Source organism: Novispirillum itersonii (genome assembly GCF_014205675.1).
Taxonomy (GTDB): domain Bacteria; phylum Pseudomonadota; class Alphaproteobacteria; order Rhodospirillales; family Rhodospirillaceae; genus Novispirillum; species Novispirillum itersonii_A.
The window spans coordinates 451,272-680,722 of sequence record NZ_JACIIX010000001.1 but is presented as its reverse complement, the minus strand read 5'-3'; the positions used below and the strand labels follow the sequence as shown (position 1 = coordinate 680,722).

The 229,451-nt window shown below is 64.5% G+C and carries 197 protein-coding genes, 8 tRNA genes, 1 pseudogene and 2 riboswitches (1 of these 208 only partly in view); of the genes and pseudogenes, 121 read left to right on the top strand and 85 right to left on the bottom strand.

Translation table 11 applies throughout. The features are described 5' to 3' along the window. The 4 genes from lnt to trmB form a co-directional block, all read left to right on the top strand. Nucleotides 1-708 carry the 3' end of an apolipoprotein N-acyltransferase gene (gene lnt, locus FHS48_RS03120; RefSeq protein ID WP_184261283.1) on the top strand. 852 nt of this gene lie to the left of the window's left edge, so 708 of the gene's 1,560 nt are visible here — the last part of the coding sequence; its start codon lies beyond the left edge, outside the window; the stop codon is at nt 706-708. A gap of 214 nt (nt 709-922) precedes the next feature. Then, a complete protein-coding gene (locus FHS48_RS03115) occupies nt 923-1,435 on the top strand; it encodes a helix-turn-helix domain-containing protein (RefSeq protein WP_184261401.1) in 513 nt (170 codons plus the stop codon). A gap of 203 nt (nt 1,436-1,638) precedes the next feature. Then, a complete protein-coding gene (gene metK, locus FHS48_RS03110) occupies nt 1,639-2,808 on the top strand; it encodes a methionine adenosyltransferase (protein ID WP_184261281.1) in 1,170 nt (389 codons plus the stop codon). A 135-nt stretch (nt 2,809-2,943) separates the two neighbouring features. Beyond that, nucleotides 2,944-3,636, top strand: coding sequence for a tRNA (guanine(46)-N(7))-methyltransferase TrmB (gene trmB, locus FHS48_RS03105; RefSeq protein ID WP_184261399.1), 693 nt, complete (start codon nt 2,944-2,946; stop codon nt 3,634-3,636). A 9-nt stretch (nt 3,637-3,645) separates the two neighbouring features. On the opposite strand, the gene FHS48_RS03100 is transcribed toward trmB, so the two are convergent. The 11 genes from FHS48_RS03100 to FHS48_RS03050 form a co-directional block, all read right to left on the bottom strand. After that, a complete protein-coding gene (locus FHS48_RS03100; protein ID WP_184261279.1) occupies nt 3,646-4,335 on the bottom strand; it encodes a response regulator in 690 nt (229 codons plus the stop codon). Then, nucleotides 4,332-7,019, bottom strand: coding sequence for a sensor histidine kinase (locus FHS48_RS03095; protein WP_184261277.1), 2,688 nt, complete (start codon nt 7,017-7,019; stop codon nt 4,332-4,334). Before FHS48_RS03095 ends, FHS48_RS03100 begins: the two co-directional genes overlap by 4 nt. 17 nt (nt 7,020-7,036) lie before the next feature. Next, nucleotides 7,037-7,384: a hypothetical protein gene (locus FHS48_RS03090; protein ID WP_184261275.1), complete on the bottom strand. Its 348-nt coding sequence runs from the start codon at nt 7,382-7,384 to the stop codon at nt 7,037-7,039. A 79-nt stretch (nt 7,385-7,463) separates the two neighbouring features. Further along, the gene (gene kdpC, locus FHS48_RS03085) at nt 7,464-8,045 is read right to left on the bottom strand and encodes a potassium-transporting ATPase subunit KdpC (protein ID WP_184261272.1); all 582 of its coding nucleotides are present in this window, start codon (nt 8,043-8,045) and stop codon (nt 7,464-7,466) included. A gap of 21 nt (nt 8,046-8,066) precedes the next feature. Next, on the bottom strand, nt 8,067-10,160 hold the full coding sequence (gene kdpB, locus FHS48_RS03080) for a potassium-transporting ATPase subunit KdpB (protein WP_184261269.1): 2,094 nt from the start codon (nt 10,158-10,160) through the stop codon (nt 8,067-8,069). Nucleotides 10,161-10,171: 11 nt separating this feature from the next. Next, nucleotides 10,172-11,881 carry a potassium-transporting ATPase subunit KdpA gene (kdpA, locus tag FHS48_RS03075; protein ID WP_184261266.1) on the bottom strand — a complete coding sequence of 570 codons (1,710 nt, stop codon included), beginning with the start codon at nt 11,879-11,881 and terminating at the stop codon, nt 10,172-10,174. Between the two features lie 10 nt (nt 11,882-11,891). Continuing rightward, nucleotides 11,892-11,996, bottom strand: a complete 105-nt coding sequence (gene kdpF / locus FHS48_RS03070) for a K(+)-transporting ATPase subunit F (protein WP_184261263.1) — start codon at nt 11,994-11,996, stop codon at nt 11,892-11,894. Nucleotides 11,997-12,220: 224 nt separating this feature from the next. After that, nucleotides 12,221-12,781, bottom strand: coding sequence for a TIGR04282 family arsenosugar biosynthesis glycosyltransferase (locus tag FHS48_RS03065; protein ID WP_184261260.1), 561 nt, complete (start codon nt 12,779-12,781; stop codon nt 12,221-12,223). After that, nucleotides 12,778-13,452: a TIGR04283 family arsenosugar biosynthesis glycosyltransferase gene (locus FHS48_RS03060; RefSeq protein WP_184261257.1), complete on the bottom strand. Its 675-nt coding sequence runs from the start codon at nt 13,450-13,452 to the stop codon at nt 12,778-12,780. Before FHS48_RS03060 ends, FHS48_RS03065 begins: the two co-directional genes overlap by 4 nt. A gap of 89 nt (nt 13,453-13,541) precedes the next feature. Next, nucleotides 13,542-17,060 carry a cytochrome P460 family protein gene (locus tag FHS48_RS03055; protein ID WP_184261255.1) on the bottom strand — a complete coding sequence of 1,173 codons (3,519 nt, stop codon included), beginning with the start codon at nt 17,058-17,060 and terminating at the stop codon, nt 13,542-13,544. A 166-nt stretch (nt 17,061-17,226) separates the two neighbouring features. Next, entirely contained in the window at nt 17,227-17,484 is a 258-nt protein-coding gene (locus FHS48_RS03050) for a hypothetical protein (protein ID WP_184261251.1), read from the bottom strand. Between the two features lie 614 nt (nt 17,485-18,098). Between FHS48_RS03050 and FHS48_RS03045 the strand changes: the two genes are divergently transcribed. Further along, nucleotides 18,099-18,797 (top strand): hypothetical protein, encoded by a 699-nt coding sequence (locus FHS48_RS03045; protein ID WP_184261249.1) that lies wholly within the window; start codon nt 18,099-18,101, stop codon nt 18,795-18,797. A gap of 8 nt (nt 18,798-18,805) precedes the next feature. Then, a complete protein-coding gene (locus tag FHS48_RS03040) occupies nt 18,806-20,041 on the top strand; it encodes a DUF2325 domain-containing protein (protein WP_184261246.1) in 1,236 nt (411 codons plus the stop codon). Between the two features lie 13 nt (nt 20,042-20,054). On the opposite strand, the gene FHS48_RS03035 is transcribed toward FHS48_RS03040, so the two are convergent. From FHS48_RS03035 to FHS48_RS03020, 4 genes are all read right to left on the bottom strand, one after another. Continuing rightward, the gene (locus tag FHS48_RS03035) at nt 20,055-21,419 is read right to left on the bottom strand and encodes an ATP-binding protein (protein ID WP_184261242.1); all 1,365 of its coding nucleotides are present in this window, start codon (nt 21,417-21,419) and stop codon (nt 20,055-20,057) included. A gap of 4 nt (nt 21,420-21,423) precedes the next feature. Further along, nucleotides 21,424-22,131 (bottom strand): response regulator, encoded by a 708-nt coding sequence (locus FHS48_RS03030; protein WP_184261240.1) that lies wholly within the window; start codon nt 22,129-22,131, stop codon nt 21,424-21,426. Beyond that, nucleotides 22,128-22,649: a MarR family winged helix-turn-helix transcriptional regulator gene (locus FHS48_RS03025; RefSeq protein ID WP_184261237.1), complete on the bottom strand. Its 522-nt coding sequence runs from the start codon at nt 22,647-22,649 to the stop codon at nt 22,128-22,130. Before FHS48_RS03025 ends, FHS48_RS03030 begins: the two co-directional genes overlap by 4 nt. 225 nt (nt 22,650-22,874) lie before the next feature. Further along, nucleotides 22,875-24,146, bottom strand: coding sequence for an NAD(P)/FAD-dependent oxidoreductase (locus FHS48_RS03020; RefSeq protein ID WP_184261234.1), 1,272 nt, complete (start codon nt 24,144-24,146; stop codon nt 22,875-22,877). A gap of 201 nt (nt 24,147-24,347) precedes the next feature. On the opposite strand from FHS48_RS03020, the gene FHS48_RS03015 reads away from it, so the two are divergent. From FHS48_RS03015 to FHS48_RS02970, 10 genes are all read left to right on the top strand, one after another. Next, nucleotides 24,348-25,448 carry a polyamine ABC transporter substrate-binding protein gene (locus tag FHS48_RS03015; RefSeq protein ID WP_184261231.1) on the top strand — a complete coding sequence of 367 codons (1,101 nt, stop codon included), beginning with the start codon at nt 24,348-24,350 and terminating at the stop codon, nt 25,446-25,448. Between the two features lie 107 nt (nt 25,449-25,555). Next, a complete protein-coding gene (locus tag FHS48_RS03010; RefSeq protein WP_184261228.1) occupies nt 25,556-26,716 on the top strand; it encodes an ABC transporter ATP-binding protein in 1,161 nt (386 codons plus the stop codon). Then, nucleotides 26,713-27,693: an ABC transporter permease subunit gene (locus tag FHS48_RS03005; protein WP_260402295.1), complete on the top strand. Its 981-nt coding sequence runs from the start codon at nt 26,713-26,715 to the stop codon at nt 27,691-27,693. Before FHS48_RS03010 ends, FHS48_RS03005 begins: the two co-directional genes overlap by 4 nt. Next, nucleotides 27,693-28,538 (top strand): ABC transporter permease subunit, encoded by an 846-nt coding sequence (locus FHS48_RS03000; RefSeq protein WP_184261225.1) that lies wholly within the window; start codon nt 27,693-27,695, stop codon nt 28,536-28,538. Before FHS48_RS03005 ends, FHS48_RS03000 begins: the two co-directional genes overlap by 1 nt. A 328-nt stretch (nt 28,539-28,866) precedes the next feature. Continuing rightward, nucleotides 28,867-29,763: a branched-chain amino acid aminotransferase gene (locus FHS48_RS02995; protein ID WP_184261222.1), complete on the top strand. Its 897-nt coding sequence runs from the start codon at nt 28,867-28,869 to the stop codon at nt 29,761-29,763. A 112-nt stretch (nt 29,764-29,875) separates the two neighbouring features. After that, nucleotides 29,876-30,727 (top strand): glutamate racemase, encoded by an 852-nt coding sequence (gene murI / locus FHS48_RS02990; RefSeq protein WP_221443317.1) that lies wholly within the window; start codon nt 29,876-29,878, stop codon nt 30,725-30,727. 146 nt (nt 30,728-30,873) lie between these two features. Further along, a complete protein-coding gene (locus FHS48_RS02985) occupies nt 30,874-31,707 on the top strand; it encodes a multicopper oxidase domain-containing protein (protein WP_184261216.1) in 834 nt (277 codons plus the stop codon). 64 nt (nt 31,708-31,771) lie between these two features. After that, nucleotides 31,772-32,605, top strand: a complete 834-nt coding sequence (locus FHS48_RS02980; protein WP_260402293.1) for a multicopper oxidase domain-containing protein — start codon at nt 31,772-31,774, stop codon at nt 32,603-32,605. A gap of 57 nt (nt 32,606-32,662) precedes the next feature. Beyond that, nucleotides 32,663-34,276 carry a tyrosinase family protein gene (locus FHS48_RS02975; RefSeq protein WP_184261213.1) on the top strand — a complete coding sequence of 538 codons (1,614 nt, stop codon included), beginning with the start codon at nt 32,663-32,665 and terminating at the stop codon, nt 34,274-34,276. Nucleotides 34,277-34,303: 27 nt separating this feature from the next. Next, nucleotides 34,304-34,585 carry a hypothetical protein gene (locus tag FHS48_RS02970; RefSeq protein ID WP_184261211.1) on the top strand — a complete coding sequence of 94 codons (282 nt, stop codon included), beginning with the start codon at nt 34,304-34,306 and terminating at the stop codon, nt 34,583-34,585. 24 nt (nt 34,586-34,609) lie between these two features. Here the strand turns inward: FHS48_RS02970 and FHS48_RS02965 are convergent, their stop codons facing one another. From FHS48_RS02965 to FHS48_RS02945, 5 genes are read right to left on the bottom strand one after another with little or no spacing between them, the layout of a single operon-like run. After that, nucleotides 34,610-35,371 (bottom strand): SDR family oxidoreductase, encoded by a 762-nt coding sequence (locus tag FHS48_RS02965; protein ID WP_184261208.1) that lies wholly within the window; start codon nt 35,369-35,371, stop codon nt 34,610-34,612. Then, nucleotides 35,368-35,715, bottom strand: coding sequence for a gamma-butyrobetaine hydroxylase family protein (locus FHS48_RS02960; RefSeq protein ID WP_184261205.1), 348 nt, complete (start codon nt 35,713-35,715; stop codon nt 35,368-35,370). Before FHS48_RS02960 ends, FHS48_RS02965 begins: the two co-directional genes overlap by 4 nt. A 5-nt stretch (nt 35,716-35,720) precedes the next feature. Then, nucleotides 35,721-35,924, bottom strand: coding sequence for a Trm112 family protein (locus FHS48_RS02955; protein WP_184261202.1), 204 nt, complete (start codon nt 35,922-35,924; stop codon nt 35,721-35,723). 28 nt (nt 35,925-35,952) lie between these two features. Continuing rightward, nucleotides 35,953-36,627: an LON peptidase substrate-binding domain-containing protein gene (locus tag FHS48_RS02950; RefSeq protein ID WP_184261199.1), complete on the bottom strand. Its 675-nt coding sequence runs from the start codon at nt 36,625-36,627 to the stop codon at nt 35,953-35,955. Nucleotides 36,628-36,681: 54 nt separating this feature from the next. Beyond that, on the bottom strand, nt 36,682-37,584 hold the full coding sequence (locus FHS48_RS02945) for a thioredoxin family protein (protein WP_184261196.1): 903 nt from the start codon (nt 37,582-37,584) through the stop codon (nt 36,682-36,684). A gap of 251 nt (nt 37,585-37,835) precedes the next feature. Between FHS48_RS02945 and FHS48_RS02940 the strand changes: the two genes are divergently transcribed. After that, nucleotides 37,836-37,910, top strand: a tRNA-Gly gene (locus FHS48_RS02940). Between the two features lie 82 nt (nt 37,911-37,992). Here the strand turns inward: FHS48_RS02940 and qhpR are convergent. From qhpR to FHS48_RS02920, 4 genes are all read right to left on the bottom strand, one after another. After that, nucleotides 37,993-39,066, bottom strand: a complete 1,074-nt coding sequence (gene qhpR / locus FHS48_RS02935) for an AraC-like transcriptional regulator QhpR (RefSeq protein ID WP_260402292.1) — start codon at nt 39,064-39,066, stop codon at nt 37,993-37,995. A gap of 91 nt (nt 39,067-39,157) precedes the next feature. Continuing rightward, a complete protein-coding gene (gene eat / locus FHS48_RS02930; protein WP_184261193.1) occupies nt 39,158-40,564 on the bottom strand; it encodes an ethanolamine permease in 1,407 nt (468 codons plus the stop codon). A gap of 53 nt (nt 40,565-40,617) precedes the next feature. Continuing rightward, a complete protein-coding gene (gene eutC / locus FHS48_RS02925; RefSeq protein ID WP_184261191.1) occupies nt 40,618-41,427 on the bottom strand; it encodes an ethanolamine ammonia-lyase subunit EutC in 810 nt (269 codons plus the stop codon). A gap of 13 nt (nt 41,428-41,440) precedes the next feature. Beyond that, nucleotides 41,441-42,823 (bottom strand): ethanolamine ammonia-lyase subunit EutB, encoded by a 1,383-nt coding sequence (locus FHS48_RS02920; protein WP_184261188.1) that lies wholly within the window; start codon nt 42,821-42,823, stop codon nt 41,441-41,443. A gap of 259 nt (nt 42,824-43,082) precedes the next feature. Between FHS48_RS02920 and FHS48_RS02915 the strand changes: the two genes are divergently transcribed. The 4 genes from FHS48_RS02915 (at nt 43,083) to FHS48_RS02900 (ending at nt 45,333) form a co-directional block, all read left to right on the top strand. Then, nucleotides 43,083-43,157: transfer RNA gene (locus FHS48_RS02915), tRNA-Gly, on the top strand. 37 nt (nt 43,158-43,194) lie between these two features. Then, nucleotides 43,195-43,269 (top strand) — tRNA-Gly (locus tag FHS48_RS02910). 151 nt (nt 43,270-43,420) lie between these two features. Next, nucleotides 43,421-44,233 (top strand): dienelactone hydrolase family protein, encoded by an 813-nt coding sequence (locus FHS48_RS02905; RefSeq protein WP_184261185.1) that lies wholly within the window; start codon nt 43,421-43,423, stop codon nt 44,231-44,233. 101 nt (nt 44,234-44,334) lie between these two features. After that, on the top strand, nt 44,335-45,333 hold the full coding sequence (locus FHS48_RS02900) for a zinc transporter ZntB (RefSeq protein ID WP_184261182.1): 999 nt from the start codon (nt 44,335-44,337) through the stop codon (nt 45,331-45,333). Nucleotides 45,334-45,357: 24 nt separating this feature from the next. Here the strand turns inward: FHS48_RS02900 and FHS48_RS02895 are convergent, their stop codons facing one another. Beyond that, nucleotides 45,358-46,221 (bottom strand): tetratricopeptide repeat protein, encoded by an 864-nt coding sequence (locus FHS48_RS02895; RefSeq protein ID WP_184261179.1) that lies wholly within the window; start codon nt 46,219-46,221, stop codon nt 45,358-45,360. Between the two features lie 64 nt (nt 46,222-46,285). Further along, nucleotides 46,286-46,504 (bottom strand): hypothetical protein, encoded by a 219-nt coding sequence (locus FHS48_RS02890; protein WP_184261176.1) that lies wholly within the window; start codon nt 46,502-46,504, stop codon nt 46,286-46,288. Between the two features lie 97 nt (nt 46,505-46,601). On the opposite strand from FHS48_RS02890, the gene FHS48_RS02885 reads away from it, so the two are divergent. From FHS48_RS02885 to FHS48_RS02870, 4 genes are all read left to right on the top strand, one after another. Beyond that, nucleotides 46,602-51,452 carry an NAD-glutamate dehydrogenase gene (locus FHS48_RS02885; RefSeq protein WP_184261173.1) on the top strand — a complete coding sequence of 1,617 codons (4,851 nt, stop codon included), beginning with the start codon at nt 46,602-46,604 and terminating at the stop codon, nt 51,450-51,452. A 231-nt stretch (nt 51,453-51,683) separates the two neighbouring features. Then, the gene (locus FHS48_RS02880) at nt 51,684-52,031 is read left to right on the top strand and encodes a hypothetical protein (RefSeq protein ID WP_184261171.1); all 348 of its coding nucleotides are present in this window, start codon (nt 51,684-51,686) and stop codon (nt 52,029-52,031) included. A gap of 14 nt (nt 52,032-52,045) precedes the next feature. Further along, nucleotides 52,046-53,359 (top strand): MFS transporter, encoded by a 1,314-nt coding sequence (locus FHS48_RS02875; RefSeq protein ID WP_184261168.1) that lies wholly within the window; start codon nt 52,046-52,048, stop codon nt 53,357-53,359. Nucleotides 53,360-53,393: 34 nt separating this feature from the next. Continuing rightward, nucleotides 53,394-53,642 (top strand): hypothetical protein, encoded by a 249-nt coding sequence (locus FHS48_RS02870; RefSeq protein WP_184261164.1) that lies wholly within the window; start codon nt 53,394-53,396, stop codon nt 53,640-53,642. A 76-nt stretch (nt 53,643-53,718) separates the two neighbouring features. Here the strand turns inward: FHS48_RS02870 and FHS48_RS02865 are convergent, their stop codons facing one another. The 3 genes from FHS48_RS02865 to FHS48_RS02855 form a co-directional block, all read right to left on the bottom strand. Beyond that, nucleotides 53,719-54,594 carry a universal stress protein gene (locus tag FHS48_RS02865; protein ID WP_184261161.1) on the bottom strand — a complete coding sequence of 292 codons (876 nt, stop codon included), beginning with the start codon at nt 54,592-54,594 and terminating at the stop codon, nt 53,719-53,721. Nucleotides 54,595-54,904: 310 nt separating this feature from the next. Continuing rightward, nucleotides 54,905-55,396, bottom strand: coding sequence for a YchJ family protein (locus FHS48_RS02860; protein ID WP_184261157.1), 492 nt, complete (start codon nt 55,394-55,396; stop codon nt 54,905-54,907). A gap of 49 nt (nt 55,397-55,445) precedes the next feature. Further along, nucleotides 55,446-57,035, bottom strand: coding sequence for a bifunctional aminoglycoside phosphotransferase/ATP-binding protein (locus FHS48_RS02855; RefSeq protein ID WP_184261154.1), 1,590 nt, complete (start codon nt 57,033-57,035; stop codon nt 55,446-55,448). Nucleotides 57,036-57,184: 149 nt separating this feature from the next. Here FHS48_RS02855 and FHS48_RS02850 point away from each other — a divergent pair. The 6 genes from FHS48_RS02850 to FHS48_RS02825 all read left to right on the top strand — a co-directional run bounded on the left by FHS48_RS02850 (nt 57,185) and on the right by FHS48_RS02825 (nt 75,967). Continuing rightward, nucleotides 57,185-57,271, top strand: a tRNA-Leu gene (locus FHS48_RS02850). A 468-nt stretch (nt 57,272-57,739) separates the two neighbouring features. Further along, entirely contained in the window at nt 57,740-59,506 is a 1,767-nt protein-coding gene (locus FHS48_RS02845) for a peptidase domain-containing ABC transporter (RefSeq protein ID WP_184261151.1), read from the top strand. Nucleotides 59,507-59,521: 15 nt separating this feature from the next. Next, nucleotides 59,522-61,777, top strand: a complete 2,256-nt coding sequence (locus tag FHS48_RS02840; RefSeq protein ID WP_184261148.1) for a peptidase domain-containing ABC transporter — start codon at nt 59,522-59,524, stop codon at nt 61,775-61,777. After that, entirely contained in the window at nt 61,767-63,119 is a 1,353-nt protein-coding gene (locus FHS48_RS02835) for an HlyD family type I secretion periplasmic adaptor subunit (protein ID WP_184261146.1), read from the top strand. Before FHS48_RS02840 ends, FHS48_RS02835 begins: the two co-directional genes overlap by 11 nt. 135 nt (nt 63,120-63,254) lie before the next feature. Then, entirely contained in the window at nt 63,255-67,982 is a 4,728-nt protein-coding gene (locus FHS48_RS02830) for a hypothetical protein (RefSeq protein ID WP_184261143.1), read from the top strand. Next, complete coding sequence (locus FHS48_RS02825) at nt 67,937-75,967, top strand: hypothetical protein (RefSeq protein WP_184261140.1); 8,031 nt, start codon at nt 67,937-67,939, stop codon at nt 75,965-75,967. The genes FHS48_RS02830 and FHS48_RS02825 overlap by 46 nt, the downstream gene beginning before the upstream one ends. A 168-nt stretch (nt 75,968-76,135) precedes the next feature. Here the strand turns inward: FHS48_RS02825 and pheT are convergent, their stop codons facing one another. From pheT to rpmI, 4 genes are all read right to left on the bottom strand, one after another. Then, nucleotides 76,136-78,550 carry a phenylalanine--tRNA ligase subunit beta gene (pheT, locus tag FHS48_RS02820; RefSeq protein ID WP_184261137.1) on the bottom strand — a complete coding sequence of 805 codons (2,415 nt, stop codon included), beginning with the start codon at nt 78,548-78,550 and terminating at the stop codon, nt 76,136-76,138. Further along, on the bottom strand, nt 78,547-79,635 hold the full coding sequence (gene pheS / locus FHS48_RS02815) for a phenylalanine--tRNA ligase subunit alpha (RefSeq protein ID WP_184261134.1): 1,089 nt from the start codon (nt 79,633-79,635) through the stop codon (nt 78,547-78,549). Before pheS ends, pheT begins: the two co-directional genes overlap by 4 nt. A 222-nt stretch (nt 79,636-79,857) precedes the next feature. After that, the gene (rplT, locus tag FHS48_RS02810) at nt 79,858-80,214 is read right to left on the bottom strand and encodes a 50S ribosomal protein L20 (protein WP_019647061.1); all 357 of its coding nucleotides are present in this window, start codon (nt 80,212-80,214) and stop codon (nt 79,858-79,860) included. A 35-nt stretch (nt 80,215-80,249) separates the two neighbouring features. Continuing rightward, complete coding sequence (rpmI, locus tag FHS48_RS02805; protein ID WP_184261131.1) at nt 80,250-80,444, bottom strand: 50S ribosomal protein L35; 195 nt, start codon at nt 80,442-80,444, stop codon at nt 80,250-80,252. A 442-nt stretch (nt 80,445-80,886) separates the two neighbouring features. Between rpmI and FHS48_RS02800 the strand changes: the two genes are divergently transcribed. The 5 genes from FHS48_RS02800 (at nt 80,887) to FHS48_RS02780 (ending at nt 86,320) form a co-directional block, all read left to right on the top strand. After that, on the top strand, nt 80,887-82,080 hold the full coding sequence (locus tag FHS48_RS02800) for a TAXI family TRAP transporter solute-binding subunit (protein WP_311769065.1): 1,194 nt from the start codon (nt 80,887-80,889) through the stop codon (nt 82,078-82,080). A 52-nt stretch (nt 82,081-82,132) separates the two neighbouring features. After that, nucleotides 82,133-83,524 (top strand): leucyl aminopeptidase family protein, encoded by a 1,392-nt coding sequence (locus FHS48_RS02795; RefSeq protein WP_184261128.1) that lies wholly within the window; start codon nt 82,133-82,135, stop codon nt 83,522-83,524. A gap of 214 nt (nt 83,525-83,738) precedes the next feature. Beyond that, nucleotides 83,739-84,098: a MarR family transcriptional regulator gene (locus tag FHS48_RS02790; RefSeq protein ID WP_184261125.1), complete on the top strand. Its 360-nt coding sequence runs from the start codon at nt 83,739-83,741 to the stop codon at nt 84,096-84,098. A gap of 256 nt (nt 84,099-84,354) precedes the next feature. After that, entirely contained in the window at nt 84,355-85,257 is a 903-nt protein-coding gene (locus FHS48_RS02785; RefSeq protein WP_184261122.1) for a 7TMR-DISM family protein, read from the top strand. 7 nt (nt 85,258-85,264) lie between these two features. Then, nucleotides 85,265-86,320, top strand: coding sequence for a diguanylate cyclase (locus FHS48_RS02780; protein WP_184261119.1), 1,056 nt, complete (start codon nt 85,265-85,267; stop codon nt 86,318-86,320). 75 nt (nt 86,321-86,395) lie between these two features. Here the strand turns inward: FHS48_RS02780 and FHS48_RS02775 are convergent, their stop codons facing one another. Further along, nucleotides 86,396-86,704: a FliM/FliN family flagellar motor switch protein gene (locus FHS48_RS02775; RefSeq protein ID WP_221443316.1), complete on the bottom strand. Its 309-nt coding sequence runs from the start codon at nt 86,702-86,704 to the stop codon at nt 86,396-86,398. 128 nt (nt 86,705-86,832) lie between these two features. On the opposite strand from FHS48_RS02775, the gene FHS48_RS02770 reads away from it, so the two are divergent. Together FHS48_RS02770 and FHS48_RS02765 are read left to right on the top strand one after the other, a co-directional pair. Further along, nucleotides 86,833-87,288 carry a hypothetical protein gene (locus tag FHS48_RS02770; RefSeq protein WP_184261116.1) on the top strand — a complete coding sequence of 152 codons (456 nt, stop codon included), beginning with the start codon at nt 86,833-86,835 and terminating at the stop codon, nt 87,286-87,288. Nucleotides 87,289-87,428: 140 nt separating this feature from the next. Next, a complete protein-coding gene (locus FHS48_RS02765; protein ID WP_184261114.1) occupies nt 87,429-88,193 on the top strand; it encodes a Crp/Fnr family transcriptional regulator in 765 nt (254 codons plus the stop codon). Nucleotides 88,194-88,215: 22 nt separating this feature from the next. Here FHS48_RS02765 and FHS48_RS02760 read toward each other — a convergent pair whose 3' ends face one another. Next, nucleotides 88,216-89,451: a multidrug effflux MFS transporter gene (locus FHS48_RS02760; protein WP_184261111.1), complete on the bottom strand. Its 1,236-nt coding sequence runs from the start codon at nt 89,449-89,451 to the stop codon at nt 88,216-88,218. Between the two features lie 497 nt (nt 89,452-89,948). Between FHS48_RS02760 and FHS48_RS02755 the strand changes: the two genes are divergently transcribed. Beyond that, nucleotides 89,949-90,707 carry a PhoH family protein gene (locus FHS48_RS02755; RefSeq protein ID WP_184261108.1) on the top strand — a complete coding sequence of 253 codons (759 nt, stop codon included), beginning with the start codon at nt 89,949-89,951 and terminating at the stop codon, nt 90,705-90,707. A gap of 389 nt (nt 90,708-91,096) precedes the next feature. Beyond that, nucleotides 91,097-91,810 carry a response regulator transcription factor gene (locus FHS48_RS02750; protein WP_184261105.1) on the top strand — a complete coding sequence of 238 codons (714 nt, stop codon included), beginning with the start codon at nt 91,097-91,099 and terminating at the stop codon, nt 91,808-91,810. A gap of 112 nt (nt 91,811-91,922) precedes the next feature. Here FHS48_RS02750 and FHS48_RS02745 read toward each other — a convergent pair whose 3' ends face one another. Then, the gene (locus FHS48_RS02745) at nt 91,923-92,693 is read right to left on the bottom strand and encodes an alpha/beta hydrolase (protein WP_184261102.1); all 771 of its coding nucleotides are present in this window, start codon (nt 92,691-92,693) and stop codon (nt 91,923-91,925) included. 70 nt (nt 92,694-92,763) lie between these two features. On the opposite strand from FHS48_RS02745, the gene FHS48_RS02740 reads away from it, so the two are divergent. The 4 genes from FHS48_RS02740 (at nt 92,764) to FHS48_RS02725 (ending at nt 98,341) form a co-directional block, all read left to right on the top strand. Further along, nucleotides 92,764-93,939, top strand: coding sequence for a glycosyltransferase family 4 protein (locus FHS48_RS02740; RefSeq protein ID WP_311769064.1), 1,176 nt, complete (start codon nt 92,764-92,766; stop codon nt 93,937-93,939). A 23-nt stretch (nt 93,940-93,962) separates the two neighbouring features. Then, a complete protein-coding gene (locus FHS48_RS02735) occupies nt 93,963-94,901 on the top strand; it encodes a glycosyltransferase family 9 protein (protein WP_184261098.1) in 939 nt (312 codons plus the stop codon). A 185-nt stretch (nt 94,902-95,086) separates the two neighbouring features. Next, complete coding sequence (purH, locus tag FHS48_RS02730; protein WP_184261095.1) at nt 95,087-96,688, top strand: bifunctional phosphoribosylaminoimidazolecarboxamide formyltransferase/IMP cyclohydrolase; 1,602 nt, start codon at nt 95,087-95,089, stop codon at nt 96,686-96,688. Nucleotides 96,689-96,973: 285 nt separating this feature from the next. Continuing rightward, nucleotides 96,974-98,341: an esterase-like activity of phytase family protein gene (locus tag FHS48_RS02725; protein WP_184261092.1), complete on the top strand. Its 1,368-nt coding sequence runs from the start codon at nt 96,974-96,976 to the stop codon at nt 98,339-98,341. Nucleotides 98,342-98,372: 31 nt separating this feature from the next. Here FHS48_RS02725 and FHS48_RS02720 read toward each other — a convergent pair whose 3' ends face one another. The 3 genes from FHS48_RS02720 to FHS48_RS02710 form a co-directional block, all read right to left on the bottom strand. Then, the gene (locus tag FHS48_RS02720) at nt 98,373-98,813 is read right to left on the bottom strand and encodes an acyl-CoA thioesterase (RefSeq protein ID WP_184261089.1); all 441 of its coding nucleotides are present in this window, start codon (nt 98,811-98,813) and stop codon (nt 98,373-98,375) included. Then, nucleotides 98,798-99,301 (bottom strand): protein CreA, encoded by a 504-nt coding sequence (gene creA, locus FHS48_RS02715; RefSeq protein ID WP_221443315.1) that lies wholly within the window; start codon nt 99,299-99,301, stop codon nt 98,798-98,800. The genes FHS48_RS02720 and creA overlap by 16 nt, the downstream gene beginning before the upstream one ends. A 79-nt stretch (nt 99,302-99,380) precedes the next feature. Next, nucleotides 99,381-99,737: a hypothetical protein gene (locus tag FHS48_RS02710; RefSeq protein WP_184261086.1), complete on the bottom strand. Its 357-nt coding sequence runs from the start codon at nt 99,735-99,737 to the stop codon at nt 99,381-99,383. Nucleotides 99,738-99,863: 126 nt separating this feature from the next. Here FHS48_RS02710 and FHS48_RS02705 point away from each other — a divergent pair, with 126 nt between their 5' ends. Further along, nucleotides 99,864-100,895 carry a histone deacetylase family protein gene (locus FHS48_RS02705; RefSeq protein ID WP_184261083.1) on the top strand — a complete coding sequence of 344 codons (1,032 nt, stop codon included), beginning with the start codon at nt 99,864-99,866 and terminating at the stop codon, nt 100,893-100,895. Nucleotides 100,896-100,916: 21 nt separating this feature from the next. Here FHS48_RS02705 and FHS48_RS02700 read toward each other — a convergent pair whose 3' ends face one another. The 4 genes from FHS48_RS02700 to FHS48_RS02685 all read right to left on the bottom strand — a co-directional run bounded on the left by FHS48_RS02700 (nt 100,917) and on the right by FHS48_RS02685 (nt 104,514). Further along, nucleotides 100,917-102,545, bottom strand: a complete 1,629-nt coding sequence (locus tag FHS48_RS02700; RefSeq protein WP_184261080.1) for a SulP family inorganic anion transporter — start codon at nt 102,543-102,545, stop codon at nt 100,917-100,919. A 144-nt stretch (nt 102,546-102,689) separates the two neighbouring features. Further along, nucleotides 102,690-103,586, bottom strand: coding sequence for a DNA-3-methyladenine glycosylase family protein (locus FHS48_RS02695; protein WP_184261077.1), 897 nt, complete (start codon nt 103,584-103,586; stop codon nt 102,690-102,692). A gap of 11 nt (nt 103,587-103,597) precedes the next feature. After that, nucleotides 103,598-104,098 (bottom strand): type III secretion system chaperone family protein, encoded by a 501-nt coding sequence (locus FHS48_RS02690; protein ID WP_184261074.1) that lies wholly within the window; start codon nt 104,096-104,098, stop codon nt 103,598-103,600. A 128-nt stretch (nt 104,099-104,226) separates the two neighbouring features. Then, on the bottom strand, nt 104,227-104,514 hold the full coding sequence (locus FHS48_RS02685) for an accessory factor UbiK family protein (RefSeq protein ID WP_184261071.1): 288 nt from the start codon (nt 104,512-104,514) through the stop codon (nt 104,227-104,229). Nucleotides 104,515-104,792: 278 nt separating this feature from the next. On the opposite strand from FHS48_RS02685, the gene rfaD reads away from it, so the two are divergent. From rfaD to ychF, 10 genes are all read left to right on the top strand, one after another. After that, nucleotides 104,793-105,779, top strand: a complete 987-nt coding sequence (gene rfaD, locus FHS48_RS02680; protein WP_184261068.1) for an ADP-glyceromanno-heptose 6-epimerase — start codon at nt 104,793-104,795, stop codon at nt 105,777-105,779. A gap of 8 nt (nt 105,780-105,787) precedes the next feature. Then, complete coding sequence (gene lgt / locus FHS48_RS02675; protein WP_184261065.1) at nt 105,788-106,624, top strand: prolipoprotein diacylglyceryl transferase; 837 nt, start codon at nt 105,788-105,790, stop codon at nt 106,622-106,624. Continuing rightward, entirely contained in the window at nt 106,621-107,724 is a 1,104-nt protein-coding gene (locus tag FHS48_RS02670; protein ID WP_184261062.1) for a class I SAM-dependent methyltransferase, read from the top strand. The genes lgt and FHS48_RS02670 overlap by 4 nt, the downstream gene beginning before the upstream one ends. Beyond that, the gene (pgeF, locus tag FHS48_RS02665; RefSeq protein ID WP_184261059.1) at nt 107,721-108,488 is read left to right on the top strand and encodes a peptidoglycan editing factor PgeF; all 768 of its coding nucleotides are present in this window, start codon (nt 107,721-107,723) and stop codon (nt 108,486-108,488) included. Before FHS48_RS02670 ends, pgeF begins: the two co-directional genes overlap by 4 nt. A 21-nt stretch (nt 108,489-108,509) precedes the next feature. Then, nucleotides 108,510-109,382 carry a hypothetical protein gene (locus FHS48_RS02660; protein ID WP_184261056.1) on the top strand — a complete coding sequence of 291 codons (873 nt, stop codon included), beginning with the start codon at nt 108,510-108,512 and terminating at the stop codon, nt 109,380-109,382. A 318-nt stretch (nt 109,383-109,700) separates the two neighbouring features. Next, complete coding sequence (locus FHS48_RS02655; protein ID WP_019646327.1) at nt 109,701-110,633, top strand: ribose-phosphate pyrophosphokinase; 933 nt, start codon at nt 109,701-109,703, stop codon at nt 110,631-110,633. A 182-nt stretch (nt 110,634-110,815) separates the two neighbouring features. Then, nucleotides 110,816-112,144 (top strand): sodium-dependent transporter, encoded by a 1,329-nt coding sequence (locus FHS48_RS02650; RefSeq protein WP_184261053.1) that lies wholly within the window; start codon nt 110,816-110,818, stop codon nt 112,142-112,144. Nucleotides 112,145-112,270: 126 nt separating this feature from the next. Next, a complete protein-coding gene (locus FHS48_RS02645) occupies nt 112,271-112,855 on the top strand; it encodes a 50S ribosomal protein L25/general stress protein Ctc (protein ID WP_184261051.1) in 585 nt (194 codons plus the stop codon). Nucleotides 112,856-112,901: 46 nt separating this feature from the next. After that, nucleotides 112,902-113,615 carry an aminoacyl-tRNA hydrolase gene (gene pth, locus FHS48_RS02640; RefSeq protein ID WP_184261383.1) on the top strand — a complete coding sequence of 238 codons (714 nt, stop codon included), beginning with the start codon at nt 112,902-112,904 and terminating at the stop codon, nt 113,613-113,615. Further along, a complete protein-coding gene (gene ychF / locus FHS48_RS02635) occupies nt 113,615-114,718 on the top strand; it encodes a redox-regulated ATPase YchF (protein ID WP_184261049.1) in 1,104 nt (367 codons plus the stop codon). The genes pth and ychF overlap by 1 nt, the downstream gene beginning before the upstream one ends. Before the next feature lie 80 nt (nt 114,719-114,798). Here ychF and FHS48_RS02630 read toward each other — a convergent pair whose 3' ends face one another. Continuing rightward, nucleotides 114,799-115,278, bottom strand: a complete 480-nt coding sequence (locus FHS48_RS02630; protein ID WP_184261046.1) for a peroxiredoxin — start codon at nt 115,276-115,278, stop codon at nt 114,799-114,801. 58 nt (nt 115,279-115,336) lie between these two features. Continuing rightward, complete coding sequence (locus tag FHS48_RS02625; RefSeq protein WP_184261043.1) at nt 115,337-117,340, bottom strand: protein-disulfide reductase DsbD domain-containing protein; 2,004 nt, start codon at nt 117,338-117,340, stop codon at nt 115,337-115,339. Between the two features lie 506 nt (nt 117,341-117,846). Between FHS48_RS02625 and FHS48_RS02620 the strand changes: the two genes are divergently transcribed. Continuing rightward, entirely contained in the window at nt 117,847-118,446 is a 600-nt protein-coding gene (locus FHS48_RS02620; RefSeq protein WP_260402314.1) for a YqgE/AlgH family protein, read from the top strand. A gap of 26 nt (nt 118,447-118,472) precedes the next feature. Here FHS48_RS02620 and FHS48_RS02615 read toward each other — a convergent pair whose 3' ends face one another. The 4 genes from FHS48_RS02615 to ubiE all read right to left on the bottom strand — a co-directional run bounded on the left by FHS48_RS02615 (nt 118,473) and on the right by ubiE (nt 124,413). Next, nucleotides 118,473-120,767, bottom strand: a complete 2,295-nt coding sequence (locus FHS48_RS02615) for a sensor histidine kinase (RefSeq protein WP_184261036.1) — start codon at nt 120,765-120,767, stop codon at nt 118,473-118,475. 16 nt (nt 120,768-120,783) lie between these two features. Beyond that, nucleotides 120,784-121,887: an amino acid ABC transporter substrate-binding protein gene (locus FHS48_RS02610; RefSeq protein ID WP_184261033.1), complete on the bottom strand. Its 1,104-nt coding sequence runs from the start codon at nt 121,885-121,887 to the stop codon at nt 120,784-120,786. Between the two features lie 184 nt (nt 121,888-122,071). Further along, nucleotides 122,072-123,622 (bottom strand): 2-polyprenylphenol 6-hydroxylase, encoded by a 1,551-nt coding sequence (gene ubiB / locus FHS48_RS02605; protein ID WP_184261030.1) that lies wholly within the window; start codon nt 123,620-123,622, stop codon nt 122,072-122,074. A gap of 5 nt (nt 123,623-123,627) precedes the next feature. Then, on the bottom strand, nt 123,628-124,413 hold the full coding sequence (gene ubiE / locus FHS48_RS02600; protein ID WP_184261028.1) for a bifunctional demethylmenaquinone methyltransferase/2-methoxy-6-polyprenyl-1,4-benzoquinol methylase UbiE: 786 nt from the start codon (nt 124,411-124,413) through the stop codon (nt 123,628-123,630). Nucleotides 124,414-124,609: 196 nt separating this feature from the next. Here ubiE and mutM point away from each other — a divergent pair, with 196 nt between their 5' ends. The 7 genes from mutM (at nt 124,610) to gyrB (ending at nt 134,501) form a co-directional block, all read left to right on the top strand. Further along, nucleotides 124,610-125,458, top strand: a complete 849-nt coding sequence (gene mutM, locus FHS48_RS02595) for a bifunctional DNA-formamidopyrimidine glycosylase/DNA-(apurinic or apyrimidinic site) lyase (protein ID WP_184261026.1) — start codon at nt 124,610-124,612, stop codon at nt 125,456-125,458. A gap of 168 nt (nt 125,459-125,626) precedes the next feature. After that, a complete protein-coding gene (locus FHS48_RS02590) occupies nt 125,627-126,403 on the top strand; it encodes an enoyl-CoA hydratase (RefSeq protein ID WP_184261023.1) in 777 nt (258 codons plus the stop codon). Nucleotides 126,404-126,671: 268 nt separating this feature from the next. Next, on the top strand, nt 126,672-126,938 hold the full coding sequence (rpsT, locus tag FHS48_RS02585; RefSeq protein WP_184261020.1) for a 30S ribosomal protein S20: 267 nt from the start codon (nt 126,672-126,674) through the stop codon (nt 126,936-126,938). A gap of 917 nt (nt 126,939-127,855) precedes the next feature. Continuing rightward, nucleotides 127,856-129,415: a chromosomal replication initiator protein DnaA gene (gene dnaA, locus FHS48_RS02580; protein ID WP_184261017.1), complete on the top strand. Its 1,560-nt coding sequence runs from the start codon at nt 127,856-127,858 to the stop codon at nt 129,413-129,415. Nucleotides 129,416-129,652: 237 nt separating this feature from the next. Beyond that, nucleotides 129,653-130,774, top strand: a complete 1,122-nt coding sequence (gene dnaN / locus FHS48_RS02575) for a DNA polymerase III subunit beta (RefSeq protein ID WP_184261014.1) — start codon at nt 129,653-129,655, stop codon at nt 130,772-130,774. A gap of 55 nt (nt 130,775-130,829) precedes the next feature. Beyond that, the gene (gene recF, locus FHS48_RS02570; protein ID WP_311769063.1) at nt 130,830-131,966 is read left to right on the top strand and encodes a DNA replication/repair protein RecF; all 1,137 of its coding nucleotides are present in this window, start codon (nt 130,830-130,832) and stop codon (nt 131,964-131,966) included. A gap of 105 nt (nt 131,967-132,071) precedes the next feature. After that, entirely contained in the window at nt 132,072-134,501 is a 2,430-nt protein-coding gene (gene gyrB, locus FHS48_RS02565; protein ID WP_184261009.1) for a DNA topoisomerase (ATP-hydrolyzing) subunit B, read from the top strand. Between the two features lie 81 nt (nt 134,502-134,582). Here gyrB and FHS48_RS02560 read toward each other — a convergent pair whose 3' ends face one another. Then, nucleotides 134,583-135,239 (bottom strand): hypothetical protein, encoded by a 657-nt coding sequence (locus FHS48_RS02560; protein ID WP_184261006.1) that lies wholly within the window; start codon nt 135,237-135,239, stop codon nt 134,583-134,585. A gap of 278 nt (nt 135,240-135,517) precedes the next feature. Next, nucleotides 135,518-135,617: riboswitch (glycine riboswitch) on the top strand. A gap of 2 nt (nt 135,618-135,619) precedes the next feature. After that, a riboswitch (glycine riboswitch) is annotated at nt 135,620-135,746 on the top strand. Nucleotides 135,747-135,818: 72 nt separating this feature from the next. Here FHS48_RS02560 and gcvT point away from each other — a divergent pair. The 6 genes from gcvT to FHS48_RS02530 all read left to right on the top strand — a co-directional run bounded on the left by gcvT (nt 135,819) and on the right by FHS48_RS02530 (nt 141,684). Further along, nucleotides 135,819-136,958, top strand: a complete 1,140-nt coding sequence (gene gcvT, locus FHS48_RS02555) for a glycine cleavage system aminomethyltransferase GcvT (RefSeq protein ID WP_184261003.1) — start codon at nt 135,819-135,821, stop codon at nt 136,956-136,958. Nucleotides 136,959-136,962: 4 nt separating this feature from the next. Further along, nucleotides 136,963-137,337 (top strand): glycine cleavage system protein GcvH, encoded by a 375-nt coding sequence (gcvH, locus tag FHS48_RS02550; RefSeq protein ID WP_184261001.1) that lies wholly within the window; start codon nt 136,963-136,965, stop codon nt 137,335-137,337. Nucleotides 137,338-137,410: 73 nt separating this feature from the next. Then, a complete protein-coding gene (gene gcvPA, locus FHS48_RS02545) occupies nt 137,411-138,757 on the top strand; it encodes an aminomethyl-transferring glycine dehydrogenase subunit GcvPA (protein WP_184260999.1) in 1,347 nt (448 codons plus the stop codon). Then, on the top strand, nt 138,754-140,256 hold the full coding sequence (gene gcvPB, locus FHS48_RS02540; protein ID WP_184260998.1) for an aminomethyl-transferring glycine dehydrogenase subunit GcvPB: 1,503 nt from the start codon (nt 138,754-138,756) through the stop codon (nt 140,254-140,256). The genes gcvPA and gcvPB overlap by 4 nt, the downstream gene beginning before the upstream one ends. A 603-nt stretch (nt 140,257-140,859) precedes the next feature. Continuing rightward, nucleotides 140,860-141,432 (top strand): TMEM165/GDT1 family protein, encoded by a 573-nt coding sequence (locus FHS48_RS02535; protein WP_184260996.1) that lies wholly within the window; start codon nt 140,860-140,862, stop codon nt 141,430-141,432. Between the two features lie 111 nt (nt 141,433-141,543). Next, nucleotides 141,544-141,684: a hypothetical protein gene (locus FHS48_RS02530; protein WP_184260994.1), complete on the top strand. Its 141-nt coding sequence runs from the start codon at nt 141,544-141,546 to the stop codon at nt 141,682-141,684. Nucleotides 141,685-141,763: 79 nt separating this feature from the next. Here the strand turns inward: FHS48_RS02530 and FHS48_RS02525 are convergent, their stop codons facing one another. After that, a complete protein-coding gene (locus FHS48_RS02525; RefSeq protein ID WP_184260987.1) occupies nt 141,764-142,978 on the bottom strand; it encodes an ammonium transporter in 1,215 nt (404 codons plus the stop codon). A gap of 453 nt (nt 142,979-143,431) precedes the next feature. Between FHS48_RS02525 and FHS48_RS02520 the strand changes: the two genes are divergently transcribed. The 4 genes from FHS48_RS02520 to FHS48_RS02505 all read left to right on the top strand — a co-directional run bounded on the left by FHS48_RS02520 (nt 143,432) and on the right by FHS48_RS02505 (nt 146,600). Further along, entirely contained in the window at nt 143,432-144,166 is a 735-nt protein-coding gene (locus FHS48_RS02520; protein ID WP_184260983.1) for a LuxR family transcriptional regulator, read from the top strand. 273 nt (nt 144,167-144,439) lie between these two features. Beyond that, on the top strand, nt 144,440-145,015 hold the full coding sequence (locus tag FHS48_RS02515) for an acyl-homoserine-lactone synthase (RefSeq protein ID WP_184260980.1): 576 nt from the start codon (nt 144,440-144,442) through the stop codon (nt 145,013-145,015). Next, entirely contained in the window at nt 145,015-145,155 is a 141-nt protein-coding gene (locus FHS48_RS02510; RefSeq protein ID WP_184260977.1) for a hypothetical protein, read from the top strand. The genes FHS48_RS02515 and FHS48_RS02510 overlap by 1 nt, the downstream gene beginning before the upstream one ends. A gap of 71 nt (nt 145,156-145,226) precedes the next feature. Beyond that, on the top strand, nt 145,227-146,600 hold the full coding sequence (locus FHS48_RS02505) for a cytochrome P450 (RefSeq protein ID WP_184260974.1): 1,374 nt from the start codon (nt 145,227-145,229) through the stop codon (nt 146,598-146,600). Nucleotides 146,601-146,663: 63 nt separating this feature from the next. On the opposite strand, the gene FHS48_RS02500 is transcribed toward FHS48_RS02505, so the two are convergent. From FHS48_RS02500 to FHS48_RS02470, 7 genes are all read right to left on the bottom strand, one after another. Further along, on the bottom strand, nt 146,664-147,647 hold the full coding sequence (locus tag FHS48_RS02500) for an NADPH:quinone oxidoreductase family protein (protein ID WP_184260971.1): 984 nt from the start codon (nt 147,645-147,647) through the stop codon (nt 146,664-146,666). A gap of 104 nt (nt 147,648-147,751) precedes the next feature. After that, nucleotides 147,752-148,276, bottom strand: coding sequence for a 2-thiouracil desulfurase family protein (locus FHS48_RS02495; protein ID WP_184260968.1), 525 nt, complete (start codon nt 148,274-148,276; stop codon nt 147,752-147,754). Between the two features lie 5 nt (nt 148,277-148,281). Further along, complete coding sequence (locus FHS48_RS02490) at nt 148,282-149,235, bottom strand: acetyl-CoA carboxylase carboxyltransferase subunit alpha (protein ID WP_184260965.1); 954 nt, start codon at nt 149,233-149,235, stop codon at nt 148,282-148,284. Between the two features lie 154 nt (nt 149,236-149,389). Next, nucleotides 149,390-149,830, bottom strand: a complete 441-nt coding sequence (locus FHS48_RS02485) for a cyclic nucleotide-binding domain-containing protein (protein WP_184260962.1) — start codon at nt 149,828-149,830, stop codon at nt 149,390-149,392. 162 nt (nt 149,831-149,992) lie between these two features. Continuing rightward, nucleotides 149,993-150,415, bottom strand: coding sequence for a cyclic nucleotide-binding domain-containing protein (locus tag FHS48_RS02480; protein ID WP_184260959.1), 423 nt, complete (start codon nt 150,413-150,415; stop codon nt 149,993-149,995). Nucleotides 150,416-150,830: 415 nt separating this feature from the next. After that, nucleotides 150,831-151,814, bottom strand: a complete 984-nt coding sequence (locus FHS48_RS02475) for an HpcH/HpaI aldolase/citrate lyase family protein (RefSeq protein WP_184260957.1) — start codon at nt 151,812-151,814, stop codon at nt 150,831-150,833. Between the two features lie 192 nt (nt 151,815-152,006). Then, nucleotides 152,007-152,891 carry a DUF4743 domain-containing protein gene (locus FHS48_RS02470; protein WP_184260954.1) on the bottom strand — a complete coding sequence of 295 codons (885 nt, stop codon included), beginning with the start codon at nt 152,889-152,891 and terminating at the stop codon, nt 152,007-152,009. Between the two features lie 307 nt (nt 152,892-153,198). Here FHS48_RS02470 and FHS48_RS02465 point away from each other — a divergent pair, with 307 nt between their 5' ends. From FHS48_RS02465 to FHS48_RS02450, 4 genes are all read left to right on the top strand, one after another. After that, nucleotides 153,199-154,527, top strand: coding sequence for a hypothetical protein (locus FHS48_RS02465; RefSeq protein WP_184260952.1), 1,329 nt, complete (start codon nt 153,199-153,201; stop codon nt 154,525-154,527). Then, nucleotides 154,527-156,389, top strand: coding sequence for an ABCB family ABC transporter ATP-binding protein/permease (locus tag FHS48_RS02460; RefSeq protein WP_184260950.1), 1,863 nt, complete (start codon nt 154,527-154,529; stop codon nt 156,387-156,389). Before FHS48_RS02465 ends, FHS48_RS02460 begins: the two co-directional genes overlap by 1 nt. 378 nt (nt 156,390-156,767) lie before the next feature. After that, the gene (locus tag FHS48_RS02455) at nt 156,768-156,959 is read left to right on the top strand and encodes a hypothetical protein (RefSeq protein ID WP_184260948.1); all 192 of its coding nucleotides are present in this window, start codon (nt 156,768-156,770) and stop codon (nt 156,957-156,959) included. Nucleotides 156,960-157,207: 248 nt separating this feature from the next. Further along, on the top strand, nt 157,208-158,047 hold the full coding sequence (locus tag FHS48_RS02450) for a protein phosphatase CheZ (protein WP_184260946.1): 840 nt from the start codon (nt 157,208-157,210) through the stop codon (nt 158,045-158,047). A gap of 206 nt (nt 158,048-158,253) precedes the next feature. Here FHS48_RS02450 and FHS48_RS02445 read toward each other — a convergent pair whose 3' ends face one another. Then, nucleotides 158,254-160,041, bottom strand: a complete 1,788-nt coding sequence (locus FHS48_RS02445; RefSeq protein WP_260402289.1) for a sensor histidine kinase — start codon at nt 160,039-160,041, stop codon at nt 158,254-158,256. A 23-nt stretch (nt 160,042-160,064) separates the two neighbouring features. Further along, entirely contained in the window at nt 160,065-160,772 is a 708-nt protein-coding gene (locus FHS48_RS02440; protein WP_184260944.1) for a response regulator transcription factor, read from the bottom strand. Nucleotides 160,773-161,087: 315 nt separating this feature from the next. Between FHS48_RS02440 and FHS48_RS02435 the strand changes: the two genes are divergently transcribed. From FHS48_RS02435 to FHS48_RS02400, 8 genes are all read left to right on the top strand, one after another. Continuing rightward, nucleotides 161,088-161,546 (top strand): hypothetical protein, encoded by a 459-nt coding sequence (locus FHS48_RS02435; RefSeq protein WP_184260942.1) that lies wholly within the window; start codon nt 161,088-161,090, stop codon nt 161,544-161,546. 161 nt (nt 161,547-161,707) lie between these two features. Continuing rightward, nucleotides 161,708-162,367, top strand: a complete 660-nt coding sequence (locus tag FHS48_RS02430) for a DsbA family protein (RefSeq protein WP_311769061.1) — start codon at nt 161,708-161,710, stop codon at nt 162,365-162,367. 24 nt (nt 162,368-162,391) lie between these two features. Continuing rightward, the gene (locus tag FHS48_RS02425) at nt 162,392-165,886 is read left to right on the top strand and encodes an AAA family ATPase (RefSeq protein WP_184260939.1); all 3,495 of its coding nucleotides are present in this window, start codon (nt 162,392-162,394) and stop codon (nt 165,884-165,886) included. 204 nt (nt 165,887-166,090) lie between these two features. Then, entirely contained in the window at nt 166,091-166,468 is a 378-nt protein-coding gene (locus tag FHS48_RS02420; RefSeq protein ID WP_184260936.1) for an AtpZ/AtpI family protein, read from the top strand. 202 nt (nt 166,469-166,670) lie between these two features. Continuing rightward, nucleotides 166,671-167,405 (top strand): F0F1 ATP synthase subunit A, encoded by a 735-nt coding sequence (locus FHS48_RS02415; protein ID WP_184260933.1) that lies wholly within the window; start codon nt 166,671-166,673, stop codon nt 167,403-167,405. A gap of 86 nt (nt 167,406-167,491) precedes the next feature. Next, on the top strand, nt 167,492-167,719 hold the full coding sequence (locus FHS48_RS02410; RefSeq protein WP_019646245.1) for an ATP synthase subunit C family protein: 228 nt from the start codon (nt 167,492-167,494) through the stop codon (nt 167,717-167,719). A gap of 266 nt (nt 167,720-167,985) precedes the next feature. Further along, on the top strand, nt 167,986-168,477 hold the full coding sequence (locus FHS48_RS02405) for a F0F1 ATP synthase subunit B family protein (protein ID WP_184260930.1): 492 nt from the start codon (nt 167,986-167,988) through the stop codon (nt 168,475-168,477). Continuing rightward, the gene (locus FHS48_RS02400) at nt 168,477-169,010 is read left to right on the top strand and encodes a F0F1 ATP synthase subunit B family protein (RefSeq protein ID WP_184260927.1); all 534 of its coding nucleotides are present in this window, start codon (nt 168,477-168,479) and stop codon (nt 169,008-169,010) included. The genes FHS48_RS02405 and FHS48_RS02400 overlap by 1 nt, the downstream gene beginning before the upstream one ends. A 106-nt stretch (nt 169,011-169,116) precedes the next feature. On the opposite strand, the gene FHS48_RS02395 is transcribed toward FHS48_RS02400, so the two are convergent. After that, nucleotides 169,117-169,581 carry a methylglyoxal synthase gene (locus FHS48_RS02395; RefSeq protein ID WP_184260924.1) on the bottom strand — a complete coding sequence of 155 codons (465 nt, stop codon included), beginning with the start codon at nt 169,579-169,581 and terminating at the stop codon, nt 169,117-169,119. A gap of 449 nt (nt 169,582-170,030) precedes the next feature. Between FHS48_RS02395 and FHS48_RS02390 the strand changes: the two genes are divergently transcribed. After that, nucleotides 170,031-171,713 (top strand): methyl-accepting chemotaxis protein, encoded by a 1,683-nt coding sequence (locus tag FHS48_RS02390; RefSeq protein ID WP_184260921.1) that lies wholly within the window; start codon nt 170,031-170,033, stop codon nt 171,711-171,713. On the opposite strand, the gene FHS48_RS02385 is transcribed toward FHS48_RS02390, so the two are convergent. Together FHS48_RS02385 and FHS48_RS02380 are read right to left on the bottom strand one after the other, a co-directional pair. Continuing rightward, on the bottom strand, nt 171,688-172,926 hold the full coding sequence (locus FHS48_RS02385) for a DUF418 domain-containing protein (protein ID WP_184260918.1): 1,239 nt from the start codon (nt 172,924-172,926) through the stop codon (nt 171,688-171,690). The two genes, FHS48_RS02390 and FHS48_RS02385, sit on opposite strands and share 26 nt — an antisense overlap. A 157-nt stretch (nt 172,927-173,083) precedes the next feature. Next, on the bottom strand, nt 173,084-173,938 hold the full coding sequence (locus FHS48_RS02380; protein WP_184260915.1) for a hypothetical protein: 855 nt from the start codon (nt 173,936-173,938) through the stop codon (nt 173,084-173,086). Nucleotides 173,939-174,192: 254 nt separating this feature from the next. Between FHS48_RS02380 and FHS48_RS02375 the strand changes: the two genes are divergently transcribed. Continuing rightward, entirely contained in the window at nt 174,193-175,278 is a 1,086-nt protein-coding gene (locus FHS48_RS02375) for an aspartate-semialdehyde dehydrogenase (RefSeq protein ID WP_184260912.1), read from the top strand. Between the two features lie 526 nt (nt 175,279-175,804). On the opposite strand, the gene FHS48_RS02370 is transcribed toward FHS48_RS02375, so the two are convergent. The 3 genes from FHS48_RS02370 to FHS48_RS02360 form a co-directional block, all read right to left on the bottom strand. Continuing rightward, nucleotides 175,805-176,350, bottom strand: a complete 546-nt coding sequence (locus tag FHS48_RS02370; protein ID WP_184260910.1) for a phasin family protein — start codon at nt 176,348-176,350, stop codon at nt 175,805-175,807. A gap of 351 nt (nt 176,351-176,701) precedes the next feature. Beyond that, nucleotides 176,702-177,991 (bottom strand): RsmB/NOP family class I SAM-dependent RNA methyltransferase, encoded by a 1,290-nt coding sequence (locus FHS48_RS02365; RefSeq protein ID WP_184260908.1) that lies wholly within the window; start codon nt 177,989-177,991, stop codon nt 176,702-176,704. 58 nt (nt 177,992-178,049) lie between these two features. Further along, nucleotides 178,050-178,340 (bottom strand): hypothetical protein, encoded by a 291-nt coding sequence (locus FHS48_RS02360; RefSeq protein WP_184260906.1) that lies wholly within the window; start codon nt 178,338-178,340, stop codon nt 178,050-178,052. A 393-nt stretch (nt 178,341-178,733) separates the two neighbouring features. On the opposite strand from FHS48_RS02360, the gene murJ reads away from it, so the two are divergent. The 7 genes from murJ (at nt 178,734) to FHS48_RS02325 (ending at nt 186,143) form a co-directional block, all read left to right on the top strand. Further along, nucleotides 178,734-180,332 carry a murein biosynthesis integral membrane protein MurJ gene (murJ, locus tag FHS48_RS02355; RefSeq protein ID WP_184260904.1) on the top strand — a complete coding sequence of 533 codons (1,599 nt, stop codon included), beginning with the start codon at nt 178,734-178,736 and terminating at the stop codon, nt 180,330-180,332. A gap of 126 nt (nt 180,333-180,458) precedes the next feature. Continuing rightward, nucleotides 180,459-181,460 (top strand): tryptophan--tRNA ligase, encoded by a 1,002-nt coding sequence (gene trpS, locus FHS48_RS02350; RefSeq protein ID WP_184260902.1) that lies wholly within the window; start codon nt 180,459-180,461, stop codon nt 181,458-181,460. A 125-nt stretch (nt 181,461-181,585) separates the two neighbouring features. Further along, complete coding sequence (locus tag FHS48_RS02345; RefSeq protein WP_184260900.1) at nt 181,586-182,515, top strand: sulfite exporter TauE/SafE family protein; 930 nt, start codon at nt 181,586-181,588, stop codon at nt 182,513-182,515. After that, nucleotides 182,515-183,291 (top strand): TIGR02186 family protein, encoded by a 777-nt coding sequence (locus FHS48_RS02340; protein ID WP_184261377.1) that lies wholly within the window; start codon nt 182,515-182,517, stop codon nt 183,289-183,291. Before FHS48_RS02345 ends, FHS48_RS02340 begins: the two co-directional genes overlap by 1 nt. Before the next feature lie 53 nt (nt 183,292-183,344). After that, entirely contained in the window at nt 183,345-183,827 is a 483-nt protein-coding gene (locus FHS48_RS02335; protein ID WP_260402288.1) for a universal stress protein, read from the top strand. Between the two features lie 118 nt (nt 183,828-183,945). Next, complete coding sequence (locus tag FHS48_RS02330) at nt 183,946-184,494, top strand: NifU family protein (protein ID WP_184260895.1); 549 nt, start codon at nt 183,946-183,948, stop codon at nt 184,492-184,494. Between the two features lie 620 nt (nt 184,495-185,114). Beyond that, on the top strand, nt 185,115-186,143 hold the full coding sequence (locus FHS48_RS02325; protein WP_184260892.1) for a glucosaminidase domain-containing protein: 1,029 nt from the start codon (nt 185,115-185,117) through the stop codon (nt 186,141-186,143). Between the two features lie 79 nt (nt 186,144-186,222). On the opposite strand, the gene FHS48_RS02320 is transcribed toward FHS48_RS02325, so the two are convergent. Further along, nucleotides 186,223-186,552 carry a YbjQ family protein gene (locus FHS48_RS02320; RefSeq protein ID WP_460926097.1) on the bottom strand — a complete coding sequence of 110 codons (330 nt, stop codon included), beginning with the start codon at nt 186,550-186,552 and terminating at the stop codon, nt 186,223-186,225. Between the two features lie 172 nt (nt 186,553-186,724). On the opposite strand from FHS48_RS02320, the gene FHS48_RS02315 reads away from it, so the two are divergent. Further along, nucleotides 186,725-187,570, top strand: a complete 846-nt coding sequence (locus FHS48_RS02315; protein WP_184260889.1) for a DMT family transporter — start codon at nt 186,725-186,727, stop codon at nt 187,568-187,570. 16 nt (nt 187,571-187,586) lie between these two features. On the opposite strand, the gene nth is transcribed toward FHS48_RS02315, so the two are convergent. Then, entirely contained in the window at nt 187,587-188,276 is a 690-nt protein-coding gene (nth, locus tag FHS48_RS02310) for an endonuclease III (protein WP_184260886.1), read from the bottom strand. Between the two features lie 162 nt (nt 188,277-188,438). Between nth and FHS48_RS02305 the strand changes: the two genes are divergently transcribed. Further along, nucleotides 188,439-189,386 (top strand): methylated-DNA--[protein]-cysteine S-methyltransferase, encoded by a 948-nt coding sequence (locus tag FHS48_RS02305; RefSeq protein ID WP_221443313.1) that lies wholly within the window; start codon nt 188,439-188,441, stop codon nt 189,384-189,386. 97 nt (nt 189,387-189,483) lie between these two features. Next, nucleotides 189,484-190,869 carry an adenylate/guanylate cyclase domain-containing protein gene (locus FHS48_RS02300; RefSeq protein WP_184260883.1) on the top strand — a complete coding sequence of 462 codons (1,386 nt, stop codon included), beginning with the start codon at nt 189,484-189,486 and terminating at the stop codon, nt 190,867-190,869. Here the strand turns inward: FHS48_RS02300 and dapB are convergent. Next, nucleotides 190,840-191,640 (bottom strand): 4-hydroxy-tetrahydrodipicolinate reductase, encoded by an 801-nt coding sequence (dapB, locus tag FHS48_RS02295; RefSeq protein ID WP_184260880.1) that lies wholly within the window; start codon nt 191,638-191,640, stop codon nt 190,840-190,842. The two genes, FHS48_RS02300 and dapB, sit on opposite strands and share 30 nt — an antisense overlap. A 141-nt stretch (nt 191,641-191,781) precedes the next feature. Then, nucleotides 191,782-192,801: a complex I NDUFA9 subunit family protein gene (locus FHS48_RS02290; protein ID WP_184260877.1), complete on the bottom strand. Its 1,020-nt coding sequence runs from the start codon at nt 192,799-192,801 to the stop codon at nt 191,782-191,784. 453 nt (nt 192,802-193,254) lie between these two features. Between FHS48_RS02290 and FHS48_RS02285 the strand changes: the two genes are divergently transcribed. From FHS48_RS02285 to FHS48_RS02240, 10 genes are all read left to right on the top strand, one after another. After that, nucleotides 193,255-193,341: transfer RNA gene (locus tag FHS48_RS02285), tRNA-Leu, on the top strand. 62 nt (nt 193,342-193,403) lie between these two features. Further along, nucleotides 193,404-193,490 (top strand) — tRNA-Leu (locus FHS48_RS02280). A 279-nt stretch (nt 193,491-193,769) separates the two neighbouring features. Next, nucleotides 193,770-194,387, top strand: coding sequence for a ribonuclease D (locus FHS48_RS02275; RefSeq protein ID WP_184260874.1), 618 nt, complete (start codon nt 193,770-193,772; stop codon nt 194,385-194,387). Nucleotides 194,388-194,524: 137 nt separating this feature from the next. Beyond that, on the top strand, nt 194,525-195,511 hold the full coding sequence (locus FHS48_RS02270) for a KpsF/GutQ family sugar-phosphate isomerase (RefSeq protein ID WP_184260871.1): 987 nt from the start codon (nt 194,525-194,527) through the stop codon (nt 195,509-195,511). Continuing rightward, entirely contained in the window at nt 195,508-196,194 is a 687-nt protein-coding gene (lptC, locus tag FHS48_RS02265; RefSeq protein ID WP_184260868.1) for an LPS export ABC transporter periplasmic protein LptC, read from the top strand. The genes FHS48_RS02270 and lptC overlap by 4 nt, the downstream gene beginning before the upstream one ends. Before the next feature lie 71 nt (nt 196,195-196,265). Then, entirely contained in the window at nt 196,266-197,111 is an 846-nt protein-coding gene (locus FHS48_RS02260) for an LptA/OstA family protein (RefSeq protein WP_184260865.1), read from the top strand. 174 nt (nt 197,112-197,285) lie between these two features. Next, on the top strand, nt 197,286-198,041 hold the full coding sequence (gene lptB / locus FHS48_RS02255) for an LPS export ABC transporter ATP-binding protein (protein ID WP_184260861.1): 756 nt from the start codon (nt 197,286-197,288) through the stop codon (nt 198,039-198,041). A 139-nt stretch (nt 198,042-198,180) separates the two neighbouring features. Continuing rightward, nucleotides 198,181-199,716: an RNA polymerase factor sigma-54 gene (gene rpoN, locus FHS48_RS02250; RefSeq protein WP_184260858.1), complete on the top strand. Its 1,536-nt coding sequence runs from the start codon at nt 198,181-198,183 to the stop codon at nt 199,714-199,716. 408 nt (nt 199,717-200,124) lie between these two features. Then, nucleotides 200,125-200,586 carry a PTS IIA-like nitrogen regulatory protein PtsN gene (gene ptsN / locus FHS48_RS02245; RefSeq protein WP_184260855.1) on the top strand — a complete coding sequence of 154 codons (462 nt, stop codon included), beginning with the start codon at nt 200,125-200,127 and terminating at the stop codon, nt 200,584-200,586. Between the two features lie 134 nt (nt 200,587-200,720). Continuing rightward, entirely contained in the window at nt 200,721-201,173 is a 453-nt protein-coding gene (locus FHS48_RS02240; protein WP_184260852.1) for a PaaI family thioesterase, read from the top strand. A 142-nt stretch (nt 201,174-201,315) separates the two neighbouring features. Here FHS48_RS02240 and FHS48_RS02235 read toward each other — a convergent pair whose 3' ends face one another. Together FHS48_RS02235 and FHS48_RS02230 are read right to left on the bottom strand one after the other, a co-directional pair. Further along, on the bottom strand, nt 201,316-203,670 hold the full coding sequence (locus FHS48_RS02235) for a methyl-accepting chemotaxis protein (protein ID WP_184260849.1): 2,355 nt from the start codon (nt 203,668-203,670) through the stop codon (nt 201,316-201,318). 284 nt (nt 203,671-203,954) lie between these two features. Next, a complete protein-coding gene (locus FHS48_RS02230) occupies nt 203,955-204,905 on the bottom strand; it encodes a DMT family transporter (RefSeq protein WP_184260846.1) in 951 nt (316 codons plus the stop codon). Nucleotides 204,906-205,057: 152 nt separating this feature from the next. Between FHS48_RS02230 and gcvA the strand changes: the two genes are divergently transcribed. Beyond that, nucleotides 205,058-205,954 carry a transcriptional regulator GcvA gene (gcvA, locus tag FHS48_RS02225; RefSeq protein ID WP_184260843.1) on the top strand — a complete coding sequence of 299 codons (897 nt, stop codon included), beginning with the start codon at nt 205,058-205,060 and terminating at the stop codon, nt 205,952-205,954. A gap of 49 nt (nt 205,955-206,003) precedes the next feature. Here gcvA and FHS48_RS02220 read toward each other — a convergent pair whose 3' ends face one another. The 5 genes from FHS48_RS02220 to aroA all read right to left on the bottom strand — a co-directional run bounded on the left by FHS48_RS02220 (nt 206,004) and on the right by aroA (nt 211,083). After that, on the bottom strand, nt 206,004-206,384 hold the full coding sequence (locus FHS48_RS02220; protein ID WP_184260841.1) for a lipopolysaccharide assembly protein LapA domain-containing protein: 381 nt from the start codon (nt 206,382-206,384) through the stop codon (nt 206,004-206,006). A gap of 9 nt (nt 206,385-206,393) precedes the next feature. After that, nucleotides 206,394-206,684: an integration host factor subunit beta gene (gene ihfB, locus FHS48_RS02215; protein WP_184260839.1), complete on the bottom strand. Its 291-nt coding sequence runs from the start codon at nt 206,682-206,684 to the stop codon at nt 206,394-206,396. A gap of 520 nt (nt 206,685-207,204) precedes the next feature. Then, nucleotides 207,205-208,896: a 30S ribosomal protein S1 gene (gene rpsA / locus FHS48_RS02210; RefSeq protein WP_184260837.1), complete on the bottom strand. Its 1,692-nt coding sequence runs from the start codon at nt 208,894-208,896 to the stop codon at nt 207,205-207,207. A 165-nt stretch (nt 208,897-209,061) separates the two neighbouring features. Further along, nucleotides 209,062-209,724, bottom strand: a complete 663-nt coding sequence (gene cmk, locus FHS48_RS02205) for a (d)CMP kinase (protein WP_184260835.1) — start codon at nt 209,722-209,724, stop codon at nt 209,062-209,064. A gap of 3 nt (nt 209,725-209,727) precedes the next feature. Further along, a complete protein-coding gene (aroA, locus tag FHS48_RS02200) occupies nt 209,728-211,083 on the bottom strand; it encodes a 3-phosphoshikimate 1-carboxyvinyltransferase (RefSeq protein WP_184260833.1) in 1,356 nt (451 codons plus the stop codon). A gap of 246 nt (nt 211,084-211,329) precedes the next feature. Between aroA and FHS48_RS02195 the strand changes: the two genes are divergently transcribed. The 5 genes from FHS48_RS02195 (at nt 211,330) to FHS48_RS02175 (ending at nt 215,986) form a co-directional block, all read left to right on the top strand. Further along, nucleotides 211,330-211,665: a TIGR02300 family protein gene (locus FHS48_RS02195; RefSeq protein WP_184260832.1), complete on the top strand. Its 336-nt coding sequence runs from the start codon at nt 211,330-211,332 to the stop codon at nt 211,663-211,665. A 247-nt stretch (nt 211,666-211,912) separates the two neighbouring features. Beyond that, nucleotides 211,913-211,988, top strand: a tRNA-Ala gene (locus FHS48_RS02190). Nucleotides 211,989-212,645: 657 nt separating this feature from the next. Next, nucleotides 212,646-212,721: transfer RNA gene (locus tag FHS48_RS02185), tRNA-Ala, on the top strand. Nucleotides 212,722-213,537: 816 nt separating this feature from the next. After that, a complete protein-coding gene (locus FHS48_RS02180; protein WP_184260830.1) occupies nt 213,538-215,487 on the top strand; it encodes a sensor histidine kinase in 1,950 nt (649 codons plus the stop codon). Between the two features lie 55 nt (nt 215,488-215,542). Continuing rightward, on the top strand, nt 215,543-215,986 hold the full coding sequence (locus FHS48_RS02175) for a SufE family protein (protein ID WP_184260828.1): 444 nt from the start codon (nt 215,543-215,545) through the stop codon (nt 215,984-215,986). Between the two features lie 77 nt (nt 215,987-216,063). On the opposite strand, the gene FHS48_RS02170 is transcribed toward FHS48_RS02175, so the two are convergent. Together FHS48_RS02170 and FHS48_RS20580 are read right to left on the bottom strand one after the other, a co-directional pair. After that, on the bottom strand, nt 216,064-216,978 hold the full coding sequence (locus FHS48_RS02170; RefSeq protein ID WP_311769069.1) for a DUF3426 domain-containing protein: 915 nt from the start codon (nt 216,976-216,978) through the stop codon (nt 216,064-216,066). A gap of 87 nt (nt 216,979-217,065) precedes the next feature. Further along, a pseudogene (locus FHS48_RS20580) lies at nt 217,066-217,164 on the bottom strand (zinc-ribbon domain-containing protein); the annotation flags it as partial. 285 nt (nt 217,165-217,449) lie between these two features. On the opposite strand from FHS48_RS20580, the gene ftsE reads away from it, so the two are divergent. The 4 genes from ftsE (at nt 217,450) to FHS48_RS02150 (ending at nt 220,759) form a co-directional block, all read left to right on the top strand. Next, nucleotides 217,450-218,247: a cell division ATP-binding protein FtsE gene (gene ftsE, locus FHS48_RS02165; RefSeq protein ID WP_184260824.1), complete on the top strand. Its 798-nt coding sequence runs from the start codon at nt 217,450-217,452 to the stop codon at nt 218,245-218,247. Beyond that, entirely contained in the window at nt 218,247-219,137 is an 891-nt protein-coding gene (locus tag FHS48_RS02160; protein WP_184260822.1) for a cell division protein FtsX, read from the top strand. Before ftsE ends, FHS48_RS02160 begins: the two co-directional genes overlap by 1 nt. 14 nt (nt 219,138-219,151) lie before the next feature. Then, nucleotides 219,152-219,826, top strand: coding sequence for a YdcF family protein (locus FHS48_RS02155; RefSeq protein WP_184260820.1), 675 nt, complete (start codon nt 219,152-219,154; stop codon nt 219,824-219,826). Nucleotides 219,827-220,027: 201 nt separating this feature from the next. Beyond that, nucleotides 220,028-220,759, top strand: coding sequence for a lysophospholipid acyltransferase family protein (locus FHS48_RS02150; RefSeq protein ID WP_184260818.1), 732 nt, complete (start codon nt 220,028-220,030; stop codon nt 220,757-220,759). A gap of 318 nt (nt 220,760-221,077) precedes the next feature. Here the strand turns inward: FHS48_RS02150 and FHS48_RS02145 are convergent, their stop codons facing one another. Then, a complete protein-coding gene (locus tag FHS48_RS02145; RefSeq protein WP_184260816.1) occupies nt 221,078-221,620 on the bottom strand; it encodes a DUF721 domain-containing protein in 543 nt (180 codons plus the stop codon). Between the two features lie 162 nt (nt 221,621-221,782). Between FHS48_RS02145 and mutY the strand changes: the two genes are divergently transcribed. From mutY to FHS48_RS02125, 4 genes are all read left to right on the top strand, one after another. Next, complete coding sequence (mutY, locus tag FHS48_RS02140; RefSeq protein ID WP_184260814.1) at nt 221,783-222,874, top strand: A/G-specific adenine glycosylase; 1,092 nt, start codon at nt 221,783-221,785, stop codon at nt 222,872-222,874. Nucleotides 222,875-223,093: 219 nt separating this feature from the next. After that, on the top strand, nt 223,094-223,393 hold the full coding sequence (locus tag FHS48_RS02135; protein ID WP_184260811.1) for a hypothetical protein: 300 nt from the start codon (nt 223,094-223,096) through the stop codon (nt 223,391-223,393). A gap of 242 nt (nt 223,394-223,635) precedes the next feature. Next, nucleotides 223,636-223,875 carry a hypothetical protein gene (locus FHS48_RS02130; RefSeq protein WP_184260809.1) on the top strand — a complete coding sequence of 80 codons (240 nt, stop codon included), beginning with the start codon at nt 223,636-223,638 and terminating at the stop codon, nt 223,873-223,875. A gap of 240 nt (nt 223,876-224,115) precedes the next feature. After that, on the top strand, nt 224,116-224,772 hold the full coding sequence (locus FHS48_RS02125; protein ID WP_184260806.1) for a hypothetical protein: 657 nt from the start codon (nt 224,116-224,118) through the stop codon (nt 224,770-224,772). A 33-nt stretch (nt 224,773-224,805) separates the two neighbouring features. Here the strand turns inward: FHS48_RS02125 and FHS48_RS02120 are convergent, their stop codons facing one another. The 5 genes from FHS48_RS02120 to FHS48_RS02100 all read right to left on the bottom strand — a co-directional run bounded on the left by FHS48_RS02120 (nt 224,806) and on the right by FHS48_RS02100 (nt 229,278). Continuing rightward, nucleotides 224,806-225,189, bottom strand: a complete 384-nt coding sequence (locus tag FHS48_RS02120) for a HigA family addiction module antitoxin (RefSeq protein WP_311769060.1) — start codon at nt 225,187-225,189, stop codon at nt 224,806-224,808. A gap of 71 nt (nt 225,190-225,260) precedes the next feature. Then, nucleotides 225,261-226,100, bottom strand: coding sequence for an alpha/beta hydrolase (locus FHS48_RS02115; RefSeq protein ID WP_184260803.1), 840 nt, complete (start codon nt 226,098-226,100; stop codon nt 225,261-225,263). Between the two features lie 154 nt (nt 226,101-226,254). Further along, nucleotides 226,255-227,187, bottom strand: coding sequence for a prephenate/arogenate dehydrogenase family protein (locus tag FHS48_RS02110; protein WP_184260800.1), 933 nt, complete (start codon nt 227,185-227,187; stop codon nt 226,255-226,257). Between the two features lie 5 nt (nt 227,188-227,192). After that, nucleotides 227,193-228,284 (bottom strand): histidinol-phosphate transaminase, encoded by a 1,092-nt coding sequence (gene hisC, locus FHS48_RS02105; protein WP_184260798.1) that lies wholly within the window; start codon nt 228,282-228,284, stop codon nt 227,193-227,195. A 91-nt stretch (nt 228,285-228,375) separates the two neighbouring features. Further along, complete coding sequence (locus FHS48_RS02100; RefSeq protein WP_184260795.1) at nt 228,376-229,278, bottom strand: chorismate mutase; 903 nt, start codon at nt 229,276-229,278, stop codon at nt 228,376-228,378. Between the last annotated feature and the right edge of the window lie 173 nt (nt 229,279-229,451).

Genomic DNA, 229,451 nt, shown 5'->3' with positions numbered 1-229,451 from the left:
ATGCTGCGGCAGATCATCGCGGCTCCGCTGGCGGTGCACCAGCCGGGGAATCCGCAGGCCGGGGTGATCGTCGGGGCGATCCGCGCGACTCCGGCCGGGCAGGAACCGTTCCGGATCTGGAATTCGATGGTGGCGCTGGACCCGTCCGGCACGGTCACCGGGACCTATGATAAAGCGCATCTGGTGCCGTTCGGCGAATATGTGCCCTACAAGTCGGTGCTGCCGTTGCCGAAGGTGACGGTGGGGGCCACCGATTATTCAGCCGGTCCGGGGCCGGCGACGGTGTCTCTGCCCGGTCTGCCGCCAGTGGGGCCGCTGATCTGTTACGAGGTGATTTTCCCCGGCGCGGTCGCTGACCCGGTCAACCGTCCGCAATGGTTGCTGAACCCGACCAACGACGGATGGTACGGATATTCCACCGGTCCGTTCCAGCACCTTGATACGGCAGTGCTGCGGGCGGTGGAGGAAGGGCTGCCGGTGGTGCGCGTCGCCAACACCGGTGTCTCGGCGGTGATTGATGCCTATGGCCGCACCACTGCCCGGATCGGTCTGGAGGTTGCCGGGTATACCGATGCGGACCTGCCGCAGGCCGTTGCCCCGACGCTGTTCAGCCGGATCGGGGTCTGGAGCAGTGTGGCCTTAGGTTTCCTGTCGCTGTTGGTGGGCCTGCTGTTGCAGCGTAAATGTGTCCGCCCGGACGCAGGGTGACCAAAACTGTGCCTGAACGGACAATCCTTTCGTCTGTGGCATTGCACTTAAGATTTACCCCGTTACGGTCATGGTCGATTTTAAATTTGGCCGTAAACGCCTGAAATTTCCGGAACCGGTGCCTGTCGGGCTGCTGGTCACTGTTCACCGGGGCAGGCAGGGGAGGACTACAGTGGCACAGGATGAGGATCTGGGCAGGTCGTTGCGCGGGCGGATGCCGGACGGGGCGCCGAACCCGGTTGATGTGCATGTCGGCAGCCGGGTCCGTCTGCGGCGGATGCTGATGGGCCTCAGTCAGGAGCGTCTGGGTGAGGCGCTGGGCCTGACCTTCCAGCAGGTGCAGAAGTACGAACGGGGCATCAACCGGATCGGGGCGTCCCGGCTGTGGGATCTCAGCCGGGTGCTGGGGACGCCGGTCGGCTACTTTTTCGATAATATGGATGAGGCGGTGGCCCGGGCCTCGCCGCGTCAGCTGGTTGACTGTCCGCCGGGAGACGATCCGGCGGGGCTTCCCGCCTCTGCCGATCTGACGGCAGGCAGCGCCGACGCCGGTCACCGCGAGGTGCTGGAACTGATCCGGGCCTATAACCGCATCGCTGACCCGATGGTGCGGCGGCGGATCTATGAGCTGACCCGCACGCTGTCCCTGTTGCCCGGCCTTGGTCTGGCCGATGCCGACAGTGCCGGTCTGCCGTCCCTGCCGGAGCCGGTGCTGGAGCATACCTGAGCCGCCGGAGGGGGGATTCCGGGCTTTTTCGCTGTTGAGGCTTGCGTCTTCCCGGTATTTCCGATACTCCGTGCCGGTTAAATGTGAACACACCGGACTGACCGCAGTGCCGGTGTGTGTTGTGTTTCACTCTCGCCATGGCCGGTATGCCTGTGCAGTCGGCTGGGGGCGTCATGCAGATCCCTGCGACGGAGGATTATCAGGTGGCGCTTAAAGACTACCTCTTCACCAGCGAATCGGTTTCCGAAGGGCATCCGGACAAGGTCTGTGACCGCATTTCTGACACCATCGTTGACCTGTTTCTGGAAGCCGACCCGTATGCGCGCGTCGCTGTTGAAACGCTGGCGACCACCAATTTTGTCGTTCTGGCTGGTGAAGTGCGTGGTCCGGACCACCTGAACCACGAGACCTTCAAGCAGAAGGCGCGTGAGGCGATCAAGGCGATCGGCTACGAACAGCACGGCTTCCACTGGAAGGATGCGGAGATCGTCTCCCACGTCCACAGCCAGTCCTCTGACATTGCACAGGGCGTTGACGCGCTGGGCAACAAGGACGAAGGTGCCGGTGACCAGGGCATCATGTTCGGCTATGCCTGCGATGAGACCCCGGAGCTGATGCCCGCCCCGATTCAGTATTCCCACCGGATCCTGAAGGCGCTGGCCGAAGCCCGCCACGCCGGGAACCGCCTGCTGGGCCCGGATTCCAAGTCGCAGGTCACCCTGCGCTATGTTGATGGCAAGCCGGTCGGTGCCACCTCGGTGGTGGTCTCCACCCAGCATGCCGCCAATGCCGATCAGGGCGAGATCCGTGAGCTGGTCCGCCAGCATGTTCTGGCCACCCTGCCGGAAGGCTGGATGTGCCCGGAAGACGAATTCTACGTCAACCCGACCGGCCGCTTTGTCATCGGCGGCCCGGATGGCGACTGCGGCCTGACCGGCCGCAAGATCATTGTCGATACCTACGGCGGTGCCGCGCCGCACGGCGGCGGGGCTTTCTCCGGCAAGGATCCGACCAAGGTTGACCGGTCTGCGGCCTATGCCACCCGCTATCTGGCGAAGAACGTGGTTGCCGCCGGTCTGGCCGAAAAGTGCCTGATTCAGGTGTCCTATGCCATCGGCGTGTCCAAGCCGCTGTCGCTGTACGTCAACACCTTCGGCACCGGCCAGGTGGACGAAGGCAAGCTGGCGAAGGTCCTGCCGGAGCTGATGAATCTCAGCCCGCGCGGGATCCGCGAGCATCTCGGCCTGAACAAGCCGATCTATGCCCGTACCGCTGCTTATGGTCACTTTGGCCGGACCCCGGATGCCGACGGTGGCTTCTCGTGGGAAAAGACCGATCTGGTCGCCGCGCTGAAGTCTGAATTCGGGGCCTGATCCCCCGTGCCGACCGGCCCCGGCGGAGCAATCTGCCGGGGCCGTTGTGCTTTCCGGACCCTTTTCTTTTGTCCCAGAGGCTGTGCCGTGTCCGAGACGCCTGTTCCGCCCGCTGAAAATGCTGATGACAAGCCGATGATCGACACCCGTTTTTACGGGCGCCGTAAGGGCAAGGCCCTGAAGGCCGGTCAGAAGGCCCTGATGGAAACCCTGTATCCGCGCCTGCGCCTGCCGCTGGCGGGGGAGGCGGAGGTCCCGACGGACCTGAAGGCGCTGTTCCCGCGCCCGGTGCAGGAAGTGTGGTTGGAAATCGGTTTCGGCGGTGGGGAACATCTGGCCCATCAGGCCGACACCCACCCCGACATCGGCCTGATCGGGGCGGAGCCGTTCGTCAATGGCATCGGCAAGCTGCTGAAGCACATTGATGAAAAAGGCGTCGAGAACATCCGCATCTATGGCGAGGATATCCGGCCATGGCTGAAGGAGCTGCCGGACGCCTGTCTGGACAAGGTGTTCCTGCTGTTCCCGGATCCGTGGCCGAAGACCCGCCATGCCGACCGCCGCTTCGTCAATCCGTGGAATCTGGATGTGCTGGCCCGGGTGATGAAGGACAACACCCTTTTCCGGGTGGCGTCGGATGACATGACCTACATCCGCCACACCCTCAGCGTCGTCCCGGTGCACCCGGAGTTTGACTGGCTGGTGTCGGGGCCGGAGGACTGGCGGGTGCGCTGGCCGGATGCCATCGAAAGCCGGTATGAGGCAAAAGCCCACCGCGAGGGCCGGACCCCGAAGTACCTGACCTTCCGCCGCCGTCCGCGCGCCTGAGGCCGCGTTTCAGGCCTCGCCCCCGGTTTTCAGGCGGTAGCCGATTCCCGGTTCCGTCAGCAGGAACCGGGGGCGGGCCGGATCCTCTTCCAGTTTCTGGCGCAGTTGCCCGATGTAGACCCGCAGATAGGCGGTGTCTTCGGTGTGGGCCGGGCCCCACACCGTCCGCAGCAGGTGGCGGTGCGTCAGCACATGGTCGGGGGCGGCGGCTAGACAGGCCAGAAGATCCCATTCCCGTTTCGACAGATGCAGGTCTGCCCCGTCCCGGGTGATCACCCGCCGCGCCAGTGACAGGCTGACCGGCCCAAGGGTCAGGGTATCGCTCTCCTCCGGTGCCGTCCGGGTCCGCAGCAGCGCCCGCAGCCGGGCCATCAGCTCGGCGATGCCGAAGGGCTTGACCATGTAGTCATTGGCACCCCGGTCCAGCGCTTCCACCTTGTCAAATTCATCGGCCCGCACCGACAGGATGATGATCGGGCAGTCGGAAAACGCCCGGATGGCGGAGATCACCTCCTGCCCGTCGCCATCGGGCAGGCCAAGGTCCAGCACCACCAGATCCGGCTTCAGGGTCCGGGCGGCGGCGGTTCCGGCGGCGGCGGAGTCCGCCTCGCTGACGCGGTAGCCGTTGGCACTCAGCGAGATGCCAAGGAACTTGCGGATCTGCGGTTCGTCGTCGATGACAAGAAGATGGGCGCTCATGCCGGGACCCCGGGGACTGTTTCCGGCATAGGTAACCGCAGGATCAGGCTGGCGCCAACCCCATTCAGGCCGCTGTCCGCCTGGAGGGTGCCACCGTGGGCGGTGACAATGCCCCGGCAGATCGCCAGCCCCAGCCCGGTGCCGGATTGCCGGTCATTCCGGTCCACCCGGTAAAACATGTCAAAAACCCGCTCCCGGTCCTCCGGCGGAATACCCGGCCCCTGATCGCTGATCTCCAGCGTCAGGGTCTGGCCATCGTGTCCGGCCCAGACGGTGATGGTGCTGTCCGGCGGGGCATATTTGCGGGCATTGTCGAGCAGGTTGAACACCACCTGCTCGATCAGGACCGGATCAACGCAGATCAGCGGCAGGGCCGGTGGCAGGGTAATCCGCACAGTGTGCCGTTCCAGCAGGCGTCCGGCCCGGCGGCGGGCGGCCTCGATGATGTCCGGCAGGTCAACCCAGTCGGTTTTCGGGCGCAGGGCCCCGGCTTCCAGCCGGGTCATGTCGAGCAGGTTCTGGACAAAACGGTTCAGCCGTTCGGCTTCGTCCTGAATGGTCTGCGACAGGTCGGTGCGCTGGGGGTCAGTCAGTGACGGGCCATAGGTGATCAGGCTGGAGGCAGCGCCCATGATCGACACCAGCGGGGTGCGCAGGTCGTGCGACAGCGACGACAGCAGGGCGGCGCGCAGGCGTTCCCGCTCGGTGGCGACGCGGGCGGTTTCGATGTCGCCGACCAGCGTGGTGCGTTCGATGGCAATAGCGGCCTGATCGGCCAGCATGTCGAGAAGCTGCCGCAGATCCGGGGCCGGGGGCTGGTCACTGTCCTGCCGTACGCCCAGAATCCCGACCGCACCGCGGGCGGTTTTCATCGGCAGGAACAGCCATCCGGCAGCGGGCAGGGTGGCGGTGCCGCGCCCGGCCATCCGGCCATTGTTCCACGCCCAGTCGGCGGCAGCGGCAGAGGTATCGTCCAGCCGGTCTTCCGGCGGATATCCGGCGGCAATCCTCAGGGTCCCGCCATCCGGCATTAACACCAGAGACCGTCCGTGCAGGGTGGCGGCAACGTGATGGGCCACCGCCCACAGCACATCATCCTGTGTGACGGCGGCACTGACGGTGCGGCCAAAGGCATAAAGGGTCTCGGTCCGGCGGGCGTTTTCCCGCAGCCGGTCCACCTGTGTGCGCAGCCGGGCCGCCAGTTTGCTGACCGTCACCGCCGCCAGCAGGAAGAACACGATGGTCAGGATGTTCTGGCTGTCGGTGATGGCGAAGGTGTAGCGCGGTTCAGTGAAAAAGAAATTGAAGCTGAAGAAGCAGGCCAGCGAGGTCAGGATTGCCGGAGTCTGCCCGGCCCGGATCGCCACCAGCAGCACCGCCATCAGATAGGCCACCGAGATGTTGGCCAGCGGTAGGTCAAAGTGGTCAATCAGCCCGCCGAGCAGGGTGGCACCAATAATGGTGGAGAGGGTCAGCAGGGCTGCCTGCCATGGAAATGGAGGGACCGGATCGGCGATTGGGGCGATGGCGGCGGGCTTTCTCTCCCCCGGGGGCACCACCAGAACGCTGATCTCCCCGGATCCGGCCAGAATCCGGTCAGCCAGAGGCCGGTACCATGGCCACAGGCGGCTCCAGGGGCCCGGCAAGGGGCGGCCGGTGACGATCAGGGTAACATTGGTGGTGCGGGCGTGATCCAGCAGGGTGCTGGCAACGTCGGTTCCGTGCAGGGTGCGGGTTTCCGCCCCCAGCTGCTCCGCCAGCCGCAGGGCCGCATCCAGCGCCGCCTGCCGGGCCGGGGAGCCGTGCAGGCTGCCCGGTGTCTCGACGGTGACGGCGGACCACGCCGATCCGCGCCGCTCGGCGGAGCGCCTGCCGATCCGCACCAGCCGTTCCGCTTCCTCGCCGGTGCCCAGACAGACCATCACCCGTTCCCGGCTCGGCCACGGGCCGCTAATGGCGTGGGCCCGCATGTAATCGACCATCTGGCGGTCAACCCGCTCGGCGGCATGGCGCAGGGCCATCTCGCGCAGGGAGGTCAGGGTGGCGGGGGAGAAAAAGTGGTGCATCGCCCGCCGCGCCTGATCGGGCACATAGACCTTGCCATCCTGAAGGCGGCGGATCAGATCGTCGGGCGGCAGGTCGATCAGTTCGATGGCATCGGCGGCGGCGAACACGCTGTCTGGGACGGTTTCGCGGACCTTGATGCCGGTGATCTGTTCCACCACATCGTTCAGCCCTTCCAGATGCTGGATGTTGAGGGTGGTGTAGACGTCGATCCCGGCATCCAGCAGGTCCTCGACATCCTGCCAGCGCTTCAGGTGGCGGCTGCCGGGGACGTTGGAATGGGCAAACTCGTCGATCAGCGCCAGTGCCGGATGGCGCTGTAACAGCCCGTCCAGATCCATTTCCGGAAAGCTGCGGCCCCGGTGGTGGACCTCCGCCAGCGGCAGCAGCGGCAGGCCGTCCAGCAGGGCCCGGGTTTCCGGGCGCCCGTGGTGTTCGATCACCCCGGCCAGCACATCGACCCCGGCCCGCAGCTTTTCGTGGGCGGCCGACAGCATGGCGAAGGTCTTGCCGACACCGGGGGCGGCACCGAGGAATATTTTCAGGTGGCCCCGCTGGTCCCGCCGGGCTTCGGCCAGCAGGGCATCGGGAGACGGGCGCAGGTCAGGCGGTGTCGGCATCGGAACGGGCGGATCTTTCAGGGCGGGGAGGGCAGCAGGGAATTCAGGGCGTTAACGTCAAGCCGGGTCCGGCCGCAGGCGTCCATGGTGTCACAGTGGGCCAGTGCCCGCACCTGCTGTTGCAGCCGCTGCCGGTCAAGATGACGGGTCCCGGCGATTTCCCGGCTTTGCAGCATCGCATCGGCGGCGCTCACCGACCCTGTCCCGCCGGTCGGGTGGAACGCCGGGACCGGAGGGGGATGCAGCACCGGCTGGACCGGCGGCGGCGGGCTGCCATCCAGTGGATGGCGGGGCAGAAGGATCAGGATCCCGGCCATGAGCGACAGGCTGAGGATCAGGGAAACTCCGGAACTGCGGCGGGGCATGGTGCGCCTCCTCCTGATGCCCGGCCGGAACCGGTCCGGGACCGATCGGGTCCCGGGGTGGTTCCGGCCGGGCGGGCGGTCATGACGGACGGGGGTACAGATGGTCCAGAGCGCGGTTCAGGCGCAGGACATTGACCCGGGGTTCCCCCAGCAGGCCAAGGTCCCGCCCTTCGCTGACGGACTGGATCAGGTCGCGCAGGGCGGCGGCGGGGATGCCGCGTTCCTTGGCCACCCGCGGAACCTGCCACAGCGCGGCAGCCGGGGTGATGTGCGGGTCAAGGCCGGAGGCCGAGGCGGTGACCAGATCCACCGGGACCTGTGCCGGAGCCTCCGGGTTGGCGGCCCGCAGGGCGGTCACCCGGGCGGCCACGGCGTCTACCAGCGGGCGGCTGCTGGGGCCGAGGTTGCTGCCGGAGGAATTGGCGGCGTCATAGCCGGTTCCGGCAGCGGAGGGACGGCCCTGAAAGTAATCCGGCCGGGTGAAGCCCTGACCGATCAGGTCGGAGCCGATGACGGTGCCGTTCTGTTCGATCAGGCTGCCACCGGCCTGCCATGGGAACAGGGTGTTGGCCAGCCCGGTGACGGCCAGCGGATAGGCCAGCCCGGTCACCACGGTCATCACACCGGTCAGGACGAGGGCGGGGCGCAGAATAGACAGCATGGATTTACCTCCTGTGACGGATCAGGCCAGCCCGAGGGCGGTGATGATCATGTCGATGGCTTTCAGGCCGGCGAAGGGCACGATCAGGCCGCCGAGGCCATAGACCAGCAGATTGCGCTTCAGCAGGGTGGCGGCATTGGCCGGGCGGTAGCGCACCCCACGCAGGGCCAGCGGAATCAGGGCGATGATGATCAGGGCGTTGAAGATGATCGCCGACAGCACCGCCGACTGCGGGCTGCTCAGGCCCATGATGTTCAGGGCCTGAAGCTGCGGATAGGCGGTGATGAACAGCGCCGGGATGATGGCAAAGTACTTGGCCACATCGTTGGCGATGGAGAAGGTGGTCAGGGATCCCCGGCTCATCAGCAGCTGTTTGCCGATCATCACGATTTCGATCAGCTTGGTCGGGTCGCTGTCGAGATCGACCATGTTCCCGGCCTCGCGGGCCGCCTGAGTCCCGGTGTTCATCGCCACGCCGACATCGGCCTGCGCCAGCGCCGGGGCGTCGTTGGATCCGTCGCCGCACATGGCGACCAGCCGTCCGCCCTGCTGGTAGTCGCGGATCAGCTCCAGCTTCTTTTCCGGCGTCGCTTCGGCCAGCACGTCGTCCACCCCGGCTTCGGCGGCGATGGCGGCGGCGGTCAGCGGGTTATCGCCGGTGATCATCACGGTCTTGATGCCCATCTCGCGCAGGGTGGCGAAGCGTTCGCGGATGCCCGGCTTGATGATGTCCTTCAGGTAGATCACCCCCAGCGGCCGGTCATCGCGGGCCACCACCAGCGGCGTCCCCCCGGCCTTGGCCACCCGCTCGACAGCGGCGGTCAGCTCGCGGGTCAGCGCGGTGGGCAGCGACCGCCGCTCGCCGATGGATTTCAGGATCGCATCGGCGGCCCCCTTGCGGATTTCGCTGACGGCGGTCATCACCCCGCCCCAGCTGATGCCGCTCAGGCTGACGCCGCTCATGCGGGTGTGGGCGCTGAAGGGCAGGAAGGTCATCCCCTCCCGCGACGGATCGGGGAAACTGAAGCGGGTGCGGGCCAGCGCCACCACCGACTTGCCTTCCGGCGTCTCATCGGCCAGCGAGGACAGGAAGGCGGCTTCAGCCAGATCCCGTTCACTGACCCCGCCGACCGGCAGGAATTCGGCGGCCTGACGGGCCCCCAGCGTGATGGTGCCGGTTTTGTCCAGCAGCAGCACGTCAATGTCCCCGGCGGCTTCCACCGCCCGCCCGGATTTGGCGATGACGTTGAAGCCGACCAGACGGTCCATCCCGGCAATGCCGATCGCCGACAGCAGGCCGCCGATGGTGGTCGGGATCAGGGTGACAAACAGGGCGGCCAGAAACACCGGCGGCAGCTCCGCCTTCGACCACAGGGCAAACACCGGCAGGCTGGCAACGACGATCAGGAAGATCAGGGTCAGGCCGGACAGCAGGATGGTCAGGGCGATTTCGTTGGGGGTCTTCTGGCGCTTGGCCCCTTCGACCATCTGGATCATCCGGTCGAGGAAGCTTTCGCCGGGGTTGGCGGTGATCCGGATGATGATGCGGTCAGAGACCACCCGGGTGCCGCCGGTGACGGCACAGCGGTCGCCGCCGGATTCGCGGATCACCGGAGCCGATTCGCCGGTGATGGCGCTTTCGTCCACGGTGGCGATCCCCGAGACCACATCGCCGTCGCCGGGAATAATGTCTCCGGCGGTGCAGACCACCAGATCCCCGGTGCGCAGCAGATGGGCGGGGACGCTGTCACCCTGAACGGCATCGATGGAGGGAATGCGCTGGGCAACCCCGTCGCTGCGGGCGCGGCGCAGGCTGTCGGCCTGAGCCTTGCCCCGGCCTTCGGCGATGGCCTCGGCGAAGGTGGCAAACAGCACGGTGAACCACAGCCACGCGGTGATCTGGGCCATGACAACCAGATGGGTGGTCTCCCGCACCGTCAGGATGGTGGAGACCAGCGCCACCACGGCGGTGGCAAACAGGACCGGATTGCGGATCAGCGAACGGGGATCCAGCTTGCGCACCGCGTCAACGGCGGCCTCGGCCAGCACCCGGCGGGTGATCCACGACAGGCCCGGCCCCTTCGAGGGGGATCCGGTGGAAAGGGAGGACGACATGATGGGGTTCCTCAGAACAGAAGACCGCTGGCGAGCGACAGATGCTCGGCAACCGGCCCGAGGGCGAGGACGGGGAAGAAGGTCAGGCCGCCGACAATCACCACCACCAGCGTCAGCAGGGTGATGAACAGGCCGGAGTGGGTCGGGAAGGTCCCGGCCGTGACCGGCACCGGGCGGCGGGCCGCCAGAGCCCCGGCGATGGCCAGAACCGGTACGATCACCGCAAAGCGGCCGATCAGCATGGCCAGACCCAGCAGGGTGTTGTGCAGCACGGTGTTGGCGCTGAACCCGGCGAAGGCTGACCCGTTGTTGGCGGTGGCGGAGACATAGGCGTAGAGCAGTTCGCTCAGGCCGTGCGGCCCGGCATCCTGAATCGAGGCAGACCCCAGCAGCAGCGCCACCGATCCCAGCCCGAGGATACAGGCCGGGAAGGCCAGCACCGCGATCATCGCCAGGGTGATTTCCCGGGATTCGATCTTTTTGCCGACATATTCAGGGGTGCGGCCGACCATCAGCCCGGCGATGAACACCGCCAGCAGCACGAACAGCATCATGCCGTACAGACCGGCCCCGACGCCGCCGATGATCACTTCGCCGAGCATCATATTCACCAGCGGCACCATCCCGGCCAGCGGCATCAGGCTGTCGTGCATGGCAACCACCGCCCCGCAGGAGGCTGCGGTGGTGACGACCGAGAACAGCATGGAGGCGGCAATGCCGAAGCGTACTTCCTTGCCCTCCATCGCGCCGCCCGGCTGCCACGCCCCAAGGGCCTGATCGGCCCCGATGGCGGTCAGCGCCGGATTGCCCGCCGACTCGGCCCCATAGGCCACCGCCACCCCGATCAGGAACAGCACGCCCATACTGGCGAACAGGGCCCAGCCCTGCCGCACGTCACCGACCATCCGCCCGAAGGTGTTGGTCAGCCCGGCCCCGATCAGGAAGATCGCGGTCATGTGGATCAGGTTGGTCAGGGCGGTGGGGTTTTCAAACGGATGGGCAGCGTTGACGTTGAAGAAGCCGCCGCCGTTGGTGCCCAGATGCTTGATCATCATCTGGCTGGCCACCGGACCGAGGGCGATGGTCTGCTTTGCCCCTTCCAGGGTGGTGGCGTCGGCAGAGGGGGCCAGTGTCTGCGGCACGCCCAGCGCCACCAGCGCCAGCGCCCCGAGGATGCACAGCGGCAGCAGGATGTAGAGGACGGACCGGGTCAGATCGACGGTGAAATTGCCGATCCCCTTGGCGGAGCGGCGGGCGAAGCCCCGGATCAGGGCAACGGCAACCGCCATGCCGCTGGCGGCGGAGACAAAGTTCTGCACCGTCAGTCCGGCCATCTGGCTCAGATAGCTGAGGGTGGTTTCCCCGCCGTAGGACTGCCAGTTGGTGTTGGTGGCAAAGCTGGTGGCGGTGTTGAAGGCCAGATCCGGGGCGACGGCCCCCAGTCCGGCCGGGTTGAGGGGCAGCAGCCCCTGCACCCGTTGCAGGGCATACAGCAGCAGGACCCCGGCCAGCGTGAAGGCCAGCAGGGTGGCGGTATAGCGGGTCCAGTGCTGGTCGTCGTCGGCGCTGGTGCCGCACAGCCGGTACAGCGGCCGTTCCAGCCAGCGCAGGGCGGTGACCCGGCCGTCATAAACGCGGGCCATATACCCGCCGATCAGCGGGGTCAGGGCACAGATCAGGGCGACGAACACCACGATCTGGAGGATGCCATTGGCGTCCATGGTCGGGTCCTCAGAACTGATCGGGATGGAACAGGGCGTACAGCAGATAGGCTGCCAGCCCCAGTGCGGTGGCCGCCGTCAGGGCAAGGCCGAAGGGGTCGTCGGAGAACGTCATGGCATCCTCCTCAGATCCGGGCGCACAGGCGCATCAGCAGCGCCGCCGCCCCGAAAAAACCGGCGATCAGGCCGGTGAACAGCAGATCGGACACGGGGGTCCCTCCAGATGTGGATGGCCGGGAGTCTGTCCCGGCCCTACCGGCGGAGTGTCGCGCTGCGGGCCGTTAAGGATCGATACGGTTCTGGGGGGCGGATTTTTATGCGGCCTTTATGCGGCCGGGGTCACTCGTCGATATCGGCGAGGGTGATGGTCAGGGCCGGGCGGCGGCGGCCCAGTGTGTGCAGACTGTCCCGCAGGGCCTGCGGTGTTGACCAGCGCACGCCGCGCAGGGTGCCGGGGGCAAGGGGACGGCGGCGGGACCAGCCGATCAGCCAGTATCCGCCGTCCTCCGCCGGGCCGAACACCAGATCTGCCGCGCGCAGGGCCCGCAGGGCGGCCGCGATGTGTGCGGGGGTGATGCCGGGAATATCGGTGCCGGTCAGCACCACCGGACCGGATCCGGGGGCGGTGCGCAGGGCATGCAGCATCCGCTGCCCGAGATCCCCCCGGCATTGAGTGGTCCGGGTGACGGGACCGGACAGGCGCAGGCCATCCGCTGCCGGGCTTAACGCCAGCACCGTCTGCCAGCGCCGGTCCCGGCCAAGGGTCCGCAGCAGGCCGGACAGTTGCCGCTGCTGGAAGCGCAGGGCCTGTAACGCGCCGATCCGCCGGGCCAGCCGGGTTTTGCCGGTGCCATAGCGGGGGCGTTTGCCGAACAGGATCAGGCAGGGGTGCTCCGTCATCGCCGGTACCGCTCCGCCAGAGTCTGCGGGTCTGTTCCCAAGGCATAGCGCAGCAGCAGGGCGGCGTTTTTCAGGGGGCGGCGGATCCAGCCATCGCGGCGGTAACGGTCGGCCCCGGTGGTCAGGGCGGCGGGCAGGATCCGCAGACGCCGCCGCCCGATCCGCCGCACCAGATCGACATCTTCCATCAGGGGCAGCGGGCGGTATCCGCCGATGGCCCGGTACAGGGCCGCGGAGATCAGCAGGCCCTGATCGCCCCACGGCAGGCCCAGCCAGCGGCTGCGCAGGGTGGCGGCCGTAGCGATCACCGTCGCCAGCGGATGTGGATCGTCAAAACGCAGGGCAAAGGCGGCAGCCTGATCGGGGAAGGCCCGGCAATGACCGGTCAGCAGGGCAGGCCATGCCACCGGGAGGAGGCTGTCAGCGTGCAGAAACAGCAGCCAGTCCGCTCCGGCGGCCAAGGCCGCTTCGGCCCCGGTGATCAGTTGCGGTCCCCGTCCCGCCGGGCCGGTCAGGAGGCGGGCGGCATGGCGGGCGGCAACCGCCACCGTGTCATCAGCGGATCCACCGTCACTGACCCAGATGCGGCTGACCGGGGCCTGTTGCAGGGTCGGCAGCAGCCGGGACAATGCCGGGGCGGCGTTCAGGGTGGGGATGATGACATGCAGCATGCCCCGACTATGGCCCGGTGTGCGACCAAAGAAAAGGGGACCCCCGCAGTGCGGAGGCCCCCCTGTTTTCAGCAACAGGACTGACAGTCTTACCGGGTGACGGTCAGGCTGTCCGACACCAGCGGCAGACGCCAGCCTTCAATCGGGGTGCCCTCGGTGTTGAGGTGCGCCACCATGTAATACAGGCGCTGGGCTTCCGGAGTGTCGTACTGCCAGCGTTCCTGGAGATAGTACGGCGGGATCGACTGGTAATAGACCGTCGCGGTCACGGTGGCGACACCGCTGACCGACGACGGAACCACATAGCGGATGGTGCGGCTGGCCGGATCGTTGCCGATCGGCAGCGGCACATGCTCGGCCTTGTTGACATCCAGCAGCCACGGCCGGGTGATCTCGGCATAGGGACCGGTCGGCGACCAGCCCTTCGGCAGCAGACGGGTATCCTTGGCCTCATAGGCCACCTCAAGGAACGAGGTGGTCAGGCGCATGGCCCGCAGATCCGGCTTGATGGCGGTTTTCAGGGCGGCCAGACCGCCGACCGGAGAGGCAATCCGTTCTTCGAACAGATAAGCCTGATTCTGGGCGGTGATCAGCGGGTCCCCGGTCTGGATCTTCAGCGGGTCGGTGGTGGTTTCGTTTTCCAGCACCGCCCCGGTTTCGTCCACCAGCTGTCCGGCGGCATTGGTGCGGCCCGACGCCCACACCACGGCGCCGGAGGCATCCTTGGCCTCGAACAGGATGTAGGCCCGGCGGAAGCCGACCCCGGACGGGAACTTATGGCCGGTCTTGTTGACCACCGTCACGTCATAGGCGTTGCCGCCGTTGACCGGGCCGCCGGTCTTGACGCCGACATCAACGGTCATCTGCTGGGCGAAGGTCATGATTTCCTTCTGCGCCAGCACCAGCGCCGGCTGTCCGTTGGGCACGCGGCCCAGCGGCTGGCTGCTGTTGCCCAGCAGGTTCGGGAACTGCTGGAACATCATGTTGGCATACAGGTTCAGCCCCAGCAGGGTGTGGCGGCGGAAGTCCTGTTTCGGTTCCGGGGTGATGGCCGCATCCGGGGCGCGGTTGTCCAGCGGCGGCAGCCAGGCACTCTCGACGTTGGCGATAATCTCGGTGATCGGCTTGGCGGTGCCGTCCACCGGGGCATCGGGCAGGCGCGACGGCATGTGGCAGTCCTGACAGCTCTGGGCCTGCGTGCCGGTCTGGCCCGCGAAGGCGCTGTTCAGCCATTCCACATAGGTCGACTGTTCATAGGCGGTCCGGTACTGGTCCCCGGCGGTCTTATGTTCGGTCACCACCGGGGTGATGACGGTATGGCAGGATCCGCACAGGGCCGAATCCTTCATCTGCGGGCCATGCACCGGGGTGACCCCGATCGCCTGTTCCATCAGATAGGGTTTGACGCTGTCGGTGGCGAACGGGCCGTAGATCAGGCCCGGATGGTCGGGATATTTGAAGTTCCCGGTAAAGGTTTCTTCCGTGCCCAGCCCGTTGGCTTCCATCTGGTGGCAGATGGTGCAGGTGACGCCGTCGCGGGCCAGTGCCGCGTATTTGGTCGGCGCGTTTACCGTCTTGCTGGGTTCAAGATAGGTATAGGCGGTGCTGAACAGCGGCCCCTTCGGCTTCTGGTCCGGCGGATAAATCACCGGCTTGTTTTCGGCATGCCCCTGACCGTTGTCCAGATGGAACTGGCGCTGGGCCCCGGCCTGATGGCAGCGGGTACAGAAGTTACCGGCCTGATCGGCCAGATCCGGGTGGCGCTGGGCTTCCCACGCAATCTGGGCATGGAAGATCGGGTCGCGCCCGGCCAGCCCCATCATCGACGCGCTCCATTCCGCATAGGGCGAAATGTCCCACATCTTGGTTTTTGACGGATCCTTCGGGTCAATTCCGGCCTGATCGATGGTGGTCATCGACGGCTGGTCATTGTTCTGGAGCACATAGCTCCAGTGGCAGCCGTTACAGTTGTCCGACGTAACGTAGACGTCGCGGCAGTCAACCATCTTGGTGCTGTTGCGCGGGCCGGTCTTGGCAGCGTTGCCGCTGGCCGCCAGCAGCGAGGTGGTCGGGAACGGCACCGCGCCGTCCGCCCCCTGATGGGCTTTACAGACGTTTTCCGGCAGCTTGGCCGGCAGCGCCGGAGTGTGGGAGAAGATGAAGTCCAGCGGCAGCCAGGCCATGTCCGCCTGCGACTTCGGCAGCGTCGGGGTTTTGGGGAACGCGCCGGTGATCGCCGGATTCGGGGTCGGCAGCGGCGGAACCGGTGTGCCTTCCAGAATAGCGCGCAGATACAGCTCGACCACATTGTTCAGGGCCGGGCCGATCTCGCCCTTCAGCAGCAGACCGATGTCGCCGATCAGCTTATCGACCAGCGGCAGCAGATAGGACGGGATCTGTCCCCCCTGCATCTTGCCGCTCAGCTCCTGTAGTTCCGGCGACTGGGCCAGCAGGGTCTTCAGGCGGGCATGGCGGTCGGCCTCGCTGAGGCCGGTGTAGCGGTCAAAGTCAGCCCGCAGACTGCCCAGACGGTCCGGCAGGGTTTTGCCGACAAGGGCGGAGGTTTCCGCCGCCGTCTTCAGACCGGCGGCCTGCATCTGGGTGGTGGTTTTGGCAAACAGCCCCTGTCCGGCCGGGGTCAGCACCGGTGATGCCGACGGCGACGGGGCGGGAGCCGGGGACTGTTCCGGCTGGGTGGCGAAAACGCCGGGCTGGACCTGATAGATCCAGCTGTACTGCTGGGGGGCCCCTTGCAGGTTCTGAAGGCTGGAGAACGTCACCTGCTTGTTGTCGGCGGCGGCGTGGCAGCTCAGGCAGAAATTGTCGCCCGGCTGGGCATAGGAAAACAGCGTCGGGGCGTTGAACGGCGGGCCCTTGGGCAGGAAGATCAGCTGCCACATCCAGCCGTCATGGCTGGCCTTGCTGTTGCGCACCATGATGGCCCAACCGGCGGTGCGGTCGGCACCGTAGGTGGTGTCCAGCGGATCGGATCCATACATCTGCTTGACGATCATCGCCCCGTCGGGGATGTCGCCCTTGCGGCCGTTCTTCAGCCATTTGACAACGGCGTCGGAATAGAACACCCGCACCCGCTGATGGGTATCGAAGCCCTGACCGCCGAACACCGGCCCGGTCATGCGGATGTCTTCGCTGAAGCTGGCGACGTCGTGGGCCCAGCCCAGATGCCCCCCGGCCAGCAGGAACAGGATGACCCCGGCCATCTCGTCCCCGCCATACAGCTGCCCGCTTTGCAGCGGGGCCTGCATGCCGGTCAGGTCCTGTACGGCGCGCCATGCCAGCCCGGACACCAGCCGTCGGCCAATGCTGTCGAGGGAGTCATAGTTCTGCAGGGTGACCTTGCCGTCATAACACAGGGTCTTCCACACCGGTTCGCCGGCGTTTTTGGCGGCATTGGGCCCGGTACAGAACTGCGCGGCCTGAAAATCCGGCGCGGTCGGCTGCAAAGCCGCCGCCGGGGCGCTGAACAGGGCAGGGGCCATCAGGCCCGCCATCAGCGCCAGAGGTTTAAGCCCAAAGGGCTTCAGCAGGGCGCGCAATCCACGCCCTGCTGTCCGCCCGGTCCGGGCGTCAGGAATGATCTGAGACATTGACACTCTTCCCCCACTCTCCTGCGGTGATCGCGGGGGTTGTGCCTTCCCTAATCCAACCCCTTCGCGTGTGCCTTAAAAGGGTGCGGAACTTCCCTTCCAAAAGCAAGGGATAGTGTCGTTATACAGGATTAAGACATATGCCGGGACGATGGGCCCGAACCGGTCAGCAGCAGGCGGAGGCCATTGACCGGAAAGGGGTAACCGCGTGGAACGCCGCGCGGGCCTCTTCGGGTCCGACGCCGTCACGTTCCATCACAAGCTGCACCAGCGGATCGGACAGCAGGTCATCCAGGGTCAGGTCCGGGGTCGGGCTCATCCGCTTCGACGGCAGCGGCCGGAGAGCCGGGGCCGGCACGCGGGCAACGCTGCGGCGGATCGGGGCGCGGGAGGTCTGGCGGAGGGAGGAAAGAGCGTCGGACATGATGTCACCTCTTCATCTGGGGGGAGATTGGGCCAGGGGTGAGAGGGAAACAGGGGCGGGTGCCGCCTGCGGATGAGATATCGGGTCGATGCGAATCCTTCGCAAGGGTTGATCTGCTGCGTCACCGGATGGACCGGCAGGGATCAGCCGATAACGGCACCCTGCCAGCGGATCGTGGCGAAACAATCGGCCAACTGTGGCGAAACCATGGAAAAGCAGGGAAAAATCAAAGGAAAGAAGTGCAACAACCGTCAGGATGTCTAAACCGGAATGGGACTGCCGGGCTGTGACCGGCATCATTCGGGGCAGCGATCTTTCAGAAACCGTGATTTTTTCAGAAGGTCAGCGCGGTGCGGGCCGTGGCCCGTGGAAAACACCACCGTGTGTGCTGGGTGGGGCGCCTGGCCGGGGGCGGTGAATGCCCTGTCCCCCATGCTGATCCACTCCCCTTCTGTGGTCAAGACTTTGCTGATGTATGGGGCCTGATCAAGGGGCGGGACGGTTTTTCTTGCCGAACCTGCGGAAACAGGATATGCAATTGCAAGTCATTCGCAATTATATCCGACATCCGGATATCCGGGCACCCCCGCCCGTGCTCAGGACGGAGACGACCCATGCCCCTTCAGGCCATGCCGATTCAGGATCTTTATGACGGACAGGCTGCCTTTCCCCTGCCCTGGCCCATGGCGCGGGCCGGACGCGGGGGCCTGTCTGCCGCAGTCGGCGGCGGATGGGGGCCGGAGCTGACGGTTCTGATGGCCCTTGGCATGGCGCACCGGCGGCCGCTGACCCAGCAGGATCTGATGCTGGCGCTGGAGTCGCTCGACCTGCCGACCGTCCCTTGTGCCGATGTGGTGTGGGGGCTGCTGCGTGGCCTGATCCGCTCGGAAGCCCTGCGGCCGGATCCGGGGGCCGGGGATGCCCTGATCCCCGGGGCACAGGCAATGCGCCAGCTGACGCGCGGGATGGCTGCCCCGTTGGAGGGGGGTGGCGGAATTCTGCGCGCGGTGATCCGGGCCCGGATGGCGTTTCTGGATCTGCTGGCCCCGGCTGACCGGGTCCGGGCGCTGGAACGGATGCTGCTGGCGCTGGAAGTCTCGGCGGAAGGAGTCAGCAGCGGTTTCGAGGAAAGCTGGAGCGGATCCTGGGGCAACCGCTGGATCCTCCGCGATCTGGCGGCGGCGACGGATGATATCCGCCAGCTCCGGTCCCTGCTGGATGAGGCCCGGGCGGCGGAACGCCGGTCTGAGGCGTCCCCCGGCCCGGCAGGGGCATCCCAGCCCGCTTCCGCCCTGTTGTATGCCGCTGAGTGAGGTTGCCCATGTGCACTCTGCCGTCCCTGTCTTCCCTGTCCCGGACTCCGCTGTCCACCGCTCCGGCCCCGGCCCTGTCGGCAACCACCCGCCGCAAGCGGCTGGATGAGGTGCCCAGCCGCTGGCTGTGCAGCGTGATCGGAACCTGTCTGACGCTGGCTGACCTGCGCAAGCTGGCGGCGAAGATCGGGCTCAACCTTCCTGCCGATGCGTCGGAATACCGGCTGCACGGGGCCATCGTCCATCTGGCTTCGGATAACCGGGTGCTGGGCAAGGCGGTGGGGCGGCTGCTGGATAAGCGCCATGCGGCAACGGTGTCCCGGATTGTCCGCGCCGCGGATGAGGAGACGCTGGGCCGCCTGTGGGCTGAGGCCCGCAACGGCGGGGATATTCCCGGGGCCTATTGGGCGCTGATGACCCATCCGCTGGAGTTGCAGGCCCTGAAGGACCGGGTCTATGGCGAGGTCCACATGCTGTCGCATCTGTCCGGTGCGGCACAGCGGGTGGATCTGCAACGGACGGCGGGACTGGAAAAGCAGGTGTCCGATCTGACGGCGGAGCTGCTGCGCACCCGCGCCGATCTGGCGCAGGCCCGGCAGGACCGGGACGCGGCCCGCCGGGACGCGGCGGTGGGGGACATTCAACGCCGCCGGGCCGATCAGCTTGCCGAGCGTCTGGCCGAACTGGAAAGCGGCGCGGCCCTGTCTGCCGTCCAGCAGAGTCTGCGGCAGGTTCAGGCCGAGAAAGACACGGTGGCCCGGGCACTGGATGCGGTGCAGCGCCGTCTGGAACAGGCGCTGGAGCAGCGCCAGAAAGACGAAGCCGACCGGCGCGGACTGGAGCAGCGCCTTGCCGATGCCGAGCTGCGCTGGCAGGAGGCGCGGCGGGCCGCTCCGCCGGACCGTGTGGTGTCCAATGATACCGGTGACGGGATTGATCTGGAACGGCGGCAGATCCTGTATGTCGGCGGGATCGGCCATGCCGCCCGCCATCTGGAGGATGTGGTCAAGGCCTGCAACGGGGTGTTTGTCCACCATGACGGCGGTCTGGATGACGGCTGCCCGCGTCTGGCCGGGGCGGTCTCCTGCGCCGATGTGGTGTTCTGCCCGGTGACCTGCGTCAGCCACGAGGCGGTGACCCACCTGAAGCGCAACTGCCGCAAGGCCTGCAAGCCGTTCGTGCCGCTGCCGAACCACTCGATCAGCACGTTCCGCCGGGCCCTGAAGCTGGTTGGTAATCCCTGAGGAAACGCCCCGCTTACAGCGGCAGGCGCAGCGTTGCTTCCAGCCCGCCGAGGGCCTTGCTGTCGCCCAGCAGGATGTCGCCACCGTGGACCCGGGCGACATCGCGGGCGATGGTCAGGCCAAGGCCGATGCCGCCGGTCTGGGTATTGCGGGAGGCTTCCGCCCGCCAGAAGGCGCGGAACACGTCTTCCCGGCGGTTGGCCGGAATCCCCGGCCCGTCATCCTCGACCACGAGATCCACCCAGTTGGTGCGGCGGCGCAGGCTGAGCCGCACGGTTTTGCCATGGCGGGCGGCATTGCTGAGCAGGTTGGACAGGCCGCGCTCGATGGCGGTCGGCCGCAGCGGCAGGAGCAGCGGGGGAATGTTCAGCCCCCGGACCTGCAAGGACGGGTGGGTGCGGCGGAACCGTCCGGCCAGCTGATCGACCAGATCCGTCAGGTCGGTTTCCACGACGGTCTCGGTCCCTTCTCCCCGGGCAAAAGCAAGATAGCCTTCAACCATCCGCTCCATCTCTGCCACGTCTTCCTGTAGGTCGGCGGCATCAGGGGAGTCGGGCATCATCGCCAGCTGGAGTTTCATCCGGGTCAGCGGGGTGCGCAGGTCGTGGGAGACCCCGGCCAGCATTTCCGTCCGCTGGGCGATCTGGCGCTGGATGCGTTCGCGCATCACGTTGAAGGCATGGGCGGCCTGCCGCACCTCGCGTGCGCCCTCTTCCTTGATCGACGGCACATCCTGCCCTTTGCCGAAGCGTTCGGCACTGTCGGCCAGACGGCGGATGGAGCGGACCTGATTGGTCAGGAACAGGGTGGCGATGCCGATCAGCACCAGCGAGGTGCCGACCATCCACAGCACGAAAATATAGGTGGTGGAGCTGTACAGCCGTTTGGTCGGGGTCTCGATGATCAGCACGGCGGTGGACAGCTGCACCTTCACCTGAATGGTGCGGTCAAACAGGCTGCCGTCGATCACCACCGGCCGTTCGACCCGGTCCTGTAGCAGCTGTTCCAGCACCGACAGCATGTCGTAATCGGGCTGGTCATACTGCTGGTTGGCCAGAATCGCCCCGTCCTGAAAGGTGACGGTCAGGCCCATCTGGTTCCGGGCCAGCGTGAAGATCCAGTCCTGATCGGCGGAGGAGGGGAACCGCGTCATCAGGTCCATCACCGTGGCGATATCGCCAACGATTCCTTCGGCCAGCCGCCGGGCCACGGTGTCCCAGTGGCGGTCGTAAAAGATGATCGCCGTGACCACCTGCAACAGCACCATCGGCGTGACCAGAATCAACAGGGACCGCCCGAGCAGGCCGCGCGGCGCCAGTTTCCGCACCGGAAGCGGGGTGCCGAACAGGCGCAGGTGCAGGCGGTTGAGCCGGGCCATGCGGTCAGCCCGGACGCAGGGTGTAGCCGGTGCCCCGGACGGTCAGCAGATAGCGGGGCTGGCGGGGGTCGGCCTCGATTTTCTTGCGCAGGCGGGTCATCTGCACGTCAATGGCCCGCGCCCCGCCATCAATCCCCAGCACCTCGGCCAGCGTATCGCGGCTGACCGCCTCCCCGGCCTGACGGGCCAGAGCCTGCAACAGGTCCTGCTCGGCGGTGGTCAGGTAGACCGGGTCATCGTTGCAGGTCAGTTCCTGCCGCTCCAGATCGAACAGGAACTCCCCGAAACGGACCTGACGCGGGGCATCCTCCACCACCGGGCGTGGCCGTCGCCGCAGGATGGCGTTGATGCGCAGCAGCAGTTCCCGTGGGTCAAACGGCTTGGTCAGATAATCATCGGCCCCGCCGGAGAGGCCGGTGATACGGTCATCCGCCTCATCGCGGGCGGTCAGCATCAGCACCGGCACGTCCGAGGTTTCGCGGATGCCACGGGTCAGGGAAAACCCATCCTCGCCGGGCATCATCACATCGACCACCAGCAGGTCAAAGTCCATCACCGCCAGATGGGCGCGGGCTTCGGCGGCATCGGGGACGGCGGTGACCACATAGCCCCGCTCCGACAGGAACCGCCGCAGCAGGTCACGCAGGCGGGTGTCATCATCCACCACCAGCAGGTGGGCACCGTCACCGTTGATGTCGGTGACCGGGCTCATGGGCGGGCCCGGCGCAGCAGGGCCGCCGGAGTCCCGGGGGCGGGCAGGAAGCGTTCGCGGTCCGGCTCGTCGATCATGCCGATCATCACCTTGCGGAAGCCGTCGACGGCCTCGCCCCCGGCTTCGCGGAAGGCGCGGGCCACCAGCTGGCGCTGGCGTTCGGATAACTGGCGTTCCAGATCCACCCCTTTGTCGGTCAGGTCCAGCAGGCGCTGGCGGCGGTCCTGCTGGCCGGGCTTCTGAAGGATATAGCCTTCGCGCACCAGTTCACTCAGCACCCGGGACAGGCTCTGCTTGGTGATCCGCAGGATCCGCAGCAGATCAGAGACGCTGATATCCTTGTGGCGGCCGACAAAATAGATCACCCGGTGGTGGGCCCGGCCCAGCCCGAGGTCGGAGAGCACCACATCGGCTTCGGCGGTAAAGTCGCGGTAGGCGAAGAACAGCAGTTCCATCGCCTTGCGCAGTTCCTCCTCGCGGAGAAACAGCTGGTTCACGCCTGCCTTGAGATCACTCATCAGTTCTCAGTTTCCTGCTTGCCGGATCGTCTGCCGGTCCTGACCGGCCGGTTCTGGCGATTCCATAGCTTCCCTTACGTCATCCCGCAACCCCGCTGCGGCCTGCCGGGCAGGGCATCGGCGATAGAGTACCCGCAGCGGCAGGGGTTGCCAAAAGCTGATTTGCGATCACCGCCAGAGCGGAACCCTACAGATGGGCTTGTTGGCCGGGTTTATGGGGCACATCTACAGAAGGTCGCGCAGGCGGTGCCATGCCATCGCCAGCACCAGCAGCGGGGTGCGCAGAGCGGTGCCGCCGGGGAACGGCAGGTGCGGAATGCGGCTGAACACATCAAACCGTTCGGCCTGTCCGGCCACGGCTTCGGCCATCAGCCGCCCGGCCAACCCGGTCAGGGCGATGCCGTGGCCGGAATAGCCCTGAGCAAACAGCACATTGGGGGCCAGCCGCCCGAAATGCGGCAGGCGGTTGACGGTGATGGCAACATGGCCGCCCCAGGCATAGTCCATCCGGGTATCGGCCAACTGCGGCAGAATGCGCAGCATGGTGCGGCGGATCGCCGCCCCGACATCGGCCGGATCAAGGCGGGAATAACTGACCCGCCCGCCGAACAGCAGGCGATGGTCAGAGGACAGACGGAAATAGTTCAGGACAAAATTCATGTCGCAGACCGCTGCGCCGGAGCGGATCAGGGTGCTGGCACGCTCCTCGCCCAACGGCTCGGTAGCGGCGATATAGGTGCCGACCGGCATGATCCGGCGGCCCAGACGGCGCTCCGTCGCCCACAGATAGGCATTGCCTGCCAGAATAACGAAGCGGGCCCGCACGCTGCCCTGCGGGGTTTCCACCCGGGCGGGATCTCCTTCCTGCCAGCGTAGCATCGGGGAGTGTTCATACATCTGCGCCCCGGCGGCGCGGGCGGCGGCGGCAAGGCCAAGGGTGTAGTTCAGCGGGTGCAGATGCCCGCCGTGCGGATCATAAAGACCGCTGGTATAGCGGGGGCTGGCCACCTGCCGCTGGGTCTCGTCCCGGTCCCACACCGCCAGATCGCGGCGGCCGAGACGGGTCCATTCCGCGTATGTGGCCTCGATATCGGCGTGGTGACGGGGTTTTTCACCGACGAACACCGTGCCATCGCGGAAATCGCAGGGGATGGCGTGGGTGCGGATCAGGCTGCGGGTCAGGTCCAGCGCGTCCTCGCACAGGTCCCACAGCCGCCGGGCATCCTCCGGCCCGGTCAGGCGGGCAATGGCCCCGGTATCCCGGTTAAACCCGGCGATCATCTGCCCGCCGGAACGGCCGGAGGCCCCGAAGGCGATCCGTTCCGCCTCCAGCAGGATGACGCGGTAACCGCGTTCGGCCAGATGCAGGGCGGCGGAACAGCCGGTCAGACCGCCGCCGATGATACAGACGTCGGTCGTATGGTCCCCCTGCAACGGCGGCAGGTCCGGGGCGGGGGTCGCGGTGGCGGAATACCAGGAGGTTGTCTGGGGATGCATGACACCCATGATGTGGACGGAAACGATGGGTAAAACCCTGAACCAGTTGCTGTGCAATATCAACTTGCGCGACGCTGCAAAGGTTGCGACAGTCTGAATACAGCGCTTTCGGCCTGCGGTCAGCGCGCCGTCATGGCGCCTGCCGGGGGTTGTCTCCCGCGCACAGCCTACAACTGCCCGGAACACAAGAAGGGGCCCCACATGCGTAAGTCCAGCGCGTTTCTGTTCGGCCTTGCCGCCGTTATGTTCGCTTCTGTCGGGGTGCAGGCCGCCGAAGAGAAGAAGCTGAACCTGTACATCTGGTCGGACTACCTTGGTGAAGACACCATTGCCAGGTTCGAGCAGGAAACCGGCATCAAGGTCACCGTTGACGTCTATGACTCCAACGAAATGCTGGAGGCCAAGCTGCTGGCGGGCAAGTCGGGATACGACCTTGCGGTGCCGACCGGGGCCTTCTTCCAGCGTCAGGTTCAGGCCGGGGTGTTCCGCCCGCTCGACAAGGCCAAGATCGCCAATCTGGCCAATCTTGACCCGAAGCTGATGAAGAGCGCCGCCGCCTTCGATGCCGACAACAAGCACGGCATCGTTTACATGTGGGGCACCGACGGCATCGCCCACAACCCGGAGAAGGTGGCCGCCGCCGCCGGTAAGGATGCCCCGGTTGACTCCTGGGCCCTGCTGTTTGACCCGAAGTGGGCGCAGAAGGTCTCCAAGTGCGGGCTTTACCTGATGGACAGCCCGTCGGAAGTGTTCCCGGCGGCCCTGAAGTATCTGGGGCTGGACCCGAATTCCAACGATCCGAAGGATCTGGAAAAGGTGGAAAAGCTGCTGATGGCGGTGCGTCCGTACATCACCAAGTTCCATTCCTCTGAATCCATCAACGCGCTGGCCAACGGCGATATCTGCGTGGCCATGGGCTATTCCGGTGACATGTTCATCGCCGCCTCCCGCGCCGAAGAAGCCAAGAACGGCGTGAAGGTCGAATACAACATCCCCAAGGAAGGGGCTGAAATGTGGTTCGACTTCATGGCGGTGCTGAAGGATGCCCCGCATCCGGAAAACGCCATGCTGTTCATCAACCATGTGCTGAAGCCGGAAATCACCGCCGGGATCTCCAACAAGGTGTTCTACGCCAACGCCAACGCCAAGGCGACGGATCTGGTGGATAAATCCATCTCCGGCAACCCGGCGGTCTACCCGACCGAGGCGGTGCTGAACAACCTGTTCGTCAAGAAGACCCCGGACCAGAAGGCGGAGCGCCTGCGTACCCGCATCTGGAACAAGATCAAAACCGGGAAGTAACATCCCCGGTCCCTGATCCAGCCGCCCGGTCCTGAACAGGTCCGGGCGGTTGCGGTTTTGTGTATACTCATCCCCGTCCCCCGCATTTTTAAAGGGTCTGTCCCGGCATGTCTCAGCAAGCCCGCAGCCTTCAGGATCAGGTCGCCCGGACCGAGAAAGGCGAAGCCTCCGATCTGCTCAAGCCCTTGATCCAGATTGAAGGCGTCACCAAGTCGTTTGGCGATTTTGTCGCCGTCAACAATGTGTCCCTGACCATCTATCAGGGGGAGCTGTTCTCCCTGCTGGGCGGGTCGGGCTGTGGCAAGACCACGCTGCTGCGCATGCTGGCGGGATTCGAGACGCCGACCTCGGGCCGGATCCTGATCGACGGTCAGGATATGACCCGGGTGCCGCCTTACGAGCGGCCGGTCAACATGATGTTCCAGTCCTACGCCCTGTTCCCGCATATGACGGTGGAGCAGAATGTGGCGTTTGGCCTGAAGCAGGACGGCCTGCCGCGCGATCAGGTCCGCCAGCGGGTGGCGGAGATGCTGGATCTGGTCGAACTGGGCCATCTGGGCCGCCGCAAGCCGCATGAACTGTCCGGCGGGCAGCGGCAGCGCGTGGCACTGGCCCGGGCACTGGCCAAGCGGCCAAAGGTGCTGCTGCTGGACGAACCGCTGGGGGCGCTGGACAAGAAGCTGCGGGAACGCACCCAGCTGGAGCTGGTCAACATTCAGGAAAACCTTGGCATCACCTTTGTGGTCGTGACCCATGATCAGGAGGAGGCGATGACGATGTCGACCCGCGTCGCCATCATGAATCAGGGCCGGATCCTTCAGGTTGATACTCCGCACGCGATGTACGAATACCCGAACACCCGCTTCGTGGCGGAGTTCTTCGGGTCGGTGAATATCTTCGAAGGCCCGCTGCTGGAAGACGAGCCGGGGCATGTGGTCATCGGCTGCCCGGATCTCAGCGTGCCGATCTATGTCGGTCACGGCATCAGCTCCCGCGAGGGGGCAACCGTCTATGCGGCGGTGCGGCCGGAAAAGATCGCCCTGTCGAAGGAACCGCCGGCGGACGCCACCTACAACACCGCCACCGGGGTGGTGGAGGATATCGTTTATCTCGGCGGGGAAAGCACCTATCTGGTCCGCCTCGACAGCGGGCGTCTGGTCCGGGTTGACCTTCAGAACCAGACCCGTTCGTCGGAACCGGAACTGACCTGGCATGACCGGGTCCATGTGTCGTGGGAACACTCCAACGTCGTGGTGGTGACATCATGAGCGCGCCGATGCTCGGCGGGGGCGGCGGTGCCCCGAAGGAGCGTCGCCATCCCAACAGCGCCGGAGCGGCCACCCGCCGCCTCGGCGTCGGGGGCCGGGGGCTGGTGATTGCCATCCCCTATTTCTGGCTTCTGCTGTTTTTCCTCGCGCCGTTCCTGATCGTGATGAAGATCAGCTTTGCCGAGTTTCAGGTCGGGGTTCCGCCCTACACCCCGCTGGTGGAGTGGGTGGATGACCAGTACCTTCAGGTCCGCATGTCGTTTGCCTCGTACTTCTATCTGTTCGGGGACGAGCTGTATGTGGCGGCCTATTTTAACTCGTTGAAGATTGCTTTTGTCTCCACCCTGTTCGCGCTGCTGCTCGGCTATCCGATGGCCTACGGCATCGCTCGGGCGGACAAAAGCATCCGTAATCTGCTGCTGCTGGCGGTGGTGCTGCCGTTCTGGACCAGTTTTCTGATCCGCGTCTATGCGTGGATCGGCATCCTGAAGAACAACGGCCTGCTGAACAATTTCCTGATGTGGATCGGGGTGATCAACGAGCCGCTGGAGATCCTGAATACCGAGATCGCGGTCTATATCGGCATTGTCTATGCGTATCTGCCGTTCATGATCCTGCCGCTGTATTCGACGCTGGAAAAGATGGACATGTCGCTGCTGGAAGCGGCGATGGATCTGGGCTGCCGCCCGTGGAAGGCCTTCCTGAAGGTGACCCTGCCCCTCTCCGTCCCCGGCATTGTCGCCGGGTGTATGCTGGTGTTCATTCCGGCGGTGGGGGAATTCGTGATCCCCGATCTGCTCGGTGGGGCCGATACCCTGATGATCGGCAAGGTGCTGTGGGCGGAGTTCTTCAACAACCGTGACTGGCCCGCCGCATCGGCGGTGGCGGTGGCGATGCTGGTGTTTCTGGTGGTGCCGATCATGCTGTTCCAAGGCTATCAGGCCCGGCAGGAAGCCAAAGCGAAGGAGCAGGGCTGATGACCAACCGCTCTCCGTTTCTGATCTCCGCGCTGGCGTTCGGCTTTGCCTTCCTCTATGTGCCGATCCTGCTGCTGATCGTCTTTTCGTTCAATGAATCGAAACTGGTGACGGTCTGGGGTGGCTTTTCCTTCAAGTGGTATGGCGAGCTGTTTCAGGATGAACAGCTGCTGGGTGCCGCCAAAATCAGCCTGCTGATTGCGGCGATGTCGGCAACGCTGGCGACTCTGCTGGGCACCATGGCCGGGCTGATCATGGCCCGCTTTGGCCGCTTTAAGGGCCGGACCCTGTTTTCCGGGATGATCACCGCGCCGATGGTGATGCCGGAAGTGATCACCGGTCTGGCGATCCTGCTGATGTTTGTGGTGCTGGAAGAACTGACCGGCTGGCCGGACGGGCGGGGCATCACCACCATCACCATCGCCCACACCACCTTTGCCATGGCCTATGTGACCATCGTCATCCAGTCGCGCCTGTCACAGATGGATGACAGCGTGGAGGAAGCGGCGATGGATCTGGGGGCGCGGCCGCTGAAGGTGTTCTTCCTGATTACCCTGCCGATCATCGCTCCGGCGCTGGTGTCCGGCTGGCTGCTGGCGTTCACTCTGTCGCTGGACGATCTGGTGACCACCAGCTTTGCCGCCGGTCCGTCGTCCTCCACCCTGCCGATGGTGGTGTTCTCCAGTGTCCGTCTGGGGGTGACGCCGAAGATCAACGCGCTGGCGACCATCGTTGTCGGCCTCGCGACTCTGGCAATTGTGATGGCCGGTTACATCATGCACCGGCAGGAACAGCAGCGGAAGCGGGCGATGCAGCGGGCTTTGGCCGAGCAGGACGCGCTGTAATCCCCGACAGTTCTTTTTGGCTTGAAAAAGCGGCATCCGGTTCCGGGTGCCGCTTTTTTACTGCTGCGCCATGTGTGCCGTGCACAGGGCCATGCAGAAGATGCATGCGGAATATTGGTCAGCTTTATTGACCTAAATTTGAACGGATGATACAAATAAAGAATGCGATACATAATTTTATGTCTCGCTTATCAGGCGGCCGCCTCTCAGATCCGGTCCCGGAGCACTGCATCCGCAGACAGGGACCGACAGTACTCAACCGCGACAGCCCCCGCCGGATCCTCTGGGTCCGGCCCTGCCGGGCTGCGCTGAAGGAAAGAGACGGACGATGAGTGTCCTGCCGTTTGATGACCGTGATGGATTTATCTGGCTGAACGGGACGATGGTCCCGTGGCGTGAGGCGCGGCTGCATGTGCTGTCGCATGGGCTGCACTATGCCAGCTCGGTGTTTGAGGGGGAGCGCGCCTACCGGGGCAAGGTGTTCAGGCTGACCGAGCACAGCCAGCGGCTGATCGACTCGGCGGCGATCCTTGGTTTCACCGTCCCTTACACCGTGGAGCAGCTGAACGCGGCAACGGAGGCGGTGATCGCCGCCAATGGCTTCCGGGACTGCTACATCCGCCCGGTGGCGTGGCGCGGATCAGAGATGATGGGGGTCGCTGCCCAACAGACGACGACGCAGGTGGCGATTGCCGCCTGGGTGTGGCCCAGCTACTGGGATCCGGAAACCAAGATGAAAGGGATCCGCCTGAAGGTTGCCCCGTGGCGTCGTCCTGCCCCGGAAACGGCCCCGACCCGGTCCAAGGCCGCGGGTCTGTATATGATCTGCACCCTGTCCAAGCATGAGGCGGAGCGGGAAGGATATGAAGATGCCCTGATGTTGGATTATCGCGGACAGGTGGCGGAGGCCACCGGGGCCAATATCTTTCTGGTGCAGGATGGGGTGATCCACACCCCGGTTGCCGACTGCTTCCTGAATGGCATCACCCGGCAGACGGTGATCGAGCTGGCCCGCCGCCGGGGGTATCAGGTGGTGGAGCGGGCGATCCAGCCGGAGGAGTTTGCCCGGACGCAGGAAGTGTTCCTGACCGGGACCGCCGCCGAAGTGACGCCGGTGCGCCAGATTGCCGACTGGACCTTCACCCCCGGTGCGGTGTGCCGGGCGATGATTGCGGATTATGCCGCTGAAACCGGGGCGGCATCCCCGGCACAGGCGGCAGAATAACCGGCTGACCGTGCCCGGTTGCCCCCGCCGCGTGAGGGGCAACCGGGTATGGGGGGCGCAGCCGGAGAAAAATGTCTGACCGGACAGCCCTGCCCTTGCCAAGGCGGGCCGGATGGGGTTCTGTCAGGAAAATCCCGAAAAGCTGGAGGGGGCAGGTCAGGTGCGGCGGATTCTGGTCTTTGATTCCGGTCTGGGCGGGCTGTCGGTGCTGGCGGAGATCCGGCGGCTGATTCCGGATGTGGCCCTCAGCTATGGCTGTGACTCGGCGGGCTTTCCCTATGGGGACTGGCCGAAGGATGCCTTGGTCCAGCGGATCCGGCAGGTTGTGTCCGGGCTGATTGCCTCGGAACGCCCGGATGTGGTGGTGATTGCCTGCAATACCGCCTCGACGGCAGCACTGGCGGAGATCCGGCAGGATCATCCCGGCCTGCCGGTGATCGGCACGGTTCCGGCGATCAAGCCGGCGGCGGCCAGCAGCCTGAGCCGGGTAATCGGTGTTCTGGCGACGCCGGGGACGGCGGCAAGCCCCTATCTTGAGGACCTCTGTCAGCGGTTTGCCGCCGGGTTCCGGGTGCTGAAGGTCGGGGCGCCGCATCTGGCGGAACTGGCCGAGCAGTTTCTGGGAACCGGTCAGGTCGATCCGCAGGCGGTTGCCGCCGAGGCGGCCCCGCTGTTCGCCGATCCGGCACTGGATACGGTGGTGCTGGGCTGTACCCATTACCCGCTGGTGTTGCCGGTGTTGCAGGAGGTTGCCCCCCGTGCGGTCCGCTGGCTGGACTCGGGCGAGGCGATTGCCCGGCAGACCCTGCGGGTTCTGGAGGCTCCCCGGCTGGCTCCGGCGGTTGAACCGGAGGATGTCGGGGGCCATCGGGTGATCTGTACGGCAGTTCTGCCCCACTATCCGGCGGCGTTCGCGCGGATGGATCTGCCGGAGCCGCAGAAATTTGAAAGAGTACACCTATAGAGTGATTAATTTTTAATAAAACACCTTTTTGATGTTTTTGGTGTTATCCTGCACGCGGGAAGGGCTCTCTGAGGGAGAGTCTCGTGACTGGGATGACAAAACGAATCACAGGGATCCCGGATCGGACTGCGGGCGCGTTCCGACCGGTGGCCGTAGCCCTGCTGATCCTGACTGTTGCCGGATGTGCACCGGCCAGACAGACCCATGGCGTATCGCTGGCACCGAAACCGGAGGCCGTCACGGCGTCAGGAAAGCCCGGCTGTGCGCAGGGGCCCTTGAATGCCGAAGAGTGGGGCGGCCAGCCGTTCCGCCCGGCTCCCGTTCTGCGGTCCCGCAACGGAACGCTGACCAGCGATCTGGTCGTCGACTATCACAGCAGTGAGATCGCGGGCTGCCAGACCCATCTGCGGGGATATGACGGGGCGCTGGTTGGCAGGACCCTGCGGGTGCGGCCGGGAGAGACCCTGTCGATTACCCTGCGCAATCAGCTTCTGCCGGACGGGGTGCCAGAACCGGACGACGTGAACACGCCGCACAACTTCAATACCACCAACTTTCACAGCCATGGCCTGCATGTGTCTCCGGCGGGGAATGCCGACAATGTGTTGCGCCTGATGCCGCCCCAGAGTGAGTCTCTGGTGGAAATCCATGTGCCGCAGGATCACCCGACCGGAACGTTCTGGTATCACAGCCATGTGCATGGCTCGACGGCGTTGCAGGTGTCCAGCGGCATGGCCGGGGCGATCATTGTCGAAAATCCCGATGATCCGCGCAGCCTCGACTCGGTGCCGGAAATCCGGGCCGCCAAGGATCAGGTCCTGCTGTTGCAGCAGATTTCCTATGATGCCAATGGCGAAATTGAAAACTATGACCAGTTCGGCCCGGGGGCTGGGCGAAATCAGGCCGCCTGCCAACCATCAACGGTCAGATTATGCCGGTGTTTGAGCTGCACCCCGGCGAGGTGCAGCGTTGGCGCCTGATCCATGGCGGGATCCGCGAAACCTTTCAGGTCGGGATCACCCGGCAGGATGTGATCCCTGGACATTGCATGAAATCGCCCTCGATGGCCTGTCGCTGGGCTACATGAACAGCTGGACGGAGGTGGAACTCCAGCCCGGTTACCGCTCGGATATTCTGGTTAAGGCCCCGCTGCTGCCTCCGGGCGCGACGGAGGCCGTGTATTATGTCTATGACCAGCCGACACCGGCGGAAAAATCCCTGTTGCTGACGGCGGAAGCCCGGCAGCCGCTGGCCAAGGTGGTGGTCCGCGGGACGGCACTGGCAATGGCCCTGCCCTGTGCAGCCTCCGGCCCCGGATGTGCCGCGCTGGCCCCGACCAAGGCGATGAAGGATATCGCCGAGGCGGAACTGACCGGACCGGCACAGGCGGTCAGTTTCATGATCGGGCAGTCCGCCCGCCAGCCGGATGGCCGCTATGCCTATTGCCCGGATGACAGTGCACCCGGATGTGCCCTGCGTTTCATGGTCAATGCCCGGCCCTTCCCCGGGGAGGGACCGCGTCAGCTGACCCTGGGGACGGCGTCGGAATGGACGGTGCAGACCCTGCCGGTTCCGGGGACACCGGATGAAGACCGGATCGTCGTCGCCCATCCGTTCCATATCCACGTCAATCCCTTCCAGATGGTCCGCCCGGGGCCGGATGGTGCGTCGGAAACGGTGTGGCGGGATACGCAGCTGGTCCGGCCCGGCGATGTGCTGAAACTGCGCAGCCGGTACGAGGATTACATCGGTACCTATGTCCTGCACTGCCACATCCTTGATCACGAGGATCAGGGAATGATGGAACTGGTCGACGTGGTTGAGCCGGGGGGAACCCACGGCGCAGCCACGCCACGCGACGGACATCGACATCACTGACGGCGGGCGGGCCCCCGCGCCCGCCTGTCCCTGACCTCAGAGTGGGGGATCCCCTTCATGAATCCTGAAATCTTCCGGATCCGGCACCGGTGTGCCGGTCCTGTCTCCGTCCTTTTTACCGCCTTTCTGGCGGCCAGCCTGCTGTTGACGGTTCTGACCGTTGGGGCAGAGGCATCCGTGCGGATGCGCAAGAATATTGACGATCTGACTCCGCAGGAGCTGGCGGCCTATGAGCATGCCATTGATGTGATGCGGCAGAAGAGCCTTGCCAACAAGAACGACCGCGCAGGCTATCTGTGGCAGGCGTGGGTTCACAACTGCAACGGGGTGCCGGTCCCGGACTCCGGGGCTGCGGTTCCGATTGCGGCGGATCCGGCGAAAAACGGCTGGTTTTCCGATGCGGATGCTTTCTGTCCGCGGATGAAGGCACCGCCTGCCGGGTTTCATACCGAACACCCGGGGATGTGTGAACATGCCAAGGACCTGTTCCTGCCCTGGCATCGGGCGGAGTTTTTCTATTACGAGCAGGCCCTGCGGGCGGCAGACCCGGAAGGCCGCACCGGTCCGTCAACCCGGGGGGTGACGGTGCCCTACTGGAATTTTACGCAGACTCCCACCGGGGTCCGGTTCCCCAAGGCGTTTGAGAACCGGGAGTCTCCGCTGTTCTATCCGGGGCGGACGGAAGGGCCGCTGACGGAGGAGGACAGGCAGCGGACCTCGCCGTACCTGCTGGCTTACCTGATCCGGGACCTGAAGTGGCCGCAGTTCGGCGGGTATCAGGTCGGCGGGCCGGGGAACTATGGGGCCTTCGAGGCGATGATCCACAATTACATGCATGACACCTACATTGGCGGTGTGCTCGACACGCCGACGACAGCAGGTCTGGACCCGATCTTTTTCTCTTATCACGCCTTCATTGATTACATTCTGGAGGAATGGATCGACAGTCATGCGGCGTCGGAGATCACGTCGCCGAACCAGTACCTGCGGGGGCAGCAGTCTCCGGCCTTCCAGTCTCCGCCGGGCTTTGTGCCGGGAACCGGTGTGCAGACCATGGGGCAGGTGAAAAACTATCTGGATATCAAGGCGCTGGGGTATGGGTTTGATGGCGGTGGCCGTCCGCAGTTCCTCAGCGAGGCTGACCTGACCCGCCTGACCACGGCCTATGATGCCGAAAACAAGCAGGGCTTCGGGCAGGCCCCACAGAGCTTCTTCACCTACCTGCTGAGCGAGGGGGGTGCCCGTGGCTACCATTCCGGGGCGACCCCGGCGGTGGTGCAGTCGGTGCCTGTGGTGTTGCCGTCTGGGGCGCCGGACTCTCTGGCGGCGGTTGAGCTGGTTCGCAAACCCCTGCATCAGGGTTACAGCTATCAGGCCGATGTCTATCTGCATCCGGCTTCGGTTCCGGCCGATCTGAAGGATGATGCCTTCCGCAGCCGTTACCTCGCGACCTCGGTCAATTACTGGGAGCTGTCCGGCCCCGGCCATGATCATGGGGACATGACAGAGACCCGCCTGACCGCTGCGGTACAGCAGCCGGTGGCGAGCATTCAGGCCGGGGCACTGCGCAAGGAGGCCTGGATGATGACCGTCGGGATCACTCCGGCCGGACCCGCTGCGCGGCCGGATGATTTTGATCAGCCGCGTCTGACGGCAATCCCCGCCCAGTAAACCCGATCAGAGACAGGAGAACGCACCATGACCATGGATCGCCCCAGCTTTGAGCAGGATATCCGGCCGATCTTTGCCCCCTACGTTGCCTGCATGAAAAACGTCGTCCTGACGGATGACGACGGTGCGGCGGAAATGGATCTGGCCAGCTATGACTGCGTGGTCCGGTTCCATCAGCCGATCCGGGTGGCTCTTACCGGCTACCGTCCGGGCAGCACCGCACCGCATCCGATGCCACCGGGAGGGGCATTGCCGGACGATAAGATCGATCTTTTCCTGATGTGGGTGGAAACCGGAATGGCCCGGTAACGGGCCGGAGACCGGCGGCGGGGATCAGACCCCGCCGCCGACATCCAGAATTGCCCCGGTGGTGTAGGGCGAGGCATCGCCCAGCAGCCAGACAATGGCCGCCGCCACTTCCGCCGCCGTCCCGGCCCGCTGCATCGGCACCACTTTCTCCCACTTCTGTATGCGGTCCGGGATGCCGCTGGCGGCATGGATCTCGGTATCGATCAGGCCGGGGCGGACGCAGTTGACCCGCACCCCTTCCGCCGCCAGTTCTTTCGACAGGCCAATGGTCAGGGTATCCACCGCCCCTTTGGTGGCGGCGTAATCGACCCATTCATGCGGGGATCCCCGGCGGGACGCCCCGGAGGAGACCAGTACCACCGATCCCCCGCTGCCGCCGTGCCTGGTGGACAGGCGGCGCGCGGATTCCCGTGCCACCAACAGGCTGCCCAGCACGTTCACCTCAACCATGCGGGCCAGCCGCTCCGGGGTGGTGTCGGCCAGATCACCGGCCTTGGCGACAATCCCGGCATTGCCGACCACGCCCCGGACCGGCCCCAGCGCCTGTTCCACTGCATCGAAGGCGGCGCTGACCTCTTCGGCCCGGGCGACATCGGCCTGCACGGCCACGGCGTTGCTGCCGGTGGCGCGGAGTGCGTTGACCACAGCCTCCGCCGCTGCCCGGTCACTGACGTAGGTCAGGCCGACCTGCCAGCCCGCAGCGGCAAGCTGACGGGCGGTTTCGGCACCGATGCCGCGGCTGCCGCCGGTGATCAGGGCGACGGGGGCGGAGGACGGGGAGGTCATTCGCGTTTCAGTCCTTTGACGGCCAGTTCGGCCAGATAGGCGGCCCACAGGGCCTCCTGCCGCTGTCCGTAATCGGCCAGCGTTTCCCATGTGTACAGGCCAGTGTCGTGCCCGTCGTCGAAGATGATCTTGACGGCGTAATGGCCGACGGCCTCCAGATCGCGGATGCCGACGTTCTTTTTACCGGCGACGGTCTGCTTCTGCTCCGGGCTGTGGCCCTGCACCTCCGCCGACGGGCTGTTCACCCGCAGGAATTCCGCCGTGAAGGTATAGACCGCGCCGGTATCAAAGGTGACAGTCAGGGTGCGGTCCGCCCGGCTGACCGCGATTTCGGTCGGTTCCATCCCGGTTATCCGGCGGTATCGTCGAGGGAACGGGCTTCGTCGATCAGCATGATCGGAATGCCGTCGCGGATCGGATAGGCCAGACCGGCCTTGTCGGAGATCAGTTCCTGCCGGGCGGCGTCATAGCGCAGCGGGCCTTTCGACAGCGGACAGACCAGAATTTCCAGCAGCTTCGGGTCAACGGCCCGGAGGGCGGCGGTTTCGGACATGACAAAACTCCAGAGGACGGAAACGGCCTTATTGCCGCGGCAGTGTACCGGGGAACTGCGCCATTTCCAGCAGGGTGATCAGGACATCGGCCCGGTGCTGGGCGGTCGGGGCCTCCAGCAGGGCCTGTTTCTCGGTCGGGTCGAAGGGGAAGGTCATCGCCACCGTGTTGATCAGGTCGGCGGGCGGCAGGTCCGCCAGTGCCCGGTCATTCACCGGCATGCCGATGGTGTTGAGGAATTCGGTCAGGGCCTGCATCAGCCGGGCCCGGTCCACCTGCACCGGCGGCTGCGGGTTGAGGTCATCGGCGAACGGCATCCAGTCGGGGTCCACCATCCGGTAGGCCCGGGTCATCGGCCGTTCCTCGGTGATCCGGAAGCGGCACACCCCGGTCAGGGTGATCAGCAGCCGTCCGTCGGGGGTTTCCGAGAAACTGGAGATCCGCCCGGCGCAACCGACGGAGAACAGCGACGGCAGGGGCTCGCTGTCCGTCAGGGCTCCGCCGACCGGCTGCACCATGCCGATCATCCGCCCGATGCCCAGGGCATCCTGCACCATGCTCAGGTAGCGCCGCTCGAAGATATTCAGCGGCAGCCGTGACCATGGCAGCAGCAGCGCCCCGGACAGCGGGAACACCGGCAGCACCGGCGGCAGATCGCTCAGCCGGGGGTGAAACGGACCGGGAGCAGAAGACTCTACGACCATGACATCCCCTTCCTGTCTTGCCCGGTTCCGGTGCGGCGGGCGGCGGATGATCCGTCAGGAGAACAGCAGCGCCGACAGCTTGCGGCGGGCCGCCATGGTCACCGGATCGGTGTGACCGAAGGCTTCAAACAGCTTCAGGAGCTGGGTCTTGGCCTGCTCCTCATTCCAGCTGCGGTCAAGGCGGATAATGTCCAGCAGGGCATCGGCGGCCTGCTGACGGCGGTTGGCACCGAAGTAGGCCATTGCCAGATCATAACGGGCCTGCATGTCACCGGGGTTGGCGGCAACCTGCGCTTCCAGCGCCGCGAAATCGCCGGAGGCCTGACCGGCCAGTTCCACCTGCGTCTTCACCGAGGCAATCGCCGGGTGCTTCAGCAGGTCGGGCGGCAGCTGGGCAAGAATTTCGTCCACCGGCTCGGCTTCGCCCATCGCCAGATAGCAGCGCATCACCCCGGCGATGCCCTCGCCATTGGCCGGATCCTGCGCCAGAATCTGCTGGTAGATATCCATGGCGGTGGCGGCGTCGCCCTCTTCCAGCACCGCCTTGGCCTGGGCCAGCGCCTCGTCGATCACATTGCCGCCGCCGCTGAGACGGGCGATGAAGCTTTTGATCTGGCTTTCCGGCAGGGCGTTGGAAAAGGCATCAACCGGGCGGCCGTTAACGAAGCCGAACACGGTCGGCACCGCCTGCACCCGCAGCTGGGCCGCCAGCTGCTGTTCCTCGTCAACATTGATCTTGACCAGCCTGACCTTACCGGCGGACTGGCGGACCTGCTTTTCCAGCATCGGGCCGAAGGTCTTGCACGGCCCGCACCACGGGGCCGAGAAGTAGGCGATGACCGGAACCTCGCGCGAGGCTTCAATCACGTCTTTCATGAAGGTGGCGGCGGTGCCGTCCTTCACCGCATCGGCGGCAGCGGTCGGGCGGGGCGCGTGTTCGTCGAGAATGAAGCTCATGGGACTGGAAACCTGATAGTCAAAGGGTGAACCGGTTCAGTCTTCATAGATGGACCGTCTGTCCGGCGCTGGCAAGGTCTGTTATCAGCCCGGCGGTCGGGTGGCGGCGGATGCGGGAAGAGGGGCGGCGGCGACATTTTTTTGAAAAAACACACTTGCAAAGCCCCTGAAAGTCCGTCTATAAACCCGCCTACCGAACGACGGGCCAGTGCCCGGACAGCGGTGACCCACCGGAGACATCCGGTCGCCAAGCGGGCGTAGCTCAGGGGTAGAGCACAACCTTGCCAAGGTTGGGGTCGAGGGTTCGAATCCCTTCGCCCGCTCCAGTCAAAAAGGCTGCCTTACCGGGCAGCCTTTTTGCTTTTTGGTCCGGCGTTCCGGACGCAGCCTGTTGGCAGGCGGGGGGGATCATTCCCGCGCCCGGGCCCGCGTCGGGGCGCAGCCGAACCAGCGGCGGAAGGCCCGGCTGAAGGCGGACAGTTCAGAATATCCCAGCAGATAGGCGATGTCTGACATCGGCACATGGGTCTGGCTGAGGTACAGGGCGGCCAGATCGCGCCGGACCCCATCCACCGCGCCGGAAAAGCTCAGCCCTTCATCGGCCAGCCGCCGTTGCAGGGTCCAGCGGGCCATTCCCAGCGTGGCGGCGACATCGTCGATATGCGGATAGCCTTCCGGCAGGCGGCTGCGGATATCGGACTGCACCCGCGCCAGAAACGGCACGGTGCCGGTGCCGCCGGTCAGGGTTTTCAGGTCACTGCGCAGGCGGCTGAGGCGGGCAAGGTCGCCGCCGGGCATCCGCCGGTCAAACCCCCGGTCGCGCACCACCAGACAGTTGGTGCGCTGCCCGAAATGGACCGGGGCCCCGAAGGCGCGGCTGTGGTCCTGCGCGGTGCCGGGGCGCAGGTGCTCGAACTGCACTTCCTCCGGCGTCCAGTCGCTGCCGAGGCAGGTGCGGAAGACGTTGGCGAACATCCCCATGGTCAGTTCGGCATCCTGCCGCCGTTCGGCGATCCGGCTGTCGAGAATCCGGTATTCCAGCCGCCACAGGTCACCGTCCCGGGTCAGCCGGGTTTCCGTCGCCTGCTGGTGGAAGGGAAACAGGCTGGCCAGATTGTCCAGCGCCGCGCCCAGCGTCGGGGCAGCCAGAGCAATTTCCCCGATCAGGCCAAGGGCCTGCGGGCGAAACTGCTGCCCATACCACAGCCCGAAATTGTCGTTGCCGGTGTCGTCGGCGGCCAGTTCCATCATGGCGCAGTAATTGCCAAGATCAAGCGGCAGGACCGGGTTGCCGATGCACTGTTCCGGGACCCCGGCCTGAGTCAGCACCCGTTCGGCATCGCCGCCGCAGGCGGAAATGAAGTCGGTGATCCCGGAGGCGGCGGCGGCCAGCACATTACGTTGCCCGGGACGCTGCCCCGGACTCTGCCCGGAATTCTGGCCGGATGGGGCTGCCCCGGAAACGGGCGGCGGCGGTGCCATGAAACCTCCTGCCGGATGGAGAAAGGGGGCGGGGCGAAGAGTCCGGCAGGGCAGCCGCAGCCACCCCGCCGGACCCCCCGGGGGGGAGGCATCAGTCCGCCAGCGACCGGGCTTCGACCTGCGCCAGCGTCAGCAGCTCATCGGCTTCAGCGTTCTCACGCAGACCGGCGGTGAAGCGGTAGAACAGGAAGGCCACCGCCATCAGGCCGACAAACAGGCCGAACACCATCGGGTTGAAGTAGATCATGGTACCGAGGGCCAGCACCGCCGTCACCAGCGCGATGGCCGGGAACACCGGGTAGAACGGGGCGCGGAACGGGCGGTCCAGCGCCGGTTCGCTGCGGCGCAGTTTGAACAGGGCGGCCATCGACATGATGTACATCACGATGGCGCCGAACACCGACATGGTGACGATATTGGCGGTCAGCGGCTGGCCGCCGATGGTGATCAGGCTGTCGGAGAAGATGGCGGCAATGCCGACCACACCCCCGGCCAGAATCGCTTTCACCGGGGTGCGGGTGCGCGGATTGACGGTGGCAAAGGCCGGGGGCAGGAACCCGGCGCGGGCCAGCGCGAAAATCTGGCGGGAATACCCCATGATGATGCCGTGGAACGAAGCAACCAGACCGAACAGGCCGATCCACACCAGCATGTGCAGCCAGCCGGAGGACTCGCCGACCACCATCTTCATCGCCTGCGGCAGCGGATCGTTGATGTTGGACAGGGTCGTCCAGTCGCCGACGCCACCGGCCATGATCATGGTGCCGAAGGCAAGGAACACCAGAGTCAGGATCCCGGCGATATAGGCCTTGGGAACGGTCTTGGTCGGATTTTTGGTTTCCTCGGCGGCCATGGCGGCACCTTCGATGGCCAGAAAGAACCAGATGGCAAACGGAATGGCGGCGAAGATCCCGGTCAGCGACTCGCTGGTGAAGGTTCCCTGCCCGGCCCAGCCGTTGGCGGCGAAGGTGGCGAAGCTGAAGCCGGGGGCCACCACGCCCATGAACACCAGCAGTTCGATGATTGCCAGCACGGTGATGAACAGCTCGAAGGTGGCGGCGATGGTGACGCCGACGATGTTCAGCCCCATGAAGACGATATAGGCCCCGACGGCGGCCAGCTTGGGATCAAGCGCCGGGAACTGGACGTTCAGATAGGCCCCGATCGCCAGCGAAATGGCCGGAGGGGCGAAAACGAACTCAATCAGAGTGGCCATTCCGGCGATGAAGCCGCCGATCGGCCCGAAGGCACGGTAGCTGTAGGCAAAGGGGCCGCCCGCATGCGGGATGGCGGTGGTCAGTTCGGTGAAGCTGAAGATGAAGGTGGTGTACATGGCGGCGATCAGGATGGTCGTCACCAGAAAGCCGAGGGTGCCGGCGGCGGCCCAGCCATAGGACCAGCCAAAATATTCGCCGGAAATCACCAGCCCGACCGCAATGCCCCACAGGTGCAGGCCGGACAGGCTGCGGTGCAGCCCGGATTGAGGTTTCTCTGACATCGGGGTCTCCCAGATAACGAGATTCAGGTGCCCGGCCTGCGGCCGGAGATGCATTACGGGGGTGTCGGAAGGGTCTCGGGCGCCCCGGTTGACTCCAGGGTCGGCGCTTCCTCTTTCAGGTCGACGCCGGTCAGCGTGCGCCGCCGGGCTTCGGTCATCAGCCACACCAGCTTTTCGGCGGCCAGCGCCGGGGACAGACCGTTGGCATGGATGTTGGACAGGCAGTTGCGTTCGGAGTCCTTGCGGCCCGGACGCGGGTCATAGGTCAGGTAAATGCCCAGCGAATCCGCCACCGACAGGCCGGGGCGCTCGCCGATCAGCACGGCGGCCAGGGTGGCCCCCAGCGCGTGGCCGACCGGGTCGCCAAGGGCGACGCGGGCCTGCCGGGCGGTGACGATCCGCACCTGCCAGCCGGGGATCCGGGCGAGAATTTCATGGGTCAGCGGTGCCGCCCATGCCTGCACGGCGGCGGCGGACAGGCCATCGGCAATCACCAGAACCAGATCACAGGCCCCGGCGGGCGGGCGGGCCGCGTTCAGGCGGGCCGGGCTGTCGGCATCCAGCCGCCGCCCCAGATCCGGGCGGCGCAGGTAGGTGGCGCGGTCCGGGGCATCGCTGTGGACGGCGATCACCGGGCCGGTGGCCGCCAGCGGCAGGTCTGCCGCCAAGGCATCCCAGTCAACGGTGCCATAGACGGCATCCCGGGCCAGCGCATGGGCCATCTGGAAATCCAGCAGGGCCGGGGTCGGCAGGGCATCCCCGGCCCGGCCAAGGCCGATGCGGGCGCGGGTGGCGCTGCGGAAGCGGGCAAACGGATCCAGCGGCAGGATGGTGGCGGTCGGCAGATCGGCGGACGGGGGCATGCGGGTGTCTCCCTTATCCCATCAGGCGGCGGAACGCCGGTTGGTCGGGGGTGGGCGGCGGCAGGCGGCCGCTGTCGTCCAGCAGGCCCATCCGGGCCAGCCAGCCGTCAAATTCGGGGGCAGGGCGCAGGGCCAGCCGGTGCCGCAGGCCGAGGATGTCGTGGTAGCTGAGGCTCTGGTAATTCAGCATCACGTCATCGGCCCCGGGGACGCCGATCACAAAGTTGACTCCGGCGGTGGCCAGCAGGGTCATCAGGGTGTCCATGTCATCCTGATCGGCCTCGGCGTGGTTGGTGTAACAGACGTCCACCCCCATCGGCACGCCCAGCAGCTTGCCGCAGAAATGGTCTTCCAGACCGGCGCGGATGATCTGCTTGCTGTCAAACAGGTACTCCGGCCCGATGAAGCCGACGACGGTGTTGACCAGAAACGGATCGAAGGCCCGGGCGACGGCATAGGCGCGGACCTCGACGGTCTGCTGATCCACCCCGTGATGGGCATCGGCGGACAGGGCGCTGCCCTGCCCGGTCTCGAAATACATGACGTTGGTGCCGACCGTGCCGCGCTTCAGGCTGCGGGCGGCCTCCAGTGCCTCGGACAGGATCGACAGCGAGATGCCGAACCCCCGGTTGGCGGCTTCGGTCCCGGCGATGCTCTGGAACACCAGATCCAGCGGCGCGCCGCGTTCCATCGCCTGAAGGCTGTTGGTGACATGGGTCAGCACGCAGGACTGGGTGGGGATGTCGTATTTGGTGCGGACCTGATCGAGCATCTCCAGCAGGGTCATGCAGGCGCTGAGGTTGTCGGTGGCCGGATTGATGCCGATCACCGCGTCGCCAATGCCGAACAGCAGCCCGTCGAGGGTCGAGGCGGCAATCCCCAGCGGATCATCGGTCGGGTGGTTGGGTTGCAGGCGGCTGGACAGGCAGCCGTCCAGCCCGACGGTGGTGCGGAAGGCGGTGACCACCCGGCATTTGGCGGCCACCGCCATCAGGTCGGCGTTGCGCATCAGCTTGGAGACGGCAGCGACCATTTCCGGGGTCAGGCCGGGGGCCAGGGCACGCAGGGCCTGCGCGGTGGCGGCGTAGGACAGCAGCCAGTCGCGGAATTCCCCCACCGTCAGCGAGGCCACCGGGGCAAAGGCGGCGGCATCGTGGGTGTCGCAGATCAGGCGGGTGACCTCATCGGTTTCGTAAGGAATCAGCGGCTGATCGAGGAAGATCTTCAGCGGCAGGTCGGCCAGCACCATGCGGGCGGCGACGCGGCGGGTATCGGTGGCGGCGGCAAGACCCGCCAGCTCATCCCCGGACCGGCGCGGCGAGGCGCAGGCCATGACGGTGGAGAGGCTGTCGAAGGTGTGGCGCTGTCCGCCGGTCTGGACACTGAAAGAAGCCATGGTGTCCGGTCCTGTGCTGCTGATCCGGTCAGGAGAGTATGGCAGTCCTCCCTTCAACCTTATTTGACATTTCAGCACAAAAAAGAAGCGTTATTCGCAGATGCACACTTTATATGCACAGCGCAGCATCATTTTTCCGTGCTGCGAAGAGCCGGATATTTTTTTGAAAAAGGGGCTTGCAAAATGGAAAAAAACCGACGATAAACCGCCCCCTGACGTCTGGAGCGTCACCCACCGGAAACGGTGCCGCAAACGGAATGCGGGCGTAGCTCAGGGGTAGAGCACAACCTTGCCAAGGTTGGGGTCGAGGGTTCGAATCCCTTCGCCCGCTCCAGTTTCAGAAACGGCAGTGCGCAAGCGCTGTCTGCCATGCGGGCGTAGCTCAGGGGTAGAGCACAACCTTGCCAAGGTTGGGGTCGAGGGTTCGAATCCCTTCGCCCGCTCCAGTTTCAGAAACGGCCTGTCGCAAATGCGGCGGGCCGTTTCGCTTTTTGGCATCCTTTTCAGTTTGGCTCCGGTCCGGGTCTTGACGATCTGCGCCAGCGGTCCACCTTTCAGACGGGAGTGTTTCCTCTCTCTCTGACCCCGAGGTGCGCCATGACGGCTGTTCCCCCCGCTGAGATCCTGACGGCTGATGGGCCGGTCTCTGAAACCGATCGCCGGTCGCTGCTGAAGGCGCTGGCAACCGCGCCGCTGGCGGCGGTGCTGGCATCCCCGGCGCTGGCCGGAGTCGCGGCATCGACCACCACGATGGTGACGCTGGATGTGCCCGGAGTCGGCCCGGTTCAGGCGGCGCTGGCCCTGCCGGAGGCGCAGAAGGCCCCGGCGGTGGTGCTGATTCATGAATGGTGGGGCCTGAACGACCAGATCAAGAGTGTGGCGGCGGATCTGGCCCGCAGCGGCTATGTGGCGCTGGCGGTGGATCTGTTCGGCGGCAAGGTCGCCACCGATGCCGAGGCGGCCAAGGCGCAGATACAGGCGGTGAAGCCGGAGGTGGCCACTGCAACGATGGTGGCGTGGATCAGCTGGCTGCGGCAGCACCCGCGTGGCACCGGTAAGGTGGCGACGCTGGGCTGGTGTTTCGGCGGCGGCTGGTCGGTCAATGCCTCGCTGGCGACTCCGGTGGATGCCACGGTCCTGTATTATGGCCGGGTGCCGTCGGATCCGGTGGCGCTGAAGGCCCTGAAGGGGCCGGTGCTGGGGCACTTCGGGGAAAAGGACCAGTCAATCAACCACGCGATGGTTGATCCCTTTACCGCCGCGCTGAAGCAGAACGGCCATCCGGCGGATATTTACTGGTACGACGCCGATCATGCCTTCGCCAACCCGACCGTCGCCCGCTATGACGAGGCAGATGCCCGGTTGGCGTGGGAGCGGACACTGGCCTTCCTGAAGAAGACGGTCGGCTGATCCGCCGCACAGGCGGCGTCACCGGAATGGGCAGCGGGGGCCGGACCTGATAGGGTCCCCGCTGTCCTTTTGGTTTTTCAGCCCTGTTCGGAGACCGCACCGTGTCGCAGAGTCCGGCCATCCTTTACGCATTCCGTCTGACCGGTCACGGTGGGGCCGAGCCGCTGGAGCCTGTGGAGGGCGGCCTGATCCCGGCGCTGGCCGGGGCGACGCCGGAGCGGCCGGTGTGGGTGCATCTGAATGGCGGGCCGGCGGAAACCCGGGCCTTTCTTGACACCGTGGTGCAGGCCGGACTGATCCCGCCGATGGCGCTGGATGCGCTGATGGCGGAACAGACCCGGCCGCGCTGCCTGCCGATGGACCCGGGGGTGCAGATCAATCTGCGCGGAGTCAATCTGAACGCCAATGCCGACCCCGAGGATATGGTCTCGGTGCGGCTGTGGGTCAGTGCCAGTCTGGCGTTCAGCGTGCGGATCCGCCGCCTGCTGGCGATGGAAGATATCCGGCAGGCGCTGGAAGAGGGCAAAGGGCCGCAGACCACCGGTGACTTTCTGGTGCAGGTGGCGCGGGCGCTGGGGCTGCGGGTGCAGCCGGTTGTCGATGCCCTGAAGGAAGAAATCGACACGCTGGAGGAAGAAGCGGAGGGGCAGCATACGCAGGGGCTGCGCGACCGTCTGGCCGAGGAACGCCGCCGGATCATCGCGCTGGCCCGTTATCTGCGCCCGCAGGTTGATGCGCTGGATACCCTGCTGGGGCTGGATCTGCCGTGGCTGTCGCACCGCCGCCGCCAGCAGCTGGCGACCACGGCGGACCGGTTCCGCCGCCTGACCGAGGATCTGGATGCCGCCCGCGATCATGCCGCGGTTTTGCAGGACCAGATCGCGGCGGCGCTGGCGGACCGGCTGAGCCGCACCGGCTTTTCGCTGACGGTTCTGGCCAGCGTCTTCATGCCGCTGAGCTTTCTCACCGGCCTGCTGGGTATCAACGTGGCGGGCATCCCGTTCGCCGAAGCGCCGCAGGCCTTCTGGTGGGTCTGTGCCCTGCTGGTGCTGCTGGCGGTGGGGCAGCTGGCCTTTTTCCGCTTCAAGCGCCTGCTGTAACCTCTTCCCCGGCTGTGTTTCCCGTCAGTGGAAGGCCTGATGCAGCTCGCAGGTCTGGGTCTGCGGCACGGACCGGCACAGGGTCATCAGGGCGGACTGGCTGCCCCGGGCATACAGCCGCACGATTGCCCCGGTTCCCGGGCCGGAGCCGGGGATGAAGCCGGGCAGGTAATACGGGGCCAGTGTCGCCAGATCGGGGACGGTGACCGCCAGCCGGTTCCAGTGGATTTTTGCCTCTTCCTCAGTCCGGAAGAGGCCAAGATGCGCCAGAACCGTGGTTTCCCCGGCGGCGGGCACCAGTGCATGCGCCGGTTTGCGGTCCGGCGGCGCGGGGCGGGCCTTGCCTTCCTCCTGCGGCGGTGGCGGCGGCGCGTTTTCGGCCTCATCAGACCCGGTTTTGGGTTTTTCCGGCGTCTTGGGCGGGGCAACCCGGTTCAGCAGCGGAATCCGTCCGGACTCCAGATCGGCAAGGGCATCCCTGGCATCCGTGTTGCCCAGCGTGGCCGCCTTGCGCAGCCAGTGCCTGCCTTCTTCGGTGTTGCGCGGCACTCCGGGGGCGCCATCCAGATACAGCATCCCCAGATTGACCATCGCCCGGTCAAAGCCAAGGTCGGCCGCCTTGCGGTACCAGAAGGCGGCCTGCACGGCATCGGCGGGAACGCCCCGGCCCCAGCGGTACAGGTGGCCGAGGTTGCGCATGGCGGCCTGATCGCCTGACTGGGCGGCGGCGGTCCATTCCCGGGCTGCCGTGGCAAAGTCCCCGGCTTCATAGGCCTTCAGTCCTGCCGGGAAATCAGCATGGGCGGGACCGGCGGTCAGGCTCAGCCCGAGAGCGGCCAGAGCGGCAAGGATCAGGACGGGGCGGCGGGACGGACGACGGGCAGCCACGGGGGGACTCCTTCACGGCGGACCGGCTGCCCGCAGGGCGGGCCGGTTCAGGGGCGTCGGTTTCTTACAGGCGGCCGGAAAACGGGCGGCCGCTCAGCAGGGTGACAAGGTGCGCCAGCGCGAGAAGAATAGCCAGAATCGCCACGGCTGCTAGGGGTCTCCATGGAAAATGCCAGATTTTTCCAAGCTCTGGCGGCATGCGGTCCCGCCAGACCGCCACTCCGACCACGGCAGCAGAGACCAGAATGACAGTAAGGGTGATGAGGGTTTCATAATTTTGCACGTGCGAAGCCCTTGAAATTAACCGGAATCAGGCGTTCTCTGTGAGGTAGGGGAAAAATCCCCGTTTAAAATAATACACACGCTCAGGATTCAATCTCATGGGACTTCTCCAGCAGACTGCCAAGCAGGATCTCATCGATCGTGCCGTAAAGCTGGTACATGATCGGCTGTCCGGCGACCGTGCCGCAATGGCCGAAAGTTTCCTCCGTCAATACACGCGCGATGTGCCCCCGGCCGATCTGGAAGAGATCGATGCCGAGCAGCTGTACGGCTCGACCGTTTCGCTGCTGGGTTTTGCCCGTCAGCGGACGCCCGGCACCCCGAAGATCCGGGTGTATAATCCGCGTCTGGACGAGCATGGCTGGACCGGCGACCACACGGTGGTCGAGGTGGTCAACGACGACATGCCGTTTCTGGTCGATTCGGTGTCATCGGCGCTGACGGCGCATGGGCTGAACGTGCTGCTGGTGGTGCACCCGATCCTGCACACCCGCCGCTCCGCCGACGGGGCGCTGGCCGAGGTGCTGGACGCGGATGCCCCGGTGACCGACGGCGTGCTGACCGAATCGGTGATCCACATTGAAATCGGCGAGCAGGGCGATCCGAAGGTCCTGAAGATCATCGCCGCCGATCTGGAAACCGTGCTGCGCGATGTCCGCCATGCGGTGGCCGACTGGCCGCAGATGACCCAGCGGGTGCATGCGCTGGCCAAGGAAATCACCGAATCGGACGCCCCGGTTGATGGCATCGAGGAAAAGGCTGAGGATATCAGCGCCTTCCTCGGCTGGATGGTCGATAACCACTTCACCCTGCTCGGCACCCGCCATTATGCCTTCACCTACTCCGGCGATGCCTCGGTGGATGGCGGCATTGCGGTGGAAGGTTCCGACGGGCTCGGCATCCTGCGCGATCCGGATTATCTGGTGTTCGACGAACTGCGCCACATGTCCGACCTGCCGCCGGAAATGCGGGCTTTTGTCAGCCAGCCGACCTATCTGCTGATCACCAAGTCCAACCGTACCGCCCGCGTCCATCGCCCGGTGCATATGGATGTGATCGGGGTGAAGCGGTTTGACGCCGCCGGGCGGGTGATCGGCATTGATATGCTGGTCGGCCTGTTCACCTCCAACGTCTACACCAACAGCGCCAGCTTTGTGCCGGTGCTGCACACCAAGATTGACCGCATCATGCGCCGGGTCGGCTTCCGCCCGTCCAGCCATGACGGTAAGCGCGTTCTGTCGATTCTGGAAAACCTGCCGCGCGATGAACTGTTCCAGGCCAGCGACGACAAGCTGATGGAAATCGCCGTCGGCATCCTGCACTTGCAGGACCGGGCCCGCACGGCGGTGTTCGTCCGTCAGGACGAGTTCGAGCGCTTCGTCTCGGCGCTGGTGTTTGTGCCGCGTGACCGCTTCGATACCGCGCTGCGCCTGACCATCCGGAAGATCCTTGAGGAGTCCTTCGCCGGTCAGCAGATCGCCTATTCCACGCAGGTCGGCGACAGCCCGCTGGCGCGCCTGCACTGCATGATCAAGACCGTTCCGGGCCAGATTCCGGCGTGGGATGTCAAGCAGATCGAAAACCGCATCTCCGAGGCGGCCCGGGCGTGGACCGATCACCTGCACGACGCGATTCTTCAGGCCAAGGGCGAAGAACGCGGCGGCCGTCTGCTGCGCCGTTACGGCATGGCGTTCCCCAGCTTCTACAAGGAGCGCTACACCGCCCAGAGTGCGGTGTTTGATATCGACCGGATCGAAGAAGCCCTGCACGGCTCCGGCCTGTCGCTGAACCTGTACCGCCCGCTGGAAGCGTCGGACGATCAGGTCAGCTTCAAGGTGTATCGCGCTGACCAGCCGGTGACCCTGTCTGAAATCCTGCCGATGCTGGAAAATATGGGCTTCCTCGTCAGCGGCGAAATGCCGTTCGAGGTGTCTCTGGATGACGGCAAGCGGTCGGTGTGGGTTCATGACTTCTCGATGCGCAGTGCTGATGGCACGGCGGTGTCGGTCGGGCAGATCCGGGCCGCCTTCCACGAAGCCTTCCTGTCGATCTGGCAGGGCAATGCTGAAAACGACGGTTTCAACCGTCTGGTGGTGTCCTCCGGTCTGGCCTGGCGCGAAGTGGTGATGCTGCGCGCCTATGCCAAGTATCTGCGGCAGGCGGCATTCACCTTCTCGCAGCAGTCGATTGAGGCGGCGCTGGCCAACCACACCGGCATTACCCGGCATCTGGTCAAGCTGTTCCATGTCCGCTTCGATCCGGCGGGCAGTGATGCCGATGAGGAAGCCGGTCTGGAGGCACGGATTCTGGAAGAACTGGAATCGGTCACCAGCTCCGACGAAGACCGGATCCTGCGCCGCTACCTGAACCTGATCCAGTCGACCCTGCGGACCAACTTCTATCAGGCCGCCGCCGATGGCAGCCCGAAGGCCTATGTGTCCTTCAAGATCGACAGCCGGAAGGTCGAAGACCTGCCGTTGCCGCGCCCGATGGTGGAAGTGTGGGTCTACAGCCCGCGGGTGGAAGCGATCCATCTGCGCGGCGGTAAGGTGGCCCGTGGCGGGATCCGCTGGTCGGACCGCCGCGAAGATTTCCGCACGGAAATTCTCGGCCTGATCAAGGCCCAGATGGTGAAGAACGCGGTGATCGTGCCGGTCGGATCCAAGGGTGGCTTTGTGGTCAAGCGTCCCCCGGCGACCGGCGGGCGTGAAGCCTATATGGCGGAAGGCATCGAGTGCTACCGCACCCTGATGCGCGGTCTGCTCGACATCACCGATAATCTGGTGGCCGGGGCGGTGGTGCCGCCGCCGCAGGTGCGTCGCCGTGATGAAGACGACCCGTACCTGGTGGTTGCCGCCGACAAGGGCACCGCAACTTTCTCCGATATCGCCAACGCCATTTCGCAGGAATATGGCTTCTGGCTGGATGATGCCTTCGCCTCCGGCGGCTCTCAGGGCTATGACCACAAGGCCATGGGCATCACCGCCAAGGGCGCGTGGGAAGCGGTGAAGCGCCACTTCCGCGAAGTCGGCCACGACACTCAGACGCAGGATTTCAGCTGCATCGGTGTCGGCGACATGTCGGGCGACGTGTTCGGCAACGGGATGCTGCTGTCGCGGCATATCCGTCTGCAGGCGGCGTTCAACCACATGCACATCTTCATTGACCCGACCCCGGATGCGGCGGCGGGCTTTGAGGAACGTCAGCGTCTGTTCGCCCTGCCGCGTTCGACCTGGGCCGATTATAACCGGGATCTGATCTCGGCCGGTGGCGGGATCTTTGAACGCTCGGCCAAGCGCATTCCGGTCAGCCCGGAAATGAAGGCGGCCTTCGGCCTGACCGTTGACAGCATTGCCCCCAACGATCTGATTGTGGTGCTGCTGAAGGCGCAGGTTGACCTGCTGTGGTTCGGCGGCATTGGCACCTACATCAAGGCGTCGTTCGAGACCAATGCCGATGCCGGGGACCGTGCCAATGATGCCGTGCGCGTCAACGGCAACCAGATCCGGGCCACGGTGGTGGGCGAAGGGGCCAACCTCGGCATCACCCAACGTGGCCGTATCGAGATGGCCCAGAGCGGCGTGCGGCTGAACACCGACGCCATCGACAATTCGGCGGGTGTGGACTGCTCTGACCACGAGGTCAACATCAAGATCCTCGTCAATCAGGTTCTGGCCAACGGCGACATGACCCTGAAGCAGCGCAACCAGCTGCTGGCGGACATGACCGACGAGGTCGGGGCGCTGGTTCTGCGGGATAACTACCTGCAAACTCAGGCGATTTCCCTTGTGCGGTCGCGTGGGGTGGATCTGCTGGACCATCAGGTCCGTCTGATCCGTATGCTGGAACGCGCCGGGCGCCTTGACCGTGGCATCGAGTTCCTGCCCGACGATGAAACCATCGCCGAGCGCCTGACCAACCGCACCGGTCTGACCCGGCCGGAACTGGCGGTGCTGATCGCCTATTCCAAGCTGTGGCTGTTTGACGAGATCATCGACAGCGATCTGCCCGATGATCCGTCGATGGAAGCGGATCTGATTGCGTACTTCCCGACTCCGCTGCGGGAAACCTACGCCAGCCAGATCAAGGCCCATAAGCTGAAGCGGGAAATCATCGCCACCCACGCGGCCAACAGCATTGTCAACCGCGCCGGTATCACCTTCATGACCCAGATCATGGAAAAAACCGGCCAGCCGCCGGCGGTGATCGCCCGGGCCTATGTGGTGTCGCGGGATGCCTACGGCCTGCGCCAGCTGTGGACCGATATCGAGGCGCTGGACACCAAGGTGTCGGCGGATGTGCAGCTGGATATGCTGAACGCCGCCAACCGGCTGATTGAACGCAACACCCTGTGGGTGCTGCGCCATGTGCCGCAGCCGATTGATCAGGGGGCGCTGATTGCCTCCCTGCGCGAAGGGGCGGAAGCCCTGCTGGGGTCGGTCGAGAGCCTGTGTTCGGCGGATATGGCCGAGGCCATGGCCCGCCGGGTGGAGGCCCTGACCACTGCCGGTGTGCCGGATGATCTGGCCCGCCGTGTTGCCTCTATGGGGCTGCTGGAGTCGGTGCCGGACGTGGTGCGCCTGTCGGGCGAACTGAACGCCGGGATTGCCGTTGCCGCTGCGCAGTACTTCGCGGTGGGCAGCCGCTTCGGCCTCAGCTGGCTGCACAGCGCGGCGGAAGCGCTGCTGCTGTCCGGCAGCCATTGGGAAAAGCTGGCCGCTGCTGCGGTGATCGACGAGCTGTACGCCCTGCAACGGGCGGTGACAGCACGGATCCTGACCACTCAGCCGGGGCTGGCCCCGGATCAGGCGCTGGCCAACTGGGCGGAAGGCTACCGCGCGGCGGTGGACCGGACCGACCAGCTGCTGGGCGAACTGCGGGCGGCTGCCAGTGTTGATCTGGCGATGCTGACCGTGGCCAGCCGTCAGTTCGGCTCGCTGGCCGGGTAATCCGCGTTCCGTCTGTTTCACGGAGACCGGGGTGTGGCAACGCACCCCGGTTTTTGTTTGCCCTGCCCGGATCTGTCTGTGACCTTGATAAATAATCATTTTGATTTGCATTTGCAGGCTGGAAGCTGATTCCCCTTCGCCTGAAAAAGCACTATGACAGTGATATATCCGGGGTCCGGCGGAGGCCGCCACCCCGGTTGATCGATCTCCCGCAGGAAGGAGCGCCCAGAGATGGCCCCCAATAAGAAGAACCCGCTGAAGCTGAATCCGTTGCAGCTGAAGACCCTGACCCTGTTGCAGGTTCTGGCCAGGCTGTCCGGCACCAGCCAGCCGGATGCCGCCACCGGTCAGCCGTTCATCACCACTTTCCCGGATCCGCATGGCAACCACTTCCACCTCGGCCCCTATGTGGTGATGACGCAGGATGCCACCGGCCTGCGCAATGAGGCGGTATGGGTTGCCCTGACCCGCAAGGGCGTGGCGGAAAGCCGCTGGCCGGTCGGCATTGTGCTGACGCAGGCCGGGCAGGATTACGACACCGGCCTGCAGGATGTGATTCTGCACGGCTCCGACCACTGAGCGGATCTTCCGGCATGACCACACCGCTCTCCCGGCCCGCTGACCGGCCCGTTGACCGGCTCAACCGTGGCCGGGTGGCGGCGTGGTGCCTGTTTGACTGGGCCAACAGTGCCTTTCCGGCGCTGGTGATGACCTTCATCTTCGCCACCTATTTCACCAAAGCCGTGGCGGTAACGCCGGAAGAGGGGACCGCCCTGTGGGGCTGGGCGATGGGGGCGGCCGGGCTGGGGATTGCCCTTCTGGCCCCGGTCGGCGGTGCCATCGCCGACCATGCCGGACGGCGGAAACCGTGGCTGGCCGCGACGCTTCTGGTCTGCATCCTCTGCACCGCCGGTCTGTGGTGGGTGCGGCCCGATCCGTCGTCGGTGCCGCTGGCGCTGGTTTTGGTGGCGGTGGGGACGGTGGCGTTCGAGGCCGGGATGGCCTTTTACAACGCCCTGCTGCCCTCGGTGGCCCCGCCGCACCGGCTGGGTGCGGTCTCCGGCTGGGGCTGGGGACTGGGCTATGCCGGGGGGCTGGTGGCGTTGGTGCTGGCTCTGGTCGGATTCGTGCAGGCGGATCCGGCCCCGTTCGGGCTGGACGCGGCACAGGCGGAACCGGTGCGGGCCACCATGCTGCTGGCGGCGGTGTGGATGGCGGTGTTTGCCGTGCCCCTGTTCCTGAAGGTCCCGGAGGCCGGGCGGCCTGCCGGTCCCCGGTTCCCGGTGCGCCGGGCGGTGTCTGATCTGGTCCGCCAGGTCCGTGGCCTGCGGCGTGATCCGGTCCTCGGCTGGTTTCTGCTGGCGCAGATGCTGTATCTGGATGGCCTTAACACCCTGTTCGCCTTTGGCGGAATCTATGCCGCCGGGACGTTCGGAATGGGGATGGACGAGATCATTCTGCTCGGGATTGCCCTGAATGTGACCGCCGGGCTGGGGGCGGCGCTGTTCGGCTGGCTGGATGACCGGCTTGGGGCCCGCTGGATCATTGTGGCCGGGGTTGCGGCCATGGCCGGTCTGGGGCTTGGATTGCTGCTGATTTCCTCCAAGGGGCTGTTCTGGGCGCTGGTGCTGCCGCTCGGCCTGTTCTTCGGGCCGGTGCAGTCGGGCAGCCGGACCCTGATGGCGCGGATTGCCCCGGAAGAACGGCGGGCTGAACTGTTCGGGCTGGCGGCATTATCTGGTAAGATTACAGCCTTCGCCGGGCCGCTGGTGTTGGCGTGGGCGACGGCGGTCAGCGGATCGCAGCGGGTGGGAATGGCGACGATTCTGCTGTTTCTGACCGCCGGTCTGCTGGTTTTGTTGACGCGGGTCAAACCGGATGGGCACCCGACGCGTATACTTGAGTAATTCTGATCTATCGCAGACGACCTGAGGCCAGACCATGCCGCTGAAGCGCCACGAAAGTAACGTCCTGAAATTCCTGTTTCAGCATCTGGCTGTCGGGACAATGGGCGGGTTGGTGTTCGGGATTCTGCTGCTGTGGACGGATATCGGCAGTATCCGTAGCATGGCAATGCGCTCTGACAGTCCGGCGCTGATTCTGATCCTGTTGTTTTTTGGCCTGTTCGTAACCTTTGGCAGCGTTGCCATGGGCATCGGCATCATGAGTCAGGGCGAGGATAAAAACTGACCCTGTGAGCCTCTCTGTTCCAGCATAAAGGGCGCGGAAGAGACTCCCGCGCCCTTCGTTCTTCCGGCAAGGCCGGTCAGTGGCTGAACAGAACCGGCAGGGTGGCGTTATCCAGCACATGGCGGGTCACCCCACCCAGAATCAGCTGCCGCAGGCGGGAATGGGTGAAGGCCCCCATCACCAGCAGGTCCGCCCCGATTGCCCCGCAGGAGGTCAGCAGCGCAGAGCCGACAGCGGCCCCGCCAATCCCGGCCCCTTTGACCGGCTGCACGGCGGCGCTGACCCCATGCCACGCCAGATAGGTTTCCAGATCGGCGGGGGAGGTCAGGCTGTCGCCTTCCTCGGCCACCAGAATGGTCACTTTTTCGGCCTTCAGCAGCAGCGGCTGGGCGGCGGCGATGGCGCGCATCGCTTCCGGGCTGCCATTCCAGGCAATGGCGATATGGGTGCCCAGCGTGTTGACCGGGCGCGGCGGAGCCACCAGAACCGGGCGTCCGCTGTCCAGCAGCACCGCGTTCAGGGTGGCCTGAAGGGCCGGTTCTTCGTCAGATGCCGGGCGGCCGACCACAATCAGGTCGCTCATCCGGCCATGCAGGGCGGCGACGTCGTCTTCGGCCCCGACCACAACCTTCAGCGAGACGGACAGGCTGCCCGGGCCGGGCGGTTCATCGGTCACCGGCAGATCAAAACGGCCGACTGCCTGATTGAACAGGGCAGTCACTTCGGCTTCGCGTTCCTTGCCCTGCGTTTCGGTCAGGCGCATCACCTCATCGACCAATGCGCCGGACATGGCTTCGCCGATCAGCGGGATCGACGTCGCCGGATCCGGGCGGACATGCAGCACGCGGACGTGGCTGCCCTGCAACCGGCCCAGCAGGAAGGCTGTTTCCAGTGTGGCAAGGCCGGTCCGGGCATCGGGGATGACCGCCTGAAGAATTTTCAGTCCGGACATGATGTGTCTCCTGAAAACGGTCAGACCGGCGGGAGTCGGGCCGGTCTGGGCCGGAGGGCTGAGGCGAGGGGCATATACGGAAAGCCCCTTACGATTGAATGAGTATGACCTGATTTTCCGGGAACGGGAAGTGCGCCCGGCGCAGGGCTGCCGCCCGGTGGGCGGATACCCTGCGGGGGGATAAACGGTTGTGATTCTGTGAAAAACATCTGACCCGGGCAGAGAAAAGGGCCACCCGGCGACGGGTGGCCCCTGTTCTGGCTGGCTGTCAGGACGGGGTCCGGTGGATCCTGCCTGTCCCGCCGGGAGCTTACGCCCCGTGGCACTTCTTGTACTTCTTGCCGGAGCCACAGTGGCACGGATCATTCCGGCCGAGCTTCGGACCCTGACGGACCACGGTGCGCGGACCGTTGTTACCGTCGATGTACATCCACGCGCCGTCAAGCTTGCGGAAGTAGCCGGTTTCGTGGTGGGCATAATCCTTGCCGCCCAGCGTGAAGCGGGCGACGAACTCGACGTAGCCTTCTTCGTCGTTCTCACCGCCCAGTTCGGTGCTGACCACGCTCAGGCCCAGCCATTCGCTGGACTTGGCCCATTCTTCGATATGGGTGCGGTTGAAGTCGGTGCGGGCTTCCGGGGCAATGCTGTTTTCAATGTGGTCGACATTGCCGGTGACGAAGGCGCTGTAGCGCGACCGCATCAGGGCTTCGGCAGTCTTGGCCGGGGCGGTGCCGGTCAGGATCGGCTCGCAGCAGGCGGCAAAAGTCTGGCCGGAACCACAGTGGCAAAGAAGGTCGGTCATGGACGGTCTGCTTTCTTGAAAAACGGATGATAAAAAGGCGGTGTGCCGGTCAGCCCTGCGGCCGCAGGGCGGCCCGGGCCTGCCGGTCGGTGTCGCGGCGGGATCCGGAACTGTTGATCCGGGTCCAGTGGATCGGCCCGGTATCATAGGTTTGCTGCTGCTGCAAGACGGCAACCGTGGCGTCGGAGGCATTGCGGGTGCGTTTGCGGATCCGGTCGGCGGCGACGGCGGTGTCGGCCTCCAGCCACAGACCGTGGAACGGAACCCCGGCAACCGCCGCGACAGCAGCGATGGCGTCCCGCTCTCCGGCTTTGGCAAACACCGCATCGGCGATCACCGGCAGCCCGGATCCCAGCACGCGCAGGGCATCAGCATACAGCGCGGCATAGGTGTGGGCGGAGGACTCCGGGGTATAGGCCTCCGGTGGCAGGGTGTCGTAAGGGCCGCAGCCGTGCAGGCGCTTGCGGATTACATCGGTGCGCAGCACCACCGCTCCGGTGCCCTGCCCGAGTCCAGCCGCCAGATGGCGGGCGCAACGGCTTTTTCCCGATCCCGACAGTCCGCCGACCGCAATCAGCCGGGGCGTGGACGGATGCAGATATGCGTCAGCCTCCCGCAGATAGCGCCGGGCCTCGGCATGCAGCGCCGATGGATCTGCATGATAGGCGGCGATGCTGGCCAGCACATGCGCCCGGATCTGGGCCCGCAGGGACAGAAACAGTGGCAGCAGCACCAGACCGTCCAGATCATTGGTCTGTTCCAGCCAGGCATTCAGCACGGTCGAGGCTTCCCGTGTGTATCCGGCGTGCCGCAGATCCATCAGCAGGAAGGCCAGATCGTACAGGATGTCGATCTGGGCAAAGTCCTGATTGAACTCGATACAGTCAAAGGCGACCGGCTTGCCGTCCAGCAGGCAGATGTTGCGCAGGTGCAGGTCGCCGTGACATTGCCGGACCAGACCGTCGGCCCGGCGCTGATCGAGCCGGGCGGTCAGGGCATGGATGCGGGAGCGGGTGGCGGCGATCACCCGGTCAATCTCCCGTCCCTTGAAGACGGTGCCGCGATGGACGTTCATCGACACGGCGTTGCCGTCCAGCGTGTGGTGCATGGCGGCGGCCCCGCCATGGGCCTGTGTCGGGGCCGCCGCCTGATGGAAGGCGGCCAGTCCTTCGGCCAGATCCAGCAGCAGCGGCCGGTCCAGCCCCCGGCGGGCGGCAACCGACTCCAGCAGGGCATCCTGCGGGAAGCGGGCCATGCGGATCACCCAGTCAACCACCTCGGTTCCGGCGGGCGGGGTATCGTGCAGCGACAGGGTACCATCCGCCCCCTGACACAGGGCGCTGACCCCCAGATACAGGGACGGCGCGGTCCGGCGGTTCAGCGTCACCTCGGCCCGGCAGGCGGCTTCCCGGGCCTGAAGGGGGGCAAAATCAAGGAACGGCAGCGTGACGGCTTTTTTCAGCTTCAGGGCCTGGGATCCGGCCAGAAAAACGGCGGAGATATGGGTATCGATCCGCTCAACCGGTGTGCCCGCAGGCAGGCCGTGTGTGGCGGGATCGGCAAGAAGACTGTATGCCCGCTGCTGATCATACAGCGGCTGGCCATCGGATGCGGGCGGGGGCGTTTCAGTCTGTGTCATGGCGCGCACGGTACCCGAATTTCCGGGGGAAGAAAATGGGGCAGGCGGACTGTTACAAGCCCGTTCTGCGGGAAACCTGCGGAAGAGGTCTTGTCTCAGATTCCCGAAGCGATTAGGGTTCCCGCCGATTCAGACCCTGTTCCCGGCGTGCCCGCTTGGCGGAATCGGTAGACGCAGCGGACTTAAAATCCGCTTTTCGCAAGAGAGTGCCGGTTCGAGTCCGGCAGCGGGCACCAACAGGTAGAGAAAACCGTCTTTTCCTCAGCATATGCTTCCGGTGGCATCCGCGCCTCCTTGCTCTGTGGTCTCCCGGTCGGGGAGGACGGAAAACGCGCAAACACGCGCAAGGGAGTACGACTTACGGTTGGGTTCTGCGTGTGACGCCGGACAGGCATGGCGAAAGGCATAATTGACCCGGACGGCTCCTTCTGGCTCCATTACCCTTGGGCAAGTAGGTATATGACAGAATATGCACTTTGCGCCCTGTCGGGTCCGCCGGACCCCTGTGGCGTAGGGAACATGTTAATGTCTTTGGTGTTATAGCGTTGTGGACTCACAGCGGCGCAGGCATCGGGCAGTGCGGATCGGGAAGGGTGTTTAAGTTTATGCCGGGCTGGCAGAGTGACCTTGCCAAAAGGGAACCGCCCGGGATGAACTGCTGAGCGTCGCTGTGCGGTTTGCCAGGTGTTTTAAGGAGCAACCGCATGATCGGCCTGTCCCGCAGTTTTCAGGCTGCACAGCGTCCGAAGGATCTGATCGCCGGACACCGCCATATGGCGGAACTGGTCAGTGCCTCTTTGGTGATCAACCTTGTGGCGCTGGCCCTGCCGCTGTCCATGCTTCAGGTCTATGACCGTATTCTGCCGAACCACAATACGGCCACCCTCGACATGCTGACGCTGGGGGTGCTGACCGCCATTGTGCTGGAAGCCCTGCTGCGGACCGTGCGCGAAGGCATTGCCGGGCTGGTGTCGGCCCGCTTTGAACACCGCGGCCATTACGAGACCCTGCGCCGTCTGCTCAGTCTGCCGCTGTCGGGCTTTGAACGCGATGGCGGCGGCACCCATCTGGAACGTCTGTCGGCGATTGACCGTCTGCGCGATCAGTTCGGCGGGCGGACCCTGCTGGCTCTGGTCGATGCCCCGTTCGTGGTGATCTATCTGGCGGTCATCATGTTCCTTGGCGGCTGGCTGGTGCTGATGCCGATCCTTGCTTCCCTTGTTTTCATCGCCGTGTCGATCTGGCAGGGCCATCAGCTGCGCGGCGCCACCGAGCAGACCGGCGAACAGGACGAACGCCGTTTCAATTTCATGCTGGAAACCCTGTCCGGGATCCAGACCGTCAAGGCGCTGTCCGCCGAAACCCAGATGCTGCGCCGCTTCGAGCGCCTTCTGGAAGGGGCGCTGGGCGGGCGCCGTGGTCTGGCGGTGCGGCAGGGCAATGGCCAGATTACCAGCGCGATCTATATGCAGGCCCTGACCGTCCTGACCGTGGCCTTCGGGGCGCTGATGGTGGTCGACCATGCGATGACCGTCGGCAGTCTGGGGGCCTGCACCATGCTGGCCGGCCGGATTGCCCCACCGATTCAGGCCGGGATCGGGGTGTGGCTGCGCCGTCAGAGCGTCCATACCGCCATCCAGCGGGTGGAGGAAACCTTCTCCATGCCGGTTAATATTTCCATGAAGCCGCTGGAGGTGACCGAGGGTATCCTGACGCTGGAAAACGTCAGTCACGGCAAGCGGCCGGACGGCACCTTCGTCGTGCAGGATGTCAACCTGACCCTCCGGCCCGGCGAATCGATCAGTATCCGTGGGGAAAACGGCAGCGGGAAGTCGCTGCTGCTGTGGCTGATGACCGGTCAGGTCCGTCCCGATAAGGGGCGGGTGCTGATGGATGGACAGGATCTGTCCTCGGTGGATCCGCAGTCGGTGGCCAGCCTGATCGGCGTACTGCCGGAGCAGGGCGAGGTGTTCACCGGCACCCTGATGGAAAATCTGACCCTGTTTGATGCGGAACGGGAGCAGGACGCCCTGAAAGTGGCGGATGAGCTGGGGTTGAACGAGGTGGCGGCCAGTCTGGCGCAGGGCTTTGATGCCCCGCTGGGCGGGCGGATCGGGTCCTCGCTGCCGCGAGGGGTGATCCAGCGTATTGCCATTGGCCGGGTGTTGACGGCGGACCCGCTGATCGTGCTGTTCGACGATGCCAACGCCCTGCTGGACGGGGCCTCGGACCAGCGGCTGACCGAGGCGATTGAACGCCGGATGCCGACCTGTGGCGTGGTGATTGTCAGTCACCGTCCGTCCACGTTGCGGATTGCCGCCACTCATTATGAAATCCGGGATGGCCGTCTGCTTCTGCTGGAGAACCCGATGGCCCCGGTTCCGGTCAAGCCGCCGGCCCCGCCGCAGGCGGCCCTGCCGGGATCGGGACAGGCTGCCGGACCCGGGGTTGCCCCGGGCAGCGGATCGTAAGGGGGGGATGGACAGATGACACCACCGACCAACGACAGCGCCGTCGCGGCCCGCCCGGATGCAGCGCCGCAGGACGCGCCCCTTGTTGATGCCGAGGTCCTGACCCCGGTCCGCTATGCCTTTCGCGATCTTGCGCTTCCGGCGGAAAACCTGCTGAAGCGCAATGACTTCGGGCTGTGCCTGCCGGTGCTGCTGCGGGTTCTCGGCTGGAGCGGTGACAGCCGCCATCTGGTCGAGGCGCTGCCGTACTTTGAGCCGGATCTGGATCTGACCGCCTTCCGGCGGGTGATGGTCAACCTTGGCTACACCAGCAAAATGCGCCCGGCCTCGATCAGCGGTCTGCCCGACCGGGATCTGCCCTGCCTGTTCCTGCCCGATAACGGGCTGGCGATGGTGGTGCTGGAACGGGATGGCCGCCAGTTCCATGTGTTTGATCCGGCCAAGGGCATGATCTCGATTGACGGGGACGTCGGCGGATCGGTGCTGACCTTTGATGTCATCGTTGATGCCGACGAGCAGGCCGTGGCCCTGAAGCAGGGATCCTGGCTGCTGTCCACGCTGAAGCGGTTCCGGCCGCATCTGATGCTGGCGATGATTCAGACCGTCTGCATCACCCTGCTGGCGATCACCTCGCCGATGTATGTGATGGCGATCTATGACCGCTTCATCACCTCGGCGCAGGACAGTACGCTGGCAGCCCTGCTGCTGGTGATGATGGTGGCGTTCGCGGCGGAAATGGTGCTGCGGTCGCAGCGGACCCGTCTGCTGGCGCAGGTGGGGTCACGGATTGACCTTCTGGTCGGCCGGGCGATTTTTGAGCGTCTGATGGGTCTGCCGCCGTCGGTGACGGAAAATGCCTCGGTCGGTGCCCAGATCTCCCGCATCAAGGACTTTGAAACCGTCCGTGAATTTCTGACCGGGGCCAGTGCCCAGTCGGTGCTGGACGTGCCGTTCTCCATCCTGATCATTGCCACCATTTTCTTCCTTGGCGGCTGGCTGGGGCTGATCCCGGCATTGGGGGCGATGGCCCTGATGCTGCTGGGCCTGTGGGCGCGGGAACCGCTGCGCCGTCAGGTTGCCGAGGCCGCCCGCAGTGTGGCGGCCCGTCAGGAACTGGCGATCGAGGCGATCCGCCGTCACCGTCTGCTGCGCACCTCCGGGGCGCTGGGGGTGTGGCTGGAACGGTACCGGGTCCGGTCTGCCCGGGCGGCGCAGGCCAACTTTGCCACCGCCCGCACCACGGCGCTGCTGTCGGTATTGGCGCAGGGGATTGTGATGACCTGCGGCATTGTCACCCTGTGGTTCGGGGCGACGGCGGCCATGCATGGCTGGATCACCACCGGCGGCCTGATTGCCACCATGATCCTGCTGTGGCGTGCGCTGGCGCCGTTTCAGGCCGGGTTTATGGTTCTGGCCCGTTCGGAACAGGTGCAGTCTTCGGCCCGTCAGATTGACCGGCTGATGGAAATGCCGCCGGAGCGGGCTCCTAATGCGCTGATCCGTCCGGTACGGGCTCTCGGCGGGGCCCTCAGCGTCAACCGCTTCAGCCTGCGCTACAGTCAGGACAGTGAACCGGCGCTGCTGGGCGTCACCTTCGACGTCAAGCCGGGTGAAGTGGTGGCCGTGGTCGGCCGCAACGGTGCCGGTAAAACGACCCTGATCAAAAGTGTGGCCGGGATGCTGCGCGGTCAGACCGGGATGGTGAAGATTGATGGCATGGATGTCCGCCGGTTTGATCCGGTGGAATACCGCCGCGTGATCGCCTATTCCCCGGAGGATCCGGAAATCCTGCGCGGCACGGTGGCCCAGAACATTCAGCTGTCCGATCCCTCGGCGACTCCGGAGGAACTGCGGGAGGCGGCGGAAAAGGCCGGGATTCTGAACGATACCCGGGAACTGCCGCAGGGGCTGGAAACCCGGTTCGGGGACCAGAAGGTCGCCTCGCCCAGCGTGCGCACCCGTATTGCGCTGGCCCGGGTCCTGCTGCGCAAGGATGCGCCGATTGTGCTTCTCGACGAACCGGCGGGCGGTCTGGACTTTGACGGCGATACCGCCCTGATGAACGTGATCCGTCACCTGAAGGGGCGGGCGACGGTGCTGGTGGTGACCCACCGCCCGAGCCATGTCCGTCTGTGTGACAAGCTGCTGGAACTGCGGGACGGGCAGGTCGTCCGCTTTGTTCCGGTCGATACCCTGAAACCGAATACGACACCCAACACGGCCGGTGCTGCGCCGCAGGTGAACGCCGGGGAGAATACCAATGCCTCCTGAAACCATGATCCAAGACGTGATGGCGCATCCGGTCGTTGAGCGGGGCCGCCGCAAGCCCCGCCCGATGGCCCATGTGGTGCATCTGGAGGAAGACATCCGGGATCAGCGGCGGAAAACGATCCTGTCGGTTTCTGCTTTTGTGCTGGCTTTTACGGTCTGGGCCTCCACCCAGCCGGTGGCGGAAACCGCGGTGACGTCCGGGCAGGTTGTTGTCAAAGGCTCTGTGCAGAAGATTCAGCATTTTGAAGGCGGTATCATCCGGGCCATCCCGGTGCGGGAAGGTATGCGCATCAAGGCCGGGGATCCGGTGGCGGTGCTTGATCCGGCCGGATTCGAGGCCGAAGAAGGCCAGCTGCTGGCCCGGAAGGCCAGTCTGGAGTTACAGGCGGCCCGCCTGCGTGCTTTTGCCAGCGGTAGCGCATTCGACGGTGGCGCGTCGGCAGATCTCTATATGGGGTTGGGACAGGACCAGATCGCCATCCTGCGGGCGCAGGAACAGTCCCTGTTTGACCGCCGGGCGGTGTTGCAGTCCCGGCTTGAGCAGCGCGAGGCCGAGCAGGAGGGGATTCTGCGGGAACTGGCGGCGACCAACCGCCAGATCGACGTTCTGACGCAGGAACGCGACGTTTACAAAAGCCTGTTCGATAAAGGGATCGGTTCGCGCGTCAATCTGCTGCGGGCAGAGCGCGAACTGGCCACCGTTCAGGCGGAGCGGGCCCGCGCCATGGGCCGTCTGGAGACGGTCCGTTCGGCGATTGAGGAAGCCAGAAAGCAGCTGACGGAACTGGTCAGCGTCGGCCGTGAGGATGCGATGAGCCGCCTTGGTGCCGTGACCAGTGAGCTGGCCGAGGTGCAGGAAAACCTGAACCGGGCCCGCGATAAGGTCAGCCGTCTGGTGGTCCGCTCCCCGATGGATGGGGTCATCAAGGGGCTGGCGGTGAATCACTCCGGTGAGGTGATTGCGCCGGGGCAGCTGCTGATGGAAATCGTGCCGGAAGACGGTGAGCTTCAGGTCGAGTCGCGTATTGCCACCAAGGATGTCGGGGCCGTTGCGGTCGGGCAGACTGTGCGCGTAAAGGTCACAGCCTTTGACTTTGCACGTTATGGGAGTATTGACGGCAAGCTGGAGCAGGTCTCGGCCACCACGTTCTTCGACGAACAGAACCAGCCTTACTACAAGGCTAAAATTTCTTTGGCTCAGGACTGGGTGGGCAAGCAGCACAACCGCCTGATCCCGGGCATGGTGGTGCAGGCCGATGTTCTGACTGGTGAGAAAACTTTGATCGAATATCTGTTGAAACCTGTCTACATCGCTGCAACACAGGCCTTCACCGAGAGATAAGTCGAACGGTCAGGGCCGGTCTAAGACCTTAAACCTACGGTGACACCCATTCAGAATTAGGGGCTGTTCTGGGCGTCACCGGATAACTGTGCTAAACTTGAGGACGCCCTATTCGTCGGGGTATTGGGGGACATTATGGCTGAAGAAACGACACGCGTTGTTGAACCGGAAGAAATCCAGCTGACCTCGGAGACCCCGGTCAGTACATCCACTGTTGCGGAAGGGCCTGCACAACAGGCACCGCAGCAGACCGGCGATGATGAGCTGGACGGCGACATGGATGCGATCGAGCGCGCGATCGATGATCCTTCCGCCGCTTCCGACGAAAACATCGCCGGGCTGGGTACGGTGCATACCGGCAGCCGTCGTGACCTTGACCCCAGCAGCCTTAATCTGGGCATTGAAGCCCGCCCGACCGAAGAGGGGCAGCTCAACCGGGATCCGGTCGAAGCTCCGGCGGTGACAACGGTGCCGCAGGCGGCCCCGGAGGAGCAGGCTGCCCCCGCCCGGGACGGCCAGCAGCCGGAAGCCACCGTGCAGCAGGCCCCGACACCCCGGCGGGATGATCCGGTGACCGAGACGCAGGTCGCCGGAACACAGGATACCGCAATCGTTCAGCCTGCGGCCGCGGTCGAGCAGGCACCTCTGGTGCAGCAGGCGGCGCCGACCCTGTCACAGGTTCAGGCCGCCCCCGTTGAAGAGACGACCGTAGAGCTGCCGCCCGCCGTTGCGCCGGGACTGTCCATTGGTCCGCAGACGACCCCGGAAGACACCGGTCTGGCGCTGAACCTGAACAGCCTGATCCCTGCGGCGGGGGAAACCGTCCGTGTTGTCATTTCCGGTCTGCCGCCGGGAACGGTGCTGAACCGTGGTACCCAGTCCGGCGATACCTGGATCCTGACCGGCGCGGATCTGCCCGGGCTGGTGGTGACGCCGCCGGAGAACTATTCCGGTTCCGTCACCATGCGGATTGAGGCCACGACCACCGGCCTTGGCGGTGACAGCGCCACCAGTTCTTATGCTGTGCCGTTGACCGTGATTCCGGTCGCCGATCAGCCGCCGGTGTCGATCACCCCGGCGAATCCGGTCGATGAAGACACCGCCGTTGCCCTGAACATTGATACCCGTCTGGTTGATACCGACGGCTCCGAAGTTCTGAGCGTGCAGCTGGCCGGGGTTCCGGCCGGGGCCACTCTCAGCGCCGGGACCCGCAATGCCGACGGTACATGGTCCCTGACCAGTGACCAGCTTGCCGGTCTGACGATGACCCCGCCGAAGAATTTCAGCGGCACTATCAACCTGACCGTCACCTCGACCTCAACGGAAACCGCCAACGGCGACGCCAAGAGCTCTGTCGCGAGCACCAGCATCGTCATCACTCCGGTGGCCGATGCTGCCGACGTGACGGTGAAGGCCGCGACGGGCAAAGAAGATAACGATATCACGCTGGATGTGTCGGCGGCGCTGACCGATACCGATGGCTCCGAGGTGATGAGCGTTGTCATCTCCAACGTCCCGGCCGGCGCGGTGCTGTCGCAGAACGGCAAGGCGCTTGCCGCCGGTCCGGATGGTTCTTACACCCTGACCCCGGCCCAGTTGGCGGGCCTGAGCGTCAAGCCGCCGGTCAACAGTGATGATGATTTCACGCTGAAGATCAGCGTCACCACCACCGAAACCGCCAACGGCAACAGCAAGACCGTTGCCGTTGATCTGCCGGTGACGGTGACCCCGGTCGCCGACACTCCGACCCTGACCGGCCCGGTGGGGACCATCGCCGGGACCGAAGACACGGCGGTGACGCTGGATATCGCCTCGGCCCTGACCGATAGCACCAACGAAACCCTCAGCATCAGGATTGAAGGGGTCCCTGCCAACGCCACCCTGAAGAGCGGTGCGACCCTGCTTTCGGCCAATGCTGACGGAAGCTATACCCTGCGGCCAGAGCAACTGGCCAGCCTGACCCTGAAGCCGGGTGAGAATGACCGGACTCCGGTGACGCTGAAAGTGACGGCCACGTCGACGGAAGTGAATCCGGCGGCGGTGGCGTCGGAACAGCAGGCATCGACCAGTATTGAGATCCCGATCACTTTCAAGTCGGTGGTGGATGGCGGTACGCTGACCCTGCCCCCGGCGACGGGGAAGGAAGATTCGGCTATCAGCCTGTCGGTGACGCCGGTGCTGAAGGACGCGTCGGAAAACGTTGACTTCATCACCATCAACAACATTCCGACCGGTGCGAAGTTTAACGTCGGCCATGCCGGGGCCAATGGCTCGTGGATTGTCGATAAGGCGGACATCAGCAGCCTGACGGTGACTCCACTGGATTATAGCGATGATGATTTCACACTCAGCGTGACGCTGACGGTGTCTGACGGGTTCGGCAACACCATCACCTCTGACGCACAGGATCTGAAGGTTGAGGTAACACCGGTTGCCAATGCCCCGACCCTGACCGGCCCGGTGGGGACCATTCCGGGGACTGAGGGCACGGCGGTGACGCTGGATATCACGTCGGCCCTGACCGATATGACCAACGAAAGCCTGAGCATCAGGATTGAAGGGGTGCCGACCAACGCCATTCTGAAGAGTGGCGATACCACCCTGACAGCTAACCCGGATCACAGCTATACCCTGACGCCGGAACAGTTGAAGGACCTGACCCTGGATCCGGGTAAGTATTACCGGACTCCGGTGACGCTGAAGGTGACGGCAACGTCGACAGAAGCGAACACTGCTGCGACAGCGTCAGAACAGCAGGCTTCGACCAGTATTGAGATCCCGATCACTTTCAAGTCTGTGGTGGATGGCGGTACGCTGACCATGTCCCCGGCGACGGGCAAGGAAAGCTCGGAGATCAGACTGTCAGTGACGCCGGTTCTGCCGGATGCGTCGGAAACCGTTGACTTCATCACCATCAGCAATATTCCGTCCGGTGCGAGGTTTAATGTCGGCCATGCCGGTGCCAATGGCTCGTGGATTGTCGATAAGGCGGACATCAGCAGCCTGACGGTGAGTCCACTGGATTATAGCGATGATGATTTCACACTCAGCGTGACGCTGACGGTGTCTGACGGGTTCGGCAACACCATCACCTCTGACGCACAGGATCTGAAGGTTGAGGTAACACCGGTTGCCAATGCCCCGACCCTGACCGGCCCGGTGGGGACCATTCCGGGGACTGAGGGCACGGCGGTGACGCTGGATATCACGTCGGCCCTGACCGATATGACCAACGAAAGCCTGAGCATCAGGATTGAAGGGGTGCCGACCAACGCCATTCTGAAGAGTGGCGATACCACCCTGACAGCTAACCCGGATCACAGCTATACCCTGACGCCGGAACAGTTGAAGGACCTGACCCTGGATCCGGGTAAGTATTACCGGACTCCGGTGACGCTGAAGGTGACGGCAACGTCGACAGAGGCGAACACTGCTGCGACAGCGTCAGAACAGCAGGCTTCGACCAGTATTGAGATCCCGATCACTTTCAAATCGGTGGTGGATGGCGGTACGCTGACCATGACCCCGGCAACGGGCAAGGAAGACTCGGTGGCTATCAGCCTGTCGGTGACGCCGGTGCTGAAGGATGCGTCGGAAACCGTTGATCACATCACCATCAGCAATATTCCGTCCGGTGCGACGTTTAATGTCGGCCATGCCGGGGCCAATGGAACGTGGATTGTTGACAAGGCTGACATCGGCAGCCTGAGCGTCAAGCCGCCCGCCAATAGCGATGATGATTTTACACTCAGCGTGACGCTGACGGTGTCTGACGGGTTCGGCAACACCATCACCTCTGACGCACAGGATCTGGCGGTTACGGTGCGGCCGACCGAGGATGCCCCGGTAGCGTCGGTTGCACAGGCCGTTGTGTCCACTAACGAGGATGTGGCGGTCGGCCTGGGCCTGTCGGCGGTGAAGACCGATACCGATGGATCGGAAGATCTGACGGTGGAAATCAGTGGGATTCCGGCTGGTGGGAAGATCCTTGATGCCACCGGGAAGGTCCTGGGGGTTTCCAACGGAACCCTGACCCTCACGGAAGCCCAGATCAAGGCTGCCGGCGGGCTGGATGCCCTCCAGTTCAAGGCTCCGGACAATGCCTCGGGCGAATGGACGCTGACGGTCAAAGCCACCTCGACGGAGAAGGACACGTCGTTTGGTGTTGTTTCGGCTTCTGACACCACGCATGTCACCATCAAGGTGGCTCCGGTGGTGGATGCTGATGCGCAGAACTTCACGCTCAACAGTATTGGTACCAAGGAAGGCACCGATGTGGCGCTGGGGATTGCCATTCCGGGTACCTTGGGGGCCGACACGGATGGATCCGAAACCGTTACCAAGGTGACGATCAGTGGTCTCGATCCGAATGCCAAGCTGGTGTCATCGTTGGACGTGCCTTTGGTCCCTAACGCCGATGGAAACTATGAGCTGACCCCATCCCAGCTGTCGGGGCTGAAGTATCGCCCCGCACCGGATAGTGATGTGGATGATGTTCTGTCGGTCACCTTCAGCGTGAAGGACCAGAACCCCGACGGCTCGCAGGTGGCGACGACGGAAATCACCAAGACGATGACGGTGCGGATTGACGCGGTGGCAGAGACGCCGACGCTGACGTTGACTGATGCTTCCGGGAAAATTGTATCCGGTCCCACTCTGGGGAATGGTGCGCGGCAACTTGTTGAAGACGCCGGAGATTACCCGATCAATCTGGTGGCAGTGACCGGAGATCCCGGAGACGCCAACGAGTCTGTTCAGTCATACAGGTTGCGATTACGACCAAGACCGGTCAGGCCAATGACGCATCTTTATCTTTGGTGCAGGTCGGCTATTACGACGGCAATGGTGTGTTCCGATCGGTGACCGGCCTGACATCAGAGACAGGATCGGCTGTCAGCGGTGGAGCCTCGCTGACCTGGTATAATGTGCCTGTCGATCAGGCTGCAAATCTGGTGGTTCGTTCTAAGCCTAACTCTGATAATGATTTTCGGATTTACGCCCGGGCCAAGGCTGTGGATACGCCGTCTGACACCGGAGGCACGAATAATGGTGCTGAAGATACCCGGGATAATACGGCTTACTCCGTGCCCGTTTATTTACAGTTTGACGGTAAGGGGACCCTTGATCCGACCAATGCCTCGTGGACTGTTGCACCCGCCATCGGAATTGAGGATCCCAAAGATCCGGTAAAGCTGAATCTGTCGATAAATCTGGTTGATAAAGACGGGTCTGAGACGATTTCTGCTAAACTGACGGGGATTCCTGCCGGATCAACCCTTTACGTTGTTGATGCGCAGGACAATAAGACTGCTGTTACGGTTGTGAACAATGGTGGTTCTCTTGAGGTATCGGGACTGTCTGAGGATCAGTTTAAGAATCTGGCCGTTGATCCACCTGAAAACTATGCCGGTCAATTTAACGTGTCTGTCGAGGTCTGGACTGTGGAACGGGACCTCGCAACGTCGGAGATCCCGAAATCCAATCTGGTTTCTCTGGGGACACAGACTGTTACGGTCCGGCCACAGGCAGACGAAGTCACTGCCTCTGGCCTGAGTGTGACCACGGAGGAAGATACGGCTGAAAGCCTTAACGTGACCTTCTCCTTGGGGGATAAGGACGATACCCAGTCCGGTGCAGGGCATGAGGAAGTGACCGGCATTGTTATAAAGCTGCTGCCCGGAAGTGGCGGAAATGCCAGTGCTGCTGATATTGCCGGATCAAAGTGGTGGGCAAAGATTGACGGGGTCGAAACAGAACTGACAATCGTCAATAATAATGGGTCATACAGTATTGTCGTGCCTGCCGGTGCCATCAAACCTGTCAGCGGTACCCGTGACACGGCCGATGCCTATAAGATTGATGGTCTGCGGATGCAGCCCGCGAAAGACAGCGATAAAGATATCAAAGTCCAGTATGTGGTGACGACAACCGACACTGCGACGGGATCGCCGGTTGATACCAGGATAGAGACGTTCGACGGAACAATCACCGTCAAGGCCGTGACGGAGCCTGATATTGATATTACTGCCGGTCCGGTGGTCGGAAAGGAAGATGGTAGTGGAAATCAGTTCTCTCTTGGTCTGACCGCCAAGACGCTGGACATTGATAATTCTGAAACCGTCAGATCCATCACCATTTCCGGTGTGCCTGATGGGTGGGAGATTGTCGGCGCAACGTCTCAGGGAGAGGGGGCGTGGTCGGTCACGAGTCTGAGCAATCTGTCAAACCTGAAAATTAAGCTGCCCGAGCATGAGGCCACCGACGGGGCGAAGCAACTGAGTGTCACTGTTACTTGGAAAGATGGTTCCGAAGGGAGTCTGGAGACCAAGACAATCCCGCTGACGGTTGATATCACGCCGGTGGCGGATATGCCGACAGCAGTGATCAAGTCTGTTGTCGGGAAGGAAGATACCCCGCTTGACGTCTATATCAATCCTCAGTTGGTTGATAAGGATGGCTCAGAAACCATTTCGGTGACTGTCAGCGGTGTTCCTGCCGGGGTCAAATTCGGTCATGTCGTTGGGGGTGTCTTTGTTGAACTGACTGGAGCGTATAATTCCGGCAGTCAGTCCTGGAGCTTTACGAAAGAGCAACTCAGCGGTCTTAAACTGCTTCCGCCGGAGGATTCCAACAGAGACTTCACCATGACGGTGACTGTCCGCTCTACGGAACGGCATGGTGGTGACTACAAGGAGTTCTCTGAGCAGGTTAAGGTGGACATCATCGGGGTCGCCGATGGGGTTGTCGGCTTTAAGGGTGAGAACGGTGTTGTTCAGCCGCTGGTAAATCATCAGGCGATTGACGCCAAGGGCGTGGAAGATCAACCGGTTGACCTCGGGTTGAAGAACCTGATTTTCAAAGATACTGATGGCTCCGAAACGATCAGCTACGTTGTTGATCTGAAGTCTCTTCCCGCCGGGTTTACCCTGTCCGGCGTGCCTGAGGACGCTATGATCCCGTTGGGGAATGGGCGCTGGTCCATTGACCCCGATTACATCAGCTCTTTGAAGCTTAATCCCCCGAAGGATTTTGCTAACAACTACCCGGATGGTACCAAGCTGTCGATCGGTCTGGAGGTCCGCTCTACCGAGAATGACGGTGATGTCCGGGTTGAGACGCATCCGATCAATATCACGATTGATGCGGTGCCGGATCAGCCACAGGTGGATTCGCCGTCAGCGGGTTTGGAAGATGGCCTTCTGACAATTCCTCTGGGGGTGTCTCCGGGCGACAGTGATCACTCTGAGACGATTACTGGCCTTGTTCTGAGCAGTCAGATCAAAGGATTCAGTATTAAAACGGATACTGGCCTGACTCTGGAGTGGGATGCGGTTGATGGCCGTTACGAGATTAACGGAGAGGCTGATCTGCGTGCATATGACAGCCTGATTCTGACACCGGATGATTCCCGGAAAGATCTGGGCGGGCCAGACGCACGGGTTGATTATACCCTGAAAGTCACAGTGAAGGACGCCTCCGGTGTTTCTCAGCCCTTTGACGTGAATAAGTCAATCACGGTTAATCCCGTCGCGGATAAGCCGACTGTCGGTATTGATGATGTGGTTACAGATGGAAAAACTGTGATCACGCAGCCGGGGATCGGGACGCCTGCGTCTTTGAGTCTGAAGGCAATCAGCGGTGAAACCGGCCATACGGAAAACGGTGCTGTTGTACAGGACCACTCCGAGCTGATTTCTCTGGTGGTGAGTGGCATGCCTAATGGTGCTGTGCTCGTGCATCAGGGGGGTGACGGAACGTGGAAGATCATTGGCAGTAACAACGGCATTGGATCTGACGGGCAGGGATCCTGGACCATAGATGCGGAGACCCTGAATGCGCTGCGGACTGAAACCGGGGGGCCGCTGGCGGAGGATGCCATCAAAGTCTGGGCCCCGTGGGGGCAGCGGGATGAGAATGGATCATTTACCCCTCTGAATTCCCTGAACCTTACGGTCACTGTCATTGCGACTGAAAAAGATGGATCCGGGGCTGAGCGTCAGGCGTCAAGCTTTGAGCCTGTTACGATCGTCTGGACAGATAACAGCACCCCCGGCGGTGGCGGTAATCCGGGTGGTGGTGGTGACAATGGCGGCGGCACCCCGGGTGGTGGGGGTAACGGTGGGTCGGGCAGTTCCTTCGGGACTTCGACGGTTAACGGGGTTGAAGATATCCCGGTCTCGCATCTTGGGTTGACGGCCCCGTCGGGTGTCAGTGCCGTGATCATCAGCGGAGTGCCGGATACGGCGTCCTTCTCTGCCGGGGACAGGCAGGCGGATGGGACGTGGAAAGTTGACGCCACTGATCTGGCGACTCTCGAGTTCATTCCGCCGCCGGATAAAGGTGGAAAATATGCCGGAACCCCGGGTGGTGGCCCGATCAATCTGAGCCTGCAGGGCGTTGATCAGAATGGCGCTGTCGTAAATGGAGCAGCCGGAACGCGGTCCATCCTTCTGCGGCCGGAGGCTGATGCGCCAACCGTGTCTGTCGCGACGATTGATGCCGTCGAAGATCATGCGATTTCTCTTGCTCAGGCTATCACCGTCACCAGCAATGACAGCGATGGATCAGAGACCGTATCGTTGCTGATCAAGGTGCCGAAAGGATTCATGCTGACCGGGTTGCCCGGCGGAGTTGATCCCTACGACACCATGACGGCTGGTGATGCCGATGGTCAGCCTGCTTTCGCTTTGAACGGTGACGGAAAAGCCTCCTACAATGTTTACGCGATAACCAAAGATCAGTTGGCTTCACTGTCGATTGTCCGGGATCCGGCAGCGGCGGATGCCGAGCATTATTCCGGCAGCCTTAAGATCTACGTCACCGGTGTTTCGACCGAGCTGGAAGGTGGGCAGGCCACCACCGACGTTTCCCACGTGATCTCCATCAAGGCCGAGGCGGATGGGGCCTTGCTGTCGGCTAATCCGAATACCGGGGTTGAGGATGGGGGAGCGATTACCCTGAATCTTGACGCCGCTAAAATTGATAGCAGCGAGACCATCACCAAAATCTGGATTTCGGGTCACGATGCCGCAAAGGTGTCGTTCGTCGATGGCAATGGCGACCCGGTGACTGACCTCAGTAATCTGACGCTGGCGCAGTTGCAGTCTCTGAAGGCTGTGCCTGCCGATTACTACAGCGGGACTTTGACCTTTACGGTTCATGCGACCACCAAGGACGGGGGCAGTGAAAAAACGACATCGCAGAATGTCAGTGTGATTGTCACGCCGGAAACGAATGGTGCAACGCTGACGGTTACGCCCACCGAGACCGGTATGGGGTATGACTTCAGGGGGGATGAAGACACAGCCATTAAGTTGGATGTGGCTGCGGCCCTGAAAGATAACGATGGCTCTGAACTGTTGTCTATCCAGATCCGTATACCGGTAGGGGCTGCTCTGGTTGACAGTCAGGGGCATGTTCTGTCTGGGAACACAGGCACGGATGGAAATAACCAGAGCGTTAACGTCTGGGTCCTGAAGCCGGATGACCTGAAAGACGTGTATGTGGTTCCTCCACGGGACTTCAACGGGGATATGCAGGTTAAGGTGACGGCAACCGGTTGGGAGCGAGGGCTTTATGAACAGAGCCTCGATACCAATGCCTCAATCACTGTCAAAGTGAACCCGGTCGCGGACAGGCCGGATATTGAGCCTCCTTCTACTCTGAGTGTGACCGAAGGGGTGGCAACACCGCTGAATTTGAATATTCAATATGGTGCGGTGAATGAAAAGCTGACCCTTATGATTACGGATGTACCAAGTGGTGCGACTTTTGAAGTCAATGGTCAGCCGTTGGGTGTTCTTTCTGGGGATGGGAAAACCTGGGTGTTCGATGATATTCAGGTCAAAGCGATCCTCAATTCTGGGGTTGGCGGATTCAAGATTGTTCCGCCTCCGTATTCTGATGCTGATTTTACGCTGCGGGTCAAAGTTGTTTCGGATGATAACGGCAGTACGGCGAGCAGCGCCGCCGCTGATGCGGATGGTTATCGTCCGGTAGAAGTGAAGGTGGCGGCTGTTGCCGATGCACCGGATGTGACAGCCCAGGATGTTGTCGGAAACGAAGGAGCTACAGGGATTCCGTTGAAGCTTGGAGCAACACTGAAAGACCTGGATGGATCTGAAACGCTTGTTGTCAAGATTCTGGGTGTTCCGGCAGATGCGACATTGTCGCACGGAACGGTGAATGCCGATGGCGTCTGGACTGTTCCTGCCGGGGCGCTTTCAGCGGTACAGTTGCGGATGTCGGCTTACGACAGCGGGACCTATACCCTGAAGGTGGTGGCCACCGCAACAGAAGGGGTGAATAAAGATTTTGCTGTTACGGAGAAAGAATTCGATGTGACCGTAAATCCGGTGGCAAATACCCCGATATTGACTGTCGGGCCTGTGCCTGCACGGGATGAGGATCTGGGTGGGAACTCTATTCCCCTGAGTATTGAAGCCAATAGCCCGGATTCTTCAGAAGCTGTCAACGTTACGGTGTCCGGCTTCCCGGCAGGGGCAACTCTGAATAAAGGGATTCTGAATGCCGACGGGTCTTACACTGTTTCTGCAACGGATCTTTCGGGACTTACCCTTAAGCTCCCGGATAATTATAATGGTGTATTCTCACTGTCGGTATCTGCTGTGAGTCAGGACGGGTCTGTTGTTTCCGCCCCGGTCACAGCGACAACGCCGATTACGGTCAGGCCGGTTGCCGATATACCGTCTGTGACAGTGCAGAATGTCAGTGGAAATGATCACGATGCAATTCCGCTGAAGATTACGGCGGCTCTGGCTGATGTTGACCGCGCTGAGACTCTTCTGACCGTGACAGTATCCGGCGTGCCAAGCGGGGGGCGGCTGTCGCATGGCAGCCCTGATGCAAATGGGAACTGGGTTGTGCAGGCTGACGATCTGCATGATCTGAGCTTTATTCCTCCCGCTAATGCTGCCGCCAGTTATTCCCTGTCGGTGGTCGCGACGGCACGCGACCCGGATAACGGCGGGGCCGCGGTAAAGTCAGCAGGTGGGTTCACGGTTTCGATCAATACGGTCGCGCAGCAACCTGATGCGAAAGGTGCTGAGATTGTTACCAATTCAGGCACCGCAATACCGTTGAACCTGTCTGTGGTCCATACGGACCTGAGCGAGACTCTGACGTTTACGATTACGGGTGTGCCATCCGGGGGGAGTCTTACCCATGCCACTGATCTTGGTAACGGTGTCTGGTCGCTTGACCCGGCGTATCTGAAGGATGTGGCCTTTACCGCTCCGCAGGGGGAGGCGAATGGTCATTGGGATATGGTCTTTAAAGCTGTCGCTACGGAAACCAACGGAACGTCTGACTTTGATCAGGCTGCTCTCAAAGTGACAGTTGACCACACCGCGACGGCCGTCACCATTAAGGTGATTGACCCCTACGTGCAGGGGGCGACGGTGTTCTATGACACCGACGGCGACGGTGTCCGCGATGACAATGAAGTGATGGGTTACACCAACGAATTCGGGGAAGTTACCCTGAACGTCGATACCAGTGTGCCCGGCCGCTTCATTTCCATCGGCGGGATTGACTCCGCCACCGGCAAGCCGGTGGACGGTGTCTTCATCGGCACCGGATCGACCCTGACCCCGCTGACCACCGTTCTGGACTCCATCGGCTCTCAGCATGGTCAGTCGGCGGCGGAATGGCTGGTCGATAAGCTGGAGATGGATCCGCAGACCCTGAATGGTATCGACCTCCAGAACTTTGACCCGGTGGCCACGCTGGTGGCGGATGGGGCGCAGTCGGCGCAGGCCGGTGACATCCTTCGCGCCGGGATGATGGTGCAGAACACCGTCTCGATGCTGACGTCGGTGATCGAAGGCAGCAATCCGGGGATCAGCAATGCTGATGCGGCGAAGATTGCTCTCCAGCAGGTGGTTGCGGCGGTGGATGAACATGGCCTGTCGGCCCTGACCACCGGGGCTGCCGATCTGGTGCAGGGCGCGTTGACCGCTGCCGGGGCAGGAACCCTGCCGAACGGTCTGGTGCAGGAGATGGCGGAAGCAATTTCCGACAATAACGCGGCGTTGCAGACGCAGACCGGTGCCACCGGGAAAGAGCTGCTGGCCAACCTGTCGGCGGTTTCGACCGAGGCGCAGGGATCGGTCGCGGATCATCTGCATCAGATGGCCGAGACGGCCCCGGCAACGCAGGAGCCTGTTGCGGCCGATGCGGTGACGGATCCGGCGGCCCATGCGGCGGTGACCCCGGCATCTGCGACGCCGGAGCATCCGGCAGACGCTGCCGCGGTTGCCAAGGCTGAGGACGATGCAGCTGCTGATCCGAAGGCGGACGCTGCCGCACCCCCGGTGGAAAAACCGGCGGAAGAGGTGGCTTCTGGCACGGATCACGCTGCGGCCCCGGCTTCGCCTGCGGATCCGGCGCACCCGGTTGATCCTGCCCATCCGGCGGATCCGTCCCTTGTGGTGGACGCCGGGAAGGATCAGGCTGCCGGAACGGACGCCGCAGCACAGGCTGACCACGGTCAGACCCAGCCGCAGCAGACCGGGCCGGATACGTGGGATACGTTCCTGTCCAGCGAACAGGCTCCGGCGGACCACTCTGCGGCGTTGCAGGGGCCGGATGCGTCGGCGATTGACTCCTACAACTCCCTTGCTCTGTCCGAGCATGGGACCGGGGCGGTCAACGACAGTGTCAGCGTTGATGGAACGGATGCGGCGCATCTGATCGCGGCCAGCGATACCAGCAGCGCCGATATGGCCGGTCTGGATGTCAACCATGGCTCGGCCGGGGATGTCACTACCCCGACCACTGACGACCATCTCCATGCCACGGTCGCCTCGATGAGCCTCGCCTCTTAAAGTCGGTTCTTCTGTTAAAAAAAGCCCCGCCTGATCGGAAAAGACAGGCGGGGTTTTTCTTTGGGTACTGCTGGGGTGGTGGAACCTGCCAACCGGGGGCAGAGGGGCGCAAGGCCATAAAAAACGCCCGGCACTCAGGCCGGGCGTTTTCTCATCTCAGAGCAGGAATCAGCCGCGCAGAATGCCGCCGGTCGCCTTTTCGATGGCGGCGACGACTTTCTTCGACACCGCATCCAGCTCTTCATCGGTCAGGGTGTGATCGGTCGGTTGCAGCAGGATCCACAGCGCCACCGACTTCTTGCCCGCAGGCATATGCTCGCCTTCATAGACGTCAAACACCGAGGCATCGGTGATCAGCGCCTTGTCGGCTCCCTTGGCGGCCCGGATCAGGGCTTCGGCAGCAACCGTGCTGTCAACGACAAAGGCGAAGTCGCGTTCCAGCGGCTGGAACGGCGAGGCCTTCAGCAGGCTGCGGGCCTTGCTGGCAGTCTTGCCGCCCTTGGTCTTCGGCTGCGGCAGGGCGTCCAGGAACACCTCGAAGCCTGCCAGAGCCCCCTTCACACCAAAGTCACGGGCCACACGCGGGTGTAGGTCCCCGAAGGTGGCGAGCACATCGCGGCCCAGACGCAGGCATCCGGAGCGGCCCGGATGATAGTAGTCCGGGGCATCGGTGCTGACCTGAAGCGAGTCGGTGTTGACCCCGGCGGCCTTCAGCACGGCCAGCGCATCGGCGCGGGCGTCCAGCGCATCCACCGGGCGCTGCTTGACGTCCCAGTGGCGGGGGCCGGACTTCCCGGCGCGCAGGCCGGTGACCATCTGCTTCTGGTCACCCGGATTGCCGCCATGGAACTGCGGACCGACTTCGAACAGCGCCACATCGGCAAAGCCACGGGCGGCATTGCGGACGGTGGCGTCGATCAGGTTCGGCAGGATCGACGGCCGCATGCTGTCCAGATCCGACGAAATCGGATTGGCCAGTTTCAGGCTGTCCTGACCGCCGCCGAACGCGGCGACCTTGTCGCTGGACATGAACGACCAGGTGACGGTCTCATTCATGCCCCGGGCGGCGAGGGTGCGGGTCAGCAGGCGGATGGTCTTCTGTCTGGCGGTCAGTACCGGGGTCGGCATCGACGGGCGCGGCAGCGGCAGGGTGACGAGGTTGTCGTAGCCGTTCAGGCGGGCGACTTCCTCGACCAGATCATGTTCTTCGGTCAGGTCACCGCGCCACGACGGGGCAACGGCGGTGATGACACCGTCGGCCAGCGTGGCGGTGCAGCCCAGACCGGTCAGCAGGCTGACCATCTTGTCCGGGGCGACATCAATACCGACCAGCTTCTTCACCCGTTCCGGGCGCAGGGGGATGGTGCGCTTCCAGTCCGGAACCGCCCCGGCCACCTCGACCGCCGACGGGGTGCCGCCGCACAGGTCAAGGATCAGGCGGGTGGCCAGTTCCATGCCCCACAGCGGGCTTTCCGGATCGACGCCCCGCTCAAAGCGGTGCTTGGCATCGGACTCGGCGGTCAGCTTACGGCCGGTGGCGGCGATCAGCAGCGGGTCAAACAGCGCGGCTTCGACGAAGACGTTGACGGTCTGCTCAGTGCAGCCGCTGGCAGTGCCCCCGACCACGCCGCCGACCGACAGGTCACCGGCCTCATCGGCGATGGCAACCATCCAGTCTTCCAGCGTGTAGGTCTTGTCGTTCAGGCACGGCAGTTCGGTGCCCGGGGTGGCCATCTTGACGACGATGTTGCCGGTCAGTTTATCGGCATCAAAGACGTGCAACGGACGGTTCCAGCCGACGGTGACGTAGTTGGTGATGTCAACCAGCGCCGAGATCGGGCGCAGGCCGACGGAAACCAGACGGTCCTTCAGCCATTGCGGGCTTTCCCCGTTCTTCACGCCACGGATCAGGCGGCCGACGAACAGCGGGCAGGCGGCATCCTTGCCCTCCGGCAGGCGGCGCACCACTTTGACCGGGCTTTCGAACTGACCGGCGACAGGGCCTTCGGTCAGCGGATCGGCCTTCAGGGTGCCGACGCCAAAGGCGGCGAGGTCGCGGGCGATGCCCCGCACGCCAAGGCAGTCGGCGCGGTTGGGGGTGACGGAGATATCGATCACCGGGTCGATCGACAGCACGCTGGCCAGCGGCACGCCGACCGGGGTGTCTTCCGGCAGCTCGATGATGCCGTCATGGTCTTCGCCAAGGCACAGCTCGCGGGTGGAGCACATCATGGCCTGCGAGTCCTGACCGCGCACCTTGCCCTTCTTCAGCACATCGCCGGAGACGGGGATGACGCAGCCCGGCAGGGCCAGTGCCACCTTCAGACCGGCGCGGGCATTGGGGGCACCGCAGACGATCTGGAGGGTCTCGCTGCCGGTGGAGACGGTGCACAGCTTCAGGCGGTCCGCATCCGGGTGCTTTTCGGCGGTCAGGACGTGGCCGGTGATGAACCCGGTCAGCTTGGAGGCCGGATCAACGATCTCTTCGACTTCCAGCCCGATTGAGGTCAGGGCTTCGCCGATCTGGTCGAGGGTGGCGTCGGTCTCAAGATGATCCTTCAGCCAGGACAGGGTGAATTTCATCGGGTCAGCCCTCCGGTCAGGCTCGGAACATCGTGGGGGCCGAAGCCGTAATGCTTCAGCCAGCGCACGTCGGAATCAAAGAAGGTGCGCAGGTCGGGGATGCCATACTTCAGCATGGCGATGCGCTCCAGACCCATGCCGAAGGCAAAGCCCTGATATTCTTCGGGGTCCAGACCGCAGGCCTTCAGCACGTTGGGGTGGACCATGCCGCAGCCGAGAATTTCCAGCCAGTCTTCGCAGCCGTCCTCGCGGGCACCGATGCGCAGCTCGCCGCCCTTGCGGGAACAGCCGATATCGACTTCGGCGCTGGGTTCGGTGAACGGGAAGAAGGACGGGCGGAACCGCACGGTGACGTTCGACACCTCGAAGTAGGACTCGACGAATTCCTTCAGGCAGCCCTTCAGGTGGCCCATATGGGTGGCCTTGTCGATGACCAGACCTTCGATCTGGTGGAACATCGGCGTGTGGGTCATGTCGGAGTCGCAGCGGTAGGTGCGGCCCGGAATGATCACGCGGATCGGCGGCTTCTGGCTCAGCATGGTGCGGATCTGCACCGGGCTGGTGTGGGTGCGCAGCAGGTGACGGACCCCGCCTTCCTGTTCGTTCAGGAAGAAGGTGTCGTGCATTTCGCGCGCCGGGTGGCCGGGCGGGAAGTTCAGCGCGGTGAAGTTATGGAAGTCGTCTTCGATATCCGGGCCTTCAGCGACGGCAAAGCCCATCTGCCCGAAGATCGCGACCACCTCATCGTAGGTCTGGCTGATCGGGTGCAGGGTACCCTCGCGCTCCGGGCGCACCGGCAGGCTGACGTCGATGCGCTCGCTGGCCAGTTTGGCATTCAGGGCGGCTTCGGCGAAGGTGGCCTTGCGGGCGTCGAGGAGGGCGGAAATCTCGTCCTTCACCGTGTTGACGGCCTGCCCAAAGGTCCGGCGCTGGTCCGGGTCCATCTGGCCAAGGGTCTTCATCAGGTCGGTGATCCGGCCTTTCTTGCCGAGCGCGGCAATGCGCACGGCTTCCAGCGCATCGGCATCGGCGGCGGTGTTGACCGCCTCCAGCAGTTCGGCGCGCAACGCCTCAAGAGTATCCATAGTCGGGCCATCCCACATGTGTGGGCCGGGTGACGGGCCGCGCTGCGGCGGCCTGCGGGTCCGGCCGGTGTGCACTCTGTATAAAGTGTGCAGACTGAATAAACAAAAGGGGCCGCCTTGGGAAGGCAGCCGCCCTTAAGGCAGAAAAAACAGGGGCTGCCTCCTGAAAGGCAGCCCCTGGGCAACATCGCTGTTTTTCCGGGCCGAAGCCCAGCGGTAAGCTTAGCCGAGGGCCGCCTTGGCCTTTTCGACGAGCTTGCCAAACGCTTCCGGCTCACGCACGGCGAGGTCGGCCAGCACCTTACGGTCCAGTTCAATGCCAGCCTTGTTCAGGCCGTCGATGAAACGGGAGTAGGTCAGGCCCAGTTCGCGGGCACCGGCGTTGATACGCTGGATCCACAGACCACGGAAGTCGCGCTTCTTGTTGCGACGGTCGCGGTAAGCGTACTGAAGGCCCTTTTCGACCTTTTCGATCGCAATGCGGAAGTTGGTCGAGTTACGGCCGCGGTAGCCCTTGGCGAGTTCCAGGACCTTCTTGTGGCGGGCATGGGTGGTAACGCCGCGCTTCACACGAGACATAGCAGTATTCCTTCAATAACCGGGTGAAACGAGGCTTAGCCGTGCAGGTACAGCTTGACGATCCGGGCGTCGCTCTCGCACAGGATCATGGTGCCACGGGCCTGACGCTTCATCTGCTTCGGCTTGTTGCGCAGCAGGTGACGCTTGTTGGCGACGTTACCACGGACCTTGCCGGTGCCGGTCAGACGGAACCGCTTCTTCGCGGCGCTCTTGGTCTTCATCTTGGGCATTTGTCGTATCCTTTGTTAAGGGACAGTTCCCGCCGGGGATCCCGGAGGGAAACTCCATCTGAGCGGTTGGGCATGCCCGGCGGAGTTCTGTGTCATGGGGGCTTCAGAAGCCGCCATAGCAAAACCCCGCACCGCCGCGCCGCTCGGTTCGGAAGGCGAGGGTTATACACGGGCGCCCCCGGAAAGACAAGGGCTGCCGAACGGCTGTGTGGCCGCCGGTGTGCCGTGCGGTATGGTGGCGGAAAAATCCGGTAAAACTGTGGGCTATTAAGGGTGGTGAATAGGCCCTAAGCACCAGAGAAAACAGTCCATATCTGCCTTTTTGCGGGTTATTGGGGCTGGGATTGCGGGTGCAAAAACGGTACTATGGGGTTGGGCCGGTTTTTGATCCGCGCCAGCTGAATTCCGCCAGTTTTTCCCTAACATCCCGGAGTCCCGTCTCGTGACCGGCTCAATCCCCCCGGCCCGCCGCAGCCTGTGGCAGGGCGATGCCTGCTCACACCGTTCGTCTGCCACTGTCATCCTGCCATCCGTGTGGTGGCGGGAGGCCGGTCTCAGGCGTGGGCGGATGCTGCCGGGTGGGCTGCTGGGGGTGCTTGTTGCGCTGGTGTGGGGGGCGGCGGCGGCCTGTCTGGCTCTGCCTGCCATGGCTGAACAGGCGAAGTCGGAGTCCGCTGCCGGGCTGGAGAATGCCGGGGTCCGGTTTCTGCGAATCGGCACCGGGCCGACCAGCGGCACTTATTTTCCTGTCGGTGGGCTGATTGCCAATGCGGTGTCCAGCCCGCCGGGGGCGCGCCCCTGTGACCGGGGCGGCAGCTGCGGGGTGCCGGGGGTGATCGCGGTGGCCCAGTCGACGCTGGGGTCTGTTGCCAATCTTGAGAGTCTGGGCCGGTCGGAGATCGACATGGCGATCAGCCAGACCGATGTGGCGTTCTGGGCCTTTACCGGGGGCGGTCTGTACAAAGGCACCGCGCCGCAGCAGCAATTGCGGTCACTGGGATATCTGTATCAGGAAGCTTTTCATCTGGTGGTGCGCAAGGGCAGCGGCATCAACAGCATCCGTGACCTGAAAGGCAAGCGGGTGGCTGTGGGCGAGGAGGGTTCAGGCTCCCTCGTCGAATCAACGATGATCCTTGAGGCTTATGGTGTCAGCCTGAAGAAGAAGCAGTTCACCCCGCTGTATATGAAGCCGGGGCAGGCGGCCGATGCCCTGCTGAAGGGGGATCTCGACGCCTTCTTTTTTGTGGCCGGTCCACCGACGGCGATCATTGCCCGCCTGATGGAAACCACCGAGATCCGGATTTTGCCGATTGTCGGCCGGACGGCGCTGAAGCTGGTGCAAGACATTCCGTTCCTTCAGCAGGGACTGATCGGGGAAAATCTTTATTCGGGGATTGCCGCCGTGCCGACCCTGACCGTCGGCTCCATGCTGCTGGTGCGGGAGGATATGCCCGAGGATCTGGCGTACCAGCTGGCGCGGGCGCTGTGGCACCCCAATAACCTGCGCCTTTATGGGCGCAGCCACCCCAGTGCAGCCCAGATGTCGCCGAAGCAGGCGGTCACCGCGACCGGGATTCCCTTGCATCCGGGGGCAGAGCGTTATTATGTCGAAGCAGGGCTTCTCCCCGCCCGGTGATCCGGGTGGGGGCTGCGTCTCCCCTCTCTGACTGATCCGATCCGGAATTATCATGACCGATTGCCTCCGCCCCCTGAGCTGCCTCGTCGATACTGCCGAGGCTGTGGTTTCCCTGCGTCTTGTCTCTGCCGAACAGGTCCGTACGGCAGCGGAGAGCCTGCCTGCCTTTGCCCGCGCTGCGGGCTTCAAGGGCGCTGCCGGTGCGGTTTGCCTGATTCCGGCGGCGGATGGCAGCGTGCAGGAGATTCTGGCAGGAACCGGGGACGGAACTGACCGCTGGGCCACCGCCGCCCTGTCCACCACCCTGCCGGAGGGGACCTATGCCCTGTCGGCGGATGTGGATCCGGCAACGGCGGCTGCGGTGGCGCTGGGGTGGGAACTGGGCGGCTATGCCTTTGACCGCTACAAAAGCAAGCCAGCCGCACCCCGGGCCCGGCTGGTGTGGCCGCAGGGCGTGGACCGTGCCGAGATCACCCGGCAGGCCGAGGCGGTGATGCTGGTGCGGGATCTGGTCAACACCCCGGCGGAAGATATGGGACCGGCGGCGCTGGAGGCAGCGGTGCGGTCTGTGGCGTCCCGCCATGGCGCGGCGGTGTCTGCCATCGTCGGGGATGACCTGCTGGCGCAGAACTATCCGGTTATTCACGCGGTTGGCCGGGCTGCGGCCCCGGACCGGGCCCCGCGCCTGATTGACCTCAGCTGGGGGCCGGAAGAGGCCCCGAAGCTGACGCTGGTCGGTAAGGGGGTCTGCTTTGATACCGGCGGCCTCGACCTGAAAGGCGCCGGTCCGATGCGCCTGATGAAGAAAGACATGGGGGGGGCCGCCCATGCCCTTGGGCTGGCGCATCTGGTGATGGCGGCGGGTCTGCGGGTCCGCCTGCGGGTGTTGATTGCAGCGGTGGAAAATTCCGTCTCCGGATCGTCCATGCGGCCGGGCGACGTCTTCCGCAGCCGCAAGGGGCTGACGGTCGAGGTCACCAATACTGATGCGGAAGGCCGTCTGATCCTGTGCGATGCCCTTGCTGAGGCCGATGCCGGATCGCCGCAGCTGCTGCTGGACTTTGCGACGCTGACCGGCGCGGCCCGGGTGGCGCTGGGGCCGGATCTTCCTGCGCTGTTCACCAATGATGACAGTGTGGCGGCTGACTGGCAGGCGGCGGGGATGACGGAGCAGGATCCGGTGTGGCGGATGCCGCTGTGGGCCGGATACCGGTCCATGCTCGATAGCCCGGTGGCGGATCTCGATAATTCGCCGGAAGGGGGGATGGCGGGCAGCATCACGGCCGCCCTGTTCTTACAGGAATTCGTTTCGGCCTCGACGCCCTGGGCCCATCTGGATGTCTTTGCCTGGAACCCGAAGGGCCGGGCCGGTCGTCCGGCCGGGGGCGAGGCGCTGGGGCTGCGTTCTGTCTGGGCAATGGTCCGGACGCGGTTCGCTTCCTGACCCGGCGGGGCGGGGCGAATGGGGTGGGTGGGGGATCCCACCCTTTCCCCGGGTTTCGCAACCGGCTTCATTCCGCCTGTCATATTGTTTCGGTTGTCGAACGGTTTCAGGTTCCCTTAACTCTTTTTCCGTATAGAATGCACTCCGTACGGTGGCAGGGCCTTGGTCCATGGTTTCGCCGTACGGTTCCTGCCAGAAACAGTCGGGTCGGGTCATGAGCATCAAGATCAGTGCAGTGGAAGCCCTCGACCTCTGGCGTGGAGCGATTGTTGAAAGTGTCCGGCGGGAAGCGCCGGACCTGTCCGCCCGGCAGATGGCACTGCTGCTGACGGTCTATCTGACCACGCCGCCGCATACGGTGCGGGGGCTGGCCACCAGCCTGAATGTGTCCAAACCGGCGATTACCCGGGCGGTTGACCGCCTGTCGGAATACGGTCTGGTGAAACGCAAGGTTGATGAGCAGGACCGCCGCAGTGTGCTGATCCAGCGGACCGTCAAGGGATCGGTCTTCCTGCGGGAGTTCGGCGATATCATTGTCTCCGCCGCTGCGGCCTCAGCCGCACAGGGGACCTGATACACCTGACATGCGGTTTGATTCTCCTCTGGGTTGATTGTCTTCTCATCTAAAGAGAACTATCAGGTCCGTTTCTGCCAACCGTAGAATGTGTTACCGTTTTCCCGCAGTTGAAGAAACCGGAGCCGCCAAGGGGGTGGCACCGGCCTGTTGGCAGGCTGCCCCAAACTGGTTTTACCGGACTGGTTTTACCGGATTTGGGGGCAAGGGGGCTGCGGCGGATCGGTGTGGGGTGTGCTCCAGAAGGGGTGCTGGCATGGTGCAAACGCACAGGGGGGCCGTCCCGGACGGCTGGGCCGGAAAGAAATCCGCGCAGACCCGGGTTCCGTTCACGCGGGGCTTCAGGGCGGCGGGTCTTTTTGCGTGCCTGCTGCTGTCGGTCTGCCTGCTGACCCTCTGCGGCCTCGGCCGCCCGGTTTCCGCTGCGTCTGAAACCCTGTCGGGGTCGGGGGTCCTGCGGGTTAACCCGGGGCAGGCACCGCAGCCGATCGCCTCCGCCTACCTGATGCTGAAGGATCCGTCCGGCGGACTGAGTCTGGAGGACATCAAGGCCCGCCGGGCCGATTTTACCCCTCTGCGCATGGGCGATGCCCCCAATTTCGGAATGTCGGCGGATACCTACTGGTTTCGGGTCGGGCTGTATCCCGAGGCGACCGAAGACATCCGTCATATCACCAAGATCCTTGAGGTGACGGCGCCGACGCTGTCGCATGTGCGGATCGCCGTGGTTGATCCGGTCAGCGGCCAGACCGTCTCTGACCTCCAGACCGGCTACAGTTACCCCTTTGACAGCCGTCCGGAGCAGTACCGGGGCTTTGCGGTTCCGCTGGAGCTGGATCCCGGCCGCCCGGTTGACCTCTATTTGCAGATCCGGTCTCTGGGGGCGCTGGATGCGGCCGCGACTCTGTGGGATCCCAAGGATTTTGAGGAATACAGCCGCGATTCCTATCTGGTGTACGGCCTGTATTTCGGCGCCCTCGGGGCTTTGATCCTGTACAATCTGATGCTGTTCGTCTCCCTGCGGGATACGACCTATCTGCTGTATGTGGCCTTTGCCGGGGCGCTGGCGCTGGGGAATATTGCCCATACCGGCATCGGGTTTCAGTTCCTGTGGCCGGACGCGGTCATCTGGACCGGGATCGCGCATGTGACCCTTTAATGCGCTGGTGCTGTTTTTCGGCCCCCTGTTCTGCCGCTCTTTCCTGCGGCTGGATGTTCATTCCCGCCTGCTGTCGGGCCTGCTGCTGCTGAGTGCGGCGGCGGCATTGGTGGTGATTGCGCTGCTGCTGACGGTTGGGTTCCGGGTTGCGGCGATTGCGGAATCCCTGCTGGGGATGGTCTTTCCCCTGCTGGCGATTGCCAGCGGGATTCTGGCGTGGATGCGCGGGCAGCGGTCTGCCCGCTGGTTCCTGTTGGCCTGGACGATCCTTCTGGTCGGGATTGCCCTGCTGGCGGCACGGAATATGGACCTGATCCCCAATACCTTCTTCACCCGCCATGCCTTGCAGATCGGCAATGTTCTGGAAATGCTGCTGCTGTCCTTCGCCCTGGCGGAGCGGATCGCCGATCTCCGCCGCCAGAAAGTGGAGGCCGAGGCCGAGGCGGTCAGTGCCCGGCAGGCGATGGTAGCGGCGCTGGAGCGGACCGAGCGCGAGCTGGAACGGGCGGTGGATTCCCGGACCCGGGAACTGATGGCGATTAATGATACGCTGGTCCGGCAGAGGAATGAACTGAGTCAGGCGGTGCAGACCGATTCGCTGACCGGGCTCGCCAACCGGGCCGGGGTGCGGGAACGGCTCCAGATGAGCATCTCCCGCTGCGGGCCGGAATCCTATGTCGGGGTCCTGCTGATGGACCTGAACGGCTTCAAGAAAATCAATGACACCCTCGGGCATCTCAGCGGGGATGTGGTCCTGCGGGAGGTCGGCAAGCGCCTGCGGTCCTGTGTGCACCGCAGCAGCGATACCGTCGGCCGCCTTGGCGGAGATGAATTCGTGGTGGTGCTGGTGGGGCTGAAGGCACCGGACGATGCCCGCTCGGTTTCGGGGGCCATTGCCCGGGCGCTGTCGGAGCCGGTTGCCATCGGAGAGGAGCTGGTCAGTGCCGGGGCAAGTATCGGGCTTGCCATCTATCCCGGCGACGGCAGTGACGTCGATACCCTGCTGGAAGTTGCTGACCGCCGGATGTACACGGTCAAGCGCGACAGCAAGGCCGAGGCATAACCCCCAAAAAACCGGGCCCGGTCTATGCCGGGCCCGCTGTTCTGCACAGGACGGCTGTCCCGGTCCGGGGGCCGGTCATTTGGTGTAAATTGACCGCACCAGTTCGGTCAGCGTCACGCCGATGCGGTCGCCGTCGGCGATGGTCACTTCCCCCCGCGCCACCAGCACGTCATTGGCGAAAATTTCGACCGGCTGATCCGTCCGCTGATCCAGTTCCACCACCGCGCCACGGCCCAGCTTCAGCAGCTGATGCACGCGCAGGGTTGCCTGCCCCAACACCACCGAAATCTCCACCGGAACGGTGAAAATGGCATCTCCGCTGCTGTCACGGGTCCCGCCGATGGTGGAAAGCTGGGGATCGTCTGAGGTGGGAAAGTCAGCCATAGTCCTGTCCGGCAGAGGGTCATGAGGCAGGACAGTCCTGCCACAGGAAGATTAACAGTCCCCTTCCACAGGCGCTACAGTATGATGGGACAGTGAGAATTCCGGCATGGCGGAGGGAGCGAGGCAAGATGGACACAGGGCGCAGGCTGATCCGGGGCGCGGCGGCAGTCTGTCTGCTGTCTGGTCTGGCCGCCGGTGCTGTGGCGGCCCCGGCCGGGCGGATGACCGATCTGTCCGGGGATGGTATCGCTGATACCGTGACGGTCACCCCGACCTCCCCCGATGCTGCCGTTCTGTCGGTCCGGATCGGCCGCAGCGGGGAAACCGCATCGCTGGCAGTCGGCTGGTGTCAGGGCTGTGGCCCGGTGTATGCCGTCTTCCACAGCGGGATGCTGGACGGGGATGATCTGGCGGTCTTCAGCCCGGACCGTCAGACCCTGCGCTGGATGCAGTGGTGGGGCGGGCGGCTGATCGAGCAGAAAGCGATCCCCCTGAACGGAGAGGGCCGGGGCATCGAAGCGCTGGATGATAAAACCGTGAACATCCGTTTGCGGAATGCCGACATGGTGACCATATCGTTCTGAACGGACCCGCTGTTCTGACCCGGGCACAGGCTGTGGAAGCTTGTGGGAACCGCCGCCGGATGCGACAAGACCACCACAGGAGCCGGACGGGACTTATCCCGGGGTCTGCGCTCTGACAAAACCGGACTCCAAGACCTGCCATGGATCAGATCAGCCCCCATGCCCTCGACCGCCTGATACCGCCGCCGTCGACCGAGGTGTGCCGCCGGGTTGCGCGCTGCCGTTCCTGCCAGATCCGTCCCCGGGCCCTGTTCGGCCCGCTATCGCTGCCGGAACTGGATGAGGTGGCACCGCAGGTGCCGGATTCCACCACTCCGCCGGGGACCGTACTCTACAGCGCCGGGGAACGGCCGGAGGCGGTGTTCATTCTGCGGCACGGTCTGGTCAAGCTGGAACAATATCTGCCCAACGGCACCTGCCGGATTGTCCGGCTGATGCGCCCGGGGGCAGTTCTGGCGCTGGAAACGCTGGTCAGCGGCGAGTGCGATCACACGGCGGTGGTGGTCAACCGGGCCGATGTCTGCCGGGTGCCGCTGCCGGTGGTGCGGACGGTGATGGACAAGCAGCCGTCCCTGTTCCCGGAGATGCTGCGGCACTGGCACCAGCTGGTGCGGCAGGCGGATGACTGGCTGACCCATTTTTCTCTGGGTGGGGTCCGTCAGCGGGTGGCGCGGTTTCTGCTGTCGATGGGCGGGGATGAAATCGGCCAGACCGATGCCTCGGTGGTGGAACTGCCATCGCGGGATGATCTGGGGGCAATTCTGGGCACCACCAAGGAGACGGTCTCCCGCATGGTGGCCGAGTTCCGCCGGGATGGCCTGCTGGTCAATCTGGATCCGCACCGGGTCCGGGTGGACCGGGTGCGGCTGGAAGTGATCGCCTACGCCGATTCTGAGACGCCCTGACCGCGCCCCTGCTGAAAACCGGTTACTCCGGCGGCTCCGTGCGGCCCCGGTCCAGCGCCAGACACCCGACGTAAACCGCAAAGGCGGTGCCGCTGGCAACGGCCATGGCGGCGAGAAGCGGGACAGCGGTGCCGTCATGGATCAGGCCGAAGCCCTGAGTCACCAGCGCCCCCACCGCCATCTGGAGGAAACCGCCCAGCCCGGCGGCAGCCCCGGCCAGTGCCGGGCGGGCCGCCATCGAGGCCGCCTGCGCGCTGCTCATCGACAGGCCATGGCCGAAGGTCATCAGACCGGCCGGGATCATCACGATCCACGGGGACAGGGGCAGGGTCAGCACCAGTGTCAGCCCGATCAGGGGGCCGGCAATGCTGAAGGCTGATCCCAGCGGCACCATCACCCGGGGCGAAAACCGGCGGGCCAGACGGCTGGTCAGGATATTCCCCAGCATGAAGCTGCCGGGCACCAGAATGAAGATCAGGCCATATTCGGCGGGGGACAGGTGCAGGGTGTTGATCAGCACCAGCGGTGCCCCGGCCAGGCAGAGGAAATAGCCGCCGATCCCGATGGCGTTGAACAGCGTGAAGGCGTTGAAGCGGGGATGCCGCAGCAGGGTGCCATAGTTGGTCAGCAGGGTCAGCGGACTGGCCCCGATATGCCGCTGCTTCAGGGTTTCCGGCAACCGCAGCACCAGCAGCAGGGCAAGGGCGGCAACAACGGTCTGGGTGATGAAAATGGCCCGCCAGCCGAAGCTGACGGCGATCAGGCCACCCAGAACCGGGGCCAGCATCGGCGGAACGATCTGCCCGATCATCAGCTGGGACAGGGCCGGGGCCACCTGTGACGGCGGATAGGTGTCGCGCACCATGGCGCGGGTCAGGGTCATGCCTCCGGCACCGCCGATGGCAGCCAGAACCCGTCCGGCAATCAGCATATCCAGCGAGCTGGCGATGGTGCAGAACAGACACCCGGCGCAGTACAGGAACATGCCGATCTGGAGCGGCCGCCGCCGCCCGAAGCGGTCAGACACCGGGCCGTAGACCAGCATGGAAATGCCAAAAGACAGCAGGGCCAGACTGATCGTCATCTGCGCTTCGGCGGCGGAGACGCCAAAATCCTTCTGGATGGCGGGCAGCGCGGGCAGGAACATCTGCATCGCCACCGGCCCGACCGTGGTGAACAGCACCAGAGGCGCCAGAAAACCGATGCCCGGCTGGGGGGGCGGGGCAGAGGCGGGAGACGGGGGAGGGGCGGCGGACATGACGGTGCGGTCTCTCAGCAGGGCGGGGCCGTTGGATCGGCGCCTGTATCTGTGGGGGCACAGGCTATGGTGTTCGGGCGGGGGCGACAATTGCAAAGTGCGAATATGAGCGGTTCCAGTCAGGACGGCAGGACCGGGGCCGATGAACTTTCCGTGGCAGTGCGGAAAATCACTGGGGCATCGCAGGGGGCCGCGATACGATTCGCCGGGTCTGGTCTCCGGGGCCTCCGTGTGGCGGTTCTGTTGCGGCAGACGGTCTTTTTCCGGTCGGAAAGAGGAGGTGTCATGACCTCTGACGGGTTCGCCGAAACTCCGGCGGCGGTGTCGCCTGCTCCGTGGCAGGTGCCGGACCGTCCTCCGTCTGCCCGTCTCCGGTCGGGAGCCCCTGTTCCCTCCGTGGGTCCGGTCTTCCGGTTCCTGTCACAGCCTCCGCCCCTCCGGCGGGGGCTGTTGTCGTTATATGCCCTTTTTCTCCACAGACTTCAGAGAGGTGCCCCATGGCCAAGCGTGCTTACCGTTCCGCTGTCGCTGAAGAGTCCCGGGTCCGGGCGTTGCTCCCTGACGGCTCGGTCTGGGATCCCCTGTGGGAGAGAGGAGAAAGGCGGGAGTGTCCTGATCCGGCGCGGGACCGCAGCTATGTCCGTACCATCCGACCGCACAGTGATAACCAGCGCCGTCTGATTGCAGCGATTGAGGAGTCACATGTGGTGGTGGCGTTGGGGCCTGCCGGAACCGGCAAGACCTATCTGGCGATTGCCAAGGCGGTGGAGGCACTGGAGGCCGGTCGGGTCGGCCGGATCCTGCTGTCCCGCCCGGCGGTGGAGGCCGGGGAGAGTCTGGGTTTTCTTCCCGGGGCGCTGGAGGACAAACTCGCCCCTTATCTGCGCCCGCTCTACGATGCCCTCAATGACCGGCTGGGAACGCGGAAGCTGAAGCAGTATCTGGGCGACGGCACCATCGAGATTGCCCCGGTCGCCTATATGCGCGGGCGCACCCTGAACAATGCGTTCGTGGTGATCGACGAGGCGCAGAACTGCACCTATGGGCAGCTGAAGATGCTGCTGACCCGTCTGGGCTGGCACGCCACCATGGTCCTGACCGGGGATCCGGATCAGACGGACCTGCTGCCGGGAGTCTCCGGTCTGGGGGACATCGCAACCCGGCTGAGTGCGCTGGAGGATGTGGCGGTGATCCGGTTGCAGGATGCCGATATTGTCCGCCATCCATTGGTCGCATCAATGTTGACGGTGATCTGATTTCTCTTCGTTTGCGGTTTTATTTTTTCGGATTCGGCCGGATGGATCCGGTGCCGGAAATGATTTTGCCGTGAAAGATCAACGGGTGTTTATATTTCACAGGTCCGGCCCGCCCGCAGCGGTCCGGGCCTGTGTCTTTTTACAGGAGACGGGCGCAGGCGGAGAGTGGTTCCGACTCCGGAGAAACGCTGACTTTACGAGACAATATGAATATTCAGGGCTCTTCTTTTACGGGAGGAGTTGGAAAAATTATCAACTTTAAGGGGTCGATTGTCTGATAATATTGACTTTATGGTTGTTCTTGATGGAGATAATGCCTATCTGCTGACACCGATGATGTCTTTGAAATATAGTAATCGGGCAACAGGGCAGAATGCCGGGGGACGTTTATGGCTGAGCAGGCACATATTCTGGTGGTCGAGGATGATCCCGCTACGCTTGCGTTATTGTCCGCTTTCCTCAAGGAAGCAGGCTATGCGGTCAGCACGGCCGCGACGGCGGAAGCGATGCGTCAGGCCATGGCGCGGGCGGCGGTAGATCTGATCCTGCTGGATCTCAACCTGCCGGATGCCGACGGCGTTCAGCTGGCCGTTTCCGTGCGCAGGCAGTCGCGGGTGCCGATCATCATGGTCACCGCCCGGGCCCAGCCGCGCGACCGCATCACCGGGCTGGAACTCGGTGCCGATGATTACGTGACCAAACCGTTCCATCCGCGCGAACTGGTGGCCCGGGTCCGCAATGTGCTGGGCCGGATGGCCCCGCGGGCTGAGGCCAGCGGCAGTGTCCTCTACCGGTTCTCCGGCTGGGAAATGGATCTGCTGTGGCGGAAGCTGGTCAGCCCGCAGGGTGAGACCATCACCATGACCGCAACGGAGTTTGACCTTCTGGCGGTGCTGGTCGCCCGCGCCGGCCAGCCGCTGACCCGCGACCAGTTGCTGGAAGCGACCGGGGAGCCGGGCCGCGATGTCAACGACCGTTCCATTGATACGCTGGTCAGCCGGATCCGCCGCAAACTGGGGGACACCCGGGGCAGCGGACCCCGCCTGATCGAGACCTGCCACGGCCATGGCTACCGCTTCTCCGGCGAGGTCCAGACCGCCTGAACGATGCTCTCCCAACGAGACTTTCTCCGGGGAGGGCGACGGAACGGCGCGGGGCCGGAGAGGGATAGTCCTCTCCGGCCCCGCAGCGTTTTCAGACTGGTTCCGTGGTCCGTCAGCCGGCGCTGACGGCGGCATGCAGGGCATCCAGTGTCTGCGACAGCCGTTCCAGATGCGCCGGTTCCGACAGGCGGTGATCGCCGTCCTTGATAAAGATGATTTCAACATCGTCAGAGGTCAGCTGATCGGCAATCCGCAGGGCATGCTGCCATGGCACCGCCTCGTCTTTCTGGCCATGCAGGATCCGCACCGGACCGGCGAAGGGAATCGGTGCCCCCAGCAGGCTGTTGCGGCGGCCGTCCTCGAACAGGGCGCGGCTGAAGCGGTACGGTTCGTCGGAATAGGCGCTGGGCACAGCGACCAGACCGGTCTCCATCACCTCGGCCTGCTGGGACGGGCTCAGGGCGGGCCAGGTCAGTTCCTCGGTGAAGTCCGGGGCCGGGGCGATTCCCAGCAGTCCGGCCACCCGGTCCTGCCGCTTCAGGGCCGCCAGCAGCATCACCCAGCCGCCCATGGACGAGCCGATGACGATCTGTGGCCCCGTGGTCAGGGCATCAATCATCGCGCAGGTGTCGTCAGCCCAGCCGCCGATGGTGCCGTCGATGAAACGGCCTTCCGACTGGCCGTGGCCGCTCTGGTCAAAGCGCAGGAACGGCCAGCCGCGCTGGCGGCAGTGGGCCTCGACATGCAGGGCCTTTCCGCCCTCCATATCCGACATCAGTCCGTGCAGAAAAACCACACCGACCGGGGAACTTGCCACTCCCCCCTCGGCAGCGGGGTCGAATCTGTGATACGCGAGGGTACGCCCGCTGGGGCAGGTCCGCATCTGGGGCTTCTCAAGAGGCGTCGGAGAGACCATATTCGCGTCCGTTCATCCGTTTCTGAAAGTACTGTCCGTGACCCTGCACCCTAACACCTCTGCTCCGGCGGGCAAGTCCCGCCCGGTGGTTCTTCAGGTCCTGCCCCGTCTGGTGACCGGGGGGGTCGAGCGTGGAACCATCGAGATCGCCACCGCCCTTCAGGCCTTTGGCTGGAAAGCCGTGGTCGCCAGTGAAGGCGGCCCGATGGTGCGGGAGCTGCAACGGGTCGGGGCGGAGCACATCACCCTGCCGCTGGCCAGCAAGAACCCGCTGGTGCTGCGCCGCAACCGCGATGCGCTGCGCAAGGTGATTCAGGAGCATGGGGTCTCGCTGGTGCATGCGCGGTCGCGGGCCCCGGCGTGGTCGGCCCTGTGGGCGGCGCGGGCGGAAGGGGTTCCCTTCGTCACCACCTTCCACGGCACCTATAATCTGGGGCCGATGGCGCTGAAGAAGCGCTATAACCGGGTGATGGCGATGGGGGACCGGGTGATTGCCATCTCCGAATTCATCCGCCGCCATATTCTGGAACACTATCCGGTATCCGATGAGGTGATCCGGGTGATCCACCGCGGAGTCGATTTCTTCCGCTTTGATCCCGATAAGGTCAGCCCGGAGCGGATGATTGCCCTGTCGCAGCGCTGGCGCCTGCCTGACGGGGTGCCGGTGGTCATGCTGCCCGGCCGCCTGACCCGCTGGAAAGGCCAGATGCTGCTGCTGGAAGCCCTGACCCATCTTCAGGACCTGAAGGTCTGCTGCGTGCTGGTCGGGTCTGATCAGGGGCGGGATGCCTACCGGGCTGAAGTCGAGGCGGAAGTGACCCGCCTGGGCCTGCGCGACCGGGTGATTCTGGCCGATGAGTGCAATGACATGCCCGCCGCCTATATGGTGGCGGATGTGGTGGTCAGCGCCTCCACCGATCCGGAGGCCTTTGGGCGGGTGTCGGCGGAAGGGCAGGCCATGGGTCGCCCGGTGGTGGCACCCCAGCACGGGGCGGCACCGGAGATTCTGGTTGATGGCAAAACCGGCTGGCTGTTCATCCCCAACAACGCGGAATCGCTGGCCCGGGCCCTGCGCAATGCCCTGTCGCTGACGGCAGAGGAGCGGGCCGAGTGGGCCCCGCGCGCCATCGCCCACATTCAGGCCAATTTCACCACCGATCAGATGTGCGCCAAGACCATGGCGGTTTACCGCGAACTGCTGCCGCAGGCCTGAGGCAGGGACGGAAGGGCGTGATCATGGCGCAGCCGGCCGCAGGGCGGATTCTGGTGATCAAGCTGTCGGCGCTGGGCGATTTCGTTCAGGCCTTTCCGGCTTTTTCCGCGATCCGGGCTCACCATCCGGGGGCACAGATCACCCTGTTGACCACCCGGCCCTTCGTCGGTCTGGCACAGGCCTGCCCGTGGTTTGATGCGGTCTGGACCGACGAACGGCCCCGGTTCTGGCAGCTCGGCAAGGTGTTTGCCCTGCGCCGGAGGCTGCGGCAGGGCCGGTTTGACCGGGTATATGACTTGCAGACCTCAGACCGTTCCTCCGGCTATCTCCGCCTGATGGGCGGGCCGGGGGCGGTGGAGTGGAGCGGGATTGCCCGTGGCTGTTCTCACCCCCACGCCAACCCACAGCGCAATGCCCTGCATACGCTGGAGCGGCAGGCCGATCAGCTGGCGATGGCCGGGGTGCCGATGCCGCCCGCCGGTCCGGATCTGAGTTGGCTGGACCGGGGCACCCTGTCGGTGACCCTCCCGGATCAGCCGGTGCTGCTGGTCCCCGGCGGTGCCCCGCACCGGCCGGATAAGCGGTGGCCTGCCGCGTCCTATGCGGCGCTGGCGGTGGCGCTGGCGCAGCGGGGCCTGACCCCGGTGGTGCTGGGCACGGCGAGTGAACAGGCGGAGGCGGAGGCGATTCTGGCGGCCTGTCCGCAGGCGGTGTCGCTGATCGGCAGGACCGGCCTGACCGATCTGGCGGTGCTGGCCCGACGGGCGGTGGCGGCGGTGGGCAATGATACCGGGCCGATGCACCTGCTGGCGACCTGCGGCTGCCCCAGCGTGGTGGTCTATTCCCACGCGTCTGACCCCGCCCTGTGTGCCCAGCGCGGCCCCCGGGTGGCGATCCTGCGCCGTCCGGATCTGGCGGATCTGCCGGTTTCCGACGTTCTGGCGGCGCTGGAGGGGGTATAACCCCCCGCCCGCCGCATCTTTCGGGGCGAATCCGGCCGTTTTGGTGAAAACAAGTGCTGCACCGCTGCGGCGGGCATGATATCACCCGCGCCATTCCAGTCTTTCGCATCGTCGAGTCACCATCGGGCCTGATCCCGGGGGGTGGGTCGACACACCGCATTGTGTCTGAGGGAGAGCCCCCTGCCATGTCCAACTCGGTCCCGTTCGTGCCCGCCTATACCGGCCCGATCCGCCGCGCCCTGATTTCGGTCTCTGATAAGACCGGCCTGATCGGGTTCGCCCGTTTTCTGGCCGATGCCGGGGTGGAAATCCTGTCCACCGGCGGGTCTGCCAAGGCGATTGCCGGGGCCGGGATCCCGGTGAAGGAAGTGTCGGATTTCACCGGCTTCCCGGAAATGCTCGATGGCCGCGTCAAGACCCTGCACCCCAAGGTGCACGGCGGCCTGCTGGGGATCCGTGGCAACGCCGATCACGAAGCGGCGATGAGCGAGCACGGCATTCAGCCGATCGACCTGCTGGTGGTCAACCTCTACCCGTTCGAAGAGACCGTCGCCAAGGGTGCCGGGTTCGATGAATGCGTTGAGAACATCGATATCGGCGGTCCGGCGATGATCCGTGCCGCCTCGAAGAACCATGCCGCCGTCACCGTGGTCGTCGATGTCGCCGACTACGATGTGGTGAAGGCCGAGATGCAGGCCAACAATGGGGCGACCTCGCTGGAGCTGCGCCGCCGTCTGGCCGCCACCGCCTATGCCCGCACCGGCTGCTATGATGCCGCGATTTCCGCCTGGTTCGCCGGTCAGCTTGGCGAGACCTTCCCGCGCCGGATGGCCTTCGCCGGGGAGCTGAAGCAGGAAATGCGCTACGGCGAAAACCCGCATCAGGTGGCGGCGCTGTATGCCACCGGCGAAAACCGCCCGGGCATCGCGGCGGCGGAACAGTTGCAGGGCAAGGAACTGTCCTACAACAACTTCAACGACACCGATGCCGCCTTCGAGCTGGTGGCGGAATTTGACGAGACCGCCTGCGTCATCGTCAAGCATGCCAACCCCTGCGGTGTGGCGCTGGGCAGCAGCCTGAAGGACGCCTATCTGCGCGCCTATTCCTGCGACACCGAAAGCGCTTTCGGCGGCATCGTCGCCTTCAACCGCACCCTCGACGGGGAAACCGCCGAAGAGCTGTCGAAGCTGTTTCTGGAAGTGATCATCGCCCCGGAAATCTCCGATGATGCCCGCAAGGTTCTGGAAACCAAGAAGAACCTGCGTGTTCTGCGCACCGGTGGCCTGCCGGACACCAAGGTGGGCGGGCTGATGGTGAAGAACATCGCCGGGGGCCTGCTGGTGCAGAGCCGTGACAACCTGCTGACCGCCGCTGACCTGAAGGTGGTGACCAAGCGCCAGCCGACCGGGCAGGAACTGAAGGACATGCTGTTTGCCTTCACCGTCGGCAAGCATGTTAAGTCCAACGCCATCGTCTATGTCCGCAACCAGATGACCGTCGGCGTCGGTGCCGGGCAGATGAGCCGCGTTAACTCCTCGCGCATTGCCGCCTTCCGCGCAGAACAGGCCGCCAAGGCCGCCGGGGATGCCGAAAGCTGGGCCAAGGGCTCGGTGGTGTCCTCTGATGCTTTCTTCCCGTTCGCCGATGGCCTGCTGGCCGCCGCCGAAGCCGGGGCGACCGCCGTGATCCAGCCGGGCGGCTCGATCCGCGATGAAGACGTGATCAAGGCGGCGGATGATGCCGGTCTGGCCATGGTGTTCACCGGGATGCGCCATTTCCGCCACTAAGGCACGGTGTCGCAAACGCACGTGCAGGATCCCTGTACAGACAATCCCCGTCCGGGCAACCGGGCGGGGATTTTTCTATGTCCCCGCAGCACGGATGGAGCCGCAGGCTAAGGCTTTGTTTCATAATGCAGTTTTCGTAATGTAGTGTTAATGTCTTGATATTGTTATGGAACTGTCCGGGAAAATTCATCCACGAGGGGGGCGGTGACAGGTAGGCAAGGGGCCGGGGCCTGCGGCAGGGGACGGCAGGCCCGTCTCTCTCCCGTCTGACCCCACGAGGACATCATGCCCGCAGTCCGTTCTGTCTCCCGTTCTCTGATCGCCGCCCTGACGCTGTCGGTTTCGGCCCTTGCCATGGCTCCGGCGGTGTCCGCCACCGAAGTTCCGGCGGTGCTGGAGGGATTTTCCAGCCTGCCCGCCGCCACTTTTGTGCAGCCGCCGAAGGATGCCCCGGCCTCGTTGGCGGTGTCGGGGCGCTATGCCCAGTCGCCGAAGCGGGTTGACGGGGTTGGCCTCACCGCCGGGCGCCCCTTCGTCAAGGATGCGGCGCAGGAACCGATGCTGCCGTTCAAGGGCCAGCCGGTACAGGGGTTCTCCGGGATCAAACCGGCGGGCAATGGTGACTATGTGGTGCTGACCGATAACGGCTTCGGCACCAAGGCCAATTCCCCCGATGCCATGCTGATGGCCCACGTCGTGCATCCGGACTGGAAAAGCGGCACGGTCAGCCTGAAGAAGACGGTGTTCCTGCACGATCCCGACCGCAAGGTGCCGTTCCTGATCGTCAATGAAAACACCGGCAGCCGCTATCTGACCGGGGCGGATTTTGACCCGGAATCGATCCAGACCGTCGGCGATGAAATGTGGATCGGTGACGAATTCGGCCCCTATCTGATCCGCGCGGATAAGACCGGCAAGGTTCTGGCGGTGTTTGACACCAAGCTGGGCGACCGGGTGCTGAAGTCGCCGGACAATTATACCGTCACCACCCCGGCCAAGCCGGGTCCGGTGGACTTTGATGTGCGGCGGTCCAAGGGGTTTGAGGGCATGGCGGTGTCGCCGGACGGCAAGACCCTCTATCCGCTGCTGGAAGGGGCGCTGGTGGCCAAGGGTGAGGCCGAAACCCGCGACGGACGCGAGTATCTGCGCATCCTCCAGTTTGATGTCGCCAGCCAGAGCTGGACCGGCAAATCGTGGAAGTATCCGCTGGAAGAAAATGGTCTGGCGATCGGCGACTTCAACATGATCGACGCCACCACGGCGCTGGTGATCGAGCGTGACAACGGCGAGGGTGACCCGCGGGAGGCCTGCACCGGCGAGGCCCGGCCTGACTGCCAGAAGACTCCGGCGAAATTCAAGCGGATCTATAAGATTGATCTGGCCGCCGCCGATGCCGACGGTTTCGTCCGCAAGGTGGCCTATATCGACCTGATGGCGATCAAGGATCCGAAGGGGCTGGCCAAGGGCATCAGCCGCGATGGCGTGCTGAACTTCCCGTTCTTCACCATCGAGGACGTGCATGTGGTTGATGCCACCCACATTATCGTCGCCAACGACAACAACCTGCCGTTTTCCGCCGGGCGTCGCGTCGGCGTGCCTGATAACAACGAATTCCTGCTGCTGAGCGTGCCGGATCTGCTGTCGGCCAAATAATCCTGCTGCCGGTCTGGCCCCTCCCTGCCGCTTAAGGAAGAAGGGGGGCCAGACGGTTCCGCAGCCCGTCCGGCAGCGGGCGGGAGGTATGGGTGGTCTGGCAGGCGTTGACCCAGACAATCTCCCCGCTGGCCCGCCGCCGGTCTTCTCCGGCAACATCAAGGCTTAAGGAAAAGGTCAGGCTGCTGCCACCAATCCGCACCGGCTGAACCGCCACCCGGATCTCTTCATCAAACCGCACCGGCGCATGGTAGTCCACCACCGCCTTCACCGTATGGAAGTCGGTGCCGGTGTCGCGGACCTGTGCCTTCAGGTCCCACGGCAGGCTGCGGAAAAACTCCCACAGCGCCACGTCGAACCATGTCAGATAGTGGGCGTTGTAGGCCACCCCCTGACAGTCCACTTCCGAATAACGGACCCGGAACGGGTGCCGGAACACCCGCTCCGGCAGCGGGATTAAGGTTTCGCCCATGGCATCACCGGCACGGTGGAAATGGCGTTCTTCGGCGATCCTTCGATCACCCGGTCCGAATAGGACATGTAAACCAGCGTGTTGCGCTTTTCGTCGTAGAAACGCACCACCTGAAGCTTCTTGAAAATCAGGGATCGGCGCTCGGAGAAAATGCTCTCGCCATCCCGCTTCTTCAGATTGGCGGGCAGGGTGATCGGCCCGACCTGACGGCAGGCGATGGAGGCATCCGACGTATCTTCGGCCAGCCCGAGGCCACCCTTGATACCGCCGGTGCGGGCCCGGCTGATGTGGCAGGCGACACCGGGAATATCCGGGTCGTCGAAAGCATCAATCACGATCTTGTGGTTGGGGCCGAGCAGCTTGAACACCGTATCAACGCTGCCGATTTCCTCGGCCTGTGCGGTCGGGGCTGACAGCGACAGCAGCCCGGCCACCACGGCCACGGCAAGGCGGGCGGTGCAGGCGGGCAGGGACGGAAGGCGGATCATGGCTGCTCCTGAGTGAGCGGACGGGAAGACCCTGAAGATAGGGTGGTTTCTGTATTCGCGAAAGGGGGTGTCTGCGATTTTACGGGGCGACGTAGACCTTACACTGGCTCGTGCCGTCGGCGTAGAAGTGGTAGGTCTTGCCGTCCACCGCCTTGCCCTGCGGGTCCTTCAGGTTGAAGTCCTTTTTGGCGATGCCGGTGATGCCGCGCCCTTTCTGGCCGGTGAACTGGATATAGACCTGTGCGACCCGCTTCTGGTTGAAGGTCCCCAGCGTACACAGGCGCGACAGGTCATTGTCGATCTTCCCGACCTCCCAGTAGGGGGAGGTCGAGGTGGCATAAACCCGGGTGTTGGTGTCCCACGCCAAGGCCGGGGCCGCTGCCAGCAGCAGGGCGGCGGCGGTCACGGTCAGCGGGGCGGAAAAAAGGCGGTTCATGCGGGGCGTGGTCCGGCCAGTCAGGGGTAGCGGGCGGATTGGAATTGAGTCTAGTCTGACACAGGGTGATTGCCAAATCCTTATGACTCCCCCGTCTCCCCGCCACACATGACAGGATGCCGCGCCATGAAAGCCGTCTATTCCCCGCTGCACAGCCGCCACGACGGCGGGAAAGAACTGCACCGGGGGGAACTGGTTCCCTGTTACGAAATGCCGGTCCGCGCCGATTATATTCTGTCGGCGGTCCAGACGGCCGGGCTGGAGGTGATCAAACCCCGCCCGTTTGCGCTGGAAACGGTGCTGAAGGTGCATGATGCCGCCTTCGTCACCTTTCTGCGCACCGCCTTTGACCAGTGGAAAGCCATCGGCAAGGACGGCTTCATGCTGCCCAGCGGCTTTGCCGCCCGCTCGATGCGGCAGGACGTGATCCCGCCGGGCATCAACGGCAAGCTGGGCTATTACTGCTATGACGCCGGAACCCCGATCGTCGAAGGCACATGGGATGCGGTTCTGGCCTCGGCCCACTGCGCCCTGACGGCGGCGGCGCTGGTGGCGGACGGGGAGCGCAGCGCCTATGCCCTGTGCCGCCCGCCCGGCCACCATGCCGGGGCCAGCACTTACGGTGGCTACTGCTTCCTCAACAATGCCGCTATTGCTGCCCAGTATCTGCGCGATCACGGGTCGGCCCGCGTGGTGGTGCTGGATGTCGATTACCATCACGGTAACGGCACGCAGGATATCTTCTGGTCGCGCGAGGACGTGATGACGGTGTCGGTGCATGGCTCGCCGGAAACCGAGTATCCGTTCTTCCGGGGGTTTGCCGATGAACGCGGAGAAGGCAAGGGCGAGGGCTTCTGCCACAACTTCCCGCTGCCGCGTGGCACCGGCTGGGATGAGTACAGCGCGACGCTGGATCAGGCGCTGGCGGTGATCCGCGACTATGCCCCGGATGCGGTGGTGATCTCGCTGGGGGTGGATACCTACGAGAACGACCCGATCAGCGCCTTCACACTGGGCCAGCAGCATTACCCGCTGATCGGGGCGAAGATTGCCACACTCGGCCTGCCGACGGTGTTCGTGCAGGAAGGCGGTTATGCGGTGGCCGACATTGGCACCAACGTTGCCAATGTCCTGACCGGGTTTGAGCAGGCTGAATAATTCTGCAAGGGTGGCGGCGGATTACTCCGCCGCCGCTTTCTCCTTGACCACACTCAGGGCGGCGTCCAGCGACGGCTGGATGTTTTCCGGCCCCAGCAGGGCATCAATTCCGGCGCGGGACAGTTTGCCCAGCACGGTGGCATTGGCCCCGGTGATCATCACCCGCACTCCGCGCCGGTGTAGGTCGGTGATGACTTCTTCCAGTGTTTCCAGCCCGGTGCCGTCGATGAAGGGCACCCAGCGCAGGCGCAGGATCAGCACTTTCGGGTCGGTGTGGGTTCCGGCCAGCGCCCGTTCAAAGGTTTCCACCGCGCCGAAGAACATTGGTCCGTCCAGCATGAACACCAGCACCCCCGGCGGCAGATCCGGCGGCAGGTCGTGGGTTTCGGCCTGACGGATTTCCACGCTGCTCGACATCCGCCGCAGGAACTGCAACATCGCCAGAATCACCCCGATGTTCACCGCCACCACCAGATCGGCGAAGACGGTCAGGGTCAGGGTCACCAGCAGGATCACCGCGTCGGATCGGGGGGCGTGCTGCACCAGTTTGACCACGTGATGCAGCTCGCTCATGTTCCACGCCACCACAAACAGGATGGCGGCGAGAACGGCCAGCGGTACATCGGCGGCCAGCGGGGCCAGCAGCAGGATCACCGCGATCAGGGTGATGGCATGAACGATTGAGGACAGCGGCGTGGTGGCACCGTTGCGGACATTGGTGGCGGTGCGGGCCAGCGCCCCGGTGGCGGCAAAGCCGCCGAACAGCGGGGCCAGAATATTGGCGATGCCCTGTCCGACCAGTTCCTGATTGGGATTATGGCGGGTTCCGGCCATGCCGTCGGCGACGACGGCGGACAGCAGCGACTCGATGGCCCCCAGCATGGCGATGGTGAAGGCGGGGCCGATCAGTTCCACCACATGGCTGATCCGGATGTCCGGCAGCGAGAAGGACGGCAGGGTCTGCGGGATCCCGCCGAAGGCGGAGCCGATGGTGCGCACTCCGTCCGGCCCGGTCAGCTTATACAGCAGGGTTCCGGCGATCAGGGCCAGCAGCGGGCCGGGCACCCGCCGCAGCGGCTTCAGGCGTGGGGCCAGAACCACCACCAGCAGCGAGAACACGGCAATCCCGGTGGTGGCCAGATGCATCTGCGGCAGATGTTCCAGCAGGAACAGCAGTTTCTGATGGAAGTGCCGTCCGGTCGGGGCGGGCAGCCCGAAAAAGTCCTGCCATTGTCCGACCCAGATGATGATGGCGATCCCGGCGGTGAAGCCGACGATCACCGGAGTCGGGATAAACCGGATCAGTCCGCCCATCCGGGTCAGGCCCATGGCGATCAGCATCAGTCCGGCCATCAGGGTGGCCAGTTGCAGCCCGGCAATGCCATAGGTGGCGGTGATGCCGGACAGGATAACGATAAAGGCCCCGGTGGGGCCGGTGACCTGAAGGCGGCTGCCGCCGAACAGGGCGGCGGCCAGCCCGGCGATAATCGCCGTGTACAGGCCCTGCTCCGGTTTGGTGCCGGAGGCAATGGCAAACGCCATGGCAAGGGGCAGGGCCACCACGCCGACAATAACGCCGGCAATGATGTTGGGCAGCCAGTGCTGTCGACCAAGTAACCCGGCCCGGTACGCTTCGATCAGCGCAGGCATGATGGATCCAGTCGGAAAAATCAGGATTTCAGAAGGGGTTTTGCGATCATCGCGCTTTCGTCGCCGGATCGCAATCAGGATTGTTGTTTTTCTATCAGGGTATAGCGGCAGGGTATAGCCGCAGGGCATGAGGCGGCGGGCGGATCACAGGGATCCGGCGTCGGAGGTCCACAGCAACTGGGCGGCATAGGCCCGCCACGGGCGCCAGCCTTCGGCGCGGGCGGTCAGGGCGGCCGGGCTGGGGCGGGCGCCGTTGTCTTCCATCGCCCGCAGCAGGCCGATATCGGCGGCCGGAAAGGCATCGGCGAAGCGATGATAGCGCAGGGCAACGTAATGGGCGGTCCAGGGGCCGATTCCCGGCAGGGCGCACAGGCGGGCTGAGGTTTCCTCCAGTGTCGGCGCCGGGTGCAGGCAGGCCGGATCGTCCGCCACCCGGGCCGCCAACGCCTGTAGGGCAGCTATCCGTCGCCCCGGCATACCAAAGGACTCCAGCGTGGCGGTGGCGACCGCCGCCGGTGTGGGAAACAGCCGGGTGATGCTGCCGCAGTGCAGGTCTTCCGGCAGATCATCGCCGCAGCGCTCCACCAGCCGCCCGCCGAGGGTCCGGGCCGCCCGCACTGTCACCTGTTGCCCCAGCATCGCCCGCATCACCGCCTCGAACGGATCCCACAGGCCGGGGATGCGCAGGCCGGGAAACCGGTCAATCAGGGGGGCAAGGCGGGGATCGCGGCCGAGGACAGCGCGGATGGTCCGGGGATCGGTGGCGGTATCAAACACCCGGCTGACCGCATCGGTGACGGCCTGCTCCGCCCCGTCCGGCAAGGCGGTGCCGGTCAGGGTGATCCGCAGGGCTGGGGCCAGCGGATCAAAGCGGACGGTGATCACCGCCGGGCTGCCATCGGGCAGGCGCAGGGACCGGCACCAGTGGTCGGCGCTGCCCTTTTCCACCCCGGGCAGGGCCCGGAAGGCCAGATGCCCCAGAATCTGCGGCCCGTCATAGGGGGCCGGGACCGGCAGGGTGTAGGAGAGGGTGCGGGACATGGCCGCCGGGGTCAGGCCTGCCCGACGGTGTCGAGCATGGCGGCTTCGACGGCTTCCACCGCGGTTTTGCCGCCCCAGATGATGAACTGGAAGGCCGGATAGAACCGCTCGGCCTCGGCCAGCGCCATGTCGATCACGCTGTTCAGCATGTCGCGCCCGGCGGTCAGCTCGGTGATCAGCAGGGTATGGCGGAACACCGGCAGGCTCTGTTCCGTCCACAGGGCGAAGTGCCCCATCCACAGCCGTTCGTTCAGCAGGTTGATCAGCTCCAGCACCTGATGGCGGGGCCGGTCGGGCACCCGCATATCCAGCGCGCAGGAGAAATGCAGGGCGCCCATGTCTTCCGCCCAGGCGAAAAACAGGCCGTAGTTGCACCAGTGGCCCGGCACCTCGACGGCCAGTTCCATGTCGCTGACGCGGTCGGACTGCCAGTCCCGCCCCAGCGCCACTTCCTCGACCAGATCAAGGGGGTTGGCGGGCAGGATGTCAGATCCGATGACCACTGACGGCATATCCTCAGTCCTTTGACCATGTCCGGATGCGGCAGGGCCGCGTGGGGGGAGCCGGACTCATGAAGAAGGCTTCTGCCGGTGGGCCACAGGCCCCGGTCCGGCAGACAGCGGGACGGAGGGAAGGGGCGTCAGACGCCGGTGCCGGTGTCTGCGCCGCTGTCTGCGTCTGCGCCGGGGGCCTTGCCTTCCAGCGCGGCGATGCGGGCGGCCAGACGCTCGTTCTCGGCGCGGGCTTCGGCTGCCATGGCCTTCACCGTCTCGAATTCATCGCGGGAGACCAGATCCATGTCGGCCAGCAGGCTTTCCAGACGGCCACGCACCAGCAGCTCGATTTCTTCCCGGACACCGGACAGCGCCCCGAGCGCTCCGCCGGCAACGCGGGCCAGATCATCAAACAGGCGGCTTTGGGTTTGCATCGGAGGGACTCCGCTCTCATTCCGTAAGGGGGTAGCAGCAAAGGAATAGCATTCCTTCGGTCCCATGGATAGGAACACAAAAAGAACGACTGCGCCACCCGGCGCTGCGGCGCATTATGGCGTCAGCACCGCCCTGCCGCAAGGCAGGACGCAGCGGCCTTGCCGGTATGCCTGCAAGTTACTATACATCTGTGGTCTTTACTCCTTCTACGCCCCTGCCACCGGCCAGACCGCCGGGGTACCGCAGGCAGCGGGAAGCCAGCGATGGGAGCGCGGTCATGTACGTCGTGACAGGGGGTGCCGGTTTCATCGGCTCAAACATTCTGGCGGCTCTCGAGGCCCGGGGGGCAGAGGATCTGGTGGTCGTTGACCGCCTGCGGGATGGCGAGAAGTGGCGCAACATCGTCAAGCGCGAGATCGTTGATATCGTTCATCCGGAACATATTTTCGGCTTCCTTGACCTGCACAAGAAGAAGCTGAAGGCGATCATCCACATGGGGGCGATCTCCGCCACCACGGAACGGGATGCCGACAAGATCGTCACCAACAACTTTGATCTGTCGATCGCCCTGTACCGCTGGTGTGCCCTGCATGACGTGCGGTTCATCTACGCTTCCTCGGCGGCGACCTACGGCGATGGGTCGGTCGGCTTTGACGATGACAGCTCGGTGGAGCATCTGGCCCGCCTGCGCCCGCTGAATGCCTATGGCTGGTCGAAACACCTGTTTGACCGCCGGGTGTCGCGCCGCATCCTTCAGGGCAATCCGGTGCCGCCGCAGTGGGCCGGTCTGAAGTTCTTCAATGTTTATGGCCCGAATGAATACCACAAGGGGGCCCAGTCCTCGGTGGTGTCGCAGGTATTCCCGCATGCGCGGGAGAATACCCACTTCAACCTGTTCCGTTCCCACAACCCCGGCTACGCCGACGGCGGGCAGCTGCGCGATTTCATCTGGGTCGGCGATGTGGTCGATGTGGTGATGTGGCTGCTCGACAATCCCGGTGTCAGCGGCCTGTTCAATGTCGGCACCGGCAAGGCCCGCAGCTTCCTCGATCTCGCTTCGGCGGTGTACCGCGCCATGGGCAAGGAACCGAACATCCGCTTCGTCGATACCCCGGTGGCGATCCGCGACAAGTATCAGTATTTCACCGAGGCGCGGATGGACCGCCTGCACGCCGCCGGATATCAAAAACCCTTCACCTCGCTGGAAGACGGGGTGCGGCAGTATGTGTCGGGCTTCCTCAACACTTCCGACCCCTACCGCTGAGGCCCGCCATGACCGACCCCCTGCAGTTCCCCGCCTTTGACCCGATTGCCCTGCAGATCGGGCCGCTGGCCCTGCGCTGGTATGCGCTGGCCTATATCGCCGGTCTGGTCGGCGGCTGGCAGCTGATGAAGCGGCTGGCCCGTACCCTGACCGCCGATGGCCGGGTCAGGGTCACCGGCGAACAGGTGGATGACCTGCTGACCTGGGTGACGCTGGGGGTCATTCTGGGCGGGCGTCTGGGGTATGTGCTGTTTTACAAGCCGTCGTTCTATTTCGCCAATCCGTCGGAAATCCTTCAGGTCTGGCAGGGCGGCATGGCCTTCCACGGCGGGCTGCTGGGGGTGATACTGGCGATGGTGCTGTTTGCCCGCCGCCATAAGCTGCCGTTTCTGGCCATCGGTGACATGGTGGCGACGGTGGTGCCGCTGGGGCTGCTGTTCGGGCGTCTGGCCAACTTCATCAACGGGGAACTGTGGGGCCGTCCGTCCGATGTGGCGTGGGCGATGGTGTTCCCGCATGGCGGGCCGCTGCCGCGCCACCCCAGCCAGTTGTATGAAGCGGCGCTGGAAGGGCTGGTGCTGCTGGTCCTGATGCTGGTGCTGTTCTATACCCGGCCTGTTCTGCGCAACCGCCATGGGGCGTTGGGCGGGATCTTTCTGATCGGCTATGGCGCGGCCCGCTTCACGGTGGAGTTCTTCCGCGAGCCGGATTCGTTCCTCGGGCTGCTGTGGGCCGGGGCGTCGATGGGGCAGTTGCTGTCGCTGCCGATGATTGCCGTCGGGGTGGCCCTGCTGGTGTGGGCGCTGCGCCGCCCGGTTCCGGCCCTGTCCCGGCAGGCGGCATGACGGATCTGACCCCCGATGTGTTGCAGGACCGTCTGCGGCGGCAGATGGCGGCCGATGGCCCGCTGCCGCTGGGCACGGTGATGGCGGAGGCGGCCCGGACCTATTACGCCCAGGGCCGGGCCTTCGGGACGGACGGGGATTTCATCACCGCGCCGGAAATCAGTCAGGTGTTCGGCGAGCTGATCGGCCTGTGGCTGGCGGTGGTCTGGCAGCAGATGGGCCAGCCGCAGCCGGTGCGGCTGGTGGAATTCGGCCCCGGGCGCGGTGTGCTGATTGCCGATGCCCTGCGCGCGGTCAGCCGGGTTCCGGGCTTCCTTGAAGCGGTTGACCTGCATCTGGTGGAGCAGAGCCCGGCCCTGCGGCAGGCCCAGAAGGACCGTCTGGCCAGTCTGCCGCTGACGCCGGTCTGGCATGAGGATCTGGCGACCCTGCCCGACGGACCGGCGCTGATGGTCGGCAACGAATTCATCGACGCCCTGCCGATTGAACAGCTGGAGTTTGATGGATCGGTCTGGCGGCTGCGCTGCGTTGACTGGTCGGAGGCGGAACAGGCTTTTGTCTTTGTCCCCGGTCCGCAGGCGGATCCGGCGCAGGTGGCGGCCCTTGGCCCGGCCTTTGCCGATCCGGTGCCCGGCATGCTGGCCGAACTGTGCCCGGCCGGGCAGCAGGTGGCGGCGGCGCTGGGGGCGCGGCTGGCGGCACAGGGGGGCGTGGCGCTGCTGATTGATTATGGGTATGCTGACAGTGCGCCGGGGGAGACCCTTCAGGCGCTGCGGCATCACCAGCCGGTCCCGGCCCTTCAGACCCCGGGGGCGGTGGACATCACCGCCCATGTAGATTTTGCCCGCCTTGCCGCAGCGGCAGAGGCCGCCGGGGCGAAAGCGTGGGGGCCGATGACACAGGGACGGTTTCTGGCGGCACTGGGGGCGGAGCAGCGGGCCCGCATCCTGATGCGTACGGCGACACCGCAGCAGGCGGTACAGATTTCCAGCGGTGTTCACCGCTTGATTCACCCAGGAAAAATGGGCACTTTGTTCAAGGTACTGGTGCTGGCCGATCCGGCGCTGCCTTGTCCTCCCGGATTCGAGGCTCTGGCATGATTACTGTCTCCGCGCTCAATGCTCTGGCCACTGTCCGCCACGGGTTCTTTACCCGCAACGGCGGCGTGTCGGAGGGTCTTTATGCCTCCCGCAACTGCGGGTTCGGGTCCGCTGATGATCCGGCCCATGTCCGCACCAACCGCGCCCGCTGTATGCTGGAACTGGAAGTGCCGCCGGAGAATCTGGTGACGGTCAACCAGAAGCACACCACCGATGTGGTGGTGGTGGATGGTCCGTTTGATCCGGAGGCGATCCCGGTCGCCGATGCGGTGATCACCACCCGGCCCCGGCTGGCGGTGGGGGTGCTGACCGCCGACTGTGCCCCGGTCCTGCTGGCCGACGGCACTGCTGGGGTGGTGGCGGCGGTGCATGCCGGATGGAAAGGTGCCCTGCACGGGGTGATCGACAACACCATCGCCCGGATGGAAGAGCTGGGGGCCAAGCCCCGCCGGATTGTTGCCGGGATCGGCCCCTGTATCGCCCAGCGGTCCTACGAGGTCGGGCCGGAATTCCCGGCACCGTTTCTGGCTGAGGAAGAGAACAATGTCCGCTTCTTCGCTCCGTCACGGCGCGAGGGGTACTTCATGTTCGATCTGCCCGGCTATGTTGCCCGCCGTCTGGCCCGCCTGAATGTCGGCGAGGTGATGCCGACCCCCTGTGACACCTGCCGGGAGGAAACCCGGTTTTTCAGCTATCGCCGTACCGTGCTGCGGGGCGAAGGGGATTATGGCCGCATGCTGTCGGCCATCACGCTTGAACGCTGACCGGGGCCGGAGCTGTCACCGATGCGCGGTGTCCGCCCCTCCGTCCTGATCCTGCTGACCGGGCTGTCTGCCTGCGGCGATGTGCCCCGCCCGTTTGACCATACCGGCGATGCCTATGGGCAGGGATGGTCACGCCAGCTGACCCGCCTTGCCACTGCTGATGCGGTGACGGTTGAGCCGCCGTCTGACTGGCCGGACGCCGGGGCGGAGGCTGCCGCCTTGGTGCAGGCCCTGCACGCGCAGGAAACTCCGGCGCGGATCGGAACCTCCGGCCATGGCTACCGGCTGACGGCGGTGCCGCAGGGGGATGGGCTGCGATGGTCGTTGACCGAGCCCGGCGGTGCGGTGATTTCCACCTTTCTGCAACGTCGCTCTGTCCCGGCGGAGGCGGTGGCCGCCGCGCTGGTTCCGGCGCTGGATGCTGACCGTGACCGGCCGCTGGAGCTGCGGATGAAGGTCGGGGCCGCCCCGGCTCCGGTGCAGGCCCCGGCAGAGGTGCGTCCGGTCCGGGTGACGGTTGCGGCCCCGCAGTCCCAGCAGGCCGAGATCCTGCGCAATGCCATGGAGTCGGCCCTGAAGCAGACCCGGGTTGAGGTGACCCGCGAGGCCGGAACCCCGGCCGTGGAGGTGCGGGGGACGCTGTCGCTCGGGGCCCTGCAACAGTCCGGCGGAGCAGAGGCGCTGGTGCCGGTGGCGGTGGTCTGGACCGTCGTCGATGCGGCGGGTCAGGATGTGGGCACGGCCCGGCAGGAAAATCCGGTCCCGAAGCGGTTGATTGAGACCAGTTTCCCGATGCTGGCGGTGGCCATCGCGCAGGCCGGGGCCGGGGGGCTGGGGGATGTGCTTGACCGGATCCCGGGTATTGCCCGCAGGGCGGGCGTGGAGGGGCGATAAGCAGTCTATGATGGCTGTCCGGGATGGCCGGGGCGCTTTCCTGCGGGCTGCGGACACTGTATGACTGTTTACAGAAGAAAACCGTGTTGATATTGTCCGCCCCGCCTGGACGGGGTCGGTCTTGCCTTCCCCGGTTTCCGGGCGTTTTTCCGTTTGCTGCCTGCCGAGTCTGCTCAGGGGAGTCCTCTGGGCTCCGGACAGACGGCATCCCCCGTCTGGCCCGGCCCGGTACCGCCGCCCGGACCACGTGTTTCAACAGGTCTTCGTTCCGAGCCGAGGTCAGTGCGGTCTGACGGCTCGCAGCAGGAGTTTCGCCTTATGAAAGTTCTGGGCTGTAACGCCAACCGTCCGCTTGCGGAAGCGATTGCCGCTTACCTGCACCTTGACGTCACCAACGCCAGCATCCGCCGGTTCTCGGACATGGAAGTGTTCGTGGAAGTGCACGAGAACGTGCGCGGTGAAGACGTTTTCGTCATCCAGCCGACCTCCTACCCGGCCAACGACAACCTGATGGAACTGCTGGTGACCCTCGACGCGCTGCGCCGTGGATCCGCCCGCCGCATCACCGCCGTGGTGCCGTACTTCGGTTATGCCCGTCAGGACCGTAAGACCGGCCCGCGCACCCCGATCACCGCCAAGCTGGTCGCCAACCTGATCACACAGGCCGGTGCCAACCGTGTGGTGACGCTGGATCTGCACTCCGGTCAGATTCAGGGCTTCTTCGATATTCCGGTGGACAACCTGTTTGCCGCCCCGGTGTTCTCCAACGACATCCGCAACCGTTATGGCGATGAACGTCTGATGATTGTGTCGCCGGACGTCGGTGGCGTGGTCCGTGCCCGTATCATCGCCAAGCGTCTGGATGCCGATCTGGCCATCATCGACAAGCGCCGCGAAAAGGCCGGTGTGTCGGAAGTGATGAACATCATCGGGGACGTCAAGAACCGCACCTGTATTCTGGTGGACGATATCGTCGACTCCGCCGGAACCCTGTGCAATGCAGCCGTGGCGCTGATGAATGCCGGGGCCAATTCGGTCTCTGCCTACGTCACCCATGGTGTGCTGTCCGGCGGCGCCGTGGCCCGCGTCACCAATTCCCCGCTGAAGGAGCTGGTGATCACCGACTCGATTCAGGCGACGGAAGCGGTGCGCATGGCTCCGAACATCCGCCAGTTCTCGATCGCCTCGCTGCTGGCGGAAGCGATTGCCCGTATTTCTGACGAACGCTCGGTGTCCAGTCTGTTTGACTGAAGAGGATTTTCCGATTGAGCGGAAGCCGGTTGATCGAAAAAAGCCTCTTCTTCTGAAGCTTCAGAGGTCTTTTATGCACAAAACGGCATCCTTCGGGGTGCCGTTTTTGTTTGCGCTGTCGGGGCTCTTGCCGTAAACGCTCCCGCTTTCCGTTACGTCAACAAAGAGGGAAGGAGCGTCCCATGACGCGTGAACACTGGGGTTCCCGCCTCGGTTTCATTCTGGCCGCCGCCGGGTCGGCGGTCGGGCTGGGGAATGTGTGGAAGTTTCCGTATCTGGTCGGTCAGAACGGCGGGGCGGCCTTTGTCGTCACCTATCTGGTGCTGGTGCTGACCATCGGTGCCACCGGCATGCTGGCGGAAATGGCGATCGGCCGCGCCGCCCAGAAGAATCCGGTCGGGGCTTTCGCGGTGCTGAAGGGCGGTCTCTGGCCGGTCACCGGCTATCTCGGCGTGATCTGCGGCTTCCTGATCCTTGGCTTCTACAGTGTTATCGGCGGGTGGACCATTGCCTACACGGTAAAGATGGTGGATGGCACCCTGACGGCGCCGGGGCTGGATTTTGCCGCGATTTTCTCGGGCTTTGTCGCTGACCCGCTGGAACCGCTGGTCTACCACGCCGTCTTCATGGCGCTGACGGTCGGGGTGGTGCTGAAGGGGGTCTCCGCCGGGATTGAGCGCTGGAACAAGATTCTGATGCCGACCCTGCTGGTGCTGCTGGTCGTGCTGATCGGCCGGGCGGTGACGCTGGACGGGGCGATGGCCGGGGTGGAGTTCTACCTGAAGCCCGATTTCAGCAAGATCAATGCCGATGTGGTGCTGGCGGCGCTGTCGCAGGCGTTCTTCTCGCTGTCGATCGGTATGGGGGCGATGATCACCTACGGGTCCTACCTGACCCGGGATCAGAATCTGCCGCGCTCCACCGTCATGGTGATCGGGCTGGATACCGGTGTGGCGATTCTCGCCGGTCTGATCGTGATGCCGGCGGTGTTTGCCTTCGGGGTGACTCCGGGGGCGGGGCCGGGCCTGACCTTCATCACCCTGCCGGGCGTGTTCCAGCAGATGCCGGGGGGCACTGTGTTTGGGGCGGGGTTCTTCCTGCTGCTGCTGTTTGCGGCGCTGACCTCCTCGGTGTCGCTGCTGGAAGTGCCGGTGGCCTATCTGATCGACGAGCTGAAGGTATCACGCCGCACCGCAGTGCTGGTGCTGGGCGGGATCGCTTTCCTGATCGGTATTCCCAGTTCGCTGTCGCTGGGGATCTGGGCGGATTTCAAGGTGTTCGGCCTGCCGTTCCTTGATCTGCTGGACTTCATCACCTCCAAACTGATCATGCCGGTCGGGGGGCTGTTGATGTGCCTGTTTGCCGGATGGGTGGTCTGGCCGGTGATGCGGCGCGAAGCCACCAATGACGGCAGCGTGCCGTTCGCCCTGCTGCCGGTGTGGAACTGGCTGCTGAAAGTGGTGGCCCCGGCGGCCATCGCCTGGATCCTGATTCAGGGCCTGATCGGCTGAAAACCCGGCGGGACGGTTGCAAAACCGTCCCGATCGGTGTAAAAGCCCGCGTTCCCGCCGTTGTGGCGGGACTGGCGTCAGCACCCCTGGAGGCTGGCGCCGGTTTGCTTTTCAGGAGTTAATCCTATGGTGCAAGTCGTTACCTTCAAGGTCGAAAAGCGCGAGAAGGCAGGTAAGGGGGCAGCCCGCGCCGTTCGTCGTCTGGGTCTGGTCCCGGGCGTCATTTACGGCGACAAGCAGGAAGCGGTGCTGGTCCAGATGGATCCGCGTCAGCTGATCGCTGCCCTCCACAAGCCGGGCTTTTATTCCCACCAGTATGATCTGGTCGTCGAAGGCGGGGAAACCCACCGCGTGATGGCTCAGGACGTTCAGTTCCACGTCGTCACCGACGCCCCGCTGCACGTCGACTTCCTGCGCGTCAACAAGGACCACGCCGTCCATGCCGAAGTGCAGGTTGAGTTCATCAACCAGAACGAATGCCCGGGCCTGAAGAAGGGTGGCACCCTGAACGTCGTCCGTCACTCGGTCGAAGTGATTGCCCGCCCGGATGACCTGCCGGAACAGATCGTTGTCGATCTGGCCGGTCTGGAAATCAACGCGTCCGTGCACATTTCCAACGTGAAGCTGCCGGAAGGCGTGCGTCCGGCCATCGCCGACCGCGACTTCACCATTGCCACCATTTCCGCTCCGGCTGGTGGGAAGACCGAATAATCCAGTCCTGTCCAGGACCGGATCCGGTATGAAGGGAGAGACTTCGATGTGGCTTGTGGTGGGACTTGGCAACCCGGGAACGGAGTATGCCGGAAACCGCCACAACATCGGGTTCATGGCGGTGGACGATCTCGTCCGCCGCCATTCCTTTTCCGGCTGGCGGGCCAAATATTCCGGCGAACTGGCTGACGGCGAAATTGCCGGACAGCGGGTTCTGGCCCTGAAGCCGATGACCTATATGAACCGCTCCGGCCAGTCCGTCGGCGAGGTGGCGCGGTTCTTCAAGATTGCGCCGGAAAACATTATCGTCCTGCATGATGAGCTGGAGTTGCCACCGGGCAAGCTGCGCACCAAGCAGGGCGGCGGGCACGCCGGGCACAACGGCCTGCGTGATATTGACGCCCATGTCGGCGCCAATTACTGGCGGGTCCGGCTGGGCATTGGCCGCCCGCATGACAAGGCACTGGTCCACAAGTGGGTGCTGGGCGATTTCGGCAAGGCTGATGAGGTTTGGCTGGACCCGTTCCTACAGGCCGTGTCGAAGAATATTGCCCTGCTGCTGAAGGGCGATCATGCCGGATTCCAGAACAAGGTGACGCTGGCCACCCAGCCGCCCAAGCCGAAGAAGGCCGATGTGGCCAAACCGGCTGACGGTGGTGCTGCCCCTGCCACGGCGGGGGGAAAACCGGCGGCCACCGGACCGAACACCACCATGGCCGCGGCCTTTGCCGCCGCCGCCAAACCGGAAGGGAAACTCTGATGGGCTTTAACTGCGGCATCGTCGGCCTGCCGAACGTCGGCAAGTCCACCCTGTTCAACGCGCTGACCTCGACGGCAGCGGCGCAGGCGGCCAACTTCCCCTTCTGCACCATCGAGCCGAACGTCGGCCGGGTGGTGGTGCCGGATGAACGGCTGGATAAGCTGGCCGCCGTCGCCAAGTCGAAGCAGATTATCCCGACCCAGCTGGAATTCGTCGATATCGCCGGTCTGGTGCGCGGGGCGTCCAAGGGCGAAGGTCTGGGTAACCAGTTCCTTGCCAATATCCGCGAAACCGATGCCATCGTGCATGTGCTGCGCTGTTTCGAAGACGAGAACATCACCCACGTCGAAGGCAGTGTCGATCCGCTGCGCGATGCCGAGACCATCGAGACCGAGCTGATGCTCGCTGACCTCGAAAGCCTTGAAAAGCGCATCGTACCGATCGCCAAGAAGGCGAAGTCCGGCGATAAGGATTCCAAGGATCAGGTCGCGGTGATGGAACCGGTGCTGGAACTGCTGCGCGAGGGGAAGCCCGCCCGCCTGTTCAAGCCCGCCAACGTTGACGAGGCCAAGGTTTACCGCGTTCTGCAACTGCTGACCTCCAAGCCGGTGCTGTATGTCTGCAACGTCGAGGAAAGCGCCGCCGCCACCGGGAACAGCTTCTCCGCCAAGGTGGCCGAAAAGGCCGCTGCCGAAGGGGCGGCGATGGTGGTGATTTCCGCCGCCATCGAGTCGGAAGTGGCGCAGCTGGGCGACGAGGAAGAAAAGCAGGTGTTTCTGGCCGATCTCGGGCTGGTCGAAACCGGCCTGTCGCGGATCATCCGTGCCGGTCATGATCTGCTGGGGCTTCAGACCTTCTTCACCATCGGGCCGAAGGAAGCCCGGGCGTGGACCGTGCGCAAGGGGGCCAAGGCCCCGGAAGCGGCGGGCGTGATCCACACCGACTTTGAACGCGGCTTCATCCGCGCGGAAACCATCGCCTGCGATGACTTCATCGCCTGTAACGGTGAAGCCGGGGCCAAGGAAGTCGGCAAGATGCGGTCGGAAGGCAAGGAATACGTGGTGCAGGACGGCGACGTCTTCCACTTCCTGTTCAACGTCTGATCCTTTCAGACGGGCCAGACAGAAAAACCCCCGGAGGGCGGAACCGCTCTCCGGGGGTTTCTGTTTTCAGTATCAGGATCTTACAGGTTGGCCAGCACGTGTTCGGCGCTGGACACCGCAAAGGCACCCGGCTCTTCGATGAACAGCGACTCGATGGTGCCGTTGTTGATCACCACGGCAAAGCGCTGGCTGCGGGTGCCCATGCCGAAGCCGGAGGCATCCAGCGTCAGGCCCAGCGCGGCGGCCAGTTCGGCATTGCCGTCGGCCAGCATCAGAATGTCCGGGCTGCCATCACGCTCGGCCCATGCCTTCATCACGAAGGCATCGTTGACGGCGAGGCAGGCGACGGAGGCGACGCCCTTGGCCTTCAGCTCGGCCAGCTTGGCGACGAAGCCCGGCAGGTGCTTGGCGGAGCAGGTCGGGGTGAAGGCACCCGGCACCGAGAACACCACATGACGGCCAGCCGCAAACAGCTCGGCGACATTCTTCGGTTCAACCGTCCCGGCGTTCACCACCTTCAGGGTAACGGCGGGAACCGGGGCGCCAACGGAAATGGTCATGGGTCGATCCTTCTCTGGAGTGGCCGGACGGAACCGGCGGTGTACCCGACAAATAAGCTCAGCCTTTCGCCTTGTCGAGGGCTGAAATCAGGGCGTCGGGGGTCAGGATTTCCGGCAGCGGCAGGCCCTGCGGCGCTCCGGGGCCGTAAACCACGTTGAAGGGGATGCCATAGCGGCCATAGCGGGCCAGAAAGGCCGAGATGACCGGATCCGGACGGGTCCAGTCCGCCTGCATGGCGACCACACCGGGCTGGGACAGGCGCGGCAGGATCGTGGCGTTGTCCAGCACCGTCAGCTTGTTGATCTTGCAGGTGACACACCAGTCGGCGGTGACATCAACGATAACGGTCTGTCCCCCGGCCACCAGAGTGTCGATCCGGTCCGGCGCAAAGCGCACCCACAGCCCCTGAACGGAGGGACTGGCGGCGGGGGCGGGCAGCAGCTGCGGCAGCAGGATACTGCCCAGCCACAGGGCGGTGCCGATCAGGGGCAGGGCAAGAACCCGCTTGGCCGTGGCCATCCAGCGGCCCGGGCGCGGCAGGACAGTGGCCAGACCGGGGGCGGCGGCGACCGCCAGATAGGGCAGGCTCATCCCCAGCCCAAGGGCGGTGAAGATGGCGAGGATTTCCACCGGCCCCCGGGCCAGCGCGAAGCCGACGGCGGTGCCAAGGAACGGGGCGGAGCAGGGGGTGGCCAGCAGGGTGGCGAACACCCCGTTGGCAAAAGCCCCGCCGCCGGGGCGGGCGGCAAGATCGCCGATCACGCCGGGCAGGCGCAGGGTGAACGCCCCCAGCAGATTGGCGGCGAACAGCAGCAGCAGAACAATCATCACCGCCAGAAACACCGGCTGCTGGAACTGGATGCCCCAGCCGACAGCGGTGCCCGCCAGCTTCAGGCCGGTCAGGATTCCGGCCATGATCAGGAAGGTGGTGATGATGCCCGCAGCCGTGCCGAGGAAGCTGCGGCGCAGGACCGGGCGTTCGGTTCCGGCGGCTTTGACCAGATGCAGCAGCTTCAGCGACAGGACCGGCAGCACGCAGGGCATGATGTTCAGGATCAGCCCCCCCAGCAGGGCAAGGCCGAGGATGAGCAGCAGGGTGGTGCCCCCGCTGTCCGCTGCGGCGGTGGTGACCGTCGGGGTCAGGGTGGCATCAAGGCCGCGCCCGCTGTCGGCGACCGTCACCCGCACCGGCGGCAGGGCCGTGACCGGCAGTGGCGTGGTCAGCGGCGTGGACAGGGTGGTGGTGCCGTCCGGTCCGGGGCGCACCGTCGGCGGGCCGGAAATCAGGCCGGTGGTGCCGTTGACCGGCCCCTCGATGAACAGATCCGGGGCGGTCAGCGGCGGCAGCGCCGTCACCGTGGCGGTGATGGTCTGGCCGCCGTCGCTGCCGGTGGACAGGGTCAGGGATGACAGGCTCAGCCCCTGTCCGGCCGGAGCGGGCACCTGTGCGGCGTACTGGTCGATCAGGTGGGCGCTGGCGGCGGCGTCGGCCAGAAGCTGGCGGTCCGGCGGCGCATCGGCGGGCAGGTCAAGGGCAAGGGCGACCTGACCGGGCACGCAGATTTCGGAACAGATCAGGTAGTCGGCATTTAGCCGCAGCCGCAGAGGGTGGGTCGGGTCGGTCACCGGGACGGTCAGGGGGAACACCACCTGATGTTTGTAGCCCAGTGTCTCGATTCCCAGCACGCTGAAGCGGACCGGCACCGGCCAGTCGGTGCGGATCTGCTCCGGCACCGTGTTGTCGGACCCCTGCCACGACAGCGTCGCCGGGTATCCGGCATCCCCGGGGGAGCGCCAGTAAACCTTCCAGTCGTCCTTCAGGTCGTAGCGCAGGCCGATGCGGACGGAGGGCGCCCCGTCAATGGCGATCCGGTCGGCAATCAGGCTGACGGCCGCCTGCGGTGTCTCAACCCGGGCGCTGTCGGCGGCGGCGTCCTGCACCATCAGGCCAAGGCCAAGGGCAATCCCGGCCACAAGCGCGGCCAGTCTGGGGGGGATGGAGCGGCTGGGGGCGATGGAGCGGGGACGCCGGGACGGGAGCAGCCGCGACAGAAAGGTCATACCCATGTTTCCCTGATGGCCGGAGGCCTGTGCTTCTCTTATGGCCGGAGGCCTGTGCTTCTCTTATGGCCGGAGGCCTGTGTTTCTCTTATGACCGGAATCCTGCCGCAGGGGGGCAGGTCACCGGAGGATCCTTACTCTGTCGGCCTCTGCCAGTCTCTGGCGGGGCCGGTTGGAACCGGCATGAAAACCGTAGTCAGAGGGCAGGACATGCTTTTACACTTGGTGATGGCCCGTCCGGCCCCTGCGGGCGGTCGGGCCATGCAGGCGGGGGGCCTGCGTCCGGATGATTGCTGTCCGGCCGCCGGAGATGCAGCCAAGCAGGCAGGAGGGGCTCCGTCAATCCGGGGATTGCGATCAAAGGGGCACAGTTTGGTGAGTCTCCCCGATCAGGCCGGATCTGACCGGTCAGGAGGGGGCAACCGGCAGCGGCCCTGACGAATTTCCCGGAAGATGATGCGTGCCCCGGTCTTGCGCAAGTCGGGAAAGGGGAATATGTGGTGCCCATGACAATGCGCGAACACTCCTCTTCCGGTATTCCCGGCCGTGCTTCGGGATATATGGCGGGTCAATGCCTTGTGGCGATGCCGGGGCTGATTGACAGCCATTTCTCCCGGACCGTGATCTATCTGTGCGCCCATACGGCGGACGGGGCGATGGGGTTGGTGATCAACCGTCCGATCGTTCAGGTCAGCTTCACCGATATTCTCGAACAGATCGGGATTGAACCGACTCCGGACTGTGACGAGATCCGCGTGCATTTCGGCGGGCCGGTGGAGACCGGGCGCGGCTTTGTGCTGCATACCGCCGATTTCCGCCAGTCGGCCACCATGCCAGTCGCCGATGAGATTGCCCTGACCGCCACCACCGATGTCCTACAGGCGATTGCCGGGGGCTATGGTCCCCGCGCCAGTCTGCTGGTGCTGGGCTATGCAGGCTGGAATGCCGGTCAGCTGGATGCCGAAATCAAGGACAACACCTGGCTGACGGTTGATGCCGACGAGGATCTTCTGTTCGGTCCCTATTCCGAACACAAGTGGGAACAGGCGATCCATAAGCTGGGCATTGATCCCAGCATGCTCAGCGATACCGCCGGTCATGCCTGAGGATCCCGCCTGACGGCTCGGCGGGGTTACGCTGCCGGTTGTCCGGGCAGCGTAAAGTGGAACGAGGATCCTTCACCAAGGGTGCTGTCCAGCCACAGCCGCCCGCCGTGCCCTTCCACGATTTTCCGGCACAGGGTCAGGCCGATGCCGGTTCCTTCGCCGTCGGTACGTCCCTGTAACCGCTGGAACATCAGAAACACCCGTTCCTGCTGGTCGCGTGGGATGCCCTGTCCGGTGTCGCTGAGGGTCAGATGCCAGTACCCGGCCGGAGTGGTGGCGGGGGTGCAGGTCAGGCGGATGGTCAGCGGGCGATCGGGGGACCGGTATTTCAGGGCATTGGCGATCAGATTCTGGAACAGGCGGCCGAGATCGGTTTCCCGGCCGAGAACGACAGGCAGATCCGGTGGGATGACCACGGTGGCCTGCGCTTCCTCAATCAACGGTGACAGGGCGGTCACCACCGCTGTCACCACCGGGGTCAGGGCCACCGGTCCCGGCGGGCCGGACCGTCCGGCCCGGGCCAGATCCAGCAGGTCGGAGGTCAGGGCGTCCATCCGGCGGATTCCGTTCTGGGCATAACCGATGAACTCGTGGCATTCGGCATCAAAGTGGGGCTCCAGCCGCCGCGCCAGCAGGGCCAGATAGCCGGAGATCATCCGCAGGGGGTCGCGCAGGTCATGCGATGCGGCGGCGGCAAACTGTTCCAGATCGGCATTGCTGCGTTCCAGATCGTGGACCAGCTGCGACAGCCGTTCCTCCGCAGCTTTCAGGCTATCAACATCCTGAACCGCAAACAGCACGCAGTTCTGCCCCCTGAAGTGGACCGGAGAGGCGGACAGGACCGCCCAGAACGGCCCCAGCTTGCCCCGCATCCGCAGTTCCCGCCCGTTCGCCTGTGCGGTGTCGGCGATGGCGGTCCGGATCCGGGTCCGCTCCGTGGGGTCAAGGATCGTGTCAAAGAAGGATCCGGGATCGGCGGGGTCGGTGTGTCCGGTCTTTTCCTCTTCCCCCGGGCTGGACGGCCGGGTCCGGGCCCGGCACGGGGCAATTAGGATCTGTTCGGCGCGGTCGTTGGCGAAGGCGATGGTTCCGGTCTGCCGGTCGGCCACCACCAGCGGGAACGGGGCGGTTTCGACCAGAAGGCGCAGCTGTTCCTCCGACTGCCGCAGGGTACTCTCGCGCCCGGCCAGCGTGGAGACCAGCGCACCGACCGCCCGGCCGATATCGTCGATCTCGTCCCGGATGATCTGTGGCGGAGAGATCGGGCGGCGTTCTTCCGCTGCCAGCACCATATCCCGCAGCTGCCGCAGCCGCCCGACGACGGAGGAGCGGATATAGGCAAACACCAGCAGGGTCACCGCTGTTGTCAGCACACCCCCGGTCAGCAGCAGGGCCATGGCGGTCTGCCCCCGCACCGTGGCGCTGCGGCGGCGCTGCTGGACCTGATCATCAATGGTCCGCATCACCGACAGGGCTGCCGCTGCCAGATCATCGGCGGCCTGTTTGCTGACCCGGACCGAGGCCAGAACCGCCATCTGTGCGGCCTGACTGTCCCGCCGCTGGCTGGCAAGGCTGTCCGGCCCCTCCACCAGATCGCGCAGGGCCTGCTGCAAGGGACGCAGCCGTTCCTGCTCGGCCATGGGCAGGGTGGCATACCGCTGCTCCAGAGTGTCCAGTCCGCTCCGGAGGGCTGACTCCAACGGAACGGCGGTGGCCGGTCCCGGGCTGGTCAGCAGGGCGGACAGCCGGGGCAGAAGCTGCTGGGCGCGGCTGATCCATCCCAGTAATGCCTCGGAGGGGTTGGCTGACAGCTCGGCGGCCAGACGGTCCCCCAGCGCGACCAGATCCTGCTGGCGCCGGGTGATCCGCTGCACCGTCTCGTTGCGTTGCCCCACCAGCGCCACGCTGCTGTCCAGTTTTTCCCGCAGGGCAATCTGGGCCTGCCGCAGCGGCGGCAGGTGGGCGGTCTGCCCCCGGTGTTCCAGTTGGGCGATCAGACTGTCCATCTGCCGCATCTGATCGAAAATGAAGGCACGGTTGCCCATCAGGGACACCGAGTCGGTCGACAGGGCAAGGCGGGGACTGTGGCCCAGCAGGCTCTGGCTGTCCTGCGCCAGCGCATTGGCGATCTGGGTGGTGGCCATGTCCTCGGTGGTGATCTGTTCCAGCAGCGACCGGGTGTCGGTCAGGGCCTGCACCGCAACCGCCGCCGCACCGGCCAGTGTCAGCAGCAGCAGCAGCAGGGCCAGCATCAGCCGCAGCCCGATGCTATGGAACGGCGGCAGGGCCGGACGCGGCTGAGAGGGAGGCTGAGAGGTCATCGCAAGGCCTGACCGGTCAGCGCAGCGGCAGCGGATACATCAGACCGCCCCGGCTCCAGAGATCATTCAGGCCCCGGTCCACCTTCAGGGGGGACCCGACCCCAAGGTTGCGGTCGTAGATTTCCCCGGCATTGCCGACAGCGAGAATGGCGCGGCGGATCCAGCCGGGGGCAATGCCAAAGTGGGACGCATAGTCTTCCTGCGTACCAAGGATCACGCCCAGATCATGGTTCTGCCCGGCCTGCCCGGTGGCGACGGTGGCTTTGGTGACGCCCATGTCCTCGGCGGCGATCAGGCCGTTCAGCAGCCACTGGAGCAGCGAGGCGAAAACCGGATCATCATTGCGGACCATCGGCCCGAGAGGCTCGCGGGAAATGATATCGGGCAGCAGGACGAACGCCGATTCGCCGCCGGGGGAGCTGCCGGCCCGCACCCGCAGGCCAAGGCGGTCGTTGGTGTATAGGTCGCAGCGCCGTTTGAGGAAATTGCTCCAGGCCCCTTCGTCGGAACTGGATTCGACCAAGGTCAGCTTTGCGCCGCTGCGGCTGATATAGTCGCGCAGGTTCTGGATGGTGGTGGTGTTGGCGATGACGCAGACACTGGCCTGCGTGATGGTGGCAAGGGCGGTGATTCCGCTTTCCCGATGGGTGATGAAACCCTGTCCGTCGTAGAGATAGACACCGGGGAAAGCGAACCCCATGGCCGTGGACCGACCGAGGGTAACGGTGGTGCCACTGAGGAGGACATCCGCCTGCCGTTCCGCCACCACCTGAAACCGCAGGGAAGACTCGGTATGCAGGATCTCCGTCAGCTCCGGATCGCCGAGAACGGCGGCGGCAATGGCCCGGCAGTAATCCACCATAAAGCCCCGCCAGACCCCGTCGGTTCCCAGCGTTGCATATCCGCCATAGGCGGCCTGAACGGCGCAGCGGACGCTGTTCCGGCTTTTGATGGCGTCAAGGGTGGGGGAGGCGGCAGAGTGCAGATCCCCGGCCCGGGCAGGCGTGCCCGCAGAAACAGCCTGAAGACAGACGGCCAGCAGCAGGAACAGGATAATCCGGCCTCCGGGGCGCCGTAGCAGGCGGAGGTGGTCTGTTATCCGTGCGAGGCCAGCTGACACGCGTTCTCTCCCCATATCCGTTGTCCGCCTGAAACAGGTCAGGCATGGACGGGGGAAAGGACGCGACCGGTCTGATTTTCCCCTGCACCATCAGAGCACGAAGCGATGGGGCGCGGGAATGGGCCTTAGGGATGATGGCAGAGGGATGGAACGGATTAGTCCATCTTAATGATGTGGATATGGATCACCGCAGGTACAGCAGGGTCCCGAGGATGCCCACCAGCAGCCACGGCAGGCCCTGCATCATCAGGGTCCGCTTGCGGGGGGTGGGGGACTGCTGGCGGGCCAGTGCCTTCACCGTGTCGGGATGCAGCTTCAGGCCGCCGGAACTGATCATCGCCGCTGCCTTGTCAGCATATTCGAAAATGGCAGGCAGGCGCTCGGCGGAACGGGCAAGGCCGAGGGCGGCGTTGCGGATCCGGGCTTCCGGACCGAAGGTGGTGCGCATCCAGTCTTCGATCAGCGGGTAGGTCATTTCCCACATGTTCTGGTCTGGGGCGAGGGTCCGCCCGACCCCTTCCGCCAGCAGCATCGATTTTTCCAGCAGCAGCAGCTGCGGCTGGGCGGGAATATCAAAGCGGCGGGTGATCTCGAACAGCTGGCTCAGCACCCGGGCCATCGAGATTTCTTCAATCGGCTTGCCGAAGATCGGCTCGGCGATGGAGCGGGCGGCCTGCGTAAAGGCCTCAATCGACTGATCCGGCGGCACCCAGCCTGCCCGGAACTGCACTTCCGCCACCCGCCGGTAATCGCGGGTCAGGAAGCCGAGCAGCATTTCCCCCAGCGCCCGGCGGTCACTTTCGTTGACCCGCCCCATGATGCCGAAGTCAACGGCGATGATGGTGCCAGTGGCATCGACGAACAGGTTGCCGGGGTGCAGGTCGGCATGGAAGAAGCCGTCGCGGAACACCATGGTGAAGAAGGCCCGCGCCGCATTCCCCAGCACTTCGTTGGGGTTCAGCCCCATGGCGATGATGCCGTCGCGTTCATCCAGCGACAGACCGGTGATCCGTTCCTGCGTCATCACCCGCTGGCCGGTGCGCACCCAGTCAATGGACGGCACCCGGAAGGTCGGGTCATCGGCGAAGTTCTCGGCCAGTTCGGCGGCGGAGGCGGCCTCGAACCGCAGGTCCATTTCCAGCGTCACCGATTCCTCGAAGGTGGCGACGCTTTCCACCGGACGGAACCGGCGGGCATCGGGGTGCAGGCGTTCAGCGGTGCGGGCCAGCCAGTTGAACATCTCGACGTCGTCGGCGATGGCCTGCTCGATTCCCGGGCGCAGCACCTTCACCGCCACCGGCTGACCGTCAGCGGTGATGGCAAAATGCACCTGTGCGATGGAGGCCGCCGCCACCGGGGTTTCGTCGAAGCTCTGGTACAGGTCTTCCAGCGGGCAGCCGAATTCCGCCTCGATGATCTCCCGCACCTGCGGGAAGGGGAAGGGTTGCAGCTTGTCCTGAAGGTCGGCCAGATCGGCGGCGACCTCATCCCCGACCAGATCGGGGCGGGTGGACAGCGCCTGCCCCAGCTTGATGAACGTCGGGCCGAGTTCGATCAGGGCCCGCGCCAGCCGCTGGCCGGGGCGCCCGTCCTCGGTGCGGCGGAAGATCCGCCGGGTCAGGCTGACCATGGTGCTGGCGACCGGCACGTCTTCCAGCAGGAACAGGGCATCATGGCGGCCCAGCACGCGGGTGATCCGCAGCAGCCGGGACAGGGTCCGCAGGGTTCCGGCCATCGCGGTTACACCCGCCAGGCCGAATGGATGGCGGCAATACCGCCGGACAGATTGCGCACGCTGGTCCGCCGCAGCCCGGCCGCCTCGATCCGGCGGGCCAGCTCCTGCTGCGGCGGGAACTGGCGGATGCTTTCGGCGAGGTACTGATAGGAGTCGCGGTCGCCTGCCACCAGCTGCCCCATACGCGGCAGGATCTGGAAGGAATAAAGGTCGTAGAGGGCATCCAGACCCGGCACCAGCACCTTGGAGAACTCAAGGCACAGGAAGCGTCCGCCCGGCTTCAGCACCCGGCGGGCCTCGGCCAGCGCCGCATCAATGCGGGTGACGTTCCGCAGGCAGAAGGCGATGGTGTAAAGGTCAAACGAGGCATCGGGAAACGGCAGGGTCTCGGCATTGCCGGTCACCCAGTCCAGTCCGGCAAGCCGACCCTGATCGACGGCGCGGTCGCGGCCGACCTTCAGCATTTCGGTGTTGATATCGCAGACCGTCACCTGCGATCCGCCCAGATCGGGGGCGCGGCGGCGGATCCTGTCGAGAATCCGGAAGGCAATGTCGCCGGTGCCGCCGCCGACATCGAGGAACTGCTGGCCGGGGCGGGGGTCTGCCATCGTGACGAACACATCCTTCCACACCCGGTGGACGCCCATGCTCATCACGTCGTTCATCAGGTCGTATTTCGACGCCACCGAATCGAACACCTGCCGCACCATGCCCTGCTTGTCCGCCTCGCGGACGGTGCGGAAGCCGAAGTGGGTGGTGGGTTCTTCAGGGCGGAACGACGTATCGGACATGGGGGGCTGCCTTCAGGGTCTGCGCCGGTGGCGGAAGACGGAAAACGGGTGCGGGCCGCACGATAGCCCAAGCCCGCCGCGATGACCAGACCGGCGGCGGGCCGACGGGGGGCGACATTTATGGTTTTTTCCGAACGGCGGCCGTGGCATCCCCGGCACAGAGATCCCGTTTCCGACCGCTCAGGAGTCCCGAGCCATGCCAGAGTTGCCTGAAGTTGAGACTGTCTGCCGGGGGCTGGCCCCGGCGCTGGAAGGGCAGGCGCTGACCACGGTGGAGATCCGGCGGGCCGGGCTGCGTCAGCCGTTCCCGGAGCGGTTCGCCGACCGCCTGACCGGGCGGCGGGTGCTGCGGGTGTGGCGGCGCGGCAAGTATTATGTCTGGTCGCTGGATGACGGGATGTGTGTTCTCGGCCATCTGGGGATGAGCGGGTCATGGACCATCACCCCGGCCGGATCCCCGGTGCCGGAGGTGGGTAAGCATGACCATGTCCGCCTGACCACGGAGACCGGCCATGTCCTGACCTACCGCGATCCCCGCCGGTTCGGGGTGATGACCCTGACCTCGGGCAATGCGCTGGCAGATCATCCCTTGCTGGCGGCGATGGGGCCGGAGCCGCTGTCGGCTGATTTTGACAGCGGGGTGCTGGACCGGGCCTTCGCCCGGCGGTCGACTCCGGTGAAAGTGGCGTTGCTGGATCAGTCGGTGGTGGCGGGAATCGGCAATATCTATGCCTCGGAAGCCTTGTACCGCAGTGCCATCGACCCCCGCCGTCCGGCGGCGGAGATGACGGCGGCAGAGACCCGGGTCCTGACGGCGGCGGTGAAGGCGGTCCTTCAGGAAGCCATTGATTCCGGAGGGTCTTCCCTCCGCGATCACCTTCAGGTGACCGGAGAGCTGGGCTACTTCCAGCACCGTTTCGCGGTCTATGACCGGGCCGGATCGGCCTGCCCGGACTGTACCTGTGACGTAACGGAAACCGGGGGAATTCAACGCCTTGTTCAGGGCGGGCGGTCAACATTTTACTGTGCGCGGCGGCAGCGCTGAGGTAGTCTCGGCCCCGATCTTCCGGTCTGTTTTTCCGGCGGTGCCTGCGGGACGCAGGGGCTGCCGGGCACAGCCGAGCAGGGAGTCCGGACAGACCGGCCCCCGAGCCGGAGCCCCGCTGCGGAGCCCCGGACAGGAAGCACGCCCAAGGTAGGGAGCAAACGTCCAATGGCGTATGAGAACATTCTGGTCGAAACCCGTGGGTCCGTCGGCCTGATCACCCTGAACCGCCCGAAGGCCCTGAACGCCCTGTGCACCCCGCTGATCCGTGAACTGGGGCAGGCGCTGGATGCCTTCGAGGCGGATGCCGAGATCGGTGCCATCGTCCTGACCGGGTCGGAAAAGGCCTTCGCGGCCGGGGCCGACATCAAGGAAATGTCCGGCAAGTCTTACATGGACGTGTACATGGAAGATTTCATCACCAACGGCTGGGAACGGATCACCACCTGCCGCAAGCCGGTGATCGCCGCCGTGGCGGGCTATGCGCTGGGCGGGGGCTGCGAAGTGGCGATGATGTGTGACTTCATCATCGCGGCGGACAATGCCCGTTTCGGCCAGCCGGAAATCACCATCGGCACCATGCCGGGGGCCGGTGGCACCCAGCGCCTGACCCGCTTTGTCGGCAAGTCCAAGGCGATGGAAATGTGCCTGACCGGCCGCCAGATGACCGCTGAGGAAGCTGAGCGGGCCGGTCTGGTCTCCCGCATCGTGCCGCTGGCTGATCTGCTGGACGACGCCCTGAAGACCGCCACCCGCATCGCCTCTATGTCCCGTCCGGTGGTGATGATGGTCAAGGAGTCGGTCAACCGCTCCTATGAAGTCAGCCTGAAGGAAGGCCTGCTGTTCGAGCGCCGGGTGTTCCATTCCACCTTCGCCACCGAAGACCAGAAGGAAGGCATGGCCGCGTTCGTCGAGAAGCGGCAGCCGAACTTCCGTCACCGATAACCGCGACACTCCGGCCCGCTGTCGGTGGGTGGAGTCGCCGGGGCCGGGGGCGGGTGCCCTGTCCGGAAAGGACAGGGGGGTTCTCCGCTCTCCGGGCCGCATCCCGCTCCGGGGGCCTGTTTCCCCCGGATCCGGTCCGATTTCAGGGTGTTTTGTCCCGCTGTGGATATCCCGGGTCGGTTAAGCGTTGACGGGGGGGCGGATATTCCTTATAAAGCCGCCTCTTCGCACAGCGACCACAGTTTCTATTTATACGGAAAGTCAGGAAATGGCTCATCATAAGTCGGCCCAGAAGCGCATTCGCCGCAACGCCCGCCGTTTCGCCATCAACCACGCTCGTAAGAGCCGGATCCGCACCTTCGTGAAGAAGGTCGAGCTGGCCATCGCCGCCGGCGACAAGGCTGCTGCTGACGCTGCTTTCAAGGTGGCCCAGCCGGAAATGATGCGCGGTGCCCAGAAGGGCGTGTTCCACAAGAACACCATGTCCCGCAAGGTTTCGCGTCTGAACGCCCGCCTGAAGTCCCTGGCTGCCTAAGACAGGGTATGCTGCTGGTGCCCCCTGGGGCACCGGTCGCTGCGCAGGATCTTCCGTCATCGCGACAGGAGTTCTCTGCGGTCTTCGGCAGGTCTCTTTGACCGCAGCGCCGAGGTGATCCCCCGCCTGACAGAACTCTGTCATGGCAGTGTGTGATCCCGGAGAGGCAACAGAACAGGCCTTTTGGTCTGTCTGTCGTCGCGATGATACCCCCGGCAACGGGGACCGTTTCAAAACGGCCGCTATCCACAGGGTAGTGGCCGTTTTGCATTTTCTTAACGTTCATTCCTGTTCGTTTTTGTGGATAAGGCCATGCGGAGTCTGCCGCAGGCGGCGACTCGGGGTGCGACTCCCTGCCGGAAGCACGATCTGCTAATGCATTGAAAAATAACGTCAAGACGTGTTTGTGTCCGAATCGCGTCAAGAGAAAAACTTACAATGTTCCCCTTTCGATCTCGTTGTCAGTCTTTCCCCTTTGTGGATAAAGTCGCCTTCGGATAACGACCTCCCCCCGAGGCTCACCGGACAATTTAATCTCCACCACACGCAGGCTCTCTGGCCTGTGCGGAGGTTTTTTTGTCTCTGCGTGCCCGGGGGGCGAACTGTCGGGGGACAGGCTCTGCCGTGCAGAAGGGCGGCAGGGCTGTTAGGGCGAAGGGCACTGGCTGTGCGTCCGGGTCACTCTGCGGGAAACCCCCGTGGACTGCCGGGCAGGCCAAATCACCCGGGCTTGGTGGAACCTCACTCCGGTCTACAGCCGTATCGGCGGGCCGGGGCGGGCGACTGCGTCCTTCGGCACAGGATCAGTCCTGTCCGTGCCCGTTATGGGGCGGCTGGACTGGATAGAGACAGAGTGGGGCCTGTGGCCCCGGGATTTTAAGGAGCCGCAGGGTTAACCTGCGGAGGCAAACGACTCGATGGCAACTGCAGAAGCACGCTTGGATGAGGGTGGGGTGACCGAGCAGACCATTCTTCACTGGGAATCCGTGCAGGCCCGCCTGCGGCAGGAGATCGGTGATACGGCGTATACCAGCTGGGTGAAGCCGATGCGGCTTGGCACCGTCAGCGGCACGCAGGTCCAGCTTGCGGTCCCGACCCGGTTCATGCGCGACTGGATTCTGACCCATTTCGCCGAGCGGATCCGTGCGCTGTGGAGCGGCGAGAATCCGCAGATCCGGACGGTTCAGGTGGTGGTGGATGCCGCGGCGGCGTCCCGTCCGGCCCCGGCTGTGCGCGGGGTGGCCAGTTCTGCGGCTGCGCCTGCCGCAGAGGCTCCGGCCCGGCGGGCGACTCCGGCCCGGCGGACGGCAGCCCCGGCGGCGGAATCCCCGGCCCCGGTCCTGACCGTCACTGCCGCCTCTCCGGCGGTGGTTGAACGCGTGGCGGAACCGTCACTGCTGACGCCGGTTCCGGCACAGGCGCTGTCCGGCCTCGGCACCGGCAGCTTTGATGATCTGTCGGCGCCGCTGGACCCCCGCTACACCTTCGAGAATTTCGTTACCGGCAAGCCGAACGAGTTTGCCTATGCCGCCGCCCAGCGGGTGGCCGATTCGGAACGACCGTCGTTCAATCCGCTGTTCCTGTACGGTGGAGTCGGCCTTGGTAAGACCCACCTGATGCATGCGATTGCCCATGCCATCCGCGACCGCCACCCGCAGCGCCGGGTGATCTATCTGTCGGCGGAAAAGTTCATGTACAGCTTCGTCAAGGCGCTGCGGTACAAGGACACCATGGCCTTCAAGGAAAGCTTCCGGTCCGTCGATGTGCTGATGATTGATGACGTGCAGTTCATCTCCGGCAAGGACTCGACGCAGGAAGAGTTCTTCCACACCTTCAACGCCCTGATTGATCAGGGGCGGCAGATCGTGATTTCCGCTGATAAATCCCCGGCGGATCTGGAAGACATCGGCGACCGCCTGCGGTCGCGTCTGGCCTCCGGTCTGGTGGCGGATATCCATCCCACCACCTATGAGCTGCGGCTGGGCATTCTGGCCGCCAAGGCGGAACGGATGGGCGTTGCCGTCCCCGAAAAGGTTCTGGAGTTCCTCGCCCACAAGATCGCCTCCAACGTCCGCGAGATGGAAGGGGCGCTGACCCGTCTGGTGGCGCATGCCCAGCTGGTCGGGCGGGACCTGACGCTGGAAACCACACAGGATGTGCTGCGCGACCTGCTGCGCGCCAACGACCGCCGGATCACCATCGAGGAGATCCAGAAGAAGGTGGCCGAGCACTTCCAGATTAAGCTGTCGGACATGCACTCGGCGCGCCGGTCCCGCTCCGTGGCCCGGCCGCGTCAGGTGGCGATGTATCTGGCCAAGCAGCTGACCAGCCGGTCGCTGCCGGAAATCGGCCGCAAGTTCGGTGGCCGCGATCACACCACGGTGATGCATGCGGTGCGCAAGATTGACGAACTGCGTCAGGGCGATGCCGCCTTTGCCGAGGATGTCGATCTGCTGCGGCGGATGCTGGAAAGCTGAGGTCCGGCTGACGGGACCTTTTTGCCCGACTCCGGGGCCGCAGAGGCGTCGAGTCGGGCAAATTCCCTTTGAGGCGGCGGACCTTATGATATACTTCCGCGCCTATTTCTCCGGCTATTTTGCCATGCGGACTCCGGCCCCCGGCCGGTTCGTTTAACCCGCCCCGCAGCGGCTGCCCCCGAAGGTTTTCCGTCCGGGCAGGCGACGCGGGCGCTCACAGCAGGTGAGAGCGCGACCGTGAAACTGACCATCGAGCGCAGCACGCTTCTCAAGGCCCTTGGCCACGTCCAGAGTGTGGTTGAACGCCGGAACACCATTCCCATTCTGTCCAACGTCAAGCTGGAGGCCCGCGATGCCGGGCTGGCTCTCAGTGCCACCGATCTGGATCTGGCGATCGTTGAGACCGTGACCGCTGACGTGCAGGTTGACGGGGCGATCACGGCCCCGGCCCATACCCTGTATGACATCATCCGCAAGCTGCCCGACGGGGCGCAGGTGGAACTGTCGCAGACCCCCGGCGACGTGCAGATGACCCTGCGCTCCGGCCGGTCGCGTTTTGCCCTGCCGTGCCTGCCGGTGGAGGACTTCCCCAACCTCGGGGCCGGGGAGGCCACCCACACCTTCACGCTGGCGGCGTCGGAACTCCAGACCCTGATCGACCGCACCAAGTTCGCGATTTCCACCGAGGAAACCCGCTATTACCTGAACGGCATCTATCTGCATGCCGCTACCTCCTCCGGGGTGCCGGTGCTGCGGGCGGTGGCCACCGACGGGCACCGTCTGGCCCGGGTGGAAGTGCCGTTGCCGGAAGGGGCGGCCGAGATGCCGGGCGTGATCGTGCCGCGCAAGGCGGTGACCGAGCTGCGCAAGCTGATCGATGAAGGCGCGCTGGATGTGACCATTGCCCTGTCGGAAACCAAGGTGCGTTTCAGCTTCGGCCATGGCGGCACCCTGACCTCCAAGCTGATCGACGGCACCTTCCCCGATTACGAACGGGTGATTCCGCAGGACAACGACAAGATCCTTGAGGTCGATAAGAAGCTGTTCTCTGACGCTGTGGACCGCGTTTCGGCGATTTCCACCGAAAAGAGCCGGGCGATCAAGGTAGCGATGGATCAGGGCACCGTGACCCTGTCGGCGTCGTCACCGGAAGCGGGCAGCGCGGTGGAGGAACTGGAATGTTCCTATGCTGCCGCCGCGCTGGAGATCGGGTTCAACAGCCGCTATCTGCTGGATATCATGGCACAGGTGGAAGGCGATGCCGCCCGCTTTGCCATGGCCGATGCGGCGTCCCCGACGGTGATCCGCGAAGTGGCGGATGCCTCGGCGGTCTATGTGCTGATGCCGATGCGTGTCTGATCTGCCGACCGTCCCGGACACCGGGGCTGACGGAGTGGCTGTGCCACCCGCGCCGGTGTCCGTTCCCCTCCTTCCTCCGGTCGGGGTCACCCGGCTGACGATGACCGATTTCCGGTCCTACGCGCAGGCCCGTCTGGAAACGGACCTGCGCCCGGTGGTGCTGACCGGCCCCAATGGCTCCGGCAAGACCAACCTGCTGGAGGCGGTGTCCTTTCTCGCCCCCGGCCGAGGGCTGCGGCGGTCGCGCCTGCACGAGGTGGTGCGCCATGGGGCCCCCGGCGGTGTGCAGGGGGCGTGGGCGGTGGCGGCGCGGGTGCAGACCCCCAGCGGCGAAGTGGCGATCGGCACCGGGCGGGACCCCGGCCCCTCTGACCGCCGGATTGTGCATATCAACGGCGAGGCGGTGCGGGTGCAGGCGGAACTGGGGGCGGTGGTCTCGGCGATCTGGCTGACCCCGGCGATGGACCGCCTGTTTGTCGAGGCGTCGTCCGGACGGCGGCGGTTTTTCGACCGTCTGGTGTTTGGCCTCTATCCCGACCACGCCAGCCGCCTGTCGGCCTATGACGGGGCGTGGCGGCAGCGTAACAAGCTGCTGAAGGACGGCGTCCGCGAACGCGCCTGGTTCGAAGGGCTGGAAGAGGCGATGGCCGAGCATGGGGTGGCGGTGGCCGCCGCCCGCCGCGATGTGGCCGCCCGGCTGTCGCGGGCGCTGGAGCAGGCCACCGGCCCGTTCCCTTCCGCCGAGATCGGGCTGGACGGTTTTGTCGAGCGGCTGCTGGAAGATCATACGGCGCTGGAGGCGGAGGAAACCTACCGCCGCCTGCTGGCCGATCACCGCCCGCGCGAGGCCGCCGGAGCCCCGGGGGAAGGGCCGCACCGGACCGATCTGGTGGTGCACCACCACGGCAAGGGACTGCCCGCCGCCCAGTGTTCCACCGGGGAGCAGAAGGCGGTGCTGATCGCCATTCTGCTGGCGCAGGCCCGGGTGCAGGCCCTGCACCGGGGGATGGCGCCGCTGCTGCTTCTGGATGAAGTGGCGGCGCATCTGGATGCCCAGCGGCGCGATGCCCTCTACGATGCCCTGTGCGGGCTGGGGGCGCAGGCGTGGTTGACCGGAACCGACCGGAGTCTGTTCGAGTCTTTCGGGGCGCGGGCACAGTTTTTTGAGGTTCGGGACGGCGGTTTGCACTAAAATGCCTCCCTTTGCCGCAGCCTGTTTTGCACCTGCGGTATGGTCCCGGTTCTGTGTTCAGGTTTTTGTGTCTGACGGTTCAGTCGAAAGCGAGTACCCATCACAATGAGCGACGCCACCAACACTGCGACGGTTCCCGAATATGGCGCGGATTCGATCAAGGTTCTGAAGGGGCTGGAAGCGGTTCGGAAGCGGCCGGGCATGTACATCGGCGATACCGATGACGGCTCGGGGCTGCACCACATGATTTATGAAGTGGTGGACAATGCCATCGACGAGTCGCTGGCGGGGTATTCCGACCGGACCGAAGTGACGCTCAACGGCGATGGCTCCGTCACCGTGCGCGATAACGGGCGCGGGATTCCGGTGGATATCCATAAGGAAGAAGGCGTGTCGGCGGCGGAGGTCATCATGACCCAGCTGCACGCCGGCGGGAAATTCGACCAGAACTCCTACAAGGTCTCAGGCGGTCTGCACGGCGTCGGCGTGTCGGTGGTGAATGCGCTGTCCGACTGGCTGGACCTGCGGATCTGGCGCGATGGCTGGGAACACTATGCCCGCTTTGAAGGCGGCGATACCGTGAAGCATCTGGAGCGGGTGCGCCCGGCCCCGGACCAGAAAGGGACGGAAGTCACCTTCTTTGCCTCTCCGGCCATCTTCGCCATCACCGAATACAGCTTCGAGACGCTGGAACACCGCCTGCGGGAGCTGGCGTTCCTGAACTCCGGGGTGACGCTGGTGCTGACCGATGCCCGCCATGGCGAGCCGAAATCGGTGACCTTCCATTACGAAGGCGGCATCGAGGCCTTTGTGAAGTACCTCGACAAGTCGCGGCAGCCGTTGCAGGAAAAGCCGGTGGTGATGACCGGCGAACGCGACGGCATCACCGTTGACGTGTCGCTGGAATGGACCGACGCCTACCACGAAAACACCCTCTGTTTTACCAACAACATCCCGCAGAAGGACGGCGGCACCCATCTCGCCGGTCTGCGCGGGGCGCTGACCCGCACCCTGTCGGCCTATGCCCAGCAGACTGGCCTGCTGAAGAAGGAAAAGGTCCAGCCGACCGGCGATGACATGCGCGAAGGCATGACCTGCGTGCTGTCGGTGAAGGTGCCGGACCCGAAGTTCTCCAGCCAGACCAAGGAAAAGCTGGTGTCCTCGGAAGTGCGGACGGTGGTGGAAAACGTGGTGGCGGAAAAGCTGGCCGAATGGCTGGACGAGCATCCGTCGGAAGCCCGCCGCATCATGGGCAAGGTGGTGGAAGCCGCCGCCGCCCGTGAAGCCGCCCGCCGCGCCCGCGAACTGACCCGCCGCAAGGGGGCGCTGGATATTTCCTCGCTGCCCGGCAAGCTGGCCGACTGTCAGAACCGCGATCCGGCCCAGTCCGAACTGTTCATCGTCGAGGGTGACTCCGCCGGTGGCTCCGCCAAACAGGGGCGGGACCGCGGCTTTCAGGCGATTCTGCCGCTGAAGGGCAAGATCCTGAACGTCGAGCGTGCCCGGTTCGACAAGATGCTGTCGTCGCAGGAAATCGGCACCCTGATCACCGCCATGGGCACCGGCATCGGGGCCGATGACTTCAACATCGACAAGCTGCGGTATCACAAAGTCATCATCATGACCGACGCCGACGTCGACGGCTCGCACATCCGCACCCTGCTGCTGACCTTCTTCTTCCGCCAGATGCCGGAAATCATCGAACGCGGCTATCTGTACATCGCCCAGCCGCCGCTGTACCGGGCCAAGCGCGGCCAGTCGGAACGCTATCTGAAAGATGACCGCGAGCTGGAAGATTACCTGATTGAGGTGTCGCTGGGCGATGCGGTGCTGACCCTGCATGACGGCCAGCAGATTGCCGGGGATCACCTGCGGGAGCTGCTGGGGCAGGCCCGCCAGATCCGCGCCCTGCTCAACCGCATGTCAACCCGGGTTCCGCACCGCCTGCTGGAACAGGTGGCGATTGCCGGGGCGCTGAATCCGGAGGTTCTGGCCTCGCCGGAGAAGGCGACGGAAGCGGTGCACTATGTGGCGCAGCGGCTGGACCGGATGGAAGCGGAATATGACCGGGGCTGGAGCGGTGAGATTGCCGCCGACGGCGCGCTGGTGTTCCGCCGCACCCTGCGCGGCGTGACCGAAACCCACACCGTTGATGCGGTGGTGGTGCATTCGGCGGAGGCCCGGCGTCTGGATCAGATGTCCGCCGCCCTGCGCGACGCCTATGTGCGACTCGCCAAACTGCGGATCAAGGATACCGAACACGTGATCCGGGGGCCGGTCGGTCTGGTCAACACCTTCATGACCGCCGGGCGCAAGGGCATTGCCATCCAGCGCTATAAAGGTCTGGGGGAAATGAACCCGGATCAGCTGTGGGAAACCACGCTGGACCCCAATGTCCGCCGCCTGTTGCAGGTGAAGGTGGCCCACGCCGACGAGGCGCAGGAAATCTTCTCCACCCTGATGGGCGACGTGGTGGAACCGCGCCGTGAGTTCATTCAGGACAACGCCCTGAAAGTGACCAATCTGGACGTGTGATCTGCTCACCCGCCAGAAAGCATAAAAAACGGGGAGGCCACTGTGGTCTCCCCGTTTTTATATCCGGTGCTGACAGTCCCGTCAGCGAGTCGGCTTCGGCATGGTCCACGCTGCCAGCACCGGACCGTCCGGGCAGCGCAGTACCAGCGTGTTGGTGCCATCGGGGTTCAGGCGCAGGCGGCAGTCGCCGTTTTCCACCCGGCGGGCCATGCGCTGTACACTGGCCCACAGCACGTTGCTGTCGGTCGGGTCAACCCAGGCGGCGCGGGCGCTGGCCTCGGTAAACCGCCACAGGGTGACGAAGCGGGCAATCGCCTCCAGAATCGAAAACTGGTCGGACATGTCGGTTTCCGGCGCCAGCAGCAGATGCAGCGCCCCCTTGGTGGCGGGCGACAGGTCGTTGACCGCATGCAGGTGGCGGTCGTCAAGGCTGGCCTGAAGTTCAATACCGTCGCCCAGACTGGGCAGCAGCGACAGGACCATGGTGCGCAGAGAAGCCCCCAGCCGTCCGGTCACTTCGTTGACCAGACCGTTGAGGTCAGAGAGGTTATCGGCCTCCGGCGTGGCGAGCAGATCGCTGAGGATCCGGGTCAGTGGCGGCACCCCGTCGCGCAGGGCGCGGACGTAGGCGGTCAGGTCACGCCATGCCTGCCGTTCCGCTTCCGGCATATCGGAAAGGGCCGCCGGAACCGAGTAAACCGGCGCGGAGGGGGCGGGCGATGGGGTGGAAATCGACATCGGTGTAAATCCCCGACAGTGAACGGCCCCGGGGGCCGGAAACCGGGAAACGCATCCACGTCACCCCGGCGGTAGAACCATGGTAACGCCGGGACTGTTAATAAAGTGTAGGGATTGCAGAGGGTTCTCTCGGCAAATATTGCCGGTTGAGAGCGGGGGATATGACTGTTTACATCCGGAACGGCTGGGGAATGACCGTCAGTTCCCGCAGAAAGGGAAAGCCGACCCTGCTGGGGGCTTGACCGGACCGGTGCCGCAGGTCATGGTGGGGGAACCGAACGAACCCCGTGGAAGAGATCAGCCTGCCCGCATGGCAGGATGGCGCCGAAGGAGCAACCGCCTCCGGAAACTCTCAGGCAAAAGGACCGCGGGGGGACGGACCTCTGGAAAGCAGTGCTGTCTGGTTACAGACCGGCACTCACCGAAGAAGTAAACGCCGGATCCCCGAGTCCCTGAGTGGGCTCCGTCAGGAGACCGGCGTGAATCTTTCAGGTCGTGAGACAGAGGGAGGCACCCATCCCGGTCTCTGCCGTTGCTGGCAGGGGCTGGCCGTGCCCCTTCTGCCGGAGGACTGCCGTCGTGTCCGCTTCCGACGCCCCCGATGCGCCCCTGAAACAGGTTCCGCTTGATGCCCTGCACCGTTCGCTGGGGGCCCGTATGGTGCCTTTCGCGGGCTATGATATGCCGGTTCAGTACCCGGCGGGCATTATCGCCGAACACACCCACTGCCGCACCGCCGCTGCCCTGTTCGATGTGTCGCACATGGGGCAGGCCACCTTGACCGGGGCCGATGTCGCCGGGGCACTGGAAAGCCTGACCCCGGGATCCCTGAAGGAACTGAAGCCGGGCCGTCAGCGCTACACCCTGCTGATGAATGACGAAGGCGGGATCCGTGACGACCTGATGGTCTGTAACCTCGGCCATACCGCCGACGGGCTCCAGAAGTGGTTCGTGGTGGTCAACGCCGGCTGCAAGGATGCTGATTTCGCCCATATGCAGGCGGCGTTCGGCGACCGGGTGACTATCGAGCGCCACGAAGACCGCGCCCTGATCGCTCTTCAGGGGCCGAAGGCGGGCGCGGTTCTGGCGCATTTTGCTCCGGCTTCGGCCAGCATGGTGTTCATGGATGCCGGTCCGCTGGAAATCTGTGGGGTGCCGTGCTTTGCCACCCGCTCCGGCTACAGCGGGGAAGACGGTTTCGAAATCTCCATTCCGGGCGATCAGGCCGAGCATGTGGTGCGTCAGCTGCTGGATCATGCTGATGTCCAGCCCGCCGGACTGGGAGCCCGCGACTCGCTGCGTCTGGAAGCCGGTCTGCCGCTGTACGGGTCGGATATCGACACCACCACCAGCCCGGTGGAAGCGGCGCTGGAATTTGCCCTCGGCAAGCGCCGCAAGGCCGATGGCGGCTTCCCGGGCTTCGGCACCGTCACCGACCACCTGACCAACGGCACCACCCGCCGCCGGGTCGGCATTCTGGTTGAGGGCCGCGCCCCGGCCCGGGCCCATACCGAAATTCAGTCCACCGACGGCCAGACCATCGGCGAAGTGACCAGCGGCGGCTTTGGTCCGTCGGTCAACGGTCCGATCGCCATGGGCTACGTCGCCAGCGCCTATGCCGAACCCGGCACCGCCCTGGCCCTGATCGTGCGCGGCAAGGCCCTTCCGGCCCGTGTCGTCACCCTGCCCTTCGTCGAACAACGCTATTACCGGGGATAATCCGATGACCACTCTGTATTTTACCGAAGAACATGAATGGATCGCCGTGGATGGCGATGTTGCCACCGTCGGCATCACCGATTTTGCGCAGGGTCAGCTCGGCGATGTGGTGTTCGTGGAAGTGCCGGATGCGGGCAAGGCCGTCTCCAAGGGCAAGGAAGCGGCAGTTGTCGAGTCGGTGAAGGCGGCCTCTGACGTTTACTCCCCGGTCAGCGGCACGGTTACCGAAGGCAATCAGGCGCTGGTCGATGATCCGGCGCTGGTCAACCGTGACCCGGAAGGCGAAGGCTGGTTCTTCAAGGTCCAGATTTCCGGCACCGGCGATCTGGATGGCCTGATGGACAAGGCCGCCTACGACGCTTTCGTCGCCAGCCTGTAAGGCATCCTGACAGAACGGCCCTGCCGGGACTCCGCAGGGCTGTTTCCGGATAACGGAATACGGATAACGAATCATGCGTTTTCTCCCCCTGACCGCCGACGACCGGCAGGCCATGCTGGCCGCCATCGGCGCGGAGTCGGTTGACGCCCTGTACCGGGATGTTCCGGCGGCAGCCCGGCATCCCGAGGCGATTGACCTGCCCAACCAGAAGACCGAGCTTCAGGTTGAACGCGCCATGGCGGCGCTGGCGGCCAAGAACCTGAACTGTTCGCAGGCTGCGGCCTTTCTGGGGGCGGGTAACTACCGCCACCACACCCCGGCGGCGCTGGATTACCTGATTCAGCGCGGCGAGTTCCTGACCGCCTATACCCCCTATCAGCCGGAAATCGCGCAGGGCACCCTTCAGGTGCTGTTCGAGTTCCAGACCCAGGTGGCGCTGATGACCGGCATGGAGGTCGCCAACGCCTCCATGTATGACGGCGCGACGGCCTGCGCCGAAGCCGCCGCGATGGCGCAGCGCATCACCAAGCGTAAGAAGGTTCTGGTCTCCGGCGGCGTGCATCCGCATTTTGCCGACACCACCGACACCTTCCTGAAGTTCACCGGGGTGGATGTTGAGATCCTGCCGCCGGACGCGATGGGGCTGGAAGACCTGATCGGCCGGGTCGATGACGATCTGGCCTGCGTGATCGTGCAGACCCCGGGCTTCTTCGGTCATCTGAAGGATTTCTCGGCGCTGGCCGAGGCGGTGCATGAGGCCGGGGCCCTGCTGGTGGTCGCCACCACCGAGCCGCTGAGCCTTGGCCTGCTGAAGACCCCGGGTGAGATGGGGGCCGATATCGTTGTCGCTGAAGGCCAGAGTCTGGCCCTGCCCGCCGGATTCGGCGGCCCGGGCGTCGGCCTGTTCGCCAGCCGGTCGAAGTATCTGCGCCAGATGCCGGGCCGCCTGTGCGGCGAGACTGTTGACGTTGACGGCAAGCGCGGCTTCGTGCTGACCCTGTCAACCCGCGAGCAGCACATCCGCCGCGAAAAGGCGACTTCCAACATCTGCACCAACTCCGGTCTGGTGGCGACAGCCTTTTCGATCCACATGACCCTGCTGGGCGAAAAGGGCTTCACCGGGCTGGCGGACTATAACCACGCCCGCGCCGTCGAAGCCGCCCGCCGTCTGGCGGCGGTGCCGGGGGTGAAGGTGCTGTCGTCGACCTTCTTCAATGAATTCGCCATTGCGTTCGACGCGTCCGCCGCCGCTGTGGTGGAGGCGCTGGCGGCGAAGAATGTGCTGGCCGGGGTGCCCGCCAGCCGCTTCTACCCGACCTACCCGGAACTGGACGGCGTCCTGCTGGTGGCCGTGACCGAAATGAACAGCGACGAGGACCTTGATGCCCTTGTCGCCGGTCTGAAGGAGGTGCTGTCATGACCGAGACCCGTACCATTACCGGCAACCGGGGCCTGATGGTCGAAGAACGGCTGATCTTTGAATACGATCACCACGACCGCACCGCCGTCGATGTTCCGGCGATTGAGCCCTATGAGGACCGTCTGGGCGGCCTGCGCCGCACCGGTGCCGTCGGGCTGCCGGGTCTGGCGGAGCCGCAGGTGGTCCGCCACTACACCCGCCTGTCGCAGAAGAACTACGGGATCGACACCGGTCTGTTCCCGCTGGGCTCCTGCACCATGAAGTACAATCCGCGCCTGAACGAAAAGGCGGCGCGGATGGCCGGTCTGGCCGATATCCATCCGTTCCAGCCGGTGTCCACCGTGCAGGGCGCGCTGGAGCTGATGGATACCCTGTCGCACTGGCTGAAGCAGCTGACCGGCATGCCGGCGGTGGCGCTGTCCCCGGCGGCCGGGGCGCATGGGGAACTGTGCGGCGTGATGGCGATCCGGGCCGCCATGGATGCCCGGGGCGAAAACCGCACCACCATTCTGGTGCCGGAAAGCGCCCATGGCACCAACCCGGCCACCGCCGCCATCTGCGGCTATGTGGTGGAAAGCATTCCGGCGGAAGAGTCGGGCCGGGTGTCGGCGGAGGCGGTGAAGGCCAAGCTGGGCCCGCATGTGGCGGCGGTGATGATCACCAACCCCAACACCTGCGGCCTGTTCGAGCCGGAGATGATTGAAATCTCCCGCATCGTCCACGAAGCCGGGGCCTATGTGTATATGGACGGCGCGAACTTCAACGCCGTGGTCGGCCGCATCCGCATTGCCGACCTTGGCGTTGATGCCATGCACATCAACCTGCACAAGACCTTTTCCACCCCGCATGGCGGCGGCGGCCCGGGCTCCGGCCCGACCGTTCTGTCGGCGGCGCTGGCCCCCTATGCTCCGGTGCCCTATGTGGTGCGCGATGACAAGGGCTTCCGGCTGGTGGAGCTGGAACGCGATGCGGACGGTGACGCGAAGCCGTTCGGCCGCATGAAGGGCTATCATGGCCAGTTCGGCATGTTCGTGCGGGCGCTGGCCTATATGCTGGCGCTCGGCAAGGACGGTCTTCAGCAGGTGTCCGGCGATGCCGTGCTGAATGCCAACTACCTGTATGCCCGTCTGGCGGATGTGCTGTCGGCCTCCTTCGAAGGGCCGGTGATGCACGAGGCGCTGTTTGATGACCGCTTCCTGAAGGATACCGGCGTCACCACCCTCGACTTCGCCAAGGCGCTGATCGACGAAGGTTACCACCCGATGACCATGTACTTCCCGTTGGTGGTGCATGGGGCGCTGCTGATGGAACCGACCGAGACGGAAAGCAAGGCCGCGCTCGATCAGTTCATCGACGCGGTGCGCGGTCTGGCCGAGCGGGCCAAGGCCGGGGATGCCGAATACTTCCGGCAGGCCCCGGTGCATACCCCGCGCCGCCGTCTGGACGAGACCCTCGCCGCCCGCAAGCCGGTGCTGCGCTGGACCCCGCCAGAATCGTAATGGTAAGCGTAACTGCGGCGCAGTCGCAGGCAGTTTGAGACAGTGCTTTTCTGATCTGCGTTGCGTTCTGCGAATCAATAAGGATCCCCCTGATGGCTCTGCCGCAGGGGGATTTTTATTATGTTTAAAATCAATATATTATCAGGATTGTGAGGGATGCGCCCGGATTGGCATGCCGCCTGCAATACCTTATCCCGTGGCAGAGAGAGGCCCGGCAGCCCCCCGATCTGACCGTTGAGCACCATGGTGGGCAGGGTGCTCCGGTCGGGTCGGGGGGTTCGCTTTTGTGGGCTCTGCCATAATCCCGGCTTTTTCAACTTGCACCCCCGCATGCGCCATGGCACATAGCGGGTACTCATCATTGGGGAGTAGCCACCGTCCATCCTGCGGGAAATTCCTGCGGACGTTTGAGGCGGGCAGTCGTCAACAGGCTTGGTCAGGCAGAGATGCCGGATCATGGCGGCTGTGGCAGAGGCGGCGGGAGCGAAGAGGGCTCCGGCGGCAGATGTCGGCGAGACCTTTGGTTGCGGTGACTCCGGTTGGGGCCGGGGGGACACCGAAACCAACGGTCATGCCCGGCCCCCAACGAGAGAGCATTCCATCATGATCCTTGAATCGCTTCTGGTGCCGACCGCGGTGGTCGCCATTGCGGAAATCGGCGACAAAACCCAGTTGCTGGCGCTGCTGCTGGCCGTGCGGTTCCGGGCCCCGGTGCCGATCATTTTCGGTATTCTGGTGGCGACGCTGGCCAACCATGCGGTGGCGGCCGTTGTCGGCACACTGGTGGCCGACTGGCTCAGCGGGGACTGGTTCCGCTGGGGGCTGGGGGCGTCGTTCCTGCTGATGGCGGGATGGGCGCTGATTCCGGACAAGATGGACGAGGATGATGCCCCGAAGCCGTCGCGGTTCGGGCCGTTTCTGACCACACTGGTGGCCTTCTTTTTTGTCGAGATCGGTGACAAAACCCAGATTGCCACGGTTGCGCTGGCGGCCCGCTATGACCAGATAGTAATGGTCACGCTGGGCACCACGCTGGGCATGATGCTGGCCAATGTTCCGGCGGTGCTGGTGGGCGAGGCGGCAGCGAAAAAAGTACCGCTGGTGTGGGTCCGGACCGGCGCGGCCCTGATCTTTGCCGTCCTCGGGGGGGTTACCCTGCTGTGGCCGGTGGTGTAACGGGAGGCGGATAGATCTTCTGGATCACAGGCAGGGTGTGTTCCGTCTGGTATAGTGTTTCGACTCGGGGGGCTTCCGCCCCTGTAACAGACTCAGGGTGAGGAGGTTCCCATGGCTTGGATGATGGATATGGCTCCGTTGGTTCTGGCCGGGGCGGTCGCCGCCCTGATGACCCTGTCGGTGCTGCGTCAGGCGCGGAAACCGCAGCCGGTGCCGGTGCGGGTCCGCAACCGCCGTGCGGTGCGCCGCTGACCGGTGCCGGAGAGTCCGGGATGCAAAAAAGGGCTGCACCCTGCGGGGGTGCAGCCCTTTTTTTGGTCAGGCGGTGGCTTCAGCGGATCAGCTCTTCTTCCGGGTAGGCCGGAACCTGATGGATCGACAGGTCGGCACCCCGGTGCTCGTCTTCCGCATCCAGACGGATGCCGACGGTTCTCTTCAGCAGGCCGTACACGACAAAACCGGAGACGGCGGCGAAAGCGACCCCACCGGCTGTGCCGAGGATCTGGGCCGTCAGGCTGACCCCGCCGATTCCCCCCAGCGCCTGCTGGCCGAACACTCCGGCGGCAAGGCCGCCCAGTGTGCCGCACAGCCCGTGCAGCGGCCATACCCCCAGCACGTCATCAATCTTCCAGCGGATCTGGCAGCGGTTGAAGCCCCAGACGAACAGGCCCCCGGCCAGACCGCCGGTGACCAGTGCCCCCAGCGGGTGCATGACATCCGATCCGGCGCAGACCGCCACCAGCCCGGCCAATGCCCCGTTGTGAATGAAGCCGGGGTCATTGCGCCCGGCGACCACGGCGGCCAGAAGTCCGCCGACCATCGCCAGCAGAGAGTTCATGGCCACCAGACCGGAGGCGGTTTCGACACTCTGGCTGCTCATGACGTTGAAGCCGAACCAGCCGACGCACAGGATCCATGACCCGAGGGCCAGAAACGGAATGTTGGACGGCGGGATTGCGATCAGCTGCCCGGCCTTGGTGTAGCGCCCCCGCCGTGCCCCCAGCAGGATCACCGCCCCCAGAGCCAGCCAGCCCCCGAAGGCATGGACCACCACCGACCCGGCGAAGTCGTGGAATTTGGCACCGGTCAGGGCTTCGATCCCGTCCTGGAGGCCAAAGCGTCCGCCCCAGACCATGCCTTCCATCAGCGGATAGATCAGGCCGACGATGATCGCGGTGGCCATCAGCTGCGGCCAGAACTTTGCCCGCTCGGCAATGCCGCCGGAAATGATGGCGGGGATGGCGGCGGCAAACATCAGCAGGAAGAAGAACTTAACCAGATCAACGCCCTGTGCCTTGAAGGCACCGCCTGCGCCGCCAGTCAGTTCCGTGGCGGAAACAAAGAAAGTGGTGCCATAGGCGATGGTATAGCCGACCGCGAAGTAGACGACGGTTGAAACGCCGAGGTCGGTGATGATTTTCACCAGCGCGTTGACCTGATTCTTGCGGCGGACGGTGCCTGCCTCAAGAAAGGCGAAACCGGCGTGCATGGCCAGAACCATGGCCGCGCCGATCAACAGAAAAAAGACATCCAGTCCTGCGTGCATCCGCGGAATTCCCTGAGGTGGCCCGGTGACAGGGCCGCTTTTTGGACGGGGCGGAACCGGCCTTGGCGGCTTTTGGATTCCGGCTCCGGCATTGGCCTGTCGTCAGGTGGGCAGACAGGGGGCCGGGCGCTGCCGGTGGTCTGCAAGGATGGGGCCAAGCGGTACAGGCGCTGTCGGGCAGGGATCCGGGGTCCGGGATTCTGCGGTAACGCTTAAAAAACAGGCGGAGCCCTGCTGAAAAAGGCGGCACGGGGATCCGGTGTTGTTTTTCTGCATACGGAGCCTCTGGCAGAGGGGTGTCTGTGCAGAAATAAATCCTCCGGTATCCGACAAAGGTCTACAGGTCTGTGACAGAGAGGGAGAAAAAGTAACAGACTGCTCTTGCCGCGCGGGGACGGGCGTGAAATTCTAACGTGGGGAACGCACACTGCATCGCCTGTGTGGGAGAGCGAGATGCACGCCGTTTTGACGTCCTTTATCGGGGACCTCGAACAGGCCCGGAACGTTGATGAACTGGAACAGCTGTTTCTGAAGTTCATCGGGGATCTGGGGCTGTCGGTATTTACCTATGTCAGTCTGCGCACCGGGGGGGTGGCGGAGGGCGAGGCGGCGCGTCCGGTGATCAGCAATTATCCGGATGAGTGGCGGCAGCATTATGACGGCCAGCAGTACGAGATGGTCGATCCGGTGCTGGACCGGGCGGCGTCATCGGTTGTGCCGGTGATGTGGTCTGACCTGATCTATGACCCCACGGTCAAGGGGGATCAGAAGGTTATCTTCCATGAAGCCCGGGAGTTCGGACTGACGCAGGGGATGACGATCCCGATTCACAGCCGTAATTCTTTTGCCATTGTCAGTCTGGCGTCTGATCAGCCCGACTCCGAATTCCGTCAGGCTTTTCCGCACCTGAAGCATCTGGTGCATCTGGGATCCCTGTATTACCACGAGCGTGTCACCACCCTGCGGGAGGAGGCTGGCCGCGAGGTGGTGACACCATTGTCCCGTCGTGAACGGGAAGCCCTGCTGTGGGCGGCGCGGGGAAAGACCGCCTGGGAAACCGGAGAAATTCTCAGGATTTCGGAGCATACGGTGAAGCAGTATCTGAAGTCGGCGATGGAGAAGCTGGGGGTTTCCTCCAAGCCGCAGGCTGTGGTTAAGGCCATCATGACCTATCAGATTTTCCCCTGATTATTTTAATTCCTCAAAACAACAACAGGGCCCCTCAGGATATGAGGGGCCTTTTTATATTTGTGATCAGTCGTTTAAAAACAATCCCAGAATGTTCATAAAATTATGATTCTATTTAAACACGATCAAGTCCTTACTTCGTAGGAATACAATTTCCGGTTTTCATGCCGCACCTTTCCATCAGCGAATTCATGACAGGGAACCCGGCCAATGACCTACTCCGTTCTTCTTCACAGTCCATCCTCACCCGTCCCGAGGGAGCTGTTGCGGGATATGTTTCGCCTGCGTCGCGAGGTGTTCGCAGACCGCCATGGCTGGAGCGTGAACGTCCGTGGGGGGCTGGAGCGGGATCCGTATGACCTGATGGCACCGGTTTATGGTCTGTGTGTCGGCCCCGAAGGCCGTCTGGAGGGCTGCTGGCGGCTGCTGCCGTCTTCCGGGCCGACCCTGTTCAAGGATGTTCCGGTGTTCCGCCCGTTGGTGGAGGGGGCTTTGCCCGATGCCACCACAGTGTGGGAAGCCACCCGCTTTGCGATCCGGATGCCTGATCCGGATGGCCGGGACGGGGGGCTGGGGCGGGTCCATACCGTGACGGGCCTGTTGCTGGAAGCCATGCTGGAGCTGGGGCTTGATCACGGGATCACTCAGATGGTGGCCATCTGCGAGCTGCCCTTTGAGCGGCTTCTGCGCCGCTGTGGACTGGAAACGCACCGGCTGGGGCAGCCGGTGGCGATCGGCAATGCTCCGGCGGTCGCCGGGTACTTTGATGCATCGGAGGCCAATCTGGCCCGGGTCCGTCAGCGCTGCCTGACCCATCCGCATGCCGATACCGCCACAGTGGCGGCCTGATGATGACGCCACGGTGGCGATCTGCCGTTGAACGGTGCCTGCGCTATCTGTACCGGGAGGCGCAGCAGCTGGGGGATCCGGCCCTGACCGCCTCCCTACAGGCGGCTCTGGAGGCCATCCGCAGACCCCCGCCGCCCTGACAGCAGACTCTTTTTCCCCGGTTCCTCAAAACGATCAGCCGCATCCGATGACGGATGCAGGAGGCTTTGCCATGACCACTCAGACCCTGACGGCCCCGAAAACCACCGCCCGCTTCGGCCTGCGGACCCTGCTGCGCCTGCGGAAGGATCCGCTGGCGACTGTCACCTCAATTGCCCGTGCCGCTGATCTGGTGGAACTGCGGGTCGGTGCTGAACGCCTGTTCGTCATCAGCCATCCGGATCAGGTGGAACGGGTGCTGAAGACCAATGCCAAGGGGTACGCCAAAAGCAAATTCTATGACCGCCTGAAGCCGATTTTCGGGAACGGGATGATCGTCGCTGAAGGAGCCGCCTGGAAGCGTCAGCGGGAAACGGCCCGTCCGGCCTTTGGATCACATGTGCTGCGGGCGGTGGCGGAGGCCGCCGTGGTGCAGGCACGGGATTTCATGGAAGAGCTGCGGGCGGAAAAAGGGGCCGCAGATATCGGCGAGGCGATGATGCGGCTGACGCTGGCGGTGGCGTTGAAGGTGCTGTTCAACACCGAGGTGGACCGGGCCACCACCCAGCGCCTGCAAGGGGCGATCACCACCGCCCTGCGGACGGCGGAAAAGCGGATGTGGGCGCTGTTCCCGCTGTTCAGCCGCCTGCCGGGGCCGTCGACCCTGCGCTTCCGCCGGGCGATCCGCACTCTTGATGACTTTGTCTATGGCATGATCGCGGACCGTCGGGCGATGGGCGAGGCGATGCCGCGCGATCTGCTGACCCATATGTTGCACTGGCGGGATTCTGAAACCGGCAAGGGCCTGCCGGATCAGATCCTGCGTGATGAGATCCTGTTCATGGTGCTGGCGGCGCATGAAACCACGGCGGCGGCGCTGGCGTGGACCTTCTCGCTGCTGGCGGAACATCCGCAGGAACGGCAGCGGGTGCAGGCGGAACTGGATCAGGTGCTGGAAGGGCGGGCGCCGGGGTGGGATGATTTGTCCAATCTGCCGGTGACCCGGGGGGCGTTGCTGGAGTCGATGCGGCTTTATCCCCCGGCGTGGTCCCTGTCCCGCACCGCGCTGGCTGATGATGAGGTCGGAGGCTTCACCATTCCCAAGGGGTCGTCGCTGATGGTGTGCCCATGGCTGACCCACCGGGATGACCGCTTCTGGGATCAGCCGCAGGCGTTCCGGCCTGACCGTTTTATCGGTGATGCCGAAGACAGCCACCATGCCTTTGCCTATTTCCCCTTCGGGGGTGGCCCCCGCCTGTGCATTGGCAACAACTTCGCCCTGATCGAGGCGATGGCGGTGCTGGCAACGGTTCTTCCGGCACTGGATCTGGAGGTGGCACCGGGGGCCCGGATCACGCCGGAGCCGATGATCAGCCTGCGGCCGCATGGACTGATGATGACCGGGCGGGAGCGGACCCGGCCGGAACCGCAGCGCCGGGCGGCCTGACGGGCGCAGAAACGGGACAGGGCGGCCATGGGCCGCCCTGATCTGTGTGGTCGACCGTGTGGTCTACTGTCCCCGGGTCAGGATCACGGCTTTTCCGGTGACCTGCCGGGCTTTCAGGGCCAGGATCGCCTCTGCGGCCTGATCAAGGCTGAAGGTGTGAGAGACCCGGGGCTTCAGGTTTCCGGCTTCGTACCAGTCTTTCAATTGGGCAAAACTGGCGGCGATCCGCTGCGGTGCCAGCGTGCGGTAAGCCCCCCAGTAGACTCCCATCACTGTCAGGTTCTTGACCAGCAGGTGGTTGGCAGGAATCTGGGGCACGGTTCCCCCGGCGAAGCCGATGGTCAGAATCCGCCCATCAGGGGCGGTGCAGCGGAGGGAGGCATCAAAGATCTCTCCGCCTACGGGGTCGTAGACCACATCGGCCCCACGTCCGCCGGTCAACTCCTTGACCCGGCTGCGGATGTCCTCGCTTTTGTAGTCGATCCCGTAGTCCGCCCCGTGGGCCAGCGCGACGGCCACTTTCTCCGGCCCTCCGGCGGTGGCGATCACGGTGGCTCCGGCGGCTTTGCCACATTCTACGGCGGTCAGACCAACACCGCCCGCCGCCCCGTGCACCAGCAGGATCTCGCCGGGACGCAGGCGGGCACGGTCCATCAGGGAAAAATGGCTGGTGCCATAGGCGATCGGGAAAGAGGCTGCCGTGGCGTAGTCCATTCCGGCGGGAATGGCGTGGACGTCCACGGCCCGGGCAATCGCTTCATCGGCATAGCCGCCGTGGTCGAGAGCGGCAAAAACTCGGTCTCCGACCTGCCAGCCGGTGACATCGGGGGCTGTTTCGAGGATATCCCCCGCCACCTCAAACCCGGGGCTGAACGGAAAGACGGGCTTTTCCTGATATTTTCCGGCGATGATCAGACCGTCGGCGAAATTGCATCCGGCGGCATGCACGGCGATCCGCACACATCCGGGCGGAAGGTCCGGCGAAGGAACGGTTTCGACCGTCAGGGCCTCAGGGCCACACCAGTCACGGATCAGTACAGCGCGCATGGAATCCTCCCGGATCGACAGCCTTGAGGCGGTCTCTTTGGTTGCAATGCAACATTATGGAAGGAGCATACGGAACGTCGGGGAAATCCGTCAACCGTTGACGATTAAGGGCTATCCTGCGGGATCGACAGGCCAAGATCGGCCAGCAGGCTTTCCGGATCGGCAAACACCCGGACCCCATGACGGCGCAGCAGCGCGGTGGTGACGCCATGGCCGGGGTGGCGGGTGCCGGTAAACCGGCCGTCGTAGATCACGGCAGAACCGCAGGACGGGCTGCGGTCCTGTAGCAGGGCATGGGTAATGCCATGCTGGCGGATCAGATCCAGCGTCAGGCGGGCCCCGGTGACATAAAGAGAGGTGACATCGCTGCCATCGGCCTCAACCACGCGGGCGGTGCCGTCAAGAACGCCGTCTCCGCCCCCGGATCCAAGGATCTCGCCGGAGGGGCGGGGTGTCTGTGCCCCGGCAGCGACCTCGGGGCAGAACGGGATCAGGCATCCTTCAGCGTCCAGCCAGTCCAGCAGAGGGGAGGCAGACCGGGTATGTCCCCCGTCGTACCGCACCGGCTGCCCGAACCGGCAGGCGCTGATCAGGATGCGGGGCAGGCGTTTCTGCGGATCTGCCCCCATCGGTCTTACTCCAGACCGGTCCGGCCCATGGCCAGGAACTTGTCACGGCGGCGGGCGCGCAGAACGCCTGGATCCTGCGTGACCAGTGCCGACAGATGCCGTTCAATGGCGCTGCCGACCGTATGAATGGCCGCATCCCGGGCGCGGTGAGCGCCGCCCAGCGGCTCGGGGATCACTTCGTCGATCACCTTCAGCCGCAGCAGGTCCTGCGCCGTCAGCCGCAGCGCTTCCGCCGCCGCCTGAGCCTGATCGCCGGAGCGCCAGAGGATCCCGGCACAGCCTTCCGGAGAGATCACGGAATAAATGCTGTGTTCCAGCATCATCACCACGTTGCCGGTTGCCAGCGCAATCGCGCCGCCGGAACCGCCTTCCCCGATCACCACCGAAATCAGCGGTACGCGGATGCCAAGGCAGGTTTCGATGGATTTGGCGATGGCTTCGGCCTGACCGCGCTCTTCGGCATCAATCCCCGGGTAGGCCCCGGCGGTATCCACCAGCGTGATCACCGGCAGACCGAAATGGTCCGCCATTTCCATCAGGCGGCGGGCCTTGCGGTAGCCTTCCGGACGGGCCATGCCGAAGTTGTGCTTCATGCGGGTTTCGGTGTCGTGGCCCTTTTCCTGCCCGATCACCATCACCGACCGGCCGCGGAACCGGGCCAGACCGCCAAGAATGGCGGAATCATCGGCGAAGCTGCGATCCCCGGCCAGCGGCTGGAAATCCTCGAACAGTCCCGCCAGATAGTGCGAGCAGTGCGGACGGTCGGGGTGGCGTGCCACCTGCGTCTTCTGCCACGGCGTCAGCTTGGCATAAGTTTCGCGCAGGCGCTTTTCGACCTTTGCCTGCAACCGCGCCACTTCTTCAGCGATGTTGAGGCCATCCCCGTCACCCATATGCCGGAGATCTTCGATTTTACCTTCGATCTCGGCGATGGGCTTTTCGAAATCCAGAAAGTTCATGAACCCGTGCTTGGCTGGTTTCGGAAAGCGGTAGCTCTAACACAGCCCGGCAGGGGGTGCGACGGGAAAATGTCCGCAGGGTAAGATTATTCCGCAGGGGTGCCCTGCGACGGTCGCCGGTGTGAGAGGCGGGCCTTTGCCGGTGCGGCTGCTGTCAGCGGACGATTTTCCGGACCATGGCCAGTTCAATGCTCTGCTGGCGGAGGCGGTTGGAGAGCCGGTTCAGGATCGCCCGGTACACCGGGTCGAGCCCTTGCATGCGTTCCTGAAAATTATCTTTTGACACCCGTAACAGATAGGTGTCCTCCACGGCCCTGACGCTGGCGGAGCGGGGCATATCATCGATCAGTGCCATTTCCCCGACAATATCGCCGGGGCCGAGCAGGGCCAGAACGGTCTCGTCGTCACGGACCCGCTTGGTGACTTCCAGCCGGCCTTTCTGAATCATATAGGCCGCGTCCGCACTATCGCCTTCATTGAACAGCCGCTGTCCCCGCCGCAGGATGAAGCGGACTCCGGGGGAGGGACCCAGCGTGCCCGTCGGCGCGACACTTTCGGAAGACGTTTCCGGGACAATGGGCGTGGTGACGGTCATGGCGGCCTCATGCAGCTGTCAGCTTTGATCCGTGGGGCAAGGTCCTAAGCAGAGAGTACACAGAAGGGCGGAGGGGGGGAAGGTGAACGGTGGTGCATTGCCGTCATCCTTTGGTTGATCCAGAGGGGGGTAATCGGATCTGCCGCCCCAGTTTTTCAACAGTCACTGATTCACATCGTTCTGACCAGTGGAGGGATTGAAAATCAGCGTGTCGTTGGCCCGGCGGACAAGTCTGGTCATCTTGCGCAGGATCATCCGGGTCATCGGGTCCAGCTGCTGCAACTGTGAGCAAAAATCCCGGGCGGGGATAGCCCGCAGGATGGTTTCGACCGTGGTGATGGCGGTGGCGGAACGGGGTTCTCCGTCGATCAGGGCCATTTCGCCGATCAGCTCTCCCGGACCGGCGACGGCCAGCAGGGTCTGTGATCCCCTGATTTTACGGGTCAGTTCAACCCGTCCGCTTTCAATCAGAAAGGCCCCGGTGCCGGGCTGTCCTTCCCGGAACAGGCAGATGCCTTCCCGGACCCGGTACTGGCGGGGGCCGATGCGTTCAAAGGTTGAGGGGGTGTCTGAATAAGGTCTCACGATGTCGTGCCCGCGTTCTGTCAGTCCTTGGCGGGGCTGCCCGTCCCCGGTGTATGACGCGGGTGGTACCACGGCACAGTCTGCCGGGCGCGGGGCGGTCAGGGGCTTGCGGCTGGCAAGACATAATTGTTACGCCCAAGTCGAAAAGTCATAGCTCTTATGGCGTATTTGTTTTCAGGGTTCCCGCCTTAGGTGTATGAATGGGGAAAGTGATCTCCTTTCGGGACGCAGCGCCTGCGGGGGGCTGAAAAAGCCGGTCTGATACCGAGTCGCACCCCCGGAAGCCCCTCCTCGCCCCTCTTCGCACCCCTTCACCCCGTGCGACGGCCCGCCGGTGATCCGGCGGCGGACCGGATATGAAAAAAGTGCTCCCGGGTGGGGGAGCACCTTTTCGGCAGCCGAAATCCGGAAGGGATTATCCCTTGGCGCTGGCAATCTGTTCGGCGGTTTTCACCAGAACCTCAGCCTGCTTGATCGAGGCGATGTCGATCAGCTTGCCATCGAGCGTCACCGCGCCCAGACCGTTTTTCTTGGCGTCTTCCATCGCCACCAGAATGGCGCGGGCGGTGGCGAGGGCCTTTTCCGACGGGCTGAACACTTCGTTGGCGATATCCACCTGACTGGGGTGGATCGCCCACTTGCCTTCGCAGCCGAGGATGGCGGCGCGCAGTGCCTGCGCCCGGTAGCCATCGGCGTCCTTGATATCGCCGAAGGGGCCGTCGATGGCGCGCAGGCCGTTGGCGCGGGCTGCCACCACCATGCGGGCGATGGCATAATGCCACATATCGCCCCAGTGGCGTTCCCGCACGCCGTTGGCATCGGCATCGGTCAGCACCACGTAATCCGGGTTCGGGCCCCCGATGTTGGTGGTGCGGGCCTTGGTGGAGGCGGCATAGTCGGCGACACCGAAGTGCAGGGACTCATTGCGCTTCGAGGCGGCGGCGATTTCGTGGACGTTCTGCATCCCCAGCGCGGTTTCGATGATCATCTCGAAGCCGACCCGCTTTTTGTAGCCTTTGGCGGCTTCAATCTGGGTGCACAGCATGTCGATGGCATAGATATCGGCGGCGGTCCCGGCCTTCGGGATCATGATCAGGTCGATCCTGTCCCCGGCCTGCTCCATGATGTCGACGACATCGCGGTAGCAATAGTGGGTGTCCAGACCGTTGATGCGGATGCTGACGGTCTTGCCCGACCAGTCAAGGTCATGCAGGGCCTGAATAATGTTTTTGCGGGCCTGTTCCTTCTGGTCCGGTGCCACGGCATCTTCCAGATCGAGGAACACTATGTCGGCATTGCCCTGCGCCGCCTTCTCCAGAAAGCGGGTGTTGGAGCCGGGAACGGCCTGTTCCGACCGGTTCAGGCGGGCCGGGGCGGGCTCGACAACGGTAAAGCTCATGAACGATCTCCCTCAGGTGTTTGGGCCGCGCCGGAGGCGGCGGCCGGTTGTCCGGTGCGTCAGGGAACAGGTGTGGCCGGGGAACGCCGTGGTCTTGGCCGGACCGTCAGCAGGCCAGTGTCCTGTCCGGTTCAGGAAAAGCTTGAGTAACAAAAGTTCAGGGATGAACCTTTGTCCGAAATTTTGTTGAAGTCAACCAAGACCATGGTGCGCTGCACGCAAACCGGTGGCAAGGCGGTCAAAATCCGGTTCAGCATCGGCGGTGATCAGGCCGTGGCGGATCCCGAAGTCAATCAGCACCAGCGCAACATTGAATTTGAAGGCGTCGCTGTCCCGCACGGTGTCCAGCACCTGCTCCACCGGCATCAGGGTGAAGCCGGTCACCTCGCCGTCGGTGTTGACCGGGGTGAACCCGGCAGGCATGTCGAGATCGAAGACATAGAGGGTGTCATTCTTCACCCCCCAGCGGTCGGCCATGGAATAGGTGATGACGCTGGTGCTGCGGGCGGTGCGGGTCAGGGCGGCAGGCAATCCGGCCTCTTCCTCGCCTTCCTTTACCAGATTGTCGGCAAGGGTCAGGTGGGCGGGCTGCCCGCCCGCGACCAGATTGTCCAGCTTGCCGGGGGCCACGGCCTTGTCGAGGGCGCGGGTGCCGATCCACAGGGCCAGACCGCAGGAGCCGGGGGCGGCGTCCGGCAGGCGGACAACACCGTTGAGGTGGACGCCAAAGGCCCGGATGCCGAACACCGAGGTGACGCCCCGGTCCATCCGCATCAGGTCCGGGCTGCTCCAGCGGGCCCGTACCGGGAACAGTTCGCCCCGCAGGCGGGGGCCTTCCCCGTTGGCATGCAGGCTGCGCATGACGGCGGAGACTGCCTCGGTCCGCTCCTCCGGGTCTGTCAGTCGGGGGGACAGGCTGACGGACCGGGCGGTGATGTCAAAGACATCCGGGGCGGTCCTCAGCCGGGCGGCCATGTCTTCCCGGACCCAGCCGATCTGCTGACCGCCGATCAGAAAGGGACGGAACCCTTCCGGCGTCCACGCGTTGCAGAAGCGGATATGATCGAGAAAAGCCATGGCAGAGGGGTTCCGGGACGGTCAATGAGAGCAGGGTGGGGCAAGGGTGGGCAGTGTGGCATGTCCGGCCGGATCGGAAAAGGGGAGCGGCAGGTTCCCCGGTGGCCCGGCCTGTGCCGCGCGGTCGAGGAAAAGGTGACAAACCTGCTGTAAATGCGCAGAATACCGGGCAGTGTTCAGGGCTGGTCCCTCAGCAGTTTTTCACGAGTCTGTGGTCATGTTCCGCTGGCCGCCCCGGATCGGGGATGGTATCCGGGGGGCCTGTCCGATCCCCGCCGCTTCCGGGAGCCGTTTGATGATTGGCGTGATGATCCTGTTCACCCTGGCCGGTGCCGTCAGCTCGATCTGGCTGGGCACGGTCGCCCTGTATATCAGCAGCACCATGGGGTGGGAGGGGTTGCTGACCCTGCCCCCGACCGAGCTTGCGCTGTATCTGGCGGCGACCTTCGGCCCCCTTGGGGCCCTGTGGCTGGTCATCGGTTTTTTCTATATCGCCTCGCAGGGGCAGCGGCAGGAGCAGGTGTTGCAGACGCTGGCCTCGCAGGCGCGCCGCAATGCGGAGCAGACCGAGGCTCAGGTCCGGACCCTGATCGAGATGCAGGCCGAAAGCCGCCGCCGCAGCATGCTGGGCGGGATGGACCTGGTGATCAAGGACATGAACGGTCAGGCCGCCCTGCTGGCAGAACGGCTGGGGATGGTTTCGGAACCGGAGGCCGATGGCCTGTGGGCGCGGACGGTGTCGGGGGATCTGTGGGCGTTTTCCCATGCCTTCCTGATCCGGGCGGCCGCCTATCCTGATTTCGCCGATATGCTGGCGGAGCGTCTGGCCGGAGACATGGTCTGTTCCGGGGCGTTGCAGACCTTCCTGCGCCGGTATGACCAGCTGTCGGAAGGCTTCCGCGAGAACGAGGCGGACCGGCTGATGCGGCAGGTGCTGGAAGACGGTCCGCTGGCCCGCCTGCAGGTGCTGTTCGCCGATGTCAATTCCCGGGCGGTCCGCCTGCGGATGGACTGGGCAGCCGCAACCGGCGTGTGGACGGAGCCGGAACCGGTGGTGAAGGCCGATCAGGCAGAGGTCTATCCGGTGCCGGAATTCCATCCGCCTGCCGGGACCGTCGCCCGGACCCCGGGCCGGGAGAGCGGGGATGCCCCGCAGCCGGAGCCGGTTCCGCTGTCAGCTGAAAGTGCCCAGCTGTCCGCCGGGGTTGCCGCCATTGCCGCCGCCGCTGCCGGACTGGCCGTGGACCGGGCGGGGACCGATCTGCCGGATGTGCCGGATGGGTTTGGCGATGAGAATCAGGGGGCTGCCCATGCCGCGCCGGATCAGCGCGGGCCGGAGGATACGGCCCGGGATCTGCTGCGTCAGTTCCGCCAGAAGGATGACGGGGGGACCCCGTCAGGGGATGCCGCACCGGCTGGGATCACCGAGCCTGATCTGCCCCCGGCGGAAGAGGCGGCGGCACCGTTGCAGACCTCCATGTCACGGCTTAATGATGCGCTGCGCCGTCTGAGCAGTGATCCGGCCGGAGAGGGGGCTTCTGCCGCCCGCCCGGCAGCACAGGGCGATCTGCTGAGCACCCTGCCGGATCCGTCGGCAGAGGCTGCGCGTGGAGATGAACCGGCGTCTAAATCCTGATGCGGTCGCGAAATCCGGATCAGTATGTGCCTCCGTCGTCGTCGTCGGGCGACTGGCGGACCATCAGCCGCATGTTTCCCTATCTGTGGCCGCAGGACTCTGCGGCCCTGCGGCTGCGGGTGGTGATTTCAGTGCTGATGCTGGTGGCGGGGAAGCTCGTCACCGTTTCGGTGCCGTGGTTTTACAAACAGGCGGTGGATGCCCTGTCCCTGCGGCCGGAAGCCGGGGTGGCGCTGGCGGTTCCGTTCGGCCTGCTGATTGCCTATGGGGCGGCCCGGCTGGGGCAGCAGGCGTTCACCGAGTTTCAGGATCTGGTGTTTTCCCGGGTGGTGGAACGGGCGGTGCGGACGCTGGGGCTGAAGACCTTCCGGCATCTGCACCGGCTGTCGCTGCGCTTTCATCTGGACCGTCAGACCGGCGGCCTGTCACGGGTGATTGAACGCGGGACCCGGGGCATGGAGCTGCTGCTGCGGCTGGTGCTGTTCCGGGCCGGAACCTCGGCGCTGGAGCTGCTGTTCGTCTGCTCGATTCTGTGGTCCCTGTTTGACTGGCGCTTTGCCGCCGTCACCGCCGGAACCATCGGCGGTTATGCCCTGTTCACCATGATGGTGACGGAATGGCGGCTGGGCTTCCGCCGGGTGATGAACCAGACCGATGCCGAGGCCAGCACCAAGGCCATCGACAGTCTGCTGAACTATGAAACCGTCAAATACTTTGGGAACGAGCGGCACGAGGCCGACCGCTACGATACCGCTTTGCAGGGGTATGAGCAGGCGGCCCTGCGCTCGAAGGCATCGCTGGTGTTCCTGAATCTTGGTCAGGGGGCGATCATCGCCGTCGGTCTGGTGCTGATCATGGCAATGGCGGCGGTTGAGGTGCAGGGCGGGGGCATGACCGTCGGCGACTTTGTGATGGTCAACGGCTATCTGATTCAGCTGGCGGCGCCGCTGGGATTCCTCGGGGTGGTGTACCGCGAGATCAAGCAGGCGGTGACCGATATGCAGGCGATGTTTGCCCTGCTGGATCAGGTGCCGGAAGTGGCCGACCGGGGGGATGCGCTGCCGCTGGCGGTCTCCGGCGGTGCGGTGCGGTTTGAGGGGGTCGGGTTCCATTATGCGCCGGAGCGGCCGATTCTGACCGATATCAGTTTCGAGATCCCGGCCGGAACCCGTACGGCGATTGTCGGGGCCTCAGGGGCCGGGAAGTCGACGCTGACCCGGCTGCTGTTCCGGTTCTATGATGTGACCGCAGGGCGGATCCTGATCGACGGTCAGGATATCCGGGGCGTGACGCAGGACAGCCTGCGGGCCGCAATCGGCGTGGTGCCGCAGGATACGGTGCTGTTTAACGACACCATTGCCTATAACATCGCCTATGGCCGTCCCGGATCCTCGCGGGACGATGTGGAGCAGGCCGCCCGTCTCGCCGCCTTGCATGATTTCGTCATGGCGCTGCCGCAGGGCTATGACACGGTGGTCGGAGAACGGGGCCTGAAACTGTCGGGTGGCGAGAAGCAGCGGGTGGCGATTGCCCGGACCCTGCTGAAGGCCCCGCCGCTGCTGATCCTCGACGAGGCGACCAGTGCGCTGGACACCCGGACGGAACAGGGGATTCAGGGGGCGCTGGCACAGGTGGCGCGCAACCGGACAACGCTGGTGATCGCGCACCGCCTCTCCACCGTGGTCGATGCCGACTCCATCCTTGTGCTGGATCAGGGGCGGATCGCTGAACGGGGAACCCATACTGACCTGCTGGCGGCCGGTGGCCTCTATGCGGCGATGTGGCAGCGGCAGCATACGGATACCCCGGACGGGGAGGACGGATCACAACACTCTTTGGTGGCGGGCGCTGCGGTTCCGTAATAAAAGCACCGCCAAAGTGGCTGATGTTAACGTCCTTTCAATTCCCTGTGATACACTCTTTCCCAGTTGCAGATCGACTTCTCCGGTCGTCATCATTCAGAACGGACGGTGATCACGCTGTCTGTTCGCCGGATAAATTGATCCTCAGGAGTTAGGTCAGTGGGATTGCTCAAAGACGCGTTCGGGCGGCTGTTTGGGGCGACCCCGGCGGCATCCGGGGCGAAAACGGCACCCGGAGAAAAGGCCCCTGCTGAAGGACGCGGGGGAAAAGAACGCGTTAAAACCGGAGCGGTGGCCAAAAAAGGTGCAAAAGCCGATCCGGGGAAAAAAAGAAAAACACCTGCTCCTGCGGACGGTTCTTCCGCGCGGGAGAAGGCCTTGGCGCAGGTCCGCGCCGCACAGGGGACGGTGGTGACGGAAGACCGGGCGGAGCTGATCCGACAGGCGATGAAAATCCGCAAGGCCAAGCAACAGATTCTGGCCGATCTGTCGGATGACCAGCGGGCCAGACTGGCGGCCCTGGCGATCCGTGGGCTGCTGAATGAAGGGCGTGATGAGCCGAAAAATTGAAGGTAAGACCGTCTGAGAAGCCTCAGTAAAAGAGGACATAAAATTTAAGAAGTATTTTTGGGCCATGTCCGGCCCTTTGGATGCAGGGACCGGACATGTTGGATACGGCAGGATAAATCCGTCAGCTTCTCTGTGCCGACACACCGGGCAGACCGGTGGTGATCTGGGGCAGCATGCTTCCGGGGGGGAGCAGGCCGGGGCTGATGAACGGGAAAAGGCTGGAGAGTCCAGCCGGGTGAATGGAAAAGATGGGCAAGACACCGCAGACTGAAGTCTATCTGCTGAGGCAGGAACTGTTCGGACTGTTCCAGCATATTCAGCGTATGCGTGCGGAGATCGCTTCGATCCGTCGTCCGGGGGCGGTGGGGGAAGAAGATCACTTCACGCAGATGAGCGACGAGCTGGATGCCATCGTGCATGCCACCGAGGAAGCGACCGACACCATCATGTCGTCGGTCGAGGAAATGGAAGGCATGCTGACGGATGTCCGGGGCATGGTCGCGGATAATCCCGAAGCGGTGGCCATGATTGACCGGGTGCCGCTGCTGACCGGGGCGATTTTTGAAGCCTGTTCCTTTCAGGATATCACCGGGCAGCGCATCAACAAGGTTGTGAAGTCCCTGCAATTTATTGAGCAGCGGGTGAACTCCCTCATCAATATGTGGGGACCGGAAATGCTGGCGGAAACCCAGCCGGTCGGCAGCGGCTCCAAAGATGAATATCAGAAGTATCTGAACGGTCCGCAGCTGGCCGGCCGGGGTGTCTCCCAGTCTGACGTGGATGCCATCCTCGGGACGATGGGCGGCGGGGCTGCCCCGGCATCGGGGAGTCAGGCGTCGATTGATGCCCTTTTTGATACTCCGGCTCCGGCCCCGGTGGCAGCGCCTGCACCCGCCCCGGCCCCTGCACCGAAACCGGCTCCTGCTCCTGTTGCCAAGGCGGCCCCGGCCCCGGCCCCGGCCCCGGCCCCGAAGCCAGCCCCGGCGAAACCCGCTCCGGCCGCAGCCAAGCCTGCGGCTCCTGCTGCCCCTGCGGCGGATGAGCCCCCGGCTTTGGGGCAGGATGATATCGATAAGCTGTTTGGCTGAGTCCGTGTAGAGCGACCGGTCTCTGGGCTGGCTCCGGGGTCTGCGGGCAGGTCAGTGCGGGTGTTGCCCAATCCGGTTTTTTGTGTTGCGTGGGGCGGAAGGTTCGGGACCTTCCGCCCTTTTCTTATCGGCCTCTGCTGACCGCTTTCAGTGCCCTGCAAAAAAGGCCGCCGTTGTTTCGGGCGGCTTTTTGGGGATCGGTCTGATCAGGATTCGGAGCGCTGGCCATGGCGGGGGCGCCCGGTCAGCGATTTGGTGGTGCTGGCCACGGCGGCTGCCGCAGGCAACGTGACGGTGAAGCAGGCCCCCAGAACAGTGCCATCCTCGTTCAGGCGGTTTCTGGCCCGGATGCTGCCGCCATGGTTTTCCACAATCTGCCGGGAAATCGACAGCCCGAGGCCGGAGTGGGCACCAAACTTCTCGGTGCTGGGGCGTTCGCTGTAAAACCGGTCAAAGATGGCTTCTTCCTTGCCGGGGGGCAGGCCGGGCCCGCAGTCTTCCACTGTCAGGATGACGGTGTCGTTGCTGCGCGCCGCGCTCAGGCGGATCGATCCCGGATCGGGGCTGAAGGAAATGGCATTGCCGATCAGGTTGCGCAGCACCTGCACCAGCCGGTCCGGCATCCCCCGGATAATCAGCGGCTGGCCATCCTGCGGCAGGGACAGCACCAGCGGCCCCGGCGGCGGAACGTCTGCCTCCGGATCAGGTTCGTCCTCGGGATCCGGGACGGCAGAGGCATAGATATCCGCAAGTGTTTCCAGCAGGGGCCGCAGGTCAACGTCGGCGGCTTCAGAGCGCGACAGTTCGGCATCCAGCCGCGAGGCGTCAGAAATATCCGAGATCAGCCGGTCAAGGCGGCCGACGTCGTCCTGCACGATGGTCAGCAGGCGCTGCTGCTTGTCCGGATCCTTCAGGCGGGTGACGGTCTCGACGGCACTGCGGATGGAGGTCAGCGGATTTTTGATTTCGTGGGCAACATCGGCGGCAAACCGTTCGATGGCGTCCATCCGCTGCCACAGGGCCTGCGTCATATCGCGCAGACTGGTGGACAGGTCGCCGATTTCGTCATTGCGGTATGACAGATCCGGAATGGTCGTCTGCTGTCCCCGCCGCTGCCGGACCCGCACGGCGGCCAGAGCCAGCAGGCTGACCGGGCGGGCAATGGCGCGGGCCAGATAGATCGAGAGCAGGGTGGTGACCGCCAGCGTGCCGATAAAAAGCCGCAGGATGGTCATGCGGACTTCGAACAGGCTTTCGGTCACGCTGTCATCGTTGCGGGACACCATGATGGCCCCGACCACCTGTTTGTAGAAGCTGACCGGAACGGCGGCGCTCAGCATCCGGGCGTCCCCGTTCAGGCGGCGCAGGGCGGTGGCGGGCATCCCGGCATCCAGCGCCAGCGCCACTTCTTCGTAATCCCCGGCCGCCTGATCCAGACGTTCGTGATACTGCGGCAGCGGGGCGTGGTTAAGCCGCCGGGCCGCCCAGACGTAGGCATCCCGCAGATCGTGCATCATCGACGGTGTGCTGGGCGGGGCCAGATCCTCCACCTGCACGGCACCGCCGGGGCCGGTCAGGCGGCGGCTGTCAGCGACCAGCAGGCCGTTGGTGTCAAACAGGCGCACCCGGATTCCGGCCAGTTCTGACAGGCGGCGGACCATGCTCTGGGCGGGTTCCGGTTTCAGGGTGTGGTGCGGAATCGGCAGGTTGGAGTTCTGGAGTTCCGCCAGATCGGCGGAGACCGCGCCTTCCCCGACCGCCGCGGCGATCAGCTCGCCCTGCACCCGCAGCGCCTCGGTTTCCGTCGACAGCAGCGCCTGCTCATATTCATCCAGATACAGCAGGCCGACCAGCAGCAGCAGCGGGGCGATCAGGTTGACCGCCAGAATCCGGCGGGTCAGCGGGGACAGCAGGGGGGTGCGCGCCGGTCTGTTCCGGCGGGAGGAGGGCGGCGTGTCCGGGTGATCCATGCCGGAACCATGTCTGGAGTCCATGACCGTCTGTCCTGATCCGGCGGTCAGGCGTCCTTATACCGGTATCCGAGACCGTAGAGGGTCTCGATGGCATTGAAGTCCGAATCGGTGTCGCGCAGCTTTTTGCGCAGGCGCTTGATGTGGCTGTCGATGGTGCGGTCATCGACGTAGATGTGTTCGCCATAGGCGATGTCGATCAGCTGGTCACGGCTTTTTACGTGTCCCGGGCGCTGGGCCAGCCCTTGCAGAATCAGGAATTCGGTGACGGTCAGGTCCACGGTCTGGCCCTTCCACTGCACGTGGTGGCGGGCGGGGTCCAGCACCAGATCACCCCGGATCAGCGCAGTTTCCGACAACGCCGCCGGGGTGGTGGTGTCAGCCTGCCGGGCCTCCAGCCGCCGCAGCAGGGTGCGGATCCGTTCCAGCAGCAGGCGCTGGGAGAACGGCTTACGGATATAGTCATCGGCCCCCATCCGCAGGCCGAGCACCTCGTCCACCTCGTCATCCTTCGAGGTCAGGAAGATCACCGGCAGATCGGAGGTCTTGCGCAGGTGCTGCAACAGTTCCATCCCGTCCATGCGGGGCATCTTGATGTCGAGGATCGCCATGTCCGGCGGGTCCTGGGTCAGCCCGCGCAGGGCTTCCGAGCCATCGTGGTAGCACCGCACGGTGTAGCCTTCGCTTTCCAGCAGCAGGGAGACCGAGGCGATGATGTTGCGGTCGTCATCGACCAGCGCAATGGTATGGCTCACCGGAATGCTCCAGATAACAGAAACAGGTCAGGTCATGCACCGCACCGGCCATGGGGCGGAAACGCAACCGGTTTTACCTTAGACTAACCTTCTTTGTGGCAAAAGTGGGGTACCGTCGCGCAGGGTGCAGTCCCCTGTGGGGCGGACTGTCACCCGCTGCGGGAATTGACCGTGGCAAACCGTGCGCCACAGGCGACAAAAGCGGTTTACCGGCTGCTGTCAGCGGGGCAAGATAACGCGGTCATGTTGTGGGGGGCGGCCTTGCCTGAGAGTTTTGATACCTACGTCCGGCGCTTTACGGACTTTTATGTCTCCTTGACCGAGGTGTATCCGGACGAATTCGCTCCCGGGGCCCGGCAGCGGATCGGGTCGACCTTCAAGGTTCCCGGTGCCGGCGGCCTGGATGCGCAGACATTTTACATGCGTCATGTGCTGGAGCTGGTGTTCGCCGACCCGGCGGTGATCGGTGACCTGATCACGCTGGCCCGCTATGCCTTCCGGGGCAAACCGGCACCGAGCGATGCGGTGGTGCGGGTGCAGGCCGCCAATGTGATGGAAACCCTCTACGCCGCCACCGAGGCCGCCAGCACGCTGACCGGGGGCATCGGGTACTGGGATGAGGGGACGGACCTGTTCGCCAATATCCTGACCAACACCGACTGTGCGCTACAGATGGCCGGTCTGTATGACCATGCCCGCCTGCGGGGGGAGCGGGGGACGGCAAAAACCGCCACCACGATGGATCAGTCCTCGATCGATGCCCTGTTCGGATAACCGGGGCAGGCTTCGGCCTTGCCCGCGGCGGGGTCGTCGGGGTATGTACGGCTCCGGCCTGTCCGTGTTCAGCCGGTATTCAGTCGGCGGGCGGTAAGGGCGGAGTGGGCCGCCGCCCGCAGAAACGGAAGGCGGCGAGCGCCATTACAGGAGACTGTCGCGTGTTGACTCTGCGTCGTATGATTGCCGGTATCGCTTTTTCGGCCGCTGCCACCGTCGTTGCCGCCGGTGTGACGGCCGGGGCCGTCAGCCTTGCCGCCGCCCCGGCTCTGGCCGCCCAGAAGGATGTGACCCTGCCCGCCGGATACCCGGAACGGGTGCTGGGCAAGGCCGATGCGCCGGTGACGATCTATGAATATTCGTCGCTGACCTGCCCGCACTGCGCGGCCTTCCATAAGGAAACCCTGCCGAAGATCAAGGAAGCCTACATCGATACCGGCAAGGTCAAGCTGGTGATGCGGGACTTTCCGCTGGATCAGGTGGCGCTGGGCGGCGCCCTGATGGCCCGCTGCGCGCCGGAGCCGATGTATTTCCGCCTGCTGGAAGTGCTGTTCGCCAACCAGCAGACCTGGGCCCGGGCCAACAATCCGCTGGACGGGATGAAGCAGTATGGCCGTCTGTCCGGGATGTCGGACGACACCCTGAACGCCTGCTTCAAGAATGAGGCCCTGTTCAAGCAGATTCAGGATGTTCAGGCTGCGGCGCAGCAGACCTTCCAGATCCAGTCCACTCCGTCGTTTGTGATCGATGGCCAGCTTTACGCCGGCAGCCGTGATTTTGCGGCTTTCTCGAAGATCATCGACGGTCTGCTGCCGAAGTAAGCCGGTACCGGACCGCTCCGCCCCGTGATCCACTTTGCCAAACTGCGTCTTGCCGGGTTCAAGAGTTTCGTCGATTCGACGGAGCTGATGATTGAGCCCGGCATGACCGGCGTTGTCGGGCCGAACGGGTGCGGAAAGTCCAATCTGGTCGAGGCCCTGCGCTGGGCCATGGGCGAAACCTCCGCCAAGCAGATGCGTGGCGGGGAAATGGACGACATGATCTTTGGCGGCACGTCGCACCGCCCCGCCCGCAATATGGCAGAAGTGACCATCTGCCTAGATAACAGTGCCCGGCAGGCGCCGGGCCTGTTCAATATCGCCGATGAACTGGAAATCACCCGCCGCATTGAGCGGGGCGACGGCTCCTCGTACCGCCTGAACGGTAAGGAGGTCCGTGCCCGCGACGTGCAGGTGCTGTTCGCGGATCTCGCCACCGGGGCCCGCTCCACCGCCATGGTGTCGCAGGGCCGGGTGGGGACCCTGATTAACGCCAAGCCGTCTCAGCGCCGCTCCCTGCTGGAAGAGGCTGCCGGGATCGGCGGGCTTTATACCCGCCGCCATGAGGCGGAGAACCGCCTGAAGGCGGCAGAGGCCAATCTGCTGCGGCTGGAAGATGTTCTGGCGGCCCTCGACAGTCAGCTGACCTCGCTGCGGCGGCAGGTGAAACAGGCACAGCGCTACCGTCTGCTGTCGGAAGGGATCCGCCGGGCTGAGGCGGCGTTGCTGTACCGCCGCTGGGTGCGGGCGGTGCAGGCCCTTCAGGATGCCGATTCGGACAGCCGCAGGGTTCTGGTTGATGTCGCGGCGCTGGAAGAGAACGCCAGTGCCGCCCAGCGGCAGGCTGAGGCCATTGCCGAAACCCTGTCCCCCCTGCGGGAGGCCGCCGCCGCCGCCGGGGCGCGTCTGCAACGGCTGCGTCTGGCGCAGGAGCAGCTGGGGGCGGAAGAGCGCCGGGTGCAGGACGCCCGGGTGCAGCTGGATCAGCGGCTGCGCCAGCTGGCGGAAGACCGCCTGCGGGAACAGGCCCGGAGCGATGACGCCGGAGGGACGGTTGAGCGTCTGCGGGCAGAGCTGGACGATCTGGCGATCGCGGCGGACGGGGAAGAGGAAATTGAGGCCGCCGCTGCGGAGCGGGTGGCGATGCTGGCGGCGGGCGTCGAGGGGCTGGATGCCGAGGCCTCCGGCCTGACGGCGCAGGTTGCCGCCCGCGAGGCCGAGCGGGCGGCCCTGCTGCGGCAGATTGATGAAGGGCGGGTCCGGCTGGAGCGCCTGCGTCTGCGCCTACAGGATCTTGATGACGCGGAAGCGGCCCTGCTCGCCGAGGACAGCGATACCGAGGCACTGGCTGAGGCCGAGATGCAGCAGGAGCAGGCTGCCGAGGCGGTGGAACAGGCCCGGGATACACTGGAACGGGCCGAGGCGGATCAGGATGCTGCCCGGCGGACCCTGACGCAGGCGCGGGACCGCCAGCAGCAGGTCAGCGCCCGCCATGCCCGCCTGAAGGCGGAGGTGCAGGGGCTGGCGGCGGCGATCACCGGCCCGGCCGGGAAGGGGGAAACCCTGCCGCCGGTGCTGGATGCGATGCAGGTCGAGGCGGGCTATGAGCAGGCCCTCGGCGCGGCGCTGGGCGAGGACCTGAGTGCACCGGCCGAGGGCCCGGCCCCCCGCCAGTGGCTGGAGGCCGGGCGTCGTCTTGACGGTTTGCCGGATCTGCCGGAGGAGGCCGAGCCGCTGGCCGATTATGTGCAGGGGCCGGAGGCGCTGCGCCGCCGCCTGAGCCAGATCGGCGTGGTGTTTTCCGCCGAACGCGGGCAGGCTCTGCTGCCGACCCTGAAGCCGGGACAGCGTCTGGTGACGCCGGAAGGCGACCTGTGGCGCTGGGATGGGTTTATCCAGCGGGCGGGTGCCCCCTCGGCGGCGGCCCTGCGCCTGCAACACCGGAACCGCCTGCAAGACCTGCGGGGCGAGCTGGAGCTGGAAGCGGCCGATCTGACCGAGGCCGATGCTGCGGTTGCTACGGCACAGGAACAGTCGGTGGAGGCGGAGAACCGCCTTCAGCGTGCCCGGGCTGCGGTGCGGGAAGCGGATGCCGCCCTGACGGCGGCCCGGAAGCATCATGCCGAGCAGGTCCGCCGGGCGGCGGCGCAGGCATCCCGCCGGGAAGCCCTGCGCAGTCAGCGTCAGGCGGCGGAGGCGGATCATCTGGCGGCCCGCAGTGACCATGAAGCGGTCCTGACTGCGGTGGAGCGTCTGGAAGATCAGGCGGGGCTGCGGGCGCGGGCCGAAGAGGTGCGGCTGCGCCTGACGGAACAGCGGCAGTGGCTGGCCGAGGCGCAGGCGACATTGGACCGGGCCCGGCGCGACAGCGCGGACCGCCACCGCCGCAGAGAGGTGATTCTGAAAGATCTGGCGGACTGGGACCGCCGCGCCGTCGAATCGGCTTCATTGCTGGCCGATTTCGACCGCCGCCAGCAGACGCTGGAAGAGGAACGGCAGGATCTGGAAGAGCAGCCGCTGATTCTGGAGGAGCAGCGTTTTACGCTGATGGCTCAGGAAGAGGCGGCGGCGGAGGCGGCACAGGACAGCGCTGACCGGCTGGCCGAGGCCGAATCTGCGGCGCGTGAGGCGGACCGTGCGGCCCGCGAGGCGGCCACTGCCGCCGCCGCCGCCCGGGAAGCCCGGATCCGTGCTGAGGCTCAGCTTGATCAGGGGCGGCAGCAGGTGGAGCAGGCGGCCACGGCCCTGACGGAACGACTCGGTGTGACTCCGGCGGAGGCCCATGCGCTGGCCGAGGCCGTTCCGGCCGACGGGGACGGTGCTCCGTTGCCGGAGGCCCTGTCTGAGCTGGAGACCCTGCTGGCCCGCCTGACCCGGGACCGCGAGGCGATGGGGCCGGTCAACCTGCGGGCTGAGCAGGAGACGGCGGAGCTGGACACGCAGATGGCCTCGCTGGTGGCCGAGCGGGACGATCTGGTCGCCGCCATCGGGCGGCTGCGGCAGGGGATTAACGAGCTGAACCGCGAAGGGCGGCAGCGGTTGCTGGCATCGTTTGAACAGGTGGATGTGCATTTCCGCCGTCTGTTTACCCGTCTGTTCGGGGGCGGGCGGGCGCATCTGGCCCTGACGGAAAGTGATGATCCGCTGGAGGCCGGGCTGGAGATTTATGCCTCGCCGCCGGGCAAGCGCCTTCAGATTCTGTCCCTGCTGTCCGGGGGGGAACAGGCGATGACGGCGCTGGCGCTGCTGTTCGCGGTGTTTCTGGTCAATCCGGCCCCGATCTGCGTGCTCGACGAAGTGGATGCCCCGCTGGACGATGCCAACGTCGACCGTTTCTGTACCATGCTGGATGAACTGACCCGCAGCAATGTCTCGGGGACCCGGTTTCTTGTGGTGACTCACCACCGGATGACCATGGCCCGGATGGACCGGCTGTATGGTGTCACCATGCAGGAACGGGGGGTCTCCAAGCTGGTTTCCGTTGACCTGAGAGAGGCTGAGGCCCTGCGCGAGGTAGGATAAACTGCCCGTGCGGGTAGGTATTTCTTTGCCGGGACGGGCTTTGATGTGGCTTATCCTATTGAAATAAAAAAGAAATCACATCCTTTGACGGTTGCCCGGGCGGGCTTTTCGCGCTTGACAGTGCAGTGAGCAAAACGTATGGTGCGCCCGATTTTTCAGCGAGCCCGCTGAAGTCTGACAGGGGATGGAAACGGCGTTTTTTCCATGGATAACGACCGCAAAAACTCCTCTGACCTCTCGGAGATCGATGCCCGCCTGCGCGCTGCCCGCAGTGCCGCGGGGATGGATCAGCCCGAAACGGTGCGCAACCGGCCGGAAAACATGTCCGGCCTTGGTCTTGCCACCCGCATCGGGGTCGAGATGGTGACCACCACGCTGGTGGGGACGGCGCTGGGCTGGGCTGCCGATGATTGGCTGGGGACCCGTCCGTGGCTGATGATCGTGATGATGATACTCGGCGCGACGGCAGGCGTGATGAACGTCTACCGGGTGGTCAAGGGTCTGGACGACAGTGTCGGTCTCGGGCAGGCCATCGAGCGCAAACGCCGCCGCGAGCAGGATGCCGGTGGTGGCGAGGAATAACGGGCCGGTCCGGTTTTCCGGATCCGTCTGATTTTAAACGGTCCGTCCGTAACGCAGGCTCCGGCCTGACGATGCGGGCGGTCCTTGGTTAAGTGGCGTGCCCTGCGGGTGCGCCCGGAAGGGGCCCCGGGGCATACAGGCCGGGCGGCGGATGCCGTCTCTGGCTGGCCGTGCAGCGGGGCATAACGGAAGAGGAAGAACGGTGGCCAGTCCAGTCGAGCAGTTCGCGGTAAAGCCGATCATACCGGTGGCCCACGAGGGTGGCGCTCTGCCCTTCTACGCCTTCACCAACTCCTCTGCGGCGATGGTCGCGGCGGTGCTTGTCGCCACGGTTTTCTTCTGGCTCGCCACCCGCAAGCGGGCGGTGGTGCCGGGCCGCTGGCAGGCTGTCGGTGAAGTCCTGTTTGATTTTATCGCCAATATGATCCGCGATAACGTCGGCAAGGAAGGCATGAAGTATTTCCCCTTCGTGTTCACCCTGTTCGTGTTCGTTTTCATCGGCAACATGCTCGGTATGCTGCCGTACTCCTTCACCTTTACCAGCCATATCGCGGTGACCGCGGCGATGGCGGTGGTGATTTTCCTGGGTGTGACCATCATCGGCTTTGCCCGTCATGGGTTCCACTACCTGCACATGTTTTTCCCGCATGGGGCGCCGCTGGCGACGGCTCCGATCCTGATCCCGATCGAGCTGATTTCTTACCTGTCCCGTCCGTTCAGCCTGTCCGTCCGTCTGTTTGCGAACATGACCGTCGGCCACATCATGCTGAAGGTTCTGGCCGGGTTCGTGGTGTCCCTCGGCGTTGTCGGCGGTATCGTGCCGTTCGCCGTGGTGTCCGGCATCACCGTTCTGGAGTTCTTCATCGGGGCGCTCCAGGCGTATGTGTTCACCATCCTGACCTGTATTTACCTGAACGACGCCATCAACATGCACTGATCCCCGGAATGTCCGGGACAGTGAGGTGTCGGTTTCAAAGTAATCCTTAGTTCTCAACGGTTCTTTTTCACCAGAGGAAGAGAAAAATGGAAGCTGCTGCTGCGAAGATGATTGGTGCTGGTCTGGCCGCCATCGGGATGATCGGCTCGGGTATCGGCGTGGGCAACATCTGGTCCTCCCTGATCGCCACCGTCGGCCGTAACCCGGCTGCGAAGAGCAGCGTCGAACTGTATGGCTGGATCGGCTTCGCCGTGACCGAAGCTATCGCGCTGTTCGCTCTGGTCGTCGCCCTGATCCTGCTGTTCGCGGCCTAATCGCCGTCGATCCGCTGACTTGACTGGCCGCAGGAATGCCCTTCGGGGTATCTCTGCGGCCAGGTAAGTTCCTGAAAGGGGTGCAGGGGGACGCGTCTCCCTGTAACTGTTCCAGAACACAGCGATTCCAGTCGGCATCCGCCGAACGGGACACGCCGGTCCTGCCTGTCTGTCTTTCCCGGTGAATCAGATGATTCGTCAGGACAGGAGAGAAACAGGACATCCGGTTCTGGCCCCGACGCGACTAGCCGTGGAGCCCGGAGCCCATGCCTCAGTTCGATCCTACCACTTTCGCGTCCCAGCTGTTCTGGCTGGCCGTGACCTTCGTGCTGCTGTTCATCGTGGTGTCGCGCTTCGCGATCCCGCGTCTGGGCGAAGTGCTCGAGCAGCGCCAGAAACTGATCGCGGACGATCTCGACCGCGCTCACCAGCTTAAGGCCGAGACCGAGGAGGCGATCCGCTCCTACGAGAAGGCTCTGGCTGAAGCCCGCGCCAAGGCGCATGACGTTCTGCGTGCCGCGCAGGACGACATTGCCAAGGCTGCTGACGAACGCAACAAGGCGGTGAATGCCGCCCTTGCCGAGCAGATCAAGCAGGGTGAAGCGCGTATCGGTAAGGCCCGTGACGAAGCCCTGGCTTCGGTGCGTGACATTGCCGGTGGTGCTGCTGCCGCCGCTGTTTCCCGTCTGGCCGGTCTGTCCCCGGATGAAGCCACCGTTCAGGCGGCTGTCTCCGGTGTGATGAAGGAGAGCGCGTGATGATCTCCGCCGCTTTTGCCTCCGCTGGCGAGGCTGCCCACCACGGCCCGTTCTATGCTCAGGCTGAGTTCTGGGTTGCTGCGGCCTTCGTGGTCGTGGTCGGTCTGGCGATCCGTCCGGTTCTCCGTGCGATTGTCGCCGGTCTGGACACCCGCGCCTCCCAGATCAAAGCGAAGCTGGATGAAGCCCGCAAGCTGCGTGAAGACGCGCAGGCTCTGCTGGCTGATTACCAGCGTAAGCAGCGCGATGCCCTGCAGGAAGCTGCTGCCATCGTTGCCCATGCTGAGCAGGAAGTTGAGCGTCTGAAGCGGTCTTCCGCTGAAGCGCTTGAAGAAGCGGTGAAGCGTCGCGAACAGCAGGCGCTGGACCGTATTGCTCAGGCGGAACAGGCTGCTCTGGCTGAAGTCCGTAACCTGGCCGTCGATATCGCGGTGAAGACTGCCGGCAAGCTGATTGCCGACAATCTGGCCGCCGATCGGGCCGGGGCTCTGATCGACGATGCCATCAAGGCTGTCGGTCAGAAACTGCACTGATCCTGATCGGGACCGGAGTCCGGTCCTGCTGACAGATCCCTGAAGAAAAGGGCCTGACCATTGCGGTCAGGCCCTTTTCTGTTGATCTCCTGACACAGGAAGCCTGTCATTCGGACAGCGACCGGCTGGCGTAGGCGGCATACAGGGGGGCCGGATCGGCGGCAGGGTGACGGTCTCCGGACAGGAAGGCCGGATTCCCGATCATCAGGCTGGCTGTGGTCAGGTTCACCGCCAGCGGAACCTCATAGAGGATACACAGGCGGAGCAGGGCTTTGATGTCCACGTCATGGGGCTGCGGTGTCATGGCATCGATCAGAAAGATCAGCCCGTCCAGCCGACCTTCAGAAATCATGGCGCCAAGCTGCTGATCTCCCCCCAGAGGACCACTGCGGACAGCCCGGATTGACAGGCCGGGGGCGGCAGCGCTGAGCAGGCGTGCGGTTGTTCCGGTGGCAATCAGCTGGTGGGGGCGCAAGGTTTCCTGATGCTCCTGCGTCCAGGCGGCAAGGGCCTGTTTGCAGCGGTCGTGGGCCACCAGACCCAGGGTCAGCGCACGGGCGGGGTTGGTCATACCAATGTGACCTCCAAAAAACGCGGGCCCCTATACTGTCGCTGATTAAGACCGGACGCCACCCTTAGAACACCGTCTGGCCGGGAGGGTCCCGTTCAACCGGGGAACCCTCCTTCCGGAAAGGCGGTGTGCTTTCAGTTCTAAAGCCGGTGCCAACAGGTCCTCAAGCATTTGAGCATGAGTGTCTTCATCCAAAATGACCAGACGCCTGCCTCCGTCTTTCGATTGACAGATGAGGGCGGTTTCAGGATCCTGAATTGGTCAGAAGACTTTACCATGGGGTCTTCCTGACTGCTCAGGCATGCAAAAACCCGATGTATAAGAATGAAACCGCGTTATCCCGCCAGAGGATCAGCGGTTTGCGTCAGAAGTGCCGCCAAACAGGCACCGCGCAGATGAAAAAACAACCGGCCCGGAGTCTGCCCGAGGCCGGAGGGAGGAGAACGGTGATGCTGGGCACTCTGGGCATCAATACAAAAATGACGGCTGTGCTGCTGTGTATGGCCCTGACGGCCCTGATTGCCGCAGCCTACAGCGGTCATAAACAGCTTGCCCTCGATGATCTCTATGCACGCCTCCTGTCCGGGGATGCGGCGGCACAGGTGCGGCTGGAGCGGGCCAATCAGGCGGTGGGAACGCTGGGCCGCCTGACCTATATGGTGATTGCCGAAGACCGCTATGAAGAACTGAAAAAGCTGGCTGAGGCGCAGAGCCGCAACCGCGAGACATTTGTGCAGTATCTGAAGGATGCGGTGACCATCAACCCGCAGCTTGAGACCGAGGCGGCGGATCTGACCGCCCGTTATGATGCTCTGGCCGCCATCGGTGGCCGTATTGCCGATGCGGTCGGGCTGAATGATCTCTATACGGCGCAGGATGTGGCGAAGCGGGAGTTTGCCCCGGCCTTTGCCGAGCTTGAAAAGGCGATTGCCCATCTGGTTGATGAAAGCGCCCGTGCCGTGGTCACCACATCGGAACGCACGACGGCAGCGGCCAAGGCGACGGTGACAACCATTCTGCTGTTGGTCGCCTGCGGTTCGGGGGTGCTGTTGACTGTGGCGTTGCTGGTGATCCGCCGGTCGGTGACCGGGCCGCTTCTGGGCCTGACGGACACCATGCAGTCCCTTGCCGCCGGGAATCTGCGGGTCTCCGTGGAGGGCACCGCCCGCAAGGATGAGATCGGGGCCATTGCCCGCAGTGTTGAGGTCTTCAAGACCAACGCCGAAACCGTCCGGGCGCTGGAGCAGGAGCAGCAGGAACAGGCGCGCCGGGCCGAGCAGGAAAAGCAGGCTGCCCTGTCGGCGTTGGCGGATAGTTTTGAGCAACAGATCCAGTCGGTGGTGGAGGCGCTGTCAACCTCAGCCCGCACCATGGAAGACCGGGCCCGGACCATGACACAGGCGGCGCATCAGGCCAGCCATCAGGGGGCTCAGGCGACATCCGCCGCATCAGAGGCGTCGGGGAATGTGCAGACCATGGCGTCGGCGGCGGAGGAGCTGACGGCGTCGATTCAGGAAATCGTCCGTCAGGTCGAGCAGGCCAGCAGCATCACCGGTGAGGCGGTGGCCGAGGCGGAGGAGACCGGTGCGGTGGTTGAAACCCTGTCGGCGGCCGTGGCGCGGATTGATGAGGTGATCAGCCTGATCGATTCGATTGCCAGTCAGACCAATCTTCTGGCCCTGAACGCAACCATCGAGGCGGCGCGGGCGCGGGATAACGGCAAGGGCTTTGCCGTGGTGGCCAACGAGGTCAAGACGCTGGCCGGGCAGACTGCCAAGGCAACCGGGGAGATTGCCCGGCAGATTGTCGGAGTCCGCGATGCCAGTGGACGGACCCTGCGGGCGATGCATCGGATCCGGGGAGTGATCACCCGGATTGATGAGGTGGCGGCCAGCATCGCCAGTGCGGTGGAACAGCAGGGGGCGGCGACACAGGAAATCGCCCGCAATGCCGGTGAGGCCGCGATGGGAACCGGGGCCGTCCGGACCGGCATTGCCGATATTGTCGAGGCATCGGGCACCACAGAGGCGCTGGCGGGTGAGGTTCTGTCCGTCTCCGGAGATATCAGCCGCCAGTCGGAAACCCTGCGGCATGAGGTGGACCGGTTTATCCGCCGGGTGCGTGGCGGGTGACCCGGGGCAGGCGGGGGGCCTGCCAGTGGGTAAAGGCCCGTAACAGGCATTCCGCCGGTCCCTGCTGATAAAATCGCAGCCAGAGGCGGGACACCGCAAGCTGGCCCCCATAGACCGCGAAGGCGAACAGCAGGGTGAACAGCGGAGAGACCGAGCCGCTGAGGGCCAGACCGTAGCCGGTGAACACCAGACTACAGATTGCCGACTGGGTCAGGTAATTGCTCAGGGCCATCCGTCCGGCCGCCGCCATCCCCCGGGCCAGCCATCCCCCGGGGAAGCGTCTCAGGAGCAGGAGAAGACCGGCGGCGTAGGTTGCGGTCAGGCTGGGGGCTGTCAGATCGGTCAGGCCGGTGATGATGGTGCCGAGACCGGCCCCGGGAGTTAGCTCTCCGGCGAGGGCCAGCGCCAGCCCTCCGGCAAGGCCGACCGGGCCGCAGGTGATGACGGCGCGCCACAGGATCCGGTCCGGGAGAGTGCCGGACTCCAGCAGCCCCTTCTGTCCGGCGGCCAACCCCAGCAGAAACATCGCCAGAGCGTGCGGGCCCTGATACAGCAGCAGAAACAGCCAGACGCTTTCAGACCATTCCTCCACATTGAAGCGGATCGTGCTGAGAAGGCCTTCCCGGTAGTGGGTCAGAGTGTTGGCGACGGCATCGGCCGTTTCCACCGCGTCGGTGGGCGGCGTCCCGGCCCAGTGATCCAGAACGCCAAGACCGGCAACGGCGGTGGACAGGGCGGTGATCAGCAGAACGGCCAGCAGCAGGCACCGGCGGGGTGACAGCCGTTGCAGTGGGATCAGCAGCAGCCCCATCAGCGCATAAATGGTCAGGATGTCGCCGGGATACAGCAGGCAGGCGTGGGCAATCCCCAGGGCCAGCAGCAGGGTCAGGCGGCGCAGAAAGGCGGGGTGATGCGGCCGGGCTGCCCGTCGGGCGGAAGCCAGTTGCAGGGTAAAGCTGTAGCCGAACAGAAACGAGAACAGCAGATAGAACTTGGATTCAAACAGGGTGGTGCTCAGAAACCGGACTGCGCTGTCGAGGGGGGCGCTGAATGCCGGATCGGGAAGGCCGCTGCCAAAGTACGGGCTGGCGAAGGCGGCGCTGTTGACCACCAGAATGCCCAGCAGGGCGAAGCCCCGCAGGCCATCCACCTCTGCGATGCGGGACGGCGCGGGGGAGGCTGAGGGAAGAAGCGTGGAAGAGGCGGAGGACATCGGACAGATCCGTACAGCGGGGGTCTGTCCTCACCCTACGCCGCCCGCCGGGGGCAGCAAGGGACTGTCTGCGATTGGGGCCACCTTCACCGACAGTCAGGGTCCGTCCGTCAGGAAAGGATCGCCTTTTCTGAGAGGTTCTGCGGTTATCCGGAGATCAGGAGCGGGCCCGGGGGCGCAGCGTGAAGACGTTCTTCTGCTCGGACGCTTCAGGCGGCTCGGGTTCGGGGGTGGGATCCGGATCGGTGGCGGTCAGGTTGGCCAGCCGTCCGCTGCCCTCTGGGGCGCGGAAATACTGGGTGAACAGCGGTTCGCCGAGAATTTCCTGCGCCTGCTCTTCCGCCTGCGGGTAGGCTCCCAGCGACTCCAGCGTCGCGGCATGGGTTTCCACGGCGATTTCGGCGGTCAGCAACCGTTCCCGGCGGGGATCGTTGGACAGCCGTTCCCGCTCTTCCCGCAGCATGAACAGGTACAGGCGGAACATGCGGAAGGTCTTGTCCTTCACGTCCTGCAGGCGGCGTTCACTCTCCTCCGCCCGCAGCCGTTCGGCCAGAAGCTGCTGCTGGAGGCTGGCGTTTTCGGATGACAGGCGCTCCCGCTCCATCTCCACACCGGCGGCCTGATCGAACAGGGCGTGGAATTCCTGCCGCAGGGCCCGCAGCTCAGCCCGCAGCTGGGCGATGGTCCGCTGGGCCTCGCGGTTCTGCGGGTCGTTGCCACGGGCGGCCATATACCGGCGGTAACTGATGACGTGCGGGGCAATGGCTTCGTGCTGAAGCGGCAGGGACTCCGAGATCCCGCAGACATCCCGCAGGCGGGGGCCGAGGTCCGGCTGGCGCAGCAGGCCGCGCAGGGTACGGGGAATCACCAACGGCAGGGCATTTTCCGGCAGGTCACGGCAGACGTGCGCCCAGCGGTTCAGCACTTCCGGGTCGCGGGGATCATCCAGCCGATACCCATGACGGATTGCCTCTATCAGGCGTTCCAGAAAGACTTCCGAGACGTCACGCACGCCGTCTACTCCGTTGGCCTCTGCCCGAGGGTTTGAGCTGATTCCGGGGTCTGAGCTGTTCCGGGGCCCGGTCCGCTTTGTGGGAGCGACTCAGGGCACTGGCAGAAACCATACTATACCGACCCCGCCTTTCCGCATGGTTAAAAGACGGGGCCGTGACGGTATCCCGGTGGGGGCAGACAGGCCTTGCGCCGCCGCAGCGCACGGCCTACCTTCCGGCATCTCTGTTTATTCCCGTTGTATGAGGAACCGTCATGACCGCTTTTCCCACCGATTGCCGGATCGCCCTGGTTGGCGCCGCCAGCCACCTCGGGCAGGAGCTTCTGTCGGTTCTGGCCGAACAGGGGATTCCTGTCGAACAGCTGGTGGCCCTCGGGCCTGCCGGAACGGTTGGCCGCGAGTTTTCCTATGGTGAGGATGACGACGTCAGCCTCCAGAATATGGATACGTTCGATTTCTCCACCGTGTCGCTGGTGATTCTGGCCGATACCGCCGCCGTGGCGGTCAAGGTCGGCCCGCGTGCGGTCAAGGCCGGGGCGCGGGTGATTGATGCCAGCGGGCATTACAGCACGGAGCCGGGCGTGCCGATGGTGGTGGCCGGGGTGAACTCCGATGATCTGGACGCGGTGGAGCGCAAGCGGGTGGTGTCGGCCCCGACCGCCTCGGCGGTGCAGGCGGTGCTGGCGCTGGCCCCGCTGTATGACAGTTTTCAGGCCAGCCGGGCGGTGATCACCGCCTTCCATTCCACCGCCGACGCCGGTCGGGAAGGGATGGATGAGCTGTTCCGGCAGACCCGTGGCATTTATGTGAATGAGCCGCCGGCCAGCAACAAGGAAATCTTCGCCAAGCAGATCGCCTTCAACGTGATTCCGCAGGTCGGCGGCTTTGCCGAGGGCGGGGCGACCGATGATGAGCTGGCGGTGGCGCTGGCGGTGCGGAAGGCGCTGGACCCGGATCTGCGGGTGCATGTCACGGCGGCCCGGGTTGCCGCCTTTGTCGGCCTTGGCCAGTACGTGACCGTCGAATGTGACCGCCCGGTGACGGATAAGGAGGCGCGGGAGGTGCTGCGGCAGGCCGATGGCCTGTCCGTCGTCGATCACCGGGTTGATGAAGGCATGGTGACCATGGCGGAAACCTCCGGCGAGGAACGGGTGTTCCTGTCGCGGCTGCGCTCCGACCTGTCGGTTGACAGTGGCGTGTCGTTCTGGAGCGTCAGCGACGGCACCCGCCTTCAGGCCCTGAACATCTGGCAGATTGCCGTGCTGCTGACCGGGGGCACCGTCAGCTGGGGCGCCCTGCCGGTGGCGGAGGATGACGGCGATGAGGACGGTGACGAATGACCGTTGACTCGCAATCCGCCAAATCAGCGAGGGCTGATGAAAGCGTCGTCGCAAAATGCGAAGCGATTTGCAATGGCGCTGCGGGCCTGAAAAAATGCCTGTCGGTAGACAAGGCGTAAAAATTATAAGTTAGAATGTGTTATCGGGAGTGTTCGGCCAGTTTTCCGGTCTCGTGGGAAACTGGCACACCTCCTGCAAAAGAGAGTGGCAGAGAGGCGCGCAATCCTCTCTGATCAGAAGCTAAACGCCCTTTGGGTGGACATCATCCGGTAATCCATTCCGCGCTCAGGAGACCCGGGGGACATGGTGTCGTGCTTCTGCTGGTGGCCGCCGGACTATCCCTCCCCCGCCCGGTCCGGCGGCCACTGCATCTTCCTGATACAAAAAAGCCCGGTCTGCACAGGACCGGGCTTTTTTGTTTGATCCGGACTGCTCCGTTCCGTGGGGGGAGGAGGGCTGAAACGGAACCGGCCAGCCCACGTCAGCAGGCTGGCCGGAAAACCGGATCAGAAAGACCGGATCAGGATTACACGGTCGCCGGCTTGCGGGCCGGGGCCTTGGCAGCCGCCGGGGCGGCAGCCTTCGGCTCGTCTGCGGCCGGGGCTTCAGCCGGAGCGGCGGCGGCGGCGGGAGTCGCAGCCTTCGGCGCGGCTTCCAGCTGACCCTTCAGTTCTTCCAGAGACTGGCTGAAGCGGGCGCTGAGCAGGTCAAACACTTCGTTGTTCGACTTGATCAGCAGTTCGGCCAGTTCCTTCACGTTGGACAGGTTCTTTTCGAACGCATCCTTCACCAGCGAGGTCTGCTGGGCGATACGGTCATTGACCGACGACAGATCGCTGATCGGGGCGGCGGAGACGGAGCTGACTTCTTCCAGACCCTGCCGCAGGATTTCGGCCTGACGGCGGGCAATGGTCTGGAAGCTTTCGTACGCCAGCTTGTTGGCGGCGGTCATCGCCTCAATGTTCTTCTTATGGGTCGACACCAGGGCGTCAACGTTAACGCCCGGGGCCTTGAAATCAGCCATATATTTGGTCAGGTCAAAGTCCAGCAGGGAATCAAGCTTGGTGGTCATGGCGCGGGTGTCCTCTCGCGGGATGAGAAAGAAGCCATACTCTTTGGCCAGCACGGTCCGGCGGGCTTGGTGCCTGTCTGCGGGGCCGTGACAGCCTGCTGGTCAGGGTCTTCAGCCAGCCCGGATCCAGGGCGGAACTCACCGTTGGACAAGGGGCCGGAAACCGCCCGGAAGCGAAGAAATAAAGACGCGCAAAGACGGTCAGTCACCGACAGCACTGGCGGCGACGATACGGATAATGGCGGGGGGTGTCAAAAGAAAATGTTGCGCCGCACAAAACGCGGAGCGTGTACATTTCTGTCATAATCCGCGGGGATTGAAAAAATCCAACAATCCCCGCAGGGTAATCGCTCAGGTCCGGCGCAGGCGGGCGATGAAGAAGCCGTCCATGCCGCCCCGCTCTTCCAGATGGCAGGGCAGGGTGCGGACGTCGCCGTCCGGAGTCAGGGCATTTTCGAGCCCCGGAAGCTCCTCGGCCCGAATCGGATCGCGCTGCCACGGCAGACCGGCCGCCAGTGCGGCGGCAATCTGGTCTTCCCCTTCCGCCTTCTGGAGGGAGCAGGTGCAGTAGATCAGCATCCCACCGGGTTTGACCATCTCGGCGGCGGCGGCCAGCAGGGCAGCCTGTGTTTCGGCCAGAGCCGCCACGTCATCGGGGCGCTTGTGGCGGGCGACGTCGGGGTGGCGGCGGATGGTGCCGGTGGCCGAGCAGGGGGCATCCAGCAGCACCGCATCCAGCAGGGCCTCCGGCCGCCATTCGGTGGCATCGGCATCGATCAGCGTCGCGGTCAGGCCGGTGCGGGCCAGATTCTCGCTGACCCGGCGCAGGCGGCGGGCGGAGCGGTCAACGGCGGTGACGGTGGCACCGCCTGCGGCCAGTTGCAGGGTTTTACCGCCGGGGGCGGCGCACAGATCAGCGACGGTTTTGCCGGTCAGGTCGCCCATCAGCCGCACCGGCAGGGCGGCGGCGGCATCCTGTACCCACCAGTGGCCATCGGTGAATCCGGGCAGGTCATAGACAGCCCCTCCGGCCAGACGGCGCAGGCTGCCGCCGGGCAGCGGCTCGGCGGCCAGCGGTCCGGTCCAGTCAGCGGCGGTGGCGGGGTCGCGCAGGGTGATGTCCAGCGGGGCTTCCGCCAGATGGGCCTGACCGATCCGGTGGGCGGTCTCTTCGCCGTAGCGGTCGCACCAGTCCAGCCACAGCCACTTCGGGGTGTTGAAACGGGCGGCGTCAATGCGGTCGCGGATCATGGCCCCGTCACGGCTGATCCGGCGCAGCACCGCGTTGGCCAGGCCGGAATAGGGGGCCAGCTTGCCGCGCTTCACCAGTTCCACCGAGGTATCGACAACGGCGTGGCCGGGGGTGTCGAGGAACAGGATCTGGGCCGCGCCAAGGCGCATGATATCGCGCACCGGGGCCAGCTTGGCCGGCATCGGTTTGTCGAGGAAATGGTTGATGACCATGTCGATCTGCCCCAGCCGCCGCAGGGTGGTGGCCACCAGCATGCGGACGAAGCCACGGTCGCGCGGGTCGAGCGGACGGGTCAGCAGGTCTGCCTGTTCCTCCAGCGGGCGTCCTTCACGCAGGACGGCGGTGAACAGAGACAGGGCGATGGTGCGGTTGAGCGGCAGATCAGTCATACCCGCAGTACCAGCACCAACCTGCCGCCGCCGTCAAGCCCTTTTGCGTGCCGATGCCTTAAAGCCAGAAGCCGGAGGAGCCATCCGCCACACCCTTGCTGGAATAGGCCACCCACAGCACGCCGACGGTGGTGGCAAAACGCTGTTCCAGCAGGGCGGCGCGGTTGGCGTCGAGACCGGTCACCTGAAGGTCAACATGCAGTTCCTCATCGGCGGTGGTGGCGTGAACCCGGGTCGGGACCACCCCGATCTTGGCCAGATGCCCGAGCAGGCGCGGCAGGACACCGGGTTCGGAGTCGGTGGTGACGGAATAGCAGGCGGTGAAGCTGTCGGCGGTGACGTGGGACATGGGAAAAAGACTCCGCAACGGATTCCGGCGCGCCGCGACACAGCGGGGGCGTCAGCCGGGAGGAAAAGCCGGTGCCCGTGGCACCGGATCAGATGTCGGGGAATGTCAGGTCCGCAGACGGACGGACAAACGCGCTTAACCTGGCCCTCAGTGAGGAACCAGGTTTGTAATTCGCGCAATGACCGCAACCAGAACCGGGCGGAGGGCCGGAGTGGTGACGGTGCCGCGGGCCATGGGGCGCTGCGTTGTCATAACCGCAACGTTAGCAAAGCCTGTGGTCCGGTGCAACCGGCTTGCACCACCGCCATCACGGAAGAAAAGCATGTGACCTTGCCGGGCAGGCGGCGTAAAAAGGCCGCCTTCGCCCGATCTGTCAGCGGATAGAGAAGCCCCATGTCCCTGCTGCGTTCCTTCACCACTGTCGGCGGCTATACCCTGCTGTCCCGCCTGACCGGTTTTGCCCGCGATATGCTGATCGCCAGCATGCTGGGGGCCGGGATGGTGGCGGATGCCTATTTCGTCGCCTTCAAGTTTCCCAACCTGTTCCGGCGGCTGTTCGCGGAAGGGGCCTTTTCGGCCGCCTTTGTGCCGATGTTCTCGGCAACGCTGGAAAAGGACGGCGAGCAGGCGGCGAAGGACTTCGCCAACCGCTGCTATGCCTTTCTGGCACTGGTGGTGGCGGTGTTTTCGGCGGTGATGATGATCGTCATGCCGTGGGCGATGTATGTGTTTGCCCCCGGCTTTACCGATGTGCCGGGTAAGCACGAGCTGGCGACCGAGCTGGCGCGGATCTGCTTCCCCTATCTGCTGTTCATCTCGCTCTGCTCGCTGGTGGCGGGGGTGCTGAATTCCCTTGGCCGGTTTGCGGCGGCGGCGGGCACGCCGATTCTGCTGAATGTGGTGTCGATGGCGGCGCTGCTCGGCCTCAGCCGGTTTACCGAAACTCCGGGCCATGCCTTGGCCTGGGGGACGGCCGCCGCCGGGGTGGCGCAGTTTGTCTGGCTGATGGCGGCGGCAAAGCGGGCCGGTTTTCTGCCGCGCCTGACCCGGCCCCGGCTGGATGATCAGGTGAAAACCCTGCTCAAGCGGATCGTGCCGGTGGCCTTCGGAGCCGGGATGTACCAGATCAGCCTGCTGATCGACACCATGCTGGCGTCGATGGTGTCGGACGGGGCGGTCAGTTACCTGTATTTCGCCGACCGGGTGAACCAGCTGCCGCTGGGGGTGGTCGGCATTGCTGTCGGCACCGCCCTGCTGCCGATCCTGTCGCGGCAGATCGCCGCCGGAGATATGAAGGGGGCATCGGACAGCCAGAACCGCTCCCTTGAGTTTGCCCTGCTGCTGACCCTGCCGGCCATGGCCGGGCTGATCGTGCTGGCGGACCCGATCATCCGGGTGCTGTTCCAGCGCGGGGCGTTCTCGGCGGAGGATGCGCAGGCCACTGCCGCCGCCCTGATGGCGTTCTCGGTCGGCCTGCCGTCCTATGTTCTGGTCAAGGTGTTCACCCCCGGATTCTTTGCCCGCGAGGACACCAGAACCCCGGTGCGGATCGCCTTGGGGTGTCTGGTGTTCAACGTGATCCTGAATGTGGCGCTGATGCAGGTGCTGGCCCATGTCGGCATTGCGCTGGCGACGGCGCTGGCCAGCGTGCTGAACGCTGCCCTGCTGGCCACCACCCTGATCCGTCGCGGCCATTACCGCTGGGATGACCGGCTGAAGGCGCGTCTGCCGCGCATTGTGGTGGCAACGCTGGCGATGACGGCGGTGCTGCTGGCCGGGCGCTGGCTGGCAGAGGGCCGGGTGCCGGATACCTCGGTGGCACAGGGGTTGCTGCTGGGCGGGCTGGTCGTGGCCGGGGGCATGGTGTTTGCGGCGATGGCGGTTGTGACCGGGGCGGTGCGCCGCAGTGATCTGGCCCAGTTCAAGGGGCTGCGCCGCCGTCCGGCCGGGGCGAAGGCGCCGTCTGATCCCGCCGCCGGTGGTGAAGGCTGAGGGAATGGGAAAAAGCCGGGGCTGCAACGCCTCGGCGGTTGATCCGGCCCGCCGGTTGCGGTATGCCGCAGGGGTTCCGGGCCCGTGTCCACAGCGCGGCCCTCCCCTTGGCATCAGAGTGATGACATGACGCGTATTTTCTCGGGCGCCCAGCCCACCGGCAACCTGCATCTCGGCAACTATCTCGGCGCCATCCGTAACTGGGTGCGGCTACAGAAGGAGCACGACGACTGCATTTTCTGCGTCGTTGACCAGCATGCGATCACCGTCTGGCAGGATCCGCAGGACCTGACCCGCGCCACCCGCGAGCTGACCGCCGCCTATATCGCCGCCGGGATTGATCCGGTGAAGAGCATCCTGTTCAACCAGTCGATGGTTCCGGCCCATGCCCAGCTGGCGTGGGTGTTCAACTGCGTCGCGCGGATCGGCTGGCTGAACCGCATGACCCAGTTCAAGGACAAGGCGGGCAAGAACCGGGAAAACGCGTCTGTCGGCCTGTATGTCTACCCCAACCTGATGGCGGCGGACATTCTGGTCTACAAGGCCACCCATGTGCCGGTCGGCGAAGACCAGAAGCAGCATCTGGAACTGACCCGCGACATCGCCGTCAAGTTCAACAACGATTTCGGGGCCGAGATCTTCCCGGTGCCGGAGCCGCTGATCCTTGGCGAAGCCACCCGGGTGATGAGCCTGCGTGACGGTGCCAAGAAGATGTCGAAGTCCGATCCGTCGGATTATTCGCGCATCAACATGACCGACGATGCCGACACCATTTCCCAGAAGCTGCGCAAGGCCAAGACCGATCCCGAGCCGCTGCCGGAAACGGTGGACGGTCTGGCGGGCCGCCCGGAAGCCGACAATCTGGTCACCATCTTCGCCGCCATGTCGGACCGCACCCGCGCCGACGTGCTGGCCGAGGTCGGCGGCATCCAGTTCTCCGACTTCAAGCAGCGTCTGACTGACCTGATGGTGTCGGTGCTGGGGCCGATCAATGCCGAGATGAAGCGCCTTCTGGCCGATCCGGCGGAAATTGACCGGGTCCTGCGCAGCGGGGCGGAACGGGCCAATGCCGTTGCCGAACCGATCCTTCAGGAAGTGCACCGCGCGGTCGGTTTCTACCGCCCGTAACCGGCCCCCGGACAGGGGAATAACCGGCGGTTATTGAAAGGGATTCCGGCTTCTGCATCGGCCGGAATCCCTTTACTGTATCCGGATCAGGGTGCGGTGCAGGGGCAAGGAAGGAAACCGGGCGCATGCAGATTTACCTGCCGATTGCCGAAATGTCGGTCAACCTGTTCCTGCTGCTGGCGATGGGGGGCGGGGTCGGCTTCCTGTCCGGCCTGTTCGGGGTTGGCGGCGGGTTTCTGCTGACACCGCTGATGATCTTTATCGGCATTCCTCCGGCGGTGGCGGTGGCGACCGTGGCCAACCAGTTTCTGGCCTCCTCGGTCTCCGGGGTTCTGGCGCACTGGCGGCGTGGCAACGTTGACGTCAAGATGGGGCTGGTGCTGATGGCCGGGGGGCTGGTCGGATCGGGTCTCGGGACCTGGGTCTTCAAGATCCTGCGCAGCCTTGGCCAGATCGATCTGGCGATTTCCCTCAGCTATGTGCTGTTTCTCGGCACCGTCGGCGGCCTGATGCTGACGGAAAGCCTGTCGGCGATGCGGCGGTCCCGCAAACCGGTCCCGGTGTCCCGTCCGTCGCCGGGACCTGACCACCATGAAAGCTGGATTCACCGCCTGCCGCTGAAAATGCGGTTCCGCAAATCCCGCCTGTATATCAGCGCCCTGCTGCCGCTGGCGGTGGGGATGGCAGTGGGGATTCTGGCCGCGATCATGGGGGTCGGCGGCGGTTTTGTGATGGTTCCGGCGATGATCTATCTGCTGGGGATGCCGACGCAGGTGGTGGTCGGGACCTCGCTGTTCCAGATTATTTTCGTCACCGCCAACACCACCTTCCTGCAATCAACCTTCAACCAGACCGTGGATGTGGTGCTGGCCCTGCTGCTGCTGCCCGGCGCGGTGATCGGGGCGCAGTACGGGGCGCGCTTCGGGTCCCGCCTGAAGGCGGAGCAGCTGCGGGTGCTGCTGGCCCTGCTGGTGCTGGGGGTCTGTCTGAAAATGGCTTTCGATCTGGTCACCCGCCCGGATGATCTCTACCTGCTGGCCGGGGGGATGCGATGATGGCGGACTGGCTGCGCCCTGCTCGGCTGCTTCTGGCGCTGCTGTTGGGGCTGGTAACCCTGCCGCTGGCGGCGGATGCCGCCTCCGGCCCCCGGGAACAGCCGCTGGTGGCGGATCTGTCAAAGCATCTGGTGGCGATCACCACCGGCTTTTCCGGCTCTGATGTGCTGCTGTTCGGCGCCACCGATGGCCCGGGCGACATCATTCTGGTGGTGCGGGGGCCGGTGACGCAGCAGATCATCCGCCGCAAGGGCAAGGTCGGCGGCCTGATGTGGGTTAATCAGGATTATGTGACGGTGGAGAATGCCCCGTCCTTCTATCATGTTGCCTCCACCCGGCCGCTGGAGGATCTGGTCGGCCCGGCGACGCTGGACCGGCACCAGATCGGCATGACCCATCTGGATCTGGAGATCGGCGACCTGACCCTTGGCGAGACCGAGGCGGAATTTAAATCCGCCCTGTTCCGGCTGAAGGAAGAGCAGGGCCTGTATTCCTATGCTCCGGGAGCCATCACCCAGCTTGCCAACCGGCTGTTCCGGTCGGAACTGCATTTTCCGTCCAATGTCCCGACCGGCACCTATCTGGTGGAAGTCTATCTGGTGCGCGACAATGATGTGGTGAATGCCGAGATCACCCCCTTGATTGTCGGTAAGGCCGGATTTGGGGCCGATCTGTACCTTTTTGCGCACGAACATGCGGCATGGTACGGCGTCGGGGCGATTCTGCTGGCGGTGGCCGCCGGCTGGACCGCCGGGGCGCTGTTCCGCCGCAGCTGAGGCCGCCGCCCGATCATCAGAGAAATGCTTAAGGAAACATCAGGATGACAGACATGCCAGCGGCTTCCGATACCATCCTGCGGACCTTTCTGGTCGTGGTGGATGAAACCGAGGAAATGCGGTCCGCCCTGCGCTATGCCTGCCAGCGGGCGCGGCACACCGGCGGGCAGGTGGCCTTGCTGCATGTGGTGCCGCCGCCGGAGTTCCAGCACTTTGCCGGGGTCGGCCGCCGGATGCAGGAGGAGGCCCGGCAGGCGGCGGAGGAACGGCTGACGGCTCTGGCGGGGGAGGTCTATGACATTTCCGGCCATACGGCGGCGCTCTACGTGCGGGATGGCAAGGCTGCCGATGAACTGATGGCCCTGCTGGATGAGGAACCGTCGATCACCGTGCTGGTGCTGGCGGCGGGGACCGGCCCCGATGGCCCGGGGCCGTTGATCTCTGCCCTGACCGGGCGGCTGTCCAGCCGTCTGCGCCTGCCGCTGACCATTGTACCGGGGGGCCTGAGCGACGGGGAGATCGACGCCGTCAGCTGAGTTCTTGCAATCGGACCAAATTAGTCCCATTTACCGTGTATCTTCCCCCGTTGCCGTCGGCGCTGTCCCGTGGCCCTGCCCCGATGGACCCGCAGACCAAAGAACAGAGAGAGCCGTCATGTTTATCCAGACTGAACCGACCCCGAATCCGGCCAGCCTGAAGTTCATCCCCGGCCGCGAGGTGATCAGCGGCGGGACGGTGGATTACCGCGCCGCCGAGGATGCGGCCTCTTCGCCGCTGGCCCTGCGCCTGTTTGATGTGTCCGGGGTGTCCGGGGTGTTTCTGGGGTCTGACTTCATCACCGTCACCAAGGCCGATGACCGCGACTGGGCGGTGCTGAAGCCGATGATCCTCGGCGCGATCATGGAGCACTATACGTCCGGCGAAGTGGCGGTCAGTGCCGGGGATGAGGAAGAATCGTTTGATCCGGCAGATGCCGAGATCGTCGAACAGATCAAGGAAATCATCGAGGCCCGGGTCCGTCCGGTGGTGGCCCGCGACGGCGGCGACATCGTTTTCAAGGGCTTCCGCGATGGCGTGGTGTATCTGAACATGCGCGGGTCCTGCTCCGGATGTCCGAGTTCTACGATGACGCTGAAGCACGGGATTGAAAATATGATGCGCCATTTCATCCCGGAAGTGCAGGCGGTGGAAGCAGTGCAGTAAGCCCCGAGTCGACGGGCTGGATTTCTCTAAAATCTGATCTTTCACTACTGATTCGATTTTCTGAACAGTTTCTTTTCAGGCCGGGGAACCGATGGTTTCCCGGCCTAATATTTGTGACCCATCGGCAACACCTGCCATGGAAATGCAGGGTTTCAGCAAGGGCTGGTTTCAGGAATTTCAAGGATCTAATTCCAGAACGGTTCTCAGATACCGATTGGCCGCCTGCGAAAGGGTTGACCGATTGGTCTGCCGCTTATAAGTACGCAGTGTCGATGCGCTTCGCCGATCTTTACGCGGGCCCATCGAATAGGGGGTTGAGATGACCCCCGCCAGCCGGGACCGACTGTCTTTCTTTCGCCACAGATGTGCGACAGACAGTGTCCCGACGGAGCCCTGCCCGATGCCAAAGGGCTCCACCAGTTCACGACGGCCAGAACGACGACGGGTTGAGTGGTTCGCCCCCGTTTAAGGCTATTGGGTCGGCGGCTTCAGTACATGGAGCATGATCAGGACATACGCCGCAGACCCCTGGTGAGGAGAGAAAGATGCATCAGGAGCCCTCTTTCCGGCGCCGCTACCGCATTTTTGATGTTGCCTCTTTAGGCATGGTCTGTGCGTGCGTGTCCGGTTTGTACGCTGCTGCTTTTACTGAAATGCTGGCCCCCGGCCAGACCGCCGGAGTGAGCGGTGTGGTCCCGGCCATGACCGAAGCCTCGGTGCCGTCGGCCCCGATTGCCCGGATGCTGGGTCTGATCCCCGATCCGGCCCGCCAGCATATTGAACGTGTTGCCCTGCCGGTCACCGGCCCGCAGGCCCTGACCCCGTCGCAGCGTCTTGATGCGCGGGCGACGGACCGCCTGTATGACCGGCTGTCTTACGGTCTCGATCTTGTCCGCTCCGAAGGCGCGGCGGTCCCGCGGGTGTATCTGAACAGCCTGCCGCGCGACCTGAAGCAGGTCGGCGATGCCGATCAGCGCAAGGATCTGTTCCTGCGGACCCTGCTGCCGGTTGTCCTGAAGGTGAATGAGGAAATCCAGCTCGACCGGGACCGGCTGAGCGGGATTATCCAGCGGTCGAAGGCCGGGCACCGCCTGCCGGATACCGACCAGCGCTGGCTGGATGTCAAGGCCCGGGAATACGGGCTGAAGCGGGCAGATCTGCGGCAGCTGGAACGGCGGATGGATAGTGTTCCGGCGTCTCTGGTGCTGGCGCAGGCCGCCGAGGAAAGCGGCTGGGGGACCTCGCAGGTGGCCCGTCATCATAATTCCCTGTTCGGCCATTCGGCGCTGGACGGCGATCCGGCGGCGATCAAGGCCTATAACCGGGGCGATGGCACCATGGTCCGCCTGAAGTCGTTCCCGACCATCGGCGATGCGGTGCGGGCCTATGTCACCAACCTGAACACCCATCAGGCCTATAACGACTTCCGGGCCGTCCGGGCCCAGCTGCGCAAGAAGGGGCAGGACCCCGACGGGCTGACGCTGGCCGGGACCCTGCTGGCTTACTCCGAACGCGGGCAGGCCTATGTGGAGACCCTGACCGGGCTGATCCGCAGCAACGATCTGGCAACCCTTGACCGGGCCCAGCTGTCCGATAAGCCGATTGAGGTGGCCAGCCTGCCGCAGACCCTGACAACCACCACCCAGTAAGGGCCGGTTTATACCGTCAGAATCAGAACGCCCCGTGCCGGTATCCCGGCCGGGGCTTCTGGTTTTGCGGGCCGGGCAATCAGCCCAGCCGGACGGCGGTGCCGCTGGCCAGCACCACCAGCATGGTCTTCTTGTCGCCGCCGATCACCTGATGGCTGAGGCTGATGCCGACGATGGCATCGGCCCCCAGCTGACCGGCCTGCTCGGCCAGTTCGGCCATGGCCTCGGACTTGGCATCGCGCAGGATCTGTTCGTAACTGCCGGAACGGCCGCCGACGATATCGCGGACCGAGGCAAAAAAGTCGCTGAACAGATTGGTGCCCATCACGGCTTCCGAGGTCACGACGCCAAGGTACTGGCGGACCGGACGGCCTTCGACGGTCGGGGTGGTGGTCATCAGCATAGACATATCGCGCTCCTGTCGGTGAGCGGTCATTGTCCCTCAGCGCCCGGTAAAGTCCAGCGACACCTTGCGGACTGCGGAGTCCGGGGCTGAGGCGGGACAATCCTGAAAATCCCGGTTTGTCATAAATCTGTCATGCGGTGTAAGCAGGGAGATCGTCTGGCCGGGGCCTTTCCTGATGTCTTTGTCTGTTTTTGCCGTCGTCCTGTTTGCCGCGGCCCTGCATGCCCTGTGGAATACCCTGCTGAAGGGCGGCGGGGACAAGATGCTCTCCGCCGTGCTGGTCACCGGCGGGGCTGCGGCCCTGTCCGCCTGTTTTCTGCCCTTCCTGCCGCTGCCGCACCCGGACAGCTGGCCGTGGCTGGCGGTCTCGGTGGGGTTGCAGGTGCTGTATTTCACCCTGCTGGCCCAGACCTACCGGATTGCCGACATGGGGCGGACCTATCCGCTGATGCGCGGGACCGCGCCGCTGCTGGTGGCGGTGACCGGAGTGGTGTGGACCGGGGAGACGCTGTCGGGATCCGGCTGGCTGGGGATCGGTGTGGTCTGTGCCGGGGTTCTGTCTCTGGCGTGGGGGCCGGTGCGGGGCGGGGGATCCCGGCAGGGGGCGGGCGTGGCGCTCGCCCTGCTGACGGCAGGGGTGATTGCCGCCTATACGCTGGTGGATGGCACCGGGGTCCGCCTGTCCGGATCGGCGGCGGCCTATACCCTGTGGCTGTCTCTGCTGACCGGGGTGCCGATGGTCGGCTGGGCCCTGTGTGTCCGGCGGCAGGCCCTGTGGCAGGCCCTGCGGCGGTCTCCGGCCCTGCCGCTGATCGGCGGCGGAGGGACGCTGGTGTCCTATGGTCTGGCGCTGTGGGCGATGACCGTCGCGCCGCTGGCGGTGGTGGCGGCGCTGCGGGAAACCTCGATTGTCTTTGCCCTGCTGCTGGCAGCGCTGCTGTTGAAGGAGCGCACCGGCCCGCGCCGGATTCTTGCCGGTGGCCTGATCTGTACCGGGGCCGCCCTGCTGCGGCTGGCCTGACAGGCCGGCTCCGGTCTCAGAGGGGCTTATCGGGATATTTGCAGACATCCCGCACCACACAGACCGGGCAGCGCGGTTTGCGGGCGATGCACACATAGCGTCCATGCAGGATCAGCCAGTGGTGGGCATGCAGGCGGTAGGGCAGCGGCACCAGTTTTTCCAGCTTGGTTTCCACCGCCAGAGGGGTTTTTCCCGGGGCCAGACCGCTGCGGTTGGACACCCGGAACAGATGGGTATCGACGGCGATGGTCGGCTGCCCGAAGGCGATGTTCAGCACCACATTGGCGGTTTTCCGGCCGACGCCGGGCAGGGTCTCCAGAGCGTCCCGGCGCTGGGGAACCTCGCTGCCGTAATGATCAATCAGCTGCCGCGACAGGGCGATGACGTTTTTGGCCTTGGTGTTGAACAGGCCGATGGTCTTGATGGCCTCGCGGACTTTCTCCTCCCCCAGTGCCACCATTTTTTCCGGGGTGTCGGCGACCTTGAACAGCGGGCCGGTGGCGCGGTTGACCCCTTTATCGGTGGCCTGTGCCGACAGCACCACCGCCACCAGCAGCGTATAGGGGTTCACATAGTCCAGCTCCCCCTTCGGTTCCGGGGTCTCGGCCTGTAGGGCGGCGAAAAACCGTTCGATCTCCGCCGCTGTCAGGGCAGACTGGCGGGGGGCGCGCTTGCGGGGGGCAGTGGTCTTCGGGGCTGTGGTCATGGGGCAGGTCTGGGACTCGGGGCAGAGGCAAGGGGATAATCCGGCAGCATAGCCCGTCTGCCCCGGCCAGCGGAAGCAAGAAGCGGGTGGGCCGCAGGGCTGACAGGCGGCACAGTCAAGGGGATCCCGATGCCGGGGCCCCGTTCCAGACAGGAGGCGTTGATGACCGTACCGCTGATGCCACAGACTGACCCGGCAGACGGGGAGACCTCTGACCTGTGGCAGGACTGCCGGGATTATCAGCGCATTGCCCGGGCCATTCATTGGCTGGAGGCCCGGCGGTTCGAGCAGCCGTCGCTGGACGAGGCGGCGGCGGCGGTTGGCCTGTCACCGTTTCATTTCCAGCGGCTGTTCACCCGCTGGGCCGGGGTCAGCCCCAAGCGCTTTGTCAGCTGGCTGACGTTGGACCATGCCCGTACTCTGCTGCGGCAGGCGACACCGGTGCTGGAAACGGCGCTGGATGTCGGCCTGTCCGGCCCCGGTCGGCTGCACGATCTGTGCGTCAGCCTGACGGCGGCGACTCCGGGGGATATTGCTTCCGGCGGGGCCGGGCTGGTGATCCGCGCCGGTTTGATTCCAACCCCTTTCGGTCCGGCTCTGGCGGCGATGACGCCCCGTGGCCTGTGTGCGCTGGAATTTCTGGAGGGGGCTGACGATCTGGACCGGCTGTGGCAGCAGATCCGGGCGGACTGGCCGGCGGCGGAGCTGATCCGCGATGACGGTGCGGTGCAGGGGGTGCCGGAGCGGCTGTTCCGGGTGCCGTTTATCCCGCAGTCCCCGTTGGAACCTTTAGCGGTGCTGGTGAAAGGATCCCCGTTTCAGGTGGCGGTCTGGGCGGCGCTGCTGCGGATCCCGGCCGGAACGCGGACGTCCTACGGCGCGGTGGCGGCGGCGATCGGGCATCCGGGGGCTTCGCGGGCGGTAGGGTCAGCGTTGGCCGGAAACCGCATCGGCTACGTCATTCCCTGCCACCGGGTGTTGCAGTCCAGCGGGGCTTTCCGCGCCTACCGCTGGGGCCGCGACCGCCGCCATGCCATCCTCGGCTGGGAAAGTGCCCGGCTTTCCGGTCAGAATGACGCCGGATTCCCGGAAAAACCGTTCTTATCGTGAGGGGTGGGGCCGTTTTCGGTCGCAAAACCGGTATGAACGTCCGCCGAAAACACTCTACGCTGGGTGGATCGATTCGGTTGTGGCAGGGAGACCGGTGATGTTGCGGGCGTATAGGGATCAGGCGCGGCCGGAAGACGGCAGCAGCGGCGAGCAGCCGTTTCCACTCCAGCGGCAGTTCCGGCGGCACATTCTGCCCCTGCTGCTGGTGGCGGTGGCGGTGCTGTCCGGGATGGTGGCCTGGACCACGTTGCGCCTGACCTCCGATCTCTACTTACAGGCCGCCAAGCAATATGCGCAGATGGTCGTCAGCCGGATCCAGCAGGACGACCCTCAGGCCTGGGCTGCGGTGATCAGCCATGACCCGCGCCGGGGCAGCATCGATCCGGCGGTGGTGGCCCGCTTACAGGCGGTGCTGGTGTCGTTTCTGGGGGAGGAACGGTTGGGGCGCCTGAAGCTGTTCGACCGTCATGGGCAGGTTCTGTTCAGCTATTCTCCGGAGGATGTCGGGACCTTTGAGGTCAACGATATCCTGCGGGAGGTCAGCCTGACCGGGGACGCCAGGATCTCCTTTGACGGGGAGGATGGCAAAACCGACGTTTACGATTCCTATATCGCCATCACCGATGCCGACGGCCGGACACAGGTGGTGATGGAGCTGTTCGAGGCGGCGGATTACGTCAATCCGCTGCTGCTGCGGACGGTTGCCGCCGCCGCCCTGCCTCCGGCGCTGCTGTTGCTGGGGCTGGTGGTGCTGCTGTCGCGGCTGGTCGGGCAGGCCCAGCAGGAGATCGACAGCCGGACCGGCACCCTGACAGCGCTAAAGCGGCGTCTGGAGACGCTGGTGTCTTCCCATGCGCTGGGCGCGGTGGAAAAAGCCGGGGATGATGCGGTGATCTCCCGGGTGATGGATGCGACCCTGTTTTATTCCGACGTGGTCGATTTCACCGGCTATTCGGAAAGTCATCCGCCGCAGGAGGTGGTCGGGTTCCTCAATGCCCTGATGACCGTGCAGGTGGAGGAAATCCAGCGCTTCGGCGGCGATGTCGATAAAATGATCGGTGATGCCGTTCTGGCGGTGTTTGAAGGGGCTGACCGGGCAGAGCGGGCCATTGCCTGCGCGCAGTCTGTTCTTCAGGTTCTGGCCGCCCGGCCGGAGCTGCCGAGGGCGATCCGGATCGGGATCCATGACGGCTACGTCATTGCCGGGGCGATCGGTCCGGCCCATCGCCGGGATTTCACGGTGATCGGCGACAGCGTCAATGTCACCGCCCGCCTGTGTGGCCTCGGGGCGGCGGGGGAAGTTGTCACCGACAGCCCGACCGTGGCCCGGGCCGGGCATCCGGCAGGGTTCAGCCCGCCGGAGGAACAGATGGTCCGGGGCCGGAGCGAACCGGTGCGGGTCCGCCGCTGGCGGGTTGATCCGGCGGCGGAGGCACAGGCGGACTGGCCGGTCTCAGTTCAGGCCGAGAACATCCATCATTGAATACAGTCCGGGGCTGCGGCCATCGGTCCAGCGGGCGGCACGGACAGCCCCCTTGGCGAAGACGCCACGGTTGCTGGCCTTGTGGGTCAGCTCCACCCGCTCGCCATCGGCGGCGAAGATCACGGTGTGGTCGCCGACCACATCGCCGCCGCGCAGGGTGGCAAAGCCGATCTTCCCGGCCTCACGCGGGCCGGTGACGCCGTCGCGGACGGTTTCCTTGACGGCATCCAGATCCACGCCGCGCCCCCTGGCGGCAGCCCGGCCCAGTCCGAGGGCGGTGCCCGACGGGGCATCAACCTTGTGGCGGTGGTGCATCTCGACGATTTCGATGTCGTAGTCGATGCCCAGCGTGGCCGCCACCTGCTGGGTCAGGGCGAACAGCAGGTTGACGCCGACGCTCATGTTCGGGGCCATCATGATGACGGTCGAGGCGGCGGCGGCGGTGATAGCGGCGGTCTGGTCCGCCGACAGGCCGGTGGTGCCGACCACCAGCGCGGTGCCTGTTTCCGCCGCCAGCCGGGCGTGGGCAACGGTGGCGGCGGGCGAGGTGAAATCAATCACCGCGTCGGCGGCGGCAAACACGGCGGCGACATCCTCGGTGATGCTCAGCCCGGAGGCGGGCAGACCGGCCAGCAGGGCCGGGTCAGACCCAAGGAACGGCGATCCCGCCGGTTCGGTGCCCCCGGCCAGCGTGCAGCCGTCTGCGGCGTGAATTTCCTGAACCAGCATCCGGCCCATCCGGCCGGCACATCCCATGACAGCGATCTTCATGCTCAAGGACTCCTGAACAGTACGGGCCATCGGCCCCGGCGGAACACGCGGGGACACCCCCGGAGTGCGAAACAGGCCCCGCCCGGGTGGGCGGAGCCTGCAATCAGAAGATCCGTCCCGGTGCGGTGGCACCGGCCCGGATCAGGTATGTTTGTTGCCCATGCGGCGGATCTGGCGGTGCAGCGGACGGAACCGCTCCAGATAGGCCGGCAGGTGGGCCGAGGTGTGTTCCGGCACAATCCCGAAGGCTTCCAGACCCGGCAGGGTTCCGGTGACAACGTTGTCCCGTTCCATCTGGCGGACCATGTCCGGGGTCAGCGGCGGCACCGGCAGGAACTGGAGAACCAGCGCCTGAATCTTGGCAACGATCATCGGCACCGGCACGACGCAGCGGTTGCGGCGGGTCTCGAACGACACCTGTTGCAGCACTTCCCGCATGGAATAGACCTGCGGGCCGCCGAGTTCGTAGGTTTTGCCACGCAGACCGGCGTCGGTCAGGGTGGCAACCATGGCGCTGGTGACATCGCCGACATAGACCGGTTGCAGCTTCATGCCGCCACGGCCGTAGAAGTCGATTTCCGGCAGGCCGTTGGCCCCCTTGCGCAGGGCCGGGGCATCGGTGGTGAAGTACGGCAGCACCGGGAAGGCGCGGGCCATGGCCCCGAACAGGTTATAGAACCCGTCTTCGGTCCCGAAAATCACCGACGGGCGGAAGATGGTGGCCCCGGGGAAGGCGGCGCGGACCTGCTCTTCCCCTTCGGCCTTGCTGCGGGCATAGGCGGACGGGCTGTCCTTGGCGGCGCCAAGGGCACTCATCTGAATGAACTGGCTGGCCCCGGCCTCGCGGGCGGCGCGGGCAATCGCGGCGGCGGCGTCGGTATGGATCGCCTTGAAAGTGCGGCGGCCGCGTTCGTAGAGGATGCCGACCAGATTGATCACCACCTCGGCCCCGGCGACGGCGCGGCGGATGGACTCCTGATGGGTGACATTGGCGGTGACGCAGGACACCTGCCCCAGATCGCCCAGCGGCTTCAGAAACTTGGCCCCTTCGGCATCGCGGACGGCTACGCGCACACGCCAGCCCTGTTCGACCAGCTTTCTGACCAGATGGCGACCGACGAAGCCGGACCCGCCAAAGACCGTGACAAGACGTTCGGCCATAGTTCCTAACACTCCCTCTGCTCTCGTTCCCGCACCCGCTTCCGGCCTTCCTGATCCGGCCGCTGCTCCTTCAGGCATTGCTGACCGGGGCAGGGTGTTCAGACAGGATAATTGAGTCTCGGATTTTGATGTCCGGGCATGGAATGGCGCAACCTGTCACATCCGGGGATCTGACGCAACAGGCTGCACGCGTGGCTGGCGACAGAATACAGGGCGGGCGGCGTTTTATGGCAAGGGCTGTTCCCGGAGGCTCCGCCGGGGCCTCCGGGGAGGGGGACAGGAAAAATGAAAGATTTTGAAAAAAGGTGTTGACGGGGATGGGTTATCCCTCTAAAAACCGCCTCCACCAAGACACGGCGTTCCGGAAACGGCGCTGACGCAAAACGGAAAAAGCGGGAAACCGCAGGATCTGAAAAGCGACAGAAAGCAGTCCGGTGCAGGTGTTGGCCCCTTGCCCAGGTGGCGGAATTGGTAGACGCGCAGGTTTCAGGTACCTGTGGCCGAAAGGTCGTGGAAGTTCGAGTCTTCTCCTGGGCACCAATCTCTCGCAGAGAGATTGTCTGAAAGTGGGTTAACCCTGTGGCTGGCCGTGTTGGCCCCTTGCCCAGGTGGCGGAATTGGTAGACGCGCAGGTTTCAGGTACCTGTGGCCGAAAGGTCGTGGAAGTTCGAGTCTTCTCCTGGGCACCATTCCTCTGGTTTCGGCCAGACCGGAAAGTCCGTTTGATCAGTTTTCGTGCATGCCGGAAGGCAGCGGGGACCGATCAAGCGGATTTTTTGTTTTCAGGCCTCGGCGGATGGCCCACCGTCCCGTTTTCCGGTGAGTCTGTTGCCCGTTCCGCGCTGTTTTCAGTTTTGTCAGCGCGGCGTTCGCGCCATACTCCGCGCCGGAATTGTATCGGGGCCGGCCTGTGTTCCCGCCCGCCTGTGATCCTGATTATGGGACCCGATTATGTGGAGTTCTCCCGGATGACCGTTCATTATCATAAGGGCGACCTGCCTGCCGACGTGACCTTTACCGGCGCGGTGGCCGTTGACAGCGAAACCATGGGGCTGTCGCTGGTCCGTGACCGTCTGTGCGTTGTGCAGCTGTCCGGCGGCGACGGGGTGGCGCATGTGGTGCAGGTCGGTGGGGCGCTGGGGTATGACTGCCCGAACCTGAAGAAGGTGCTGGCCGATCCGTCCCTGCTGAAGATTTTCCACTTTGCCCGCTTTGATGTGGCGATGGTCAGCAAGTATCTGGGCATCACCTGCGCCCCGGTCTACTGCACCAAGATCGCGTCGAAGCTGACGCGGACCAACACCGACCGCCACGGCCTGAAGTATCTGTGTTCCGACCTGCTGGGGGTGGAGCTGAGCAAGGAACAGCAGACCTCTGACTGGGGGACGGACGGCGACCTGACCCCGCAGCAGCTGACCTATGCGGCGTCGGACGTGCTGTACCTGCACGCCCTGAAGGACCGGCTGGATGCCCTGCTGGCCCGGGAAGGCCGGACCGAGATCGCGCAGGCCTGTTTCCGCTTCCTGCCGACCCGCACCGCCCTCGATCTTCTCGACTGGGAAGACATCGACATTTTCGCGCACTGATCCGGGGAGCCCGGACCGGGAACAGGGTTTTGCTTGATCCCGGTTCCGGCCCGACCCATATCGGTCAGGCCCGGCGGGGGCTGTGCCCCCGGTGGATCCGGGCTGCAACAGGACGCCGTAACAGGAAAGAGTGATCCGTGACTTCCCCAGACGTTTCCGCGCAAACCCCGGCTGACCGTGATCTGGCATCGGCCCGGCGGACCCTGTCGGTTGAGATTGACGGGCTGGTGGCCCTGCGGGACGGCCTGAATGGCGAGTTCGCCCGGGCCGTGGCGATTCTGGCGGCCATTTCCGGCCGGGTGATCGTCTCGGGCATGGGCAAGAGCGGGCATATCGGCTGCAAGATCGCCGCGACGCTGGCCTCAACCGGGACGCCGTCGTTCTTTGTGCATCCGGCGGAAGCCAGCCATGGGGATCTGGGGATGATCACCCGCGATGATGCGGTGATTGCCCTGTCGAATTCCGGGGAAACGCCGGAACTCGCGGACATTATCGCCTATTGTCGCCGGTTTTCGATTCCGTTGATTGCCATCACCAGCCGGGGCGGCAGCACGCTGGCCCAGTCCGCCGACTGTGCGCTGATCCTGCCGGGCTTCACCGAGGCCTGCCCGAATGGTCTGGCCCCGACCACTTCGACGACCCTGACGCTGGCGCTGGGGGATGCCCTCGCCGTGGCTCTGCTGGAGCGGATCGGGTTTTCAGCGCAGGATTTCAAGGTTTTTCATCCGGGTGGAAAGCTGGGCAAGAAGCTGCAACGGGTGGCCGACCTGATGCACGGCCCGGACTCCCTGCCGCTGTGCCAGCCTGATACCCCGATGTCGGAAGCGCTGATGGTGATGACCGGTAAAAGCTTCGGCTGCACCGGGGTGGTGGATGAGGCCGGGTTGCTGGTCGGGGTGATCACCGACGGTGATCTGCGTCGCCATATGAACGACAATCTGGTGCGCAGCCGGGCGGCCGATATCATGACCCGCGCGCCCAAGCATGTGCCGCCGATGATGGTGGCGGCCGAGGCCCTGCGCCTGATGAACGACGGCAAGGTCACCGGCCTGTTCGTGGTCGATGAGGGGCGTCCGGTCGGCTTCCTGCATGTGCATGACCTGCTGCGGGCTGGCGTTGCATGATGCGGCGCGGGGGGGCATCGCCGTATTCCCGTCTTGTCGCCACCCTGAAGGTGGCGCTGCCGACGCTGGCGGTGGTGCTGCTGTCGCTGGTGGTGGTCTGGCCGCAGCTGAACGCGGGGCCGGATAAGTCCTCGCCGCTGACCTTTGCCCGCCTTGCTGCTCCGCAGCAGCAGACCCAGACCATGCTCGACGCCCGCTATCATGGCACGGACGGATCCAATCAGCCGTATACGGTGACGGCGGAAATGGCCAAGGAGACCGAGCCGGGATCCCATAAGGTCCGCCTGACCCGGCCCCGGGCCGATATCACCCTGCGCTCCGGGGCATGGGTGCTGCTGGAAGCGGACGAGGGCCTGTATGATCAGGCCTCGCAGGTGTTGGAACTGAGCGGAACAGTTAACGTTTTCCATGATGCGGGATACGAAATGCATACGACCCGCCTGCTGGTTGACATGGCCAAAAGTGAGGTGACCGGACCTGAGCCGGTGACCGGGCGGGGTCCGCGCGGAGAACTGTCCGGGCAGGGGCTGCGGATCACCGAGGCCGGGAAAGTGGTGGCGGTGACCGGAAAAAGCCGTCTTCTGGGGTCTTCTGCGGCCTCTTCACCCAAAAAGGTGGAGCCGAAAAAGGTGGAGGAGAAGCCCGCCTCCGCCACCCAACCGAAGAAAGCCTCGGGAAAATGAAGACGGCTTTCTGTACACTGCGGTGCAGCCGTCATGGCTGGGGAAACCGTTCCGGGATCAGGGGAGGGCGCATGCGCCGCATCACCGTTGCTGCTGTCAGCCTGTGGGCTGCACTCGTTACTGTGCCGGGCGCCGTTCTGGCGCAGGGGCTGGATCTTGGCCGGGGCGGCGGTGGGCCGATTGAGGTTCTGGCGGATGACGGGATCGAATGGCAGCAGCCGAAGAAGCAGTTCATCGCCCGGGGGAACGCGCAAGCGATCCGCGGCGGGGTGACGGTCCGGGCCCCGATGCTGGTCGCCCACTACCGGGATACCGATGGCAGCGCGACGGATATCGAGGTGCTGGAAGCCAGCGGTGGCGTGACCATTTCCTCTGCCTCGGAGCAGGCCAGCGGCCGCCGGGCGGTTTATACCGTTGCCACCGGTATGCTGGTTCTGTATGGCGACGGCAGCCCGGTTTCTCTGGTGACCCGCACCGAGACCGTGGTGGCCAAGGACCGCATCGAATACGACACCAAGGCCCAGAAGGCGGTGGCCTATGGCGGGGCCAGCGTGAAAAAAGCCGATAAGACCCTGACGGCGGAAACCCTGATCGCCTATATGGAAGAGCTGAACGGCAAGACCGATCTGCGCCGGGTTGAAGGCGTCGGGGAGGTGGTGATTGTGACGGCCAAGGAAACGGCACGGGGTTCGCAAGGCAATTATGATGCCAAAACGGGTATCGCCACCCTGACCGGATCGGTTACAATCACCCGTGATCAGAATGTGCTGACCGGCAACCGCGCGGTTGTGAACATGAACAGCGGTCTGTCGACCCTGTACGGCGGCGGTGGGGACGGGACCCGGGCCCGCGCCTATCTGGTGCCGCAGGAGAAAGACAAAGGCAAGCCCGCAGCGGCTGCCCCGAAAGCGCCGTAAGGCTGCCCGGGGCAGTGGGTTCCCCGGGGTTCGGGCCGGGGCCGGTGCTGGCGGACGCGGATAAACAACAGCGGACCGGAGACTGCCGGGCCGACGAAGAATGCAGACTGTGGTGCCCTGCCATCCCTGACGGGAGCGGGCGGTGCCGGTCAGGGTTGGGGATGAAGACGGATCGTGACCACAGGTGTCGCCACTGCTGCCGAACAGGAAACCGGGCTGTATATTCGTAACATCGGCAAGCGTTACAAACGGCGCCCGGTGCTGCGTGATGTGTCCCTGTACGTGCGCCGGGGCGAGGCCGTCGGGCTGCTGGGCCCCAATGGGGCGGGTAAAACCACCTGTTTTTACTGCGTTACCGGCCTGATTACCCCGGACTCCGGGAATATCGAACTGGATGGCGAGGATATCACCGCCCTGCCGATGTACCGGCGGGCCCGGCTCGGGGTCGGCTATCTGCCGCAGGAAGCCTCGATTTTCCGGGGTATGACGGTCGAAGACAATATCCGCACGATTCTGGAGGTCTGCGAAAGCGACCTGGAGCGGCGGGAAACCATGCTGGAAGAGCTGCTGTCGGAGTTTTCCGTCTCGCACCTGCGGCGGGCCTCGGCCCTGTCGCTGTCGGGGGGGGAGCGCCGCCGGGTGGAAATTGCCCGGGCGCTGGCCTCCAGCCCGCATTTTATTCTGCTGGATGAACCGCTGGCCGGGATTGACCCGATTGCGGTGGGGGAAATCCGTGATCTGGTGGCCCACCTGAAAGACCGGGGACTCGGGGTGCTGATCACCGATCATAACGTGCGGGAGACGCTGGATATCATCGACCGGGCCTACATCCTGTATGAAGGAACGGTGATGAAGGAAGGAACTCCGGCGGATATCGTTGCGGATGAAGGAGTCCGCCGGGTGTATCTCGGCGACCGTTTCAGTCTGTAGGGCGTCACGCCTGTGGCCGGTATGGGGCGGTCAGGCATGTTTTGTCGCATCGCTTTTGCGCAAAGCCGGAGGCCACTTTTGCGCACGATGCTTTAAGCCGCTGCCGGTGTACCATCACTGACAGCGCGGAGAGGACGGAATGGCACTGCAACCAAGGCTTGATCTACGGCAGGCGCAGACGCTGGTGATGACACCGCAGTTGCAGCAGGCCATTAAGCTGTTGCAGCTGTCGAATCTGGAACTGACCGCTTTTGTCGAGCAGGAACTGGAACGCAACCCGATGTTGGAGCGGGACGAGCGTCCGGCCGAAAGCTTCGAGGACCGGGTCCCGGCCGAGCAGCGCCGGGATGCTGATACCGGGGTCGTGGTGGATCAGGACCCCGGACGGGGGGCCGATGCGCCGCTGGATGTGGAAATCGACAACTCCTACGATGAAGGCAGCCCTTACGAAGGCCCCTCCTATGACCCGGATACCAGTCTGGGCAGCTGGGACAGTGCGGGCAGCGGCGGACGGTCTGATTTCTCCGGTGATGAACGGGCGTTCGATGAGACGCTGGCCCAGTCGGTCAGCCTGCGCGATCATCTGATCGAACAGCTGGAGCTGGATATCTCCAGCCCGGCGGATCGCATGGTCGGGATGGCCCTGATCGATTCCCTTGATGATGCCGGCTGGCTGGTGGCGGATCTTGAGGAGATCGCTGATGGCCTTGGCACCACCCGGGCGCATGTGGAAGCGGTGCTGGCACGGGTGCAGAAATTTGACCCGTCCGGGCTGTTCGCGCGCTCGCTGAAGGAATGTCTGGCCTTACAGCTGGCGGACCGCAACCGGCTGGATCCGGCGATACAGTGCCTGCTCGATCATCTGGATCTGCTGGCCCGCCGCGATTACACCAGCCTGATGCGCCTGTGCCGGGTGGATGTGGACGATATGCAGGACATGATCGGCGAGATCCGGGCGCTGGATCCGAAACCGGCGGTGCGGTTCGGTGGCGGCCCGGCGGAGCCGGTGGTGCCGGATGTGCTGGTCCGGCCCGGCCCTGGGGGAGATGGACTGGACGGGGCGTGGATCATTGAGCTGAATCCCGACACCCTGCCCCGCGTGCTGTTGAACAACCGTTATTATGCCCGGGTCAGCCGGGCGGCCTCCCGCGAGGACAAAAGCTTCATCACCGAAACGTTCCAGACCGCCAGCTGGCTGGTCAAGGCGCTGGATCAGCGGGCCAATACTATCCTGAAAGTGTCGACGGAAATCATCCGTCAGCAGAACCGGTTTCTGGAAATCGGGGTCGGCGGGCTGCGCCCGCTGATCCTGCGGGATATTGCCGAGGCCGTGGACCTGCATGAAAGCACGGTCAGCCGGGTGACCAGCAACAAGTATATCGCCACCCCCCGGGGGGTGTTCGAGCTGAAATATTTCTTCACGCAGGCGATCAACGCCGCCGATGGCGGCGATGCCCATTCGGCGGAGGCGGTCCGCCACCGTATCAAGGCCCTGATTGATGCGGAGAGTCCGGACGCGATTCTCTCCGACGATACGCTGGTGGAGATCCTGCGGACGGAAGGGATCGAGATTGCCCGACGGACAGTCGCCAAGTATCGGGAAGGGATGAAAATTCCGTCCTCGGTGCAGCGGCGGCGCGAAAAATCGGTAAAGGGTTTGCTCAAAACGCGGTAAAATTCGGTCAGGCCCGACTGTATTCCGGTTGACCGCCGATGGCTTCCCCCGTAAGGTCCCGCGCTTTGTGAGGACCTGCCTGCGGAACGCTGTAGGGTGGCCTGCCGGGAACGCCCGACATCCGGGGTCGCGGAACCGGGGGGAAGGGATCCGCCAAGAGGACAGCCCAATGATCATGTAAAGACAGGGGACCACGTGATCATCGGACTCACGTGTATGCAGCAGGTCGCGATACCCGCAGGGGCCGCATCTGCCGCACCGCCGGAAGCATGCGGGCAGGGGTCCGCTGTGGTCCGGTTGATCTGGCAGAGGCCGGGGCCTGTTCGTGGGCTTGCGGGGTCTGTCGCCTTACGAATGCCGGTTCCGGATTGCCCGGGGGGCCGGACAAGAAGCCGAAGAGGGCTTGGAATGGATATCACCACGCTGGTCAGTCCAGAAAACGTCATTCCGAATCTGAAAGCGACGTCGAAGAAGCAGGCCCTTCAGGAGCTGGCCCGACACGCGGCACAGATCACCGGACTGAACGAACGGGCTGTTTTCGACGTGCTGCTGGACCGGGAGCGTCTGGGGACCACCGGGGTTGGCAATGGCATTGCGATCCCCCACGGTAAGCTGGCGGCCCTGCCGCGCCTGTTCGGGGTGTTTGCCCGTCTGGAGCGGCCGATTGACTTTGAGGCGATCGACGAGCAGCCGGTTGACCTGATTTTCCTGCTGCTGGCGCCGGAGTCTGCCGGGGCGGATCACCTGAAGGCCTTGGCCCGGGTGTCGCGCCTGCTGCGCGACCGCAGCATGTGTGAAAAGCTGCGGGCCACCAGCACCGCCGATGCGCTGTATGCGCTGCTGGCCGCCAGCGAAGCGCAGGCTGCCTGAGGCTTTTTCAGTGCGATTGTCATACAGAACGCCGGATCATCAGGTCCGGCGTTTTTGCTGTTGGGGTCTTTCCGTTTGCACCCGCCACCGCCCTGCCTTACCGTTTACGTTAACGGAAAGAGTGGGAGGGCAATATGTCCGATTTCGAACCAAAGAATCCGGCGTGGCGGGCCAGTGTGGCCGCCAGTTTTGCCAGACAGGGGTTCATGAGCCTGATCGGTGCTGTTCTGGAAGATGCTCCGGCAGGAGCCTGCCGGATCCGGTTGCCGTTCCGGGCTGAGTTAAGCCAGCAGCATGGCTTTTTCCATGGCGGGGTGATCGGGACACTGGCAGACAATGCCGGGGGGTTTGCGGCGGCCTCGCTGGTTGCGGAAGGGACGGAGGTTCTGACCGTCGAATACAAGCTGAACATCATCGCCCCGGGCGAAGGGGATGCGCTGGTGGCCGAAGGCAGCGTGATCAAAAACGGGCGTAGCCTGATCATCACCCGGGTGGACATTTATGGGGAACGGGCCGGGCGGCGGACACTGTGCGCCATTGCCCAGCAGACCATCATGCCGCTGGCCGCCCACCGGGTTGCCCGATAACGCCTGACGCGTAAGGCCAGCGGGGAGAGATTCCCTGCCGTCCGTCGCGGGCATGAAAAATCCCCCGGGTCACGGCCCGGGGGATGCTTCTGTAAGGGGCTGTCTGAAAGGTTACAGGGCCCGCATCTGACCAAGGAAGACCTCAACCGCCTTGTCCAGTTCCCGGGCCTCCCGGCCGCAGGATGGTAGACGTTCCGTGCACGGCATCCGCCGACAGGGCTGTTTCTCCGGCATCGCGGGCAACATCGGCGATGTTGGCGCTGACCATCCGGGTGCCGGAGGCGGCTTCCTGCACGTTACGGCTGATCTCGCGGGTGGTGACGCCCTGTTCTTCAACCGCTGCGGCAATCGTCTGCGAGATGTGGTCGATATGGCCAATGATTGAGCCGATCTGTTCCGTCACCGACACCACCTGTCCGGTGGCTTTCTGCACATCGCTGATCTGCCGGGCGATTTCGTCGGTGGCTTTGGAGGTCTGGCTGGCCAGTGCCTTCACCTCGTTGGCGACCACCGCAAAGCCCTTGCCCAGTTCCCCGGCGCGGGCGGCCTCAACCGTCGCATTCAGGGCCAGCAGGTTGGTCTGGTTGGCGATATTGGTGATCAGCTCAACCACTTCCCCGATGTTGCGGGCGGCGGCATTCAGGCTCTGGATGGTGGCCTTGGCCTGACCGGCCTCTGACACCGCCTGTTGGGTCATGGTGGCGGCGTCAGCGACGCTGCGGGTGATCTCGTCAATGGAGACGGTCAGCTGTTCCCCGGCCTGCGCGACGGCACTGACGTTGCTGCCGGCCTCTTCAGCGGTGCTGGCGACAATGGCGCTGCGCGACCGCATGTTTTCTGCGGTTTCGGTCATCGCCGCGGCGGCGGACTGAACCTGTTCCGCCGCTTCGGTCACCGAGCTGGCAATGTTGCGGACCTTGCTCTCAAATTCATCGGCCAGCGAAACGCTGCGGGTAACGTCATACCAGTTGACCATGACGCCGATCAGGCTGCCGGTATCCGACCGGATCGCGGTGGCGTGCAGGTCCAGCATGGCCGGGCCGAGGGGCAGGCGTTGACGCTGCGCCGTTTCGGTGGAGGCCCGCACCATGTCCATCAGGGTGGAGCCAATGCCGCTGAACACCGACAGCGGCTGTCCGGTCAGGGTTGCGGCCGGGCAGCTGAGATACTCTCCGAGGCTGTTCAGGAAGGCTTCGGCAGCACCGTTGACGTAGGTGATCTGCCCGTCCTGCGTACACAGCAGCACACTGGTCGGCTGGGTCTCGACCATCTGCTTCAGGCGGAAGGCATCGCTGACGGAAACCTGTAGGCCGACGAGGGCGGCGGCCATCTGGCCGATTTCGTCCCGGCTGCTGGCCTTGGGGAGCACAATGTCTGTTTCGCCCCGGGCGAGGGAGACCAGAGCCTTGGTGACAGCGACAATCGGGCGGGAAATGGTCCCCGCCAGCAGCCACGCACCGATCAGCCCCAGCGTAATGGCGATCACACCGGTCAGCACACCGGCCTGCTTCATGGCGAAAATGCTGGCTTCCGCTTCTGTCCGGGGGACTTCGGCCACCAGAGACCAGGTTTCCCCGCTCAGCGAAAAGCGGACCGGCACCACCTGAAACATGGTGTCGGTGAAGCCGTCCGGCCACGGCAGGTTCAGGGTCTGCCCGGCCTTGGCGGCATCAAGGATCGCGGTGGGAACCTGTTCAGCGGTGGCGGGCTTGCCAAGACGGTCGTGATCCCAGTGGCTGACGTAGGTCCCGGCACTGTCGAGCAGGAAGATGCGGCCGGACTTGAAAATCCGCACCTTTTCCAGGCGTTCCTGAATCTGGGCCAAGGCAATATCAATGCCGATAACGGCAGTCGGTCGGGCACCCAGCTTTACCGGCACAGTCACCGAGGTCATCATGATGTTGACGTAGGGGTCAACATAAGGGGCGACCACGGTCCGCTTGCCGGTGGTGGCGGGCAGTTTGTAGAAATCGCTGTCCCAGTCGTTGGTTGCGGTTGGCTCGGTGAAGGCTTCTTGTGCCTGTCCGTCCTTGCGGGTGTAGAAAGGGACAAAGGCCCCCTCCAGATCATAGGCGGGTTTCCCGGCAAATTCGGCATCGCGGTCATCAAGGGACCCGACCGGGGCCAGAATCCAGGTGGCGAACAGGCCGGGCTCGTCTGCCAGCACCCGCAGGGTGTGGTGCATGATCTGCGCGCGGTCGATGCTGCCCAGTTCCGCCTGAAACGTGATGAAATTGGCGAGCTGGATCGCCCGTTGCATGGCACCGTCCACGAAGGCGCTGACGTGGCTGGCTTCCTGTGCGCTGGCATCGGAGACCGCCTGCGCGGCATTCTGGCGCAGGGAGGCCGAGGCCTCCAGCACCAGGGAAATCCCGGTGGCGATACAGGCGGTGATCATCAGAATGCCGATGAGAACGGTCAGGCGGTTCTTCAGCCCGACCCCGATCTTGTGCATCCGTCCGTGAGTGGTATCCGTGGCGATCCCGGTCTTTGTCATAGCAGCGCCCCCGTATGTGCTGCGCGCCCGCCTTTTTGTGATGCGGTTGCTGCGTCTCTGTCCGCTGTCTTCCGATAGCAACCTGCCCGTGGCTGGTGTCGGTGGCGGACTCTGATGTGTGTGCCCGAAGGACCCGGCGTGTGCAGCCGCCTGACAGGCCCTTCTCCCACGTTTGATAATACCCTCTGGGGCAGGACTTGGAAAGACGCAGATTTGCAATACGCAACGGCCCGGCAGTGATGCCGGGCCGAATTCGCGGGAGAGGGCAGAAAACAGGCGGAGTGTCAGCGTACAGATGCTTTTCTCTGAAGCACCAGAATATTGCCGATCAGCACTAAAATCAGACCAAGAACGGCCGGGGGCGTCCACTGATACCCTTCAAAGACGGTGGAGAGACCGAGGGCAATGATCGGATAGAGGACCGAGGCGTAGGAGGCCCGGGCCGGACCGATCCGCCCGACCAGAGTCAGATAGGCACCAAAAGCGAGAATAGAGGCGACCAGCGACAGGTACAGCAGGCTGCCGACATACTCCGGGGTCAGTGCGAAGGAGAACGGTGTTCCGGTGGCCGCCCCCAGCAGGACGGTCAGGGCAGTGCCATAGGCCATGGCATAGGCATTGGTCTGGAGCACCGGCAGGCCTGACTTCTGGTTAAAGGCGGACAGGGTCAGGCTGAAGGCAACGCAGACCGTACCGCCAAGGGCCAGCAGCACGCCCTTGGTGCCGGTGTCGGACAGCGAGAAATGGCTGACTTCCGGCCAGAAGACGGCGGCGATCCCGCACAGGCCCATCAGCACCCCCGCCACCAGTCGGGCATCCAGTCTTTGGCCAAGGAACAGCACGCCCAGGACAAGGTTGAACAGGATGACGGTGGAGGAAGCCACAGCCAGCAGGCCGCTGGTCAGATAGAGGGCGGCAGAATAAAACAGGAAGTAATTGAGGGTGAACATCAGGAAACCCTGCGCCACCATGCGCAGATGCTGGACCCGGTTGAAGCGCAGGGAATGACCGCGCAGCAGACACCAGCCGAACAGTAGCAGAGCCGCCAGACCAAAGCGGTAGGAAACGGAGGCCAGAACCTCAACCCCCGCACCGACCTGTAGTTTCAGGCCGATCCAGCTGGTTCCCCAGATGGCGACAACGGCGGTGTAGAGGCCAAGATTGCCCGAGCCCGATGTGGTGGTGCCGGTGAGTGGCTGGGGGGCGGCGGTCGAAGGGGCGCTGGCCTGAGACATAACGGGGGAGTCCTGAGTGGAAAGAGCACTGTGATGACTATCCGGGCTTCTCAGGAGGCTGACAAACCACATATTATGGGGCAAATCATTAGGGAAACTTATGCAGGACGGGGGGCTTTACCCCTGCCTCTTTCCCCCGGGGAACCGTTGTCATGGCTGATTTACCCCCGCTGAATGCCCTGCGGACGTTTGAGGTGGCGGCCCGCCATCTGTCGTTTACCCGGGCGGCGGAAGAACTGAACATTACGCAGGCTGCGGTCAGCCAGCAGATGAAAGGGCTGGAGGAGGCGCTGGGGGTGCCGCTGTTCCGCCGCCTGAACCGGCGGCTGTGGCTGACCGATGCCGGGCAGGATTATGCCCGCAGTGTCCGCGATGCGTTGGAGATTGTGCGGGAGGCAACGCTGCGCCTGCGGCCGGAGGCCAGCTATCACGATCTGACCCTGTCGCTGCCGCCCTCTCTGGCCCATAAGTGGCTGATGCCCCGTCTGGGGCGGTTTATTGACCGGCATCCCTCCCTGACCCTGCGGCTGCATACCAGTTATGAGGCGATGCGGCTGGGGGTCGGCCCGACGGCGGTCCATTGTGCAATCCGGCAGGGGCGCGGGCCCTATCCCGGTCATTTCAGCGAACTGCTGTTGCGGGAGGAGGTTTTTCCCGTCTGTGCCCCCTCGCTGGCAGCACAGATCACCGGACCGGCTGATCTGAAGCAGGTGCCGGTGATCCGGGATGAAGGGGTCTCGTGGGCGGACTGGCTGACGGCAGCCGGGCTGCCGCAGCGGGCCATCGGGGCCGGACCGACCTTTCTGGACAGCAGCATGGCGGTACAGGCCGCCATTGATGGCCGTGGCATCATGCTGGGGCGCAGTGTGATGATCGCCGACGATCTGGTTGCCGGGCGTCTGGTGGAGCCGTTCCGGGATCTTGGCCTGCGGGTGCCCTACCTGAATGCGGTGTGGTTTCTGTGCCCGCCGGGTCAGGAGGAAACACCGGCCATCCGGGCTTTGCTCGGCTGGCTGAAAGAGGAAGTCACGGTCTCGGCGGTCCGCTGATGCGGTCCGCCGCTTGCTGAACCCTGCTTCCTTCCAGGGGGTGGATGGATCAGGAGATCATACCCGGCAGCAGCGATGCCTGCTCCGCAGCAGGGCGGGGCAGGGCCGGTGCCTCGGCGGGGGTGGCGTCCTGCTGGTGCAGGCGCAGGCGTGTCACCTCCCGTTCCAGTTCCCGGGTGCGGCGGCGGGAGGCCCTTGCTCTGGCCCGCAATCCGGCGCTGCCGATCCAGCTCAGGCAGACACCGGCGATCAGCCCGACCCCAACCCCGCCAAGAACCTGAACGTACAGCGGCAGCTGGAGGGTCCAGGGGAGGGGCCAGAGGCCGACATCAACCGGTTGCCGGTTGGCAACGGCAAACAGGGTCAGGGCCAGTCCGAACGGGACCCCGATCAGCCAGAACAGCAGGCGGCGCAGAAGGCGGGTCAACATGCCGGGCGCTTATTCGTCGCCGTCGGTGTTCAGCATGTCGCGCAGCTGCTTGCCGGTCTTGAAGTACGGCACCGCCTTTTCCGACACGTCCACCGATTCCCCGGTGCGCGGATTGCGGCCCAGCCGGGCTTCCCGCCGCTTGACCGAGAAGGCGCCGAACCCCCGCAGTTCGACCCGGTCACCCCGGGCGAGAGCTGAGGAGATCTCGTCAAAAATGGTCGAAACGATGCGTTCAATATCCCGCTGGTAAAGGTGCGGGTTCCGTTCAGCCAGACGCGCAATCAGTTCTGATTTGGTCATTCAGCGATCCCCCCTGAAGGCAGGTAACGGGGTTGCGGGTAAAACAGGGCCAGTCCGGATGTCTGCTCAGGTGTCCCGGAGACGGGCCTGTTCTGCTCAAGCGGTGCAGAGTGATCCGGGCGTCTCTCCGGGTTGTGGCCCCGGGGCCGTAAAGACCATCCACACAGAATATGCTGCGCCCGGTTTCTGATGTTTCCCCGGATCCGACAGAACAGCATCGGGCGGAGTGTCACCAGTCAGGGCGGTGTTCAAGCGGTTAGCGTGTCGACAGGCAGAAGGCTAAAACAGGGTCCGCAGGCTTCAACGCACAGGGTCCGGGGCCGCAGGAAAGGCGGGCAGAACACCTTATGTCAGTCATACCCTGAAAGACCTAGCCAAAGGGTGCCAAAGCCGGACCGGACCGTCAAGTATAAGTGCTTTGTTTCAAAGGTTTTTGTCAAAAAGAAAAGTGCCCCCGCCAAAGACGGGGGCACCTTTCATCACAGACCGGCGGGGAAATCCGCCGGGAAAGCCGGAGGGCTTATTCGCCCTTGGCTTCCTGAGCCTGCTTCAGGGCAGCGCCGAGGATATCGCCCAGCGAAGCGCCGGAGTCGGCAGTGCCGTACTCAGCCATCGCCTGCTTTTCTTCCTCGATTTCGCGGGCCTTGATCGACAGACCGATCTTGCGGGTCTTGCTGTCGATCGACACGACCTTGGCGTCGATCTTATCGCCCACCGAGAAGCGTTCCGGACGCTGGTCGTTGCGCTCGCGGGACAGGTCGGACTTGCGGATGAAGGAGACGGTGCCGTCCACTTCAACTTCAACGCCGTTGTCCTGCACAGCGGTGACCACGGCGGTCACGACGGTGCCCTTCTTCATGCCGGAAGCGGCAGTGGCGAACGGATCGTCACCCAGCTGCTTGATACCGAGGGAGATACGTTCCTTCTCGATATCCACGTCCAGAACCTTCGCCTTGACGACGTCGCCACGGCTGTAGGCCTTGACGGCTTCTTCGGCGGATTCGGACCAGGACAGGTCGGACAGGTGCACCATGCCGTCGATGTCGCCCGGCAGACCGATGAACAGACCGAATTCGGTGATGTTCTTGATCTCGCCTTCGACTTCGGTCCCGGCCGGGAACTGTTCGGCGAAGGTTTCCCACGGGTTGCCGGCGCACTGCTTCAGGCCCAGCGAAATACGACGCTTTTCCTGATCGACGTCCAGGATCATCACTTCCACTTCCTGAGAGGTGGAGACGATCTTGCCCGGGTGGATGTTCTTCTTGGTCCAGCTCATTTCGGAGACGTGGACCAGACCTTCGACACCGGCTTCCAGCTCGACGAACGCACCGTAGTCGGTGATGTTGGTCACGCGGCCGGTGAACTTGGTGCCCTGCGGGTACTTGGCGGCAACGCCATCCCACGGGTCAGCTTCCAGCTGCTTCATGCCGAGCGAGATACGCTGGGTTTCAGCATTGAAGCGGATCACCTGCACCTTGACGGTCTGACCGATGGTCAGCGCTTCGGACGGGTGGTTGACGCGCTTCCAGGAGATGTCGGTGACGTGCAGCAGGCCGTCAACGCCGCCGAGGTCAACGAACGCACCGTAGTCGGTGATGTTCTTGACGACGCCGTCGAGGATCATGCCTTCCTTCAGGCCGGACATCAGCTTGGCGCGTTCTTCGGCGCGGCTTTCTTCCAGCACGGCACGACGGGACACCACGATGTTGCCGCGGGCGCGGTCCATCTTCAGGATCTGGAAGGTCTGGGACTGACCCATCAGCGGGCCGATGTCACGGACCGGACGGATATCAACCTGGGAGCCCGGCAGGAACGCCACGGCACCGGACAGATCGACGGTGAAGCCGCCCTTGACGCGACCGAAGATCACGCCGTCGACGCGCTGGGCGTCGTTGAAGCTCTTTTCCAGGTCGTTCCAGGCTTCCTCGCGGCGGGCCTTGTCACGGGACAGAACGATCAGACCGTCCTTGTCTTCATAGCGTTCCACGAACACGTCGATCTGATCACCGGCCTTCAGCTCGGTGTTATCGCCATGACGGGTGAATTCACGGGTGGAGATACGGCCTTCGGACTTGAGGCCCACATCGACCAGGGCGAAGTCGCCATCGATGCGGAGGATGGTGCCACGCACCACGCTGCCTTCAATGGTGTATTCCTGGGCAAAGGCTTCGTTGAGGAGATCCTCGAAGCTGAAATCAGCGGCGGTAACCATGGGTTTTAAATTCCTTTCAAAGTTTTCAGTCTTTCCGGCCTGCCGGTTGGCTCCGGCGGTCTTCCGCCCGGTCAGGGGCGGCACAGCCTGTCAGGACCCTCCTGTCCCGTCGGGATCAGGGGGTTTTGTTCAAAGCAGACAGGCGGAAGGGTCCCGCCCGATTCTTTATCGGGGGACCGCCTTCCGCTGAAGATAATCGAGCACCGCCGCAAACGCGGCGTCGGCATCCAAGGCAGAAGTATCAAGCTCAAGAGCGTCTTCTGCCGGGCGCAACGGCGCGACATCCCGCTGGGAATCGCGCGCGTCCCGTTCCTTCATGTCTGCAAGAACGTCGGACTCTATACTCTCAATTCCCTTCGCGCGCAACTCCGCGACGCGGCGGCGGGCCCGTTCTTCGACACTGGCGGTGACGAACAGCTTGTGGGTGGCATCAGGGCAGACCACGGTGCCGATGTCCCGGCCATCCAGAACCGCCCCGGCGCAGCCGCCGGGCGGAACGGCGGCGAACTGGCGCTGGAAGTCCAGCAGTGCGGCGCGGACACCGGGAATGGCGGCAACCTTAGATGCCGCCTGTCCCCCGGCCTCGGTCCGCAGGTCCGGGTCTTTTTGCAGGCTGAACAGTTCATCCGGCGTCAGGCTCCGGGCCGCCGCTTCGGCGGCGGCGGGGTCCTGCGGGTCCTGTCCGGTGCGCAGCACCTTCAGGCCGACCGCCCGGTAGATCGAACCGGTATCGAGATAGGCGTAGCCGAAATGATCAGCCAGCCGCCGGGCCAGCGTGCCTTTTCCGGCGGCGGCGGGGCCGTCAATGGCGATAACGGTGGAGATCATCGCTTACCCTTCCATGCCGGAAAACCGGGCACCAAGGCCGGTCATCAGCGCCGAGAATCCGGGGAAGCTGGTGCCGATGGCGGATTCGTCGTCAATGCCGACGGCTTCCTGCGATGCCATCCCCAGCACCAGAAAGCTCATGCCGATCCGGTGGTCGAGATTAACGGCGATGTTCTGGCCGCCCTTCGGGGCGGTGCCGGTGCCGGTGACGATCAGGTCGTCGCCCTCCACCCGCACGGTGACGCCACAGGCGGCCAGCCCATTGGCCATCAGGCTCAGGCGGTCGCTTTCCTTCACCCGCAGTTCGGCCAGCCCGTTCATCCGGGTTTCGCCGCTGGCGAAGGCGGCAACCACCGACAGAATCGGGTATTCGTCGATCATGCTGGGGGCACGCTCCGCCGGGACCGAAACCCCCTTCAGCGGGCCCTGCTTCACGATCAGGTCGGCGACCGGTTCCCCGCCCTCGACCCGTTCGTTGGTGACGGTCAGGTCCGCTCCCATTTCCCGCAGCGTGGTGTACAGGCCGGTGCGCAACGGGTTCATGCCAACCCCCCGCACGGTGATGTGGCTGCCCGGCACGATCAGGGCCGCTGCCACCGGGAAGGCGGCGGACGACGGATCCGACGGCACCACGATGTGACGGCCGGTCAGCTCCGGCTGGCCGGTCAGGGTGATGACCCGGCTGCCGTCGGCGCGGTCTTGGACCCGGACATCGGCCCCGAAGGCCCGCAGCATCAGCTCAGTATGGTCGCGGGTCGGTTCCGGCTCGGTCACGGTGGTTTCGCCCGGGGTGTTCAGTCCGGCCAGCAGAATCGCGCTTTTCACCTGCGCTGAGGCGACCGGCAGGGTGTAGCTGATCGGCACCGGGGTTTCGGTGCCGGTGACGGCCATCGGCAGGCGGCCGCCGGAGCGGCCGGTGAAGGTGGCCCCCATCTGCGCCAGCGGCGTGGTGACGCGGGCCATCGGGCGGCTGCGCAGCGAGGCATCGCCGGTCAGCACCGCAGTGAACGGGTGGCTGGCCAGCAGGCCCATCAGCAGGCGGGCACCGGTTCCGGCGTTGCCCATATCCAGCACGTCGGCCGGTTCGGTCAGGCCGCCGACACCGCGGCCATGCAGCACCCAGGTGCCGTCATCGCGGCGTTCAACGCTGGCACCAAGCTGTTTCATGGCCGCAGCCGTGCGCAGCACGTCCTCGCCTTCCAGCAGGCCCTCGACCACTGTCTCGCCGATGGCCAGGGCCCCGAACATCAGGGCGCGGTGGGAGACGGATTTGTCGCCCGGCACGCGGATGTCGCCGGACAGCGGCGGGCAGGCCTTCGACCACAGGGCTTTGGCAGTGGCGGAAGCAGGATGACTCATGTGACTTTTCCGGGGAAAAAAGGGTGAGACAGGTCAGGCTGGATACCATATCGGCGCCGCCAAGGGTAGGTGCCGTAACGGCAGTGGCGGGCGGAAAATGCGCTCCGGTCCGGCAGGGTGCGGTATCCGGATCAGCCGGAATGAGGGGGCTGTTCGGGCACAGTGTGATTTTTGGTTTTGACAGGCGGGGGAAACGATGGCAAATGCGCCTCTCAGGACCAAGTCACGATACTCGGAGGTTTTCGGGTGGCTAAACCGGAATGGGGAACCAAGCGCGTCTGCTCTGCCTGCGGGGCCCGCTTCTATGATCTGAACAAAGACCCGATCGTCTGCCCCAAGTGTGGTGCGGAAAACGAGAAGGACGCTGCGCCGAAGGTTCGTCGCGGCGGCAAGGGGGCCCGGAATGACGCAGTGAAGAAGACTGCGGTCGCAGCGCCGGTCGAGGAAGAAGAAATTGAGGAGGATATCATCGGGGAAGAGGACGACGACGCCCTGATTGAGGACGCCTCGGACCTCGGCGAGGACGATGATGATATGGCCGAGGTGATGGATCACCTCGAACCGGGTGAGCAGGACGAGTAATCGTTCCTGTGCCGGTCTGCCGGATCCTGAAAGGGCTGCTCCAGTGATGGGGTGGCCCTTTCTGCTGATGGTAAGGCCTGCGGCAGCCCTTTGATTTAACCGGGAAAAGCGCTGAAAGCCGCATGGTTGCGTGGGGGTGTGAAAAAAATGAAACCGGGGGTGCATTTTTTTCTTGCCGGGGTGCGGCTAACCCCTTATAACCCCGCTCCACCGAGGCAGTCACCCAGACCGACCGCCGAACAAAAACGGGGCTATAGCTCAGCTGGGAGAGCGCTACAATGGCATTGTAGAGGTCAGCGGTTCGATCCCGCTTAGCTCCACCATCAAAACCCCCGGGGAACACCCGGGGGTTTTGTTATTTCCAGACTCCCCATCGCCATCGCTCCGGCGGGATCGCTCCGCTGTCCGTTACGTGCCGGTCTGCAATGCAGACCGGTTGGGGTTCGATCCCGCTTAGCGCCACCATCAAAACCCCCCGGGGAAGGCCCGGGGGGTTTTGTTCTTTCCGGCCCCCCCATTGCCATCGTTCCGGCGGGATCGCTCCGCTGTCCGTTACGTGCCGGTCTGCAATGCAGACCGGTTGGGGTTCGCTCCCGCTTAGCTCCACCATCAAAACCCTTGGGGAGGACGCGGGGGTTTTGTTCTTTCCAGACCCCTCCCCCATTGCCATCGTTCCGGCGGGATTGCTCCGCTGCCTGTTGCGTGCCGGTCTGCGATGCAGACCGGGTGGGGTTCGATCCCGCTCAGCACTACCCTCAAAACTTCCGGGGAAGACCTGGGGCATTTTTGATTTTCTGTCGGTCCGTATTCATCCTGCCGTCAGGCGGGTGATGCCGTTGTCTACCAAGGAAAATCCACGGGTTTCCGGGGTGTCGGGAAAAAAATGACAGATTTTGAAAAAAGTTCTTGCCGGGGTGCGGTTAACCCCTTATAACCCCGCTCCACCGAGGCAGTCACCCAGACCGACCGCCAAACAAAACGGGGCTATAGCTCAGCTGGGAGAGCGCTACAATGGCATTGTAGAGGTCAGCGGTTCGATCCCGCTTAGCTCCACCATCAAAACCCCCGGGGAATACCCGGGGGTTTTGTTCTTTCCAGACTCCCCATTGTCATCACTCCGGCGGGATCGCCCCGCTGCCTGTTGCGTGCCGGTCTGCGATGCCGACCGGTTGGGGTTCGCTCCCGCTTAGCTCCACCATCAAAACCCCCGGGGAACACCCGGGGGTTTTGTTCTTTCCAGACTCCCCATTGCCATCGCTCCGGCGGGATCGCTCCGCTGCCTGTTGCGTGCCGGTCTGCGATGCAGACCGGGTGGGGTTCGATCCCGCTTAGCTCCACCATCAAAACCCTTGGGGAGGACGCGGGGGTTTTGTTCTTTCCGGACTCCCCATTGTCATCGCTCCGGCGGGATCGCTCCGCTGCCTGTTGCGTGCCAGTCCGCGGGGCAGACCGGCGGAGCAACTTCGCCCGATATTTCAGGGCTGACTTCTGTCGAGGGGCGGGAGAGTGTCAGGTTTCCCCCAAATGTCTTAGTGTGCTCCGGCTTGCGCTTAACCCGCAGGGCACAGATACTCCGAAGGACGAGGAAGGCGGATCCCTGCAACACCAATAGCCGGAACCGGAATGCGTATATTGTTAACAGGATCTGCCTGCGCCCCTCTGGAGCCCTTCATCCGTGAATGGGCCGCAGACTGCCTTGTGGTTCCCGAGGGGCTGTTCACCGGGGACCGGGAGGGGGCAGAGACGGCCCCCCGTCCTGTGATCATCTATGGTCTTTCAGGCGGGGAAGTCCTGCCGGAGAGGCTCCGGCAGTCCGGGACTCCGGTCATCGCAGTGATTCCTGAATGGTCAGACCGGCAGGTGGAGGCCCTGATGGCTGCCGGTGCCAGCGACGTGCTCACATGGCCTGAGATCCTGTCCGATGCTGGGCAGGGATTGCGGCGGGCCTGCCGCAAGGCCCTGCATCGCCAGCACGCTGCCGGGCCGTTGCCGTCCGTCAGTGCAGAGGGCCTGTTGCAGACCATTCTTGACGCTGCGCCGGAGCCGATTTTTGCCAAAGATGCCGAAGGCCGCTACGTGCTGGCCAACATTGCCTGCTGTCAGGTGATGGGGCTGGAACGGGATCAGGTTCTCGGGCGTCAGGATGCCGATATTTTTCAGCCCGATGTTGCGGCACGGGTGGTGGAGATTGACCGGGAGGTTCTCGGCGGTGGGCTCAGTCATTTTTACGAGGAACGGATCCCGACCCCGGCGGGGGAGCGGATCTATTCGACGGTCAAGGCCCCGGTCTTTGGCGAAACCCCAGCGGCGGCGGTTGTCGGTCTGGTCGGGGTTGCCAAGGATGTGACCCGGCGGACCCGGGCCTTGCAGGAACTGGAAGAGCGGAACCGTCTGCTGGCGCTGGCCGAGGACGTGGCCCACGTCGGGCATTTCCGGATCCGCTTCCGGGACCGGCAGGTGCAATGGTCGCCGGTCTGTTATGCCCTGTCCGGGGTATCGGCGGACAGCTTTGCCCCCTCTGTGCGGAACCATCTGCGGGCTGTGCACCCTGATGACCGGAAGGTTCTGCGGCAGGCCCGGCGGGCGGCCTTCCGGTACGGGGTTGAAATCTCGCGCGAGGTCCGCCTGCATCTGCCCAGCGGCCTGCGGCGGACCGCGCTGGTCCGCCTGCTGCCGGAACGGGATCCGGTGACCCGCGAATACTGCGCCCTGTTCGGGATCGTGTTTGACACCACCGACATTCATGTCGCCCGGCAGGCGGCGGAGGAGAAGCAGGAACTGCTGGATATGGCGGTGTCCTCCATCGCTGACGGTCTGGTGCTGTGTAATGACAGCTATTGCCGCATGTATGAGCTGCCCCCGGAGCTGGTCCGGCCCGGAACCCGGTTTGAGGATCTGTTGCGCTACAGCACCAGCCGGGACACCTCGATGACGGACGACTCCGATAAGGTGCAGTGGTTCGCCGACCGCATTACCCTGCACGAGGTCGGGGGCAGCGTGGAGCAGCGCTTCGGCGACCGCTGGTATCTGGTCAATGAAAGCAGGTTGCCCAACGGCTTCCGGGTTGGAACCCGGGTGGACATCACCGGCCTGAAGGAAGCGCAGTTGCAGGCCACCGCTGCCAGCCGGGCCAAGACCGAGTTTCTGTCCAACATGAGCCATGAGCTGAGAACGCCGCTGAATGCGGTGCTCGGCTTCGCCCAGCTGCTGCTGTCCAGTGCGCGGGATCCGCTGAGTGAGCGGCAGCAGCGGTCTGTCCGTCATATCCTACAGGCCGGGGAACATCTCCTGACCCTGATCACGGAGATCCTTGACCTGACCCGGATCGAGGCCGGGAAGCTGACGCTGTCCCCGCAGGCGGTGGCTCTGGGGGATCTGATTGCGGACTGTGTGGTCCTGACCGAGACGCTGGCCCGGAAGACCGATGTTTCGGTGATGCTGGAAGGGATGGACGATCTGATGCCGGTCTGGGCGGATCCGACCCGGACCCGGCAGGTGGTGCTCAATCTGCTGTCCAATGCGGTGAAGTATAACCGGCCGGGGGGGTGGGTGCGGGTCCGCGCCCGCGTTGACCGGACTGCGCGTCGGGCGGTGGTGGAGGTTGAGGACAACGGCCGGGGCATTCCGGCCGCGCGGCAGACGGTTCTGTTTGAGCCCTTTGCCCGTCTCGGGCTGGAAACCAGCGGCATTGAGGGCACGGGAATCGGCCTGACCATCAGTGCCCGGCTGATGCAGGAAATGGGCGGTGGCATCACCTTTGTCAGTGAAGAAGGGCGGGGGAGTCTCTTCCGGGCCGATTTCCCTCTTGCCCCGGAAGGCTAAGCCGCTATATGTCGCGCGGATATGCATACCGGATTGGTCCGAAGGTGGTGTTTGGATGAGCCTCGACAGCCTGAACATTGATGATCTGGCGGAAAACTTTTCCCTGTTTGACGATTGGGAGGACCGCTACCGCTATATCATCGATCTGGGGCGGAAAATGCCGCCGCTGCCGGATGCCGACAAGGTGCAGGCCAACAAGGTGGAAGGCTGCATGAGTCAGGTCTGGCTGACCCATGCCGTTGAAGCCGGGGCGGCTGAACCGCGCCTGTTCTTTTTCGCCGACAGTGATGCGCACATTGTCAAAGGATTGCTGGCGGTCCTGCTGATCCTGTTTTCGGGGAAGACCGCTCAGCAGATTCTGGCGATTGATGCCGATGCCGAGCTGGCGCGGCTGGAGCTGGACCAGCATATCAGCCCGAATCGCCGGAACGGGGTGACATCAGTGGTGCGCACCATCCGGGCGCTGGCGGCGCAGTCGGTTGAGGCGGCAGCCTCCTGACCGGCCGGGTGCCGGGAAACAGAAAGGGCGGGATCCGCAATGGTCCCGCCCTTTCTGTCTGCGACTCGGTATACCGGTTATTTCGCCGGAACCTGCTTCCCGGCATCGGCCGGATTGACGGCCCAGAACAGGTCGAACCGGCGGGCCGCCGCTGACGGATTCGGCAGCTGGACCCGGAAGCCGGTGGTCTCGCCGGGCAGAAGCTGCGGGACCGGCGGCTGGGCGGCCAGTTCCTGCACCATGGCCCCGGCGCCGTCAAACAGGGTAACGTGCAGGAATGGCACCTTACGCGGGGTTTCCGACACGTTGGCGATGAAGCCACGGATGACCAGAGTATCCACCCCGCCCTGCGCCAGACGTTCGCTGGTGGTTTCCTTGAACTGAAGGCCCAGCCCCGGGACATCAACCGGGATCCCGGCCATCTCGTAGTAGGGTTCCAGTTCCGGCATCCGCAGCACGATGGTTTCCCGCCAGTACCACGCGGCGGTCCCGGCCCCGCCGCCGACCACCAGCAGGGCCATCAGCGTTGCCAGAATCGGCAGCAGGATCCGGCGCCGTGGCGGCGGTTCGCGGGTGAACATGTCGGGCAGCGCGTCGTCACTGTCGGGGGACAGGAAGCCGTCGTCGGTTTCGATCAGGGGGTCCGACAGGTCATCGTCAGTGCCGAACGTGCCGAATCCATCGTCATCGTCACGGCCGCCCTTCAGGCCTTCGTCAAAGCCAAGGTCGGAGAACGGGTCATCGGCAGCGCCGGGCCGGGAAGCCCCCCGCCGCTGAAGGCTGTCGTCGTCCAGACCGCGCATGACGGAGTCAAACGGGTCATCACCGTCATCCTGCGGGCCGGAGGGGGCCGCGGCCCGGCGCGACGGCGTCGGGTCCATTTCCATCGGCATCGGTGCGGACCGGTACTCAGGGCGGGCTCCGCCGCGCGGAGGCGGAGCGAAGTCATCGTCGTCCTGAAAACTGAGCATATCGGCGGCACGCGTCGGCACCGCCCGGCCGGCCGGAGGGGCCACAGGGGGTGCCGCCCGTTGCGGGCGTGCAGGTTCGGGCACGTCATCCGGCATCTGACGCCAGACATGCGCGCACTGCGAACACTTCAGCTTACGCCCCTTGGGGCCAATTGCACCATCGGGTACGCTGAAAGACGTACCGCAACTCGGACAGGTGATATCCATGACAGACCCGTTTGGCCCCCGTTTGTCACCCCAGTTATAGGCTTTACCAGTAGGACACACAAGCACAGGAGCATTTACAAGCAGTTAATCCGGTGCGTCTTGCGTCTTTTCCGCAGGGTTTTCCTCCGGCTTCCGGCGGAGCCCTCAGCTACCGGTCCGGCCCGGGCGGTTTGACGGATGCGGCAGGGTATGCCACTGTTCCGGTCAGACTGTGTCCCCCGACAGGGACGGTATCATGCCGTTCCGTCTGCGGGGACTGAAAAACAAGATAAGACTATCAAGGGCATGGCTTTTAAGGCAGGACAGAACAAGGGCAGAACCAGCCGGATTGTTGATGCGGAGGGATCCACCGCGATCCGGTTCGACAACGTCAGTCTGCGCTATGGCACCGGCCCCGATGTTTTGCAGGACATCAGCTTTTATCTTGATCCGGGATCATTTCATTTCCTGACCGGGCAGTCCGGGGCGGGGAAAACCTCCCTGCTCAGTCTGCTGTATCTGGCCCGCCGCCCGACGCAGGGATCGGTGCAGATGTTCGGGCGGGACGTCAGTTCCGCCCCCCGCGATGCCCTGCCGGCCCTGCGGCGGCGAATCGGTGTGGTGTTTCAGGAATTCCGTCTGCTCGATCATCTGTCGACGCTGGATAACGTCGCCCTGCCCCTGCGGGTGGCCGGGGTTTCGGAAGCGGAAATCCAGCGCCATGTGCCGGAGCTGCTGGGCTGGGTTGGCCTGTCGCGCCATCTGCATGCCACGCCGCCGACCCTGTCCGGGGGGCAGAAACAGCGCGTGGCCATCGCCCGTGCGGTGATTAACCGGCCCGATCTTCTGGTGGCGGACGAACCGACCGGCAGTGTTGATGACCGCACCGCCACCCGGCTGATGCATCTGTTCATGGAACTGAACCGGCTGGGGACCACCGTTCTGATTGCCACCCACAACGAAGGGCTGGTCCGGAAGTTTCCGTTTGAGCGCCTGCATCTGGAAGGGGGGCAGGTCAGTGTTCTGCCGCCGCTGGCCGGGTGGGCGGCCGGGGATGGCCTGTTCGCCGGGGGCAATCCTCTGGCGGATCTGGAGGATCTGTAATGGCGCGGTTTCTGCGGTCCGATCTGCCGGTGGCGGCGGATCCGGGTAACCGGTTCCTGCCGCTGCTGGTGGCGGCGATGGTATTTCTGGCGACACTGGCGCTGGCCGGGGCGCTGGCCCTACAGGACATGACCACCCGCTGGCGCGGATCCATGACCGGCACGCTGACGGTTCAGGTGCCTCCGGTGGCGGGCGAAAGTTCTGCTGACACCGTGGCCCGGGTCGACCGGGTGGTCCGGCTGCTGGCATCCCTGCCGGAAGTGGCCGCCGCCGTTCCCGTTGCCGATGAACAGCTGGTGCAGATGCTGCAACCGTGGCTGGGGTCTGATGTGCTGATTGCCGACCTGCCGGTGCCCCGGCTGGTCGATGTGTCGCTGAAGGTTGAGGCGATGGCCGGGCTGGATGCAATGCTGGCCCGTGTGCGCGACGTGGCACCGGGGGCGCTGATTGATGATCACCGGGTGTGGCTGGCCCGCCTGATTGCGCTGGCGGACGGGATCCGCCTGCTGGCCTGGGCGACGCTGGGGCTGGTCGGTACCGCCACCACGGCGGCGGTGGTTTATGCCACCCGCTCCGGTCTGGCCGTACACCGCCCGCATATCGAGGTTTTGCACCTGATCGGGGCAACGGATGGCTATGTTGCCCGCCAGTTTGCCCGGCGGGCCCTGATCCACGGGCTGATCGGCGGGGCCATTGGCACCCTGATGGCAGCCCCGGCGCTGATCGCCCTGCTGGCCCTGCTGGCCCCCTTGGAAGGGGGGTTGGTTCCGGTGGTGACCCCAGCGTCGGTCCATTTCCTCGGGCTGGCCCTGCTGCCCCTGCTTGCCGGTGGAGTGGTGATGATCACCGCCTACCGGACCGTCCGGCGGCAGCTGGCCCGGATGCTGTAGGGGGGAGAGGGGCGATGCGGCGGCATCGTTTTGTGATCCGCGGAGTCCCACAGCTGGAAACGGTCAGCCGGGTGGTGCGGCGGGCGGTTTCCTGGGTAACCCGGCTGATTGCCTTTGCCCTGCTGCTGACGGCGGTCTGGCTGCTGGGGCTGATCCATTACGTCGAGACCATGCCGGAGCGGGTTGAGGATATCCTGACCCGGACGGATGCCATTGTGGTGCTGACCGGTGGCAGTGAGCGCCTGTCCACCGGGATCGGGCTGCTGCGGCAGGGGCGGGCCGACGTTCTGTTCATTTCCGGTGTGTTCCCGGAAACCCGGCTGGAAACCCTGCTGCGGGATGAGGCCGGGGTGGAAGACCTGCGCAACCGGGTTTTTCTCGGCCATGTGGCCACAGATACCATCGGCAATGCGATTGAAACCGCGATCTGGATGCGGGAACACCGCTGGCGCTCGATCCGGCTGGTGACGGCCAATTATCACATGCGCCGCAGCCTTCTGGAGTTTGAGGCGGCAATGCCGGGGGTGCAGATTATTCCTCACCCGGTGTTTCCGGCGGCGGTGAAATGGGAAGAGTGGTGGCGTTACCCCGGGACTGCCGCCCTGTTTGCCACCGAATACAGTAAATACCTCGCCGCCCGTCTGCGGTTGCAGTTCCCTGATACTCCGGCTCCGGGCTGGCAGCGTTAAGACCGGCAGAGCCGGGTGATGCGGCGGGTGGTCAGCGGCAAGGGGATTGGGTATAAGCGGGCCGGTTTCCGGGGTGTCTGCGGTCACAGAGCCCGGTGGGCAACCGTGGCCCTGCGCGCGGGGCAAACAGGACAGACTTTGACGACGCCGGGGCGGCCAGCCCTTTTATCTGCGGCGTGCTGCTATCAGGAGAGGGCTGGAATGGCTGTCGTATCGCTGCTGCGATCCGTTGTGTTCAACATTTTTTATGTCCTCTGGACCATCGGGGTCGGCTCTTTGGGGATCCCGACCCTGTTCGTGCCGGGGCGCCGCAGCTTTGCCGTACCGCATCTGTGGTGCCGGGGTCTGGTCTGGGGGGCGCGGATCCTGCTGGGAATCCGCTGGCGGGTCGAAGGGCTGGAAAACCTGCCGCAGGGGGCCTGCATTCTGGCATCCAAGCATCAGTCGGCCTGGGAAACCCTGTTTCTGCCGATGCTGGTGCCGAAACCGGTGTTTGTGCTGAAGAAAGAGCTGCTGTCGATCCCCTTTGTCGGCTGGCATATGGCCAAGACCGGGATGATCGCGGTGGATCGCAAGGCCGGGGCCTCGGCGATGAAGACCATGCTGCGCGGGGCTGATGCCGCCTTTGCCGAAGGACGGCAGATGATCATTTTCCCGGAAGGGACCCGGGTGCCGGTGGGCGAAAATCCGCCGTTCCAGCCGGGGATTGCCGCGCTGTATGCCCGCTTCGGTGACCATGTCCCTCTGGTGCCGGTGGCGTTGAACAGCGGATTGGTCTGGGGCCGCAACAGCTTCGTGAAATCCCCGGGTGAGGTGGTGGTGCGGATTTTTCCCGCCATTGAGCCGGGGCTGGATAAGAAGGTGTTCACCGAACGCCTTCAGGCGGTGATCAACGGCGAGTCGGCCCGTCTGTGCGGCAACGGCGACTCCTGACACCTGCATCTGAAACGAGCATGACCGGAAGGGCTGCCTGTGGATAACCGGCGGCCCTCTGTCTTTTTCCGGGGGTATCTGTGAACAGGCTCTGTGGCAGGCGCATCGCATCCGGGGTGGGGTGAACGGTTTCCTGCACGGAGAGGATGTAAAAAAAGAATAAATCGGAAGCAGTTACGCAAAACTTCCCCACCCTTGCGGATCTACTTATGGCAGGTGGGGTGCTGATGCTGTTTTCGTCTGGGACAGACCGCAGGGTGTGGCTGGCTGTGGATAACTCTGGGGGTTTCCCGTGCGCCGTCGGTGTCCCCGCAGGCGTTACGATTGCCGCGACCGCATACTTCTGCCGAGTCGCTCCAAGGCAGCCCGCAGATCGTCATCGGGAATTTCCGCAACGGTGGCTGTAATTTCCGCCACCTCTGACGGGCGCAGGGCCCGTTGCCGCACCTCCCGTGGCGGGCGTTTGATCGGCAGCGGGGCCTGAATGATTTTCAGCCGGGCAATGGCCGGGTAGCCGAAATAGCCGTTGATGCGTTGCAGCAGGGCCGGGGCATCGTGCTGGATCTGCACTGCAAACGGGCCGGACGGCACCCGGATGGTCAGTTCACCGCCATCCCGCTGGCCTTTGGGGAAGCGCACCTGTTCCGGCAGCACGTAGGAGGCCATCAGCGGCCCGACAATGGTATCCCAGCGGGCGATCAGGTCGCCTTCGGCCAGGCCGCGCCTGCCCAGCAGCGGGCGGGTCAGCGGGGCGGCAACGGCACCGATGGCCAGAGGGCCACGCGCCATGCGGCGCGGTTCCTGCTGGGCGGACGGGCTGCCCCGGCGGGGCGGACGCGGAGACTCTGGCGGCTGTGCCATACGGGAAGCAGGTCCTGACAAAAACAGACGGGTCAGATACTGTAGCCACTTTGTCGGGATCCGGCTATGTGCAGACAGAAGAGGGAACTGCGGTTTCCGGTTTTCTGTTCCTGCACCGGGCACGGTATCCTGTAGCCTTCAGAACCTGTGAGCCTTCAGAGAATGACCGGTCCTGTGCATCCGTCTTCCGTCGCCGGTTCCGCCGTCCAGCCTGTGCCGCTGAGTGCCCGGCTGCTTGACTGGTATGATGCGGAACGCCGTCACCTGCCATGGCGGTATGCGCCCGGGCAGGCGGCGGACCCCTATCGGGTCTGGCTGTCCGAAGTGATGCTGCAACAGACCACCGTGGCGGCGGTCATTTCCTACTTCAACGCCTTCACCACCCGTTGGCCGACGGTTTCCGATCTGGCGGCGGCGGACGATGAGGCGGTGATGGCGGCGTGGGCCGGGCTGGGGTACTACGCCCGGGCCCGCAATCTTCTGAAATGCGCCCGCGTGGTCCGGGACAGCCACGGCGGGCAGTTCCCGGACACCGAGGAAGACTTGCGGCGCCTGCCGGGAATCGGCACCTACACGGCGGCGGCGATTGCGGCGATCGCCTTTGGCAAGCGGGCGGTCGTGGTCGATGGCAACGTCGAGCGGGTGATCAGCCGGATGTTTGCGGTGACGGATCCGCTGCCGGGCAGCAAGGACCAGATCCGGACCCTTGCGGACAGTCTGACGCCGGAGGAGCGTGCCGGTGATTACGCACAGGCGATGATGGATCTGGGGGCGACCCTGTGTTCGCCCCGCAAGCCGGCCTGTGGTCTGTGCCCGTGGATGCGGGACTGTGACGGGCGTAAGCAGGGCCTTGCCGAACAGTTGCCTGCCAAGGTGGCCAAGGCGGAAAAGCCGCTGCGCCGGGGGGTTGCCTTCTGGATCGTGCGGTGGGATGGGGCGGTGCTGTTGCGCCGCCGTGCCCCGGAGGGGCTGCTGGGCGGCATGACCGAAGTGCCGTCAACCCCGTGGCGGGAGGAAGAGTGGAGTCGGGCCGATGCGGTGCCCTATGCGCCGGTATCCGCGGACTGGCGGCCGCTGCGGGGGCTGGTCCGCCATACGTTCACCCATTTCCATCTGGAGCTGACGGTTCTGTCCGGGGTTGCCAAGGGCGGAGAGTATCCCGGGTGCCGGTGGGTTCTGCCGGAGGAGATGGAGGGAGAGGCCCTGCCGACCGTGATGCGTAAAATTGTCCGTCTGGCTCTCGGGCAGGGATGATTTTATACTGCGCTGCACTTTATCGTATTGATTTATAAGAATTTGTATTGTTGCAGCGCATGGAAGGCCCCTGTCTTTTTCGGGCCTTTTCTGTTACCGTCAGAAGGTGGCGCGGGTGCGGGCGCCTCACGGCTTCCGGGTGCGGAAGCTCTTCCGCAACGGGGGCTGCGGCAGTCGCAGCGGCGTACTGCCGTGGTAAAGGTCCAAGGAGGACCGGCCATGTTGACCCTGACTGACTGTCTGCATTTCAGCGGCATTACCGAAGCTGAACTGAGTGTGGTGGCTCACCACGAACATCTCCCGCCGTTGGTGGCTCTGGAGAAAGCACACGCCTTCCTGCAAAAGGACTGGGGAGAACCCGCCCTGCGCCAGATGGTTCTGGATGAGGTGCGGACTGCCCTGATGTCGCAGGACCCGGAACGGGCCCGCGCGATGCTGGAGCAGCTGCAACGGACCTTTGCCGATCATCCGGGCGGGGTTGACCGTCGTCTGCCCTCCCCGGCAGAGGGGAAGAAATAATCCTTAAGGATTATTTCGGGGCTTCAGGAGCTCCCCGCCTTCCGGGCAGGATGGGGTGAAGTGGTACCGCGTTTCCGATGTGGTTTCAGGCCTTGGATATTTTCGTAAAATTGTCGGTATTTCATATACTTTTGTTGATATCAGGGAATTTGGAGCCAATACACTTTCTCACCATTGCGCCGCTGCCGGAGATATGGAATGTTAAGAATTGCTTAAACCACATTAATTAGGAGGATTACGCCATGGACAGGACCTCTGACTGCGCCCTGCTGCTGTCTGCCCGTCGGGCCCGTGCCTCCGCTGCTCGTTTCGCTGCGATTGTGGACCGCTTCGGCGCTGAGATGCCGGGGCATATTGATCGCCTGCATGAGGCATTGGCCGATATCCGCCATGTCGCGGACACTCTGGAGCAGGGCGCCTCGTTCCAGCCTGCCGCAGCGGTTCTGCCGGTCCGTCAGGAGTATCGTCTGGCCGCAGAATAAGGTCTGTGGAACAGGCGTTTTTCCTCGCCGGAAAAAGGCAGAGGAGCGTTTTCAGCAAAAGCGGACACCGGCTTTGCTGTTGAAAACGCTCTAACTCTCTCAGGGTTCTAACTCTCTAAAGACAGAGTCTTTTCTTCGATTGACCGGATTCCACACAATCGGAAAATGCTCTAGAGTGCGCCCGTACTGTTGCGTAAGGCACTGAGGGAGCTGCGGAGCGTGAAAAGGCCGGATGGGACGATGATCGCGCAGGGTATGGGCCGGGGCGTGTTCCGGGCAGCGCTGGCGCTGATTGCGGGTATGGCGCTGATGCCGGGCGGTGCGCAGGCACAGACCGCCGCCGCTTCTCCGGTGGTTCCCCCGGCGGCGGCGCAGGGGGGCGAGCGGTTCAGCATCCAGATTCCCAAGGGCTGGAAGCAGGCCAGCCGCAATGCCAGCGGGCCGATTGAAACCGTCTCCTATGTCCCGGATGGGCAGTCGGCGGAACGGTGGCAGGATATGCTGACCATCCAGATGGTCAAAACCCCTGCCGGGGCGCAGGCCCTGCCCCCTGATCAGCTGTATGCCCAGTCACAGAGCAGTTACGAACAGGCCTGTGACGGGGTTAAGCTTGGCACCCTGCAAAGTGGCCGCAGCAACGGCTATCCTTCCGCCTTCTGGGTGCTGGGCTGTTCCAAGGTGAAGTCGGCCGGATATGGGGAAACTGCCTTTTTCCGGACGATACAGGGCACTGCCGCCCTGTATATGGCCCAGTGGGCATGGCGGGTTGCCCCGTTTGATACCACACAGGGGCCGCCGCTGCTGGAAGACCAGCAGAAAGAAGCGCTGACCACCTTGCAGAGTTTTCAGGTCTGCGATCCGGCCAGCCGCCAGCATCCCTGCCAGCCGGGCCAGTAAACCTGTTTCTCAGCAAACCGGTTTCAGAACAGTCTACAGCGCATCGGTAAAGGCGGCGAGACGGCGGCGGATGGCCTTGGCGTGGGCCTTCCGCGTTGCTTTGTCGTCCCCGAAAGCCGAGGGGACCTCGGCGGTGATGCCCGCTTTCACGGCGGGGGCAACCTGATGCAGGTCGTAGGCGGCCTGTAACGCCATCCACAGTTCCGGCCCGGTTCCGAAATAGCGGCCAAGCCGCAGGGCGGTATCGGCGGTGACGCCCCGCCGCCCGCGCAGCAGCTCGGAAATCCGCGGCGGCGGCACCCGCAGGGCCATGGCGAGGGCGTTACCGCTTAATCCCATCGGATCCAGATATTCCATCCGCAGGACGGTCCCCGGGTGTTCGGGGGCGGGCGGGGGAAGGTCGATGGCATCCGTCACGGCGGGTCTCCGGATCTGTCGGAACTGGGGCTGGCAGGGACAGGAGGGGCAGGCGCAAGGGGTGTGCTGGATCAGGCTGACACGGTCTCGGTCAGCCAGTCATGCAGGATGGTGGCGGCCCGTTCCCAGTCCGGTTCCAGCATCATCGCATGGCCCATCCCCTCTAGAATATGGCACGGGGCATCGTAGTAGCGGGCGGTGCTGCGGGCCATCCACGGCGGCACAAAGGTATCTTCCGAGGCACCGATCACCAGCATCGGGATGGCTTTTCCGTTGGTGCACACCGGTGGCGGCGAGAAGGTCAGATCCGTCTGGGCCCGCATCGACTCGGTCTGGAAGCGGGTCAGATACTTCTGGGTGGTTTCCAGCGGCACGCTGGCCGGGAACAGGGCGCGGTGCAGGGCCTCGGCGGAGGCCATTCCGGTGCCGAAGGTCTGCATTCCCGCCAGTGCCCACAGCACGTTGGGGGTGTTCATCGCCATATGGAGGGTGGTTCCCCACAGCCCACCGGGCGAGACCGAGGACATCAGCGCGGCTCCGGCAACGGTCGGTTCCCGGGCGAAGGTCCGGGGATCGCTGCGTTCCAGCAGGCGCTGGACCACCATGCCGCCCATGCTGTGGCCGATCAGCACCGGCCGGCGCGGCAGGGAGGCCATGACGCTGCTGACGTCATCGACAAAGTCCGCCATGCCCGCCCGTTGCAGGTCATTCAGGCTGCCGCTGGTGCCGTGGCCGCGCAGGGAGACGGCGTAGGCGTCAAAGCCACGGGCCGCGAACCAGTCGAGGAAGTTTTCCGCCCAGATCCAGGCCCCACAGAAGGCTCCGTGGACAAACAGCAGCGGCGGGGTGGTGACCGGCTTTGCCGGTTTGGCGTGCAGCACTTCCAGAGACACGGACGCGGGGGATGTCATATTGGCGGAGACTCGCGGCAGGGGAGGGATACAGGATCCAGCATAGGTCATCTGCCGGAACCGGCGGTAAAATTTTTGCGAAACATCCCGGGAAACCCCGGGATCTGGAAAGAAAACAGGCGCAGTCCGGAAGGGCTGCGCCTGTCGTCTTGTGTTACTGGGTTTCGAACTTGGCGATCCCGGAACCATAGGCCTGCTTGGCCTCGATGATTCCCCGCCGGATCTGCCGGGTCCGGCTGAACAGGGCATGCAGGGTTTCCCCCTCGCCCCAGCGGATCGCCCGTTGTAAGGCGGTCAGATCTTCGGTGAAGCGCTGAAGGACTTCCAGAACCGCCTCGCGGTTGTTCAGGAAGACGTCGCGCCACATGGTCGGGTCGGAGGCGGCGATACGGGTGAAATCCCGGAAGCCGGAGGCCGAGTACTTGATGACTTCCTGCTTCAGCACGTCTTCCAGATCGTCGGCGGTGCCGACAATGGTATAGGCAATCAGGTGCGGCAGGTGCGAGGTGATGGCCAGCACCTGATCATGGTGCCCGGCTTCCATCACATCGACGTTGGAGCCGATGGTTTCCCACAGGGTGCGGATCTTGGTCACCGCCTCCGGATCGGTGCCGGTCGGCGGGGTCAGGATGCACCAGCGGTTCTGGAACAGCTCGGCGAATCCGGCCTCGGGGCCGGAATGTTCGGTCCCGGCGATCGGATGGCCCGGCACAAAATGCACCGCATCCGGCAGGAACGGCGAGACATCACGCACCACCGCCATCTTCACCGATCCGACGTCGGTGACGATGGCACCGGCTTCCAGCGCCGGGCCGAACTGTTCGACCAGGGCGGCGTTGGCCCCGATCGGGGTGGCCAGAATCACCAGATCACAGCCGCGCACGGCTTCCGCCGGATCGGCATACACTTCATCGACAATGCCCAGCTTCTGGGCGGTTTCCTTGCTGCCGTCCGCAGCGCTGTGGCAGACCAGCGTTTCGGCCAGACCATGGGCGCGGATGGCGCGGGCGAGGGAGGACCCGATCAGGCCAATGCCGATCAGGCAGGCCCGCCGGAACAGGGCGGGCTTCTTCAACGGATCAGACATGTCCGTCACGACTCCAGAAAGTCTTTAAGGGCCGCAACCACGGCCTCGTTCTCTTCGGCCAGGCCGATGGTGATGCGCAGGCAATCCCCAAGGCCGTAGCTGGCAACCCGCCGGACGATGATGCCGCGCGCCTTCAGGAAGGCATCGGCCGCCGCCGCATCTTTGCCTGCGGTACCGGAAAACCGGGCCAGAACAAAGTTGGCGACGCTGTCGGTGGTGGTCAGGCCCAGTGCCGTCAGCTTTTCCTTCAGCCACGGCAGCCAGTAATCGTTGTGGGCCTTGGCCAGCGTGGTGAATTCCACATCACGGATCGCCGCCGTCGCCGCCGCCTGTGACGGGGCGGTGACGTTGAACGGGCTGCGGATGCGGTTGATCACATCGGCGATGCCGACCGGGAAATAGCCCCAGCCGACCCGGGCTCCGCCCAGACCGAAGATCTTGGAGAAGGTGCGCAGCATGACGGTGTTTTCCGTCTCCTGCACCAGTTCCAGACCATTGGAATAGTCGTTGCGGTCCACGTATTCGGCATAGGCGGCGTCGATCACCAGCAGGATGTCTTCCCGCAGGCCGTCGCGCAGGCGGCGCAGTTCCGCCGCGCTGATGTAGGTACCGGTCGGGTTGCCGGGGTTGGTGACGAACACGATGCGGGTTTTGGCGGTGACGCCACCCAGCAGGGCATCGACATCCACGGTCAGGGCGGTTTCATCCACCCGTACCGGCACCGCCCCGGCGGACCGGGCGTAGATGTCATACATCAGGAAGCCATGGCGGGAGAACAGCACCTCGTCGCCGGGGGCGGCGTAGGCGTTCACCAGCAGGCCGATCAGTTCATCCGATCCGCAGCCGCAGATGATCCGGGCCGCATCCAGCCCGTAGCGGGCGGCAATGGCCTTCCTCAGTTCCGTCGCCCCGCCGTCGGGGTATCGATGGAGTTCCGCCGTCACGGTGCGATAGGCGTCCTGCGCGCGCGGGCTGGGACCCAGCGGGCTTTCGTTGGACGACAGCTTCATCACACGGGACACGCCCTCGACCTTGGATTCTCCGCCGACATAGGCGGCGATTTCCAGAATACCGGGCTGCGGAACAGGAAGGCTCATGACCGTCTTTTCATCCTTTTTTGGCGTCCGGATGGACTGATACACAAAGACATGGAGGATTCCTCCGGGGAGAAGGCCGCTGACCGGGTTATCAGACCAGATCGTCGGCGGTAAAGGGGATGGCGTATCCGCCGATGACCGAGACGCGGCGGATCGCCGCTTCGCGGCTCAGGTCCGTCAGGCGCGGATCGGTCGGCAGGATACAGGTTTCAACTTCCAGCAGGTGCAGGCGGGCCACCGGCGAGGTGTCATCGGTGTCCGGCATTTCCACCACCACCAGACCGGCATTTTCAGCCAGCGACCGCAGGCCGGTCCGGCTGAGGTCCTCGTCGGCCTCGATGGTGATGTAGGTGCGGTCGTGCCCGGTGTTTTCCTGCGGCAGGCGGCAGATCACCAGACCTTCGATACCGTCCCCCCGGCCCGGACCCGGCCCGGCGAAGGGCACCTTGCCGACCACGGACGGGGTGCCGGGCGCGGCGGAGGCCAGCGCCGGCCACCAGCGTTCGGTGTCGCCCAGATGCGGCATCGGCAGGATGCCGACCGTCACTTCGGCATTGGCAACCGCCTTCACCACCGACCCCGGCGACGGCACCGCCACCATCGGGGTGTAGGCCCCGTAGGAATCGCGGGCGAGTTCGAGGTAACCGGCACCCCGGCTGGGCATGTAAACGGCGGCGGTCAGCGGGCCTTCCACGGCGACCATGGCGGCGAACAGTTCCCGCCAGATGCGGACGATCACCGACTTGCGGAACCGCCCGTGCTTTGCCTGCTTCAGCAGGCGGCGCAGAATGTCCATCTCCCGGCCGGGACGCAGGAAAATGCCGACATCCTCCCCGGCGGCACGTTTCACCGCGCCAACGGTTTCAACCACTTCGGCCCGGGCCACCAGCAGGTCGATCAGCTGCGTATCGATCGCATCAATCCGCTGGCGCAGGTCGGCAAGGGTGGGCAGGGGAGCGGCGGCGCTGGAGCCCGGCGGGGTGGCGTCTGACATTCCGGTGGCGTTTCCCTTATTGTCGGCAGGTTTGCCTTAAATGGTTCGGCGGGGTGATCGTAACGGGGCACCCGGCACGGCGGAACCGCCCGGGGGGATTAAGTAGTAGACGGCCCCCCGGGCAAAATCAAAGAAAACGTTGACAGTAGGGGGTACCGTCCCTAGAGCTTTTT

What these genes read in the sequence shown, in the direction of transcription:
- FHS48_RS03115 (WP_184261401.1), top strand. Translation starts at nt 923, where the DNA reads ATGCCGGACGGGGCGCCGAACCCGGTTGATGTGCATGTCGGCAGCCGG.
- trmB (WP_184261399.1), top strand. Translation starts at nt 2,944, where the DNA reads ATGATCGACACCCGTTTTTACGGGCGCCGTAAGGGCAAGGCCCTGAAG.
- FHS48_RS03100 (WP_184261279.1), bottom strand. Translation starts at nt 4,335, where the DNA reads ATGAGCGCCCATCTTCTTGTCATCGACGACGAACCGCAGATCCGCAAG.
- FHS48_RS03095 (WP_184261277.1), bottom strand. Translation starts at nt 7,019, where the DNA reads ATGCCGACACCGCCTGACCTGCGCCCGTCTCCCGATGCCCTGCTGGCC.
- FHS48_RS03090 (WP_184261275.1), bottom strand. Translation starts at nt 7,384, where the DNA reads ATGCCCCGCCGCAGTTCCGGAGTTTCCCTGATCCTCAGCCTGTCGCTC.
- kdpC (WP_184261272.1), bottom strand. Translation starts at nt 8,045, where the DNA reads ATGCTGTCTATTCTGCGCCCCGCCCTCGTCCTGACCGGTGTGATGACC.
- kdpB (WP_184261269.1), bottom strand. Translation starts at nt 10,160, where the DNA reads ATGTCGTCCTCCCTTTCCACCGGATCCCCCTCGAAGGGGCCGGGCCTG.
- kdpA (WP_184261266.1), bottom strand. Translation starts at nt 11,881, where the DNA reads ATGGACGCCAATGGCATCCTCCAGATCGTGGTGTTCGTCGCCCTGATC.
- kdpF (WP_184261263.1), bottom strand. Translation starts at nt 11,996, where the DNA reads ATGACGTTCTCCGACGACCCCTTCGGCCTTGCCCTGACGGCGGCCACC.
- FHS48_RS03065 (WP_184261260.1), bottom strand. Translation starts at nt 12,781, where the DNA reads ATGACGGAGCACCCCTGCCTGATCCTGTTCGGCAAACGCCCCCGCTAT.
- FHS48_RS03060 (WP_184261257.1), bottom strand. Translation starts at nt 13,452, where the DNA reads ATGCTGCATGTCATCATCCCCACCCTGAACGCCGCCCCGGCATTGTCC.
- FHS48_RS03055 (WP_184261255.1), bottom strand. Translation starts at nt 17,060, where the DNA reads ATGTCTCAGATCATTCCTGACGCCCGGACCGGGCGGACAGCAGGGCGT.
- FHS48_RS03050 (WP_184261251.1), bottom strand. Translation starts at nt 17,484, where the DNA reads ATGTCCGACGCTCTTTCCTCCCTCCGCCAGACCTCCCGCGCCCCGATC.
- FHS48_RS03045 (WP_184261249.1), top strand. Translation starts at nt 18,099, where the DNA reads ATGCCCCTTCAGGCCATGCCGATTCAGGATCTTTATGACGGACAGGCT.
- FHS48_RS03040 (WP_184261246.1), top strand. Translation starts at nt 18,806, where the DNA reads ATGTGCACTCTGCCGTCCCTGTCTTCCCTGTCCCGGACTCCGCTGTCC.
- FHS48_RS03035 (WP_184261242.1), bottom strand. Translation starts at nt 21,419, where the DNA reads ATGGCCCGGCTCAACCGCCTGCACCTGCGCCTGTTCGGCACCCCGCTT.
- FHS48_RS03030 (WP_184261240.1), bottom strand. Translation starts at nt 22,131, where the DNA reads ATGAGCCCGGTCACCGACATCAACGGTGACGGTGCCCACCTGCTGGTG.
- FHS48_RS03025 (WP_184261237.1), bottom strand. Translation starts at nt 22,649, where the DNA reads ATGAGTGATCTCAAGGCAGGCGTGAACCAGCTGTTTCTCCGCGAGGAG.
- FHS48_RS03020 (WP_184261234.1), bottom strand. Translation starts at nt 24,146, where the DNA reads ATGCATCCCCAGACAACCTCCTGGTATTCCGCCACCGCGACCCCCGCC.
- FHS48_RS03015 (WP_184261231.1), top strand. Translation starts at nt 24,348, where the DNA reads ATGCGTAAGTCCAGCGCGTTTCTGTTCGGCCTTGCCGCCGTTATGTTC.
- FHS48_RS03010 (WP_184261228.1), top strand. Translation starts at nt 25,556, where the DNA reads ATGTCTCAGCAAGCCCGCAGCCTTCAGGATCAGGTCGCCCGGACCGAG.
- FHS48_RS03005 (WP_260402295.1), top strand. Translation starts at nt 26,713, where the DNA reads ATGAGCGCGCCGATGCTCGGCGGGGGCGGCGGTGCCCCGAAGGAGCGT.
- FHS48_RS03000 (WP_184261225.1), top strand. Translation starts at nt 27,693, where the DNA reads ATGACCAACCGCTCTCCGTTTCTGATCTCCGCGCTGGCGTTCGGCTTT.
- FHS48_RS02995 (WP_184261222.1), top strand. Translation starts at nt 28,867, where the DNA reads ATGAGTGTCCTGCCGTTTGATGACCGTGATGGATTTATCTGGCTGAAC.
- murI (WP_221443317.1), top strand. Translation starts at nt 29,876, where the DNA reads ATGGGGTTCTGTCAGGAAAATCCCGAAAAGCTGGAGGGGGCAGGTCAG.
- FHS48_RS02975 (WP_184261213.1), top strand. Translation starts at nt 32,663, where the DNA reads ATGAATCCTGAAATCTTCCGGATCCGGCACCGGTGTGCCGGTCCTGTC.
- FHS48_RS02970 (WP_184261211.1), top strand. Translation starts at nt 34,304, where the DNA reads ATGACCATGGATCGCCCCAGCTTTGAGCAGGATATCCGGCCGATCTTT.
- FHS48_RS02965 (WP_184261208.1), bottom strand. Translation starts at nt 35,371, where the DNA reads ATGACCTCCCCGTCCTCCGCCCCCGTCGCCCTGATCACCGGCGGCAGC.
- FHS48_RS02960 (WP_184261205.1), bottom strand. Translation starts at nt 35,715, where the DNA reads ATGGAACCGACCGAAATCGCGGTCAGCCGGGCGGACCGCACCCTGACT.
- FHS48_RS02955 (WP_184261202.1), bottom strand. Translation starts at nt 35,924, where the DNA reads ATGTCCGAAACCGCCGCCCTCCGGGCCGTTGACCCGAAGCTGCTGGAA.
- FHS48_RS02950 (WP_184261199.1), bottom strand. Translation starts at nt 36,627, where the DNA reads ATGGTCGTAGAGTCTTCTGCTCCCGGTCCGTTTCACCCCCGGCTGAGC.
- FHS48_RS02945 (WP_184261196.1), bottom strand. Translation starts at nt 37,584, where the DNA reads ATGAGCTTCATTCTCGACGAACACGCGCCCCGCCCGACCGCTGCCGCC.
- qhpR (WP_260402292.1), bottom strand. Translation starts at nt 39,066, where the DNA reads ATGGCACCGCCGCCGCCCGTTTCCGGGGCAGCCCCATCCGGCCAGAAT.
- eat (WP_184261193.1), bottom strand. Translation starts at nt 40,564, where the DNA reads ATGTCAGAGAAACCTCAATCCGGGCTGCACCGCAGCCTGTCCGGCCTG.
- eutC (WP_184261191.1), bottom strand. Translation starts at nt 41,427, where the DNA reads ATGCCCCCGTCCGCCGATCTGCCGACCGCCACCATCCTGCCGCTGGAT.
- FHS48_RS02920 (WP_184261188.1), bottom strand. Translation starts at nt 42,823, where the DNA reads ATGGCTTCTTTCAGTGTCCAGACCGGCGGACAGCGCCACACCTTCGAC.
- FHS48_RS02905 (WP_184261185.1), top strand. Translation starts at nt 43,421, where the DNA reads ATGACGGCTGTTCCCCCCGCTGAGATCCTGACGGCTGATGGGCCGGTC.
- FHS48_RS02885 (WP_184261173.1), top strand. Translation starts at nt 46,602, where the DNA reads ATGGGACTTCTCCAGCAGACTGCCAAGCAGGATCTCATCGATCGTGCC.
- FHS48_RS02880 (WP_184261171.1), top strand. Translation starts at nt 51,684, where the DNA reads ATGGCCCCCAATAAGAAGAACCCGCTGAAGCTGAATCCGTTGCAGCTG.
- FHS48_RS02875 (WP_184261168.1), top strand. Translation starts at nt 52,046, where the DNA reads ATGACCACACCGCTCTCCCGGCCCGCTGACCGGCCCGTTGACCGGCTC.
- FHS48_RS02870 (WP_184261164.1), top strand. Translation starts at nt 53,394, where the DNA reads ATGCCGCTGAAGCGCCACGAAAGTAACGTCCTGAAATTCCTGTTTCAG.
- FHS48_RS02865 (WP_184261161.1), bottom strand. Translation starts at nt 54,594, where the DNA reads ATGTCCGGACTGAAAATTCTTCAGGCGGTCATCCCCGATGCCCGGACC.
- FHS48_RS02860 (WP_184261157.1), bottom strand. Translation starts at nt 55,396, where the DNA reads ATGACCGACCTTCTTTGCCACTGTGGTTCCGGCCAGACTTTTGCCGCC.
- FHS48_RS02855 (WP_184261154.1), bottom strand. Translation starts at nt 57,035, where the DNA reads ATGACACAGACTGAAACGCCCCCGCCCGCATCCGATGGCCAGCCGCTG.
- FHS48_RS02845 (WP_184261151.1), top strand. Translation starts at nt 57,740, where the DNA reads ATGATCGGCCTGTCCCGCAGTTTTCAGGCTGCACAGCGTCCGAAGGAT.
- FHS48_RS02840 (WP_184261148.1), top strand. Translation starts at nt 59,522, where the DNA reads ATGACACCACCGACCAACGACAGCGCCGTCGCGGCCCGCCCGGATGCA.
- FHS48_RS02835 (WP_184261146.1), top strand. Translation starts at nt 61,767, where the DNA reads ATGCCTCCTGAAACCATGATCCAAGACGTGATGGCGCATCCGGTCGTT.
- FHS48_RS02830 (WP_184261143.1), top strand. Translation starts at nt 63,255, where the DNA reads ATGGCTGAAGAAACGACACGCGTTGTTGAACCGGAAGAAATCCAGCTG.
- pheT (WP_184261137.1), bottom strand. Translation starts at nt 78,550, where the DNA reads ATGAAATTCACCCTGTCCTGGCTGAAGGATCATCTTGAGACCGACGCC.
- pheS (WP_184261134.1), bottom strand. Translation starts at nt 79,635, where the DNA reads ATGGATACTCTTGAGGCGTTGCGCGCCGAACTGCTGGAGGCGGTCAAC.
- rplT (WP_019647061.1), bottom strand. Translation starts at nt 80,214, where the DNA reads ATGTCTCGTGTGAAGCGCGGCGTTACCACCCATGCCCGCCACAAGAAG.
- rpmI (WP_184261131.1), bottom strand. Translation starts at nt 80,444, where the DNA reads ATGCCCAAGATGAAGACCAAGAGCGCCGCGAAGAAGCGGTTCCGTCTG.
- FHS48_RS02795 (WP_184261128.1), top strand. Translation starts at nt 82,133, where the DNA reads ATGACCGATTGCCTCCGCCCCCTGAGCTGCCTCGTCGATACTGCCGAG.
- FHS48_RS02790 (WP_184261125.1), top strand. Translation starts at nt 83,739, where the DNA reads ATGAGCATCAAGATCAGTGCAGTGGAAGCCCTCGACCTCTGGCGTGGA.
- FHS48_RS02785 (WP_184261122.1), top strand. Translation starts at nt 84,355, where the DNA reads ATGGTGCAAACGCACAGGGGGGCCGTCCCGGACGGCTGGGCCGGAAAG.
- FHS48_RS02775 (WP_221443316.1), bottom strand. Translation starts at nt 86,704, where the DNA reads ATGGCTGACTTTCCCACCTCAGACGATCCCCAGCTTTCCACCATCGGC.
- FHS48_RS02770 (WP_184261116.1), top strand. Translation starts at nt 86,833, where the DNA reads ATGGACACAGGGCGCAGGCTGATCCGGGGCGCGGCGGCAGTCTGTCTG.
- FHS48_RS02765 (WP_184261114.1), top strand. Translation starts at nt 87,429, where the DNA reads ATGGATCAGATCAGCCCCCATGCCCTCGACCGCCTGATACCGCCGCCG.
- FHS48_RS02760 (WP_184261111.1), bottom strand. Translation starts at nt 89,451, where the DNA reads ATGTCCGCCGCCCCTCCCCCGTCTCCCGCCTCTGCCCCGCCCCCCCAG.
- FHS48_RS02755 (WP_184261108.1), top strand. Translation starts at nt 89,949, where the DNA reads ATGGCCAAGCGTGCTTACCGTTCCGCTGTCGCTGAAGAGTCCCGGGTC.
- FHS48_RS02750 (WP_184261105.1), top strand. Translation starts at nt 91,097, where the DNA reads ATGGCTGAGCAGGCACATATTCTGGTGGTCGAGGATGATCCCGCTACG.
- FHS48_RS02745 (WP_184261102.1), bottom strand. Translation starts at nt 92,693, where the DNA reads ATGCGGACCTGCCCCAGCGGGCGTACCCTCGCGTATCACAGATTCGAC.
- FHS48_RS02735 (WP_184261098.1), top strand. Translation starts at nt 93,963, where the DNA reads ATGGCGCAGCCGGCCGCAGGGCGGATTCTGGTGATCAAGCTGTCGGCG.
- purH (WP_184261095.1), top strand. Translation starts at nt 95,087, where the DNA reads ATGTCCAACTCGGTCCCGTTCGTGCCCGCCTATACCGGCCCGATCCGC.
- FHS48_RS02725 (WP_184261092.1), top strand. Translation starts at nt 96,974, where the DNA reads ATGCCCGCAGTCCGTTCTGTCTCCCGTTCTCTGATCGCCGCCCTGACG.
- FHS48_RS02720 (WP_184261089.1), bottom strand. Translation starts at nt 98,813, where the DNA reads ATGGGCGAAACCTTAATCCCGCTGCCGGAGCGGGTGTTCCGGCACCCG.
- creA (WP_221443315.1), bottom strand. Translation starts at nt 99,301, where the DNA reads ATGATCCGCCTTCCGTCCCTGCCCGCCTGCACCGCCCGCCTTGCCGTG.
- FHS48_RS02710 (WP_184261086.1), bottom strand. Translation starts at nt 99,737, where the DNA reads ATGAACCGCCTTTTTTCCGCCCCGCTGACCGTGACCGCCGCCGCCCTG.
- FHS48_RS02705 (WP_184261083.1), top strand. Translation starts at nt 99,864, where the DNA reads ATGAAAGCCGTCTATTCCCCGCTGCACAGCCGCCACGACGGCGGGAAA.
- FHS48_RS02700 (WP_184261080.1), bottom strand. Translation starts at nt 102,545, where the DNA reads ATGCCTGCGCTGATCGAAGCGTACCGGGCCGGGTTACTTGGTCGACAG.
- FHS48_RS02695 (WP_184261077.1), bottom strand. Translation starts at nt 103,586, where the DNA reads ATGTCCCGCACCCTCTCCTACACCCTGCCGGTCCCGGCCCCCTATGAC.
- FHS48_RS02690 (WP_184261074.1), bottom strand. Translation starts at nt 104,098, where the DNA reads ATGCCGTCAGTGGTCATCGGATCTGACATCCTGCCCGCCAACCCCCTT.
- FHS48_RS02685 (WP_184261071.1), bottom strand. Translation starts at nt 104,514, where the DNA reads ATGCAAACCCAAAGCCGCCTGTTTGATGATCTGGCCCGCGTTGCCGGC.
- rfaD (WP_184261068.1), top strand. Translation starts at nt 104,793, where the DNA reads ATGTACGTCGTGACAGGGGGTGCCGGTTTCATCGGCTCAAACATTCTG.
- lgt (WP_184261065.1), top strand. Translation starts at nt 105,788, where the DNA reads ATGACCGACCCCCTGCAGTTCCCCGCCTTTGACCCGATTGCCCTGCAG.
- FHS48_RS02670 (WP_184261062.1), top strand. Translation starts at nt 106,621, where the DNA reads ATGACGGATCTGACCCCCGATGTGTTGCAGGACCGTCTGCGGCGGCAG.
- pgeF (WP_184261059.1), top strand. Translation starts at nt 107,721, where the DNA reads ATGATTACTGTCTCCGCGCTCAATGCTCTGGCCACTGTCCGCCACGGG.
- FHS48_RS02660 (WP_184261056.1), top strand. Translation starts at nt 108,510, where the DNA reads ATGCGCGGTGTCCGCCCCTCCGTCCTGATCCTGCTGACCGGGCTGTCT.
- FHS48_RS02655 (WP_019646327.1), top strand. Translation starts at nt 109,701, where the DNA reads ATGAAAGTTCTGGGCTGTAACGCCAACCGTCCGCTTGCGGAAGCGATT.
- FHS48_RS02650 (WP_184261053.1), top strand. Translation starts at nt 110,816, where the DNA reads ATGACGCGTGAACACTGGGGTTCCCGCCTCGGTTTCATTCTGGCCGCC.
- FHS48_RS02645 (WP_184261051.1), top strand. Translation starts at nt 112,271, where the DNA reads ATGGTGCAAGTCGTTACCTTCAAGGTCGAAAAGCGCGAGAAGGCAGGT.
- pth (WP_184261383.1), top strand. Translation starts at nt 112,902, where the DNA reads ATGTGGCTTGTGGTGGGACTTGGCAACCCGGGAACGGAGTATGCCGGA.
- ychF (WP_184261049.1), top strand. Translation starts at nt 113,615, where the DNA reads ATGGGCTTTAACTGCGGCATCGTCGGCCTGCCGAACGTCGGCAAGTCC.
- FHS48_RS02630 (WP_184261046.1), bottom strand. Translation starts at nt 115,278, where the DNA reads ATGACCATTTCCGTTGGCGCCCCGGTTCCCGCCGTTACCCTGAAGGTG.
- FHS48_RS02625 (WP_184261043.1), bottom strand. Translation starts at nt 117,340, where the DNA reads ATGACCTTTCTGTCGCGGCTGCTCCCGTCCCGGCGTCCCCGCTCCATC.
- FHS48_RS02620 (WP_260402314.1), top strand. Translation starts at nt 117,847, where the DNA reads ATGACAATGCGCGAACACTCCTCTTCCGGTATTCCCGGCCGTGCTTCG.
- FHS48_RS02615 (WP_184261036.1), bottom strand. Translation starts at nt 120,767, where the DNA reads ATGACCTCTCAGCCTCCCTCTCAGCCGCGTCCGGCCCTGCCGCCGTTC.
- ubiB (WP_184261030.1), bottom strand. Translation starts at nt 123,622, where the DNA reads ATGGCCGGAACCCTGCGGACCCTGTCCCGGCTGCTGCGGATCACCCGC.
- ubiE (WP_184261028.1), bottom strand. Translation starts at nt 124,413, where the DNA reads ATGTCCGATACGTCGTTCCGCCCTGAAGAACCCACCACCCACTTCGGC.
- mutM (WP_184261026.1), top strand. Translation starts at nt 124,610, where the DNA reads ATGCCAGAGTTGCCTGAAGTTGAGACTGTCTGCCGGGGGCTGGCCCCG.
- FHS48_RS02590 (WP_184261023.1), top strand. Translation starts at nt 125,627, where the DNA reads ATGGCGTATGAGAACATTCTGGTCGAAACCCGTGGGTCCGTCGGCCTG.
- rpsT (WP_184261020.1), top strand. Translation starts at nt 126,672, where the DNA reads ATGGCTCATCATAAGTCGGCCCAGAAGCGCATTCGCCGCAACGCCCGC.
- dnaA (WP_184261017.1), top strand. Translation starts at nt 127,856, where the DNA reads ATGGCAACTGCAGAAGCACGCTTGGATGAGGGTGGGGTGACCGAGCAG.
- gyrB (WP_184261009.1), top strand. Translation starts at nt 132,072, where the DNA reads ATGAGCGACGCCACCAACACTGCGACGGTTCCCGAATATGGCGCGGAT.
- FHS48_RS02560 (WP_184261006.1), bottom strand. Translation starts at nt 135,239, where the DNA reads ATGTCGATTTCCACCCCATCGCCCGCCCCCTCCGCGCCGGTTTACTCG.
- gcvH (WP_184261001.1), top strand. Translation starts at nt 136,963, where the DNA reads ATGACCACTCTGTATTTTACCGAAGAACATGAATGGATCGCCGTGGAT.
- gcvPA (WP_184260999.1), top strand. Translation starts at nt 137,411, where the DNA reads ATGCGTTTTCTCCCCCTGACCGCCGACGACCGGCAGGCCATGCTGGCC.
- gcvPB (WP_184260998.1), top strand. Translation starts at nt 138,754, where the DNA reads ATGACCGAGACCCGTACCATTACCGGCAACCGGGGCCTGATGGTCGAA.
- FHS48_RS02535 (WP_184260996.1), top strand. Translation starts at nt 140,860, where the DNA reads ATGATCCTTGAATCGCTTCTGGTGCCGACCGCGGTGGTCGCCATTGCG.
- FHS48_RS02530 (WP_184260994.1), top strand. Translation starts at nt 141,544, where the DNA reads ATGGCTTGGATGATGGATATGGCTCCGTTGGTTCTGGCCGGGGCGGTC.
- FHS48_RS02525 (WP_184260987.1), bottom strand. Translation starts at nt 142,978, where the DNA reads ATGCACGCAGGACTGGATGTCTTTTTTCTGTTGATCGGCGCGGCCATG.
- FHS48_RS02520 (WP_184260983.1), top strand. Translation starts at nt 143,432, where the DNA reads ATGCACGCCGTTTTGACGTCCTTTATCGGGGACCTCGAACAGGCCCGG.
- FHS48_RS02515 (WP_184260980.1), top strand. Translation starts at nt 144,440, where the DNA reads ATGTTTCGCCTGCGTCGCGAGGTGTTCGCAGACCGCCATGGCTGGAGC.
- FHS48_RS02510 (WP_184260977.1), top strand. Translation starts at nt 145,015, where the DNA reads ATGATGACGCCACGGTGGCGATCTGCCGTTGAACGGTGCCTGCGCTAT.
- FHS48_RS02505 (WP_184260974.1), top strand. Translation starts at nt 145,227, where the DNA reads ATGACCACTCAGACCCTGACGGCCCCGAAAACCACCGCCCGCTTCGGC.
- FHS48_RS02500 (WP_184260971.1), bottom strand. Translation starts at nt 147,647, where the DNA reads ATGCGCGCTGTACTGATCCGTGACTGGTGTGGCCCTGAGGCCCTGACG.
- FHS48_RS02495 (WP_184260968.1), bottom strand. Translation starts at nt 148,276, where the DNA reads ATGGGGGCAGATCCGCAGAAACGCCTGCCCCGCATCCTGATCAGCGCC.
- FHS48_RS02490 (WP_184260965.1), bottom strand. Translation starts at nt 149,235, where the DNA reads ATGAACTTTCTGGATTTCGAAAAGCCCATCGCCGAGATCGAAGGTAAA.
- FHS48_RS02485 (WP_184260962.1), bottom strand. Translation starts at nt 149,830, where the DNA reads ATGACCGTCACCACGCCCATTGTCCCGGAAACGTCTTCCGAAAGTGTC.
- FHS48_RS02475 (WP_184260957.1), bottom strand. Translation starts at nt 151,814, where the DNA reads ATGAGCTTTACCGTTGTCGAGCCCGCCCCGGCCCGCCTGAACCGGTCG.
- FHS48_RS02470 (WP_184260954.1), bottom strand. Translation starts at nt 152,891, where the DNA reads ATGGCTTTTCTCGATCATATCCGCTTCTGCAACGCGTGGACGCCGGAA.
- FHS48_RS02465 (WP_184260952.1), top strand. Translation starts at nt 153,199, where the DNA reads ATGATCCTGTTCACCCTGGCCGGTGCCGTCAGCTCGATCTGGCTGGGC.
- FHS48_RS02460 (WP_184260950.1), top strand. Translation starts at nt 154,527, where the DNA reads ATGCGGTCGCGAAATCCGGATCAGTATGTGCCTCCGTCGTCGTCGTCG.
- FHS48_RS02450 (WP_184260946.1), top strand. Translation starts at nt 157,208, where the DNA reads ATGGGCAAGACACCGCAGACTGAAGTCTATCTGCTGAGGCAGGAACTG.
- FHS48_RS02445 (WP_260402289.1), bottom strand. Translation starts at nt 160,041, where the DNA reads ATGGACTCCAGACATGGTTCCGGCATGGATCACCCGGACACGCCGCCC.
- FHS48_RS02420 (WP_184260936.1), top strand. Translation starts at nt 166,091, where the DNA reads ATGGATAACGACCGCAAAAACTCCTCTGACCTCTCGGAGATCGATGCC.
- FHS48_RS02410 (WP_019646245.1), top strand. Translation starts at nt 167,492, where the DNA reads ATGGAAGCTGCTGCTGCGAAGATGATTGGTGCTGGTCTGGCCGCCATC.
- FHS48_RS02405 (WP_184260930.1), top strand. Translation starts at nt 167,986, where the DNA reads ATGCCTCAGTTCGATCCTACCACTTTCGCGTCCCAGCTGTTCTGGCTG.
- FHS48_RS02400 (WP_184260927.1), top strand. Translation starts at nt 168,477, where the DNA reads ATGATCTCCGCCGCTTTTGCCTCCGCTGGCGAGGCTGCCCACCACGGC.
- FHS48_RS02395 (WP_184260924.1), bottom strand. Translation starts at nt 169,581, where the DNA reads ATGACCAACCCCGCCCGTGCGCTGACCCTGGGTCTGGTGGCCCACGAC.
- FHS48_RS02390 (WP_184260921.1), top strand. Translation starts at nt 170,031, where the DNA reads ATGCTGGGCACTCTGGGCATCAATACAAAAATGACGGCTGTGCTGCTG.
- FHS48_RS02385 (WP_184260918.1), bottom strand. Translation starts at nt 172,926, where the DNA reads ATGTCCTCCGCCTCTTCCACGCTTCTTCCCTCAGCCTCCCCCGCGCCG.
- FHS48_RS02375 (WP_184260912.1), top strand. Translation starts at nt 174,193, where the DNA reads ATGACCGCTTTTCCCACCGATTGCCGGATCGCCCTGGTTGGCGCCGCC.
- FHS48_RS02370 (WP_184260910.1), bottom strand. Translation starts at nt 176,350, where the DNA reads ATGACCACCAAGCTTGATTCCCTGCTGGACTTTGACCTGACCAAATAT.
- FHS48_RS02365 (WP_184260908.1), bottom strand. Translation starts at nt 177,991, where the DNA reads ATGACTGATCTGCCGCTCAACCGCACCATCGCCCTGTCTCTGTTCACC.
- FHS48_RS02360 (WP_184260906.1), bottom strand. Translation starts at nt 178,340, where the DNA reads ATGTCCCACGTCACCGCCGACAGCTTCACCGCCTGCTATTCCGTCACC.
- murJ (WP_184260904.1), top strand. Translation starts at nt 178,734, where the DNA reads ATGTCCCTGCTGCGTTCCTTCACCACTGTCGGCGGCTATACCCTGCTG.
- trpS (WP_184260902.1), top strand. Translation starts at nt 180,459, where the DNA reads ATGACGCGTATTTTCTCGGGCGCCCAGCCCACCGGCAACCTGCATCTC.
- FHS48_RS02345 (WP_184260900.1), top strand. Translation starts at nt 181,586, where the DNA reads ATGCAGATTTACCTGCCGATTGCCGAAATGTCGGTCAACCTGTTCCTG.
- FHS48_RS02340 (WP_184261377.1), top strand. Translation starts at nt 182,515, where the DNA reads ATGGCGGACTGGCTGCGCCCTGCTCGGCTGCTTCTGGCGCTGCTGTTG.
- FHS48_RS02335 (WP_260402288.1), top strand. Translation starts at nt 183,345, where the DNA reads ATGCCAGCGGCTTCCGATACCATCCTGCGGACCTTTCTGGTCGTGGTG.
- FHS48_RS02330 (WP_184260895.1), top strand. Translation starts at nt 183,946, where the DNA reads ATGTTTATCCAGACTGAACCGACCCCGAATCCGGCCAGCCTGAAGTTC.
- FHS48_RS02320 (WP_460926097.1), bottom strand. Translation starts at nt 186,552, where the DNA reads ATGTCTATGCTGATGACCACCACCCCGACCGTCGAAGGCCGTCCGGTC.
- FHS48_RS02315 (WP_184260889.1), top strand. Translation starts at nt 186,725, where the DNA reads ATGTCTTTGTCTGTTTTTGCCGTCGTCCTGTTTGCCGCGGCCCTGCAT.
- nth (WP_184260886.1), bottom strand. Translation starts at nt 188,276, where the DNA reads ATGACCACAGCCCCGAAGACCACTGCCCCCCGCAAGCGCGCCCCCCGC.
- FHS48_RS02305 (WP_221443313.1), top strand. Translation starts at nt 188,439, where the DNA reads ATGACCGTACCGCTGATGCCACAGACTGACCCGGCAGACGGGGAGACC.
- FHS48_RS02300 (WP_184260883.1), top strand. Translation starts at nt 189,484, where the DNA reads ATGTTGCGGGCGTATAGGGATCAGGCGCGGCCGGAAGACGGCAGCAGC.
- dapB (WP_184260880.1), bottom strand. Translation starts at nt 191,640, where the DNA reads ATGAAGATCGCTGTCATGGGATGTGCCGGCCGGATGGGCCGGATGCTG.
- FHS48_RS02290 (WP_184260877.1), bottom strand. Translation starts at nt 192,801, where the DNA reads ATGGCCGAACGTCTTGTCACGGTCTTTGGCGGGTCCGGCTTCGTCGGT.
- FHS48_RS02275 (WP_184260874.1), top strand. Translation starts at nt 193,770, where the DNA reads ATGACCGTTCATTATCATAAGGGCGACCTGCCTGCCGACGTGACCTTT.
- lptC (WP_184260868.1), top strand. Translation starts at nt 195,508, where the DNA reads ATGATGCGGCGCGGGGGGGCATCGCCGTATTCCCGTCTTGTCGCCACC.
- FHS48_RS02260 (WP_184260865.1), top strand. Translation starts at nt 196,266, where the DNA reads ATGCGCCGCATCACCGTTGCTGCTGTCAGCCTGTGGGCTGCACTCGTT.
- rpoN (WP_184260858.1), top strand. Translation starts at nt 198,181, where the DNA reads ATGGCACTGCAACCAAGGCTTGATCTACGGCAGGCGCAGACGCTGGTG.
- ptsN (WP_184260855.1), top strand. Translation starts at nt 200,125, where the DNA reads ATGGATATCACCACGCTGGTCAGTCCAGAAAACGTCATTCCGAATCTG.
- FHS48_RS02240 (WP_184260852.1), top strand. Translation starts at nt 200,721, where the DNA reads ATGTCCGATTTCGAACCAAAGAATCCGGCGTGGCGGGCCAGTGTGGCC.
- FHS48_RS02235 (WP_184260849.1), bottom strand. Translation starts at nt 203,670, where the DNA reads ATGACAAAGACCGGGATCGCCACGGATACCACTCACGGACGGATGCAC.
- FHS48_RS02230 (WP_184260846.1), bottom strand. Translation starts at nt 204,905, where the DNA reads ATGTCTCAGGCCAGCGCCCCTTCGACCGCCGCCCCCCAGCCACTCACC.
- gcvA (WP_184260843.1), top strand. Translation starts at nt 205,058, where the DNA reads ATGGCTGATTTACCCCCGCTGAATGCCCTGCGGACGTTTGAGGTGGCG.
- FHS48_RS02220 (WP_184260841.1), bottom strand. Translation starts at nt 206,384, where the DNA reads ATGTTGACCCGCCTTCTGCGCCGCCTGCTGTTCTGGCTGATCGGGGTC.
- ihfB (WP_184260839.1), bottom strand. Translation starts at nt 206,684, where the DNA reads ATGACCAAATCAGAACTGATTGCGCGTCTGGCTGAACGGAACCCGCAC.
- rpsA (WP_184260837.1), bottom strand. Translation starts at nt 208,896, where the DNA reads ATGGTTACCGCCGCTGATTTCAGCTTCGAGGATCTCCTCAACGAAGCC.
- cmk (WP_184260835.1), bottom strand. Translation starts at nt 209,724, where the DNA reads ATGATCTCCACCGTTATCGCCATTGACGGCCCCGCCGCCGCCGGAAAA.
- aroA (WP_184260833.1), bottom strand. Translation starts at nt 211,083, where the DNA reads ATGAGTCATCCTGCTTCCGCCACTGCCAAAGCCCTGTGGTCGAAGGCC.
- FHS48_RS02180 (WP_184260830.1), top strand. Translation starts at nt 213,538, where the DNA reads ATGGCTGCCGGTGCCAGCGACGTGCTCACATGGCCTGAGATCCTGTCC.
- FHS48_RS02175 (WP_184260828.1), top strand. Translation starts at nt 215,543, where the DNA reads ATGAGCCTCGACAGCCTGAACATTGATGATCTGGCGGAAAACTTTTCC.
- ftsE (WP_184260824.1), top strand. Translation starts at nt 217,450, where the DNA reads ATGGCTTTTAAGGCAGGACAGAACAAGGGCAGAACCAGCCGGATTGTT.
- FHS48_RS02160 (WP_184260822.1), top strand. Translation starts at nt 218,247, where the DNA reads ATGGCGCGGTTTCTGCGGTCCGATCTGCCGGTGGCGGCGGATCCGGGT.
- FHS48_RS02155 (WP_184260820.1), top strand. Translation starts at nt 219,152, where the DNA reads ATGCGGCGGCATCGTTTTGTGATCCGCGGAGTCCCACAGCTGGAAACG.
- FHS48_RS02150 (WP_184260818.1), top strand. Translation starts at nt 220,028, where the DNA reads ATGGCTGTCGTATCGCTGCTGCGATCCGTTGTGTTCAACATTTTTTAT.
- FHS48_RS02145 (WP_184260816.1), bottom strand. Translation starts at nt 221,620, where the DNA reads ATGGCACAGCCGCCAGAGTCTCCGCGTCCGCCCCGCCGGGGCAGCCCG.
- mutY (WP_184260814.1), top strand. Translation starts at nt 221,783, where the DNA reads ATGACCGGTCCTGTGCATCCGTCTTCCGTCGCCGGTTCCGCCGTCCAG.
- FHS48_RS02135 (WP_184260811.1), top strand. Translation starts at nt 223,094, where the DNA reads ATGTTGACCCTGACTGACTGTCTGCATTTCAGCGGCATTACCGAAGCT.
- FHS48_RS02130 (WP_184260809.1), top strand. Translation starts at nt 223,636, where the DNA reads ATGGACAGGACCTCTGACTGCGCCCTGCTGCTGTCTGCCCGTCGGGCC.
- FHS48_RS02125 (WP_184260806.1), top strand. Translation starts at nt 224,116, where the DNA reads ATGATCGCGCAGGGTATGGGCCGGGGCGTGTTCCGGGCAGCGCTGGCG.
- FHS48_RS02115 (WP_184260803.1), bottom strand. Translation starts at nt 226,100, where the DNA reads ATGACATCCCCCGCGTCCGTGTCTCTGGAAGTGCTGCACGCCAAACCG.
- FHS48_RS02110 (WP_184260800.1), bottom strand. Translation starts at nt 227,187, where the DNA reads ATGTCTGATCCGTTGAAGAAGCCCGCCCTGTTCCGGCGGGCCTGCCTG.
- hisC (WP_184260798.1), bottom strand. Translation starts at nt 228,284, where the DNA reads ATGAGCCTTCCTGTTCCGCAGCCCGGTATTCTGGAAATCGCCGCCTAT.
- FHS48_RS02100 (WP_184260795.1), bottom strand. Translation starts at nt 229,278, where the DNA reads ATGTCAGACGCCACCCCGCCGGGCTCCAGCGCCGCCGCTCCCCTGCCC.